The sequence below is a fragment of the Paenibacillus aquistagni genome (genome assembly GCF_900177815.1).
Taxonomy (GTDB): domain Bacteria; phylum Bacillota; class Bacilli; order Paenibacillales; family Paenibacillaceae; genus Paenibacillus_B; species Paenibacillus_B aquistagni.
The window spans coordinates 230,178-460,863 of the sequence record NZ_FXAZ01000002.1 but is presented as its reverse complement, the minus strand read 5'-3'; the positions used below and the strand labels follow the sequence as shown (position 1 = coordinate 460,863).

Here is a 230,686-nt window from a genome sequence, read left to right as displayed (position 1 = left end):
AGGATGTGGTTTCGATCTTTCGGCTGATGCGGCTCATCATGAAGGAGAAGTACGATATTATCCATACGCATAATGCGAAGGCGGGGGTGATTGGCAGAATCGCAGCATGGTTATGCCGAACACCGCTCATTATTCATACAACCCATGGCCTGCCTTTCTATCAGGGGCAGCGGGGGCTGACCTATCATATGTACCGCTGGATGGAGAAGGTCGGGTCCTGGTTCTGTCACGGCATTGCTTCGCAGAACAGGGAGGATATGGACAAAATTAAGGAATACGCTCCGCGCAAGCTCGTGCTGTACGAGGGCAACGGCGTGGATTTGGAGCGTCTGGACGCTCATAAGGCTGCTGCTTCGGTGGAAGCCATTCAAGCTTTGAAGCAGCAATATCATATTCCGATGAACCATAAGGTGATTCTGGTCGGTGCAAGATTTGAGCCGGTCAAGAATCACTTTTTTTTATTGGATGCCTTGAAGCTCTTGAAGGAACAGTCGGATATCCCCTTCACCTGCGTGCTTGCTGGGCAGGGACCGCTTGAACAGGAAGTGGTCCAGCGCATCGCGGAGCTAGGTCTTAAAGAACAGGTGGTGCTTGTTGGCTATCAGACCAACATCTATCCCTATATCGAGATGGCCGATGTCGTCTCGCTGACGTCTGAGAAGGAGGGAATTCCGAGAATTGTGATGGAATCGATGGCCTTTTCGAAGCCAGTCGTAGCAAGCGATGTGCTTGGCACCCGTGAGCTTGTCCAGTCCGAAGTGAGCGGCGTGCTGGTGCCGTATCTTGATGTTCATGCTCTTGCTGCTGCGTATCATCGGGTTCTATCCGATGAAGGGCTGAGATCAAGCTTAGGGGAGCAAGGCCGCAGCATTATTGAAGAACAGTTCACCGAGCAGATTGTAAGCCATCGGATTCATGAATACTACCGTGAATTGCGCAAGAAGGATATGCCCAAGAAGAAGCAGATCAAGCTTCCAATGTCGAAGCAGCGAGGCGTTCATAAGGATGAGGCTTCCCGATTGCAGCAGTAATGTGATCGGGACGTCTTGGCTGGCTACCGCCTCACGAATGATAACACAGAGAAATCAAAAAGAGATGCAAATAAAGGAGAGTAAAACGATGAAAGTAACAAAAGCCATTATTCCAGCAGCAGGGCTGGGAACACGCTTCCTGCCTGCGACCAAAGCCACGCCAAAGGAAATGCTGCCAATCGTCGATAAGCCGACGATTCAATACATTATCGAGGAAGCAGTAGCTTCAGGCATCGAGGACATTATCATCATTAGCGGCCGCGGCAAACGTGCGATCGAGGACCATTTTGACCGCTCGATTGAACTAGAAGAAACCCTTGAAGGCAAAGGCAAGTGGGAGGAACTGACAAGAATTCGCGAGATCAGCGAGCTTGTCAATCTCCACTATGTGAGACAAGGGCAGCCCAAGGGACTTGGCCATGCTATTTGGTGTGCGCGTTCCTTTATCGGCGATGAGCCCTTCGCGGTGCTGCTTGGGGATGATATCGTGCAGTCCGAGGTGCCTGCCCTGAAGCAATTGCTGCAAGTGTATGACAAGTACGAACGCTCAGTCGTTGGCGTGCAGGCTGTAGGTGATGATGAGGTGGAGAAGTATGGCATCATTGCACCGATTCCTTTTCCTGTTGAGCCTAAGGTAAAGAGAGTCTCGGCATTCGTGGAGAAGCCAAAGCGGGGAGAAGCCCCTTCCAATTATGCGATTATGGGGCGCTATGTGCTGACGCCGGATATCTTCAATCATCTTCGTGATTTGCCTCCGAGCACGGGTGGGGAAATTCAGCTGACAGATGCGATTCGCCTGCTTAATCAGCATGAGGATGTGCTTGCTTACAGCTTCGAAGGCGTTCGTTACGATGTGGGGGATAAGTTTGGGTTTATAAAGGCAACCATTGATTTTGCGATGGAGCGTGAGGAATTCAAAGCTCCATTAATGAACTACTTGCGTGCGCTTGTGGAAAAAAATTATGCCCGTGCGGGGAGGTTATAAGCATGCGTCGACTTGCCGTAATAGGAACAGGTTATGTAGGTCTAGTTACAGGTTCATGCTTTGCTGATATTGGCAATCAGGTCATTTGCTGCGATATCGATGCAAGCAAGATCGAGAAGCTTAATCAAGGGATTATCCCGATCTATGAGCCAGGCCTGCAGGAGATGGTTGTGAACAATCAAGCGGAAGGCCGTCTTGCCTTCACAACGAATATCGCTGAGGCGGTTAAGCAGTCAGATATTATTTATATCGCGGTAGGCACGCCAATGTCCCCGCATGGCGAAGCGGACTTGACGTATATCTATGCTGCGGCCAAGAGTATTGCGGAAGCGATGCAGGACTATAAGATCATCGTGATCAAGAGTACCGTGCCGGTAGGTACGGGCCGAAGCGTGCAGATGCTGATCGCCGAGCATACGCCGCATCCTTTTGACATGGTGAGCAATCCGGAGTTCCTGCGCGAGGGCTCTGCGCTTAAGGACTGCATGTCGATGGAGCGCGCAGTCATTGGTGCCACACATTCGCGTGCAGCTGATGCGATTGAGGAGCTTCATGCGCCATTTCGCACGCTGGTGTACCGCACAAGTCTAGAAAGTGCGGAAATGATTAAATACGCGGCCAATGCCTTTTTGGCAACGAAGATCTCCTTCATTAATGAGATCGCCAACTTGTGTGAAGAGACGGGAGCCAATGTGGCAGAGGTATCAACGGGCATGGGGCTGGATAGCCGCATCGGCAGTCAGTTTCTCCAAGCGGGTATCGGCTATGGGGGCTCCTGCTTCCCTAAGGATACCGAGGCGCTGCGCTTTATATGCTCGAAGTCAGGAGTGTCTTCTCGATTAATCAACGCAGTAATCGAGACGAATGCCAAGCAGCGCTATGTGGTGCTGAATAAGCTGCAGCATGCGCTTGGCAACATGCAGGGGCGCACGATTGCTGTATTGGGTCTAGCCTTCAAGCCCAATACAGACGATATGCGCTATGCCCCGTCTGTCGATCTCATTCCAGAGCTGGTGGCAAGAGGGGCGCATGTAAAAGCCTATGATCCGATCGCTCTCGATGAGGCGAAAAAATGGATTCAAGAGGATATTCTCTATACCCAAGACATGTACGAGGCGGTTGCAGATGCGGACGCCTGCTTGATTCTTACGGAGTGGGATCAAGTGAAAAGTATGGATTTAGCGCGTCTCTACTCGCTGATGCGGCAAGCGGTAATTGTAGATGGACGCAACTGCTTCTCCTTAGATGAGATGAGCTCACACGGCTTCTATTATTCGAGCATCGGTCGAGCGGTGGTTCATTCTCAGCTTGAGGTAGGCATTGGATAATGATGGCCAAGATTAGAATCGGCGTATCCGTTGTCGTCGTCGTTGCAGGAGTCGTTCTTGGCTTAATGATCAAAGCCATGGCCGCACAGGCTCCTGACATCGAGGTGTTTGCCTCCGATGTCCCCGTGTCTATTCCAGTAACGAATCCAGCCCAGCTAGATTATCTAGATGGGCTGGCTGATAATTTGAAGAAGATCAACACCTCCTGCAAGCAAAAATGCATCAATGTGAAAAAGAGAGGCGTTTCTGCAAGCGGCAAGGATGTACGTGTGAATCTGCAAAAAATTATTGACGAGGCAAGCAAATCCCAGAGCACCGTCTACCTTCCAGCTGGAACGTATGGCATCAAAGGGGTTCTTCATCTTCGGAACAACGTAACGCTCATCGGAGATGGCGAGAAGACGGTTCTAAGACAGCTGCAATCCAATAAAGAGCTTGTTTCCATGGAGAATGTAAGAAATGTAACGATCTACAATGTGAAGCTGGATCAATCAAAGGTGAAGCATACGACTCGTGAATCGAATCATACCATTCGGATCATGAACTCGGCTGCCATCCAAATGAGCAAGCTGGTCATTAAAGGCTCCGTATCCAAATCACAGCAGGAGTATGGGGATGCCATCTATGTCGCTCAGAAGAAGCTGTATTCCAGAAAAACCGAGCAAATCGTAGCGAAAAACATTGTAATTGATGGCGCATCGCGCAATGGCATCGCAGTAGTTGGCGGTCAAAATATGCTGTTTACGGATATAACGCTTAAAAATATGAGCCATAAGCTTAATGCTGCTATTGATATTGAGCCTGATACAGGGGCAGAAGTGCGAAACATTAAGTTTCATAATGTTGAAGTGAAGAATGAAAATATTCATGTCTGGACCGAGACCGGAACCATTAACAACATCGTGTTGGACAAGGTGAGGGCGCTTGAGGGTAGGCTGATCATCAAAGGGAAGGTCAATAATGTCTTATTTACGAATGGCTCAGCTCCTTATGTCACGATAGAAGTAGAAAAGGACGAGACCTTAAGACCGAAAAATGTGAAGCTTCTGAACTCCACTTTCTCCAATACGAAGCTTAAGGAAGTTGTGTTTATGTCCGGGGAAAATATTATGATTGAGAACTGCATCATTAAGGGCGGGACGGAGTACGGCGTTCGTGATGTTGGGATCAAGGGCTATTTTGTAATGAAGAACACCCAGGTATACAACAGCAAAGGCGACGGTGTATTCTTGTATCGCGCCAAACATGTGGAGCTGATTGGCAACGAAGTGTCTGAGAATAAAAACTATGGTGTCATGCTGGGCAATACAAGCCGAAGCACAGTAGATACAGTCGTCATTTCAGGTAAAAACCAATTTTATAATAACGGGCGGGATGAAATACAAATCAGGCTTCCTAAGTCCAAAATCATTATCGGGCCAGAAGAACAGATTGAGGGCTTTTAAGCTTTTCCAATAAGACAAGCCTGAAGCTGGAGGGGGTTCACATGAAAGAGAGGGTGCATCAAGCAGCGATTAGCGAACCGGACACATGGACAGCAGCAGACCTGCCGATATGGGCCAAGCAAATATCGAGAAAACACCTAATAGCAGCTATGAGGGCGGCAGAACCTGATCTATTGCCCGTGGAGAAAGGAACCAAAGAATCCGCTGAGCCTGTATGGACGATTGCCCTGACAGACGATTCTCCGTTATCCTATAAGCGGATTTCGGCACGCTCGGTAACCGATTATGGGGCTAAAGGCGACGGAGTTCACAACGATGAGCCTGCTATTATGAAAGCGATCTTACAGGAAGATACGATCTATTTTCCAAACGGGCAGTACGGGATTGGCAGCACGCTTCTTCTCCGTGGACTGAATCAAAAGAAATTCGTATTTCACCCTGAAGCGAAGCTTGTTCATCTGAGGATGGCAGAGGGAAGTTTGCTTCAAATTCATCACTGCAAGGCGCTTACTTTTTATAATTTGTCAGTGCACGCTTTTTGCAGAAACGCGCCAAATGCCATTCTAGTGATGCGTTCTGATCATGTTGACTTTCTAGGCATAACCCAAATCACGTGTTCTTCTGCGCGATCGTTTGTGATTGGAGGCGCTTCGCATACCATTACTATCGAGACGTTAATCATGAATCATTCAACGGCTGCAGAAGGATTGGCTTTGTTGAACTGCAATAACATCACAGTAGGAACATTAGTCCGAACAGGAGGATAGCATCGCTTCTTGTTATTAAGAATAGAATAGCAGGTGAGCAAAAAGGGGCAGTGCTCACCTGCACATGGTATGCTCTATGGCTGGAATTGTACAGCTGAAGGGAAGCCAGGGGATGGCAAGCCTACAGCATGATCATATCAAGAGGAAAGCACCTCGGTATTGGTATTCATTAAGGCGAAGGTTGTGGTTACCTTGCCTCTGCTGCCCCTGCGGTAGATAGAATTGAAGAGGCTAAATGAATTCAACAGCGAGATGTTGTTGTAACGAACATAAATGTTGCTGTTATTGGTCAGGTTCGCGATGTAGAAGGACACCTGCTTTTTATTTGAGACCGGATTCGCTTGAACAATCATATTGTCTTCGAAGAAGACGAAATCGAGGTCGTTGTTGTGCGCGTCAATGACCACGGCCGCGGCATATTCGTAGGCCACAGAAGGATTCGTCCAGTTCATAATATGGTTCTGGCTGAACGTCAGTGACTTGTGTTCGCCGTACACGAGAATACCCGTTCCACAGTCGGCGATCATATTGTCCACACAATGAATGTTCTGCGTTCCATTGCCTTCAGGATCGTATAAGCGAATGCCAATCAGGCTGTTCATAATCTTGTTGCTGCTTACAATGCCCTTGCTAGCTTGAAAGTACATGGTGATGCCATAGCCAAGGCCAGAGCCCTTGCAAGTATTTCCCTTAATAATGAAATTTTCCAAAGGCTGGCTTACCCCCGTCGAGCTGCCGAAGCCTTGCGCCGTGATGTCAGCATTGCCGCTGCCTTCTATCGTGTTGTTCACCACGGTTGTTCGTATGGCTCCGCATATCCGAATGCCGTGCTCCAAGCTGTTGATTACGGTGCATCCATCTACTAGAGTATCATAGGCTTTGATGACCTCGATGCCTGAACCGCCTGTGGTGTTCTCTACCTCGCAGTGAAGGACTTGACAGTGCATCGACCAGCCTGTCGCATCATCATAGCCGACACGAATGCCGGAATCGTCCGTGTTGTATACACGGCAGTGCTCTACCTTGCAATGCTTAGAGGCACGAATCCGAATCGCCCGACTTTCTGCGCTGCCTGGATTGATAATGTCTCTGACCTGCAGTTCGCGAATGGTCACATGCTCCGCATTATTTACCTGTATACCGTCTTTGCCTACAGCACTCATGCGGAGAATCGAGATGTTCTTGCCCTCGCCGCACAGGGTCTGATTGGAATGCACCTTGATCGTATTGCTGATGACATAGGTTCCTGCTGGAAAAAAGATTACACCGCCGGTGGAGGCGTCGATGGCACTTTGAATGGCAATCGTATCATCGTGGACATTATCGCCATATGCACCATAATCTTTGACATTAATGCCGATAACCTTACTCAATCTAATCACCTCTCTCATTATTGCAAGTATGAAATAGTTTCACGTTATATTATGTTGAAAGCAAGATATCGGTGCTCAGCTAGGATGGATTGGGAGTGATAGATGTGAAGAAATATTGGTCCAAACGCAAAAAATGGGAGAAAATTCTCCTTGCTAGCTTCCTCGTTGTTCTCCTACTTGTGGTAGGGAGCGGAAGCTTTATCTATTACAAGCTTCAGCATACGGCAGAAGCAATCTATGAACCTTTGCCGCCTAGCGAGTTCCGAGTCAAAGTAGGAAATTTCAATCCTACGCCAGCACACGATGACACGAAGGAAACAAGTGCAACGGCATCCCATGTAGGGCCTAGAGTGCCAAGCCTAAAGGACGGGGACCCGTTTACGATGCTTATTATGGGTGTGGATGAGCGGGATCATGATCGCGGACGCAGTGATACCTTGATCCTTGCGGTTGTGAATCCGAAGACGCCCGCGGTGACCCTGATTAGTATTCCGAGAGATACGATGACAAGCATCATAGGCAAGAACAAGGAGGATAAGATCAATCACGCGTATGCCTTTGGCGGTGTGCCGATGGCTGTGGCAACGGTGGAGCAGATGCTTCAGATCCCAATTGATCATTACATCAAGACGAATATGCAGGGCTTCGAAGAGATTATCGACGTACTGGGAGGCGTAGATATTCAAAATAAGCTGGCTTTCTCGCTGGATGGACAATACTTTGAAAAGGGGCCGCTTCATCTTAGCGGAGAGAAGGCGCTTGCCTATGTTCGCATGAGGAAGGCGGATCCTAAAGGGGACTTTGGCAGAATGGATCGCCAACAGGAGGTGCTCTCTAGTCTATCAAATAAAGCACTCAGCTTTGAGGGGGCTTTTCAATGGGTTGGCATGATTGACAAGGTCAGTGAGCATGTGAAGACAAGCATTCCATCCTCTGAGTGGACCAAGCTGATGAAGAATTATAATCAAGCGCTGTCTCACTTGGAACGAGAATCTTTAAATGGATCCGGAATCCGGCAAAACGGCATCTACTACTATGTGCTGGATTCAGGTGAGCGTGAACGGATGCATGACATCATAATCAAGAAGCTAGGCTTGTAGGATGTGCTGGCAGCCTGCAAAGTGTAACGAACCCTCGCATCGTCATCAATAATAAGGCAAAGATCCTTATGAAAGGGAAGCCATCTTCAGTTGCCCTAGAATGAATGATTCGGGCACACTGCAGCATGCGTCTCTATTCTATGTCTTTCATGAGGGTCTTCCCACCCCTTTCTCCTTTCTATCATCCTCTATTTCATTCATCACTCAGCGTTATCCCTACCATTATTTCTCTCTTTAAACTTGTCAGGCATTCATCCCCTGTCTCCAACATATGCTTAATAACATATGAAGCGGTTCAGGACAAAGCGGGAGTTGAGAAGCTTGCAAAGATATGACACGGCGTTAGACGGCGTATTTGTATTAGAGCCTACGATCTTCACTGACCCTAGAGGTTTTTTCATGGAAAGCTATCATCAAGAGCGATTATTAGAGCTTGGCCTAGATACAATCTTTGTTCAAGACAATCATTCCTTGTCTGTACAAGAAGGTACGATACGAGGATTGCATTATCAAGAAGCACCTTGTGCGCAAGCGAAGCTCATTCGAGTGCTCCACGGCTCCATCTGGGATGTCGCGGTCGATATACGGCCTGATTCCAGCACCTATGGACAATATGTGGCTGTTACCTTAAGTGCAGTCAATAAGAAGCAGTTGTATATACCGCATGGCTTTGCACACGGCTTCTGCACCTTGGAGCCTCATACTGAGGTGCTCTACAAGGTTGATGCTTATTATGCGCCAGCGCTTGACCGCGGCATTCGTTGGGATGATCCCATGCTCGCAATCCCTTGGCCGCGTACAGACGTGCTCTTATCTAATAAAGATAGACAACTTCCTTATCTCAGTGAGCTGTAACTTCATCTAATGGAAGGAGGGACAAGGGCATGTCTAGATCACTTGTTGTGGCAGTAACAGGGGCGAATGGGCAGCTTGGCAGAGATGTTCTGCATGCGCTTAAGCTTCGCGGCATAACGGGAATTGGGCTAACGAGAACAGAGATGGACATTGTGGATCAAGCACAAGTCATGCATACGCTTGTGCCCTTGAAGCCTGACGTGATCATTCATACGGCTGCATATACGCAGGTGGATCAGGCTGAGTCCGAACGCGATCTCGCCTACCAGGTTAATGCTTACGGTGCGCGGAATGTGGCGTGTGCAGCTGCTGCTATCGATGCGAAGCTGATTCACATCAGCACAGATTATGTGTTTGACGGGCGGGCTAATAAGCCTTATGACGAGTTCACACCCGTTCGCCCTGTTAATGTATATGGCGCCTCCAAGCACGCAGGGGAGGAGCTTGTGATGCAGTGCCATCGCAAGACCTTTCTTATAAGGACTTCATGGGTGTATGGCCATCACGGTCATAACTTTGTAAAAACGATGCTGCGGCTGGCGAAGAGCCAATCTGAGCTAAAGGTCGTGCATGACCAGATCGGCTGTCCAACGTATACGATGGATTTGGCAGAACGGCTGGTGGATTTACTTTTTACGGAATGTTACGGGGTGTATCACATTACGAATGCGGGCTCTTGTTCTTGGTATGAATTCGCATGTGCAATCATGGAGGAGAAGGGACTTCAGGTGAAGGTGCGCTCGGTTCCAACCTCGCAATTCCCTAGACCTGCCAGGCGTCCATCCTATTCTGTACTGGAAGGGATGGCGTTAAGGCTGCAGGGATTTGCACCGCTTCGACCGTGGAGAGAGGCTCTTCGCGAGATGCTGGCATCGACAATCTAGTGGACACGTCAGGCGGATAGAGGAGTAAGTGAAAAGGGGGCAGGGAAGGGAAGATGCGGTGTGCAGTATTGGGAGCGCTGGCTCCTGCTCTTGCGATAGCCATCCGAATAGCGCGGATGAAGCGGGATTGCTGGCTTGTTGTATCCGATCGCCAGGAGGCAGACCGCATACAGGAAGAGGGAGAGAGGCGGATTCTATGTACGGTCAATGCTTCTTATGCCGTAAGAAGAGCGGATCTCATCATCTTGGCGGATGGCGTGCTGCCCTCGATAACACGACCGGAACCAGAGGAATGCAGCACCTTACAGAGCACTTTCCACCTGCATCCTACCGCCTCCTCCCTTATCGCTTGGCTGGATACGAAGCTTCGCCCAGAACAAATGCTGCTGCTGTGTGCTCATGTTGAGCCCGGCACCACCTCCCTCCTGCGTTCATCTCTGCACGCAGAAGTGGCCTTTATGGCTTCGAGCACCTTTCATAGGCCAATGCCTATCCTACTTGGCACGAAGGATGGACAGGCCGTTCCCATGCTCGTGACATGGTTTCAAGGGATGCGCCGCGAGCTGTGCTGGCAATCCGATTATGATGCGGAGATGCTGCAGGATTATGCGGCGACAGCCTTGCAAGGAGGAAGCGGATCGGATAAGGGGATGAGTCAGACGAGCAGGCAAAAATGGCACCAGCTTCAAGCGAAATACGGTCCGTTTGGCGTAAAGACTGAGCGCTACGGAGATTGGCGCTATTCCTAAGAAGGAAATGTATTCCTGTAAACATTTGTGCAAAAACCATTGACACAGGCTTAGAAATCGCTTACATTATGGATACGTTTTGTAACTCTTATGTAGCGATTCAACCTAATGGCGAGTAAGGGGGAAAGTTCGAATCATGAATGCATGTAATGCTATCTACCATCCGTCGTTGAGCCCTGTTTATTGTATCGGCTGTTCATCCCAACTGACACGCGAGCAAAGCAAGCTGCTGTTCCGCACGGGTTACGTACGAGTAGGCATGCCTCTTGGGGCCTGCGAGAGCTGCATTGAGAAGAACGAAACCCTTCGCAGGCTGTGGACTTCAGTGTCCACCGATACCTCCTATGACTATCTGCTGCTTCGCGAGAAGCGAGCTTAGATAGGCCTCTCCTTATCTTATCTTTACATGATTCCGTTGTTTGTATTCCATACATGTCGCCAGCATACTTTGATTACATATGAACGCTCGAATACTCAATATGGATCTATTGATACTTGAACACCTGTCATTGTCATAAAAAAGAAGCAAGCGAATGTTATCCCGCTTGCTTCTCCCGATGGGTATTCGCTTCGTGTTCAGCAGCCGTTGAGGCTTGAGACGCTTGACGTGAAGGCTGCTCCTTCCGCTCGGTCAAGCTGTTTCCATTCAGGCAGCCGCCCTCTTGTATTACGAGCCACTGAGATTCGCAATTCCCATTTAGCATGCCTGTCGAGGTGATCGTCAGCTTGCCTTCGCATTTGATTTCTCCATTCATTTCCCCAGAAATAATGACATCTCTGGCTGTAAGCTTAGCATGGACCTCTCCTTGATCACCGATCACAATGGTTCCTTCACATGTAATTTCACCGTGAAAGCTGCCATCAATCCGCAGATTGGATGGAACCATAAGCGAGCCCTCCACTTGCGTTCCGTAGCTGATCAGTGAATCGTTAGGCCTGGCTTTGCTGTGATGTTTAGACTTTTTCATCATTGTTAATCAACGCTCCTTTTCTAGCTTGGTTGCAGTTGCAGCTGTTGCAGCTTGGATGTATGACGATGCGCCAAGGGACATAAGGGCAATTGCCTGATAAGCTAGCTTCTGTTCTTAGCGCTGCTTAGACGCGCTCCCTGCTGCTCAGGTTCTGCTTGGAGGTAAGGGTAGGGGTCAATCGGTGTTCCCTTTTGTACAATTTGAAAATGAAGATGGGGACCCGTGCTATGGCCGGTTGTTCCCATTGTTCCGATTCGTTCTCCCTTCTCAATGGCGGCGCCAACATCAACTTCTGCTTTGCTGAGATGCATGTACCAGCTTTCCAAGCCACTCCTATGCGAGAGGATGATATAATTGCCTCTTGCATAATGATAGCCGGTCTCAAGCACCTTGCCTTCTGCTGCTGCATAGATGGGATCCCCGATCTTGCCGCCAATGTCTAGACCAGCATGGAAGGCTGCATGTCCGGTAATCGGATCGGTTCGATAACCAAAGCTTGATGTGATCCTTCTTGAATTCGTCGGCCAATAAGAGGGTGTTCTGGCGATATGCTGCTGCTGCTCTTTAGCCATGGTCAGCATGCGAGGGGTCGTTTTTTCCACTTCGTTCAGCATTTCCTGAACACGCTTTAAGTTGAAGCTTGATTGCTCGGCAAGCCGAAGCAAGGAGTCGTCATCATCAATATCTGCTTGCACGAGAGTGATGAGGGAAGGCGCATTTGATGATCGGCTTGACACGGCATCCTCGCTGATATGCTGCTTGACGAATTGTTCGAGCTCTTGCTCCAGATCATGGATTTGATCCATCTGATCTTGCACGATTTTAGTCTCCTTCGCCAAGCGAATGACTTCCTGCCGCAGTGTTCGAATCATCTCATCCTTGTTATTGACGGTGATCTCTAGCGCCATTTTTTGCTGTTCAAGCTGATCTTCAAGGTCATGAATGCTTTGCTGTGAGGTCAGCTGCATGCTGAGAATGAGTCCAGAGACAGACATTAAGGCTGCAATCGGGACAGATATCACAAGCAATTTGGGAACACGAACCTGCTTAACCGCTCGTTCGGCCTCGCGAATGACTAGCACTGTCATCGAGTTGCTCCGCAAGCGCTGCTTCATCTTATCACCTCACTCTAGTGTAGTCATGTCCTTACTCTTAAGAACACTTTATTCGAATCTCGTTGGAAACATGACCAAAGACCCGTTGATTTGTTTCGCCCCTTTCTTTTTTTGTCCAATTACGTTATAACGAGAAGATGAATGAAGCATAGGGAAGATGGGAAAGGCTGAATGTATTGCCCATCTTGTGAATTGGGGGAACAGATAGATGACATGGGTCGTTTTTGGAGTCATATTATATATCTTTCAGCTTCTAACGATCGTTATCATTGAGAACAAGCATCCATCGAAGACGGTGGCCTGGCTCATTATCTCGTTTTGCGTGCCGATTGTCGGCTTTGTCCTGTACTACTTTATGGCTCAGGACTATACGGCAAGACGAAGAGTCCGCAAGCGCTGGTTTGTGGAGAACATGGTCGAGAAGCTGCAGATCGTACATATTGTTAAAAAGGCGCAGGAGCTCCGCAATACGGAGCTGCACTCGCAAGAACGGCTGTTTGAACTTATTTCTTCCCTCTCGGAAAGCCCGATCACCGGCAACAACAAGACGGAAGTGCTTACCAATGGGCGTGCGACGTATGATGCTATATTTGAGGCGATTCGCGCGGCGAAGCATCATGTTCATGTGGAGTTTTACATCTTGAAAGATGATGTCATTGGACGCATGTTTCAGAAGCTGTTGATTGAAAAGGCGAAGGAAGGCGTTAAGGTGCGTGTCATTGCCGATGGAGTCGGCAGCATTGAGCTGAAGCGAAGCTATCTGAAGCGCTTTGAAGAAGCGGGCGTCGAGTTCCACTGGTTTCTCCCGCTGTGGGTGTCTTTTTTCCGCAGGCGCCTCAATTATCGCAATCACCGCAAGATTGTGGTGGTGGACGGTAAAGTCGGATTTGTCGGCGGCATCAATATCGGAGATGAATATTTGGGCGGCGACCCGAAGACCGGATTTTGGCGGGATACTCATCTGAAGATTGAAGGCGATTCGGTGTATGTGCTGCAGGTCGTTTTTTTACATGATTGGGCTTTTACCACGAAGCAGCGTCTGCTCTCGCGTGAGCTGTTCCCTCCGCAGGACCTTGTCGGCGATGAGCAGGTGAAGATTGTCGCAAGTGGGCCGGATACAAGCTGGGATGCAATTCAAGAGCTGTATTTCGGCGCCCTTAACCACGCGAAGGACCGAGTATGGATTATAACCCCTTACTTTATTCCTGACCCCGGTAATATGCTGGCACTAAAAACAGCAGCTGTCAGCGGCATTGATGTCCGCATCATCATTCCGCATAAGTCGGATTCCAAAATTGTAGACTGGGCCTGCCGTTCTTATATTGAGGAGCTGCTTCAGTCCGGCGTGCGCTTCTATGAATATTATCGCGGCTTCCCGCATGCGAAGGCAATGATAATGGATCGCTCCATTGCATGTGTGGGTACGGCCAATATGGATATGCGAAGCTTCTTTTATAATTTTGAGCTGAATGCCCTTATGTTTGACGAACAAGCGATCGATCGGCTGGAGCAGGACTTTATGCAGGACTTTGAAGACAGCAAGGAGATGGATTACAAGCAGTTTATGGAACGCTCCAAGCTACAGCGCGGCTTAGAGGCGCTGTTCCGTCTCTTGTCGCCGTTGTTGTAACGAGGCAGTGGAGATCTGCTTGCTGCTAGGAAGCTAATTCTTTGAGAAAGTCTCGCGAGCCTGCAGCAAGCTGCCCTCACCTCTGCGCGGAGAGAAAGGATGCGATGATGGGCTGGAGCGCCTGAGGCGGGAAGCTCGCGAGCAGGTCTCCTGTATGCTCTAGGCGCTGCGCAGCATTGCGCAAATGGAAGTCTCGGGGCTTGGGCTTCTTAGCTACCTCCTCCCAATATAACGGCATCGATAGGGAAGCGTAAGGAGTTGCACGAGGGGTATAGGCAGCTGCAATCGTCCTGCCGATATCGTGCTGGGCATAATCAATATAGATGCGGCTGCCCCGATCTTTCTTCAGGCGTTCGATCGTAAACAACTCGGGATGCTGTTCGCATAAATATTGCGCGATAAACCGTCCGAACTGCTTCAGCTCCTCCCAGGATGGACCGGGATGGAGCTTGACCGTTAGCTGCACGCCTGTTGCTCCAGATGTCTTGGGAAGGCTCTCAATGCCTAGCGACCGCAGGAGCTGCCCGACCTTCATGGCCGCATCCATGATTCTAGGCTCATCTGGAATAGAGGGATCAAGATCGATAATCCATTGCAAGGGTTGGCTGGAAGTAAGCGCCTCAAGGGATGGATGGAATTCTATACAAGCCAAGTTGCCAAGCCAAACTAAGGTAGGCAGCTTATCCAATACAATATAGCGATGATCGCCCTGCCAAGCGGTAGTGACATATTCCGGCGTTGGTTCAGGGCAATTTTTTTGAAAGAAAGCCTCGCCATGGACGCCATCTGGATAACGGATTGTAGTCAGATATCGCTCGTTGCAAGCTGGAATAAGAAAGGGGGCAAGCTCAATGAGGCATTTGACATATTCAAGCTTGGTGAGCTGCAGCTCCTTCCACAGCAGCTTTTGCGGGTTGGTGATTTGAATCTTGTGGCCATCAATAGGCAGCATATATCCTGTGCTCATGCAAAGGTCCCTCCTTCATGCATTTGATCCCACGGGCAGGGCGACAAGCTTCGGGTGGCGAAGCACACCGGCGGCTGTCCACTCCAAGGCGGATACTTCCACTGGAATGGGCTGCTTGAACCATACAATGTTCTCTTTATTCAGCTCTGAAGGCAGCAATAATGATTGGGGAGGCTGCTCATTAGTGCCCCCTTTTGCCGCCCAAGAGCTCAGGAGCTCTCGATGCTGCTCCTTCATGCCAATGCTGACACGGCCGATATAGATTCCATCCTGCTGGAGGAGCATCAGGCTCGCAATCCGCCCGTCCCGAACGATATACCCTGCTGCAAGCGCACGGAGCTGAAGGGATTTCTTGATCTTATACCAATCTCGATGCTGCTTGTCCTCTAGATAGCAAGACTGTCTGCGCTTGCTTACCACACCTTCCCACTCATTCGCTTCCACCCAAGTCCACAGCGCCTCACCATCCTGAAAGGCATCAGTGACCAGCAGCTCGGCTGTACAATCTTGAAAGATGTCGAGCAAGAGCTGATGTCTCGCCTCATACGGCAATTGGCGAAGATCTTGACCTCTCCACTGTAAAATATCGAAGATCACATAAAGGACAGGTGCTCGCTCCGTCAGCGCACGCGTGGTTCGCTGACGCTTCAGTATAAGCGGGAAGGAAGGCCGATTCAGCACGGGATCCATCACGATCGCTTCGCCATCCAGCACATAGTGGCTTCCTTGAAGGGCAGGGCAAGCGAATAGCGCCCGCTGAATCGACTCGAAGGCGCTGGTACGCTTCTCCATCTTGCGTGTATAGAGCTCGACTGCACCTGAATCGCTTGCTTCGGCAAGCAGGCGAATGCCGTCCCACTTCAGCTGATGGAGCCATTCTTCGCCTTGCGGGATAATCTCAGCTGAGATGGGGGCCATCGGTGCGAAGGCTGGCCCCAATTGAAACGGTGAAAGCCTGCTCATGAAGAAGCAGGCTTTCTGCCTCGCCGTGTCGGCGCAGGCGGTGCAGCTTGCGCTTCAGCGCTGCGAGCGAAGTCTTCGCCCGCGGCGGCGGTGACGGGCTCTGCGGCGCGCGTGCGTCTGCGCCTTGGCCTTGCGGCGCGATCCGCCTCCCCGCCAGCTGCCGGCTGCGCGCTGCTGCCAGCGCCCGCGGCTTGCTGAGCCGCTTCGGCAGCGGGGCTAGCGCCTAGCACAGGCTCGGCCGCTGTGTTTTTGCGCGGCCGCCCCCGCCGCTTGACTGGCGCAGCGGGGATCGCCGCCGTGTCGGCGCCGCCAGCCCCCGCTAGCGCGCCGCTCGCGGCAGCTGCCGCCTGTGGGCTGCCTGTGGCAGCAGCCTGCGGTGCCTGCCCCGCTGCCGCAGGAACAGCGGCACCACCCGGCGTAATGCCGCCAGCCGTAGGCACAGCCTCGCCAGCCATAGGCACTGCCCCCGCGGCAGGCTTGACAGCGCCAGCTGCTGCCTTGCCGCGAGCCCTCGCGGAACTTGCAGGCTTAAGTCCCGTATCGGGCATGACCGGCTGCATCGCCTGAATGCTCGCCTGCAGGGCTGCCATCAGATCGGCAATCGGCGGCTCATTGGCTGCCTCCGGCGCACGCTTCACCTCTTTGCCCGCGATCTTCTCTTGAATGCGCAAGAGCATGCGCTCGCGGTGCTCATCCGTATATTTCTCTGGCTCGAAGCTTGCTGAGAGCTGATTAATGAGCATTTGCGCAAGCTCCAGCTCTCGCGGATTAATGGAGACGGCGCTCGGAATATTCGGTACCTGAGAGACATTGCGAATCTCATCAGGATAATACATCGTCTCCATCACAAGACAATTCTCCAGCACCCGGATCGCTGCCAGACTGCTTTTGTCGCGCAGCGTCACCTTGGCGATGCCAATCTTGTTTGTGGAATGGAGCGCTTCGCGGAGCAGCTGATAGGCATTGCCACCAGCCTGATCCGGGGACAAATAATACGTTTTCTGATAATACACGGGATCAATATCTGACAGATCGACAAAGTCTAATATGGTGATGGTTCGATTGCCCTCATCCTCCATCGATTGCAGCTCTTCCTTCGTAAAGAGCACAAAATGCCCTTTCTCATATTCATATCCTTTTACAATATCCGACCACGGTACTTCCACCTCGCACACGGGACACTCTCGAACATAGCGAAGCGGGCTTCCGCATACTTCGTGAATCATGCGCAGGGAGATGTCCTTATCCTGTGCTGCAGTATGCATTTTAACGGGAACGTGGACAAGCCCGAAGCTGATGGCTCCTTTCCACACAGTATGCATGGACTACGCCTCCTGCCTTTATTGGGATTTACGTATAATATGCGCTTTCGACCTGCTTTTACCCTTGAAAGAGAACACCAAGGATGCATGAAGATGGAAGAAACGTGCCATCTTATGAATGTACATGCATAGGAACTTAAACGTAGCAGTATGGCAGATAGGAGGTAACAGAATGAAAGCAGAACGAGCACAGCAAATATATGAAATGAAGGATACCGTTCCAGTGCTGCTGGATGGAGAACATTCCGTGTGGATTGAGAACGTAGACCTAGCCAATGAGATGGCGACTGTACAGGTGGGCACTCGCCCAACGAATACAGAGACAGTGAAGGTCGAGCGTCTGCAAGAGGGATGAATGAAGCGTAATGCTGCCTAATGAGTTCAAAGGGATGCCCTTTATCATAAGCAGCAGTACAAGACAAGAAGTACAAGACAAGAAGTGCAGGACAAGCAGGGCTCCGACAGTGTTGGAAGCCCTGCTGCATCAAACCTAAGAGAAGGTGGATATATGTTCAAGTCGGCTTTTGGAGTCCTTCAGAAGGTTGGCAAGGCGCTCATGCTGCCAGTGGCGATTCTTCCTGCAGCGGGAATACTGCTTGGAATCGGCAATGCCCTTCAGAATCCAGATATGATTGAACGCGTGCCATGGCTTGCTAACGGAACCGTTATGATCGTCACGAGCGTGATGGAGCAGGCAGGCGGCATCGTGTTTGACAATTTGTCTCTCTTGTTCGCAGTTGGGGTGGCGATTGGTCTTGCTGGAGGAGATGGCGTAGCGGGGCTTGCAGCCATTATCGGATATTTTGTCATGAACGTTACCATGAAGGTCATGATGAATGTAACACCGGAAACGGTAGCTTCGAATTCAGCTTATGCCGTCCTTCAAGGGATACCGACACTGCAGACGGGAGTATTCGGGGGGATCATCATCGGTATTGTGGCTGCTGTGCTGTATAAGCGCTTCTTTACCATAGAGCTGCCATCCTATCTTGGATTCTTTGCTGGAAAGCGATTTGTCCCGATTATTACGGCGGTGACATCTCTGCTAATAGGGATTGTGATGGTCTTTATATGGCCGCCCATTCAGCATGGGTTAAATACATTCTCGCATTCGCTGATCGATTCCAACCGAGCTTTGGCCGCCTTTATATTTGGCATATGTGAGCGTGCGCTGATCCCGTTTGGACTTCACCATATCTTCTATGCGCCATTCTGGTTTGAGTTCGGTGAATATGTCAATAAAGCCGGCGTCATTGTGCGCGGAGATCAAAAAATCTTTTTCGAGCAGCTGAAGGATGGCGTGCCCCTCACTGCAGGAACCTTTATGACAGGCAAATTCCCATTCATGATGTTTGGCCTTCCCGCAGCGGCATTGGCGATCTACCATGAGGCGAGAAAGGAAAACAAAGCGATTGTCGCGGGGCTGATGGGCTCAGCAGCATTGACGTCTTTTCTAACAGGAATTACAGAGCCGCTTGAATTCTCCTTTTTATTTGTGGCTCCCATGCTGTTCGTGGTCCATGTGTTTTTTGCCGGCTTGTCCTTCCTTACCATGCATTTGCTTGGCGTCAAAATCGGGATGACCTTCTCTGGAGGCGTCATTGATTATTTATTGTTTGGCGTACTTCAGAATCGAACGCCTTATTGGCTCGTTATTCCTGTTGGGCTTGTGCTTGCGGTCATTTATTATTTTGGATTTCGCTTTGCCATACGCAAATTCAATTTGCGCACGCCGGGCAGAGAGGTGCAGACCGCTACTGCAGCGGCGAGCTCGACAGCATCCTCGGAGCTTCCGCGCGGCATTCTAACGGCGCTTGGGGGCAAAGATAATATTTCTTCGCTTGATGCCTGCATTACACGCTTGCGGGTGCAGGTTAAGGATGCCCAAGATGTCAATAAGGAACGGCTGAAGGAGCTCGGGGCTTCGGGCGTTCTTGAAGTAGGCAACAGCGTACAAGCGATATTTGGCACACGTTCGGAAACGATCAAGCATCAAATTCATGAGCTGATTACGCAGGAGTCGATGGATTTATCGACTGAGGAAAGCGTAGAGAAGCAGGATTCCTCCGAACGGCCTTCGGAAGACGAGCTGAAATAGCCACAGACCAATCTGCCTTTATCATTTGCAGCAGCATCAGACGGTGCTCACCCAGCGTAAAAAACCTGCTTGTACAAGCAGGTTTTTTTGTGCGTGATTGTCGAAAACAAAAAATCGAGGTGGTATTCAAGGTTTTTCCATGTAAAATGGAATTTATCACCACATCGCAAGGGCAGCTGAGCTTGTTACAGATCCGATGGGAAGAGGGGACATAAATGGCTTTGATAAAGGCAGGACGCATGCCGGGCAGCAAAATGACTCGTAGAAGTGTGTTCGTTACGATCTTTCTATCTTATCTCTCTATCGTATTGATTCCCGTATCGATTGGAGGGGTGTTCTACCAGCAGGTGGAGCAGTCCATGGTTCAGAATGCAATACGAACCAATACCGGTTTAATGGAGCAATTCAGGCAGATTACCGAATCAAGGCTGCAGGACATTGATCAGCTGACCAATCAGATTGCGATTGATCCGACAATCAACTGGCTGTTAAATAACGCTGGCAAAGACACGATTGAGCAGCGGCTGAAGGTTATCGATACCTTAAAGGAGCTGAAAAAGTACAAAAGCACGAGCAGCTTCATCGATGATTTCTTTATCTATTTCCAGGGGAATGATACGGTGCTGTCGCCAGAAATGAAAGCGGATGCAGACCTGTATTTTTCCTCCATCCTATCCTATCGGGACCAGTCCAAAGAGTGGGTTGTAAACCAGCTGCTTCGGGGGCTTCATCATCAAGTCTATTTGCCCTCTGAGGCGCTTAATGAGCTTAATCTGAACATGCGCGCCATCACCTATGTCCAATCTTTGCCTTACAATGATATATCGGATATCAAGGGGCAGCTTGTCGTGTTAATTCCTGAGGATCGATTAAGGCAGATGCTTACACAGATTGAGGGCGTGAGCGATGGTTCCTTTGCCATCTTGAATCAGCAGGGGCAGATTCTCATGTCCACATTAAACAGCCAGATGAACTGGGACCTTGTGAAGGAAATAAAGCAGGGCGGCGCTTATCACAAGATTGAATTAGGCGGACAGTCCATGATTGTAAGTGAAGTGAACGGCAGCAATGGCTGGCGTTATTTATCCGTTATTCCAGAGACGATCGTATTGAAGGACGTATTGGTATTCAAAAAGTGGACGATGGTTGTCATCAGCATCGGCCTCCTTGCAGGTCTACTGCTGTCCTACATCATGGCCTATCGCTACTATCAGCCGCTTCGAGAGGTGATTAAGGTTCTTGCTCACCGAGCGCCGAAGGAGATGCGTTATCGCGATGAATATGAATTAATCAAACAGTCCGTGCTTCACACAATGGATGAGGAAGAGAAACTAAGGCAAACGCTGGCGGAGCAATCACCGGTGCTGAAGGCCAATTTCTTGTCACGCCTTATTCGTGGGCATGTTGATCTCACGCAAGGTGTTCCGGAGACATTCGGCTTTATGGGAGTCGAGCTTAGTCATCCCTACTATTGTGTTATTCTGATCGATATTATTGACTGCTCAGGCTTTATTACCGGAGATACAGAGCGGGAATGGGGACTTGCTCGGTTTGTGCTTATGAATCTCGGGCAGGAATTATTAAATGAAGAAGGGTATATGGTAGAGCTTGAGCGCGATCGGTTGGCGGTGCTGCTCAATCTGCCGGATGCTACCGCATCGCTTGAGCGGATGAAGGATGAATTTCTTGAGAGCATGCAGGCAGCCGTGCATCAGCGCTTTCGCATGTCCATTGCCATCGGGGTAAGCTCTACACATCAAGGAAGCGACAAGATCAGCATTGCTTATGGAGAAGCGATGACCGCACTGGATTATTGGATCATCCACGGTACCTCATCGCTGGTTTATTTTGAAGAGATACGCACGGTGAAGTCCACCTTCTATCACTATCCGATTGAGACGGAGATTCAGCTTATGAATCTGGTGAAGAGCGGGGAAGGGGAGCAGGTGGAACGTTTGCTTCGTCATATCTTCGAGTTGAATTGGCAGCAGGAGATGATGACGCCTTCAAGTGTCAGATGCTTATCGATTGACCTGATTACCACGATTATGAAGATCCTCAACAGCTTGCAAATTGAAGATCAGCAGGTGTTTGGAGAAACGATTGATCCGGCTGCGATCGATCAGCGAGTCTTGTCCATCGATGCGATCGCAGATCAGATCATTAAGCGCTATTTGCTGCTCAGCAGCTATATCGAAGGCGAGCGCACAGACCACCATGATCGGCTGTATCAAAGAATGAAGGCCTTTATTGAAGAGCATTACGATCACCCGAATCTAAGCTTGGCGACCATGGCGGAGGAGTTCAAGATGACGCCGCCCTATGTATCCTCCTTTTTCAAAAAGTACAGCGGCATTAACATAACCGAATACATTGCCACTTTAAGAATGGAGAAGTCCAAGGAAATGCTGGCGGATCGGACGCTGACCTTAACTGAAATCGCAGCGCGCATCGGATATTCAAGCGATGTGGGCTTCCATCGTTTTTTCAAAAAAAATGAAGGCATTACCCCCGGCCAATACCGAGAAATGCTGGAGCAAAAAAAGGAATCTTAATCGTGGTAAATCGATCTTAAATCTGTTTAACCGGTGATGATATAGGCGGTAAATCAATGTTGAAAACGTTTACTTTCTATAATGATGGCAGCTCGATATAGTGAAAGCAGGTTAAGCGGAGGACGATTCCGGTGGCCAAAAACATATGGGGGGTCATTTCGTTGAAACGATATTCGTGGCGTCAATTATGTGCACTAACCATTTCCTTAGTCATGATCATGAGCATGTTTGCAGCATGCAGCCCTAGCAAGCCGGCAGAGCAAGGAACGAAGCAAGAAGACGGTGCAAAGCCGCTGACTTTCGATGAGGTTCCTTATCCAGAAGCGATTACGTATTGGGCTGGGTTAGGCAATGCCAACACGGTATTGAAGGACTTTAGCGAGATGGGGGCCTACCAAGAGCTGGAGAAGATTACAAAGACAAAGGTGACCTTCCAACATCCGCCTGCAGGCAATGGTGTGCAGGATCAATTCAACCTTATGCTGGCATCGGGAACACTCCCTGATGTCATCGAGTATACGTGGAGCAGTGTAGCCAAGGGGCCTGACCAGGCGATTAAGGATAAGCGCATTCTTCGTTTGAATGAATGGATTGAACAGTACGCCCCGAATTTGACCAAAGTATTGAATGACCGGCCTGACCTGAAAAAGATGATCACGACGGATGAAGGCAATATCTATGTCTTCCCATTCCTTCGTCCTGACGAGGAGCTCCTCACCTTCATGGGACCGGTGCTGCGCAAGGATTGGCTGGATAAGCTGGGACTTGAGGTGCCGACGTCGATCGAAGAATGGGAGAAGGTGCTGATTGCATTTCGTGACGGCGATCCGAACGGCAATGGCCAGAAGGATGAGATTCCTTTCTTGATGCGAGACATGAACGTTGCCTTCTATGGTTCTTATGGTGTTATGGACGGCTTCTATCAGGAAAATAATGTGGTGAAGTATGGTCCGATAGAACCTGGCTATAAGGAATTCCTGACGACCTTCAGCCGCTGGTATAAAGAAGGCCTGCTCGATAAGGACTATGCAACCACAGACGGCAAGCTGCAGGATGCGAAGATGACGGGTGACATCCTTGGTTCTCTCGTTACCTATAATGGCTCTGGTGTGGGGCGCTATATGTCCTTAATGAAGGAAAAGGACCCGAACTTTAAGCTTGTCGGTACGGTCTATCCAACAGGGATTGCCGGACAGAAGTCGCTCGGACAGCAGGACCCTCCATTCCAAGGGGTTGGCGCTGCCATCAGCGCATCTGTATCCAATCCTGAGCAGATCGTAAAATGGCTGGATTACAAATACAGCGAAGAAGGGCATATGCTCTTTAACTTCGGTGTTGAAGGCAAGAGCTATACGATGAAGGATGGTTATCCAACTTATACTGAGGATGTAACGAACAACCCGGATGGACTCCCAATGGCACAAGCCTTGAGCAAATATATGCCGGTTAGCTGGTCAGGTCCATTCGTTCAGGACAAACGCTATATCGAACAATATGTCTCCTTGCCGGAGCAGAAGGAAGCGATGAAGAACTGGCTTGATGCCGATCACAGCAAGATTCTGCCTCCAATCACGCCAACTTCAGAAGAAAGCTCGACTTATGCTTCGATTATGACGGATATTGATACGTATAAGAGTGAGATGGTCAATAAATTCATTATGGGTGCAGAACCGATGGAGAACTACGACAAGTTCGTAGAAACGATCAAATCCATGGGCATCGAAGAGGCAATCAAGATTCGCCAAGCAGGATTGGACCGTTATAACAAGCGGTAATCCATCTGCCGCAACGACTATGGATGAACGATGGTTGGAATCGTGTCGGAGGCTTAGCTTCCGGCACGTCATTTTCTTCACTACTAGAAGGAAAGGTTCTTTTTCTCTAAGGAGGTTCGACAGATGCCAGCACTTGAGAAATCAACGTCCCAAGCACCCATAAAGGAGATACGGGACAAGACCCTCATGCAGCGGATATGGCGTGATGCGAAGATGAATCGCTACGTCTACCTGATGCTGCTGCCAGTGGTGCTCTATTACGCCGTGTTTCATTATGGCCCGATGTATGGGGTGCAAATTGCCTTCAAAGATTATTCAGCGGCCCTCGGCTTTGCAGGAAGCCCATGGGTAGGATTCAAGTACTTTGAGGAATTTTTCAACAGCTTCTTTTTCTGGCGGATTGTACGCAATACGCTGCTCTTAAGCCTGTATGAACTGCTCTTTGCTTTTCCAGCTCCTATTATCCTTGCCCTTTTAATGAATGAGATCAGGCAGCATTTTTTCAAGCGGGCAGTACAAACGATTACGTATATTCCGCACTTCATCTCGATCGTTGTCATCGTGGGAATGCTCGTTGATTTCTTGGCCCGTGACGGACTGATCAACAACATCCTTGGCATGTTTGGTGTTGAGGCCGTTGCTTATCTGCGCGAGCCGGAATGGTTCCGAACCATTTATATTACCTCAGGCATTTGGCAGGGAGTAGGCTGGGGAACGATCATTTATCTTGCCGCGATCTCGAACATCGATCCTTCGCTGTATGAAGCTGCCAAAGTGGACGGCGCCAACAAGTGGAGGCAGGTGCTGCACATTACGATTCCGGGCATTACATCCACCATCATTATTCTGCTTATTTTGCAAATGGGCAGCATTATGAGCGTTAGCACGGATAAAATTTTGCTGATGTACAATTCATCAACGTACGAGACGGCAGATGTCATTGGAACCTATGTCTACCGCAAAGGCCTATTGGAGTCTAACTACAGCTATAGTACGGCGATTGGCTTGTTTAATTCCTTAATCAACTTCTCCCTTCTGATCCTCGCCAATCGGGTGAGCCGAAGAATGAGTGAGACGAAGCTATGGTAGCTTCAATGTGGAAGCGCATACTTAAAGGAGGGAGCCAATCGTGAATAAACTAAGCATTGGGGAGCGGGTCTTCGAAGTTTTTAATATTCTGTTTATGATCTTGCTGTGCCTCGTTACGTTATACCCGTTTTATTATGTTCTGATCGCATCTTTTAGTGATCCATCTTGGATCGTAAAGCAGCGCGGCTTGATCTGGCTGCCAGAAGGCTTCAATCTGGATGCGTACGTCCGCGTATTGGATAATCCCATGATTCTTCAAGGTTATATGAATACGTTGTTTGTTGTAACGGTTGGAACCTTGATTAATGTATTCATGACCGCCCTTGGCGCGTACGGGTTGTCCAGACAGAATGTGATGTGGAAGAACCCGATTATGTTTTTTATCGTGTTCACCATGTTTTTCTCTGGGGGCTTGATTCCGAACTATTTGCTGGTATCCGAGCTTGGGATGCTTGATTCTCTCTGGGCACTCATTATCCCAGGCGCCATTAGCGCCTTTAACTTGATTATTATGCGGACTGCTTTTCATGGTGTGCCGATCAGCTTGGAGGAGTCTGCGAAGCTTGATGGCGCCAACGACTTTACGGTGCTATTCCGTATTATTCTGCCGCTGTCTCTACCTGTTATCGCGGTTATGATTCTCTTCTACGGGGTCGGGCATTGGAATTCATGGTTTAACGCTTTGATCTACCTGCGTGATCGGGAGCTCTATCCGCTGCAGCTAGTACTGCGTGAGATTCTGATTACGAACAGCACAGACAGCATGATGACCGGAACGAATGCTGCCGATACGATGCCGATCGGTGAAACGATCAAGTACGCCACGATTGTGGTCGCAACCGTTCCCATTCTAGTGCTGTATCCATTTTTGCAGAAGTACTTTGTAAAGGGTGTTATGATTGGTGCAATCAAAGAATAGCTGCTACAGGCAAATGCGACCTGATGATGATCGATATCGTCAGGTTTTTTGCTGTTTGTTCTGTGCAGCGCATGAATAGGGGTTCCTATAACGGGAGAAAGATGTATGATATAATAGGTTGTTAACTAGACGGTATGAAGAAGCCGTGCGGACAGAGACAATTCAGGAGGAGGAAATGAACTTGCTATCAGCAAAGCATGCGGTTCGCTCCATGAGTGAGCAGGATACCGAACAGATTGCTGCCTTTGTTGCCAAGCGCTGCGTTCCAGGTACGGTTATTGCCCTTGACGGAGATCTTGGAGCAGGCAAGACACGGTTCTCTCAGGCTCTTGCCAAGGAGCTTGGGGTGACGGATGTGGTCAATAGCCCGACATTTACGATTATTAAGGAATATGAAGGCGAGAAGCTGCCTTTTTATCATATGGATGTCTATCGCATTAGCATGAACGAGGCCGATGATCTGGGGCTAGATGAATACTTCTTTGGGGACGGGGTATCGGTGGTGGAATGGTCCAGCATCATCACACCGCTGCTGCCTGATCAATACCTTCATTTGTTTCTTCAGTATGAAGGCGAGACGGAGCGTGTTATCCGAATTACGGCATATGGAGAGCCTTATGCAGCATGGGTGAATGAGTGGAAACGGAGTGGAATGGCATAATGGAGCATACAGTGGAGACAGGCAAGATTCTGGCGATGGATACCTCAACCAAGACGCTTGCCTGTGCGATAGTAGAGAAAGGCCAAGTGATACAGGCCTCGCATTCGGCTGCAGAGCGCAATCACGCACTCAAGCTGATTCCGATCGTGCAGGAGCTGCTTGCTCTGGAGAACATCGCTTCGAAGGATCTTGACGGCATTGCAGTCGGAATTGGGCCAGGCTCCTACACAGGGGTGCGTGTTGGCGTTACGGCGGCCAAGACCTTGGCTTGGACATTGGACAAGCCTGTGGCTGCAGTGTCGAGCTTGTATGCACTCGCATTGACTGGGGCTGCTCAGGCTGAATCGGTGATCCAAGACTTGCCTGAGCATGCGAAGCTGATCGTGTATCCGATGATGGATGCAAGACGAGGGCAAGTGTATACTGGATCATTTGCAGGTGGGCGAGAGAAGCTGCTTCGGTTGATTCGACATCAAGATGAGCTTGCCGCACTTGAAGAAGGACTTATTCGTCAGCGTGAAGATGAGATTATTCTCTTTGAGAAGATCGTGATGCAGGCTGCTGACCAACTGCAAGCGGAATCTGATGTCCATATCCTCTTTGCAGGAGAGACATCCCCGCAGCAGGAGGCGATTGAAGCGATTCAAGCAGCACATGCTGACCGTGTGCACCTGATGCCATGTGAGATTCATGCAGGCTGGATCGGCCGTGCAGGTGAGCTGCTGCTCCGTCAAGGGAAGACAACACCTGCCCATCAGCTGGAGCCGAATTATGCCCAGCTTACAGAAGCAGAGACGAAGCTGAAGGCAAGGGAGCAGGCTGCTTCCGAGCCGTCCTAAGGAGGGACACCTGGATGGAACAGGCGAAGCGGGAAGCTGTAGCGAACCAAGCACTTATTCGTCCGATGAGTGTGCAGGATATTCCGCAGGTGATGGAGGTGGAGCATACCTCCTTTACGGTGCCTTGGACGAGCGATGCTTTTTTGAATGAACTGAATAACAATCGGTTTGCCTGTTATCTTGTGCTTGAGATAGAAGGGCGCATTGCGGGTTACGCGGGCATGTGGATGATCGTGGATGAAGCGCATGTGACCAATATTGCGATTTATCCAGACGATCGAGGACATGGCTTCGGAGAGCTGCTTCTAGGCGAGCTAGTAAGGCAGGCGCTTGCCATGGGCATGCGCAAGATGACACTGGAAGTACGCGAATCCAACCATATCGCTCAAGGTCTATACCGCAAATTTGGCTTTGAACCAGCCGGTGTTCGCAAAGGATACTACACGGATAATCAAGAAGATGCCATCATCATGTGGTCAGATCTGTATCAATGGTCTGCCGAATCCTCTTCCTGATCTCATCATGAATGAAGGTTAGAATGAAGCCAAGAACGTGATCTTGGTACTGAAATAGAAATTGCAGGTGAGTGAGACGTGACAACGATTAATCACATATCAGAAAGCCCATCGACATTGAAGCAAGAGCATAGTCTCATCCTAGCGATCGAGACAAGCTGTGACGAGACCTCGGTCGCTGTTGTACGTGACGGCAAGCAGGTGCTGAGCAATATGGTGTCGAGCCAGATCGACATCCATCGCCGATTCGGCGGCGTAGTGCCGGAGATTGCTTCTAGAAAGCATGTGGATTCCATTACGCTCATGATTGAACAGGCAGTAGAAGAAGCGGGAATTAAGCTGGAGGAGCTCGATGCGATCGCGGTTACACAAGGCCCCGGGCTAGTAGGCGCATTGATCGTCGGAGTAATGGCAGCGAAGTCGCTCTCCTTGGCGCTTCAAATACCGATTATCGGCACGCATCATATTGCTGGCCATATCTATGCGAATCGACTGATATCCGAGCTTCACTATCCCTGCATCGCCTTGGTTGTATCTGGCGGGCATACCGAGATTGTCTATATGGAATCAGAGGGCAGCTTCCGTCTGATCGGCAGAACAAGAGACGATGCTGTCGGAGAAGCATACGACAAGGTCGCTCGCGCTATCGGTCTCCCTTATCCTGGCGGGCCACATGTGGATCGCTTGGCTATGGAGGCGAAGAAGGCGGTGGAATTGCCTCGATCGTGGCTCGCACCAGATTCATATGACTTTAGCTTCAGCGGCTTGAAGTCAGCTGTGCTGAATGCGCTCAACCAGAGTCAGATGAAAGGCGAGCCGCTAGATCACGGCGAGCTGGCCCGCGGCTTCCAAGAGTCTGTCATTGACGTGCTTGTGGAGAAGTCCATGCGAGCTGTGAAGGAATATGGCGCGAAGCAATTGCTCTTATGTGGAGGCGTAGCAGCGAATAAGGGACTGCGGGCCGCGCTTACAGCGAGAAGCGAAGCGGACGGCGTGGAACTTGTGATCCCGCCATTCCAGTACTGCACAGACAATGCTGCGATGATTGGTGCGGCCGCTCATTTGAAATGGAAGCAGGGAGCCTTTGATTCACTAGACTTCAATGTGCACCCCTCGTTCTCTTTAGAGAAGTGGATGGGACAAGAGCTTGAAGACAAGCAATAGCATCGCATGATTGAAGCTCTTTACCCTAAGCTTGGATGTTAATTTTAATTTGGTTTAATTTGGTTTTATTTATCGTTTGATCGCATTAAGCAGAGCTGGCCTTTATTTCTCACTGTTCAAGAGAGAATAAGGCCAGTTCTTTTTTTGCTGATGGAAAAAAGAGCAGACATATCTGCACCGCGTTCCATGTTATATCCCAGCATACCAAATGTAGATGGAGTCAAGAAAGAGGGTCTAGGACTAAGGTCATAGGAATTGTTGTTTCCTTGTTGATAAAACTTATCCACATATCCGGAGCTTTCTGTGGATTAAACGCTTACATGGTTTACCTGCATGCTTTTGGTTTTTGTTGAAAAAGGGGATAGCCTTTTCATTTTTGACCAAGTGATCTGTGGATAGTGTGCATAATTTAGTGGATAATGTTGGTTTTTGTGCAAAAGTCCTTCTGTGAAGCGGATTTTTCGTGAAAAAAATTCATTTTCTATTTTCAATTCGTTAAAATAATTGTGGATAACTTCGCGGGGTTATCCGACTCTTTTCGACATTATTCATGTTGTTCTTCTAGAGTTGCTTGATGGAAGGCATAAGCGAAGCTGCTGCTAGGTTTTGGTCGGATACGCCCCTAATGCGACCCGATCAGCAAGTTATACCCTTAGAATCCATTGCTTCATACATTCGATATTTGAAAATAAAAGCCCTCGGCAGGGCGTGGTTCAGTTGAACTTCCACTACTTCTGCCAAGGGCTTGCTTATCGCTTCAGGAATTTGCTAACGCATAAAGGCGCTTATGATGAAGAATCCATGCAAGCTTCCCACTCTGCATAGGCTCCCTCAAGCTCCTTGCGCTGCTGGTCAATCTTCTGTTGAATCTCCTGCAGCTTCATATAATCATTATATACCTCAGGGTCTGCGAGCAGCGCTTCCTGCTCTTCGACGCTTCCCTCCAGTACGGCAATTTGCTCCTCCAGCTGCTCTAGGCGGCGCTGTCGAGCACGTTCCTCACGTTTTGCTTGCTTGTCCAGCTCAAACTGAGCTGCACCTGAGACGGATTTGTCATCAGGCAGTTCATCAGCAGTTCCTGGCCGGGAGAAGGACTGGGGGCCTCCAGCAGCGGTAATCTGACGTTTGCGAAGCTCCTCATCTTCTAGAAGCTCCTGCTTCTTGATCACATAGTCGTCATAATTCCCGAGATAAGCGGTTGTTCCCGTCGGACTAAGCTCAACAACCCGTTCAGCCATCTTGTTCAAGAAGTAACGGTCATGGCTGATAAAGAGGACCGTTCCCTCATAGTCGATGAGCGCCGATTCCAGCACCTCTTTGCTGAACAGGTCCAGATGGTTCGTAGGCTCGTCCAGGATCAAGACGTTGGCCTGCTGAAGCATCAGCTTGGCAAGCGCGACACGCGCCTTTTCCCCGCCGCTAAGAGAGCTTACCTTCTTCTGGACATCGTCTCCGCTGAAGAGGAAGTTCCCAAGCACAGTTCGAATACGGACCTCATCCATGTGCGGATAAGTAGACCAGAGCTCTTCTAGAACCGTCAGATTCGAATTCAAGTTGGTCTGCTCCTGATCATAGTAGCCAATCGACACATGCGTGCCCCAATCAAAGGAGCCGGCGGCAAGCGGGTGTTTTTGAATCAGCGTTCTGAGCAAGGTTGATTTGCCTATGCCGTTAGGGCCGATTAGCGCGACCATCTCGCCGCGGTACAAATCCAGATTCGCATGCTTGAACAGCGGAGGGTCGCCTTCGTAAGCGACAGACAACTCACGGGCATGCAGGACATCATTGCCCGTCAGTCTCGCGATCTCAAAGGCAAAGCGCGCTTTCTTGAGCTCACCAAGCGGCCTGTCGATACGCTCCATCTTATCAAGCGCCTTGCGTCTGCTCTGCGCACGCTTGGTTGTCGAAGCACGGACGATATTGCGCTGAATAAAGTCCTCCATCTTCGCAATGTCCTCCTGCTGCTTCTCATAGAGCTTCAGCTGCTGCTCATACTCCAGCGCCTTAAGTTCCATATACTTCGTATAATTGCCGGTATAGCGCTTCGCCTGATGTCGTTCAATCTCAACGATGGATGTCACCATTGCGTCAAGGAAATAGCGGTCATGGGATACAACCAGCACGCCGCCAGGGTAAGCACGCAAATACTGCTCAAGCCAGGTCAGCGTCTCGATGTCCAGATGGTTCGTAGGCTCATCGAGCAGGAGTAGATCAGGCTCCTGAAGAAGCATGCGGGCAAGCGCCAACCGAGTCTTCTGTCCTCCGCTCAGCGTATTGACCGGAGTGTCCGGATTCATATCGCCGAAGCCCATTCCGCTTAGAATGCCGCGGACCTTCGCCTCCATGGCATATCCGCCCTGCTCACGGAACCATTCTGACCGCGAAGCGTATCTCGCCAGGATCTCCTCATATCGAGCACTGTCTTCGGCAGCCTTCGGGTCAGCGATCTGCTGTTCTAGTTCGCGCAGCTCCTGCTCTACTTCAACAAGATGGGAGAAGACAAGCATCAGCTCAGCCCATATCGATCGCTCAGATTGCAGACCGGAATTCTGAGCTAGATAGCCAATGGTCGTCTCCTTGGATTTGTATATCATTCCGGAGTCGGCGGTCAGCTCGCCGGAAATGATTTTGAGCAGCGTGGATTTGCCAGCTCCGTTAACACCGACAAGGCCGATACGCTCACGTTCATTCATATGAAACGATATATTTGTCAATACAGGGGTAATCCCGTAATGTTTGGATACATTATTGACTTGAAGCAGCAAAGATATCTCCTCCATTTTTGGTCAAACTACCCCTAGTTTACATGAAAACAAGCGTGAACGCGATGCTGGGGTTCATAAAATGACGCTAACAGTGGCAGGAAACAGGTAACGGTGGTACACTTAAGTTGAAAATCATGAAAAGTTATGAAAAAAGTGATGAATGTCAAAAGCAAGGTGGCGGTGGGAATGAATGAAGATCAACTTACGCATCAACCATCGGTGAAGCTTGCGAAACATGAGCTTCGCACTGCACTTAAGCGGAAGCGGAATCATATCGATGCTGATCAGCGCAAGCAGGATGCTAAGCAGGCTTGCAGACGTGCCGCACAGCTGCTGGAGGAGCTTCGTCACGAGCAAGGACGGCCGCTTACGGTGTGTGCCTATATGCCGTTTGGACCCGAATTGGACATCATTCCATTAATGGAAGCATGCTTGTCTTCGGGAGATCAGCTGTACATTCCGCGCACGCTCCAAGACACTCATACATTAGAATGGGTGGGATGGAACATGAGCACCCCTTTTAAGTCAGGCGTCTTTGGTATTCGCGAGCCTGCGGATGAGGCAGAGGCTGTTCCTATTCATCACATCATGAATAATACGAATATAGTGCTTGTTCCCGGACTCGGCTTCGATCGTACAGGTGGAAGGCTCGGCATGGGCGCAGGATATTATGATCGATTTTTGTCGCTGTGGGAGAGCGCTAAACCTATAGACAAGCCCCGTCTCCTGAGCATTATCTATAATGAACAATTGGTTGTGAGGGTGCCTGTGGAACCTCATGACGCAATGATTGATATATTGGTAACGCCGTCTCAAGTGATACCGATCAAGAAAGCCGGTTTTTAGGATGTAGGAGGATGAGGATGGAGCCGCTGACACATTTTAATGAAGAAGGACGAGCGAGGATGGTGGATATCTCGGAAAAAGAGATTACGAAGCGTATCGCTGTTGCCGCATCTTCGGTCAAGATGAATCCGGATACACTCATGCGCATCAAGGCAGGGTCCGTTGACAAGGGCGACGTTCTCGCTGTTGCGCAGGTAGCTGGAATTATGGCAGCGAAGAATACCTCGCAGTGGATTCCGATGTGCCATCCTTTGCAGTTAAGCGGGGTAAATATCCATTTTGAAGATAATGGACATGATACCTTGAAGATTACAGCAGAAGTAAAGACGAGTGGGAAGACTGGCGTCGAGATGGAGGCCCTAACAGCCGTATCTGCAGCAGCGCTTACGGTCTACGATATGTGCAAGGCCATGCAGAAGGATATGTCCATTGGCCCAACGCATTTGATTAGCAAGGAAGGCGGCAAGAACGGTGATTACAGAAGCAGCGAAGCATAAGCTGCCTTCTTATCTGATAGAGCATAAGAGATTAGAACCTGTGGAGTTGAAAGGAGGATTATCATCGTGAGGTGGAAGGTAGCGATACTGACAGCGAGTGACAAGGGCTCGCGTGGAGAGCGAGAGGATACAAGCGCACAGGTGCTGCGTGAATTAGTAGAAGAAGAGATCAATGGGGAGATTGTCGAGTATCGCATTGTACCGGATGAAATGAATGAGATTACGGCAGCGCTGATTGAGATGGCTGACTACTTCAAGGCAGATCTAATCTTAACGACTGGCGGAACGGGGCTAGCCCCAAGAGACGTAACCCCAGAAGCGACCCTTAAGGTTGTGGATCGTGTCGTACCTGGCATTGCAGAGGCGATGCGTTATACAGCCATGCAGAAGACAAGGCGCGCAATGCTCTCAAGAGGGGTGTGCGGCATTCGCAATCGCACGCTGATCATCAATCTGCCAGGAAGCCCGAAGGGCGTTCATGAGAACATTATGGCTGTTATTGATCAGCTCCCTCATGCGCTAGATGTAGCCAGCGGCCGCTATCACGATCATGATTAGCATTGCTCCTTCTCTATTTTGTTCGTGAAAGTAAGCAAATCTCTTCAAACATTCCTGTTTTCAATTGTGTATTTTTTCAAAATTTTATGAGACTTCTTGGTATTTTGTGGATGGGGTGTGATATGATAATAATCACATTGTCACTTATGAACCCTTCCTCAATTTGAAAGGAGTCGATCGTAATGTTCTCAGGAATCGGTGCGACAGGAGTCCTCTTAATTCTCCTTATTGCATTATTGTTGTTCGGACCGAACAAGCTGCCTGAACTTGGACGTGCCTTCGGAAGAACGCTGCGTGAATTCAAGGCTGGCGCAAGAGATATCATGGATGATGAGGATTCAAAAGGCTCCTCCCGTAAGGAAATCGCTCATGAAGAAGCTGCTTCCAAGACGACATCCCTTCAGAACGAACCGCCTCGCAGACTTCCAGATTAAAAGCGTACACTGCGAGCAACGACATGGAGCGAGGATTCGAACACAAGAATCGTAGAGCGAACTCTCGCTTCGAGCCGTCATTTTTGCAACGACAGGTTGGTGTTAGGATGTCTGAGTGGGACAAGGAACAGATGACTTTTATTGAGCATTTTACGGAGCTTCGCAAGCGCATCATTTATATTATTCTCGTTCTTGTTGTGGGGCTTGTAGGTGGATTTATCGTCGCGGACCCCATCTATCAATATATTATTAAGCAGCCCCCTGCCAATGGCTTTACCTTCCACAGCTTCTCGCTTTGGGATGGAGTAGGCATCTATATGAAGTTCTCGCTCATTGTAGCCATTGCCATTGCCCTTCCGTTTACGATGTACCAGTTATGGGCATTTGTCAGCCCTGGCCTTCGACCTGTAGAGCGCCGGGCTACCCTTAAGTACATTCCGTTCGTGTTTCTTTTGTTTTTAGTCGGATTAGCATTCGGCTATTTTGTTGTGCTTCCAATGGCTTATCAGTTTACGACAAGCATTAACCAGTACCTGCATCTGGAAGAGACGTATGGCATTACGCAGTATTTGACGTTTATGTTCAACATTTTGCTGCCGATGTCGATTCTGTTCGAATTGCCGCTTGTTATTATGTTCTTGACGGGCATTCGCATCTTGAATCCGCTTCGTCTTCGCAAGATGAGAAGGATTGCCTACTTTGCACTTGTCGTCATTGGTGTGACTTTGTCGCCGCCAGATGTGATGTCCGATATTCTCGTTACGATCCCCCTGCTGGTGCTGTATGAGTTCAGCGTTCTTATGTCTTCGATTGTATACCGCAAGCAATTAAGACAACAGCAGGAATGGGAGGAGCAGTTCGATGCTGAAGGCAAGGAGACCTCCAGCGCTTAACTTCATAAGCAAGAAGATAAGGCGACTTCGTGTATAAATGCTGGCTGGCGTTTGTGACGAGGTCGCTTTTTTTACCATAACATCATTTATTAGCTACGTCATAGACACAAACCAGCATTCTAATCAGCGATACGACCAATCTTTAATCGTAATCACGCATCTTTGCATGCTTCAAGAAAGTGGTTTTCTCATAACAACATATCTTTATTATTTTTTCATTTCAAAGCACTTGCAAACTGAATCGGATTTAAGTATCATATAAATTGTTATTAGCACTAACCTGATCCGAGTGCTAATAATCCACTTTTGTTGAAGATGGATTAAGCGAATATCGTTTAATCCCACTTATATTTACTCTTTTAAATAAGGAGGCTGTTTTTCATGATCAAACCTTTAGGTGAACGCGTATTGATTGAAGCAATCGCGAAAGAAGAAACAACTGCTTTTGGTATCGTATTGCCTGAGACAGCTAAGGAAAAGCCGCAAGAAGGAAAAGTTATTGCTGTTGGTAGTGGCGTATGGAAAGACGGACAACGTGTTCCTTTGGAAATCAAAGAAGGCGATCGTGTGATCTTCTCCAAGTATGCTGGAACCGAAATCAAGTTCGAAGGCAAAGAGTATTTGATTATGAAAGAAAGCGATATTCACGCAATCGTTGGCTAATCGCTGACAGATCTCGTGTTGAAGCCTGGCATTCAACCGAACATACCGCGTTCCGCAGCGTATGCGGAAGCGATGCACGTATACATGAATCCTAAGATCATTGAGGAGGTTTTTTCTAATGGCAAAAGATATTTTGTTCTCTGAAGAAGCTCGTCGTTCTATGCTCCGTGGTGTAGACGCACTTGCAGATGCAGTAAAAGTAACGCTTGGACCTAAAGGCCGCAACGTGGTATTGGAGAAGAAATTCGGATCTCCACTCATCACCAATGACGGTGTTACTATCGCGAAAGAAATCGAGCTTGAAGACGCATTTGAAAACATGGGTGCTCAACTCGTTAAAGAAGTTGCTACCAAAACAAACGATGTTGCTGGTGACGGTACAACAACGGCTACTGTTCTGGCTCAAGCTATGATTCGTGAAGGCTTGAAGAACGTAACGGCTGGCGCTAACCCAATGGTCGTTCGCAAAGGTATCGACAAAGCGGTTCGTGCTGCTGTAGAGAAGCTTCATGAGATCGCGAAGCCAATCGAAGGCAAGCAAAACATCGCACAAGTTGCTTCCATCTCAGCTGCGGATGAAGAAGTAGGCGACTTGATCGCTGAAGCGATGGAGAAAGTCGGCAAAGACGGCGTTATCACGGTAGAAGAATCCAAAGGCTTCAACACAGAGCTTGAAGTGGTTGAAGGTATGCAATTCGACCGTGGATACATCTCTCCATACATGATCACAGACACTGACAAGATGGAAGCTGTTCTTGACAGCCCGTACATCTTGATCGTTGACAAGAAGATCAGCAACATCCAAGAGATTCTTCCTGTCCTTGAAAAAGTGGTTCAACAAGGCAAGCAATTGCTCATCATTGCTGAGGATGTTGAAGGCGAAGCACAAGCGACATTGATCGTGAACAAACTTCGCGGAACATTCACTTGCGTAGCGGTTAAAGCTCCAGGCTTTGGCGACCGTCGCAAAGCAATGCTGCAAGATATCGCTGCATTGACTGGCGGCCAAGTGATCACAGAAGAGCTCGGACTTGATCTTAAGTCCACAACAATCGATCAATTGGGTACAGCTCGTCAAATCCGTGTTACGAAAGAAAACACAATCATCGTTGACGGTGCTGGCAACAAGGACGATATCGATGCTCGCATCAAGCAAATCCGCACTCAATTGGAAGAAACAACTTCCGAATTCGATAAAGAAAAACTGCAAGAGCGTCTTGCAAAATTGGCTGGCGGCGTAGCTGTAATCAAAGTTGGTGCAGCAACAGAAACCGAGCTTAAAGAACGCAAGCTTCGCATTGAGGATGCATTGAATGCAACTCGCGCTGCTGTTGAAGAAGGTATTGTTGCAGGTGGCGGTACAGCGTTGATGAACGTGTACCAAGCGGTTGCAGCAGTAGAATCTTCCGGCGACGAGAAAACAGGCCTCAACATCGTATTGAAGGCTCTTGAATCTCCAGTACGCACGATCGCTGACAACGCAGGTCAAGAAGGCTCCGTTATCGTTGAGCGCTTGAAAGGTGAAAAAGTTGGCGTAGGCTACAACGCGGCTACTGGCGAGTGGGTAGACATGATCGCAGTAGGTATCGTTGACCCTGCGAAAGTAACTCGTTCTGCGCTTCAAAACGCAGCTTCTGTAGCTGCCATGTTCTTGACGACAGAAGCGGTTATCGCTGACAAGCCAGAAAAAGATAAGCCAGCTATGCCAGACATGGGCGGCATGGGTGGAATGGGCGGCATGATGTAAGGACTGACAAGGCTTCCGAGCTTTTCAGTACATGAATGTCAGACCATTTAGCTCTTTAAGTTGAAGTTGCTCTAACCTTGATTTAAGAAGCAGTCACAGTTATAAATAATAAACCAAGCAATGACCACTTCCTAATAACTTTATTAGGGAGTGGTTTTTTATGTTGTTAAAGTTTGTATTTAAGGATTTTCTGGATGATCGAAAGTTTAAGAATACTACGCAAAAAACATCAGAAATTAACAGACTGTGCTAAAAGTATAGTTATTAAGTTGAAATTATTGAAGCTTGTTATCGCTTTTATGGGAAAGTGACTCAAAATAGAGTAAAATGCAAAGAAAAAGTAGACCATATATCCTTGCAGGAGAATGGTCTGTGTGGACTGTCCTGCACTGGAGCCAATGATTCACGATTGAAGAGGTCGACTAACATACAGATGTAGTGCCATCTGTTTTTGACTCAGAAAAATATGAAGTCGCTTGCATCGACGCTTTTGACCTCTGTTTGCTGCAATCTTCGATTCAGTTCAATGATCTTATCTAGGTGAAGTAGTAACTTTTTGTATTACTTAACGTCTAACTGGCAAATGGAAATGTTATCTAAATGGAGTTGGAACCGCGTGCTTAAAATCATTTGTATATTCTGTTTTACAGTGTTGGTAGCTGGTTGCTCGATAGGAAATACTACGTCTGCAGATGAGGTAACCAAAAAGGTTACGCCGGATCAGATTGTGACAGAGGATACCAATCATACCCAACCTCAGTATATTGATGAACGTGATTATGAAGGTGATGAGCTAGGGATCGTAAAAACAATGAACCTATATATTAAGGCGGTTTACGAAAAAGACAACAGTCTCTATGATTCAGTTGTAACTGAACCTATGACTCGGGCTACAGAAATGAATGATTTTAAAAAATACTTTATTAGTATCCATAAATTAGACTTTTCAATTAAGCCATACCCTACTCCTCCAAAAGACGTAAAACCAGTGGTGATTGAATATACAGGACAAATCCTTGGTGATGAAAATACTATCGAGGACAAACAACTTTTTCTATTTCGATTTGAAGATGGTATTTGGAAACTAATCGGGATATCTGATCATTTGAATTGGTAAGAAACATCATGTGTCAATCTAATCACGAATTCAAAACCTAAATCGATACCTAATGGGATGGATAAACAGAACACTCCCAGTAATACTTTCTACTTTAACACAATCAAGATCAGCTACAATATACCTTACTTCTTTAGAATTTTGAGTTGTTTTACAGCTATAGCCCATGTTGTCATAGTTTATCATTCCTTCCATAGTGGATCCGATAGACGTTTTTTTGTCATTGGGATATATCCCTTAACAAAGCGCATCCCTAACTTTGAAGGGGGCTTATCGGATGAAGAGGCTAGCATTTCTTCTTCTCTTAACTATAGTGGTGTTCGTTGACAAAAAAACCTAATATCCACAAAAGATTAATGATTTTGCTTCCATATTCGATTATAAGATGTAGTGCCATCTGTTTTTGACTTTGATATAGGACAAGTCGATTACAACGACGCTTTTGACCTCTGTTTACTGGATCTTCGATTCAGTTCAATGATCTGTGGCGACTCGTTGCAGGCAGCTTTATGAGGCTTGTACTGAGCCACTGTGTACGTAGAACCTTCATGATACGCCAAAAGCGACGTCTAGAGACGACAAGTCCACGCCCATAAAGCGTTGCTTTAATCTTTCTTGTTACGTATGATTTTCGATTGTTCTAAAAGATGTCAATGATAGCTTCCGTAACCTTATCTTCATCTTGCTGTTCTTTCACTCTCTGAAAAGGTTCCTGGCTGTTCTGCTTGTTTGATCCAACGATCCAGTGCAGATGCACTCATTCGTACTCTTTTACAATATCGACTCTAGATTTTCCATTCTCGTATAGCTGAACCATCAGTCTCTTGAAATTATCTGTAAATGTACGTCTTTGTCTTGGTATAGTAGATCCGCTCCTTTTCGTGTTGTACTTATTCTACTAGCCCTTAATTTTTCTGTCCAAATAAGTGTAGCCGATTCAACTTTTGCATGTATAACAGCTATATATATAAAATCTGTTACATATGTTTCTATTTAAGGTTATTTTTTCAATATAAGCTTTTTTGTTTGCTTTCTCATGTATATCTAATTAAACGTAAACTAAAAGGAAAAATAATTCAACGAAATAACAATGTGGAAAATATCAAGCTATTTTTCGTTTCAAACATATGAAAGTTGTTATATATTGTAACTATATCAAAGAAGGAGGTTACGTTATGAAAAAGACTATTTCAATTCTTACTTCAATGCTAATGTTACTATCTGTACTATTTGTACCAACTATCTCGGCTGAATCAAGAACTTCAAATGATATTTTCTCTGAAACCAAGGAAATAACGGGGGAAAATCTAAATTTAGATATTGTGTTACCTGATGGTGGAGAGGCGTTAAAAAAGCATATGGGTGATAAGTATTATGAGGCAAATTGGGAGAGTGTAATTGCAACGAAGTATTACTTTAAGTTAAACTCTAACAACGAACTGGTTCCGATGACTACTGATGAAGTGAATGCTCCTTCGCCATTAGCATGTGGACCATCAGAAGATAATTGTGCAAATCGTTATGGTATCACGTTATATGTAACAGGTGCTACAGTAGTTGGTAACACAAAACTATTCGGATATACATTTTATTGGGATAAGAACCCTCCTTTGGATGCAGGTAATAGTGCGGATGGTTTAGCTTTGACTTGGGGCGGTAACTTGGCAGTGGATAGTTACAAATTCTCCGTTTCATACAGTAATGGAGATACTGATGTGTTCCCAGCTTCAACAATCTCACCAAATTCAGGTGTTGCGTTTGAGTTCTTTGAAGCGATAGATAGAACATGGCCTGCTTCAAACAAGTATGCGGAAAGTGGTGGTGGATGGCTTTATGTTGCATCACCAGCTATAAATTTGGGAAGGAAAGCAAACATTGTTGCTCACTACTTACATACTTCAACTTCCAAAGAGGTAAATTCTATTGGTATCTCAATCGATGGTGGTAGTATTGGTTGGAATACAAAAGAAACCATTGAGCAACTTTCTATATCCCAGATATTTACTTATTGAAAATAAAAGGGCGAATCCATAAGGTTCGCCCTTGTTCCTATTTTGAGGTGCATAATGAGGAAAATAATTTTAATGTGTGTGTTGTTGTTAACAGGATGTGTTAATGAAAATTACAGTATAGATGTGAATAACCGTGCAGTGCAAATAGATTTGCTGATTAATAATCAATCCAGTATAAATGAAATCTTAAACTTAGATAAAGGGAACAGCGAAGTGATCCAAAATATTTCAAGCAAGTATAGAATCACAAAAGCTAAGAAAACATCAATATGTTTTGAACTGAAAAGTAATCATCTTAATGCAGTTAATGAACAAAAGTGTGATTCAAGTATTAATTATATATTTGATCTTTATCGTATTGACGGACTTGAAAAATTTGGTGAGGGAGAGATGATACTAGGTGTATATAAGTGGAACAGATACCCTTATATAAAAACAAATTTTAAAATGGATAGTTTAAAAATAGTAATGGAATTTAAGACACCTATAATTAATTCAAGATCGAATATTTTATATAGTAATAATAATTACCAATCATATCCGTTATCTGGATTCAATAAAGGTTATATCTGGGACATTGATAAAGGTGAGGATTATTTACCTAAAGAAGGGGTGTTTGTTTTAGAATCTCCTTCGAAAATTGATGGGCAAAAAGTTGTTTACGAATTTAACTCTCAACAAGCAGACAGAAAAAATAACTCAGATGACCATATGCAACCTTATTTTAGTGTGTCAGTTAATTAAAAGCATGAAAGTCTTTCACTTTTAGAACGTCGTAGTATACAGTACTTGGATATACAATACCTGTTCAGTAAAGCCAGTGTCTCTAAAAAGATGTCGGATTTACATTTGAAAATTCAAGTGTATGTGTTGTAGCAAGAGATAAGCAACTCTAGATGACTTTTCTTGTGTATCGCGCCCTCTGAAAAGGTAGAGATGAAATGGAGGCAACAATTAAAGACTCAACCCATCTAAACGCAATCATAAGTCTCTCAAGTCCGTTGACCTTAGAGAGACTTATGATTCCCAAGTAAATGATTAATAACCGAGGAGAAGGTTTACTTCAAGGCTTCAATCTCTGCCTTCAACCGTCGAGCGCATTCCTCCACGGACAGGCTGCCAAGGTCGCCAGCCTCTCGGCTGCGCAGGGAGACCATCGAGCAGCTTCGCTCATGCTCGCCGAGCACCAGCATATAAGGGACCTTTTCGAGCTGCGCTGCTCTAACCCGATACCCAAGCTTCTCATTGCGTGCATCCACTTCTACGCGGATGCCGGCTTCAGCCAGCTCCGCTTTGACCTTATACGCATAATCCGCATAGTGATCGGATACAGGCAGCAGCTTCGCTTGCACCGGTGCCAGCCATAGTGGAAATGCGCCTGCATAATGCTCTGTCAGGATGCCGATGAACCGATCAACCGAGCCGTATACCGCACGGTGAATGACGATCGGGCGGTATTTAAGACCATCCTCACCCATGTACGATAGATCGAATTTCTCAGGCATCTGGTAATCCAGCTGGATTGTCCCGCACTGCCAGCTTCGCTTCAAAGCGTCAAGAATATGGAAGTCAATCTTCGGTCCATAGAATGCACCGTCCCCTTCGTTGATTCGATAGGGAAGCCCGCGTGCTTCAAGGACACGCTGCAGCGCTTGCTCAGCTTGATCCCACATCTCGTCACTGCCCATGCGATCTTCTGGACGAGTAGACAATTCAACTGTGTATTCAAACCCAAAGATGCTGTATACATGGCTGAGCAGATCAAGAATGCGTCCAATTTCTTCTTCGATCTGTTCTGCCATTACGAAGATATGCGCATCGTCTTGGCAGAAGGTGCGGACCCGCATCATGCCATTTAGCGCCCCTGAGAATTCATGGCGGTGTACTTGGCCGAACTCGCAGATGCGAATCGGCAGCTCACGATAGGAGCGCAGCGCATGCTTGAAGATCAGCATATGGCCTGGACAGTTCATGGGCTTTAGGGCAAAGCTAGTTTGATCGACGTTCGTAAAGTACATGTTGTCCTTATAATGATCCCAATGCCCAGATTGCTCCCAGAGGCGAGTGTTCATCATTAGCGGTGTACGCACTTCCTCGTAATCCCGCTGTCTTTGCAGCTCGCGGGCCAGGTTCTCCAGTTCCGTCCGAATCGTCATTCCCCTAGGAAGATAAAAGGGCATGCCAGGCGCTTCCTCAGAGAACATGAACAGCTCCAGCTCTTTTCCCAGCTTGCGGTGATCGCGCTTCTTCGCTTCCTCCAGCAGATGCAAATGTTCATCCAACTGCTTTTTGTTAGCGAACGAAGTCCCATAGATCCGCTGCAGCATCTGATTGTCCGAGCTGCCGCGCCAATAAGCGCCTGCTACATTTTGCAGTGCAAATGCCTTGATAGTTCCTGTGGATGGAAGATGCGGCCCGCGGCACAAATCTACAAATTCTCCTTGCTCATAGATCGAGATGACCGCATCTTCAGGCAAATCGTGGATTAGCTCCAGCTTCAGATGCTCTTCCTTCTGTCCAAACAGTTGAATGGCTTCAGCACGAGAGAGCTCTTTGCGAACGATAGGGAGATTCTCCTGTACAATGCGCGCCATTTCCTTCTCGATCGCTTCAAGGTCGTTAGTAGACAAGGAATGATCCAGCTCCATATCATAATAAAAGCCATTCTCGATCACAGGGCCTATTCCCAGCTTAACGGCGTGATTGCCATAAAGGCGTTTAACGGCTTGGGCCAATACATGGGCTGTGCTGTGTCGTAACATGCTTAGTCCCTCTTTATGATCAAGCGTAACAATCTCAACTAGGCTGTCATGGTTGATCGCTTGATGAAGATCGACCAGCACGCCGTCTATTTTGCCTGCAATCGCTTTTTTCTTCAGGCTTATGCTGATGATGCCGGCGACTTGCTCGATGGTTGTTCCTTGCTGCACCTCCTTTACTGTTCCATCTGGCAATGTAATCTTGATCATCTCCATGACTAACTCCTCCATTTCCTAATTGATATTGAACGCAAAAAAACGCATCTCGTTCCATCAAGGGACGAGTGCGTTCAGCTCGTGGTTCCACCCTAATTCAACCTGGTTGATCCTGTTGCGTGCTGTAACGACAGCAGATTAAACCAAGTTCTCATTAGCATCCTATAACGCGGATAAGACGGTATCATATACTACCATGAGATGGATCGATAAAGATCGCTTCCTCATGGATTCAACGATACGGCTGCAAAGGGGTAATCTCACAACCGTTACGGAAGAAGCTTGCAGCTGATGCTTCTCTCTCTGGGCAGAACGAATTGTAAATCATGTCTTTGGTCAGGGCTTTCAGTTATAAAAAAGATGTTGGAAGCAATATTACACAGGAAGGCGCTTGTTGTCAACAGGCGAACATCCTCATGTCCTATTTGTCCATTGTTCAACCTGTATGTAGAATGATGTGAAAAATTAATTAAAACAAAGTCAACCCTAGGCAATGACGACAACGATGGCTATAATGAAATGTACTAATTGTGGAGGTGTTTGTGATGAGAGTCAGCTCAATGAATATGAGAACGAAGGATATAAAGCAGGGAAGAGGGCGTTCATCGAGTTGACGGCTCATTGCTAATATAACGAGTATGATCTCAACCGATGCGGCGCATCCCGTGAAGGGTGGATAACAGAAAGTGAAGCAATTGCGCGCATCGCAAGTCTATATCATCATGATGTTTGTCACGGCATTGGCGAACAGCACTATGTTTACGACCTATGCCATTTATTATGTAACCGAGCTTGGGCTAACCCCCTTTCAGCTAGTGCTGATTGGAACTGTGCTTGAGCTTGCTGTGCTTGTATTTGAAGGCATTACAGGTGTTGTTGCCGATACGTACAGCCGAAGAATGTCGGTCATCATCGGCATGCTGGTGATGGGGATCGGGTTTGTGCTAGAGGGCAGTGTCATTTGGATTGTCGAGTGGAGCACGCTGCTTCCCGTGTTCATATGGATGCTTATTGCCCAATTGTTTTTTGGCATCGGTGCCACCTTTGTCAGCGGGGCGGAAACCGCTTGGATCGTGGATGAGATCGGCGAGGACAAGGTGGGCACGCTGTTCATGCGCTCGCAGCGCCTTGCTTTATTCGCAGCTTTGATCGGAATCGGGCTCAGTGTTGGTTTCTCTACGCTTGCCCCTAATCTACCGTACATCATTGGCGGCATGTTCTACGTAGGTTTAGGCATCTTTCTTCTTGTTTATATGAAAGAGACAAACTTTGCTCCACAGCAGAAGGAAGCGCATGTTTCACCTTTGCAAGCAATGGCCGATACGTGGATGTCTGGCATTAAGGTTGTCCGGCGACAGCCGCTCTTAATCATGCTGATTGTGGTTACGATATTCATTGGCGCTGCTTCAGAAGGCTACGACCGATTAAGAGAGACCTTTTTGATCAATGAGATTGGCTTTCCGCAGCACATTCCTTTCTCGATGGCGGTCTGGTTCGGTATCCTATCGGCAGTGTCTACGATCCTAGGCTTAGTCGCCGTAAGAGTGATGGAACAAAAGCTCGATATGAGCGATAAGCGCGCTGTAACCGCAGCGATGCTGCTGCTATTTGCTGCCCGGATTGGTGCTTTGATATCCATTGCGCTCTCCACCAGCTTTGTATGGGCGATGATAGGGCTGCTATTGATCAGCGTGATCGGAATACTGAGTCATCCGGTGTACAACACATGGCTCAACATGAATATGGAGAGCAAGACCCGGGCAACGGTGCTGTCGATGGTTAGTCAGGCAGATGCCTTTGGGCAAACGGCAGGCGGGCCGGTGATCGGCTGGGTAGGCAGCCGCTTCTCGCTGCGTGCTTCCTTTATTCTGGCGGGGGTGTTTATCATGCCAGTGCTGGTGGTTCTAAGGCGATTTATTAGTTCGAATCCTCGAGAATAAAACAGAACATAATTTAGTCTTTTACTAGAAAGAAAGATATGATCATGATGATATTCCAAAGAGGCATTCTCCGTAATGGGAGGATGCTTTTTGTTATGCTCCTAACTTGATTGGATATTCTTTGATATTGACTGTGAATGATGCTTGAGAGAAAGCAGTGGAATATATATGAATAAATGAATATATGAAGGATAATAGTTGTAATTTGTCGAAATGAATAGGGCTAAGTTACGATCTCTTATGACCATAAACAGAGACCAATGGAGGGGAATTATAGTATGGACGGATCATCCATTATGGAATTCAAGAGACTTTTATCAAATTTAATGAGAGCAAGATTCCCTTTCTTATACATAACGACTTGGGAAGAAACACGTGCAATATCAGTGATAAGTGACACTGCTAATGATGAAGAGCTTATTAAAACGGTACGAAAGGTGTTTACCTGGAGCGTTACGCGCGGCTTGGAGGAGAATGGACGCATTATAAGCGAGGATTCCAATGAAGCGCTTAAATGTCTGGAGTTTATTGAAAGCTATGAGGAGCCTGCCGTCTTTATCTTAAAAGATTTCCATGTGTTTTTTGGAAGTGACAGCAGACATGAAGACTACCAAGTGATTCGAAAAATACGCGACATGCTTCCTGCTTTAAAGCAAAGCGTCAACCCTAAAAATGTAATTTTTGTGAGCCCTACCTTTATACTTCCTAACGATCTTCAAAAAGATGTAACGATTGTCGATTTCGATCTACCCTCCTTTGCAGAAATCAAAGGCATGTTGAAAGAAATGATCGAGGCAAATCGAGTGAATGGCAGAATCGTAATGGATCTAACGCCAGATGATGAAGAACGTCTAGCAAAAGCGGCTCTAGGCCTCACGCTGTGTGAAGCAGAGAATGCTTTTGCCAGAGCGATGGTAGTAGACGGCCGCTTAGATATTAAGGATGTAGATGTTATTTTAGAGGAGAAGCGTCAGACGATTAAAAAATCAGAGATTCTCGAATTTATCAAAACGGATATCAAAATTGAAGATGTCGGGGGCTTGGAGAATCTGAAGCGCTGGCTGCATAAGCGGAATAAATCTTGGATGGATTCTGCTGCCCAATACGGTCTGCCTGCTCCAAAAGGCATATTGATTACGGGTGTTCCTGGCTGTGGTAAGAGTTTGGTTGCAAAGGCGATAAGCGCAATGTGGCAGCTTCCTCTCTTGCGGTTGGATATAGGCAAGATATTTGGCATGTATGTTGGCACCAGTGAAGAAAATATGCGTAAGGCAATTCAAACAGTAGAAGCAATTTCGCCTTCCATTCTCTGGATTGATGAGATCGAGAAAGGATTTAGCGGGATTGCCGATGGGGGAGACAATGGAACTTCTAGCCGAATATTCGGCACCTTTCTGACGTGGATGCAGGAGAAGACAAAGCCAGTGTTTGTCATTGCAACAGCAAATAATATCCACGCCCTTCCGGCAGAAATGATGCGAAAAGGCAGATTTGATGAAATCTTTTTTGTGGATCTGCCAACAAAGAAGGAACGTAAGGAAATTTTCAACCTTCACATACGAAAGCGTCTTAAAGAACCTAAAGTGATAGGTGATTTTCAATTGACGGAAGAAATCCTGCATTTGCTGGCTGATCGAACAGAGGGCTATGTTGGAGCTGAAGTGGAGCAGATTGTTATCGCAGCCCTGTTTGAAGCTTTTTCTGAAGATCGAAGTATTCAATTAAATGACTTTCATAAAGCCATTCGTAATACAGTTCCATTATCAATCACGCAGGCAGAGCAGATCCAGCGTATCCGGGAGTGGGCCAATGTCCGGGCTGTTGCTGCTACCCCTAAAGAAGATCGAATGGAATACATTCAAGAATCGGTTGCCCCGGAACCTCCTAACCCAGGGGATAGTGAGATTGGTTCATCACGTGGTGGCAGGTCCGTAGATTTTTAATCTATTTTGGAATATAAGAAGGTGAGTTCATATGTCGAAGAAGCAGCTGCGAGTTCAGATCTTTCCGGATGGACAGATTAAGGCTGAAGTCTTGGGTATAAAGGGAAAAGGCTGTACGGATTACATTGCCATTCTAGAACAGCTCCTTGACGCCGAGACGATCGAATCAGAATACACGTCCGAATATTATGAAACAGAAAAGAATCGTATCCAACAACAAGATTCGCAGACGATCAAGAACAGATAAAAGGAGGTTAACGGGAATGTCAGTCTCTCTTGCACTCGTCCCTGTAGCTTTAACGATGCGTTTGGTTATGGGAAAAGAGAACTACGAGAAGTGGGTGGAGTCCTCGACGTTGAGAATTCCTACCAATTTTCAAACCGAGCGTGAGATTGCAAGAACTGTCCGCACGGCCGGTTATGATGCAGAGATGTACGCTGGTTTTTTAAAGACCCACCTTAATGGAGAGGATTTATATTGCTTCTGGGAGCTCATTGATGGAAAGTGGTCAGCTGCCTTTAGCATCCATGACTCTAGAGAGGACATTGAAAGATTTATAGAAGCAGTGAATCATTCAGCAGGTAAGCATGTGATTGGAGACGGGATTGAAAGAGAGTACGAAACGGACTCTACCTCTCATCCTGAGCAGTTGATAAGACCAACGGTTTTTCCAACCAATTTTCGGGACGGAGAGCTGCTGTTTAAGACTTTAAAGGAATTTGGGGTCAACCCTGTTCGTAAAGGCTCGACTATTGTTTGCAAAGTAGAGAACTCGACGTTAACTTTTCATGGAAGTGATGGAAGTCCTTATTATGTAGAGATTAAAAATGCTCCCGATATGAAAAAAATGTATGAATATTTATCGGAAGTCGATGAGGATTACAAGCGTTGTTTACAATCCATCGTCTATGAAAAGCTGAAAAAACGCGTGGCGGAGAAAAAGATGGCGGTGGAAAGTGAAAAAGTGCTCGAAGATAACTCGATTGTTCTAACGATTAATATTCGGAGCTGAGTGTAGTGAGTAGAATTGATTTTGAATACATCTCGAAGATTTGCACGAAATATGCCGCTCCTCATTTTTATGTGGATGAACTGATTCCTGCTTCCAAATTAGCTAATGCTAGACAAAAATATCCGATTCCAGAGCATGAACGTGTTATAGCCTTGATTGATGCGACCATGTTTAGAAGCTGTAAAAGTGGACTTGCCATTTGCGAGTTTGGTGTTATATGGAGAGATATTTTTTCAGGTTCGGAACGTACTTACTTGGACTGGGAGGAGTTTGCCCAAGCAGATATTCAAAAGCTGGGAGAATACGAAATCGAGTTTGCCCCCGGTGTAAAGTTCAATGCATCAGGCTCAAAAATAGATGTCGTCATAGAATTGTTGGAGGAGCTTCAAGAATACGTCTATGGTGTGCTACACGGAGATTATAGTAATGTTGTAGATTTCGAAGAGGAACAAGAAGACGATAAACTTGCTCCACCGCCTTTGCCGGACATCGAGTGGATGATTGCAGTAGCTGGAAAGCAGTACGGGCCATATGATCTTGGCTTGCTGCGAAGCATGGTGGAGTCGAAGCAACTCCTCCCTGAGCATACCCTGGTATGGAGGAGGGGCATGGACGAGTGGATGTGGTTCAAGGAACAGCCTGAAATGGCGGCCTTGGTAAACGGCGCTGCGGCTTCAGAATCTGTGCCACCTGCCTCGACAGGGTCATCTACCGATAACGATTCATTGGAGCAGCTTCTGTATAATGATAGCAAAATGGAGGATGCCGATCAGATCGATATCAATTCTGCCTCCTATGAGCAATTGCTTGAGCTGCCTTTCATTCATGCAGAGCGAGCAGCGTTCATTGTTAAGGAACGAGCGGCAATAGGCGGTTATCGATCCCCCGAACAGCTAGGAGAACAATTGGGATTAAAGCCTCATCAGGTGCTGCGTTTGGGGGAGCAAACATTGTTCCTGCCTCTCCAAAGTGTGCAGGGGGCTGTGAGAGTCATTGATTTTTAACATGGAGGATTACAAGTAATGGAATCAAACTCTAGGGAAACAAAAGCGAGTTGGCTTGAATCCTGGTGGATACTGCTTCCTTTCACCGCAATATTTAATTGGGCCGCTTTTATTTATATTGGTGCAAGAGCCAGAAATACTCGCTGGATCTTGTGGGGAGCCGTATACTTTTTGCCCTATGCCCTTCATGAAATGACGGGATTTTTCTTCGGCAGCATAGTGATTGGCGTCATTTGCTCCATTATCCATGCGTTCAGTGTCCGTAAAGAATTTTTGGCTCGGATCGAAGGACAGCGAGAAAAGAAGGAAATGCTGGAGTCAGATCCTGAACAATACTATAAGATGGCTTTAGGTAGAATGGTCGATCATTCAGCAGCGAATGACCAGGACATTCCCTCGCTTGAAGAGATGAATGTGGATTCATTGATGGTCATAGAGGAGGATGAAGAGTTGTCGGTTATAGACACTCTACCTCAAGAGAGTCAGGCAACAAGTGAGATCCTAGACATTAATACAGCATTGGAAGAAGAAATAGCCGCACTGCCAGGCGTTGGACTCATATTGGCTAAAAAGGCTGTCCAAGTGCGAAGTCGCAAAGGCAGCTATCATTCAATAGACGAATTTCTTGATGTTCTGCAGTTGAAGCCTCGTTTTGCTGATCGTGTTCGCCCACTAATCATGGTACAAGCACAAGCTTCTCCACCTCCAACACCTCGAGGTAGGGTGGTAGATTACTAATGGCACTGCGTATTCATCGCTTCCTGCCAGTGACGAGTGTGGAGGGCCCAGGGGTGAGAGCTTGTCTGCAGGTACAGGGATGTCCCATTCATTGTCCAGGATGCGCAGTTCCCTTTACTTGGGCAGAGGACGGCGGCTACTTGATGGAAGTAGAGGAACTTGCTGAACAAATCATCTGTGGACCTAAGGTAGAGGGCATTACTTTTTTAGGTGGAGAACCCTTTATGCAGGCATCAGAACTGGCGAGACTTGGGCGGCTACTAAAAAAAGAATCACTTTCAGTGATGACCTTTACAGGCTTCCGCCTGGAAGAGCTTAAACAAGCAGGACGAGCGGATTATGACGAGTTGATAGAGGTTACAGACCTATTGATCGATGGTCCATTTATAATCGAACACTTGGATACGAGTCGTCCTTGGGTAGGATCATATAATCAGCGATATCATTTTTTGTCTGATCGCTATCTTCATCTTAAAGAGGAGATCATGGATATTCCTAATCGACTTGAAGTGCGCTTAACACCAGATGGCCGTGTCATGGTAAATGGACTGGCAGAGATACAGGATCTAGAAGGGTTGTTTAATAAATTGTTATAACAAAGTGAGACACTCAAGCAAAATTGAGTGTCTTTTTTGTAGAGTACATCTATGCACAAGCTCCGTATGAAGTGAGTCTTGACCAAATCAAAAGGCAGCAAAAAAGCTGCAGTGTGTTGTCTGCAGCTAAAGAATGTGACGAAGCCTTATGCCTTTCGGGGTCTTTAACGATTGGTACAATTCCGATATTGTACTTTATCCTGCGAGCTCAAGCTTCTCACGAATGCGCACAGGAACCTTATCCAGCTCAACAACATCATATCTGCCTATGAGATGATTGCCGTTGCGATCTTTTGCTCCTTTTACCAGGACCAGCAATACAGCATTGGTCTTTAGGCTCTTAGGTGTGCTGAATGAGATAGGACGAGCATTTCCTGCTGCATCATACGCAACAAGATAGTAGTGATATCGAGAGTCCTTAGTACCTTTTCGTTCCTGTGCTAGCAATTGCTGACCAGGCTCGGTAACACGGACATACATTTTCTTAGTACCCCAATCCTTCTTCATGTTTAATAAATCAATATCGGGGGTCACGACGACATAAACCAATACAAATGCCATAAAGAGTATAGCAATGCCAGAGGCTAACGATTTTGTCATAGCTCCACCTTTAATTTTCAATAATGTTATGTTAATACCATTATACGTGTTCAGGTGGAGAATTCCCCATAGTTTAAGGTGACACAAAGCTTACGATTTTGTAAGGTTTTGTTAACCGTGTTCAGCCTGTTAAAAGCGTAGCTCTTGTTGGTGCTGCTGCATAGGCATTAATAATGTAGAAAAAGCGATATTTCCCCTTCAGTTGAAGCATGTTTGTCTCTCGTGATCGCAATAGCCCATAAATTAGAACATGCTCATCCCTACGCCAATACCATAGGGAATAAGCCATAGAATCCATACGATAAAGCTAAAGCGGTGGAAGCTGCTCAGTGCGCTGGACGAGCCTTTCCACTTGACTGCTGCCGCCCAGAGAGCATGGATAAGCATCAGAATGAGCGCGGCAGCCCCTGTTATCGCATGGATCGCATTGTTGCCTCCGCTTGCTGCGATGGAGCTCATGAGGCTGGTGCCTGTCGTATCGCATACCAGTCCTATAAGAAAGAACATGAGGTGCTTGTTTTGCAAGGTGCCAGATCGTTTTTCTCCCCATACGCCGATGGTGTAAAAAACAAGCGCTAAGTTTATAGATACAATTGCTGCTGCTAGCATGTTGATCACTCCTTGTAGATATACTTGAATGGATGCCATAACTTTGTGATAGATGTATCATAGTCCTGATTTGTGAATGGAATATGAACAAGCAAATGGAGCTGAAGCGGCAGAAGTGAAGAGTGAGCTGTTCAATGCGGGATGCTTTTTATTCCGTGAATTATTTATGATAAACTGTTTAATAGTTAGATGAACTTATGTGATGGATACGGGTAGAGACTAGAGAGGAGTGAGCGAGGCTTGTCATTTGTAAGCATTATCGATGAATATAAACGGTACCAGATGGGGGAAACGACCATCGTCGCGAATGATGGAATCAATCTTGAGATTGAAAAAGGGGAGTTTGCGATTATTGTTGGACCAAGTGGAGCGGGGAAGTCAACGGTATTAAACATTCTTGGCGGGATGGACAGCGCCGATGAAGGCAAAGTGATGGTTGATGGCGTGGATATTGCCAGCTTTACAAACAAGGAACTGATTGGCTATCGACGCAATGATGTCGGATTTGTGTTCCAGTTCTATAATCTTGTCCCTAATCTTACAGCAAAGGAAAATGTAGAGCTGGCTTCGCAGATCTCGCCACATGCTCTTGATGCTGAGCAGGTGCTCCGCGATGTTGGGCTTGGGGAGCGATTGAACAACTTCCCTGCACAGCTGTCAGGCGGGGAGCAGCAGCGGGTGGCCATTGCAAGAGCGCTGGCCAAGCGGCCGAAGCTGCTCTTATGCGATGAGCCCACAGGGGCGCTTGATTACAACACAGGCAAGCAGGTCCTTAAGCTCTTGCAGGATACGTGCCGCAAGACAGGGACGACAGTCATTGTCATTACACATAATTCTGCGATTGCGCCGATGGCAGATCGGGTCATTGAGATTAATAATGCCAAGGTTCGTAAAATGGTGATTAATCCAAATCCGATCTCCGTAGAAGAGATCGAATGGTAAGGAGATATAGCCTTGAAGAAGAGAGCATTATGGCAAGATATTTTCCGGGAAATATGGCGAACAAAGGCTAGATTTCTGTCGATCTTCTCCATCACTATGCTTGGGGTAGGTTTTTTTGCCGGAATTAAGGCGACAGGCCCCGATATGCTGGATACCGCAGCCCATTATTATCGGGATCAGCAGCTTATGGACGTGAAGGTCATGTCCACCTACGGCTTGAATAAGAAGGATATGGAGATCCTGCATGCCATGCCTGAGGTATCTAAGATTCAGCCAGGTTACAGCGCAGATGCCTTTTTAGGCGATACGGGAGTAATCGCGAAGGTATTGTCGTACGGTTCAGAGGATCTCTTGAATCAATACGTCGTCGTGGAAGGAAGATTGCCCGAGGCATCTGGGGAGATGGTGGTCGATGCCAGTGAGCGGGGACAGCGGTTTAAGGTTGGAGATACAATTGCCTTAACGAATCCAGACCCCGATGCGAAGCTGGGGGATACCTTTCGCACCTTGGAATACAAGATTGTAGGCAAGGTCAAAAGCCCGCAGTTTATAAGCAGCATGGGCCGCGGAACAAGCCGCATCGGCAAGGGGACAGCGGATGTCTTCGCTGTTATTCCAGATCAAGATTTTAAGTTATCGGTATATACGGAAGCGTATCTCACCTTTAAGGACACGGCTTCCCTCACGCCATATACCGCTCTATATGATGAGCGTGTAGAGAAGCATATGGAAGCCATTGAGCAGGCCTTCGCACCGCGTCCTGAGGAACGGCTGGAGGAAGTGAAGGCTGAAGGGCAGCAGAAGCTTGACGATGCAAAAGTTAAGGTTGCGGAAGGCAAGCAGCAGCTTCAAGAAGCCGGTGACAAGCTGAAGGATGCGAAAGCCCAGCTTGATGAAGGCGAGCAAAGCTATCAAGATGGTATGAATCAGCTTGAGTCAGAGCTTGCGAAGGGGCAGGCACAGCTCAATCAAGCGAAGCGTGAGCTCGATCAAGGCAAGGCCCAATTGACAGCGAATCGCACGAAGCTCACAGAAGGACAAGCTCAGCTGGAAAAGGGAGAGCAGCAGCTCGCTACGCAGAAGCAGCAGCTAGAACCGAAGCTTGCAGCCGGCAAGCAGCTGGCTCAATCTCTGATTCAGGTAGCTGCGCTTCCGCCGGATGCGATTCCTGAAGAGCAGCGCCAATCGCTTATTAGCGGAGCTGAGGCTGCAGACTCGAAGCTTGGGCAGGTTGTTGCTGGCTACATGGCAGGGAGCGTAGATGGCGATACGCTCAAGCAGGCTGCTGATCAATTCGAGCAGGGGCTCAAGCAGGCGGCTTCTAAGCTGCATGCCGCCGAGCAGGAATTGAATAAGCAGAAGCAGGAGTTGAATGCCGGCTTGTCCCAGCTGAAGGCCGCAGAGCAGAAGCTTGCTTCTGGTGAAGCGGAATGGAAGCAAGGGACGAAGGATCTGGCTGCAGCCAAGCAAGAAGGCGAAGCGAAGCTGGCTGAAGCAAAGGCTGATCTAGACAAGGGCAGAGCCGATTATGAAGACGGCTTGAAGACCTATGAAGAAGAGAAGGCGAAGGCCGAACGTGACATTGCTGACGGAGAACGTGAGATTGCGGATGGTCAGAAGGAGCTTGATAAGCTGGAGCTGCCTAAGGTCTTCGTCTTCGATCGCAGCGTCAATCCCGGATACACCGAATACAGCGATAATGCGGATCGACTTGCATCCATCGCGACAGCATTTCCTGTCTTCTTCTTCCTGATCGCGGCACTTGTAAGCTTGACGACTATGACGCGCATGGTTGAAGAGCAGCGTCTGCAGATCGGTACGATGAAGGCGCTTGGGTATAGCAACCGTGATATTATGAAGAAGTTTTTCGTCTATGCAAGTCTTGCAAGTGTATCCGCGGCGGCGGCAGGTCTTGCGATTGGTTATACTTTCTTCCCGCGTATTATCTATGATGCATATGGCACCCTTTATAATTTGCCAGCGGTGCGCACCAACTTCTATATGAGCTATAGTCTGATCTCATTAGGTGTGGCCGTGTTATGTACGACCTTGACCGCCATGGTGGCAACTCGTGTCGAACTGAAGAGCAACGCATCGGTTCTGATGCGGCCAAGAGCACCGAAGAGCGGCTCTCGCATAATGCTTGAGCGAATCGGCTTCATCTGGAATCAGCTCAGCTTCACGGGCAAGGTGACAGCGCGCAATCTGTTCCGATACAAGCAGCGGATGTTTATGACGGTATGCGGCGTAGCAGGCTGTACTGCACTTATATTGACGGGATTCGGTCTCAAGGATTCCATTGGCGATATTGCACCGCTTCAATATGGGAAAATTATGAAGTATCAAGCGGCAGTTGTATTCCAAGACGACAGCAGCAAGCAAGTGGTTGATGAATACAATGAGCTGATTGCAGGCACTCCTGAGGTGACGGCGAGTCTAAATGTGGCCCAAGAAGCAATGACCGCTGTGGAGAAGGGTGTTAACAATCAAGACGTGCACTTATTCGTTCCAGAATCAGACCAGAATTTATCCGAATTCGTTGTAATCAAAGGAAGGAAACAAACGGAGCCCGTCAAGCTCCCTGACGAAGGGGTCGTGGTTACGGAGAAGCTCGCGAAGCTGTTTGATTTGGAGAAAGGCAGCACACTCACCTTGCAGAATAATAACGGAGAGAGCTTTGAATTAACCGTGGCGGGCATGACGGAAAACTACGCGATGCACTATGTGTACATGAAGCCGGATTATTATAAGCAGGTGTTCGGAGCGGAAGCTAAGCTGAATACGCAGCTGCTGAACTTTGAACAGGTGGATCAAGCATGGGAGGACCAATTCGGCGAACAGCTGCATGCGAATAAGCGTGTCGCGATGGTCAGCTTCACGAGCGGTGTAAGCGATGCGTTCAATGATACGATGGACAGCATGAATGTGGTCGTCGTGGTGCTGATCATTTCTGCAGCAGCGCTTGCGTTCGTTGTTCTCTACAATCTAACGAACATCAATGTCTCAGAGCGAATTCGCGAGCTATCAACGATCAAGGTGCTTGGCTTCTACGATAAAGAAGTCACGATGTATATTTACCGTGAGAATATGATTCTTACCGTGCTTGGCATCTTTGTGGGAAGTTTTCTCGGCATCGTTCTCCATCGCTTTGTTCTCGATACGGCAGAATTGGATGCGATGATGTTCAGTCCTACCATTCATGGAAGCAGCTATGTCTATGCAGGGCTGCTGACGCTGCTGTTCTCTGGCGTTGTGATGGCCTCCATGCACCTGAAGCTGAAGAAGATTGACATGATTGAGGCATTAAAATCAGTTGAATAGCAAGGATTGCATATCTCAGGAAGTGGCTGCCTTGAAGGGCAGCCACTTTTTATAAGAATGAACGTTGTTTGTGGAGGCGATAATCATGAGCTGCACGCATTCCCAGCCCCAGCAGACAGTATCGCGAGCTTGTTGCACGATTACAGCGATAGTAGCGACAAGCTGTTAATTTGCTTCGGCTTCCTCTCTCAGTATCTGACGATATTCCTCCTCTAGCGTTCTCAGGTAAGTGGGTATATCCTCCTTCATCCCTTGGAATTCCTTGAATCGGTCTCTTAAAAAAGCATAGAATTTGGTCTCCGGATCGTAGGAGGTAAAGGCAGGCATAGGAGCTTGCTCCATATATAGGCTGGAAAAATGAAAGCTGCGGTCATCCATAATCTTGTCAGCGCCAAACTGATCATACAGAGCAGGCAGCTCCAGAACGGTTCCTGAGGTATTGCGATGAAGGATCGTTTGCATCTCTTCTGATACAAGATACTTCAGCACGATGAAGGCTTCTTCCTTGTATGGGCTGTGAGGACTGATGGTATAGGAAAAAGGATTGGCAAACGAGCCGACATTGCGCTTATCCGGCCAGGAAGGCATGCTTACCACATCAAAGTCCAGTCCCTCTACCTTGCTGTAGGATTCAAAGGCATTAGCGCTTGTCATAAACATGGTGATCTGTTGATTGCTGAAGGAGGCCTTTGATTCCTCAGGGTAATTGCCTGGGATGGCAATGATCTTTTTCATCAGCTCATAGTATTGTGTAAAGGCGGGATTGTTAGCAAAATTCACGTTTCCGTCCGGACCGACCCCTTGCGCTGACAGCTGCATCAATGGCACGGTCAACTGAAAGGAATTGAAGACAAGTCCGCGATATGCGATGCCATCTCGCTCTCCGGTTACTTGCTTGGCCAACTCGATAATCTCATCCCAAGTCATGCCGTCATGGGGGTACTCGACGCCGAACTTATCGAAGATGGCTTTGTTGTAGAAGACGCCATTCATGATCTCCTCAATTGGGAGTCCAAGCAAGCGCTGCTCGCCATCCGGATCGCGGGCACGCAGGAAGTCGATAGCACCGCTTCGAATCTTGCTTAGATCAAGCTCGTGAGAAGCAATCATATCATCGAGCGGATACAGCATATCGACCTTCTTCAAGACAGCGAAGCCGCGATGGGCGAGCAGAATGTCAGGCACAATGCCTTGGGCGAACGTCTCCTGCAGCTCTTTTTCGTCCACTACTTGGGAAATGAGCTCCATCGTTACATGGGGGAACTTGGCTTCTACGTGATTCTTGACTCTGGATGCGAAGCTCTCTTCATCCCAGGGAGCCATGAAGGTCAAGGTGACGGGATGATCAATCGTGTCTTTCGGGGGATCAGATGGTTTTGATTCGGAAGCGTTTTCAATTTTGCTCTCCTTAGTTGTCTGAGCTGGCATAGATGAAGATTCTGAGCTGGGTGCAGTGCTTGAGCACGCTGTGGCAAACATCAGCATGACCATCAGCAGGAACATACGCCAACTGCGGGATGTTGTTCCTGCTGCCGTTCCGGCAAGGAATTGGCGGCTCTTATTCATCTTAGCCTTTTTCATCGTCTCGTTTTCTGCCTCCTTATAGATAAATTCCGGATATAAGCCAATCAAGGATGGTGGCGATCCTTCGGAATCAGTATATGAACGGTCGAAGAACAATTCAATGTTATCGCTAAAATTGTTAGTCTCAGTTGTAAATGTAGCAGTGTACCTTTAAATATGTCAGTCGGCCTGAAAAAGTGAAGGTAGTATCTTCTGATGCTTCTCTTACAATGAGATCTAGACTGCTTCATCTATACGGCTTGAACCACAGGATAACCATTCAAGATATAACTGATGTCAGGGAGGGACGCAAATGAGCCAAATGTTGAATAAGGAAGAAATGCGAGGACAAGAAGAGCGAATGAAGTGGTGGACTGATGCTAAGTTCGGAATGTTTATTCACTGGGGATTATATGCCATTCCAGGAAAGGGAGAGTGGCATATGTATGGGGCAAAGATTCCGGTCAAGGAGTATGAGCGGCTTGCGGATGAATTTGAGCCTCAAGCCTTTGATGCAAAGACGTGGGTTGCCATTGCGAAGCGGGCAGGGATGAAATACATCGTGATTACTGCGAAGCATCATGATGGATTTGCCATGTATGATTCGAAGACAGAGCCGTTCAATATGGTACAAGCGACGCCTTATCGCCGTGATCCGCTGCAAGAGCTTGCGCAGGTGTGCAGAGAAGAAGACATCAAGCTCTGCTTCTATTATTCGCATGTGATCGACTGGCATCATCCCCATTCGGTCCATAATGCAGCTAACAATACGTGGGATTACAACATGGGGGAGAAGCACTTTCCAACATACTGGAATGAACTGGTGAAGCCGCAGATTCAAGAGCTGCTAACGAAGTATGGCGACATTGGACTGATCTGGTTCGATACGGCAGGCGGCTTGTCATACGAGGATAGCATCGACATGATGAACCATGTACGGCGCCTGCAGCCGAACTGTCTCATGAATAGTCGTGTCAGCCATTACAAAGGGCTAGGAGATTATCAGTCCAAAGGGGACAATGAGACGCCCATGTACGGAGAAGACACAAGGCCATGGGAAACGCCTATGACCTTGAATGAGACTTGGGGCTTTAGTCCGCGCGATCAGCGTTGGAAGACGACGGGCTCGCTGATTCGCAAGCTGGTGAATATTGTGAGCAAGGGAGGCAATCTGCTCCTTAACGTAGGCCCGTCTCCTCAAGGCATCATTCCGGAGGAGTCGGTACAGCGGCTGGAGCAGATTGGCGACTGGCTTCGTCGCAATGCGGATGCCATCTACGGAGCAACCGCTTCTCCTTTTCCATACGAGATGGACTGGGGAGCGATTACGATGAAGGAGAACCAGCTCTTTTTGCATATCGATAATGAGCGCTGGCCGAAGTCGGCACTTCGGATTAATGGCATCCTAAGCAAGGTGAAGCGTGCTTATTGGCTTGCAGATAGGAAGCAGCAGCCCTTGTCCTGTCAGCAATCATGCGCTGACAGCCAGGATGAACAGCATACAGGAGCTGGGCTCCAAATAAGGCTGCCTAAGGCTCCATTCGACCAGACCGTTACGGTCGTGGTACTGGAGATGGAGGGACGCGTAGAGGTCGATCCACAAATTATGGTGCTGCCTTCTGGGGTGTTAACCGTTGATATTAAGACGGGAGAGATAACAGAGAATGATTGGAATGATTCGAATGATTCAGGTAATTCGAGCGAACAGAAGCCGGAAGCAAACCGTTCGAAGCTAAGTCCGGCTGTCTCGCGCACGGCGGCGTGGAGCATTATGATTCCGGAGCAAGGGACTTATGAGGTACAGATTACAAGCTTTAAGCGTCATGATGCTGATTTTCAAGAAGCATTTGGAGAAGGCGTGCAGCTGAGGCTGGCGGATCAAGTGCTGCGTTCGATCCCTGCAGAGGATAGCGAAATTAGCGATTCTCCAGCTTGCCAGCACCCTTATTCCGAGATGATATCAATCCTAGGGGAGATTCATATTCACACGCCAGGTGTTTACCCCATGGACCTAATGTCTACCTTGATTAAAGGACGCAATCCGACATTCACAGAGATATGGCAGGCTGACAAGGTTAAGCTTCGATCGGTGAGGCTGGTTAAGAAACCGGATTAGATAAGGTATAAAGCGTCGTTTCTCGTACGGATTGTTACGCATTGAGCTTATGATGAAGAAAAAATGATGAAGAAAAGCGATGAAGAAAACTGATAAAGAAAAACGATGATGCAGAAAAAGGATGGCTTACGTTCAGACGAACGTAAGCCATCCTTTGTGACTTATACGAAGCCGAAGCTTATTTCAATTTCCACAAAGCTGCTACAAATGGAGGCTCCCAGCCAGCAAGGGAAGTGTGAGGCTGTAAGCATTCATACTCAACACCATTGTATACTACTACTGTACCAGCAGTGTAAGCAACGCCTGCTGCCCATGCTTGCGCAGCGGAAGGAGCAGCCGTTGTAGCGCTGATCGCATTGCTTGCAGCGGATACATTGCCAGCAGCATCGATTGCTTTCACGGTGAACGTGTAAGCTGTGCTTGCGCTAAGACCTGTTACAATGTACTCCAAAGTTGTACCAGACACTGTAGCGACAAGTGTAGAACCCTTGAAGATTTGGTAGCCTGTTACACCAACATTATCTGTAGAAGCGCTCCACATCAGGTTCACGCTGGAGGATGTAGGTGTTCCCATAACGTGCAGGCCTGTTGGTGCTGTAGGCGCTTGGTTGTCCACCACAACTGGAGCTGTTGTTACGGATACAGCGTTGCTTGCCGGAGATACGTTGCCAGCAGCGTCAACCGCTTTAACAGTGAACGTATAGGCAGTGTTGGAAGTCAAGCCTGTAACCGTATAGCTTGTACCTGTTACAGTAGCAACCAATGTGCTGCCGTTGTAAACGTTATAACCTGTTACGCCAACATTGTCTGTAGCTGCGTTCCAAGACAAAGCTACGCTTGTTGAAGCAGGAGTTCCAGCTTGCAAGCCAGTTGGAGCAGTAGGAGCTTGCGTGTCTCCAGGCGTGCTGCCGCCAAAGTTTACGTCAATAACGTTGTAGAAGGCATTTGGTGTGTCAGCAACTTCCCATACCGCAAGGATAACATGGTATCCTGTACGACCGGAAGGAACGTTACAAGTATCGGAATAGTTCTTCGGAGGCTGGGTGCCATCGTAAGCAACAGAGCAGAATGGAGTCAGGTCAAAGGAGTTGCGGGACAATGGCTCATTTGGATTCCAGTTCGGCTTAGTCAGGTAATATTTCCAGCTTGCAGTTGCATGGTTTGCGGTTAATGTCCAGTTGAACGTAACTTGTCCAGGCTGAATATTAACTTTAGACCAGCGAGTAGCGGACTGCTCGTCCAATTTAGGGAAGGCGCCGCCTGCACTAGCGATCTTGCCATCCGCAGGACCAGCTTGAGGGAAGCCTTTTGGCGCTTCCAAGCTTTGCGGCTCGTATACGATAGCTCCACAATCCGTATTTGCACCTGTCTTACACAAGTAAGCACGGCTTGCAGGACCATCAACATAGCCGTGTGCAAGCGCTTTATCAGCAAACAATACCATACAAATGATCGCGACTGCAGCAGCACCAAATGTAATCAGTGCCTTATTCAGCAGCGTATTATTGTTTAAACGCAAAGTATTCATATCATCTTCCTCCTCGTAGGGTTTGATTGTCAACCAATACTGAAAACCATGTGTCACTACAATTTGTCGAACAGCTGAGCGGTACATGAAGTTATCTGGTTGTCCAATATTTCGTTTGTGTTGATTCCTCCTTTGCAGTATTGAGATAGAGAATTAATGCGATTTAACCTTCGGAGATAGAAAATTAATGCGCTTCCATCTTGAAGATCATTATATAAACTCATGATGAGTCCATATACAACGTCAAACGGAATAGAGAAATGTTCATCTGAGAGGTGGATTCTGAAGTTGAATGTAAACGCGTTCAAGATGAAAAATACTTACAGCGTCACAAGTTGCACATAAAAAACACGAAAAAATGAGCTGATGGACGAAAATTAGGTGGTATTATCTCGTTGTTCCAATCTAAGCGGATTGTGTAATGAAGTTATCGGAGTTATAAATATGGAAGTATAGCTTTATATTAAGTCATGCCCCCCGACTATTGTCAAGAAAAAAATATTAGGGTGTGATAATTGTCATAGTATTACATGGCATTAATACTTTCTTGTTAAAATGTGTAAAAAATTAAAGCCCTTGCCGCAAAAAGACGACAAGGGCTTATGTCATGCGCGAATGGTCCTATACGAGCAGCCACAGCGCAGGTACATTGGCAGGCTCCCACCCAGCAAGAGAGGTGTGGGCTTGACGGCACTCATACGTGTTGCCGTTATAGGTGACTTTTGTACCAGCAGCATAGGATACATTCGGTGCCCAAGCTTGAATGGCTGGCGGAGCAGCAGTTGTTGCATTAACGCTGTTGCTGTCTGCGGATACATTGCCAGCGGCATCAATGGCTTTGACCGTGAATGTGTAAGAGGTGCTAGGCGTAAGCCCGGTTACGTTGTACTCAAGAGTGCTGCCAGATACTGTCGCGACAAGGGTGCTGCCGCGATAAACGCGATATCCCGTAACGCCGACATTATCTGTCGAAGCGCTCCACATGAGATTCACGCTCGTAGACGTTGGCGTGCCCATTACATGAAGCCCAGTCGGCGCTGTCGGCGCCTCGGTGTCAACGACAGGAGCCGATGTCGTTACAGACAAGGTATTGCTGTTGGAAGAAGTGTTGCCAGCGGCATCATGCGCCTTAACCGTAAAGCTGTATGCAGTATTAGCGGTTAAACCTGTGACCGTATAATTAAGCGTTGATGCTGGAACAGTAGCGACTTGCGTGCTGCCGTTGTAGATCTTATAACCGGCTACACCTACATTGTCGGTTGCAGCATTCCAAGCAAGAGAGACCGTTGTGGAAGTGACTGCTGTGCTGGTGAGATTCGTAGGAGCTGTTGGCGGATCTGTGTCGACAGGATTGCTGCCGCTGAAGTTCACATCGATAACGTTGTAGAAGGCGTTGGCAGTATCAGCAATCTCCCAAACGGCAAGAATCACATGATAGCCGGAGCGTGCAGGAACATTACAGTTGTCAGAATAGGAGAATGGAGGACGCTTCCCGTTATAATCAACGGAGCAGAAAGGTGTAAGATCGAAGGAGTCGCGTGTCAGCGCTGCGTTTGGATTCCAGTTCGGCTTCGTTATATAGTATTTCCAGCTTGTTGTGGCATGAGCGGCAGTCAGCGTCCAATGGAATGTGATAGGACCGCTAGAAATGTTTACTTTGGACCAGCGAGTAGCGGATTGCTCATCAAGCTTAGGGAATGCGCCGCCCGCACTAGCGATCTTGCCATCCGCAGGACCCGCTTGTGGAAAGCCTTTGGGAGCTTCTAAGCTTTGAGGCTCGTAGATGATCGCTCCGCAATCAGAATTCGCACCTGTCTTGCACAAGTAAGCACGGCTTGCTGGAGAATCAATATAACCATGGGCAAGCGCCTTGTCAGCAAACAAGAACATACAGAACAAAGCAGCGAGCAGCATACCGCTGCCATACAGCAGCTTCGTTAGCCAAGGGTGTTGCAAACGCAGTTCATACATAATCACAGCCTCCTTTGATTTGGGGAATCTTTGTTCCCAGATTCAACTACGACCAGCAGAGTTCCAAAAGTTTGGCCAGCTCCTTTCCCTGCGAGAGATGGACAGCAATTGCTTACTGTCTGAGCAACACAACAATACCCTACGCTCCTTTCTATAGCATATTTATATAAACTCCAATAGAGCTTATATACCATTGAGAATAACTAGAGCTAGTGGATAAATAGGGCATGCGCAGGCGATAACATGAAGAACTTAAGCGGCTTTTGAGTGCTAGATCATGTAGAGGTCATAAGGAGAGAAGAAAGAGTAATGAACTTCATTCTATCATATATGAAAATGTGAAAGTTGTGTGAACAAAATATTTTTTCGCACATCGCGCTGATAATAGTTTTCGTTTATGATAGTGATCATTTATTGTTATCGAAGAACAGAAAGGGTGCGAGTCCTGATTTCAAGGTGCAAAAGGCTTAAACTTTGATTGTAAAAAAGGACCAAAGCGGCCTGTATCCATCGTCTATCTCCCATCCATCCTACCTACTGACCGAGACAAGCTGCTATCCGCATTCGTCAATTCAAGGCCAGATGAAGTGAAAAATAGGTTCCCTGAGAATCACTCTCCATTGCATTACCAAACTCAATATATGCAATCATGGCTTGTCCTCATTCAAAGGTTCCTTAAATGAAAAACAGCTAAGCGCCTCATAGGAGCACTTAGCTGTACATGAAGGTTTGGAGTATAAAGGCGGCTGAAGGAAAGGACGGGATAAAGCCGAGGTCGAAGCTTAGTCAGAGTATGCTCTTGCAGCGAAGCTTTCTGGTCCAATTCTTTTCAGCTTGGCATGCTTACAGTGCTCTGGAGTCGATACGAAGGCCTGATATACGATAAAGTCGGTATTCGGTGGAAGGTAGTCCACACCAGTCGCTGTGATCGGCACACGATACACGGTGTGATTTCCTTTGGAGCTTGGTGCAGGAATCGTTTGCTCTGTTTGGTAAACAAGAACAGCATCCATGCCTTCCCCTCGATAAACGCTAATCAATACCGAAGCTGTGCGTACAAAGCTATATTGCAGCGTGTAGTTGAACTCTATCCGCAGATTAGGTCCTGCACTGCTTGTATCAAGCCCCAGTGTTCCAAACAATTCTGGCGTGCTTGTAATTGGAATATCCAGTACCCCTAATTCGCTTTCTCCCTGTGACACCTGCTCATCCACTAAAATGGCCATAGGTAGTTCATCCTCCTTTCTTAATAATGGCATTATATGAATTTACAAGGGATTAGCCTGTATATCAGGCTATAAGGGCACAAAGATGCGCATTTGCCCGATATATTCTCGGTTATGGAGGAGCAGATGTATGTTTTTCCAGTGTGATTCAGCATATAGGAACAGCGGGTACTATTCCGTAAGCTAAAATCAAGTAAGTACTTGCTTGTTTATTTTGAGAAAGGAGGATCTCCATGAAAGAAACAACAAGAGAAAAAATGATGTGTGCTGCGCTAGAGCATATGGCTAAGCACGGATTCAAGGGAACAACGACAAAGTGTATTGCAAAGGAAGCGCAAGTGAACGAAGCGACGATATTCAAGCACTTTAAGGGTAAGGACGAACTGATTCATGAGGCGCTCGCTGAGCAAATGAATCAGGTCAAAACAAAGGTCGATCGATTCTTTCATACCGATCATGACCACATACGGGAACTGCTGCTGGCGAAGATTGATTTTATTCATGACATCTACGAAAGTCATCGGGCCTTCTTCCTGCTAACGATTAAGGAAAAGGGGAGCAGGGAGCTTCAGTTCATGAACCCTTCTGTATTCGAATACATGACGGAGGAACTGGAGAAGGAGCTGGCAGGAATGGCGGATCAATCGATGCCTGAAGAGGAGATCAAAGCAATCGCCATGATTGCCAACAGTGTGCTGATGACCATCATCTTAGAGAAGATGAAGGCCGAGAGCTATGAACAGCCCGTGCGGCTGGAAATGAAGAAGGAGCTGCTGGTTGAGATGTTGATTCGACTGTGGGGACGATAGAAATCAAATAAAGCGAGGTGCATGTGATGAAATGGATGGAGAGAACACTGGAGGATATCTTTAAGGCATTAGGAACAGATCAAGAGAAGGGCTTGAGGAATGAACAGGCTGCTGAGCTGCTGCGACAGAAGGGCTTCAATGAATTCGAAGAAGAGAAAAAAGAAGGCATTGGGGCTAAGCTCATGCATCAGCTCTCAGAGGTAACGACGATTATTCTGATCATTGCTGCGGTCATATCGGCCTATCTGGCGATATCAGAAGGCCACGGCTATGCCGAACCATTGGTCATTATTGCAATCGTAGCCCTGAATGCTGTGCTTGGTATTCGACAGGAGCTGAGTGCGGAGAAGGCGCTGGATGCGCTGAAAAACATGAATACGCCGACAGCGAAGGTGATACGAGAAGGAGTCTTGCAGCCGCTTCATTCAAAAGAGCTTGTTCCGGGGGATATCATCGTAGTGGAGGCAGGGGACTTGATTCCTGCGGACGCTCGCCTGATCGAGAGCGCGAACCTCCTCGTTGAGGAGTCGGCTTTGACAGGAGAAAGTGTTCCATCCGAGAAAAATGCACGCGCAGAAGTGAAGGAATCCGCCCCATTAGGTGATCGATTCAATATGCTCTTCTCGGGCTGCTTAGTGACAAACGGCCGCGGCAGGGCCGTAGTTGTAGCAACAGGGATGGAGACAGAGATGGGGAAGATTGCGGCGCTTCTCAACAACACGAAGAAGTCCAAGACGCCTCTGCAGCAGCGTCTGATTGAGCTTGGCAAGAAGCTAAGCGTCGTAGCTGTTGCGGCTGGCGCGATCATCTTCGGCATTGGAATGTACCATGGAGAGACCATCATGGACATGCTCATGACGGCGGTGTCCTTGGCCGTAGCAGCGGTTCCTGAGACATTGCCGGTCATCGTGACGGTGACGCTCGCCTTTGGCATTCAAAATATGGTGCGCAAAAATGCGATCATTCGTCGTATTCCTGCAGTGGAGGCGCTGGGAAGCGCATCGGTGATCTGCTCGGACAAGACCGGCACGCTGACGCAGAACCAAATGACGATTAAGCAAATATGGGCTGTGTCTCATAAGCCAAAGGCAGATACGGATGCTTTTCTTGATACGGAAACAGAGCTGCTCAAGCTGTTTAGCTTGGCAAGCAATGCCTCTATTGAAAAGAACCAGGGGGAAGAAACGATCATCGGGGACCCAACCGAGACCGCGATTATTCGCTTGCTTCAAGCAAAAGGAATGAACAAGTCACAGCTTGAGGCGAAATATCCTCGCGTGCATGAGCTGCCATTCGATTCCTCGCGCAAGCTGATGACGACGGTTCATCGCACAGAGGAAGGCTATATTTCGATTACGAAGGGAGCTTTTGATCGCATCCCGCTGGACCCTCATGCAGCGTGCACGCATGAGCATCAGGCAGAAGCGAATCACATCCATGATCAGTTTGCAGAGCAGGCGCTTCGCGTTCTTGCATTAGGCTACAAGCGTTATGATGAGCTCCCTGAGCAGCTGGATGCAGCTGAGCTGGAGCAGGGCCTTCGCTTCGCGGGATTAGTCGGGATGATTGATCCTCCGCGTCCAGAGAGCAAAGCAGCTGTTCAGGCTGCCAAGGCTGCCGGCATCAAGACGGTCATGATTACGGGTGACCACATGGCAACCGCATCAGCAATCGCACGCGAGATTGGCATTCTCGAAGAGGAGGATCTTGCGATCTCTGGAGCGGAGCTTGAGCGCATGTCGGATGAGGAGCTCAAGCAAAAGGTTCGCGATATCTCGGTGTATGGCCGAGTCTCTCCCGAGGATAAGATTCGCATTGTCCAAGCTTGGCAGGCGAACGGCGAAGTTGTGGCCATGACAGGTGACGGCGTTAACGATGCTCCTGCGCTGAAGGCAGCAGATGTAGGAACCGCGATGGGCATTACGGGAACCGATGTAGCCAAGAGCGCATCCGATATGGTGCTGACCGATGACAACTTTGCGACGATCGTAGACGCTGTTGCGGAAGGCAGAAGAGTATACGAGAATATTCGCAAGACGCTTTACTTCTTGTTAAGCTGTAATTTTTCCGAAATTCTAATCATGATTATTGCGGTAGCGCTTGGCTGGGGACTGCCGGTCATCGCGATTCAGCTCTTATTGATCAACGTAGTGGCTGATGGAATCCCTGGCTTCTGCTTGAGTCGTGAGAAGATGGAGCCAGATGCCATGCGTCAAAAGCCAATTCCTAAACAGGCAGGCATCTTTTCTAATGGTCTTGGCAAAAAAATTGCGCTGCAAGCGGGTCTATATACGATCCTGACTCTAGCTGGATTCTATGTAGGCAAGTTCGTAACCGTATCCGACCATATAGCCGCATCGCATGAGGTTGGCCAGACGATGGCGTTCGTTATTTTGGGCTGGTCATCCGTTGTTCATATTTTCAATGTGCGCAGCAATACACAATCAATATTTTCGATCGGCTTTATGTCCAACCTCCCTTTGTTCTGGTGTGCGATGCTGTCCATTTTCATTATTTTTGGTGTGGCGGTGATTCCAGGCATGATGAGCATATTCCAGCTTGTGTCGTTAAGCGCCGTTCATTGGCTGATCGTAACACTGCTGTCAATCGTTCCGCTTGTGGTCGTCGAGCTGATGAAGCTGCGTATGCGTGCTAACGGGAAAGGGGCTTAAGACAAGCAGCATTAGCATCATTGCACCAATATCAACAACTAACACCGTTCCTCGGACAAGTATGATTTCCTTGGAGCGGTGTTTGTTCATTTCTCCATGCATAAGGAGATTCATGGTGAACAAACTAAACTTGATGAGAAAGATAAGGGGAGAAGACGCAAGCAATGCCTGCGCCTATCCAAGCCGCCGTTACTCCTCTGCAAGCTCTTTGAAGGACTTTACTCTTCCATGTGAAGGCCGCTGCGTCTGCTTGCGAATTTTGTTTGCATTTTCACGACGATTCTTTGGAATGGACATCGATCAAATCCCCCTTTTCAATATTGGCTTCGGCATATGCTTGATGCGGGCACATCGGTTAAGCCGAAGTGGTTATAGGATAGGCTACGAACGCTTTACGTATCCGTGTATAAGATTGGTGTTCGCTTTCTGGGACAGGCATTCATCTTTTCAAACTTGCAAGATGATTTTTTGTTTGAATTGCTATATAATGAACCCGTGTTTATGCAGGAAAGAAACGCCATTATGCATGAGCAATCATGCGCCCTTCACGAGAGGAGAGGATACGATGGAATACATAGCGAACCCGAAGCGTTACGAATCCATGGTGTACAATCGCTGTGGTCAATCCGGCTTGAAGCTTCCAGCAATTACGCTTGGGCTTTGGCACAATTTTGGCGGTGTCGATTCGTTTGAGAATGGACGTGCCATGGTGCACCGCGCGTTTGATCTTGGCATTACCCACTTTGATCTTGCAAACAATTATGGACCGCCGCCGGGATCTGCTGAAGAGATGTTCGGCAGGGTGCTGGCAACGGATTTTCGTGCTTACCGTGATCAAATGGTGATCTCGACGAAGGCAGGCTATTACATGTGGGAAGGGCCTTACGGCGAGTGGGGTTCCAAAAAGTATCTGATCTCAAGTCTTGATCAAAGCCTGAAACGAATGGGACTTGATTATGTCGATATCTTTTATCATCATCGTCCAGATCCGGACACTCCGCTTGAGGAAACGATGGATGCTCTTGCACAGATTGTGCGCTCAGGCAAGGCGCTTTATGTAGGTGTATCCAATTACTCCGCGGCGGATACCAAGAGAGCGATCAAGATTCTAAAAGAAATGAATGTCCGCATGCTCATTCATCAGCCATCCTATTCCATGCTCAATCGTTGGGTAGAGCAAGATGGACTGCTTGATGTATTAGAAGAGCACGGTGCAGGCTGTATTGCCTTTTCGCCGCTGCAGCAAGGCTTGCTAACAGGCCGTTATCTGAACGGCATTCCAGAGGATTCAAGAGCACACAAAGTAACCGGGTTCCTGCAGGAGAAGGATGTGAATGAGGAGACGCTGCACATGGTTCGCCAGCTGAACACTATTGCACATCGCCGTGGACAGTCCTTATCGCAGCTTGCCTTGGCTTGGGTGCTTCGAAGAGGCAGGGTGACCTCTGCGCTTATTGGCGCGAGCCGTGTGAGCCAGATCGAAGAGAATGTGAAGGCTATCGATAACCTTCGATTTGATGATGAGGAGCTTCAAGAGATTGATGACATACTCAATGCTTAACATTGTTTTCACATAGAACCAGCGAATGTTCATATCCCTAAAGGACAAGGACCTGCTCGCGGCTGGAAGATTCCAGACGATGCTGCAGGTCGTTTCCTTATAGATGAGGCCTTGTCGACCCACGAAGTACAAAAAAGAGAATTTGTACTTTTTGGCAGGAGCAAAATGGTTTACTATAATAGCTATAGAGGAAACTAATCTTGTTCTGAAAAGGAGCTAACGAATGAGCAATCTGAATACGCAATTGGATCGAGCACAATTAGATGCAGAGAAAATGCACCCAAGAGAGCCGCGTCAACAAGGCGCAATTCCGATGTGGGTAGCCGATATGGACTTCCCGGCGGCTGAGCCGATTCGTGCTTCACTCCTAAAGCGCATGGAGCAGCCCTCCTACGGCTATACGGGCAAGACAGCACGGTACTATGACGCCGTGACCGATTGGATGAAGCGACGCCATCAATGGGATACGAAGGCGGAGTGGATCACAACGACGCCGGGTGTTGTTACTGCAATGGGATTTGCTGTGCGCGCTGTTATTTCTCCAGGTGAGAAAGTAGTGTATCAGCCTCCTGTCTATCCGCCATTCAAGCGGATGATTGAGCAGAACGGCGGCATTGCCGTTCCGAGTCCCATTAAGCTCGTTGATGGTCAGTTCCAAATGGACTTCGACGACCTTGAGGCACAGCTTCGTGATCCTGAAGTCAAGCTGTTTTTCCTGTGCAATCCGCATAATCCCGTTGGGCGCGTCTGGACAAGAGAAGAACTTGCGAAGATTGGGGAGCTGTGCTTAAAGCATCAGGTTAAGATCTTCTCAGATGATATTCATCATGACATCGTGTTAAGCGGCAGCACCTATACGCCGATTGCTTCGTTGTCGCCGGATATCTCCGGTATTACCATTACAGCAACGTCGCCATCGAAGACCTTTAGTATCCCAGGATTTAAAATGGGCAACATCTTCATTGAAAATAAAGCACTGCGCCAAGCCTTCCGCTCGGTAGTGGAAAGTACAGGTGTGAGTGATATCGATATCGGTGCGATTGAAGCGACTATTGCAGCCTATAATGAAGGCGAGACATGGTTCAATGAGGTGCTGCAATATATTGAAGCCAACAATGCGCTTGTGGATCAATTTATTGCAGACAAGCTTCCGCAATTAACAACCTTCCCATTGGAAGGCACATACTTGAAGTGGATTGATTGCCGTGCGCTTGGTCTTAACGGCAAGGAGCTTGAGGGCTTTATGCTGGAACAAGCGAATATCTGGTTCAGCGAGGGGTATACCTTTGGCGAAGAGGGAGCAGGCTTTGAACGCATGAATCTAGGGACACAGCGCAGCAATGTGGAAGAGACGCTGGCGCGTCTGGAGCGCGCACTCCAAGCGAGAGGGTAATTGGATGCGTCCCGCTTACATGAGCCAATCGATTCCCGGGGATGTTATATACGGGAGGTGATTGCTAATGGGAGGCCGCAACAATCGTCCGAAGAACCGAGGGCCGGCTGGTTCACCATCAAGCTTGGAGCAGTTTGGAGACAACGCATCTCCAAGTCCTCGCGGCAAGGCGAAGCGCCAATCAATTGACCGCTCGTCGTAATCATTTGTATCTTCATAAATGAAGCAAGCTTATCGAAACGCCATAAAAAGCGTGATGAGGATTTAAGCAGTTGTTGGAGCGGCCATTCGTGTGCCGCTTCTTTTTTTACGTGGAGTTTCTCTTTATCAACATTCCTCATAGAGAAGATACACCTACCCTTTGTTGATGACTAGGCGCATGCAGTATAATAAGAGATTATAAGATAACAGCATGCTGGTTATCTAATGCTGTCTATCCATCCATAAGAGAAAATGAAAATTAGCGAAGCAGTGAAGGAGAGCATCATGAAGAAATGGTTCTGGATCATTTTTATTCTCATTCTAGCAGGAATTGGAATCTTCCTCTATCAGACGACGCCAGAGAAATATACGATTGAGGATTCGCTTCCGTCTATTGAAGCGGTGATGGAAGATCGTTTGGAGCAGCCGATTGATATTCGTGAGCAGGTAAAGAGCGGGGATCGCTGGTTTGTGCTGTTTGAGACTGACAAGACACTGGGAATGGGCGAGTTTGTGCAAGGCAAGAACGGCAAATACGCGGTTGAAGTGATTGGTCATGGTAGCAAGCCTGTCCGCCAATCGATTATTGAGACGAGTGAAGGACTGTATTTGCTCGTTGCAGGCAAAAATGAGCAGCAAGTCGCGCGGATCGATGCGAAGATCGAGCATCTGAACTATGATATTAAGCTTGATCCTGAAGCTCCTTATTTTCTAACCTTGACGCCAATCAACGGTACGCAGCGCGCCGAAGCGACCAGCTTGAGCTTCTATGATCAGAACGGCAAAGAGCTGGAATTGAAGTATTAATGATCCTGCTTGTATCGAAATAAAGGAGCACATTCGATATACTATAATTATCCTGTATATGGAAAATGGTCAGGTTGAATTTTATTACTGCAGCTGCTATTAAGGGGGCTTGGATTGAAGATGACTTCGAAGCAAGAGGACAATGATCGCAGCAAAGAGCGAACAGGTAATGCAGAAGCGGCCCAGCAAGTTTTCTACAGTGCAAGGAACCATGAGAAGGTGATGGACAGCATTGTTGATGAATTTGCGAAAAAAGGCGGCTTCGATGATCTGCCGGGCAAGGGGAAACCTTTAAAGCTTAAAGAGGGCGATGTGCTCAGCCATGTCATGCATGAAGCGAGGATCATGCCACCTTGGCTGGAGCTCCAGCGAGAGATTGCCAAGGAAATGAGGCGGCTGTTAGCGAAGCAGGAAGCAGGACGCGACCTTGTGAGTGATCAGGAGATCGAGGCGCTGAATGACCAGATCCGCCAATTTAATCGCAGTGTACCAAGCTCGCTATTGCAAAAGGGTCTCGTGTCTTCAGCGAATCTCGCTGTGCAGATCGAGAAATGGGAGTAAATGAGGGTGCAGCATGCTTCATCATTCACGTCAAGAAGAGCACCAGCAAGAAGTGAACAACCTCCAACTGCTGGATTCAGCCAGCAATTGGAGGTTGTTTGGCGCCTAAACATGTGCATCGTTATTGTTGCTAGGATTTAGCGGCGGCCGCTGCGCTTTTTGCTCGTCTTCGCTTGTACTTTACCGCGTCCTTTGGACTTCGCGCGTGCTTTGCCCTTCCCGCGCACGCCGCATCCACAGTTAACATCTGTTTCGTTGTACACACAGACGTGCTTTGGAACAGGCACAGTATGATGCTGATTCACGATGTTGACAGGGTGTACAATAGGTTGAGTGGCCGTATGGTAGAAGTTCTTGTAGATCGTTTGCGATGGCGCTACGATAGGGCTTAACTGATCTGGCATGCCTCCAGTTGCAGCAGGACTCACCATGCTAGGACCCATATTGCCTCCCATGCTGTATGGGCTAATTGCATTCGGGCCAAGGTTGGCACCGCCCTTTGCAGCAGGGCTCACGCTGGAAGGGTACATTGCATTGCTGCCCATATTACCCATAGCCCCCATATTTCCCATGCTACCCATAGATGAATTCGGCATATTGGAATTACGCTTCATGATTCACAGCTCCTTTATTCGGAATTACTATAGATTACGCGCGATGCTCCTTGGCTGCTTGTTTATTTGACTACTTCTTTCTTCAATTTTGCAATAACGCATAGGCAATGGATGAAGTTTGCTAGAAATCATACCTGCCAGGTATAGTTCTATCTATTCAAATTAGAATTGTTTATCTAGGCTCAAAGAATTAAATCGCTTATATTATACAGGAATAAATATCCATCATGGCCTATAGGAGTTTCGAACTGGGATCGCAGATTTTTACGGCTCTGAATCCGTAAAATGCGAATAAACTCGCAAAAAGACGCTTTTTTGTATGCCTCGGGTCATAAGTTATAGCGTTTATCTTTTTGGGTGTTATATATAAGAATATGAACATATGATATATATCACTAGGTATCTCGCCCCTTAACAAAACCTTTCTCATTTCCTTATGATGAAAATGGCTCTGCTGTGACTTGCCTTACTGCAGAAGGCATTCTGGCATGGAGTCGGCGTTACCATACGCTAGATATAAGGTATAGGGAGGAAACGATAACAAATGATTCAATGGCGTGCACCAAAAATCAACTGGCTGCAATCGACCAAGACGCTGTTTGCTTTTGGCGTTCTGGCACTTGGAGCAGCAGGAACATTGGCATTTGCGGACACCGCATCTGCACACGGCTACATAGAAGCACCAGCAAGCCGTGCTTATCTATGCAAGCTTCAGCAGAATAAAGGCTGTGGAGCGGTCCAATACGAGCCGCAAAGCGTGGAGACGAAAGGGAACTTCCCTGACGAAGGACCGGCAGATGGCAAGCTCGCGAGCGGTGGGATCTTCTTGGAACTGGATGAGCAGACCCCAACTCGTTGGAAAAAAGTCGACATGAATACAGGTAAAAATACGTTTACTTGGTATTTGACTGCACCACACAGTACAAAGGAATGGAAGTACTATATTACGAAAAAAGATTGGGACCCGAGCCAGCCGCTTAAGCGTTCTGATCTTGAATTGATCGCAAAGATTGAAGATGGCGGCAAGAAACCAGACAAGAGCACCTCACATGAAATCACGATCCCTGCTGATCGCACAGGCTATCACGTCTTGCTCGGCGTATGGGAGATTGCAGATACACCAAATGCGTTCTACCAAGTAGTCGATCTTAATCTTCGCAATGGCGGACAAGTTCAGCCACCTACTGTTCCAACTCAACTCATTTCTCCATCTCAGACGGACAAGAGCGTTACCCTTAGCTGGTTGCCTTCTTCCGCATCTCAAGGCATCAAACACTATGAAATCTTCCGCAACGGCACTAAAGTGGGCACATCAACAGCTCCATCCTATACAGATAGCAGCTTGAAGCCTTCAACTGCCTATACGTACACGGTTGTCGCTGTTGACCAAGCGAACAGTCGCTCTGGGGCAAGCGCACCACTGATTGTTACAACGAAGGGTACGGTTGTAGATCATGAAGCGCCATCTGTTCCGACTAATGTCGTTGGCCATCCGATGGAAACAGGCATTCACTTGATGTGGAAGGCTTCCTCGGATAATGTTGGCGTTGTAAAGTATGATATTTACCGCGACGGCAAGCTCGTCGGCTCTTCCACAACGAACTCGCATATGGATGAAGGCTTGACGCAAGCAACCACTTACAGCTATACCATCGTTGCTGTAGATGGAGCGGGCAATCGTTCGAACGCAAGTGCGGCAATTCGTGTCACTACGAAGGAAGGACAAGCGCCAGGCGAATATCCAGCTTGGGATAAGACGAAAGTTTATCTTGCTGGAGACCGCGCAGATTACAATGGCGTGACGTATGAAGCCAAGTGGTGGACACAAGGCAATCAGCCGGACAAGTCCGAGGCTTGGAAGCTCGTAAGCAATGTTACGCTGGAGTGGAGCAGCGATCGTGCCTATGTTGGCGGCGATGTTGTCGGCTTCGAAGGCAAGCAGTACAGAGCGAAGTGGTGGACAAAGGGCGAGAAGCCAAGCACATCCAGTGTATGGGTGCTCGTTCCTTAAGAGTTGCTTTTTATATTCACGATTAAACCCTAACTTGATTGAAGCCCAGTGCCGATTGGCGCTGGGCTTCTTTTTTGGATAACTTGGGCTTGCTGGATGCAAGTCTTGCAGCGTGTGTTGCACTGTTTTTGTCCTTTATAGGTATGTTCGTTTTATGCTAGTTCTTATTCTGACAAGGAGCTAGTTAAGCTCCGTGCGACCGCGTCGGAAGCTGACTTCGGCTTTTCCCGTATGCAGCTGCCACATATGCCAAAATACGAATGGAACAATGAGAGCAAAGTTGATCATACCCCAGTAGTTCATAACATCTGCGTTATACCATGTGGTAGAATCCATTAGTGTCGGGAACAGGTTTACGAAGCACGCACGCAATAGCAAATGTGCTGCCAGTGTGTACACCCGGGCAATAATATATAGTTCTGGGCGGCGTTTAATAATCGGATATAGCTCAGCCGCAAGAAGGATGCATATTGAGCTGGCAAAGAACTGCGGAGTTTCCGCATATACGAAAGCAGCATTCCAAGTTGTGTACAAGAAGTTCCAACCGACAGTTGTATAGGCGATTAGATCGCCGTGCTTTTTATTTGAAATTTCCCAGTATTTAGGAGCGAATGGAATGGTGACGCATAATAAAAATCCCGTTAGTGCGTTAAACATATTTCCCATTGTGAAGTCTTTAATGGTAGCTTCCATAATGTTAAGGAACAGAACACCGTACACAAACCATAGTACCCAGTCTTTTTGCAAGGAACTCCAGAAGCGGCCTTCTCGTTTCTCATAGTTGGCGATTCGAATAAATCCAACAAAAATCGTAGGCAAAATTACGCTTAATATTTTGGCCCAACGAAACCATCCTTCTACCCCGCCCATGAGCCATAATGGGAAGGTTAGCAAAGAGGCAATCCAGAACCAATGTGCAAACTTATAATGCTTACGCATTATTCCTACAATAACAAGAAGCAATATGATATAACCGATCATGCTAATGCAGTACTGCCATACTGGAATATCCATGAGGTACCCTCCTTGTGGTGGTAAAGCTTTTTGTACTGACTTAACGATGCTGGGTGTATGTACAACAGTTGTGCAAACAAAAACATAACAACTGTTCGGTTTTATTGTATCCAGATATGAGTTTTGATGTCTGTGTGGTTTGACACACACAAAAAAATGTAGACTAGGTAACCTTTTAAAAAGAGAATTTTTATAAGTTTTCTTGCAGACACTCGTTGTTTGTCTCAGTACGTATACGTTGTCACAGCATCTCAATTGGAATAATATTTTTTCGCGATTATTGACATGTACAGAAATGATAAGAATAGGAGAGAAAATGATGATAGAAAAGAAAAAACTTCGCATTATTAATGCAACAAATCGCGTCATCTCTCGAGTAGGGATTGCAGGTACAACGATGCGCAAAATTGCAGATGAGGCTGGGCTAAGCACTGGGGCACTGTATCATCATTACAAAAGCAAAGAAGAAATTTTATATGATGCTATGGATCGGAGTCTATCTGTTTCTACACGCATGGCACAGGAGACGAAGCAAGGGAAATATAATCGAGAAGAAGCGATTGAACAGATTGGGAAGGATTTGAAAAAGCGATTTAATAAAATAGATGAGAATCGAATCCAATTCTACCTTGCACAGGAGGCGATACTTGGAAATGAAGAGATACTGCGCAAATTTGGAGATAAATACCAAAGTTGGATTGGGCATGTGGAGGAATTATTGCAGCGTATATATGAAAAGCAGCCAACCCGTTATAATAAAGCACTTGCTTCATTGTTGATTGGGTCAATAGATGGCATCGTGATGCAGGTACTTTTACGTGGGAATACGGTTGACATTGATGATATATGTGAAGTGTACAATCAGCTTTTACTAGAAGGTATTCCAGCATTGCTGGATCAATGGACCGAGTAAGCGAACCTGACCACAGACGAACTTGTAATGCCTTATAGATTTTAGATTAGAGAATTATAAAAGCTATTTAACAGAATTTTATATAGTTTAGTGGAAATTGGGGTTGATAATATTTTTCGACCTGCTATAATTGAGTAGAAAATTGAAGATGATAATCATTATCATTGACTTCATCAATTTAATAATCTGCTTGACTATAACGCATATATATGGGGAGAGGTATAAGAAATGAGGAAGTTTAAAGTTACGGTCTTTATGGCAATTTTAGTTTTGATGCTGGCAGCTTGTTCGAATTCAAGTAATGAAGCTGGCAAAGCGGAAACGACTGGAAAAGCAAACGATTCTACTGAAGTTGCAACGGTTGAAATCACCGATGCTCATGGAACGGTTAAGGTTCCTGTTAATCCTAAGAATGTAGTTGCTTTGGATAATAGAACGTTTGAAACGTTAGCGAATTGGGATATTGAGTTAGCGGCTGTTCCAAAGGGTGTAATGCCTGCGGATTCACCATATGTAGCGAATGAAAAAGTTCAAGATATCGGGAACCATGGTGAACCCAAACTTGAAATTATTGCAGCTGTAGACCCAGAATTAGTCATTGTCGGTCAACGATTTGCAAGCTATTATGAAGATATCAAGAAATTAGTACCGAATGCAGCGGTTATTGATCTTAATTTTGATGTATCTAAGGAAGCTAGTACACCGGGAGAAAATTTAGTAAAAGGACTTAAAGATTCCACACTTACTTTGGGTCAAATTTTTGATAAAAATGAAGAGGCTAAACAATTGGCAGCTGACTTTGATCAAGCTATCGAAAAAGCCAAGTCTGCCTATAATGGAAAAGATAAAGTGATGAGTATTATCGTTTCCGGAGGAAATATTGGTTTTTCAGCTCCTCACTCTGGACGTGTTTGGGGACCCATGTATGATATTTTTGGATGGACTCCGGCATTAGAAGTTGACGGCACTTCTACCAATCACCAAGGTGATGAGATTTCTGTTGAAGCTATTGCACAAAGCAATCCTGATTGGCTGTTCGTACTAGATCGTGATGCAGCAATAAATTCTACAGATGAGAAAGTTCCTGCTCAAGATGTCGTTGATCGTTCCCCAGCTCTTCAGAAAACAACGGCTGTTGTTGAAGGGAAGATCGTTTATGCACCAAATGATACCTACACAAATGAATCCATTCAAACTTTTATCGAAATATTTGAAAGCATTGCCGAATCCTTAGCTAAGTAGTGAAAAGGAGTACAACATAGTGCCGAAAAATGTTATTACCGGGGTTGAGAATAATTCTCAACCCCAGTTTTGCAACCACAATAAAATATGGACAAAACCTTTCATACTAGCCATTATCGTTGTCATTATGTTAGGGATTATATCCCTGTTTACTGGAGTATATGATATACGTGGGCAAGAAGATGGAATGGAAATGTTTTTCATCACTCGTGTTCCAAGAACAGTGGCACTAATGCTAACCGGAGCCGCCATGGCAATGGCAGGACTCGTCATGCAACTTACTACTCAGAATCGTTTTGTTGAGCCTACCACAACAGGAACGATTGAATGGGCAGGGTTGGGACTGCTCGTCGTTTATTTATTTGTCCCTGCACCATCTTTAGTTCTTAGAATGACGGGTGCCATCCTTTTTTCTTTTATAGGAACGATGATTTTCTTTTTATTCTTAAGAAGAGTCAGGCTTCGTTCGTCTTTAATTGTCCCTATCATTGGACTGATGCTTGGAGCAGTCATTTCTGCTATTTCCACTTTTATGGGACTCTTTTTTCAAATGACGCAAATTATTGAAAGTTGGTTTGTAGGTTCTTTTGCGGCTGTTCAAGTTGGAAGATATGAATACTTATGGATCATTGTCATCATTACTTTTCTTATTTTTATTTATGCGAATCGATTGACTTTAGCTGGACTAGGAGAAGATGTAGCAACAAATCTTGGTGTAAATTATAATAGAATCATACTTTTGGCTAATGGGCTTATTGCTGTTGCAGTTGGAATTGTTGCAGCTGTTATTGGAAACCTGCCTTTTTTAGGCTTAATTGTGCCCAATATTGTTTCCATGTTTAGAGGAGACGATCTTAGAAGTAATTTGCCTTGGGTATGTGTGATCGGAATGAGTACAATCACGCTTTGCGACATCATTTCTCGAACCATTATTATGCCTTTTGAAGTGCCTGTCTCCTTAATACTTGGAACAGTGGGAGCAGTCGTATTTATTACTATTTTATTGAGACAAAGAAAACCAAGGAGGCTAAGATGAACGCATTGAATTATAGACATCAAGAAAATGTGGAAATCGATTCTAGCCCTCCTATTGAAAATAGATCCGCTAGAGCTTTTCGTTCTAAAAAAGATGAAAAACGTTATTGGATTGTGCTCTCATCATTGATTGTTCTGGGTGTTCTTTCTTCATACGGACTTTTAGTGTATAACAATCCCGTTCCGGTAGATTCACCATCTTTTATCCCCGTTGTGATGAGAAGGATCGTAGCTGTGGTTGCAATGATTATTGTTGCCATTTGTCACAGCTTGTCAACCGTTGCTTTTCAATCGATTACGAATAATAGGATTATAACGCCTTCACTTTTAGGCTTTGAATCCCTTTACTCAACCATTCATACGAGTACAATGTTTTTCTTTGGTGCTGGTGCACTGGTCAATTTTACGGGTGTAGGGTCATTTCTATTTCAAGTTACGGTTATGGTCTTGATGAGCTTGATCCTGTATGGGTGGCTGCTTTCTGGAAAGTATGGCAATCTGCAACTTATGCTTCTGGTTGGAATTATTATTGGAACCGGGCTGAATGCTGTGTCGACATTTATGAGAAGACTTCTTGCGCCATCTGAGTTCGATCTTCTGCAAGCAAGATTATTTGGCTCTGTCAATAATGCAGATGCGCAGTATTTTCCCATTGTCATTCCAATGGTAATCGTCATAGCAATCCTAATTTTTGCTTATTCGAAGAAATTAAATGTATTGTCACTTGGAAAAGATGTCGCTACTTCTTTTGGCGTTAAATATCAACCTAGTATCATTTATACCCTCGTATTAGTTGCTGTTCTGATGTCCATTTCAACGGCTTTAGTTGGACCACTTACTTTCTATGGATTTTTAGTTGCAACTTTAAGTTATCAAGCGGCGCAAACCTATGATCACCGATATATTTTTGCAATGGCTCTTGCTATAGGATTCTGTATACTAACGACCGCATACTTTTTAATGTATCATGTATTCGATTCTCAAGCTGTAGTCTCCGTTATTATTGAGTTATTCGGTGGAATCATATTCTTAATTGTGATTTTAAGGAAGAGGTCTCTATGATAAAGATTGATAATGTGAGAAAGTTGTATACGGATAAGGTCAAGATCGGACCTTTGGATATTGAAATACCCAAAGCAGGCTTTACTTCTTTAATTGGACCAAATGGTGCTGGCAAATCTACGACCCTTATGATGATTGGCAGGCTTCTGGATCTCGATGAAGGTCAGATTATGGTGGCGAATATGAATGTGTCTGAATCTAAATCAAAAGACTTAGCCAAAATTGTGACCATCTTGCGCCAAGAGAATCATTTTGTAACGAGGCTTACGGTTAGGCAGCTAGCTGGATTTGGGCGTTTTCCTTATTCAAAAGGAAGACTAACGAAAGAGGATGAGGCTATTATTTCGAAATACATCGATTTTTTGGACTTGACTGATCTGGAAAATCGCTATTTAGATGAGCTGTCAGGTGGGCAAAGGCAAAGGGCCTATGTTGCGATGGTGTTGTGCCAAGAAACGGAATATGTACTTTTGGACGAACCTCTGAACAATCTTGATATTGCTCGTTCTGTTCAAATGATGGAGCATTTGAGACATGCTGCGAATGAATTTGGAAGAACCATTCTGACGGTTATGCATGATATTAATTTTGCAGCCAAATATTCGGATCGAATTTGTGCGATGAAAGATGGGCAAATTGCCGCTTTTGGAACCGTAGAAGAGATTATGCAACCGAAAATCTTGACCGATATTTTTGAAACGAAAATAGATATTCTCAGAGGTCCTCATGGCCCAATAGCGATTTATTAGCTTCATTAGCTTGCTAAGTCAAGTGAACCCGTCATTACGCTGCAGCTTCTGGTGATGAACTTGGAGGGAAGACTCCGAGTTCTTTTTTGTTTTCATTTTTACGATGCGACCTCGTGGGTGCTAGCCCTGGCTTGCTGTTGAAGAAGCTTCCAGCAAGCCCTCGTTAGCTAGTGTTATCACTTACGCAGATCAGGACGAATCAGCTCTTGAGCGGTGATGTCGTCATCCAGCCAGTTCGCGATCAACTGCTGCGTATACGTTAGATCCTCTGGATCAATCGCATAATACCACGCATCTGTACGGAAGCCTTCTCCATGCAGCATATAGTTGGTGATGGTGGGCAGGGAATCCTTCATGAAGAATTCCTTGGCGAGAGACAGAATTAGATCCGACTTCATATTGGTCGTAAAGTTGTCGCCCGCAATATCGATGAGCTCTGGCACCTTGGATACATTTTTAAGCTTGAACAGTTCATTCATAAAGGCGCGAAGGAAGATACGCTGCCGCTCTGTTCGATTCTCATCTGAATCCTCCCTATAGCGTACATAGCTTAGAGCATCCTTGCCGTCATAGATCGGCTTGTTCGGTTCGATGCGCAGCTTCTCATGGGAAGCGAGCTTGTTCTCTATCACGCTTGTAATGGGCAGCTCGACGCCGCCGATTGCATCGACAACATCCTTGAGGCCATTGAAGTTAATCGTCGCATAATAGTGGATGTCATTTTGCAGCAGATGCTCAACCGTATCGATGCTCATCTTGGCCCCGCCATAGGAGTAAGCGGCATTGATCTTTGTCGTCGTACCATACCCAATAATCTCCGTATACGTATCCCGCGGAACAGAGACAAGCAGCAGCCGATTATCCTTCGGCCGCACGACTGCCACGATCATCGAATCCGAACGTCCGCGCTCATTGCCGCGCGGATCAACACCTAGCAGCAGCACAGAGAACGGCTCCGTGCTCGATACCTCTTCTTCTGGATCGGGTTCATGACCTACGGCTTCATAGGACTCGTCCAGCTTCTCCTTGATGTCCTTGGCTGCAAAGGTATCGAACAGAAAGAGGCTGATCTGTTTTTTATAGACAAAGCCCAAGCTTCCCGCCAGCAGGAAGGCGAGCAGAATCGATAGCATTATCTTGGTTTTCTTCTGCAGCCCTTTCTTTTTCGAAAGAGCGCGCTTTGGATATGTTGTTGGCTCGTAATCCATCATTTCCTCCTACCCTGAATCCCACCCCGAATATCATTAAGCGAGGATCTATCCCTTACATGATTTACCACATGTTCTTATACTACCAAAAGATTGGAAGAAAGGAAAAGGGAACAGGGGATCATATGCAGGCAGGATGTGGAAGGGTATAATGTTGAACAATAGAGGTATTCATAGAGTAAGCAAGCGGACACTTTTTGCATCGAGCGCTATTTCGTCAAAAAGCTTGAGTTCCCTTGTGGCAGTAAGGGGTTTGGGTATATTGGAATGATTCCATTTTTCAGCATTGAGGTTCGATGCAAAATAGTGTGATTGGAATGGGCCTGCACCTGCCGCGAGCCTTGTCGCAGCAAGGGATTTCTGATACGTTAGAAACAGGGTTTTATATGAACGTAGTGGGTTATAAAGCCGCTTGCGCGGCCCCTCCCAACGCGCCATTTTCAGGTTTTATTTGAACGTAGTGGGTTATAAAGTACCGTATCCCTTATTGCCCTTTAGGTTGTGCGTCTAGTTTTATTTGAACGTAGTGGGTTATAAAGCGTCTTCAAGTAATCCAAGCTTGTCCATGTATACCTTGTTTTATTTGAACGTAGTGGGTTATAAAGTTGAACACTGTAATTGGCTCAAGCAGTAAGTCTAGAGTTTTATTTGAACGTAGTGGGTTATAAAGTATCATGCTTTAGGTCGGAGTAGTCAAAGACGTCCGAGTTTTATTTGAACGTAGTGGGTTATAAAGTGCGTAATTGGAGCTTCGAGCAAGGCGTGATTAAAGTTTTATTTGAACGTAGTGGGTTATAAAGTCTGTACAATTAATTCTATCATTGTCAAATACCACGTTTTATTTGAACGTAGTGGGTTATAAAGTCAGATGCGTTATTCGGAGTGTTGATCGGAAAGGGTTGGTTTTATTTGAACGTAGTGGGTTATAAAGAAAGTCAATAATCTAAACGCTTAAACCGCTTTAAAAAAGTTTTATTTGAACGTAGTGGGTTATAAAGCTATGAACTTCGCGTATTTGTGATTCGTAGTTGAGCGGTTTTATTTGAACGTAGTGGGTTATAAAGTTGCTTCCTCAGGATCATATTCCACGGTCGTGGATCGGTTTTATTTGAACGTAGTGGGTTATAAAGAAGAAGATTGACTACCTGTTGAGATCTTACGGAGGGGGTTTTATTTGAACGTAGTGGGTTATAAAGATATTCAAGATTCGAGTTATCTTGTTCGGCATTGAGTTTTATTTGAACGTAGTGGGTTATAAAGGAATTACCAACGGCAAAGTTATTCGTAAATGGCACTCGTTTTATATGAACGTAGTGGGTTATAAAGGATTTACCTTTCGGCGTCTTCTCCTTCTTGCTTTTCGACTTGTTTTATTTGAACGTAGTGGGTTATAAAGTTTGTCGTTTTTGATCTACCAGAAGGTAAATATCTAACGTTTTATTTGAACGTAGTGGGTTATAAAGTAGTTAGGATGATCAGCAGCGAACGCAGCCTTCCCATCGTTTTATTTGAACGTAGTGGGTTATAAAGTTCACTCTTCGCGCGAGTCAAAGAGTATTGTCGTGAGTTTTATTTGAACGTAGTGGGTTATAAAGCCTAGTACAAGAACTTATCGCGGTGAGTAATACGAGGTTTTATTTGAACGTAGTGGGTTATAAAGGGATGTATACGAGTAGATAGCGAGTCTTGCCATTCAGTTTTATTTGAACGTAGTGGGTTATAAAGTTCGAAGGTTTGCAATATTTTTCAATAAAGCGGATCGGTTTTATTTGAACGTAGTGGGTTATAAAGTCTTATCGAAGGCCCCTCGTTCGATGATTTCGATAGTTTTATTTGAACGTAGTGGGTTATAAAGATGCAACTACAAAAGCTAACCAGAGCCTTCACAAGTTGGTTTTGAACGAAGCTGGTCTTTCTATAAAGCTATTAGATTAGTGAATTTGTCTAAAAAGCTGCTTGAAAGTATTGTTAGAGAGTACTAGAGATTATTTGATACTAGTGTGAATGCAGAAGGAATCTTAAACGAATATACAATTGAAATTGAAGAAGTACTTTTGTAAAATGAAACAGAAGGTCATGGGTCCAGCATGACCTTCTACTAAATAAATTAAGAATGATTAAGTAGGCTGCTTTTATTAAAAAGTCAGTCTACTTTTTTTGTTTTTGTCCACTCATGTTAACGATTAAAATGAGTAATGCAATAATCATTGAAGAAAAACTGATCATTAGTAATAGCGCATCTTTTATTTCCATCATAATTATGTACCTCCTATGAAAGTATAAATGTAAAATTTTGGGCAGATGACACCCTGCAAGATTATTATATGAATTATTATTCATAAAGTAAATATTAAAATATAATAATGGAATCTAAAAAGAATCCTAGAAATAAAAGTTCAACGAAAGGAAGAGAGGATTTATAGTGATAGTATGAATTAATGCAACCTATTCTCATCTATGGTTGTTTTAGTTAGTACAAGCTGTAAGTTAACTGTTTTATGTTGTATCAGACAATCTTATTTGAACGAATCAGGAGGTGGCTTCAAGTGATAGTTCAAATAAAATTTGTTATAAAGGTCAACTATAACGGAGGATTGTTTGAATAGTTTTAGTCTTTATTAAAATTGGAGGAAAAATAATGAACAAAAAACATTTCTCATTCATTCTCTCAGTTATTCTTACTCTTACTTTTTTAACGGGAGTAGTCTCGGCAGATTCAAACAATAATCAGTCAGTTAATGAATATACTTCAATCTCTCAGAGTGTTCCGACATTTGACAAAGCTCTAGTAGATCAACGTGAAGTTTTTGGCCTTACAACAGAGAAATCAGTAGTGAGCCTCTTAATAACTAATCGTAGAATATCAGAGAAATACGGTTTCTATTTATCTGTTGATGAAGAAAAAGCATTAGATCAAAGATTCAACAAACAAGATAAGTTCATACCAATTCTTAAAGAAACAATACGCTCTCATTCTGAGTTAAAGGAAAATTTCCTTGGGATGTATATTGATCAGAAGCAGGGTGGTATCATAAATGTCGGATTCAAGAAGGATATTGTTTCAGAACAGTTAAACCTTATATCTAAGAGCATAAACAGTGAGTTACCGATAAGAACCTATACAGCAAAGTATACTGAAGAGGAGCTTGATGAAGCTACAAATCGTATTTCTGAAAGTACTCAAAAAATTTTGGAAAGTGGAATTCATATAGAATACGTTAATTTGGATTTTATTAACCAGAAAATTATTGTGGCCATTCGCGATCAGATTAGTGAGTCTGCTTTAGATACAATTAGTTTCATTTCAGATGTTGATACAAGCATATTAAATTTAAAAGTAGTTGATCCAACCTATAAGACCATCGAAGATGCTCGGACAGATACCCATTCGTACATGCTAGGTGGATTGGTCATTGATGATATAGCTGGTGGTAGTGGGGCTTGTTCAATCGGATTCTCTGCAATTGATACCTCATCGAATCCTTATATTGTTACTGCAGAACATTGTTGGCCAAAGGCTCCTGGAACTGGTGTATTCCAAGGGAATAATTATATTGGATACACTAGCAGTAAAGTTAATTATGGAAACGAAGCTGATGCTGCTGCGGTTAGACTAGATTCAAGCAACTCACTAAGCAGTAAAGTTTATGGTGAATCGGTTAAATTTTCAAGTGTTCAAGTCGCTGGTAACGATGTGCTGGGAGAGAGGGTCTGTAAATCTGGAATGTCGGGGAATAGTTGCGGTACACTACTTAGTAAAAATAACAGTCAGTATTGGACCAATCCGGTGTATGGAACCGTTTGGTTTAATTCGATGCGGATAGCGAATTATATATCAAGTGGTGGTGATAGCGGTGGTTCGATTTGGAATAACAACAATGGTGAATTAAAAGGTGTGCACAGAGGTGTCTATACAGAAAATGGAACAACCTACCGAGTATATAGCCACGTGACTCATGTACAAAGTCGATTGGGTATAACGCCTGTTACATGGTTAACTAATTAATTTTATCCTATCCTGGCGATAATGCGGCCAGGATTTTTTTGTATCATTACTTTTATCTGAAACATTAACAACCTTATTTTCGTCTTATGGTTAAACAATTATCAAATAAAAGGTGGGATTGTCATTAAAACATACATTTCAATAGTGCTTGTCTTGATCACTGTTGTTTTCACTGGCTGTAATGGTACTAACGATCAATTAACATCTGGATTAGAAAAAAATCAACATCAAGCTGGTGAGGAAATGGACTTTCAGGGGATTGTTGTTGAAAAAAATAACACAGGGGTTATTGTTATAGTTGGTTTGACCGACGAAGAAATCAAAGGGAAATCAACAAGAGAAATCATCTCTCAGTATGAACCTAAAGCTTATGATGTTTTAACAAGTAATATCAAAACAAACCTTGAGGTTGGCGACCATGTTAAAGTATGGACAGATGGAAAGTATGAAGATACTCGAATCAGACAAACATCTGCTATAAAAGTAGAAATTATTAGTCAACATTAAGCCGTAGCCAAACTCAAGATGACGATCGCATTTAAAACTTTCTTGCATTGACTGTTATTTTCTAAAATATAATAAAGGGATATAAATTGAAGTTGTTTATTAAACATGCTATTATTTAGAAGCAAAATAATTATCTGAATGAGTAGGATGTAAAATTATTCTATTTTAATATTTTTCATAATTTATCTGAACGTGTGGGCTATAGAGCTTGAAAAAGTGAGCGGCAGGCGCAATCGCATGCATTGTTTTGTATGAACGTATTTTAAATGCGTAGAAATGTCTCTTCATAAGGAGACATTTTTATTTTGTGTTATTTCTGATAACAAATGATTTGAAGAGGAATTATAATACTAAAAAAGATAAAATATTACAAAAAATAACTTCAAAGTGAGATGTAATCTAATTAAAATAGGATAATAGGAGGTGAGACTTTGAGACTAGCTGTTAGCTATAAAGTTGATCGACTACCACTTGCGTATCGAATGCTTGTTCTCTCTCTAATTAAAGAAGCCATTCGTCAGGCGGATGAATCGTATTATCACAAACTATATGTAGAGCAGGCAGGACAAATGAAACCATTTGGCTCTGCCGTTTATCTGCATCACTATCAGATGCAGCAGGATTACATCGAGCTCAAGGAAATCACAATTACCATCAGCAGCTCGGATATGGAATTTATGCTTCATTTATTCAATGGATTGCAACAACTTGTAACATACACGCCTTCTGGTGAGACGTGGACGAGAACCAATATACGAATGTTGAAGGAAGCTCAGATTAAGAGCCAACATGCGATATTCAGCACCATGTCTCCCATCTTATTGGAGTCTAAGGATGGAAAACCCATTCATCCTGATGACGAGAATTATAGCAAAGAATTTGACTATTATGCGGCTTTGCGTATTAGGGAATTAACGGGGCGAGAACCGTATTCTCCTATAGTGATCACACCCATGTCGATGCGACGTCAAGTCGTGAAAGAAACAAACTCCTCTATGAAAAACCGTTATCTCTATTTCACAGCCTATAAAGGACAACTACACTTAACGGGGCATCCAGATGATTTGCAGCTTTTGTATCAGAACGGAGTAGGAAAGCGTACATCGCAATTTTTCGGACTGTTGCAATATGAACGAGAGGAGATGTGAATGTGACAGCTACCGTCCATATTGAAGCGGAAGAATGGATGATGGCAGCGGGGCTCATTGGACTGCATCGTCTGTATCCTGACGATCGTCGTGCTCTGACGAGATCGGGTTACCAGCTGACACCTGAGCATTTAGATGGCTTAGCTCACAAATATGTTGCGTACTTATTGGACCACTATAGTGTTGCTAAACGAGACGCAGGCCGGATGTCTTGGTATATAGATCAACTGCATTTCCGTCCAGACAAAATAAAAGATTACGCCACTGATCTTCGCAAAATGATGAATGATCAGGTTAAAAAGGTAGAAAAGTATTTTTCAGATCGAGAAGAATACACAACGCTTGGTTCATTGGTTGAGACCATGAAGGTAATTAATACACCTGAGGATCAGGAGCTGTTAGAAGCTACCGTGAAGTCTTATTCCGATGTGATGTCCACCCCATATATCGATGAGAAGCTTACGATGAATTATGTTCGATCGATGATCCTTGAGCCATTTTTTGGTCAAGCTTCTATTCTGCAAAAGACATTCAGTTCAAAATCCATCGATGAACATATCGAACAAATACATATAGATTTTGTCGAGCCAGCCCAGTTGGAGCTTGCTTTCCAACAAATGTGGCAGTCAGGAGATCCAACTGCTATCCAGTCTTATCTGGAACACAATCAGCATTATGCTCCCTTCAAGACTTGGCATAAAGGCATAAAAAAATGTAAAACCATTGAGGAGTTGGATAGGTATTGTCAGGAGGAGATACTTCCTTGCTCACTGATCAATGGTTTGTTTGGTACGCAATCACTAGAAGAAAAGAGCTTTGTTCCTCTGGCCTTTTCAAAAGACAAAGCGGTTAATTTCAGTTGGGATTTTGAAAAGAGCTGTCCCGTTCCGATATCAGCTGTAGCACGCCTTATTTTATTTTTAGCACCACTGGGGCTTACTCCCTATACACGCCGTGTGGGCTCCATACAAGCAAATGAGAATTATCGCTATTTCGGACTTGTATTAACGAAGAAAAACTTCGTAAAAGATGTGAAGTTAAATAACAACTATTTACGTGCACGTTCAAAAGGGACTGAATTTACAGACGCTATAATCGGACTCTTTCATGAGACGACTGACAAAGCAGATAAGCTGAAAGATGCTCTATTGATGATTGAGCTAAGTTCTGAGTACCAGGCGAAGAAAACACTGCTGGATTACTATCATATGCCATCCTATCTCGTTTCTTTTTTCAATGAATATGCCTATCTATTCAAAGGAATGAAGCACTCTTTATTAAAGGATCGGTATCTAAGAGAGATACTTAAAGGCATAGATCCGAAGCAAGTTATTTATGAATATATCCGAATGGCCATTAAGGAATCTTTCCATGTCTATGGAGCTTATCAGGCGGTGAAGGCAAGGTATCATATACTCAATTCAATGAGGGGAGTGGATGAGATGGCAAGCAATGACAAGGCGGTGACATTCGTCTATTTTCAAGGGGTCAACCTGAGAAAGCAGCTTGTTGGAAGGGCATCAACAGGGGATGAAAATGCTCCATATCGTGCAAGCGGTAGTAAGAAGGTTGAGGGCATAGCCTATCGGTTGTTGAATGCGGTCAAATCAGGCGATAAATCTGAATTTATGGATTCGGTATTCCGTCTGTATTTATCTGCGAATGCTGCAGGAAATAAGCAGAAATTGAGCGTACCCTCGATCTTCCTTGATGGGTTTAAAGAGGAAGGACTAGATTTTGATACCCTTGCGAATGCATTCATTACTGGATTGCTCAGTCAAGATGAAGAGAAAAAAGAGGAGGCAAGCACTCATGAATCATAAAGCGATTACATTCACGGTTGTATTCCAAGCCAATTCCCTTAACTATGGAGAAGGAATAGCCAATATATCAGAGCTTAAGAAGATTCATCGCGGCAATGGAGATGTGCTAACCTTTGCTTCACGTCAAAGCCTCCGATATGATGTCGTACGTTTGGGAAATGAGTGGTTTCAGTGGAATTTAGACACGGTAGATAAGACGAAAGGAACGTTGCAGTTCCGCGAGGATGTCTCAATTGCGGATTCTGTTGAGATGGACCTCTTTGGTTATCTAAAAACGGGCAAGAAGTCACAGAAGCGTCCAGCGGTTGCAAGACTTTCTCATGCCATCTCTTTAGAGCCATACCGTAGTGATATGGAGTTTCTAAATAATATGGGCTTCGCAGAGCGAATTGAAGAGACGCCGAATCTGGCCAACATCGAACAGCATGAGAGCTTCTATAGCTATACGATGACCATTGATCTTTCAAAAGTAGGGGTAGATGGGGACGTAGAGTTGACACCTCAAGAACGTGCTGAGCGTGTGTATCAGCTGCTGGATATTGTTAAGCTCTTGAATCGGAATATCCGAGGGCGTCAAGAAAGCTTGGCTCCTTTATTTATTATTGGTGGAGCATATCCTGTTGCCAATCCGTTCTTCCTTGGACGAGTAAAGTTCCAACCACAGAGCAAAGCTTGGAATATCAATACAGCTTCGCTGCATGAAGCTTGTGAGACCACCTTTGCGGGTGAGCGTATTGGAGATCGTACCTATGTTGGTTACGTCTCGGGAGTATTCCATAACGATAGTGAATTCCGAGATGTATGGGGTGAACATGCGGGGTCGGTTGAATCGTTCTTTGCGGCAATGAAGCGGGATGTTGCTGAATTCTACGGAGTGAGTGAGTAATGAAAGCTCTCCGATTGAAGCTATATCAGGAAACGGCATGCTATAAGAAGCCGTTTGCATTTAAAGTAGCAGAAACGTATCCGCTACCGCCTCATTCAACAGTAAAAGGCATGCTCCATGCTTTACTAGAAGCCAAAGAGCTGATTCCCATGCGTATAAGTATTCAAGGTAGATCCGATGCGCTATTAAACGATTATCAAACGCATTACTTTTTCAAAAAAGCGAATACAAATGAATTTGCACTTATCTTAGATGGGCTTGAGATGGAGCGGGCGTATCAGGACATTACAACCATGCCAATCTATAGCCATATGCTCTATCATGTTGAACTGCTGATTCACGTTCATGCAGATGAAGCCATTCTACAGGAGATTGTGAAGCGTATGGAATGCAATCCCACCCATCTAAGCTTAGGACGCTGGGAGGATCTCGTGCGATTGGACGAATATGAGATCGTCAATATCGTACAAGCAGAGGATGATCTTGAAGACCTTCCTTATGATGCCTATATCCCCGAGCAAGCGATAGGAGATACGCCTTACTTCCCCTATCAATTGAACTGGACGTATCGTGTCGTGCAAGGTGTCCGAGTATGGGACAAGCTGCGTGTGGGCTATGTAAACGCAGGTTCGCATCTTGCGGCGGCCGATCATTTATATGTGGATGCTGTTGGCCATCCTGTATTTTTGCCTTGAGGGAAGACCTCAGTGGTATGAGGCACTCCTTTGGGGTGTCTCTTTTTGTTGCAGCAGAGCAAGGAGGGGTGGAGATGGATGTACAGGATTTCTGGGCGAAATCAGCGCCTAAAGAGACGGTGCAAGAACATACGCAACAACTATTGAAGCGCTATGACTGCTTGCGAGAGCGCTATGAATCTCGACTTCCTGTGATGAGTGAGCGAGATTGGGAGCTGCTAAGGATCGCAGTCCAGTATCATGATGTGGGTAAATACGACCTTATGTTCCAGAACAAAATTCGCCGTGCGCTTAAGATGGAACAGTTGGAAGTCAATTGTGAAGGGGAAACTCGGCATAATTATGTATCTGCGCTGGCCATCCCTATTAAACAACTGAAACTTACAGATGATGAAGCTAGAGTGCTCTTGCAGGCAGTAGGCTATCATCATGAACGGTTAACACCGTTGGACAATAAGGAAATCAGCAAAGTCAAACAAGTCTATGAATCCAACGTGCTGCCTTATCGCAACAGAATTAAAGAGGAGCTGGATATTGAGATTGAGGACAAGCCCAGAGTCACGACTCTATACAAGTTGGAGCAGGGGAAACGCATTCTTTATGAGGAAGGGGAGTTGTTTCTTCGCTACGTCATGATAAAGGGGCTGCTTCATCGCTTGGATCATGCTGCTTCAGCGCATGTGGATGTTGAGCTCGCGATCGATATGAATGTAATGGATAACGTGAACGAATACATGAATCGGAAGTACAACGGAAAGAAGCGAGAGCTTCAGCTATATGCAGAGCAGCATCAGGATAAGCACTTAGTGGTCATGGCTCAGACTGGCATGGGCAAGACCGAAGCCGGGCTGCTATGGGTAGGTGCGGAGAAAGGATACTTCACACTTCCATTGCGCGTAAGCTTGAATGCCATGTACAAACGAGTAACGGATGCAGATGGCATCCATTTTTCAAGAAGAATAGATGATGGCGAAGAAGCAACCGGGCTCTTGCATTCTAGCAGCATAGAAGTTCTTGAGGAATATTATGAAGGCAATGATGAGGCACTGGAGAAAGTGTATGCCCAGTCTCGGCAATTTGCAAATAAGCTTATCGTGTCGACCATTGATCAGATCCTGAAGTTCCCTTTTTATTATTTAGGATTTGAAAAAGAAATGGCGTCCATGGCTGGAAATAAGATTATTATAGATGAGCTTCAGGCGTATAATCCCCATATTGCGGCTTTGATTATTCGGGCTTTAACATTGATAGATGAGCTTGGGGGTTCATTTATGATTATGACAGCGACGCTGCCAGATATATATCTGAAAGCTTTACAGCGGCGTATGATTGGTTCGAATCGAGAGATGCTTGTGCATTCTTTTATCGATGATTCCATTCAGCGCCATCACGTGGAAGTCAGCCCGCAGTCGATTGGGGATGAAGAGACGATCTTGGAGATGATCCGCTTAGGTCAGGATCGCAAAGTATTGGTCATTTGCAATACCATTAAGCGTGCGAAAGAAGTATTTATTAAGCTTAAGGCATTCGAACAGATTAAGGTTAGTCTGCTACATGCCAAATTCACGAATAGAGACAGGGACAGGCTGGAAAGAGAACTGGAAGCGTTTGAGAAGAATCCGGATGTGACAGGTATATGGGTCACGACACAGCTGGTTGAGGCTAGTCTGGATATTGACTTTGACCGCTTGTTTACAGAAATGTCGCCGCTGGATAGCCAGTTTCAGCGTTATGGACGATGCAACCGTAAAGGACAGAAAGAGAAAGCGGTTGACGAGATCAATGTTACGGTGTACACGAATCAAGTGTCTGGAATCGGTAAACGCTCCGTATATGATCCGGAGATTTATGCCAAAAGTTTGTCGCTCATGCATACCTATTTGGCGGAACCACGAGTGTTGCTAGAGTCTGACAAGAGTCAGATGGTTGCTGCACTATATGATGAGGCTGCTTTGGAAGGAACCGAATACAAGCAGGTGTTTGATGATACTTTACGTGAACTCGAAGACATGATCGCTTATAAGATGAACAGTAAAAAAGCGCAGGAACTGCTGCGGAACATTCGTGAGGTGCAGGCGATTCCATACCGCTATGCAGGTGAACCGGAGATTGAGAATGCGATTCATGATTGGAAGACAGCCAAGACATCAAGCCAGCGCAGAAAAGCACGAAGCAGGCTGGAGAGATATGCGGTAGGTGTAAACCCCTATGCCGCAAAGGGCCGTTTGATGGAATTCTCCCTCGTCAAGCAGTTGTATTATGTTCAAGCCGATTATGATGAAGCCGTTGGCATTGATCTGAGTACGTTCCCGCCTGACTTTTATTAATAAGTATATCTTAAGCCAGCAGAGGATGAGAGCACTTATGGTAAGAGGAATAGAAGTACATTACTATGCGGTGTGTCCAAGAAAGCTGTGGTTGTTCCATAAAGGAATTGGGTTCGAGCAAGAGCATGATCGTGTGCTGGAAGGGGCTTTGCTGCACGAGGAGGCCTATCAGCGCTTGGACAAAGAGCTGTCCATTGATGAGCTTGCCGTTGTAGATGCTGTTGATGACGAGTTTGTTCGCGAAGTCAAGCTGACCAGCAAGATGGAGAAGGCGGATCAGCTTCAAATGCTGTATTATCTGTATTTGTTGAAGCAGAGAGGGATCGAGAAGAAGGGCTTGCTTAGCTATCCGACAGAGAAGAAGACAGAGCAGATTATCTTGGACGCTTCTGCAGAAAAACGGTTGTTGACGGCTTTAGGGGAGATTAACGACATCATAGCCGGGAAGGTACCGTCTTATCGTAAACTTCCTTATTGCTCGAAGTGTGCGTATCGAGACTTTTGTGAAGCAGGTGAAGAAGCGTGAGCAGAGATGTGTTCATTTTTTCAACAGGGAAGCTTCATCGGAAGCATAATACACTATACTTTACAGACGAAGAAGGCAAGTCAAGGCCCCTACCTGTCGAGCAAGCAGAAAGTATTCATTTGTTTGGACAAGTGGATTTTAATACGTCGTTATTACACATTCTGACTCAACATGATGTGAGATTGCATATTTACAATTATTACGGTTATTATGATGGGACTTACTACCCTCGCAATTCAAGAGTATCTGGCTACACAACCGTTCAACAGAGCGCGCATTATTTAGATGTGGAGAAGCGTTTGTATCTTGCCAAGGCTTTCATCTACAGCGCTGTTCATCATATGCAGAGGAACATGAGAAAGGCAGGAACGGGACTGCAAACTCACATCGATACGATGGCTTCCAGAGCTGCCTTGCTTGAGGAAGCGAGTTCTGTGCCAGCTGTAATGGGAATTGAGGGACAATGCAGGCAAATCTATTATGATGCATTCCCACTGATGATTCGTGAGGGGACATTCTCATGGGAATATCGTTCCAAGCGTCCCCCTCATGATCCGCTGAATGCCTTGATCTCGTTTGGCAATAGCATGATGTACACGAGTATCGTGTCTGAGATTTATAAGACGATGCTCGATCCAACGATCAGTTTCTTGCATGAGCCTTCGAGCAAACGCTTTTCATTGAGTCTGGACCTTGCTGAAATATTCAAACCTCTTCTTGTCGATCCTTTGATCTTCAATCTTGTTAATAATCGAAGAATTCAGAAAAAGCATTTTTCCAACCAAGAGGGCATTATTCATCTGAATGAAGAGGGCAAAAAAATCTTTCTGGCTGCGTATGACGAAAAGATGAAAAGCACGTTCAAGCATCGGAAGCTAAAACGAAATGTTAGCTATCGATATCTAGTTCGATTAGAAGCTTATAAGCTGATCAAGCATTATATTGGCGACGAAACGTACAAGCCTTTTAAAGCGTGGTGGTAAGGTGTTTGTTATTATTACGTACGATGTTGGTGAGAAGCGAGTAGGCAAGGTATGCAAGAAATTACGTGAGTATTTGGATTGGACGCAGAACTCTGTGTTTGAAGGAGAAATTACGAAAGGCAAACTAAAAAAATGTCTTTCAGAGGTTAAAAAGATAACGACAGAAGAAGATTCCATCTATTTGTATACGATAGAGAACCCTAACCACATGACCAAGCAGGTCATTGGCAAGGATCGTTCGTTTGATCAGTTATTTTTCTAATGTTGCATCGAGCGATTTTCTCAAAAAAAGCCCGTAATCCCTTGTGACAGTAAGGATGCTAGGTATATTAGAATCATTCTACTTTGCAGCATTGGAGGTTCGATGCAAAATAGTGTGATCGGCATGGACCTGTACCGGCCGCGAGCCTTGTCGCAGCAAGGGATTTCTGGTACGTTAGAAACAGGGTTTTATTTGAACGTAGTGGGTTATAAAGTAATGTTCTTGAAGCGCATGAACTTCTTAGGCGCGTATGTTTTATTTGAACGTAGTGGGTTATAAAGAGTATCAAACCGCTGATGATGGTCGTCGATGCCCAGTTTTATTTGAACGTAGTGGGTTATAAAGTCATAAGTTGTTGCTCAGGCGGCAGTGCGGCGAATTGCGTTTTATTTGAACGTAGTGGGTTATAAAGTTTCAAGCTTAGCCATGGTCTTTGCGGACAGCTTACGTTTTATTTGAACGTAGTGGGTTATAAAGTAGACACGCTTGTCCTTACCATCCCGAAATCGACGATAGTTTTATTTGAACGTAGTGGGTTATAAAGAAAGCAGAACCCCAAGCGGAACGAAACATCATGAAAGTTTTATTTGAACGTAGTGGGTTATAAAGTCGATACCCCAATTCGCAAACTTAATAAGTATGTTCAGTTTTATTTGAACGTAGTGGGTTATAAAGAGTCTTTGTGTCACCCGTTGTTGTGTCAGTCCATCCCGTTTTATTTGAACGTAGTGGGTTATAAAGTTTTTTGATCTTTTACAACAACTTGATTGCTTACTTCGTTTTATTTGAACGTAGTGGGTTATAAAGCCTATGCCCGTCTTCTGTTCCAGCGCTCGTGCGCCGGTTTTATTTGAACGTAGTGGGTTATAAAGTTCGAATGCAACCGATACCTCTCGTAAATAATGTACCCAGGTTTTATTTGAACGTAGTGGGTTATAAAGTGCTCAACAGGCTTTGTCCGACGCCTGTTTTAATTAGTTTTATTTGAACGTAGTGGGTTATAAAGATGTTCCGCCAGTCGTTTGCTCTACGTCACCAAACCCGTTTTATTTGAACGTAGTGGATTATAAAGGCAAGAACCCATGGATTACTAAACAAAGCTGAAGCAGCGTTTTATTTGAACGTAGTGGGTTATAAAGCCCATCACGTCTTCAATGACGAGGTAATCTGGTGTAGTTTTATTTGAACGTAGTGGGTTATAAAGGTACAGCAGCATTCTGATAAGGAACAATGCTTTCAATCGTTTTATTTGAACGTAGTGGGTTATAAAGCCTTCGCATGGGTATTTAGCCAAAATCAAACACTTTGGTTTTATTTGAACGTAGTGGGTTATAAAGCCATTACAAGATTATGAGGCCATTCCTCGAACTGCGGCGTTTTATTTGAACGTAGTGGGTTATAAAGTAAATTCAATGATCTCTGCGGCTGTCTTATCATCCGGTTTTATTTGAACGTAGTGGGTTATAAAGTATTACAACTCGATAGGACGCTCAACCAATTCAGAGGGTTTTATTTGAACGTAGTGGGTTATAAAGTGAAAATAATCGCTGTCTGCGTCGGATCGTACGCAGTTTTATTTGAACGTAGTGGGTTATAAAGATACTTCGTCCGAAACTGCTCTTTATCTTTCTGTTCGTTTTATTTGAACGTAGTGGGTTATAAAGCCGTAAACTCGTCCCACTTGTCGTATACGATCGATTCTAGTTTTATTTGAACGTAGTGGGTTATAAAGAGACAGCCATGTTACATTAGCTCTGCTGCTATACTCTGGTTTTATTTGAACGTAGTGGGTTATAAAGACTACAAAGATGCGGGGGAGAATATCCCCCGAAGTCGTTTTATTTGAACGTAGTGGGTTATAAAGCCGTCTGAATTGTCGTATGTTAAGTCCATAGGATCGGTTTTATTTGAACGTAGTGGGTTATAAAGTGCGAATCCACGACCGCCGTTGTTGCTCTCGATTTTCGTTTTATTTGAACGTAGTGGGTTATAAAGTAGTCATGTAACTTTATGGTACAATTTTCGTATATAATCGTTTTATTTGAACGTAGTGGGTTATAAAGGTGTGATTGACGCGCAATATGAATGGTTTTGGATTGTGTTTTATTTGAACGTAGTGGGTTATAAAGGTCGATACTGTTCGGAGTGACGTGTGTAGACGACCGGTTTTATTTGAACGTAGTGGGTTATAAAGATGCGTTATACGTTCGGATGTGAAGCGGTGAAAATAAGTTTTATTTGAACGTAGTGGGTTATAAAGACAGCAAGCAGCCAAGAGAGCCATGATTGAATGGTTGGTTTTATTTGAACGTAGTGGGTTATAAAGCAGGTAGTTCCCTTGAGCGTAATGCTCGGCCTCGCCACTTTTATATGAACGTGTGGGTTATGAATTAATTCCAAGCAAAGATCTACTGTGCATGACTAACTGATTAATTTTACAGAAGTAAAGCCTGTACCTCGAAGTTATAACATGAGTGACAGGCTTTATTGTGTATACAAGAACGTAATTATCGTTTAAAGTCCATCTTTCCTGTTACAGTAATCGTTTTGGTCTTGCTGTCCCATTCAATCGTTTGACCCAGCAATAAGATTGCTTCACGTATAGGGATAAGGATATCGCCTTGAGTAGAAGTGAATGTAGCATTTTTCATTTCATGATCATCTAAGTTAAGAAAATAGATAGAAATAGCTTTTTTATCATTGGATCACCTTTATTTATTTTACTTCAACTAAACTACGCAGTCTTACGAGAAGATATTTGAACTCATTAATGAAATATGAAAAAAACTCCTTATACTAGATAATTCTAGTATAAAGAGTTGGATTCCTTTATATCTCATACCACTTAATCTCGTTAGCCTCTAGCGTGAGCGGAAAACGGGTGCCATCACCGCGATAGATAACGGTGTCCTGCGGCTCGTACGTGTTATTGACGACGCAGTATTTGCCGTTCTTGACGTAGGCATGCACTTCTACATGGTAGTTGTCACTGAACCAGTGCTGCAGTTCATCTTCGCTATGAGTGCTCCAGAGTATAGCCCGATAGAGCAAGCGACTATTCTCAAAGCTGTACGGCAAGCCGCTGATGTAGACGCCGCGTCCCTTGCCGAATTCGTTGACGGCAAGCTGCACGTCCTTGTCAATGTGACGAAGTACAGACGCGCCCTCAAGCGCGAATACGTTCTTCTTGCCCTCGCCGAAGTCGATGACACGCTTGCCTGCTTCATCAAGCTTGCAATCTGCAGTAATGAAGTGGTCGTGCTCCTCCCAGTTATACTTGTCATAGCCAAGTGTGAAGCCTCGCTCCAGCTCCACGCCTAGGATGTTCGTCAGTTGGAAGTAGCGTCCGTTCGCTTGATGCGCAGCAGGCTCGCCGACCCCGATGAAGCCGCCGCCACGATGTACGAACTTCTTCACAGCAGTAACGATGTCCGTATCGAGCCACCAGCTGCCACCTGTATAAGCCGTGTCTCCATCCCCAACATTCAAGATGACATCGATTCCATCAAGGATGGAGGCATCCTGCTTAATATCGTCGAAGCTGATGAATTTGACGTCAAATGGCGCACCGGAAAGCGTCTCGATAATGCCGGCATAGCTGTAATTGGGTTTATAATAGAGCGCATGATGAACCATATGATTGCCCCACGCCCGCATTTTACCCCAGCAGTTAAGAACGGCTACCGTTTTCACGCAATAAGGCGTTGTGCCTTGAACGTTGTCATACAGCGTGCGAAACTCGTCGCAGACGCTCTCCACATAATCAATGAAATCTGGGAAGTCAAGCGCCAGCTTCAAGTAGCCGCCATAGCCGATTCGGTCAATCGGCTTGCGCAAAATGGCCCGTCGTGCGGTTACCCAGTTGACCTTGGCTTCTTTGACCGGATCTCCTCCTTCATAGAACGTATCCGGGAAGAAGTAAGGCAGGAAACGTCCTTCGGTATAGTTCACCCCAGGGATGTCACTGATTAGCCGCAGCGTTGAACCGTTGCCGACACTTCCAACTACGGCATCGAGGCCAATGGTAGGGAACTCCTCCATGAATGGCTCTGTGCCGATCCAGTGGTCGCCGAGGAACATCATCGCTTCCTTCCCATATTCATGTGTAATATCAACTAATTCCTTCGCGAGAATTGCAACCTCCCGGCGTTGAAAGGCTTGGAAATCACGGAATTCCTTCGTTGGAATCCGATAGTTGTTATTGAAGTAGCCTTGATCAATGATATATTCGGGCCGGAACGGATAGCCGACTTCCTGCTCAAATTGCTCCAGAATATAAGGGCTGACCGAAGCGGAATAGCCATACCAGTCTACATATTTCTCACGTGCAAGCTCATCGAAGACGAGTGTGAATTGATGGAAGAAGGTCGTAAATCGAATGACATCAACGTAAGGGTGCTCTTCAATAAATTGACGCAGACGCTGCATCGTGAATGCTCGAGTCTTCGGTTGACGAACATCAAAGGTAATCTGATGCTCAACCCCTTCCCAGCTATTGATCACGGCATTATACATATGCACAGGGTCCCACATGATATAAGCCAAAAAGCTAACGGTGTAATCATGGAACGGAACCGCTTCAATGGTCACACAGCCGGTTAACTCATCATAGCTCCAGGCTTCCGCAGGGACGACTTCACCTGTCGTACGATCGATAACTTCCCACCAGCGCTTGATATCATCATGGCTGTTCACCTTCAGCATATCTGGATAGAGGCCCTTCATTAGCGGAATAGCCAAGCTAGCATCTTCTGCCGTATAAAATGGCGTCATCAGGTACATCTGCTGAATTTCATCTGGATTTGCTATGGCCCATGCATTGGCTTTGCGAGTTGTATAGTAAGTAGAGTAGACTTTAGCGCCTATGTTGCTCAGCTCAGTTGGAAAATCAGTGCCATCACAGTCGCGGACAGCATCTGCACCCCAGCGCTTCATGATTTCTTGGGTTTGTGCAATGACATCTAGATCGGTTGGAATGGTGACACGCCCATATTTATTATTCATGACAATCTCTCCTTGTTATTTGTATTTACGATTATAGAACCATAGAAGTCCGATCAACATCGCGAGCCCAAACAGCATGAGCCCTAGACCAGCAGCACCGATACTCTTTTGCCCAATAATGACAAGCACGGTAGCGACTATAAAGACGATCAGCATTAGCACATTACGCAACGCATTTCGCAAGGAATCACTCATAATAGCACCTCAACCTTTCAGTCCGCCCATGGTCATCCCCTGGGTCAGCTTCTTTTGGACTAGAATATACAGGATCAGAGTAGGCAGCATGACAAGCACGAGACCAGCGTACATCTGACCATATTGAACAGCAGATTTCTGTGCTGCCATTAGATTCATAAGGCCGACAGGCAAGGTGCGAAGTCCAGGCTGCGTAAGCAGAGTCATAGAGATGATATATTCGTTCCAGAATGACAGGAAATTAAATAAAATCACGGTCACAATACTCGGTTTCGCCATCGGCATAATGACTTGTACCATCGTTCGGAAGTACCCAGCACCGTCAACAGAAGCCGCTTCTTCGTATTCCTTCGGCAGGGATTTGAAGTAGCCTGACAGCAGATATACGGTGAATGGCAGCGCCATCGCAGCATAGACAAGTGCTAGAATGAACAAATTATTCAGGAAGAAAGGGTGCCCAATGATGCTGCGAATCGCTTTGTCCCCATTGTTGAGCATAAGAAAGATCGGAACGACAATATAGTTCACATTAATGAACAAACCAGCCATGAATAACGTGTTCCAGAAGGCATTCCCTTTAAATGTATATCTTGAGAGCACATAGGCTGCCGGCAAAGCGATAATTAGTAGTAACCCGAGCGCTATCACGGTTACGATAACCGAATTGAGCATATAACTGCCCATGCTTGCTTTTTGCCATGCATCGACAAAGTTCTGCAGATGAAGCCCTTTGGGCAGCGCCCATGGACTGCCGTAAAATTCTACATCTTGTTTAACAGATGCAGTAAACGCCCAAGTTAACGGGACGATGATGATGATGGCAAGCGATGTCAACAGGAAGTAGACAAAGGCCTTATAGAACGAATGGCTGCCTGTTTTCAGCGTATGGTTATCTTTCCTCATATTGTCCCCTCCTTTAAAATTCCAAGTGCTCTCGTTTGGTAACCGCATTCAGAACGGCCGCTAGTGCAAATGAGAACAGGAATACAACGACACCAATCGCCATACCGTAACCATATGATGAATTCGTATAGGCTTCCTTGTACATATAGTTCAGGATAACTTCGGTAGCACCATCCGGGCCCCCGCCTGTCATCGCTGTAACGAACAAAAAGCTCATGTTAATGGTGCTGATGATAAAGAAGGTGAGCGTCGTGCGAATGTTCGTCCAGATTAAGGGAATTGTAATGGTGAAAAATTGCTGCGTTCGGCTTGCGCCTTCGAGATCGGCAGATTCATATAAGCTTTCTGGAATATTGGCCATGCTTGCCATATACATCACCATGTAATAGCCTATGGCCTGCCATATCATCGCACCGGCGAGACTGAAGATGACGATTTTTTGATCTCCTAGCCATAGGATGGGTTCTGATCCAGCACCTTGAAATAAATTCAGGAATGCATTTAACAGCCCGTTGTTCGGATCATAGATCGCTGAAAAAATAGCACTTATAACGACAACGGATAAAATATTCGGAATATAAAATACCACTCTGTAAAAGTTCTGTCCTATGAGCTTCTCTCGCGTAAGCATGGATGCGAATAGAAGCGCGAATGCAAAGGTAATGATAGATACGATGACGATCAGCAGGATACTGTTCTGCATCGCTTGATAGAATTTATCACTTTGAAAAAGCTTAGAGAAATTTTGCATCCCTACAAAGGTTTTGTCATCTGTGTAACCACCCCATTTGTATAGCGACATCCGAAACACGTCGATGGTCGGGATAATTAGAAAGATGACAAAAAGGGCGATCGCCGGTGAAAGACAAAAGAATATGAAGCGTCCTCTTCCTTTGGTGTGTTTCATAGCCTTAACTCCTTCCTATGGTAACGCAATGGAGGGCAGCGAGGCTGCCCCCTTTACGTCCTTGCATAACCCCATGTCAAGCTATGCCTATTATTTCTTAAGAGCTGGGCGTAAGGCGTCGCTTGCTTTCGTTATGGCTTCAACCCATTGCTCTTTGGTTTTGGCACCCGTAACGAGAGAATCAACTGTACCGAACACCGCATCCGAGATGCTAACGCCTTCGACTGGATCTGTTGTTGCGAAAGCGCCCATCGCTGCTTTAGCGCCATGATCATAAATGCTATAGAACAGCTTGTTGTCGCCGTCCAGCTTGCTGGACATCTCTTTGATCGGCTGTACCGCACCTGCTTGTGCGAAGATGGAAGCTGCTTCGTCCGAATATAAATAAGCGATAAATTGCTTTGCTAGATCCGCGTTTTGCGCTTTGGCTGGAATCCACATTTGCTCAAAGAAGGTGTAGGAATACTGATCTCCGCCTTCTGTGATAGCAGGGAGTGCAGTGAAGCCCCATTTGAAGCCCTCCGCGCGAGGCGCTTTGCTCATTTCGCCGACAACCCACGTGCCGTTAGGCATAAAGAGCGCTTTGTTGTCCAAAATCAGTTGTTGGTTTTTCGTGAAATTATCCTTATTGCCATTTGCAGGGACCGTTTTCTCTGTGTAAGAAGCCAGCTTAACGACGAGGTCGAGCGCTTGATTCGCTTCTGGCGTTTGCCAGATCCCTTCCGTGTAGTTCATCACTTTGGTGAAAAATTCAGGACCCCCTACCTCATTCAACAGCGCGTAGAAGAAGGCATCGAAGTAACCTGTGGTTGGGTAAGAGAATAAAGCGATTCCTTCGGCTTTCGCTTTATCGCCCAACGCCCACATCTCATCCCATGTCTTTGGAACTCCCCAGCCTTTCTGTGCAAACAGGTCTGCATTATAGAATAGACCGCAAGGACTATAGAATGTTGGCATGAGATACGTTTTACCGTCTCCGTAAGGATTCGTAATCGTGGTGTCTGTGAAGCCAGGAATGAGTTTTTCTTTTACGGTAGCGCTTTCACCAGGGACCGTCATAGAGAGCACATCCGTAAGATCTGTCAGGTTATTATCCTTGATAAAGGTTTCAGTAAGACCCTTAGGCTGCCCGACTGCTAGATGAACAATATCTGGGAATTCACCGGATTTCATACTAGGTCCAATAACATCTTCGATCTTCTTATCAATGGTTAAATCAACCTTTACGTCAGGATTAAGCTTCTCAAAGGACGCAGCAACCTGTTTCCAAACGTCTGCGCCGTAAGCGGTTTCCAATGCAGCGAATTTAATTGTACGAGTATCGCCGCTCTTACCCGCTGAATCACCAGAAGCTGAACTCGAGTTACTGTCATTACTGCCCCCGCCACAACCTGCAAGACCGAGTGTCAATGATGCTGTTAGTACAAGGCCAACTATTTTTTTCATATGAACCCTCCACATTTCGTTTAATTGTAGATGACTGCTTGCAGACTAGATTACGCATTCCAATTGCTGATTTCAATTGGCTTTGCTGATGTCGATAGAATCGTCCATAGAGATGCAAAAATTATCTATAAGTTCAACCGAGAGCATCATTTTTTCTAAATGTCATGCATGGATCATTCGGGAAGTGATGTGATGAAGCGGATAAAAGCTAAGATTGTACATAGATTATTTCATTTTATTTATGTACGCTTATAGAATAGATACGTATAGTAAAAATGATAGAGGCACAATGAAAAGTGCTTAGGAGTGGGCGCAATGCGGAAAATGGTAGGCTTATTCTTAGTCGTTATTCTTATAGGAGGGTTCATCGGATGGAGTAATCATGCCGTTTCCATTCAAAATCGTCCAATACCCACCGATGAGGGGGTGGATTTTAATGACAAGGAATTAAGTATTGCCGTATTTCAAGGTGGATATGGACCTGAATACTGGGAAGAAGTCATCACGATGTTTGAACAAGCGTATCCAGGCGTGAAGGTCAATTTGACAATCAGCCCTAGAATTACTGATGTCATCAGACCCCAACTGGTGGCAGGTAACCCACCTGACTTTTTAGCCATTATGGATACGGAGCAAAGTGGGTTAATTGACTCCTTAGTGAAGGAAAAAGCGTTGTTAGATATTACGGATGTTTTTGAGAGCAAGGCATTGGACAAGGATCAGTTGCTGAAGGATATGGTTCTTCCGGGCATGCTGGAGAGCACGAGATTTTCGCCGTACCAAGATGGAAGAATCTATTTGGCACCCTTTAATGCGGGTCCGATGGGGGTGATCTACAACAAAAATTTATTTCGAGAAAAAGGGTGGAAGCTGCCCGAAACATGGGATGAATTCTTCGCATTGGATGAGGAATTAAAGAAGGAAGACCATTTTATTGTCGATGAGCAGGGCAATAAGAAGAAGAGAGCCTTGTTTACCTACCAAGGCATTTATCCGAATTACTTAGAGGAAATCATGTATCCTTCGATTGCGAATACGGCGGGTATCGATCATCTTAAACAAATTTTTGCGTATGAACCCGGCTCTTTCAGGACAAAAGAGGTTAAGAAAGTGCTTGATACATTCGCTAAGCTTGGTACGAAAGGCTTCTTAATGGATGGGACGGTTGCTTTGAACCATACGCAATCGCAGACCGATATGATGCTTGGGAAAGCTGTATTTATTGTCAATGCAACCTGGATGGAAAATGAAATGAAAAACTCGCCTAGAGAACCGGGCTTCGAGTTCGGCATGATACCTGTTCCTGTATTTAACAAAGGGGACCAACGTTATATCCTTACCAGCTATGAACAATTTTCGATCCCAGCAAGGGCCAAAAATCCGGAGCTAGCCAAGGAATTCCTGAAATTCCTTTACACCGATGCATCCGTTAAATTGTTTGCTGATAAATCGAATGGTGTATATGCGCTCAAGGATGCTAAAGAGCTTTCAAAGCCTTACTTATCGCCGGGTGTATATGAAATGTTCCGTGCATATGACGGCGCAACAACGATTCTTCAAGATTGGAAAGCTCTTCCGAAGGGTTCGGAGATTGATATAAAGACAGAACTGTTCAAGAAGGCGATGACTCCGATCATGACGGGGAAGATGACGACGGATGAGTGGATGGAAAACGTCGAGAAGGCATTTGGAAAAATTCAAGCGGAAATAGCAGTCGAAGTGTCCCACACGTCGTCAAAGTGACGCATGGGACGCTTTTATTTTTAGCTATTTGTTTTAGATGCTAGTTGTCTGGTAGATGCTAATTGTCTAGACTTATATTCGGAAGGAGAGATGCCGAATTGTTTTTTAAATAATCGATTGAAGTAGAATTGATCGCTTATGCCTACCAACGAGGCGACCTCCTTCATATACGTGCTGCCCTGCATGATTAACGCTGCCGCTTTATCCATTCTCACATGGTTGATATAGGTAATCAGGCTTGTCCCTACTTGTTCCTTGAACACGCGGCACAAATAATTCTCGCTGAAGTTGACATGATCTGCGATCATTTCAAGTGTAATTTTATCTTGGTAATGTGATTCAATATACTGAATCACATCTTGTACTTCTTTCTTTAATATAGGTAGAGTGGGAGCTTCCGATAATAAAGTTAAACATTCGAAAGCTTGCCATGTCTCGGACAATAGAGCATCCATTGTTTTGCAAATCGCGATGCTTTTTCTATGGTTCTGATATTGCTCTGCATCATGGACTTGAATCTTGCTCTCGCTTAAGGGAATATAATCAAGGCACTTCATGATGAATTCTTTGACGGTATCCGGGTGAATTTGATTGCGCTTACATTTCTGGGCTAATGTTTCCAGCCTGTTTTTGATCGAATCCTTGCCCTCCTTTTGCCACTGCTGAAGGACGGATATCGAGTAATCTACGTAGTTCGCTTGCCCCATATCTAACGAAAATTCGACTTCACTTACATCAATCGTGGAAAGTTGATTATAGAAATTGATATGCAAGGCGTCCATACATGCCCGATATTTCCGCCTTGCTTCATCATAGCCAACGAATTGTTTCGTGAATACGATAATAGGCTTTAACGAAATATACATTTCAATTAATTTGCAAACTTTGCTCATAAAAACGGCCGGTTCCATATGATGATCGATTAGCTGTTGAACGGGAATCAACGCAATAATGCTGTTGGCTTCTACTTGAAAGACTTCCATATCGTTGACCGTCTCAATGAGATTAAGGATCGTATTCTCGATAAACGAAGCCGAAATATTTCCTTTTATCCTATGTTCATCGGCCGGGTCGAAATCAAACGTAATATAAAATAAATAACAGGGAGTCGCCCACAAATTCAGTACAATTTGTTTATTTTGCAGAAAATGATGGATATCGTAATGCGTATCCGTAAAGTAATCTTTTAAAATAGAACTCTTAACGCTTTTTAGATTGTTTCTCAGAAATCGATCCTTCGCTTCCTGTTCTTGTAAAGTATGCTGCTCTTCCTGAAGAAGACTGGCTGTCTGCCGAAGCTGTGTAATAAGCCCCTCTGTTTGGATGCTAATTTTTAGAATATAATCAACAGCACCAAGCAGCAACGCTTCGCGTACAAGCTCATAATCCCCGAAGTTACTTGCTACAATAACTTTTCCTTTATAGTTTTGCGCGTTAAGCTCTCGCATGAATTGAAGGCCATCCATATTCGGCATTTTGAGATCCGTAATGATGATATCTGGCTTTAATTTTCCTACCAAATTCAAAGCTTCTTGCCCATCAGAGGCCGTTCCGCAGATCGGAAAACCAAGCTCATCCCAATGGATCATCGTTCGAAGGGCGATTTTTACAATTGGTTCATCATCTACTAGCAGCACGTTATACATTGTGAAGACCCCCTTGTAACTCTTTACTCATGTATAGGAATGATTATTTTGCAGCGGGTACCTTGACCGATCGCACTCGATATAAATAAGCCATATTCTTCTCCATAACAGAGCTTAATGCGCTCATTCACGTTCATGATCCCGATGCCAGACAATTTCTTATTATTGTGTGGGGCATGAATGAGGCTTGTATCAAATCCTTTGCCATTGTCGCTGATTTCAATATGAATCTGTTGTTCCATTTGCTGCACTTTGATTGTTATCTCGATAGACTTCCCATGATCAGATAAGCCATGAATGATCGCGTTCTCGGCTACAGGCTGCAAGATCAATTTGGGAATGCGGCAGTTGAGAAGTTCTTCATCGATTTCAAATTCAAAATGAAAGCTATCTGCATAGCGAATTTTCTGTATCTCAAAATAATGGGTTAGATTATGAATCTCCTGTCCAATCGTAATTTCCTCATCCTGATCCAAGATCGTACTGTGAAGTAATTCAGATAAAGAGCTAATCCCGTTGCTTAACACCGGAACTTGATTGATAATGGCCAGCCATCGCAGTGTATTCAAGGTATTGAATAGAAAGTGTGGATTAATCTGAGATTGAAGCATCTGGAGCTCAAGTTCACGCTTGCGTTTTTGATCCAGCTTTTGATTGTGCATTAGTTTCTCAATTTCATCCACCATGCTATTAATTTTGCGAGAGAGTACGCCCATTTCATCCTCATGCTGATCTTGAATGCGATTTGAGAATTCGCCATTTGAAATTTGATTGCTAAATGCGATGATTTTTTTGATCGGTTTGACGATGCTGTTATACATGAAAGAGATGATGACGATGCAGAAAAGGACGATAATCAAGCTGATCATCGTGATGCTGGTGGTAATTCTGTTCGTCTCCGAATTAATATATGAATACGGCATCATCGATACGAGATACCAGCCGACCTGCTTATTATAGATATAAGAAATTTGCTGATATTCATGATTGACCTGTGCAGAAAAAGAGTGGCTGCCCTGTGCTTGCTGTTCCTTGATTAAATTAAAAAGTTCGGGGTCAGCATAAGATTCTCCTAATGCGACCTCCTTGTCATTGGCAGATAAAACGCTTCCATCACGTCCCATGATCATGAGTTTCGAGCCTGTTCCTAAATCGACGCTAGAAAGAATGTTTTTCGTGAACAGATCGTTACTGATGAATACAAAGGCATATCCGATCTGGACGGAACTATCATTCAAGGCATGTATTTTTCTACCCAAAACGATCGTATCGTACGACCTCACCGTTTTAATATAAGTAAGGCCATCATAAGGGGCACTCTTATCGACATCTTGTATGGCTTTCTCCAAGGCTTGACTGCTGATGGTCTCGAATCCGAGCTCATAAAAGAGATGATGGTTCGAATCCACGATGCTTACGTTAACGACGTGAGAAGGAAAGATCGTTCTGTATATGTCATCCATTGCCGCTTCCTTGGCATTCTCATCGACTTCTTGCTGCGCACCTTCCTTAGGCAGGTTCGCTTGAACAAATTCATTCGTCGAGATCGATCCACACAGGTATTGATAATTCTGAAGCTCGGCAAGCAGGTTTTTGTTGACTAAGGTGACAGCCTGGTAGGTAGATTTGCTGAGCTTGTCGCTGATCGATTCTGAATAGATTTGATAGGCGTAATATCCAAGAAAGATGATGGGAATAACCGAAACGACCAGGAAAGTGCTAATTAATCGATGTTGGATCTTGAATTTACGTAGCATAAATCTAGCCCCTTCATTTGTTAAGCCTATATTATCATAGATGTTGGGCAAAGCCTGTCTACCCTAACGCATTTGGGTAGGATAGTCCATAAAGAGAATAAAATTGTCTATTCGGCGAAGGCAATGAATTAAAATCTATTTATGTTAGAAGAAGACTCTAATAGGCCAAGTCGGGCTATATAAACGTTATGCGACAGGAGAAATTACGCTTAGGGAACTGCGTATAGCAGGTGTAGGGACGAAAGAAAAACCTTCCAATGTCATAAATTATGTCCAAGATTTTGAGGATCCCCATTATACGCCACGATGGTCTGGTTTGAATGCCCAGGTCGTCACCGATCTCACAGGAAATAAAGTATTATCCCTCAAAAAGGGAACAAGTGAACGTGGTGTTGATCTCGATTCGCCACAGATTGAACAGGGCACAATATTTGAAGAAGATAAAGGGAGCTTTGATTGTTGGGTTGTACTTATCTAAAAGGCCCCCTTTAAAGCCATCCCTTCTCCTCGGCAATGGCTGCTGCCTGCTGCCTCGATTCGGCATCCAGCTTTTGAATGGCAGAGGACAGATAGTTTCGCACCGTGCCAATCGTCAAGAAGAGGGCTTTGCTAATTTCGCTTGTCGTCATGCCTTCCTTCGTAAGCCTCAGCATCTCGGCTTCCCTCTCGCTTAATGGATTCTCATTGTTCATGAAGAGTACTGCAGCCAGATCGGTGCTGATCACCCGTTCTCCAGACATGACCCTACGAATGGATTCAATGAGATAATCGATCGGTTCATCCTTAAGCAGGTAGGCATTCACATGGGCATTCATTGCCTTTTGCAAATAACCAGGCCGGGCAAAGGTCGTAACGATCACAATTTTGCAGGGAAGGCCGGCATCTCTGATTTGCATTGCCAACGCTAAGCCGCTCATGTGCGGCATTTCAATATCCACCACGCATACGTCAGGCTTATGCTGCTGTATGGCTTCCCATGCTTGCTCTCCATCCGCCACTTCTGCCAATACTTCAATATCGTCTTCGAACTTCAGCAATGAGGCGAAGGCACCGCGCAGCATCTGCTGGTCTTCAGCAATCACAACACGGATCATGTAGCAGTACTCTCCTTTCTGAGTTGATGGAGAGGGAGCATCATTGTAACCGCAGTCCCTCCGTCAGGCGAGCATTCCACTGTAAGAGTGCCGTTCAGCGCCTGCATTCGTTCCTTCATTGACAGAATGCCATTTCCGCCTTCTTTGTGGCTTAGGCCGACGCCATCATCCGTTATGGATATGGTGTACCTGTTATCTATCATTTGAAGCTGTATCGTGCAGTGCTGTGCCTGACTATGCTTAATCGTATTTGTAATGGCTTCCCGCACCGAGAGAGCCATCATTGTTTCCTCGACACTGGATAGCAGTGGGGGAGTCCTCTGCTCTACAATTTCAAGCTCAATGCCGGCTGTATGCAGCAGCTTGCGCGAGTGCGCAAGCTCGCTTGTTAAAGATATGAACTTCATTTCGGAAACGAGTTCCCGCACTTGCTTAAGGGCAATTCGCGAGGAATCCATGATGTCCTTCAGCTCTTCCTTGGCCTGCACAGGGTCTTTATCTACCCATCTGGCAGCAAGTTCGCTTTTCAATTTGATCATCGTTAAGGTTTGTCCCAGCGTATCATGGAGATCGCGTGCGATGCGGTGTCTTTCCTCCTGCAGGGCATATTGTTCAAGTTGTTCATTGGCAGAATCCAGTTGGCCTTGCAGACTGGCCGCTCTCGCTCTTATGTATAGAATAGAAGGCAGGAGTATCTGGATAATTATAATGGGGAGATGCATCATATACTTGGCATAGAAATCATTTACTCCCCATCTTGCGACTAACGCGTGCATAAGGACTATGCCTGCAGTTCCGACGCCAATTTGCCATTTGGACTTCGATCTGCCCAGCAGTTCGGCAAATATAAATCCGAACATGAGAAGATTGGGATCAATAAAGATACTAAGTACCGCTATTGTACCGAGACCTGATAGAACAGCTGCCAGCAGATAGATATTCCGATGCCATAGTGCAATATAAAAGGAAACCAAAAATAAGCTTAGGGACATAAGGCTTCCCAAGAGACCAAGATCGGAACGCGTGCTTAGAACGAAATAGCACAAATATACGATTGCAATTACATCTATGAGCAGAAAATGTTTCATCTGATCCCTTGGGTAGATCTTCTCGATCATCGATAGCCTCCAGTTTTACCTAGATTGAAAGATTCCTACCGCACGTCTGCGAACGGACTCCATAGGCCCAAGCTTGAAGACCCGAAGCCATCTTGAGGCGAACCATAGCTGGAATACGGAAATCTCAATCCAGATTGCGATAATGGTTAACGAATTCAACTTGCCGCCTAATGCTAAACCCCAGCCATAGCAGAGCACAGATGCGATCACATTTTGCATAACATAGCAGCTTAATGACATCTTTCCAGCCTTCTCAAGCAGACGCCAGAGGCGATCCCATTTATCGTATTGTATCATTTTACCAACAATAGCTATATACCCCAGTGACAGAAAAGGAGCAAATAAATAGCGGACAGGCATGTCAAAGATACCGCCAGGTATGAAGATGAGCAGGTTCAGTGGCACCCCGACGTAGATGCCCAGCTTCAGCAGCTTGCCCCGCTGCCGCTGCCCATTCTTATCTGGAGCGAACACACCGGAGCGCATGAGGCGAACACCAAGCAAAAATAGAAATACATTCAATGGGATGACGAAAATCGGCTCTAGCCGAAGCTGAAGGAAATGAGTCAGTCGATATTGTATCTGCTCCAGCCATGAACCGCCTTGGTAGAGAGCAGCCACCTGATCAAAGTTCCCGAGTGACATGTTGGCACCCATTAATCCAAGCAGAAGCATGCCTAAAATCGCGATGACATGTACGCTGCCAATCACTTTCATTGTGATGGATATGGCGCGATCCCCACCTCGAATAATGAAGGCTGCAATCATGCCTGTAATGCTGTAGCTCATTAAGATGTCATACTCCATAACGAAAATGAAATGAAGCAAGCCTTCCAGCAGCAAGATAAGAAGAACCCACATATAGACGCCCGGCCAGGCCTTGCCAGCGCGCTTCGCTTGCTGGAACTTCATTTCCATGCCTACCCCAAACATGATTGTGAGCAAGCCTAGCATCTTGCCGTTTACGAAAAATAATACGATCATGCGGAGCAGATCATCGAGCTCCCACCAGCCCGTATAAGCATACGTAGTCAGATAAGATAAATCGCCTAGATGGGTAAATATCCAAATATTTGTCCCTAATGTTCCTAGAATCGCGAATCCACGCAAAATATCGAGCAGACGAATTCTTTCATGGCGTTGTTCCACATTACTCATCCTTCCCTCATATTCATCAAGCAGCTTAATTGTAGCGGAGAGAAGGCTGACGGAATATTCACACCTGTAAAGAGATCGAGATGACAGGTGTCATATTGTTTGAATTTGGATACTAAGGAATACTGCTGAGCACGATAAGGCTTCAGGATACAGGGTCTTGAAAGAGGGAGATAGCCGGGAAGCCGAAAGAATAAATTATTTATAACTGTTCTTTCAGGCATCTGCCGCTTGAACCCTCTGTCATAGGCGTGATAAGATTACAAAATCAAACATTTGAGGAGTAAAGGAGGTGTGACAGGATGTTTACGATGGACTCTGCTTTGAAGAGGGTGTGCATGATGCGTATGGTGGCAATTGAATTGCTTTTGGCTGTGACATTTGCATGGATGAATGGGTTTACTGCGTTTCGTTCGCAATTGCGCGGCATTTTTTATGATGTCGTAATGCAAGGGATCAGTCTGTCCATTTTTAGTCATAACACAATCAAACGACCCCATCGAAGCGAAATGTTCATCCTGTCACATCCTTAATACGGAGCTTATGGATATAGGTGCCGATAGAAGGCTGCGGGGCATTTCCCTGCAGCCTTTTTTGTTGTAATGGACGCAGGATGGCTGCTCGTTTTCGCTGATGCGGATAACAGAGGAGAGTTCAATATGATGATACAATGCCAGCACATCGCAAAAGGATACGGTGCTAACACCATTCTAACGGATGTCACCTGCGACATCGGCAATAAAGAGCGCGTAGGCCTTATCGGCCGTAATGGATGCGGCAAGACGACGCTGCTCAAGCTCATTAACGGCAGCGAGAAGCCTGAAGGGGGCCAGCTCGCGATCAAGAAGGGCGCGCGCATCGGTTACCTTGAGCAGGTCCCTTATACGGAAGGGCACGAAACGGTGCGCGACGTGCTTGAGCGGAGCTTCGCCGAGCCTAAGCGCTGGCAGCAGGAGATGCGCGAGCTGGAGCAGCTGATGAGTGAGCATACTCTTGTCGCAGACGAGCGCCGATTCGCAGACCTGCTCCAGCGCTACGGTGAACGGCAAGAGCGCTTCGAGCGCGCAGGCGGCTATGAACTGGAGGCCCGCCTTGCACGAGTCGCCGCGGGACTAGGCATCCCCGAGTCGCAATTTGCCCGCCCGTTTGCTTCGCTGTCGGGCGGCGAGAAGACCAAGATCGGCTTAGCTTCAATGCTGCTTGCCGAGCCAGATATTCTGCTGCTCGACGAGCCGACCAATCATCTTGACATGGCTGCCATCGATTGGCTGGAGCAATTTCTCCAAGCCTACGCTGGAACCGTGGTCGTCATCTCGCATGACCGTTACTTTCTCGACCGTGTCGTAACGAAGATCATCGAGCTGGAAGATGGCGAAGCCATCACTTACTTCGCGAACTATACGAATTATCAGAAGGAGAAGGAAGCTCGTCTTCTTCAGCAATTTGCGGATTATCAGGAGCAGCAGAAGAAGATGAAGCAAATGCGGGAGTCGATTAAGCAGCTCATTGAATGGGGGAATCGCTCTAACCCGCCAAATGCGGGCTTTCACCGCCGGGCCGCCTCGATGCAGAAGGCGCTTGATCGGATGGTGAAGCTGAAGCGCCCGATCCTTGAGCGTAAAGCGATGGAGCTCGACATTAACCTGCGCGACCGCTCAGGCGTGCAGGTGGTCACACTGGAGCGCGTGAGCAAGTCCTACCAAGGCAAGAACCTGTTCCATGATGCGAGTGAACGATTGCGCTATGGCGAGCGCGTTGCTCTGATCGGCGGCAACGGAACGGGCAAGAGCACCTTGATCAAGTGCATCTTAGGTAAGGAGCAGCTGGATGAGGGTGAAGTCAAGCTCGGCTCACGCGTGGACGTGGGCTATCTCGCTCAAGATGACGCGCCTGCCTCGGAGGAAGCGTCCGTGCTGACCTACTTCCGCGAAGCGGTAGGGATGGAGGCAGGCGAAGCGCGTGGACAATTGGCGCGTTTCCTGTTCATGGGCACAGAGGTCTTCAAGCGGGTGCGCTCGCTGTCCGGCGGCGAATGGAGTCGCTTAAGATTCGCGATCCTGATGCATGAGAAGCCGAATCTGCTCATTCTAGATGAGCCGACGAACCATCTTGACATCGATTCCCGTGAGGCGCTTGAGGATGCGCTGGAGGACTTTCCTGGCACGGTGCTTGCCGTATCGCATGACCGTTACTTTATTAATCGGATTGCGAGCAAGATATGGGCGCTTGAAAACGGGCGCTTAGTCAGCGTGCATGGCAGCTTTGAGCATTACAAGGCGAAGGGCGTGGAAGCGCAGCAGCAGATGCTGGCTGCTTCCAGCACGCAAAGAGATCCGGTGTCTCGCGCTGAGCACAGCGCAGATGCCGCAGGCATTAGCGCGCGCACGACTGCGCTTCGCATAAGACGCCTTGAGGAGCACATTAGCGAGCTCGAAGCGAAGCTTCACGAACTAGACCATGCGTTGGCAGCACCAGAGAACGCTGACAACGCCAGCCTGTTAGCTGCGCTGTTCGTGGAGCGCGAGGCGCTGCAGAGCGAGTTGGCTCCGCTTTATGAAAAATGGCTGGCTGCCTCCAACTAACCAACAAGCCGCGTGGCAGCAGTAGCTCCCACGCGGCTTGTTATGTCATGCAACTATTTTTAGATAATATCGCTATAAATCATTTGTCTAATGCAGCTTAGGGACTGCCCGAGTAGAATAAGAGAAGACGAGATCATACGGCGGGTCCATATGATCATTTATGCAATCTAATGTTCATCGAATGGAGACATCAATATGACGACGATATACAACATCGAATCTTTGATTCAAGAATTGAAGCATGGCAAGGTGAAGTACCTCTTCTTCTGGGGGCATACGCCCAAAGATCCTGCGATTGTGGATAAAGCTTGCTTTAGCCAATGGTATCCTGCGCCTTTTGTGGAGGATCAGATTACATATCCTACAGCAGAGCATTATATGATGGCGAAGAAAGCGGAATTGTTTCAAGACCTTGCTATTCGTAACCAGATCATACAGCAAGCTCATCCGAATCAGGCGAAGGCGCTGGGACGCAAGGTTCGCAACTTTGATAATAAGATATGGGATGCGCATAAGCTCGCCATTGTGCAGCAGGGCAGCTATCTGAAGTTCAGTCAGCATGCAGCGCTGATGGACTATCTGTTGCAGACAGGAGATCGCATCTTAGTTGAAGCAAGCCCATATGACAAGGTGTGGGGGATCGGAATGGCGCAGGATCATCCTCATGCGGAGCAGCCTGCTCGCTGGCGCGGAGAGAATCTATTAGGATTTGCCTTGATGGCTGCTCGGGATAGGCTCAAGCAGCATGCGAATATGTCTTGACTCGAACAGTAGTTTGAATGCGAAATGAGCCATAGTAAATGATGTCTCGAACGGTCTGTTCAACGCTGCCGTCGTTGTATGGGTTAAACCTTCGAGGTCGAACATTTCAAACTTTAGGGTGGAATGAAACGATTTGATGAGGCATTATCAGCGGGCGTCCACTTACGGGATCTGCTCATGGTAATGCCTTTTTCTTTGACTGCTTCCTGATATGCCTGTGACGTGTAAACACTGCCCTGACAACTCAAAAAAACTTGGAGCGTTAATTTAAGACATGAAGGAAACAGGCTGAGTCCTATCGTAGTTAAAGAAGTCGTTGAGATACCCTGTCAACGACTTCTTTTATATAAAAACATAGCGCTAAAGTCTAAACGAAAGATATCAATTAGCTTGTTCCCCTTGACTCCGTCCTTGGCCTACAATATGTATGTCAACGGCAGTGCCTTTTACCTTTCCCGTTTTTCCTTTTGCGATGTACAAATCTTACAGTTCATAAAGGACAAATACACTCGTAATAATTCTGGCAATACAGAATAACAATGTTTCGTCACTCATAAATGCGCCTTTTATTTTTTGTTCTTTTTTTTCCATGATCGATAAATCAAATTACCAATCGGGATCAATATGCATACTATTACAAGCCATTCGGGCAATCGTGGCATATCTGAATCCCCCTTTCAAAGTGCTGTACTATGCCAAATCTACTTGACTATAAATCTTTGTGGAAACGAATATTGAAAAAGCAAGAATAATTAAACTAAATATTGCAACAATTCCATATAAGAGTACATCGGGAATTGAATGGATGACGGAAAAATCAAAACCGATGTTTAACTTTGATAATTGAGGAAGCAAAAACGGGGAGGCCATTACAATAATCACAAAAAAGAATTTCGTTTTTTCATAGCCCAACTTGAATTGGATCGGCAAATAGATGCCTAGAAATATGGAAATTCCCAAAAACACAACCAACACCATTTCAAAACTAAAGCTCCCTAAGTTCGGGAATACAAGTGTTTCAATCCAGTAAACCACACAGCAAAAAGCATAGATGAAAATACAAAATCCGTATTTTGATTTAACAAGTGCACTGCGTGGATAAGGAGTAGCACAAAGTAGAGTCGATGCTTTGGGGTATTGATATTCTTTCATGGAAACATACTGTAAGAGCATGAATACAGTGAATATCACGGAGAGCAGAAAGCTCATAGGACCTGCAAATTCAGGAGCACGCCACAGCATAAAGGGCGGTATCAGAATGGCAACCGCCAGCATGAGCAAAACATATTTTTTAACAATCATAAAGTCTTTCTTAATCAAGTGAAATAACATTACTCCCTGCCTCCTTCAACATGACTGAGCATAATATCTTCTATTGTAAGACGCTCGACAACAACATCTGGCATACATTTCTGTACTTTTGCTGTTTGATTTGTAATGCCTGTAAATCCAAACTCTGTTGTGGATATGCTCAAAAAGAGCTTCCGTGTATCTGCATTGAGGGTCATTGTGTCTCCCTTTACTTTTCGATAACTGTCCAGCAGAGTGTCCTTTTCTTCTTGAAAAACAATTTTGCCGTGATCAATCATAATAAGCATATCAGCAATTTTATCGAGGTCAGAAGTAATGTGCGTTGAAAAGAAAACCCCCTTGCCGCCCTCGTTCATGTAGTCGGTCAGAATAGTAAGCAATTGGCTGCGAATCAGTGGGTCAAGCCCGCTGGTTGGTTCGTCCATAATAAGGAGCTCTGCTTGGTGAGAAAGTGCGAGTGCAAGAGCATATTTCATGCGCATACCTTTGGACAGCGTATTGATTCTTTGTTTAGGATCAAGCGAAAAACGGTTCATGTAACGTTTATAGTCCTGTTCACTCCATGCGCTATAGGCAGGGGCTATTACATCTTTCATTTCTGCCATGGTGAGTTCATCATAAAAATAGCCGTCATCGAGAACAATGCCAATACGATTTTTTAGTTCGCGCTCATGGTGCTCCATTTCAGACCCAAACAATTTAATACTGCCAGAATTCTTTTTAGTTAGTCCCAAAATAGAGCGCAACGTAGTCGTTTTACCTGCACCATTAACTCCAATAATTCCAGTAATACAACCTTCTGGTAACGAGAAAGTTACCTCATCAAGAGAAAAATCCCCATATGACTTATTCAAGCCGGATACCTCTAAAATACTGTTCATTTCAATCCTCCTCGTACAAAATATCCATCATTGCATTTAATTCACATTTGCTAATATTCAATGATTTTGCAGTTTGTATCATGTCCTGCATTTTTTGTTCCACAAGACGGCGTTTTGAGTCTCTAAGCATTTCAAGATTGCCTGTAGAGACAAAAGTCCCTATTCCGACTTGACTTGTGACAAAGCCTTCTTGCTCCAACTCCTCATAGACTCGTCGAATCGTTAAAACACTCACCTTCAAATCATTGGCAAAGCTTCTGATAGAAGGAAGGGAATCTCCTTCAACTAATGCTTCTTTAAAAATGGCATCCTTTATTTGGTCTTTGATTTGTTGATAAAGCGGGCTGTCAGAAGTATTAGAAATGATTATCTTCATAAGCACACTTCTCCTTTGGTGTGATGTTATGACATACACACTATGCACTATAATCACTTTCGTGTCAATAGTACCGGTCATAGTCTAATATTTTTCTGGAATTTGAAAAATAAAGGGATGTACCTCTGGGGAGCTCTATCTACAATATTGGGCATAGGAATTCTTTTGGTGGCTTCTTATTATGTATTCGATTATATTGACTCCTAGATGCAGCACAGCCTCATTCGCACGAACACGAAAGTTCATTCTGGTGGACAGCTCGGGTTCGGGGCATGAATGCGGCTTTCTGTCATGTTCAGCCATGCGACTCCTCTCCGTTGTGCGTCTGTCGGATCGCTATTCCTTGCCCCTTGCTCGGAACGGATCTTCATGTGAAATGAACAGCGGTCCTTTTGGTTCCATTCCCACAGTGTGATAAAATTTGCTTAGCATGACAGAAAGGCAGGCGAGCATATGAAGCCGATACCAGACCATTTGGCACCGGATTTGCGAATTCTCTTTGTTGGCTATAATCCAAGTCTTCGCTCAGGTGAGACCGGACATCACTATGCGAATCCAAGGAATCGCTTCTGGACGATTCTGTATCGCGCAGGAATCACGCCTCGATTATATCGGGCGGATGAGGATCAGGATCTTCTTCACTTGGGCTATGGCTTTACCAATATTGTGGCGCGGCCTACTCGAACCGCGGCAGAGATTGCACCAGAGGAGTATGCAGAAGGCAGAGAACTGCTGAGAGACAAGGTCGCTCGTTATCGTCCCAAAGTCGTATGCTTCGTAGGCAAGGGCGTATATGAAGCCTTTAGCGGCAGGAGACAGGTCGATTGGGGTTATCAGGATGAGCCGATCATCGATGGCGTCCGTGCTTTTGTGGCACCTTCCTCCAGCGGGCTTGTGCGCATGAAGCTTGAGGAGATCGTTGATATTTTCAACATGATTCACCATGATTAAGCTGGAATGAAAATGGTGGTATTCCACAAAATAGAAATATGCTATGATAGTCGTAGTTTGCTGAGGGAGGGAAAAGTTTGGCGAAATTTGCCTTATTCAGTCTGCTGTGGTTCCTGCTTGGGAACCCTTTTGTCGCCATCATTGTATTGCTCATCATTGCTTATATCTTGGATCGCCGCTTTATTGGGCTGTCCCCAAGTCTGATGCGGCCGATCAAGCGAAGACAGCGGATCGGGAAGCTCAAGCAGGAGCTTGCGCTGAGTCCGCACAACTTGTCTGCGAAGCAGGAGCTTGGACATCTGTTGATTGAATCCAAGCGCTATCGCGAAGCGCGGGAGGTCTTGGAGCCGATTCGAGAACGAATGGATCAATCAGCGGAGTATCTGGACGATCTTGGCACCGCCTATCTGCATACAGGAGACAGCGCCTTAGGGGAAGCGGCTATACGAGAGGCGCTGGAGCTGAACCCGCGTGTGAAGTACGGTGAGCCTTATTTGCGGCTAGCGGCACTGTATTCCGCTTCGGACAAGACGAAGGCGCTCCATGAGCTGAATGAATTGAGATCGCTGAATTCGTCCTCCTGCGAGGTGTTTTATCGCATGGGCATCTTATATGCGCAGATGGAACGCATGGCTGAAGCGAAGGGCGCATGGCAGGAAGCGATACGCGTCTATCAGGGTTTGCCGAAGTATCTGCGGCGCAAGGAGCGGGGCTGGATGATAAGAAGCCGCTTTAAGAGCATGGGATCATAGCTTGGATCCATGTCTGACTGGATGTTGGAATGCTTGTGGCTGTGGATATCAAAGGCAGCTGCATGACAAGTGTCAGCTGGTCGATTAAGCAGACATTTTGCGTACACCCGCAGCATAACCGCATAGAGCAGATTGAGGTTCTCGAACGTTTGAGCTTGCATATGCAAGGCGGACTCAAGCGCGAAGAGCCTCTTTTTTATGTTGAAATACGGGCGTAATCGCGAGGGTAGAATCATAGAGTAATGATTTCGTTCGTTTAACATCCATTCTCCACCATATGATCATCAAAACGTAATATTTGTTTAAAAATTTCACTATAATCGTTACCGACATCACAGGCAGCCGAGGGGGCGGAGCGTTATACTAATAAGCCGGGAGTCGGAGAACATGTATAGGATAAGCGAGGGTGAAACCATGCAGATTATAAAAAGAGATGGACGAACAGCAGAATTCGATAAGCAAAAAATTGTGAACGCCGTGAGCAAGGCGATGATCGCCATCCGGATGGAGGATAACGGGCAGCTCGCTCACCATGTGGCGGACGCGGTTGAACATAAGCTGCTTAAGCAGAAGGAAGCGACCGTTGAAGCGATTCAGGAGCTTGTGGAGCTTGAGCTGATGAAGTCGAAGAATAAGGAGCTCGCGAAGGCATACATTCGGTACCGCCATGAGCGCAATGAGTTCAGACATAAGATTAACAGCATCGATAAAAAGATTAGCGAGCTCGTTCAGATGGAGGAGACGGTCACGAACGAGAACGGCAACAAGGATGCCAATGTGTTCAATACGAAGCGGGATTTGCTCGCAGGTGTGGTGGCCAAGGATTATGCACTGCGCAAGATGCTGCCTAAGCACATTGTGGATGCGCATACGAACGGCGACCTGCACTTTCATGACTTGGATTATTCGCCTTTCTTCTCGATGTACAACTGCATGCTGATTGATTTTAAAGGCATGCTGGAACATGGCTTTACCATTGGCAACGCGGATGTAGAGACGCCGAAGTCGATCTCCACCGCGACAGCGCTTGTGTCGCAGATCGTAGCCAACGTATCCTCGAACATCTATGGAGGAACGTCCTTCAATCGCGCGGACGAGGTGCTGGAGCCTTATGCGGAGAAGTCGTATATCAAGCATCTGAACGAAGCGAAGCTGTGGATTGAAGATGAAGCGAAGCAAGATGATTACGCGCGCAAGATGACGAAGAAAGAGATTTATGATTCGATGCAGGCGCTCGAATATGAGATCAACACGCTGTACAATTCGAATGGGCAAACGCCATTTTTGACAATCAACTTCGGTCTTGGCACGTCCTGGTACTGCCGTGAGATTCAGAAGAGCATGATGCAGATTCGCATCGATGGCCTTGGACGCGGCAAGAAGACGGCGGTATTTCCTAAGCTGGTGTTTACCTTGAAGCGCGGCGTCAATCTTGAGCCTTTAGATCCGAACTATGATATTAAGCAGCTCGCGCTCGAATGTGCGACGAAGCGCATGTACCCGGACATCCTGAGCTATGACAAGATCGTGGAGATTACAGGGGACTTCAAGGCGCCGATGGGCTGTCGTTCCTTCCTGTCCTCTTATCAGGAGAATGGACAATACATTACGGATGGGCGCAACAACTTGGGTGTGGTGACATTGAACCTGCCGCGTGTCGCCATTGAATCAGGCGGCGATCAAGAGACATTCTGGAAGCTGCTGCAGGACAAGCTGGAGCTGTCTCATGAGGCGCTGGAGTATCGCATCTCGACATTGGAGAAGGCACATCCGCAGAACGCGCCGATTCTATATCAGTATGGAGCGACTGGCAAGCGTCTTGGTGTTGATGATCGGGTCATGGATATTTTCGAAAAAGGCAGAGCGACGATCTCATTAGGCTACATTGGCCTTCATGAGGTGGTGACCGTATTCTTCGGCAACGATTGGCAGCAGAACCCTGAAGCGAAGGCGTTCAGCATCCGAGTGCTGTCGACGATGAAGGATGCGGTGAATGCTTGGAAGGACGAATCGGGCTTCGCCTACGGCTTGTATGGAACGCCGTCTGAATCGTTGACAGACCGCTTCTGCCGCTTGGATAAAGAGAAGTACGGCTCTATTGAGCATATTACGGACAAGGATTATTATACGAACTCTTTCCATTATGATGTTCGCAAGAGCCCGAATCCATTTGAGAAGATTGAGTTTGAGAAGGACTATCCGTACTATTCCTCTGGCGGTTTCATTCATTATGTGGAGTTCCCGTCGCTGATCAATAATCCGAAGGGGCTTGAGGCGGTGTGGGATTATGCTTATGATCGTGTCGGTTATTTTGGCACCAACACACCGATTGACCGCTGCTATGAGTGCGGCTATGAAGGGGAGTTCGAATCAACAGAGATCGGCTTCCAATGCCCGAACTGCGGCAACAACAATCCTCAAACCTCTTCTTGCGTAAGAAGATTGTGCGGATATCTGGGCTCTGTTATTCAGCGCCCTGTCATCAAGGGACGACGCCTCGAAATTCAAAGCCGCAAGAAGCATATGTAGGCGGGGTCTGCGAAGATGCATGTGGCGGATTATAAGAAGTTCGACTTGTTAAATGGAATTGGAATGCGATGCAGCCTGTTCGTGAGCGGGTGTCCTCATCACTGCAAGGGCTGCTTCAACGCTCCTGCTTGGAACTATCAGTATGGGGAGGTCTATACACAGGAGCTGGAGAATCAGATCATTCAAGATCTGAATGATCCGGATATTCGGATAAGCGGATTATCGCTGCTTGGCGGCGAGCCTTTTGCCAATGTGGAGGGGCTTCTTCCTCTGCTTGAGAGAGTGAAGCAGGAGTGCAGCGGCAAGGATATCTGGTGCTGGACAGGTTATACCTTTGAGGAAATTATGGCGTGCGAGAGCAAGCGCGCCATGATCCGATACATCGATGTAATGATCGATGGCAAGTTTATCCTGGAGCAGCGTGACTTGACTCTTAAGTTCCGCGGATCGCGCAATCAGCGCGTTCTGGATGTGGCGAAGAGCCTTGCTCAAGGAACGGCGATGAGCTGGGAAGGGTAGCCCTGCCTCGCGATGCAGGTGACTCGCATGGTACGGAGGGTTAGGCTTAGCGAAGGGAGCAGGCAGACCACCCTTGTGGAATAATTGAAAAGTGATGATGCAAGCCGAAGGCACCGCTGTTATTCTTATCAGCCGTGTCTTCGGTTTTTTATTTTGGGATGAGTTAAGGGGTGAAAAGAAAAGAGCAGCGGGGAATGCTTCGCATCAAGAAGGCTCGATTCATCAAATATTCATGATTTCACTAATTCATTCAATTGAATTAATCAAATGAATGAATTATACTAGCGGTGTAAACGTTCTTAATTTGTTAGAGGTGAAAGGAGGCTGTCCCCATGAACACGAGCAGGTAGTGGTATGGACATCCCTCGATGATGGCTTTTGATCAAATTAGGAATAAAGGAGGAAGATGGATATGAATCTTATGATGACGGGCTTGCCTGCTTACTCGCTTGCCGAACGGGATCGCAGATGGAACTTGGCCGATCAATTGATGGAAGAAGAACAGGTGGATGCATTGATTGTATATGGTGACCGAGAAGGGGCGTTCCCTGCTGTGTTCAATCCGGACACTTACTTTACGAATGAGCGCCCTGGGTCTATCGTGATCTTCCCTAAGGGTGAAGAACCGATTTCCGTTGTCTTTTTGGCTACTGCTGTAGAGGATCATATTCAAGCTCGGTATACGAATACGCAGGGATGGATCAGACCTGAGAATATGTATGTCGGCAAGATGGGCGGGCATATTGTGAGTATTCTTGAACAAAGAGGACTTGCGGAGAGCTCCTTCGGCGTCATTGGCTTAGAGCCTTATCCCCCTTATTACTTTGATGGAGCTATCCCCTACAATACATGGAATTCGATTCAGAAGGGGCTGCCGCATGCGGTTTTCAAGCCTGTGGGACGGCGGTTTTTTGCATTGTCCGCCGTGAAGAGCCAAGAGGAGCTTGACGTATTAAGAAGGTCAGCACGAATTGGGGAACAGATGTGTCAGGCGATGCTGGAAGCGACGAAGCCGGGAGTAAGGGAAAATGAGATCTATGCTGCTGCGATGAACGCCTGCGCGATGCATGCCGGATTTACGGCATCGATATTGATGGGGTCAGGGCCGGAATTTGTAGGCTGGGGATTGCCAGCATGGACCTATCGGCCTGAGGAGCCGCGAATCATTCAAGAAGGAGATATCATTCTAGCAGAAGTCTTCTCATCCTTTGGGATGCTGGAGACGCAGCATCAGCCCTCCATTGCGGTCGGAGAGGTGCATCCCGACTTTGAGCTTGCAGCGGCTGCAGCAAGACAGTCCTATGAGAACGGTGTAAAAGAGCTTGCCCATGGGGCTCTCTTCGGAGATGTCGTCAAAGCCATGAATAAGCCGATGCAGGAGGTTGGCGGCTGGCATGTGCATCCGCTGATTCATTCCATCAATCCATTCGGGCTGATTGGCGTTGGAGATGAGATCGCACGCCTGCCGGAGGCCAAAGACTATGGGAATGTGCACCCGATTCCTTCTATAGGGTTGGATACGGAGCTTAAGGCAGGCATGGTATTTGCCTTTGAGCCGAATTGTGCGATTGGCAAGAAGGTCATCAATCTTGGCGGGACGGTTGTCGTCGGGGAACAGGGCGGAATTGAGTTGAATAATAATTCCACACGCTTAATGAGAGCATCCTGGTAGCAAAATAGAGGGCATGTATCGAAGACTCGCTGTCGTTCGCTGCATGCCCATTGGGGTGCTCGTATTAGGAGGCGGGGAGTGTGCAGGTTCGGATGGACATCTCGCCAAGCTCTCTTGCGATGGCATCGATATGCGCCCCGTCCAGCTCCTGTATGCCTTGGCGTCTGAGATAGGTTTCCTTAGCTACGGAGAACGCGACAGATTGGCCGATGATCGCATGTGCGATCATGATCGTCTTGGGATCATGCGGCGCTAGGTCCATTAAGATCCCCGCCAATGCCGCGATCATGCGATGCAAAGGTTGAAAGAATTGTTCATACAAGATGTCATAGGCTTCAGTAGGCTGCAGCTGTTCTCTCGCGATGAAGATGCTTCTTGCATTTGCCTTCTGATTGCCGATCATGGACTTGGAGAACTGCATCATGATGCTCTTCAATGCTTCTGCCGCTTCATCCTTCGACCAATCGTCGATTCCTTCTGTATCTTGCAGCGCCTGCTTCAGGAAGTCCTCTTGGACGGTGTTCGCAAGCTGCTTTGCAACCGCAAGGTATAAGCCCTTCTTGCCCCCAAAATAATAAGGGATTGCCGATTGATTCACGCCTGCCTCGTCGGCCAGCGTGCGTGTGCGCACTCCTTCATAGCCATGCAAGCCGAATATGCGAAGGCCTGCATCCAATAAGCGGGATTGAGCCGAGTCGTCATGCCCCTTATGATGCTGCGTATCCTTGTTGCCTGTGTTTGTATTCATCGTGATCCCTCCATTATGCTGAGTATAATTCATTCGAATGAATGAATCAATTGCAAGCATTATAGGCGCGTGCAAGCATGGATCGGCTTTTCCTTGCGAAAGGCAGCGATTTGCGAATAACAAAGGATTGGAAGATTGAGGTATAGGGCAGGCTGTGCTATGATAAGAATAGAAAAGGGGACTCGTGCTGGTAACACGAATCCCCACAACTGCCGCTTCAAAGGCGGTGGCTATACGGAAGCAACTCAAGAATGAGCCGTTATCCTAGGTCAAGGGCGGCTCATTTCCTTTTATGGAAGGACAGAATCAAGACGACGAATGTCCCGAAGGAAAGCATTAGCGTTAACGCCTCGTATACTGTCATGCTATCACCTCCTTTCGGAGATCATAGCTACCGCCCTTGAAAGCCGATTCAGTTGTGCTATCATCATACCATAATTTGCTAGAGTTAACACCGTTAACACCGTAAATGCCTAAATTGAAGTTCAATGATTCATTGTTATATTGCGTTTGGAAGCGAGAGCTGGAATAGGAGTTTATGAGTAGAGAAGAGGGGAAACCTCTTCTTTTTTTGTGCTTGAATAAAGAAAAAATGGCTACATGCTGCATGTATGAGTCTCAGAACGGATGCATGAACGATTTTTGCAACATAGGGTTTACAATATAAGTAAAAAGTGATATCATATAAATATCAAAACAATATAAAGGAGTGGGAGTTATGTTCAAAGAGAAAGAGTGCTCTCGCGTTAATGGCTTTATTGGTCTCTTGTTGATTATTGTACTGGCTGCAGGCGGTGTCTTTGCGATTACGATGCAAGAGCCGCTTCCTGTTGTCAGCGGTATTCTTATTATTTCCATTGCGGTTCTATTATTAACGGGATTAACGGTTGTACAGCCGAATCAAGCGAATGTGATCACATTCTTCGGTAAATATTTAGGCGTCATTCGCGAGAGCGGCTTCTATATGACGATTCCTTTATCCATTCACAAGAAAGTATCGCTTCGTGTCCGCAACTTCAACAGTGCGAAGCTGAAGGTTAATGATGTTGACGGCAATCCGATTGAGATCGCGGCGGTCGTTGTATTCTCTGTTGTGGATTCCGCCAAGGCCTTGTTCGAAGTAGATGAGTATGAGACTTTCGTCGAAATTCAAAGCGAGACTGCGCTTCGCCATGTGGCAAGCAAGTATCCGTATGACAGTGTTGAAGGAGCAGGCTTCTCCCTTCGCAGCAATGCAGAGGAGATTGCGATGGAGCTTAGCGATGAGCTTCAGAATCGCCTTGGCGTAGCAGGTGTGCAGGTGATCGAATCCCGCTTGACTCACCTTGCGTATTCTACAGAGATTGCAAGTGCAATGCTGCAGCGTCAGCAGGCTGCCGCGATCATTTCTGCACGCGAGAAGATTGTGGAAGGCGCCGTATCAATGGTACAGCTTGCGATTCAGCGCTTGGAAGCAGAAGGCGCCGTTGAGTTGGATGAAGAACGCAAGGCTGCAATGATTAACAACCTCCTTGTTGCTGTCGTGTCAGACCGCTCTGCCCAGCCGGTCATTAACACGAGCACTCTGTACTAATGGGAGTCTCCATTCACGATGGCAGGTAAAAAGAAGAGCTTCCCTCTGCGCCTTGACCCGACGTTGTATGAGGCTTTGGAGCGCTGGGCAGCGGATGAATTCCGAAGCGTGAATGGTCATATTGAGTTTTTGCTCCGGGAAGCACTGCGTGATGCAGGGCGACTTCCATCACCGAAGTCTAGGGATAAGAGAAAGGAGGAGTAATCGATGTCTACAACCACAGCGGCTAAGCGGTGGGAATCGAAGAGCACACGCTTGCTCCGACAATTCGCTCGTGAGACAGGTGGGAGCTTTAGAGCCGCCTCCTTCAAAGGATTCAAATATACGCCGCAGGCTGCCTTGCTAGATCTTGAGCGCGGTCAAGGGGAATTGAACGTGCAGGTGGTGAATTCCAGCAATCAGAACTCTGGCAGCCAGGAATGCATCGTGATTACCTATGAATTTCGCCCAAGACGCAAGCTGAAGTTTTATTTAATCCCGAAAAAAAAGCTGGTGCTGCATTTCTTTGATCACGATTATCGGGAAACCACGATGCCAAACAATGTACTTGGTAAGCTGTTTAAGGCAGGCTCAAGCCATCCGAGCATCATGCGTGCTGTGCTGAAGCATGAGCCGCTTGCGGATGATCTCATTATGCATCCTGTTGCTGATATTCGATTGAAGATCAAAGAGCATGGGGCTCAGCTCACGTATAAGGAATTGGTTAAAAAGCCGGATACAGAGATGCTTCAAGCGCGAGTCGATGTGGTGAAGCATGTCATTGAAGCTTTGTTCGAGCAAAGTGTGGTGTATGAAGGGAAGTAACAACCCGCGAGTCGATGTGTAACCGCTTGGAGAGGCTTAAGAGCAGGCGAGTTCATGCAATCACGCATTAGCTTATTTTCCCTTGCTTCACTAACATGATACAATAAAGAGAGGCACTGCTAACTGAAAATAAGCATGCCTCTCCCTTTTACGACGTACCAATTCAACAATCTCCTGCCCGCTGACACTTCAGTATCACCAGATGACAATGTCGCTTAGAACTTGTCAGGGAACTGCTTCATTATGCCTTCTGTCAAGGTATCAGCAAGCTTAATAATATGTTCTTCGCCTTTGTCAAAGGCTGCGATATCTGCCTTCCAATCTTTTTTAAGCCGTGCCACAACCTGATCGGTTAGCAGCTGCAAATGTACATACATGAGATCTTGGATTTCTTTCTTCGTCCAATTTGGATTTGCAGAGCTTAAGAATTGAGCGATATCATCAGCATTGCGATACCATTCCTTATTCTGCTGTGTGAACGCTGCTTGATCACCCTTAATCGCTGCATCCACGACTTTTCCGGCAATAACGATGTGCTCAGTCAACAATTCAGCCAGCTTGTTGCCTGCTTGCTCGCCATAGTAGGGTTTAATCGCATTTCCAATGTCCTGTTGGTTGCGAAGCAAGCGTTCTAGCACATCACTTTGGTCTTCAAGACCTGCAATAGCGCTAACAATATAGCTTCTTGTCCAGATCGTATGGTCAATCCATAATTTGCGCAAGTCACCCATGAGCTTAATCTTCGCTTGGTTGGATATACTCGCTTTTGTCTGTTCGTTTCCTGCAGCATGCGTTCCTAAGGGAGCAATGCCCAGTATTAGATACACTGCCGCTAGGAGGCACAGCAATCCTCTTTTCATTGATGTCGTCCTCTCTTTCATTTGTAAGAATACGAGAATCTCGATTATTTTGAACAAAGTCCGTTACATTATTCATCATTGGAGGAGAACCGACGACTTTATTTCTACTTGCCAACGTTTATCTCTACATTAAAAGCTCATACAGAAGGAGCAGCCCGTCTTCATTATGGGAGGTTTCATATTGGGGGTAGGAGGTGTAATGGTTAAAAGGGCGGTTTGTGGTATTAAAATACCGTTGCTGCAAGAGCTTCATTAGGAGAGACTGAGAGATCGAACTGATCGGATGATTTCAATATCATATTAAGGAGAGACGTAAATGATGAGACCGCAGCATTGGAGCTTTGTCTTGGCGATGAGCTTATTCGTGGGAGCGCTGTCACCGACTGTAGAGGCGCAGCCATCTGATGAGAAGCTGAAGCTTTCTAAATCAAGCGTTACGGCTGCAGCCGTACAAGCGGAGCAAGGTTATATTCCTCTTCGTCAGGCTGTTGAATCCATTGGAGCTTATGTAGAATGGGATTCGCTGACGCAGTCAGTGAAGGTTACCTATGGCGAGCGAGTCTGGAAGCTCACCAAGAATGAACGGAAGTCTATGCTTAATGATGCAGTATACGAGCTTAAGCATCCATTATCGACCATCAATCATGAAGGACAGTCCCTGCTAGCCGTAACATGGCATGATCTAAAGGCAGCCTTGGAAGTGTCAGGCGAATGGAAGGATGGGCGTATCGCTGCAGATGCGTCGGATAATAAGGCGCTAGCGGGTCAATTCACTTATGCACTGCGCAAAGCCATGACAAGCAGTCCTTCTTCAGCCGCTGATCTTCAGCCGTTGAGCAGCACCTTCAACGCGCAGCTTCAAGAAGCATTGCCTCAAGCAGCGCTGCAGCAGATGGTGCAGCAGATTCAGGCCCTGTATGGTACACCTGCAAGGCTCGCTTCAGTTGAAGTGAAAGATGTCGGCTCAAGCATTCATGTGAATGCGATGATCAAGACGACCAAGCAGGGAATGATTCCTGCAGAGCTTCGGGTAAAGGATGGTTTGATTCGAGATATATATTTCCCGATGTTCCCATCAACCGGCTATCAGGCACCATCCTATGACAAGGCGGAGCAGTACAAGGAAGAGGATATCTTGATTGGCGAGGGAGCTAATGCCCTGCCAGGTACGCTTACGCTGCCGGCCAAAGGAGAGGGGCCGTATCCTGTCGTGGTGCTCGTCCATGGATCCGGTCAAAATGATCGCGATGAATCAATCGGCGCCGGCAAGCCATTCCGCGATTTGGCCGTGGGATTAGCTCAGGAAGGCGTCGCTACGATTCGTTATGAGAAGCGCACAAGAGAGTATCCGATCACATCCTCCCTTCAGCCTAACTTCACCGTCAATGATGAGACCACGAAGGATGCGATTGTGGCGTTGGCATGGGCCAAGGGGGATAAGCGGCTCGATCACAAGGGGCTGTATGTGCTTGGACACAGCCAAGGCGGCATGCTTGTTCCTCGAATCATTGAGCAGGATCAGGATGGACTCATTCGCGGAGCCATCGTTGCAGCAGCTCCGGCAGGACCGCTTGAGGATCTGATGCTGAAGCAGTATGAGGCAGCGCTCGCCAGAGGCAAGCAGGCAGGACTGCCTGAAGCCTCAATTGCACAATTGGAGGCCCAAGTAGAGCAGATGAAGCAGATGCTTGCCTTAATCAAAAATAAAGATGTCAGCATCGACAATCTGCCCGCCGATTATCCGCTGCCTATGGCAGCTTGGTGGATGGATTTCCGCAATTATTACGGCGGTGAAGTGGCGAAGGACCAGAAGACGCCGCTCTTCATTATCCAAGGCAGCAATGATGTGCAGGTTGGCAAAGAAAATCTGGATGAGTGGAAGGCTGCGCTTGCCCATCGCTCCAATATTGAATATAAGCTGTATGACAAGCTCAATCATCTCTTTATTGCGTCAGAGAAGCCTTCAACAGGCGAGGAATACTTCTTGCCGGGCAATGTTCCTCTGGAGGTCATTAAGGATATTGCGGCTTGGGTAGGATCATCGAAATAGTATTGAAAAGTAGACGGGTATTTTTGCACATTCAATGTCAACAAAACCAAAGGTCGGCTTATAGACAGCCGGCCTTCTATATCGATTAACCATGTTGTACAGGCATGCGCAAGTTTTCTATTAAAATATTAAAAATAGAGGAAATAGCTGCAACTAAATCATTCAAAAAGTTGTTCTTTGGTATTGTAGGAATTAAATACATATTGAAGGTGAGGCTATATGCACATGAACAGATGGAAACGTGCAAATCTCGTATTGCTTGCTGCTTTGCTGCTAGTCGTTATGATTCAACCAGGAAAGTCTTATGCTTATGCGGACCGGATGATGAGCTTGACTCCGCCGCCGCCTCCATCACCATTGATCATGCCGCTAGGATTTTTTGATCCGAGCAATCAATATCTTGAGCAGGGAGAGACCAAAATATACGATAACGGGGACCAAACGGTCACGATTGAGATGAGTACCACTTCTTATTCTCAAGTGTCCTCCATCGGTGCAACCGTGACCTTGCAAATGTGGACAGGCGGCACATGGGCCAACATTGGAACGAGTACGACAAAGAGCAAGAGCAATGATTGGTATTTCAAGGATCAGGTGACGAAGGTCGTGGCCAGAGGTTATTACTTCCGGGTGAAATCAACACATTGGATCAGTACGGGGAATGTTTATGAGCAAGGGGAAATTATTTCGACCTCGATTTTAGTTAAATAACGCCTGTTGGGTGTAAGGCAACAATAAAGGAAGGGGGAATTCCCCCTTCCTTATTTGATATGCTCAGCCAGCTTAATGATCTCATCTTTCTCCAGTTCGCCGTTAATGGAGATATGAACGCCCGCATCCATATATTCAAGGCTCGCCTTCTTGTTCTTGTTAATAAACAGATAGGCGTTCAAATTGTGTACTTGGATCTCTTCAAAGGTTCCTCCCTCCTTGTAATGGGGAGAGGTGAGTACTTCGTTGCCAGTAAGCTTCGTGAACTTTATGATCAGCCGCTGCTTATCAGAGTTGAAATACACCGCCATAGCCTCATTCGCAAGCGAGTGCTGATCGGGAGCGTATATTCGAATCTCCGACAGCTTATAGTCCTCAGGAACATACTCGACACGTATTGGATTGAAGGCCAGTCGGCCTTTCATGTCCTCCCAAGCATGGAGTACTTCCTCTTTAGGCGTATCACCCGGGACATCCGCACCAATATTGGTAGGGTTCTCTTCTACGATTTCTTCCACGATCTCTTCAATTGGGGCCGAGGTCTTGGCTTCAACAGCTCCTCGTTCCTTCGATCCGAATATAAAGCTGATCATGTCCTGATCCAGATTCTTAATCGAAGCAAAAAAAGGAGTAACCGCCTGAGTGACCGTAGGTGATCCAAAGATCACGGCTCCTAACAGAAATGATGCAGCGACCAAGGAGAAGATTCGCAGCCGGTGAAATCGGTTCTTTCGCTTCGCGAGCTGCTGTTCCAAACGATTCCACGAGGCTGTAGGATCAGGGGTTACGGAGTGGTGCTTCGCTGCTTCATCAAAAGCTTGTTCAAACCACTGATCGAATTCATCTTTTTTCACGATGATCACCCCATTCCTTTACCAATCTTTTTTTGATAGCTTCTCGTGCCCGGTGCAGCGTGTACTTGACCTTTTGCTCCGATATGCTTAGCTCGTCAGCAATCTCATAGTAGCTCATGTCTCTCTTCCAGCGAAGCTCGATCATCACTCGGTATTCAGGCTTCAGCTGCTGAAGGCACTGCTCGATGGTCTCCACCATTGCCTTAAGCTCGATTTCCTGTTCAATGGTGCCATGCGGCGTTGCGAAATCAGCGTTGTCATTTATAAAAACACTATCAAGATCAACTTGGTTTCGATTTTTTTTATTTTTTCTCAAAAAATTTATTGCAGTATTCTTGGTCACAACCTTCAGCCATGCTTTTAGCTTATTCTCATTGTCTACTTTAGGTATGCGATCTATAGCCTTCAAAAATGATTCCTGAATAATATCCTCGGTAAGAGAATGGTCCTTGACGATATATAGAATCGGAGCATAGAACATTTTATAGAATTCTATGTAAATCTCTTTTTGTTGTTCCGAGCTTAACGATTTATAATGGTTCTCTTGCAAATCAAGCATTTTGAGTGCCATGCAAAGAAGTTACCTCCTAGAACGTATTGGGAAAACAATAGGACAGGTACCGCTTAAACTAAATGCAAGCATCATGAACGGCGTTATGAGTGGAACGAGATCTGAATAGAGCTATGTAAGATGTAACACTATTCACTATTATATGAAAGCGGGGAGAATATTGTCTAATATTTTCCTCTGTATTCATTTTATATGAAATAATAGGTTGACATAAAGGGGATTTGTTACGTAAGTATATTTTTTTGCAGAGTGCGACTTCTTGGGTTGGACAAACGTCATTTATAATAGCTGGACCATATGAGCAGAAGCGCTTTATATAGACCAGTTTGCAAATGAGTCGTGATATGTATTGGAGGTACAAGCTTTGAAGAATGCCTATCGAATTGCAGCTATTTGCATGCTTATTATGGTTGTCCTTGCTGGGTACAACTTTATTTCGGATATGAGAGACCCCAGAACGCTTAGTCCTGAGCGCGTTGTCATCGAGCCGCCTCCTCAAGTAGAGTCTGATGCGATCTCCCAAAAGCTCTCCCTCTCTAACCCCATCAAGCGTGTGATCAAGGACAATCGCTTTTTATCTTCCACCGTTGAACCAAGTTATCTTAATGAAGACATGACCGTGTTTGCTTATGAATTAATAGAAGGAACGACAGCGTCCAGCTATATTGGGATGATCAAGCATCATGAAAATATCGTAAAAACGATCTACACAGCCCCTGAGCATCGCAGCATCTCCACACTTGTTGGCGTAAAGGATGAGCTGTACTGGGTGGAACGCGAGCCTTTGCCTGATGGGGAAATCCACTGGGAGATTAAGTCGCTTCAACTCGCAGCCAATAAAGTTCTGCTTGTTGAGAGCGGTTCTGTATCAGGAGGTTACGAGCCGCCTTCCTTAAGTACGGATGGTGAGCGGATAACATGGATCAAAAGAAATATCCATCGGCACGAGACCGTTAGCTCTGTTATTGTATATGAGCCGCTTCTAAGGGAAATAAAGTGGATTGCAGAAGTCTCTCTAAAGGAGATAGCTGCAGATGAAGAAGGCCGTCATATGATCATGCAGCGGCCTGTATCAGACGGCATCCTTGTACTGGAGTCTGTGCATCAGCGTACGGGCGACAGTGGCGAGGATACGATCTATCAGGTTGTACATTACCCTTATGACCGAACCAAGACCACAAGGGTGCTCCATGAAGGCGCAGGGGTTATTGATTTTACAGCGGATGATAACTGGTTTGTATGGTCGGAGCCTGGCAGGATCTATGCGGTGGACCGCAAGACGCTTGTGATCAAGCAGCGCTATGAAGCCGATGACAGCCGCCTTACCTTGGATTCGCTCTTTTTATGCGGGGATCAGCTGTATTTTCGTTATTCGGTCTACCAGATTCGTGCCATGAATCTTCTTAACGGCACTATTCAAGCGCATTCTCCTCATCGCTCCATTACCTCAAAGCTGTTTCAAGGCGAAGGATACCTCGGATTTTCCATTATGGATGCCACACAGTCTGTCGGTGAAGCCGCAATCTATATGATGAAGATCATTGAACATTGATGGAATCAAGCACGATATGCCAAGACCCTATCCCGCTTTTTACTTGTCATGAATCCTTCATTCATTGCTAATTAGGCGGTTATCGTTATTCGCTTATGCAACCACGCTTGTTAAGCCATGAATTGCAGGTGCGGCCCTGTAAAAAAGTTGCTTGTCACGCTTGTCAGGCTAGTCTGCATATTTGGCCAAGTACCCTCATAGACATGTTATCAGTGATGAAGCCGATAATCAGGCGATGAATTCAAATGTCAGAGGGGATGATCTCATGCGACGGATCACATGGGTACTAGCCATGATGATGAGTGTGATGCTTCTATTAGCCGCTTGCGGCCAGAAGGATGCATCAGCAGTGGTCAAGGATTTGGACCACAAGATGAGCAAGCTGCAAAGTTATGAAGGCATAGGCACGATGACCCTGTACTCCGGACAGCAGCCGCTGGAGTATCAGGTAGAGGTTCGATACCAGGACCCAAGCTACTATCGCATTCAGCTGACGAACACCAAGAAAGACATTAAGCAAATTGTGCTCCGCAATGATGAAGGGGTATTCGTCCTCACGCCAAGCCTGAAGAAGAGCTTCCGCTTCCAAAGTGATTGGCCGGACAACCAAGGTCAAGTGTACTTATACCAAACACTTATCCACAGTATTCTGCAGGACAATAGCCGTCAGTTCCTGACCGAAGGCGACAGCTATGTATTTGAGGTTGCAGCGAACTACCAGACGGATGCGCTTGTGAAGCAGAAGATCTGGCTGGACAAGGGGGATTATAAGCCGCAGCAAGTTCAGGTGACAGATTCTGAAGCGCGTGTTGTCGTCGAAATGAAATTTACTCAATTTGAGTTCAATAAGAAGTTTGACAAGGATGCCTTCGACATGCAGGCGAATATGACAGCGAGCGCTAATATTGATCCGACACCGCTTCAAGAGGATGCGGATGAGGCTGTGAAGGATGAGAAGTCAAAGACGCCTTCGAAGGAAGAGCAGGATAGTGAAGACAACGATAAGAAGGACAATGACAAAGGGTCGAAGGATACTCAGGGAGAGCCGGATGCTGCCACCAGCACGGAGCCAACAGATGAATCCACAACAGAGCCGACTGTGGGAGATGAGCTTGCTCCTGGTCAAGATGAGGAAGCGACTCAAGAAGCCGTTACTGACGATCTTGGAAGCTCAGCAGGGCCATTCGGCATTATTAAGCCGTCTTACGATCCAGAGGGCGTCAGCTTGAAGGATGAGCAGGAAGTCAATAGCGACAATCATGCCGTGATGCTGCGTTATACAGGAACATACAATTACACGATTATGGAAAGCCATCAGAAGGATATGGAAGTAGGCGTAGTGCCAGGCGAGTATATTGATCTCGGATTTACAGCAGGCGTCCTCACTGGCGAGACCCAGAAGACGCTGACTTGGATGGATGAAGGAATCAAATACCAGATTGCAAGCGCGGATCTCCCTACAGAAGAGATGGTGAAGATTGCACAATCTATGGTGGATCAGCCAGGCAAATAATGGATTCAGGTACAAAATAACAGCGTCTCCGCGCTCCAATATCTCCCTTGTTCGTTGACAGTCCTAGTGATGGGGTTTACCATAGGAATGTTAATGCAATGAACGGAAATGAGGAGTGCGGAGATGATGAAGGACAACGGGACTTACTATCGTCCGACGTGTGCAGAGCTGAACGTATCTGCGCTTCGTCACAATATACAAGCATTTAGATCAACCTTGTCGGAGGCTACAAAACTAAGTGTATGCTTAAAAGCGAATGCATACGGCCACGGGGCGATTGAGGTGGCAAGAATTGCCGAAGAGGAGGGTGTGGATTATCTAAATGTAGCTTTTCTTGACGAAGCGATTCAACTGCGGCAAGCAGGCATCTCCATCCCTATTTTAGTACTAGGCTATACGCCGCCGGAAGGCATTCCGTCGGCGTATTTCCATAACATTACCTTGAATGTGTTTACTTCTGAGGTGCTTGAGAAGCTAGAAGAGGCTGGAAATCATTTGTGTGCGGAGAACGGTGGACGGCAGTTGAAGGTCCATGTTAAGATGGATTCCGGTATGGGACGACTCGGATTGCGTTCTGCAGAAGAGCTCACCGCTTATGTCGCTCGGCTGCGTGCGATTCAGGGCGTTCACGTGGAGGGGGTATTTACCCACTTCGCATGTGCGGATGAAGATGACAAGTCTTATACGAAAGTTCAGCATGATCGCTTTGAGAAGGCGATTCAGGCCTTGATGGACCATCACTTGCTTCCAGAGATCGTTCATGCAAGCAATAGCGCAGCAGCGATTGACCTGCCGAATGTTAATCACGGCATGGTGCGTGTAGGCGTCAGCTTATATGGACTCTATCCCTCTTCTGCAGTGGATCATGAACGGATTAAGCTTGCGCCAGTATTGACTTGGAAGACCCAAGTTGTTCATGTGAAGCAGATGAGCGCTCACGAGGCGGTTAGCTATGGAGCTAAGTATAGAACGAGTCAAGATGAATGGATTGCTACTCTTCCAGTAGGCTATGCGGATGGCTATTCCCGCTTGCTAGGCGGTAAGGTTGAGGTGCTTATACGTGGCACGCGACTACCGGTTGTAGGGACGATCTGCATGGATCAATGCATGGTCTCGCTAGCTCCGCTTGGTGAATTGGCGCAGGAGATTGGCACGGGCGAAGAAGTGATCCTTGTTGGCGAGCAAGGTGATCAACGTATAGAGTTGGCAGAACTTGCTGATTATATGGGAACGATTCATTATGAGGTTGCTTGCATGTTGGCGCATCGTGTACCACGCGTGTATGTGGAATCAGGACACCTCCGAGCCATTCATAATCCACTTCTAACGTAAAGTAAAAGCTGCTCCAAAGAGACGATGGTCATGATTGCCTTTTTTTGGAGTCAAAATCTTTTGCTGATAATAGAGGAATTCGAAATCCCTATCACGAATACAGTAGTGTCCGTAGTAGATGCAGATGCATGGAAGATGATATGGAGAAGAGATCAACATACATCATCTGCATAGGGCATATATATTGTTTTGTATAAATTTACTATGCAATCGACATAATGGTATTAAGGAGTAAAGGTTTTGGGGGTGCGAGGACAGGTGGCCAATATTCATAACACCAAAAGGATTATGATCAGCTTGCCCGACCAACTGCTGAAGGAAGTGGACGGCATCGTCGCGAGCGAGAATTCCAATCGCAGTGAATTCATCCGCCAAGCGATGAAACTATATCTTAGCGAGCGGAAAAAGCGCCACATTCGTGAATCCATGCAAAGAGGATACATGGAGATGGCAAAAATTAATTTGACGATGGCATCTGAGGCGTTCTATGCAGAAGAAGATGCTGACGGCACTCTAGGCCGAATGGTTAGTGGGGTGTAAACATTGATCGTAAAGCGCGGCGACGTATTTTTTGCCGATTTGTCACCCGTGGTAGGCTCGGAGCAAGGAGGGGTGCGTCCCGTCCTCGTTATCCAAAATGATATTGGGAATCGCTTTAGCCCAACCGTAATTGTGGCGGCTATTACCGCCCAGATTCAGAAGGCGAAGCTACCAACCCATGTGGAGATTGAAGCCGCTACGCACGGCTTTGATCGTGACTCTGTCATTTTGCTTGAGCAGATTCGTACGATTGATAAGCAGCGTCTGACTGACAAGATTACGCACCTGGATGAAGAGACGATGCGCAAGGTTGATGATGCCATACAGATAAGTATTGGTTTAATCGATTTCTAATTTGATGCTTAAGGCCGCTGTATGTATCGGATGAATTCCGATTCATACAGCGGCCTTTTTGTTGGCTTGGAACGGTTATAAGCTTAGATTGGGGTAAAAGAATGCGGTGCAGCTGCTCTAACATGGGTGGAATAGAGTTGTTGCTGTCTCGGTTATACCAGATCTCAGCTGTGAGCAGCGGAAGCTGGAGCTGGTTGATTGATAATAGCTGCACGAGGAAGCTTAGCAGCATCAGTACTGCTCAGCGTGAGAGTGATCGTCTCATTAGGTGCAACATAGATTCCTTCAGCCTGGTATTTGCCTGAAGGGAAGGTGCGGTGGAGAAGGGCAGCTTCCGTATCAGGATTGCCAAGCTGCTCTAGCGTGATTGTTTTGGATAAGACCATGTTTTCATGTGCTGCTTGCACGCTTGGTGTCCCGGACTTTGAGCTGTTGCTTACAGGCATCAATATAGAATGCCAAGTCAAATTTGAACACTTTGTTTCGGATGCGAAAATGTGAAACTTTTAGTAGCTATTTCTGGGACAATCCTCCAATATATATAGATAACAACATATGGAATTGGAGTGAAATTAGTGATTAAGAAGTGGTTGAGTACTTTGACTGGTGTAAGTTTGAGTTTTGCGTTATTTATAAGCGGTATGCCGGCGAGTCAAGCGCATCCTGGACGTACAGATGCGAATGGGGGTCATACTTGTAGGACGAATTGCGAAAAATGGGGACTAGAATATGGGGAATATCATTATCATAATGGTAAATCCTCGACTAATTCTTCTAGCGCTTCTTCCTCGTCAAGTAACAATAATGTTGGAGCAAAAGCCAATTCGAAGAAGTCGGAGAAAGTGAAGGTTATAAAGCCTGCTCCAATTGCAATTGGGTTATATGTGGATAAAGAAAAAATAGCATTGAAAAGCTCAGCAGTTCTTTATGATGGTCAGCTCATGCTGCCGCTAACTGAGATGCTGCAGATCTTGAAGGTGTCATACAAGGTGATAGATGGAAAAGTATTTATTGAGGGGCATGAGGGGCAGCTAGGGGTTCCTGTGAAGCAGGGGAGCAAGCGCATGACAAAAGCTGGAGAGGAAGTTCTGCTTCACACCCCGATTATACAATACGAGGGAAGAGTAATGGTTCCTCTGCAATTATTGCGTATGGCTGCCGAGCATTCTTTTGAATATAAAAAGGCGGAAAAAGCCTTGTATATTGCACTTTCATAAAGGCAAACATAAGTAACCATCGGGGGTCTTCCGAGATCCCCGGCTTCAAGCACAAGAATGAAAAAAAGTGAAATTAGATAAAACTGGTAGTTGACAAACGCTTTTATTCGCACTATGATTGTCATTAATCTAATATTGGATAACACGATGAAAGAGCGAAGTAGCGATATTGTCACTGTGTTCAGAAAGCCAGGGGTTGATGCGACCTGGTACACACAACATTGCGAATTACACTCTGGAGGTTCTTAGGTAACGCTAAGCGGACTGGCAATCGATATCATTGCTGAGAGTGGTATCAATAGTGGCTGCAGCACTATTGATGCAATGTGGGTGGTAACACGGTTAATCAATCGTCCCTATGTCTAGAATAGACAAGGAGACGATTTTTTTGTTTTTTAGAACAAGTTTACTTAGACTTTTTTAACCATACAAAATACACACCAAGGAGCTGAAATATCATGATGAACATTATCGATGAATTAGAATGGCGCGGAGCCATTAACCAGCAGACAGATGCAGAAGGTTTGCGCAAGCTGACAACCGAGAAGTCGATTTCGCTGTACTGTGGTGTTGACCCTACGGGTGACAGCATGCATATAGGACATCTTATTCCGTTTATGATGTTGAAACGATTCCAGCTTGCAGGACACCGCCCAGTTATTCTGATCGGTGGAGCAACAGGAACGATCGGCGATCCAAGTGGACGCACATCAGAGCGTTCGCTTCAAACAATGGAACAAGTGCAAAAGAACGTTGATGCTCTTACTGCACAAATGAAAAAATTGTTCTTGAACGAAGGCGATACTGGCCTGCGCATGGTAAACAACTACGATTGGACGCATGACCTGACTATTCTTGACTTCCTTCGTGACTTTGGGAAGAACTTCAGCGTCAATACGATGCTGGCAAAGGATATTGTCGCTAGTCGCCTTGACTCGGGTATCTCCTTCACGGAGTTCTCGTACCAAATTCTTCAGTCGATGGACTTCCATCACTTGTTTAAAAACGAGGATGTGCAGCTCCAAATCGGCGGTGCAGACCAATGGGGGAACATTACAAGCGGTCTTGACTTGATCCGCAAGAAAGAAGGACCTGAAGCGAAGGCATTTGGATTGACGATCCCATTGATGTTGAAAGCAGACGGAACGAAGTTCGGTAAGACAGCAGGCGGCGCGATCTGGCTCGATCCGAACAAAACAACGCCATTTGAGTTCTTCCAATTCTGGGCAAACCAAGATGACCGTGATGTTATCAAATACTTGAAATTCTTCACCTTCTTGTCGAAAGAGCAAATCGATGAGCTTGAAGTGAAGGTGCAAACGGAACCTCACAAGCGTGAAGCGCAGCGTGTGCTTGCTGAAGAAATGACGAAATTTGTGCACAGCGAGGAAGCATTGGAACAAGCGAAGAAGATCTCCGCAGCCTTGTTCAGCGGCGATATCAAAGCCCTGACGGCAGATGAGATCGAGCAAGGATTCAAGGATATGCCGACATTCCATGCATCTTCTGAGACCAAGAACATTATTGACTGGCTCGTTGATCTGGGTATTGAACCATCCAAGCGTCAAGCACGCGAGGACATCACAAATGGTGCGATTACCTTGAATGGGGAGAAAGTAACGGATGTTAATATGGATGTAACGGTGGACAACTCCTTTGATGGAAGATTCATGATCGTTCGCAAAGGGAAGAAGAGCTACAGCCTAGTCAAATTAGGGTAATGGCTGCACAGAGAATAGCTGAATATATTCAGCTATTCTCTTTTTGCATATGCGATACAGCATGACGTTAGTCATGAATTTCATCCATCTTTTTAGGATATAAACCAACTTCTACATGAGACCGCTTATCCTGATTGGCCTCGCGAGAGGTTTTCTTATTAGAGAGGGGCTTAAGACGATGATGGTTGGGGGATGTAAAAAATCGTTGGACTATGCATTATACAATCATATTCTTATTTCGAAAATAAACGACGCAAAGCAAGTGAATTGGCAAATTGTAAATCTAGGGCTTGCCAATGTATCTGAAGAACGAATAAATGATCAGTTAGACAAGATGCTTCTAGGATTAAATCGATTATTCAAATACAAAAACATTAAGCAGGTATCGTTAGGCTACTTTCGGATGCTTGATATTGTCAAGGCAGGCAGTATGTATCATCCAACCATTCATTTGCTGCTGCCCATGATGAAAAGCTATGTACAAGGACGATACTACATAAAAAAGAAGGATTGGCTTGATATGTGGGCAAGAGCGCTTAATCAGGCCCCAGAAGACGAGTTGGCGGTATCGATTATCGCGCTGAATGAAAAAGGAGATCGGACTCATCAAGTCCATATGATGGAAGCTTTGGCGGCTTGTGCAGCGTTCACTTCAGAAGAATGCCCTGAGCCAGCGTCCGAGCCCATTCCCTCAAGACGTTGGATCGCCTACAGCCGACTAATGAAGGAACAAGCGAATCAAGTTGCACCACTGCTTCACTATGATGTCGAGCAGTTCGCTATTCATGATGCCATTGCAAATCATGCTTTTAGCATGATGAGACACTGGCATGCTGGCTTAAGAATGGCATAAGTGCTTGCTGATTGCTGACAAGCAATGAAAATCATCTCCATGCGCAATATGTGATTTTGAGCATGAAATAATAGTGATATATATCACACTTTTGGTGGGTTGTAAAGCTCTGATTGAGCGGTGCAATCCACTTTTTTTATATTTTTTCCTAGTAAAATCATCCAGATCAATTCCGGTTGCCAATCAAATGGAGAAAAATTGGTGTATAGCAGATGCTGGTAAAGATGATCGAAAACGTTAATATTGTAAAACCCTATTCACTCCCTGCCAACAATCGCTTTATCCTCGTGGCTGTATAAGTATTCTTTTTCACAAAGTAACAATTTCTTTACTAATCCGTCCACTTAATCCCTCAACTTGGTTCATTGTTCAGATATATAATCGCCTGCTCCGGTTCAATCTAGATATAGCTACAGTGAATCCTTTACTACTAAAGGATCTTTGACTTTTGGCTGGGGAAAGGATGTGAGCGCGAAATGTTGGACGTAGATGCGGATGATGAGGGAACATGAACATTCAGGATGCAATATTTATTTATTATTATGAATTATTATTCAAGTTTTTAGCCTGAAAATGCTTTAATCGATAAAAGCATAAAACGTTTAAATGATTCATCAGTGAAGTAGTGAAAGCTTTAACGTACGGTTTAATTAGATTTTGGAAAATTCCTGATAATCCTTTTGTAATAAGGTATTTAAGTCGTTTGACAGAACAAAAAAATGAGGAGTATACTTGCGGTGAAAGTTAATCGATTAACAAAAACCTATAAAACTTTCCTAACAGCAAGGTGGTGTACTTCTTACGTTTCAATTCCTTTTGAGCAGCATTTATTCATGTTTTATTCATGATTAAATGATCGGGAAGATTGAACTTTTTATACAAAAATAAAGAAAGAAGGATCATTTTATGGCCAACTCAAAAAAATTGACGCTGTTCGGGCTAATTGGTATCACGATGGCGTTCTTTGGTACCGTACGTAGTGTGCCGACGCTAGCCATTACCGGTTGGACGCAGATCTTCTACATGCTGGTTGCAGCACTGCTGTTTGCCCTTCCGATCGCCTTAATGTCTGCAGAGCTGTCCACTGGGTTCCCGGAAGAAGGCGGACCGCAAGTGTGGGTGAAAAAAGCGCTCGGTGAGAAGTGGGGCTTCGTTACCTCGTGGCTTTTATGGGTTCAGATGTTCTTCGGGATGGTAATGGTTGCATCTACAGTAGGGGTTCTATTTGGATACGTCATTAACAAACCGGATTTATCCTCCAATAACTTATTTATCTTCGCTGTCATCTTGATTTCTTATTGGGGCGTTACCTTATTAAACCTCAAGTTTGACATGGTCAAGATCGCAGGTAACTGGGGAGCAATAATCGGGGTATACATTCCATTTGTGATCCTGGTTGTTCTCGGTGTTATCTATATGTTCAAAAACGGCATTCAGCCAAACAGCTATTTGGGCAATTTCAAAGCAAGCGACCTGCTTCCTAACCTTGGGGATCTAGGCAGCTTGGCATACTTGTCTGGTATCATCTTTATCTTCGCGGGCGTTGAGATTTCTTCTGTCCATGCGAACAACATTGATAATCCTAAGCGCAATTATCCAATTGCCGTAATTGCATCCGTTATTTTGCTCGTTATCTTTAACTTGATTGCAGGTATGACAGTATCCAATGCCGTGCCTATGGGCAAGATGGAACTCGCAAACATTACACAGCCATACATGATTTTCGCTGAGAATTTAGGTATTCCAACGATTTTCGTTAATATCATCTCCGCCATGATTCTAATCGGTGTGCTTGTACAGTTGAGCGCATGGGTGCTTGGTCCAAGTAAATCGATGATTAAGGTAGCAGATGAAGGCAACTTGCCTCCTTTCTTCCAGAAGCGTACAGATAAGAATATTCCGATTACGTTCGTGTTGATTCAAGCTATCGTCATCTCGCTCGTATCTGTTCTATATATCGTTGTACCAGACGTTAACAGTGCATTCTTGATTATTACCATTACAACAACGATTCTTTACTGCTTGGTTTATGCCATGATCGCAATCTCTGCGATTCGCCTTCGCTATAAAATGCCAGATGCGGAAAGACCGTTCCGCTTGGGCAATAAAGGCAATGGACTCATGTGGTTCGTATCCTTGCTGTCCATGCTTAGTGTAGGGATTACTCTTGTTGTCAGCTTGATTCCTCCTTCAATTTTGGAACCAAGTCAATATACAGGCTACATCGTTTATCAAGTGGTCGCGACCATCGTCATGGTGGGTATTGCACTTATCATTAATAAGTTGAAGAAACCAAGCTGGAAAAAAACTGAAGTAGTCAAAGCGTCAAGCAAGCACGATAATGACGATCAAATTCCATCATCAAATATGGGAGGTTTACAATCATGACTTATCAAATTCCTGAAATTAACCTAAAAGCATTGTTCCTTGGAGACAAAGGGGAAAACGTTGACCTATTCAAAGACGTTCTTCTAAAAATTGTGGACGAGCACGTTGGCTGGCGTCAAAACTATATGCCTCAAGATTTGCCTGTCATCACACCATTTGACAAGAGCTCGAAGAGCTTCCAGGATACAGCGGATCATATGCGCAGCGTATTCAACGAGCTGTCTTCGAAGCTTCGCTCACAATCCCTTCCTTGGCACACCGCAGGTCGCTTCTGGGGCCATATGAACTCTGAGACCTTGATGCCTGCGATCATCGCTTACTCTGCTGCTATGCTTTGGAATGGTAACAACGTTGCGTATGAATCCTCCCCAGGTACATCTCAAATGGAGGAAGAAGTTGGTCATCAATTGTGCAAAATGATGAGCTACAAAGCTGGCGAAAGCTGGGGCCACATCTGTGCTGATGGTTCCATCGCTAACTTGGAAGGTCTCTGGTATGCACGCAACATGAAGTCCTTGCCGCTTGCTATCAAAGAAGTAGCACCAGAACAAGTTGAAGGCAAATCCGAATGGGAATTGCTCAATATGTCCACTGACGAAATTCTTGACATCATGGAGAAAATTCCGGATCAGCTTGATGAAATTAAAGCGAAATCTGCTCGCAGCGGCCGTTACCTCAACAAACTGGGCAAATGGTTGATTCCACAAACCAAACACTATTCCTGGCTCAAAGCGGCAGACATTATCGGTATTGGTCTTGATGCTGTAGAAGCAATCGATGTAGACAGCAGCTACCATATGGATATCACTAAGCTCGAAGCAAGAATTCGTGAGCTTGCTGCTGAAGGCACGCCTGTACTTGGTGTAGTAGGGGTTGTCGGCAGTACAGAAGAAGGCCAAATTGACCATATTGACAAAATTGTTGAACTTCGTGAGAAATTGGCGAAAGAAGGCATTTACTATTATATTCACGTGGATGCTGCTTACGGCGGTTATGCACGTGCGATCTTCTTGGATGAGAATGATGAATTCATTCCTTATGACAAGATTGATGAAGTGTACAAAAAACACAACATCTTTACAGATATGCAATTGAAAGACGAATGGCTCACGGAAGATGTGTATAATGCATTCGATGCGATGAGCAAAGTTGAGTCCGTTACGATTGACCCGCATAAAATGGGATATATTCCTTATTCCGCTGGTGCGATTGCAATCAAAGACAGCCGTATGCGTGATGCGATCTCTTACTTCGCTACGTACGTATTTGAAAAAGATGCAGATATCCCAGCTCTTCTTGGTGCATATATCCTTGAAGGTTCCAAAGCAGGTGCAACTGCAGCTGCAGTATGGACAGCACACAAAGTATTGCCGCTTAACGTGACTGGCTATGGTAAGCTGATGGGCGCAAGCATCGAAGGTGCTTTCCGTTTCTATAACTTCTTGAAAGGCCGTAAATTCAATGTGGACGGCAAAGTAATCGAGCTGCACCCATTGACTAAGCCTGACTTCAACATGGTGGACTATGTATTCAATGAGGAAGGCAACACAGATCTTGAGAGAATGAACAAGCTGAACCATGACTTCTTCGACTATGCTTCATATGTTAAAGGAAGCTTGTACAGCAATGAATTCATTACTTCCCATACTGACTTTGCTATTCCTGACTACGGCAACAGCCCATTGGAATTCGTGCAGAGCCTTGGCTTCACTGAAGCAGAGTGGGACAAAGCAGGTAAAGTAACCATTCTTCGCGCATGTGCATTGTCCCCATATGCCCATGATGCAGAAGTATTTGAAGAATACGCAGAGAAGATTGCGAATGCAATGCAAGACAAGCTTGAAAAAATCTACACGTATGAAATGAACGAACAATAAAAATGTTAAAGAATGCGTAACGATAGTTTTTCGTTACGCATTCCTCTATGCACATAAGGAGCGCTTGATCATGTCTAACAACATTAAAAAAGTAATGACTGTTGCTGGATCAGACTCCAGCGGTGGCGCAGGTCTTCAAGCTGATCTCAAGACATTTGAAGAGTACGGTACCTATGGTTTAACAGCTATTACGTCCATCGTAACCATGGATCCTGATCACCACTGGCATCATGCCGTGCAGCCGATTGATCCTGAATTGGTACACAAGCAGATGAAGACGATCTTGGCTGGTGGAGCGCTTGATGCCATGAAGACAGGCATGCTAGGCTCGGTAGAGATCATTAAGCTTCTTCGCTCGATAATTGATGAGCATGCCATTCAGAATGTTGTTATTGATCCCGTCATGGTATGCAAAGGCGAAGACGAGGTTGTGCAGCCAGAGAACGGACAAGCGATTCGTGAGCTGTTGCTTGAGAAAGCGACGATCGTAACCCCTAATCTGTTTGAAGCAGGTCAGCTTGCAGGAACAGGCAAGATAACGACCTTGGATCAAATGAAGGAAGCCGCACATAAAATTGTCGAACTTGGGGCAAAACACGTTGTAGTAAAAGGCGGCAAGGCGCTTCACGGTCCAAAAGCGATCGATTTGCTGTATGATGGTAAAGAGTTTGTGTTGTATGAAGCGGACAAAATGGAAACGAATCATAATCACGGCGCAGGTTGTACGTTTGCCGCAGCGATCGCCGCAGGATTAGCAAAAGGGAACACGGTTAAAGATGCGGTGGCCATGGCGAAGCAATTTACTACCGAGGCCATTAAGCAGGGATTTGCCTTTAATCAGTATGTAGGTCCGGTTTGGCACGGTGCATACAATAAGGCTGAACAGCGCATGGTAAAGCCATGAAGCACCATGTTGGTTGTCCAATCTAACAGACTGACTTTGATCTATACTCCCTTGCCCTAGATGGTCACTACATGAGAGGAGTTCAGCTTATGAATAGAGAGGTGACGCTAAAAGAAAGTTTGTTTCTTTTAGTCGTATTATTAGCGATTATAGGAGCTTCCATTGTCGGCCTTGGCATGGACCCGCAAGTTCCAATTCTAGTTTCTATCGGCATTGTCATCATTTTTGCAAAAATCAAGGGTTCTTCTTGGGATCAAGTTCATAAGGGCATCACAGCCGGTATTACGCCTGGGCTTATCCCAATCCTAATCTTTATGCTTATCGGTGCGCTCGTCAGTGTTTGGATTGCTGCAGGCACCATTCCGACCATTATGGTCTATGGGTTCAGTATTTTATCCGCGAAGTACTTTTTACCTTCCGTATTTCTTATTTGTGCAGTTGTCGGAATCACCGTAGGAAGCTCTTTTACAACGATATCCACTGTCGGCATTGCTTTCTTTGGCATGGGGCAGATGATGGGCTACGACCCGGCAATCACCACGGGTGCCATTGTCTCCGGTGCATTTCTAGGCAACAATATTTCTCCGTTGTCCGATACGACGAACCTAGCTTCTGCGATCGGAGAGGTTGATTTGTTTGACCATATTCGCTATATGCTGCGCGTCGTTATACCCGCCTTCTTGGTCTCGCTTGCAGCCTTTACGGTAATGGGACGAGCAGGCAGCGCAACAACGGGGGATCAGATTAATGAATTGGTACAAACCTTAAATGCCTCCTTTACGATATCGGTGGTAACGCTTATTCCAGTGCTGGTGTTATTCTTATGCGCTTGGAAGAAGGTTCCCGCTATTCCAACCTTGCTAGCTAGCATTGCCTGTACGATTGGTGTTCTGTACATCTTCCACCCTCATACACAGCTTGCGGAGATCTCCACGCTCATGCAGAACGGATATGTGTCGCAGTCCGGTGTGGAAAGTGTCGATAAGCTTCTGTCACGCGGGGGCATACAGAGCATGATGTGGTCGGTATCCTTAATTCTTCTTGCATTGGCTCTTGGCGGTTTATTAGTAGAGCTGAACATTATCAAAACAATCATTTCAAGAATTACATCTTTTGTTAGTACAAAGGGTAAGGTCATTCTTATGACGGCACTCAGCTCAATGGGAATTAACCTACTGCTTGGTGAGCAATATTTATCCATTATTTTACCGGGTGAAGCGTTCAAGTCTCAGTATGATGCCATGAAGCTTCCTCGTAAGGAAATGACGCGAATTCTCGCTAATGGCGGTGCAGCCTTTAATGCTCTTATTCCTTGGGGCGTCAGCGGAGTATTCATCACAGGGACATTAGGTGTCTCTACGCTTGAATATTTGCCATTTGCAATCTTCTGTATTGCTGCTCCTGTGATTAATATTTTGTATGGATTCGTGGGTAAATCCCGCTCAGCAGCCAAGCCGGCTAAGTCCTAAACATGAACAGATCCTAATGAAGAAACGCTTTCGTCATCTAAATACGTCGTAAGCGTTTCTTCTTGCGTTCTTGTCAAGAGGATAGATTGTGAAGAAAATGGAACTATTTACAGATGAAAAATATGCAATAATATGTTATACCTAATTCAGAAAGTAAAGGGATAAAGATCATATCAGGGAAAAAGTTGTCGTACACAAGGAGGTAGCCCTATGCTAATAGATGAACTGCAAGGGAAGGCTTTGGAAGAATTTATGGAAGGTATTCTTTCATTGGAAACGCTTGAGGAATGTTATGCATTCTTCGACGATTTGTGCACGGTAAATGAAATTAAAACGATGGTACAGCGCTTTCAAGTTGCGAAGATGCTGTATAACCATCATACGTACAGCGAGATTGAAGAGGTGGCCAATGCAAGCACAGCCACGATCTCTCGTGTGAAGCGTTCCTTGAATCATGGCAATCACAGTTATGATATTCTTTTTGAACGGATTAAGCAAAAGCAAGCAGAAAAGCCATCTGAATAATGTTTTTATTCATCATCTTATAGCCTTTCATATAAGAAGGAATCATATGCATGCTTTGGGTATTATCACAAGCGGGTAGTACCCTTTTGTAATTGAAGAATGCCATGCTATCCTACGAAGGCTCTAGATGCGCTACGAATGGACAATATTGATATCGCTTTCTTGAACATTGAAATGCCGCTCATGGATGGAATTCGTCTAGCAGAGCAATTGCTTGAGCTGAAGCCAGATCTTGAGATTGTGTTTGTTACCGTTTATAAGGATCATGCGGACAAGGCATTTGAGATGAATTGGATTATTTGCTTTGTTTGCGTACTTTAGTCATCATCGAGCTAAAACGGTCTCGAAGGATGCGCTGCTTGAACTGCTCTAGTCGGATTACGATACGAAGCCCTCCACAACCCAATTGTATACGGCCGTATACCAGATTCGTAAGATGATCAAACAATCGGGTCTTGATCTCCAGATCAAATACAAGGATGAAGGATACCGTCTGGTATGGAGGCAGGTCAAACTGGATGTGGAAGAATGGGAACAAAGGGTGCATCAGGCTCCGCCTGTCTCAACAATACGTTGGAAGAAGACTTACAGCGAGGAGCTTGATGTGGCGCCAAGTCAAGAGGTTAGCGATTGGTATGGAAGTGGAGAGAGCAGACCGTCTCCATCTAGCGAGAGGATCGGACTCCATCGTTCATTGCGCATGTTGAGCTTCGCGATGTAATCTTCATTAGAAGAAACTGCAGGGTCTCTTTATCAGAGATGAGCAGTTTTTTTGTTTTTTTGTGAAAGTTATTGTGAAAATTCCATGGAAACAGGTCATATTCAGAAATTATTCAGAAGACTCCTGTATATTTTTCTACTGTATGCATGTCAATAGATTCACGCATAGATGAGGAGGAACAGGAGGAATATGAAGGGATTACGAAAAGTCCTAGCGCTTGTCTTGGTGGTGGGATTAATATCCAATCTGTGGATGTTTCCGTCCATGGTGCAAGCAAGTAATCATTCCGTCGATTCATCACTTGAAGCTTTAGAGGAATTACACACATTGACAACTCCACTTGACGAAGAAGCTCAAGAGCAGAAGGATGGAACAGGGATCATTCAAGAAAATATCATTACGAATGTGATCATGAAAGATAAAGAAGGCAATCGGATTGAGGCGATACGCCCTGAACAAGGGTCGCGCGTTCAGATTGACTTTGATTGGAAGCTGCCGATGGGGCACGGTTATACAGAAGGAGCGGAATTTACCTTTCAACTGCCTGAACAATTCCGCTTGGATCGTGTACTTACTGGTGAGCTAGAAGGCGGATATGGTACATATGAGGTATTGCCGAGCGGACAGGTCACCTTTACATTCAGCGATCTCATTAATGATAATGCTGAAGTCGTTGGCCAATTTTTTGTATGGGCCGAATTTGAAAAAGGAAAATTCTCTGGCAGCACCGAGCAGGAAGTCGTTTTTGATTTTAAAGGCGATCAAGTAAAGATTCCGGTTCATTTCAAGCCAGAGGGGAATCAGAACATCAGCAAGACCGGTTCAGCGAACAAGGTGTTTAATCCTGATCGTATTGATTGGAAGATCGATTTTAACCAAGGCGAGCACGAGATTCATGATGCGGTATTCAAGGATCAATTTGTGCCAAAAGAAGGCTTGTCCTTGGATCTATCCTCCGTTCAGGTCATCTTGCTCGATGTTCAGCTTGATGGCTCTGTCGTTGAGCGCGATCCGCTGGTTCTGGATCAGGACTATTCAATCGCAGAGACGGAGAATGGCTTTGCCATTGACATGGGGACGATTACGCATGCGTATCGTGTCGCTTATTCTACCGATATAATGAAGCCTGTTGATACCGCATACTCGAACAAGGCTGAGCTGATTGGCAGCAATGATTCTCCATCTATGGAGACGTCGACGAGCGTCCAAGTCCGCTACAGCAAGCCGCTGAACAAACGAGTAGTCAATTACCATTCTGCTTCTCAAACCGTAACTTGGGCTATTGAATTCAATTACAACGAGCAGCCGTTAGCGCAACAAGACGCTTGGATCAAGGATACCTTCGATACGAACATTCAGCATCTGCTCACGGATTCTTTTGAAGTGTTTGAAATGGAGATTCTAGCGAATGGCCAAGCGAAACGCAAGAGCAATACACCGTTAGTTAAGGGAACTGATTATGAGGTTAGTTCGTCAGCGAACGGTTTCGATCTTGCTTTTCTGTCGGATGTAAATGCCGCTTATGAAATTGTGTATCAAACAAAAGCGGCGGATCGTGTCTTTAACGATGACAAAGTAAGCAATGCCGTAGAGAGCAAGAACAGCGGCAAAATCGAAGTGTCGCAAGGGATTAAGCAAGTCATCTTTGTCAAGCAAGCGGGCAAGGTTGATTTTAGCGAGAAGACCATCGAATGGAAAATCTGGCTGAATGAAGACCAGAAGACGATGCACAATGTCGTTCTGGCCGATCAATTCGCGGATCAAGGACTAACCCTTATTCCAGGTACGCTAAGCGTAAGTGGTCTTGAGGTGAATGCAGATTATACGCTTGAGCCGAATCCTGACTATGGAAGCGGGTTGAAGATCACATTTTTGCATGATGTGACAGACCGTCACGTAATCACATACAAGACAGCATTCAACCCTACTTACTATGACCCTTCGGAGATTAAGGGAATTGTCTATCACAACCATGCGACCTTGCATTGGTTGGAGAATGGCGAGAACAAGTCGATGTCTCAGTCTGCGCAGGCAGAGCTGGACCCTTATACGAAGCATAATGGGAATAAGAAGGGCGCCTACGATGCCAAGACCAAAGAGATCACTTGGACGATTGATATAAACTACAATCTTCATAAGATTCAGCAGGCCGTCGTTAGGGATTACTACACAGGAGTTCAACACTTCGAGCCTTCATCTGTGAAGGTTGAGCATCTGATTCTGACGGGTGATCGCAATGGCGTACAGGTAGGAGAACAAGTTCCTTCCGAGGACTATACGGTTGAGCTCAAGCAAGTGGATGGGAAAGACGGCTTCGAGCTCAAATTCCTGAAGCCTATTGACTCTGCATATCGCATTACGTACAAGACCAGCCTAGAGGGACGGCAGGTCGAGAAGGAATATATGAATAAAGCAACACTGGAGGACCTAACGAATCCTGATCGGGTATTGTTCGAAAAAGGAACGACCGTTTCTCCTAAGCACGGCGGCGAGTTTGTAAGCAAGCACGGTGTGCAAGGAAGTGGGATGGAGTCAGAATTTGCTCAGTGGGAAGTCGCTATCAACTACAGCCAATCCTTTATTCAAGGAGCGGTATATTCTGATACATTATCAGACAACCAGCTTCTGCTTAAGGATTCCATTCGCTTGTACAATACAACAGTTACATCAGCAGGAGATCTTATCAGAGGGGGCCTTGTAGACGAGTCGCAATATACGCTCGACGTACAAGGGAACTCATTCAAGCTGAGCTTCCTTAACGGTATTCAAGAGGCATATATGCTTCGATATCAATCGTTTATCAACGCTGATGATGGTGAGATCATTGCCAATGAAGCAAAGCTTGTTGGGCAATCCACGACGGAGATCGAAGCCGGGGATCACAGCGACTTTGTTGTGAGTCTAGCTGGAGCAGGCGGTGGCGCTGCTAAGGGCAAGGGAAACATTAAGGTGCTGAAGGTGGATGGAGATACTGAAGTACCGCTTGCTGGCGCGGTGTTTGGGTTGTATGACAAGACGGGCAGCACGCTGCTTGAGAAGGCTGTTACGAATGAGCAAGGCGAAGCAGAATTTAAGAGCTATCGATATAACAGCTATCTCTTAAAAGAGCTGGCTGCGCCAGAAGGCTACTTGATGAGCAGTGAGTATGAAGCAGGAAAGCTGATTGCGTTCAAGTCCGATACAGAAGCCTTTAAGATCGCGAATCAAAAGGGGAACTGGGACTTTGAGTTAACGAAGTTCGATAACGGCAGTCCTGCAAAGACGCTGGCAGGGGCTATTTTCAAGCTTCAATTCGAGCTGAACGGCAAGTATCTGGACGTTGAAGGCAAGACAGCGCTAGAGACTAATGCGGAGGGCAAGATTTACTTGTCTGACTTGGAAGCAGGAAGCTATCAATTGCTTGAGGTGCAAGCTCCGAAAGGATACAAGCTGGATGCATCTCCGATTCCATTCACCATTGAGGAGAAGCAAACTTCCGTGAAGTCGGCTACCGTAACAAATGAAGTGTATGAAGCCGATGTGGAGTTGAAGAAGATTGATGCAGAGCTTGGGACTCCGTTAGCAGGTGCGCTGTTCGAGCTGAGAGATCAAGAAAGCCGCGTAATTGAGCGTGACTTAGTGACAGATGAAGCAGGAGTTCTTCGGTTGGAGCAGCTCCCAGCAGGCATCTATCAGCTGGTTGAGGTTGTCGCGCCAGAGGGCTATGTTCTCAAGCAAGAGCCGCTCTTGTTCGAAGTCGTAGATGATCGCAAGCTGGAGTTCACTTTTGAAAATGAACTGCTGCTTGGCTCTGTCAAGCTAACCAAGGTGGAGTTGAGTCGTCCATCCATTACGCTCTCTGGAGCAAGCTTTAGGATTCTAGATGCGAACAAAGAGCCGTTGAAGGATAAAGATGGCCGTGATATTTTTGGAGTGACGAACCAAGACGGCGAGCTCGTGATAGACCATCTGAAGCCAGCCCTCTATTATCTAGAGGAAGCTGCGGCTCCTATCGGCTATTTGAAATCGGACATCTTAACGCCATTTGAGATCATTGGCGGTGAGCAAACGGAAGTATTGGTAGAGAATGCCCGCATTCCTAAGCCACCGGTAGATCCGGGCACACCGACCGATCCGGGCACGCCGACTGATCCGGGCACGCCGACTGATCCGGGCACGCCGACTGATCCGGGCACGCCGACTGATCCGGGCACGCCGACTGATCCAGGCACGCCGACTGATCCGGGCACACCGACCGATCCGGGCACGCCGACTGATCCGGGCACGCCGACTGATCCAGGCACGCCGACTGATCCGGGTACGCCGACCGATCCGAGTACTCCAACTGATCCAGATACATCTACCGAGATCGGTGCCGAGACGGATGTTGATGGAATAAATGAGAATGTCGACGGTTCGACAAATACCGATTCATCAGTGGATTCTGTGCCTCCAGCGGTTGATTCATCCTCAGAAGGTGCAAAGCTTCCTCAGACGGGAGAAAAGAGCATGCTGCCACTGCAATTGGCAGGTGTGGGCTTGATGGTATTAAGTATGATGATGTTTGCGCTTAGAAAGAAACAGCTGAATAACCGTAACTAAAGAAAGGCCGCCTGCTGGATAAGTAGGCGGCTTCTTCATGTTACAGCTTCGGAATGTTCAAATAGGCAATGTTATGGAGCAGCAGCTCTGCAAATTCCTTATGGATGCGTGAAGGAGTTTTTGCTTCAATAGTATCTTCCAACGATTTCCAAACCGCTTGCTTCGCTTCCCCTTCGCTTGCTGCTTGAATTTTCTGGATTAATACAATCAGTTGATCAGCTGTAGCTTGGTCTTTGATCGCCTTTGTGTTAGCTCCCTTATGGATTAGATCATCGAGACTTGCAAGATCAAGACGGATATGAAGTGTAAAGGTCGCTGTTTCCTTCTGCCCCTTTTTATCTGTGGCAGTTAAGAATACACGATGCTCGCCAGGCGCAAGTGACAGCTCGATCGGATCCAGGACGATCGATTGCCCTTCGATTGCATGCTTAACGTTTGTCTGGTCAACGTTCACGCTCATGGATGTGACCTCACCGTGAAGCTGGAACGGGATCTTCACCGTCTCATGCTGATAATTGCGAGTTGTTTCGGGTCCTGTAAGGAGAGACGTCTCTTTTAGGGTCCATAGCTCCTGCTCAGGCTTAGGCAGATTCAGCGCCAGAACCTTGTTCTTTGCTTCTGAGCTGTATGTAAGCCCCCATTTGTCAAAAAATTCGAGCAGGTTATGTCCGCTCATCTCGGATGCTTTTACGACAAACAGATCAAGTTCCTGACTGTCGTTCTTCGGAAGCTCTGCTGCAGGGATGTCTCGAACGCTGGTAAAGATCTTGGAGTACAGCTCCCAGCCATACGCTAGCTGCAATTGGCGGAACATGACCAAGCGGCTCCATACATCAATTTGATCGCTGTTGAAGTTCTTGCCTTCATTAGGCTTGCTTACATATTTGAAGGCTTGATCGTATACCGTTGTCCCATCTGAGCGAGTAAGCAGCAAGCGCGAGGAATTATGGAAGTAGTCCTGCGCCCGCAATGAGAAGAGATTTACAGTTGCTTCCGTAATGGCTCCCCATGTCCAAGGGCTTTGCTGATATTCATGGCCGGTCTCATGCCACCAGCCCCAGCCTGCCAGCGTCTTGATGCCCTCAACGGTTACCGCATCCTTGGCAGAGGATTGGCTGAAGAACATGATCGGATAGCCGGCATGCATGAAGCCTGCGCTTATCTGGTTGTCACCTACATATCGGAATGGCAGGTTTACGCTCTTATGAGGTTCTGGCTGATCTGGCGAGACGCCAACCAAGTCGTCGAATTCGCCAAACATCTCATCCCACAGCTTCAATACCTCATCAGGATTGTCGAGATGGCGAATATACTCAGAGGGCACCGTTAAGATGACGCGGTCTGATTGAAGTTCAGCCCATGGCGCTGAGTTATGGCGAATCGTCTTTTTCCAGTCGTTTTTATTCGTTTTGCCCATTACATAATACGGAGCGGAATAGCCTCCATTGATGGTAATATTGGCCTTCTTGCCAGGAGTAGACTTTGTCGGGATGAGATAGACAAGGCCGCCGTAAGGGCTCGTAACCGTATTTTTGCCAGGAGTCAAGGGGACTCTCTTGGTGACGACAGGCGCGCGCAGCCATTTGTCCATCGAAAGCCCGCTTAAGTTATCGGTGTGAGCGCCGATCTGCACATCAAGATCGGTTGTTCCTGTAGGCACCTCGATGGTGATGGATTCTCCTGGGTTCGCATACAAGCCCGTGCTGATCCAATTATCAGGCGTATAGAGCTGTCGCAAGGAATTGAACTTGGAGAATTCAAAGTCGACTTCGATTGTCTTGTTGGCACTGACAGCAGAGCCAGCAGGTACAGAGCCCGGGAACTCGTCAGCAAATGGCGATTTAGTGCCGGCCGGGTCCTTTAAGATACGTTCAAGCAGAAGCGGGAGCAGAGCAGCACTGTATGGCTTCGATTGTGCAGAGAACGGCAGCGTCACTTCAGCAAGCTTCTCTGAATCCGCAATGACTTGTGCATACAGCGGTGCTTCTGGCGTCAATGAGCCCAAGGAAGCAACTAAGGTGGAGGTGAGGATCGCAAGCTTATCCTGACTTGTTGAATGGCTGAGTCCGATATCCGCATCTTCGATAGGCTTCGTACCGGCTTCCACCGCTTTGGCTTCACTTAGAACGTGATCAAGGCCATAGCGAGCGGATTCCTCGGTTGTGAGGAACTTAGCTGTGCCATCCCACTTGGTTGCCTGATTGTTCATGAGGGAGATGCCAAGCTGATTTAACAGCTCTTGAAGGGGATAGTCGCTGCTTAGGAAGGCGTGATCCTTGCCATTGTCGTGAGAAACGTAAGGGAACTGTTCAAGCACCCATCCCTTCAGAGCAACGGCTAGCCGTCCGCCTTGTCTCACATAATCAAGCAGCAAAGGCACGTCTTCTTTTGTTACATAGGCATAATCAATATGGGCGACTGGGTACTTGGCAGGATCAAGAAGCGGCTTGCCGTCACTTCCCTTGTCTGACCAATGGTTAACCTTGGTTACTTCGATAGGGACATCAGCTCGTGCTCCGAAGTCTGAGCTCTTCGTCAAAATAGAGATGGTCCCCTCCCCTTTCAGGGCTTGTTCGTAGCTCATAGGCAGATCCTCCGTCAACCAGAGTAATGTATTGCGTGCTACACGCGCATGGCTGTTAGGTGCATCCGCATCCTTAAAATTAAAATACACCTCTCCGCCGATAGCGGTAACACGACCGGCGCCATAGCGCCCTGCTGCCATCAGTGAAGTGGATTTCCCATCCGCGCTTACGGCAAAGGCCTGCGCTCCAATAGGGGCAACGCCGCCGTTATAGGAGGCGCCATCGAGTGGAATGCCTGCAAGCTCCTTGCTGAATACGGAGAGATCATGCTCTAAGGCGGTAGCCGTGGAGGAAGTGTCGCCGTATGTCATATTCGTTACAGATGCTGCAGTTTCATTGCTGGAGGCTGCAAGAACGGGCTGCAGCATGGAGAATACGAGCGTCATCGAGAGGATCGTGGTGACCAGAGTTTGCTTTTTACTCATGGACAAATACACTCCTTCATGGAATCAGGTATAAGAAGCTGCGTATTTTGAAGAGACATTAGCTGTAATGGAAGTATGTGACGGTGGAGCGGCAGTTGTGTAGATAAGGGACGATAGCGTGTCAAGGATGCGGGATGAATTCATAGCTGCAAAAAAGGCTGGATCATAACAGGCGAAAACGAGGTCATGGTGAAGGTTGAAGAAAATGTGTTCGATAACATCATGAATTGGATGCTATTGGCTCAGGTTGAGCAGAGGCCGCTGCGTCTCTATCCCCCTTTCCATTCGAAAGTCATTTGTGTGCGTTATAGTGGTTGTGTTGTATATCATATTGTATAGAAGGATGAAAGCGTTGACAAGAACTTCCTTTCTGTTCCGTTTCAAAATCATACTTAAGGTCAGGTTTGTAGGTCATCTGACTTAGGGGAGTGGAAATGCTTTCATTTTTTTGCGACAATAGATAGGTAATAATGATAGAAAAGGCATGGAAAGGAAGTTCAAACATGACTGTACATGACGAAATGTTAGAACTGTCAGCGCTGGATGTCATCTTAGAGGAGATGACGTCGAAGCAGCAGGAGTCGCTGCTCCGCCAGTTGGCACAGGAGCTTGCACTTGGCAAAGGCCAGGTCCAGAAGACAATCGAACTGCTGGATGAAGGCAATACGATTCCTTTCATTGCGCGTTATCGGAAGGAAATGACAGGAGAGCTTGATGAGAATCAGCTTCGAGCTATTGAAGAGAGATTAAAATATTTGCGCGGACTGGAAGAACGCAAGGCAGAGGTGCTGCGTTTAATAGCCGAGCAGGGCAAGCTGACGGAATCGCTTAAGAATACAGTCGTACAAGCGGTGAAGCTGCAGGAGGTAGAAGACTTATACCGCCCTTATCGACAGAAGCGCAAGACCCGTGCCAGTGTTGCGAAGGAGCGGGGACTAGAACCGCTCGCAAGCTGGATGCTGACGGAGCCTAAAGAGGTGAAGCCAGCAGACGAAGCGCTGAAATACGTGGATGCAGAGAAAGGTGTCGAAACCATTGAACAGGCCCTACAGGGGGCGATGGATATTATTGCGGAGATGATCGGCGACGATCCGGCTGTCCGCCAATGGATACGGCAATATACATATGATCAGGGAACGATTCGCACGGAAGCGAAGAACCCTGAAGCGGAATCGGTCTATGAAATGTATTATAACTATCAAGAGCCTGTGAAGCGGCTGCCGTCCCATCGTATTCTCGCCATTAACCGCGGGGAGCGTGAAGAGATGCTGAAGGTCTCGCTTGAGGTCCAGCTTGAACGCATTTTGGCTTATATCGAGCGAAAATGGATCAAGGGAGCCTCTCAGGTGAAGGAGCTTCTGCAAGTGGTGGCTGAAGATGCGTACAAGCGTCTCATTGCTCCATCTATCGAACGAGATGTGCGCAATGAACTGACCGAGAAGGCGGAGGAACAGGCCATTCAGGTGTTCTCCAGCAACTTGAAGAGTCTGCTGCTCCAGCCGCCGGTGAAGGGCAAGCATGTCTTGGGCGTTGATCCAGCCTTTCGTACCGGCTGCAAGCTGGCAGTGGTGGATGATACCGGCAAGCTGCTTGAGGTGGCGGTGACATACCCGACGCCTCCAAATAACAAGGTGGCAGAGGCGGAGAAGACCTTTGACCGCTTGGCGAATACTTATCAATTTGAATTGATTGTTATCGGCAATGGCACCGCATCGCGGGAAACCGAACAGTTTGTAGCGGATTGGATCGCGAAGCGATCAGACAAAGCAAAAGAAAAGCTGCAATACGTGATTGTGAATGAGGCGGGGGCGAGTGTATATTCGGCTTCCAAGCTGGCGCAAGAGGAATTCCCGAATCTTGATGTAGCAGAGCGGAGCGCGGCTTCTATTGCCCGCCGACTGCAAGATCCGCTCGCTGAGCTGGTAAAGATTGAGCCAAAGGCGATTGGCGTAGGCCAATATCAGCATGATGTGACACCTAAGCGCTTAGAAGAGAGTCTTGGAGCTGTGGTTGAATCTGCGGTCAACCATGTTGGGGTGGATGTCAACACAGCCTCTCCTTCTCTGCTTGCTTATGTGTCAGGCATTAACGCGACACTTGCCAAAAATATTGTGAAGTATCGCGAAGAGAACGGCAAGTTCACGAAGCGAAATCTTCTGCAGAAGGTGCCTCGTCTCGGACCGAAGGCATATGAGCAGTCCATTGGGTTTCTCCGCATTACAGACGGAGGCAATCTTCTCGACAGCACGCCGATTCACCCTGAGTCCTACAAGGTGGTGGAGAAGCTGCTGGACACGCTGGGCCTGACGCAGAACTCGATTGGCACGAGGGAGCTGAAGGACAAGCTGCAGGCTCTGGATATCGAAGGGGCGGCTGAATTGCTTGAGGTCGGTGTGCCTACGTTAAGAGATATTATCGACAGCTTGCTTCGTCCTGGGCGTGATCCCCGTGAAGAGCTGCCTCCGGTAATCTTTAGAACGGATGTCTTGCAAATTGAGGATCTGAAGCCTGGCATGGAGCTTAAGGGAACCGTTCGCAATGTAATTGACTTTGGTGCCTTTGTAGATATCGGCATTAAAAATGATGGCCTTGTGCACATTTCCCAGCTAAGCGACAAATTCGTCAAGCATCCGCTTGATGTGGTGGCAGTCGGCGACAATGTAACGGTATGGGTCATGAATGTAGACACCAAAAAAGGGCGTGTCGGCTTAACGATGAAGCAGCCGAATGAAGCTTCTGAAGCTCGCTAAGCTCTAAGAAATTGTGGTCTGCTGCGTGAATGAAACAATGGGCTAACAGGCTGCGCCAAATGGCGCAGCCTGTTTTTATGTGTACGGAACTAGGCGCTCGCCCTGCCCGCAACAGCATGGATATCATACTGTAATACAAATGGGCAAAAATCCCTTGAGTCATAAGAAAGGGGGAGTGTGAATGCCGAAAAGAAGATCGGATCGTTCCAAACGTTCGCGCCGCAAGAGCACAGCCAGCAGCAACAAAGAGAAAAGCAGCCAAAATCAAAACTCGCTTGCGCAAACGGAAGGCATACAGTCTGATGATTTGGAAATCATCGCGGCTTTCTTGGCAGTAGCAGCTGACGTGTTTGCGCTTCTTTCTTTATTGAAGGCTCGGGAGGAAAGTGAGGAGGGAGAAGGGGAGGAAGATGACGGATTGGCGCTTCCTCTGGTCATATCCAGTACTCGGGGAAGGCCAAGAAGAAGGGTGCGGAAGAGACCCAGATAAGTCAATTCTGGGTTTATTTTGTTATGTAATGATAGCGATAAAACATTAGGGTATACAAGACGATCGTTATCATGAATATGCTTGTTGAAGCCAGCTTCCTCAACAGTAAGCCTCGTTCGATGTTTATCTTAGGATGTTGAGTATGAATAGAGCCTTAAGTCAAAAGGCCGAAGCAGGCCGTATGCACAGCTTGTCCCTTTATTAGAGTGCAGAATCCCGGGATATCACGAAGGATTCTCGGGACCATGGTTGTTCATTTCGGTTCCTTTTGCAGCCGGCATATGCAAGTTCGCGATGCACGATATTACCGCTTCAGCGCAACCGAAAGTAGGCGATTGCTTGACGTAACCGCTTCTTGCATTTAACTGCGCGTTTGTGGATTCGAACGGTAAAAAAACCAGCACTCATTCAGCAGCTTGATCTGACGACGATCCTTTTTTTGAAAAGCCCTCATTAATTGATTACTCAACCATTGCGGCATAGGATAGCCTCCCTTGTGGAAGTTATCTGTGGGGAGCATGACACTACTTCATTTCCCGTTGTACGGCTATCTTATGGGCAATCGTGCAAATTGGTGCAGGTCCATCTCAGATGGATATGAAGGATGGCGAAGAACATAAATAAAAACCCGGCCCACTAAACGCGTGAGTCGGGTTAACGGCTAATATGTTCCGTACGTCGGTGCTCATCCCAAAGGAGAAGGATAAAGCAATTTAGCTGAAAAGAGGTGAAGAAGGCTAGGACAGCAATGCCTCTTCTTCATACCATTGCTCAAGCTGTGCTTCCAGTGCTCGAATTTCGGTAAGAAGCGAGATCAACGGATACTCTTTCTCCTGAATGGCAGCAAAGCTCTTCTCCAACTGATTCAAGTAAGCGATGCCGCTCACGATCTGATCTTCCTCGCGGAGCAGCTCAAGCTGGTCGCATTCGGCTACAGCGACTGGAAGCTTCGGCACATTAGCAGCTGTCAGCTTGCTGATTTCTTTATTCAATCGCAGATTGAGCGCGCTTAATTGATACGCATAATCTGCTGGCATCTCGACAAATTCCAGCCTGGATTCCTGTTGGAACACGAGGTAGCGCATCTTCGGCATGGTTCTCTCTCCTTCATCGGTCATCATTTTCTCTTGACAGTGTAAAGGACTTCAAGTACAAATTCAAGTAGATTGCATGGTTTTCATAAGGAGACGCGGCAGGTCCGGAAAGGGAGAGGAGAATGGAAGCTGAATTAACCAATACGTATTTGCAGCAATGGATTGAGCAGGTGTCATTGCGTGATTTTGGCACTCCATTTCGTCATCAGGCACGCTGGAACCATCGGTTGTCCTCCACTGGCGGACGATACTTGCTCAAGTCTCATGATATTGAGATCAATCCGAAGCAGTATGTTCAAAATGGGGCGGAAGAGGTAGAGCGCATTATTAAGCATGAGCTGTGCCATTACCATCTTCATCTGGCAAAGCGAGGTTACAAGCATCAAGATGCTGATTTCAAGGCATTGCTGGCCAGAGTTGGCGGATCTAGATACTGCAAAAGCTTGCCTGCTATCAGCAAGCCGCGTACGGAGCCATACCGATATCGGCTGCGCTGTCACAGTTGTGGACAGCAGTATCTTCGAAAGCGTAAAGTAGATATTAGGAAATATGTGTGCGGGAAATGCCGCGGCAAGTTAAGATTGGAACTCCTGCCGTCAGAGACACAACCTGAAGGCACATCTTGAAAACAGCTGGACTTATCGTAATGGATGTATTCTTTGTATCTATATCGAATGATCAAATGTATAGCCGATGCGGATGCAAGCATGTGACAAGCAGATACCAAGCATGATACCAAGCATGATACCAAACCCTCCAGCTCTACAGACACCTCAAGCAGCTCAGCATGAAGCACTGGCAGGGTTCATGAAAATATTAGAGGAGCAGGAGGCAAATTGATGGCTAAGCTAGAGGGGAAAGTAATTGCGATTACAGGTCCAAGAAAAGCAAAGAAAATGAGCATCCTTATTGAGAAGCAAGGTGGAATTCCGCTGGTCCGTCAGGCGCAGGGCACCATGTTCGAGGGCTTTGAACATCTGGAGTCTGAGGTGGACAAGTTGATTCATCAGCCGCTCGATTGGGCAGTATGGACCACGGGGATGGGGGTAAATAAGCTTGTGGAAGCAGCGGAGCTCAGCGGCAAGAAAGAAGCGCTGCTGGCTAAGCTTGCTGCTGCCAAGCATGCCGCTCGCGGATACAAGACGGTTAATGCGCTGCGCAAGCTTGGGCTCACGCCTGAAGCGCGTGATGATGATGGTTCTACATTAGGGCTTATCCGAGTGCTTCAGGCCCTGAGTATGGATTGGAATGGGCTTCATGTATCGCTTCAGCTTCATGGAGATCCGGCGCCGAAGCTGGTCGGCTTTATGGAGGAAGCGGGTGCAGTGTGCCTTGAATTGATGCCTTATCGGCATATTCCGCCTTCACGTGAGGATCTTCAGGTGCTGCTGGATGAGCTGCTCTCCTCTCGAATTGATGCGGTTGCGCTAACGAGTGCCCCTCAGGCGCGCTTCTTGTTCGAATATGCGAAGGAAGAAGGGCTTGATCACGCACTAAGAGAAGTCTTCCAGAATCGCACCCTAGCGGCAGCTGTGGGCAGAGTTACGGCAGCAGCGCTGTTAGATGAAGGGGTTGAGCGAATCCTAGTGCCAGAAGAAGAGCGAATGGGGGCTTTAATTGTAACGCTAGCCCGCTGGTATGATCAGCAGGCTGAAGCTTAACGCTACATTTGTCCAGCTGTAGCATGGCATTGCAAGACTCGGAGTAGATTAGAGTTGATGCAGCAGGCGGGTGGATCATTGCCGCTTCGCTGCTGCATAGATGCCGCTTTCATAAAAAAGAATATATGCCTTGACATCCAATGTTGTACATGTTACATTAGTTTATGTTATTCCCTGATAGCTCAGTTGGTAGAGCACTCGACTGTTAATCGAGTTGTCACAGGTTCGAGTCCTGTTCGGGGAGCCACTACGGAGAGATACCCAAGAGGCCGAAGGGGGCGCTTTGCTAAAGCGTTAGGGTGTAACAGCCGCGGGGGTTCGAATCCCCCTTTCTCCGCCATTTAACTTTATCTTTTCTCATAATCCCGCAAGGGATTTTTTGTTTTTTATCGGCAGTTTTTTAATGGATGGCTTAGCGTATGAAGAACCACACTATAACGGAGTACAACATGTTGAACATGTCAAGGCGACGGGAATAGTCGTGGTTCTTTTTTCCTCATGAGGTTTAATTCTTCCTATGATAATATAGTTGGTGCAACTTGGATGGAATGCTGAAAAGGCAGGTGTATCTGGAAAAAGAAGGGTAAACAGAAATGGGTAGAAGGTGATCGGAATGACAGAGATGGAAACACGCCGAAAGCGTACTCGGGAGCAGCATTTGAAGGAGCTCTCCTATGAAGTGGAGCGAAAAATTAGACAAGGCGATGCGAATCAGCTGCGAATGCAATTCGAGGATTGGGAACCTTATGACCTTGCCGTTATGTTCAAGGAGCTCAAAGAAGATGTTCGATCGACGTATTTGGAACTGCTTGATATCGAGCCTTTGGCAGATGCCATAAGCGAGCTTGAACCAGAAGCTCAGATCGAAGCTTTGTACATGCTGGGCAAGGTTCGCGCCGCGCAAGTCCTGAACCGAATGGATAATGATGACTTGGCCGATATGATGGCAGAGGTTCCAGACGAGATTCAGGCGTATATGCTCTCCATCATGGAAGCGAAAGAACGAGCAAATGTACAGGAACTCATGACCTATGGCAGCGAGACGGCCGGCGGTATCATGACGAATCGCTACGTTTGGTTCAAGGAAAGCTTTACCGTGCGTGATGCGGTAGAGAAGGTCAAACAGTTTGCAGAGCTTACGAATGATGTTCAGTATTTGTATGTCGTCAACGAAGCGAAGACGCTGATTGGTTTGCTTACGTATCGTGATCTAGTGCTTGCTTCTGAGACAGAGATCGTGACGAATCTCATGCAGGAGAAGGTCATCTCGGTTACAGCAGAGACGGACCAGGAAGAGGTTGCGCATCTGTTTGAAAAGTATGACCTGGTATCGCTTCCTGTTGTGGACGCAAATGGACATCTTATTGGGGTCGTCACATTCGATGACGTACTCGACGTCCTGCGGGAAGAAGCGAACGAGGATATTAATAAGCTTAGCGCGACAGATAAAACGATTGATTTTCGCACGCCAGCCATCGTGGCAGCTAGAAGACGACTACCTTGGCTGATCATGCTCTTATTCTTAGGACTTGTATCAGGCACGATTATGAGCCAGTTTGAGAATACGCTTAGCCAGGTCGTTGCGCTTATCTTCTTTATGCCGATGATCGCCGGGATGACAGGGAATACAGGGACACAATCGCTTGCTGTCGTCATTCGCGGGCTCGGCTCCTATCGCCATCTGGATGGGAAGACGATTGCCAATCTGATGTGGCGCGAGCTTCGTGTTGGTCTTATGATTGGCGTTACCTGCGGCATAAGCATTGCGCTGATCGCAGGCATCTGGCAGGGTAGCTTTCCCTTGGGACTTGTGGTGGGCTTCTCCTTATTCCTAACCATCATTATTGGTACGATGGCTGGAACCGTTATTCCCGTCGTCTTATACAAATTAAAGCTTGACCCAGCGGTTGCTTCGGGGCCTCTAATTACAACGCTTAATGACATATTCTCGTTGACCGTGTACTTTGGAACCGCTACGGTGTTCTTGCAATACTTGCTGTAAAATGCATGAAGTAACGGGGTTCGGGATAAGCTAGAACGGACCTCGTTATGATCGAAAATAAGCCTTATAAGTTGGTTAAGATTTCAAGGCTGTTTTTTAGAAAAAAGGGCTTGTCAACTTCTTTTGCGTTTGCTATACTCTTAATTGTTGCTGACGCAGCGACATTGAAGATTGATTATGTGGCCCGTTGGTCAAGGGGTTAAGACACCTCCCTTTCACGGAGGTAACAGGGGTTCGAATCCCCTACGGGTCACCACTTATGCTTTGTTTCCAACTGAGAGTGTAAGTGTGGCGCTATTAATGCGAACATCATGAGCCATTAGCTCAGTTGGTAGAGCACCTGACTTTTAATCAGGGTGTCGAAGGTTCGAGTCCTTCATGGCTCACCAGTTTTATTCTTAGGAGAGATGCTTGGTCATCTTGTCATAAATGTGCGGTAGTGGTGGAATGGCAGACACGCTATCTTGAGGGGGTAGTGGGCGTATGCCCGTGGAGGTTCGAGTCCTCTCTACCGCACCATAACTCCTTTGAACGTAACAAGTCTTGAACTTCAAGGCTTTTTTTTATTTCTGTGCATGATTTTTCATTCTTTTCGTGTTGAACTAGCGTAATCTGTAGAAGATGAAAGTAGAAGCAGTCAGTTGGCAATCGGATGAGGAGGATTTAGGCAATGATTATTTTGAAGAGCAAAGAGGAAATCTTGAAAATGAAAGCGGCTGGACAGATCCTGGCTCGCTGTCATCAACAAATCAAGAGCATGATCAAGCCCGGCATTACGACGATGGAGATTGACCGCTTCGTAGAGCGTTTCTTGAAGGAAAACGGTGCTACTCCGGAACAAAAGGGATACATGGGGTATCCTTATGCAACTTGTGCCTCTGTAAATGATGTGATATGTCATGGCTTTCCGTCAGACTATGTGCTGAAGGATGGAGATATTGTAACGATTGATATGGTGGTCAATAAGGATGGCTGGCTTGCTGACTCTGCATGGTCCTATGCAGTTGGCGATATCTCAGAAGAAGCAGCGAAGCTGTTGAAAGTAACAGAAGAGTCGCTCATTCGCGGCATTGAACAGGCGGTAGTCGGCAATCGTCTTGGCGATGTTGCTCATGCTATTCAAGGCCATGCTGAAGCAGAAGGCTTCTCGGTGGTTCGCGAGTTCGTCGGTCACGGCATCGGTCAAGATATGCATGAGGATCCGCAGGTGCTTCACTATGGTCCTGCAGGCAAAGGAACTCGCTTGAAGGAAGGCATGGTCATCACGATCGAGCCAATGCTGAACACTGGCGTATGGCAAAGCAAGCGTGATCCAGATGGATGGACAGCGCGTACGAAGGACGGCGGCTTGTCTGCACAATACGAGCATACGCTTGCCATTACTGCAGATGGTCCGATGATCCTGACGCAGCTGGACCCTGCCTAATGGCCATTGTGACGACGTAAATAGCAAATCAGAATGATAAACGGGTATCTGCGGTTGAGGCAGATACCCGTTCTTTTTGTACACTTAAGTTGCGCCTCGATCTTGCGTGTGGCTGATTTGAGCCGGCGTGGTTTGCTCTGCTCTGGCTATATGGCATCTATTGCTTTGTCGCTTGTGCGTTCAATATCCTTCATCTTCAACCTAGCAAACTCGCTTTTATCGCTTCAATTAACCGCTGAATCCCTTCTGGGATATGGGCTATCGGAATATTCGAGACATTAAGCTTGGCTATCTTGCTGCGCGGAAAGCCCTGTAGGTAGTTGCGTTCAAGCATATCGATCTCCACCTTGCGCTTCTTCATTTGCTGAGCGAGCGTATTCATATTTACCCGTCGATCTAGCTCCACATGAGTGTGCATGCAGGAGGTGAGCGGGCTTCTGAGAAGGACGCCCTGCAGCTCTGCCTTCATGAGGCGGACACCATTATTCAAGGCGTGGGAGCGTTCCTCATAAGGCGCTCTGATCCGGCTGCGATGATGATTGAACATGCCGCTGTTGATATATATATCTAATGCCGCCTGCGAGAGGATCGAGCTGTCGATATTCATAAACAGCTTGAACTGCTGAAAGGCAGGAAGCAGAGGCTTGGGCAGTACCGCGATGCCTACTCGCAGTCCAGGGAACAGAATCTTGGAAAAGCTTTTCAAATAAATGACTCGTTCCTTCATATCATAGCTATACATCGGATCGGCCTTGCTGTTGGAATCATAATCGACGAGAAAATCATCCTCTACGAGATACACGTCGTATTGGTCCGCAAGCTTCACAATGGCTTTCTTCTCCTCCGTGGAATAAGAGGTGCCAAGCGGATTATGGAATCTTGGCATCGTATAGAAGCATTTGATCTCTTCCTCACGGAACAGCCGTTCCAGCTCATCCAGATCGATGCCCTGCTCCGTTCGTTCGATGCCGATCGCAGGAATCTCATATTTATTGAGATAATCAATTAAAAGATGATAGCTTGGCTGCTCCACGAGGATGTTCTGCTTGTTGTTCGGAAACGGAATCGACATCAGAATAAAGAGCGCTTCCTGCACGCCTGCTGTCACGACAATTTGCTCGGGGCTCACAAAGACCTGATGATCCTGCAGATGCCTCTCCATCGTCTTAATGAGGGATGGCAGACCGTTTGGCATGCCATAGATGAACAGTTCTTGCTGATAGACATCCAGCGCCTTGCGAATGCACTGATGAAACTCATCATAGGGAAAGGCGTTCCAGTCCGGAGCGGCGGTTGCAAAATCATAGCATTCCGCTGGAGGGGCAGTTGGCAGAAAGCCCTTCTTTAATACATAATGGCCGCTTCGCGGTACGGAATAGATAAGCTGGCGCTGTTCGAGCTCCTGCAGAGCTTGAATGATGGTGCTCTTGCTGCATTGATGCTTGTCAGCCAGCTCCCGAATCGAAGGGAGCCTCTCGCCTTCTTTATAGTGGGAATGCTTGATGGCATCTGCTATTGCATATGATATCTGTCTATATTTCACCACCGTGCGCCTCCTTTCTGTACCGGTACAGATGTCGTTTCCTATCATTGTACCGCTTTCCATCCCCGATTACGATAGATCTACATTCTATTGATGGAAAAGGAGGAATGGAACCATGACGGCTTCCAAGAAAGCATATACTGCAGCTGTTCTGCAGGCGAGCATCATTGGCTTATCTTTTTTGTTTGTAAAGGTGGCTTTGGCAGAGGCAGGCCCATTGGATGTGCTTGCTCATCGCTTTACCCTCTCTTTTCTGGCTATGAGCCTGATGATGTTGATCGGGCACAAGCGGCTTAAGATTACATGGAAGGATATCAAGGCGCTTTTGCCGCTGGCTTTATTGTACCCAGCTGGTTTCTTTGCTTTTCAAGCATTTGGACTGTTCTATACCTCATCTTCAGAGGCTGGCATCATCCAAGCAAGCATCCCAGTTATTACGGTTATCCTTGCCTCGTGGTTTCTAGGCGAGACGACGACGCTGCAGCAGAAGATCGGCATCTTGCTTTCGGCTTCAGGAGTTGCTTTTATGTTCCTGATGAAAGGGGTTAGCCTCTCTCAATCCTCTCTCTTGGGAGGCATATTGATCTTTATATCTGCAATTGCTTCAGCAGGGTACAATGTGCTGGCACGAAAAATCAGCAAGCGGTACTCCTTAATGGAGATGACTTATGTGATGCTCAGCATCGGCTTCGTGGTGTTTAATGTGCTTGCCTTGACTCAGCACGCCTTCAATCACTCGATGGACACATTCTTAGTTCCTTATGGGAAGCCTGCTTATCTGCTTGCCATTGTTTATCTAGGCCTATGCTCTTCCTTGGTCTCCGCGCTGCTCTCCAACTATGCGCTATCCATCTTAAAGGCATCGCAAGTGAGCGTATTCATGCATCTGGCAACGGTTATCACCTTATTCTCAGGCGTCCTGTTCCTGCAGGAAACGCTGTCCGCTTCTGATATTGGGGGTGCCCTGCTCATCTTGCTTGGCGTGTTCGGGACGCAGATACCGTTGTTCAAAAAACGAGAGAGCCATGCACAGTTGAAGCAAGTAAAAAAAGAAGGGGTTGGCATTCGTTAGTGGAGGGCTGACTGCCTAATTTTAAGCTATATGCTTCAATCGAATGCGATTCAATCGTTAGCCAATAAGAAACGCCTATCGTTCTTCCAATGGAAGACAATAGGCGTTTTTTTTGCGCTTAAAGTGCGCATGTATGGATAGGATCATGGGTTAGCTGATATTGTCATTTGGTCCGCTTATGATTCAGGCTGCTTAGGCACCCAATCGAAGATATCGCCTTGTTCCATGCCGTCAATCACACGGTTCAGCCACATATAGTAAGATTCCGCAGAACGCAGCTTTGCGATATCTTTGTCGCAGATGATCTGCAGTGCCTCATCTTCAGGATGTGCTGTCGATAGTGCGGTTAGATCGCGTAAGGAGCGTTGAATATGACTGAGATTCATATCCACGGCTTTGCGCCATTGAATGGAGAAGAAGTCGATGAACGTCTGATGCCAATCCTCTTCCACCTCATACAGATCCTTGCGGGTTCCTCGTTCCCACACCTTATGCACCATTTTCAAATCAATCAATGTACGGACGCCGGTGCTCATGCTTGTCTTGCTCATGCCCATCTCTGTGCCCATCTCATCAAGAGTCATCGGGTGTCCAGAGAAGAACATAATCCCATACAAATGTCCGATGGAAGGCGTTATACCGTACAGATTCATATTTACACCAATGGATTCAATGACACGCTTGCGAGCTTTCTCAATCACGGCTTGCTGTTCAGAGCTTAGCATCTCTAGCTTGTCCATGGCCACTCCTCCTGTCGCATGAATGATGCTCTACTCTAGGTTATATGATCATTCCTTGTATATTCTATCGGAGCCCCTATTCGATGTAAAGGCTGAAGATAGGGAGGAAAAAGGAGGAAATGGGACGATATAGAAGTATCACTTTGTACAGTTTTAACTGAACATAAAATACAAACCGTAACAAGTGTTGAGCTGGAATTAAAAGGAGCTTTACAATAAGAGGGTACTTGATTCGGATCAAAACAAAGGGTGAGGTGAGTAACGTTGTCTATTCTATCGGTTCGGGGCGCAACCAAGATCTTCGGCACACAAGAGAAACAAGCCTTAGAACTGCTTAAGCAAGGGTGGAGCCGTGAGAAGCTTGCGAAGGAAAAGCAGGCTACTGTCGCCGTGAATCAGGTCTCATTTGACGTTCAAGAAGGAGAAATCTTCGTCATTATGGGATTGTCCGGCAGCGGAAAATCCACACTTGTTCGCATGTTCAACCGCTTGATAGAGCCGACTTCTGGAGAAATCTGGATCAAGGGTCAGGATGTTGCGAAGCTAAACAGCAGCAGCCTAAGACAGATGAGACGTCAGTCCATCGGAATGGTATTTCAGAAATTCGCATTATTCCCGCATCGCAGCGTATTGGAGAATGCGGCATATGGCTTAGAAGTACAGGGGGTACGCAAGTCAGAACGAATGGAGAAGGCGATGGAGGCGCTTAGGCTGGTTGGCCTTGAGGGCTGGGAGCAGAAGCGGCCGGATGAGCTGAGCGGCGGAATGCAGCAGCGAGTCGGTCTGGCGCGAGCGCTTGCGAATGACCCGGATATTCTGCTCATGGATGAAGCCTTCAGCGCGCTGGATCCGCTGATTCGTAGAGATATGCAGGACGAACTGCTTGATCTGCAGCAAAAGATGAAGAAGACGATCATTTTTATTACTCATGATCTGGACGAGGCGCTTCGCATTGGGGACCGGATTGCCCTTTTGAAGGATGGGGAGGTCATTCAGCTTGGAACTCCAGAAGAGATGCTGATGAATCCAGCTGATGACTATGTAGAACGCTTCGTTGAAGGCGTAGACCTGTCCAAGGTATTAACGGCCGCCCATATTATGAGAAGACCTGAGACAATATCTGTTGATCGCGGCCCTCGTGTTGCTTTGCAGCTTATGCGTGATATCGGTATTTCCTCGTTGTTCGTCGTGGATCGCAACAAGAAGCTGCTTGGCGTCGTGACAGGGGAGCTTGCTTCAGAGGGAGCGAGAAGGAACCAATCTTTGCAAGAGGTCATGATCACAGATGAGCTTCCGCTTGTTTCCCCAGATGTGGTGATGAATGATCTGTTTGCACTCTCAGGCACAGCGAAGCTGCCGATTGCAGTTGTGAACGCGGATGGACGTCTGCTGGGAGCGATTGTAAGAGGAGCTGTGCTGGGCGCGCTTGCCGGCCACGTTCCAAATGCAGACAATCAAGCTGCTCCTGCATCCGTACAAGCAGAAGGTGCTCATGAAAGCGAGCTTCCTTTAACCATCACAGCAGAGGGGGGTGTTGAACGATGATAGGCAAATCTCCTATTGGTGATTGGGTCGAGAGTGCGGTCAATTTTTTGACGGTTCATGCAGAAGGCTTCTTTGAAGGGCTGTCCACCATTCTTGAAGCAGTCGTCAACAGCTTTACGTGGATGTTTCAATTGGGACCGTTCTGGATGCTTATTGCAATACTTACCATCATTGCCTTTATCGTAGGCAGATGGTCGCTCGCCTTGCTTACGGGTATTGGGCTGCTGATGATTGTGTGGCTTGGCTACTGGGAGGCCACGATCTTAACATTATCTCTCGTATTGACCTCAACGGTCCTATCCATCTTGATCGGGGTGCCGCTAGGCATTCTGTCAGGCACGATTAACGGTGTGTCCAAGGTGCTGCGTCCATTAATGGACTTTATGCAGACGATGCCGGCCTTCGTGTATCTCCTGCCAGCCGTTATCTTATTTGGATTAGGCATTGTACCAGGTATTATCGCATCCGTTATTTTTGCGGTACCGCCTACGATTCGCTTAACGGATCTTGGCATTCGCCAAGTGCCGCAGGACATGACGGAGGCAGCCAATTCCTTTGGCTCCACTCCTTGGCAGCGATTATGGAAGGTGCAGCTACCGATCGCACTTCCGACTTTAATGGCTGGGGTCAATCAGACGATCATGCTGTCCTTGTCGATGGTCGTGATCGCTTCCATGATTGGTGCTCAGGGAGTAGGTACAGAAGTGTACCGGGCAGTTACGCAGCTGAAGATCGGTCAAGGCTTCGAAGCGGGACTTGCTGTTGTATTGTTGGCTATTATATTGGATCGTTTTTCACAGCGGCTTATTAAGTCCAATCATGCAAGACATTAATCGAGGAGAGTGAGAAGTTTGAACATGAAAAAAGGATTGATTCTATCACTAATTCTTATGCTGGCCTTTACGCTTGCCGCATGCGGCAGCGGATCATCGGACAATGCATCATCCAATAATGGTGATGCCAATTCAGAGACGAAGCAAATGGAAGTGCCGAAGGAGATTGTCGGCATTGATCCAGGAGCAGGCATTATGCAGGCAACGCAAAAGGCGATTGAAGAGTATGGCTTGGAGACGAAGCTTATTGAAGGCTCTAGTGCTGCGATGACTGCTGCGCTCGACAAGGCGATTTCGAAGAAGGAGCCTATTATTGTTACGGGCTGGACACCGCATTGGAAGTTTGCGAAGTACGATCTGAAATATTTGGAGGATCCGAAAAATGTATACGGCGGTGACGAGCAGATCCACACGATTGCACGTCAAGGCTTGAAAGAGGATCAGCCGGATGCTTATAAGCTGCTGGATCAATTCGAGTGGGAGCCAGCAGATATGGAGAGCATCATGGTGGCGATCCAAGCAGGAACCGATCCAAAAGAAGCAGCTAAAAATTGGGTCGATGAAAATAGTGCTAAGGTTGATAAATGGGTGGAAGGCGCGAACCCTGCAGATGGAGTGAAGCTGAAGCTTGGCTACGTGGCATGGGACTCTGAGATTGCAAGCACTCATGTCGTTGCTCATGTGCTCGAAAGCAAGCTTAATTACAAGGTTGAGCTGCTTCAGGTCGAAGCAGGTCCAATGTGGACTGGGGTTGCGAACGGTGATGTTGATGCAATCGTCGCTGCATGGCTTCCAACCACACATAAGGATTACTATGAGAAGTATAAGGATCAGATTGATGATCTTGGCGTGAACCTGAACGGGACGAAGATTGGGCTAGTCGTTCCTTCTTATATGGAGATCTCCTCAATCGAGGATCTGAAGTAAGACAAACAAACGAACGGTCAGGCAGGATATCAGCCGAACGGCGTAAATAGCCAGATGGCTTGTGAATGCTCGCATGGCGGCAAGGTACACAATAGAGGATGAAAGACAGTAGAGGACCACAATGGCCGCAATAGCGGTGATTGTGGTCCTTTTCGTTAAGGTGGCGAATAGAGGCTTGTGCTGCTCGCCGTGATAGTACTGTCTAAGCCGATTGCTAGGTGACATGCTGCATATCGATTACAAGGTCTGAATTAGGCTTAGCATAGCTGCGCGCAGCATTATTCCTGGCCGCGCTGCTTTCGCATTTCCTTTTGCACTTTTCGCAGCGCTTTTTTGGAACCGCGATTCATATCGTGCTGGAACTTGCGTTCTTTATAGCTGGTAAATAAGGTATCCAAGTCATATCCTTCCGGATACAGATCCTTGGCCGAGACCTCCAGCCGCATGCGCTTGGCATGGACCTCGATCAGCTTGCCTTGGTACAACACCGTCACATTGTTGAATCGATCCTGACCTGCGTAGACTAGGGCAGCATCTTCATAATCAAGCAGCTGCACGCGGTCGCCCTTGGCATACTCAGTCTGCAAGTGATCGGCCTGAGTGTCTTCTGTTATGGAGGCCTTTGGCTTTGCGAGCTTGCTCTCATGGAGCCGCTCAAACCGATAATCCTTATGCTCGATATAGCGCTTCGCTCGCTCAAGCACCTGATCCTTCAGCTTCATGCGGCGCGATATCCATAGCGCATTGCTGTCTCCAGACTGTCCGATGACGAGCTTGTATTGCGGCTCAAGGGTCTCCTGATCAAAAGCCATTGCCGCGTTCATAAAGTCGGGGTGCTGCTCGGAGAATTGCTTAATCTCGCCATAATGGGTCGTTGCTACCGTGATAGAGCCCATGTAGTAGAACTCTTCGAGAATTGCGATCGCAAGCGCAGCCCCTTCATTGGGCTCCGTGCCGCTGCCAATCTCATCGAACAACAGCAGTGTATGGCGGTTAGCCTGAACCATAATCTCTGCGATATTCTTCATATGGGAAGAGAAGGTGCTGAGTGCGTTCTCGATGCTCTGATTATCTCCGATATCAACAAAGATCTTTTCAAATACAGCGACTTCCGTCGACGGGTCGCAAGCGATGTGCAAGCCCGACATGACGGCCAGCGTAATCAGGCCGATCGTCTTCAGCACGACAGTCTTGCCGCCGGCATTCGGTCCAGTAATGATGAGGCTCCGATAGGTGTCTCCTATAGTAAACTCCAGTGGGACGGCATTGCGGGCAAGCAGCGGATGCTTGCATCTTATGAGCTTGATGCAGCCATGGGCATTGATCGCTGGCTCGATTCCATCGATGCTGCGGCTGTATTTCGCTTTGGCAAAGATCATGTCATATTGGCTGATTAGATCAATATTCACCATTAAGGGCTGGTACTGCTCATAGACCTGATTGGACAGTTCTGCCAGAATCTGCAGCTCTTCGGCTGCTTCTTCAGCCTTAAGCATTGCCAGCTCCGCGTTGTGCTTAGTTACGGATTGAGGCTCGATAAATACGGTGGAGCCTTTAGCAGACACTTCAATGATGCTGCCTTCCACCTGATGCTTATAAGCGGCCTTGATTGGGATCGTGAAGCGGTCATTCTTTTTGCTGACAAAAAATTCTTGAATGTACTCTTTATTCGCACGGTTTTTCAAAAATTTCTGCAGCTGTTCTTCAATCTTCGCTTCGGACAGATCAATATGCTTGCGAATTCGCTTCAATTCCTTGCTTGCATTCGAATCGACACGGCTGCCCTTAATCGCTTCATGAATGCGATCCTCGATATCGGCGAATTCGCTCATGGAATGAGCGTAGGTGCTCAGCTTAGGCGCATAGAACTCCTTATCGATCATATAGCGCTTGATCTTGCGGCAGCCTCGAAGGAAGTCAGCAATAGCGACCAATTCAGCGGGATCAAGCACCATGCCTTTGTCGAGCTTCTCCATCATATATTCAATATTGGAAATGCCGATCAAAGGCACATGGCTCTCGGTATCTAGAATGTTCCTTGCTTCTGTTGTCTCATTCAAGCGCAGCTTAACAATGCTTTGGATAGGGCTCGGTTCAAGCTTGTCGATAAGCTGCTTGCCCAAGCTGCTGACGCAATAGGATTTAACGATGTCCTTCAGTTCGTGGTATTGCAATTTATCAAATGTACTCGTATTCATGGATGCATTCTCCTCACGATAATAAGATCATGATGAAGATCCCTACCACATAGGATTTCAATGGGTAAAGCGAAATAAATGCAAAAAAGCTGCAGGTCATAAAGAACCCACAGCTCGATATACATTCGTATTCAAGAAAACGCGGCAGAACAGAAATAGCGTCGTACCCCTGCATCTCACAAAATCAAGTGTCTACAGGCTTCAGTATACCGCTTCGGTATCCAATCAGTACGGCTTGGTCTGTATGTCATGCGCATGTCTTGAGCGTATATCGTAGGTATCTTCATAGGTAACTCAAATAACGCCATAATATAGGGTCGTTGAACAAAAGGGATGAAGTCTGGCATAAGCTTCATTCCTCGCCTATACTATAGAATCATTTGTTTGAAGTTGTGCCTATTTAGAACCTACTACACTCATAAAACACCTCGAAATAATTGTGATTTCCATTGAAATCATATGATGAGGTCATCGTACAATATTTCAGCACAGAAGTAAAGGGACAGATGACAACAGGCCAATAGGATGACTGCTTAAGCAAGTCATCGGCCAAGTGCAGCATTTGACTTGCAAGTTGGATTCAAATGCTTGATAATGAATCCTGACGATCGTCAGGAGGTGAGGTAGTGACTTTGCAACGGGTGCGAAGCGCTGCGCTTAAGCAGTTCGCTAAGGAAGGCTATCACGGTGCCTCGCTGTCGCAGATTGCCCTTGAGGCAGGCATTCGCAAGCAATCGATTGCCACCTATTATCCTTCAAAGGAGCAGCTCTACCTTGCTGTCTGCGAAGAGGTGATCGAGGATTATCTGGCGTTTATGGATGAGGTGCAGAACGATCCGCTTCAACTAGAACAAGCAAGTGTTAAGGACAAGCTGCTGCGGGTATTGCAAGCGAATATCGGCTATAAGCTGAAGCATGCGGATATCCATGCTTTTTTGAATCATTTGATTCATTTTCCACCTGAATTTCTTAGAGTGCATGTGCTTCAGCAGATTGGGCGAATGGAACTCGTGTCCTCAGCGATGTACCGTCAGCTGTTTGAAGAAGGAATGGAAAACGGGGAGATCAAGCGAAGACCTATAGAAGAGGCGTTGGCAGCTTACTATTGTCTCATTGATGGCCTTTCGGTTCAGTTGATGCTCTATGACAGCAAGAAGCTGAAGCAGACCATGGAGCGGGTATGGGATATTTTTTGGAATGGATTGAAGAAGGAAGCTTAAGAGGAGTGGTCAGCATGATAAATACGGTGCGGGTAACAACAGAAGAGGAACGTCAGGCGGCTTTTTCGATCCGAGAAAAAGTGTTCGTCGAGGAGCAGGGTGTTCTGCTAGCGGATGAATTTGATGATTATGATGAGTCCCATGAAGACGGGGCAGACCACTTGCTTGTGTATGCAGATGCGGTTCCAGCCGGCACTGGACGACTGAGAGTCGTTGAGGGGGAGGCGAAGCTTGAGCGCATCTGCATTCTGTCAAGCTATCGCAAGCATGGCATCGGGCGCGTGATTATTGCAGCATTGGAGCAATGGGCCAAGGAGAAGGGACTTGCTCATGCCAAGCTGCATGGGCAGACACAAGCAGAAGGCTTCTACCATAAGTTAGGGTACCATACAGCATCAGAGATGTTCATGGAGGATGGCATTCCGCATGTGCTGATGAAAAAGACGCTTTCAGAATAGATACCTATACGCTTTTTGATGACAGCTATTATCTTGATGGATTAGGATTGAAGCACAGAAGCTAACTGTTCAAATGCCCAATCCAGCTCTTCCTTCGTGATGACAAGCGGCGGCGCCAGACGTATCGTATGCTCATGAGTTTCCTTGACAAGGAGCCCAAGCGCTTTTAGCTGCTCGCAATAGGGCCTTGCCGCTGTAGTCAGCTCTATGCCGATGAATAATCCGCGTCCACGCACATCCTTAATAAGGGAAGACTGCAAAGTGCGCAGCCTTGTCATCAAGTAGCCTCCCAGCTCTAACGACCGATCTGCGAGCCTTTCTTCCTCCAGCACTTCTAAGGCCGCAATGGCGACGGCTGCGCCGAGTGGATTGCCGCCAAACGTAGAACCGTGTGAGCCAGGAGTAAAGACGTTTAATATGTCGTCATCTGCTGCCACGGCAGACACAGGCATTACGCCTCCGCCTAAGGCTTTGCCGAGAATGTACAGGTCTGGCTCGACATTTTCCCAGTCCGAAGCAAACATGCGGCCCGTGCGGCCGAGTCCGGTCTGAATCTCATCCGCGATAAAGAGGACGCGATGGTCGCGGCACAGCTTGGCCGCTTGACGCAGGAATCCTGTTGGCGGCACGATAATCCCAGCTTCGCCTTGAATCGGCTCGATGAGAAGTGCCGCAGTATGCTCATGGATGGCCTTTTTTAGCGCCTCAATATCGCCATAGGGCACTACACGGAAGCCTGGCGTGAATGGACCGAATCCAGACTTATAGCTCTCTTCTGAGGAAAAGGAGGTAATGGTCACTGTTCGACCATGAAAGTTGCCTTCACAAACGATAATCTCCGCTTGACCTTCTGGGATTCCCTTTCGCTCATGCCCCCACCGTCTCGCAGCCTTGATGGCGGTCTCGACCGCTTCTGCGCCTGTATTCATAGGCAGAACGCGGTTCTTCCCCGTAATGCGGGCTATCGCTTGGTAGAGCTCGCCAAGCCGATCATGATAGAAGGCTCTAGAGGTCAAGGTGACGCGCTCGGCCTGTTCAATAAGGGCCTGAATGATTTTAGGATGGCGATGTCCGTGATTCATTGCGGAATAGGCGCTCAGCATATCCATATAGCGGCTGCCTTCAGGATCTTCGACAAAGACGCCTTCGGCGCGGGCAATCACGATCGGTAGAGGCACATAATTGCTGACCCCATATTGAAGCTCAAGTTCCATGAATGATGAACTGGATGAATGGTCCAGCATGCTATCCCTCCTCAAAGAATGCGCTTGCCGAGCAGCGAGCAAATAAGCTCATTGGCGAGCTTTACCGTCTGCTTGTTGCGATCCAAGAGCGGATTGACCTCTACGACTTCAGCTGAGGTCAATATATTCGCTTCATGCAGCGCTTCTAAAGCATAATGAGCCTCCCGATAGGTGACTCCTCCTCTGACGGCTGTGCCAGTGCCAGGTGCTTCATAAGGATCGACACTGTCTATATCGAAGCTAAGATGGACCCCATCGGTGCCAGCGCTTACGATTGCAATCGCCTTCTCCATAATGGCAGCGATGCCATAGCGGTCAATCTCATGCATGGTGAAGCAGGTAATGCCTGATTGACGGATAAATGCTCGTTCCCCTTGGTCGAGCTGGCGGGCGCCAATAATGACAACGTGTCTTGGATTGATGGAAAATGAGTCCTTTCGAAGTCCGGTAAGACGCGGATGCCCCTGATTCAAGCTGACCGCGAGAGACATGCCATGAATGTTGCCAGATGGGGTCGTCTCGTGGGTATTAAGGTCTCCATGCGCATCAAACCAGATGACGCCTAGCTTGCGATAATGCTTCGTAAGCCCAGCGATCGTGCCAATGGCAATGCTGTGATCGCCTCCAATAATAAGTGGGAAAAGAGCTTTCTTAACCCGATCGCTGACTGCATCTCGCAGCTTGGCATTAAGCTGGATGACGGCTTCAAGGTGCTTTAACTGAGGGTTGCGGGGCTGATCAAGAGCGTCAGACGACAAAATATCAACGACCCCATCATCAAGTACAGGGAGCTCAAGATGGGCTAGCTGCCGAATGAGTCCGGCATCCATCAACGACTCTGGGCCTAGCTCAGCGCCTGGTCTTGCACCGCCAAGCCCGAAAGGCACTCGCAGCAGTGAGATTAAGGATGGGTTCATAGAAAGCCTCCTCTCCGATACCATATAAGTGTTAGTGGAGCTGCTTGTTATATGTGTATGCACCTATTGGGCGGAAAGGTGAGTCTTATTGAATGATAAAAGGGGATGCACAGCAAAAAGCCGCTTTCCTAGCTCCGTTACGGGCTAAAAAAGCAGCGTTATATCAGGATAAGCGCAATGTAGTGATCGATAACAACATGAGCAGCAAGTTGGTGATTTAGGAATGAAGTGATGCGAATGTCTCTGCTAACTCTTTTACTCGCTGCGGCAGGATTCTATGCTTCAACAGTCTTTGTAAAGATGGTGTGGCCCGGCAGGGGAATGCCAAAATAGTTCTTCGCATTGTTATAGCATATATCTTGTACAATGCCGCCAAGCAGCTCATAATCAGCCGGAACTTCACCATGCTCTACCCATTGTCCGATCATATTGCACAGAATGCGCCGGAAATATTCATGGCGTGTATAAGATAGGAAGCTCCTTGAATCGGTTAGCATGCCGACAAAGCTGGACAACAGTCCAATATTGGCTAGAGCAGACATTTGCTTGAGCATGCCGTCCTTTGTATCGTTAAACCACCAGCCAGAGCCTAATTGGATCTTCCCGCGTATGCCGGCTGCTTGGAAGTTGCCTGCCGTGGAAGCCAGCATCTCGTTATCGTTGCTATTCAGCCCATAGAGGATTGTTCTTGGCAGCAGATCCTCTTGATGAAGCGCATCCAAATAGCAGTTTAAGGCAAGCGGAGAAGTCATCTCACCAATAGAATCAAAGCCTGCATCTGGCCCCAATTGCTTGAACATGCGTGAATTATTGTTGCGGATCGGTCCGAGATGCAGCTGCATGGTCCAGTTCAAGCGTCCATACAGCCTGCCTAGGAAGATCAGCGTCTCTGTCATGAACTTGGCTTCCTCATCGGCTGAGATGCTCTCCTGCAAGATGCCTTTCATGAAGATTTGGCGAATCTCATCATAGGATGCACGCATATAAGGCAGTGAACCAAGCCCGTGATCGGACAATCTGCAGCCAGTATCGTGAAAATAGAAAGCTCTTGTCTCCAGCGCCTGAAGAAAGTCATCATAGTTGTGAATGGCTGTTCCTGCGGCTTGCTCCAAGGCTTGGACGAATGGAGCAAAGGTCGGCTTATGTATCTCAAGTCCCTTGTCAGGACGGAAGGTCGGCAGCACCTTGGTAAGAAGGCTTGACTGCTTGGCAATGACCTGATGATAGGCTAATGAATCAGTTGGATCGTCCGTTGTACATACGCATAGCACATGCGAGTTGTTGAGCAGATTATGCACCGTGAAGCTGTCCGCTTGAATGATGGCGTTGCAGTGCGCCCACGCCTCTTCCGCATTTTGCTTGTTCAATGGCTCATGGAAGTTGAAATAGGTCCGCAGCTCAAGATGCGTCCAATGGTACAGCGGGTTGCCAATTGTATAAGGCACGGTTGCTGCCCAAGCCATAAATTTCTCCTTATCGTCAGCATCGCCGGTGATGAAGCGCTCTTCAACGCCATGGCTGCGCATGGCACGCCATTTGTAATGATCCCCGCCAAGCCAGATCTCCGTCACATTGCTGAAGCGCTTGTTCTCGGCAATCTCCTTAGGGGAGAGATGGCAGTGATAGTCGAAGATCGGCATCGATGCGGCATACTGATGGTAGAGCAATACAGCGCTTTCAGAATTCAGCAGAAAGTTCTCATTCATGAATGATTTCATCTTCGGTTCTCCTCGCTTAATCTCAGAATAGGACGACAAAGATCTCTTATATAAAACACTATTCTTCACTAAAAACAGTTCTCCTGTATGGAAGTCATCATTCCTTTTAAAAAATGTCTTTACATTTCGTCTCATACGAGGTACAATCATTCTTGTCCCTTCAAAAAGGAAGTGCAAATATGCGGTAGTGGTGGAATGGCAGACACGCTATCTTGAGGGGGTAGTGGGCGTACGCCCGTGGAGGTTCGAGTCCTCTCTACCGCACCATATCGACATTGACAACCCTTACTTCGGTAAGGGTTTTTTAGTTGTTAGAAGACTTTATTTAGCACTGATTTGCTATTCTATTAGATGCCAGATTAGATGCTAGATGTTCTAGAATTTAATTTGACTAGCCCATTGCAACAAAAATGTAAAAAGGCGACCCACCCCACACGGAGCGGATCGCCTCATTGGCGTATAAAGCTCTTACCCTACAGCATGAAGCACAAAGTTCAAGAGGAATAAGGCGGCAATGATAATCAAGGGCAGCCCTATTTGCTTCCACTTTCCTGTAGCGGCCTTTAAGATCGGGTACGAAATGAAGCCAAAGGCAATTCCATCCACAATGCTTGAAGTGAGCGGAATCGCGGCAATAACCAAAAAGGCCGGAATGCCTTCCGTCAAATCCTCAAATGGAATCTTCGCCACACTTTGGATCATTAATCCGCCAACTAGGATAAGAACGGGCGCTATCGCTGTATCCGGAATCATTTTAATTACAGGAATAAAGAAGAGCGACAGCAAAAACAGCACTCCCGTTGTCACGGAGGTAAGCCCAGTACGTCCCCCGGCAGAGATGCCTGCCGTTGTCTCCACTGCTGGTATGGCAGGGCTGCTTCCAGCGAAGCCTGCTACAATAACAGAGACCGAGCTTGCTTTGAGAGAACGATTGAACTTCTCCGGCTGGCTCAGCATGTTGAGCTGGCCATGAATCAGTCCGATGCTCTCGAAGACAAGCACAAGCACGATCGAGAAGGTGGCAACCCAGAACGTGATCGAGGTGATGCCTTGAAAGGACATCGCCCCAATGGCACCAACCGCTTCGCTCCAGCTGAGGCTTGATGCCTGAGCTGAGCCTTGATCCATCTGTCCAGTCAGCCAGGACAACAGCGTTCCAAAAGCGATGCCAATCAACAGATTGCCTGGCACCTTGCGCACGAACAAGACGAGTGTCACGATCAGCGAGATGACCGTGAGTAAGACCTGAAGATCGCCAAAGTGCCCTATTGCAACGAGCGTCTTCTCGCTTGCAATGATAAGCCCGCCCTTCTGCATGCCAATGAAGGCAATGAACAGACCGATGCCAGCTGTAATCGCTTCTTTCAGCGAAGCAGGAATCGCTTGCTGAATGAGCGATGACAAGGGCGTAAATGCGATGATCATGAACAGGATGCCGGAGATAAAGACGGCTCCCAAGGCTTCCTGCCAGCTAAGGCCCATTCCATGCACAATGGTGTACGAGAACAGGGCATTAACTCCCATACCTGGTGCAATCAGAATCGGACTGTTCGCCCAAAGTCCCATGATCAGAGATCCTGCAAATGCAGTCAGTGCAGTTGCGACGATGCCCGCTTCAAAGGGAATGCCCGCATCCTGCAGAATAGACGCATTGACGATCACAATATAGACCACTGTTATAAAAGCGACACAGCCTGCGAGCACTTCTGTCTTGACAGACGTATGGTGATCCTTTAAACCAAAAATTCGATGTTTCATCCTTATGCAGACCTTTTGTATACAGCCCCTCATCCCACCCATATAGCTTCACACAAAGCTACAATGAAGCCATTATAGCAGATGCTCCCTCGTCCTGTATCTGAGAAACTTTCCCCGTTGTGTAAAAATTTATTTGTGATTTGTGAGCTTTCCCTCTCCCTGAAGTACATAAATCGAGCTATAATACTATGATACGACAAAAAGGGATATTTTGGAGGTTGATGATGAATCTCTTCATACAATTGCTGCGCTCCCTGTTCATCAGCATGCTTGCGATGCTGGCCGTCATCTTAATCGTTCTCTTTCCGAGGCAGGTGAATGTGACCGTGACAGAGACCCAACTGCTAACAGACTACCCATTCAGCTTTCAGCAATACGCGCATCAGATACAGGCCTTCTTCAGCGAGCTGTTCTTGAATGGAAGCCTTGGCGTGAACCGGTATCAATTTCCCGTGATTGAAGATGTGCTGCTTGTCATGGGCAACAGCATGATCGTGATCGCAACCGCTTTGGTGGCAAGCTTTGTCCTTGGTGTGCTAAAAGGCATTATAGACTACAAGCTGGATCAGACTCGATTTAGAGTGTTTGGGAGCTTCGGGACGTGGCTGATGCAGTCCTTTCCTGATTTCCTGCTTATTTTGCTGCTGCAGTGGATGTTTATTCGTTATTTTCCCAATATCCGAATTTTCTCCGCAGAGCCTTGGTATGCCTTTATGATTCCATCCTTCTTCGTGATGATCTATCCAATGCTTTATATCGCTCGCATTACACAGGTGTCGATCAGCAATCAAGAAGGGATGCTGTATCTGCTTGTGGCGAAGTCCAAGGGCTTGCCGAGATGGCTGTTGTTCTACAAGCATGTATTTACCAATTGTATGGGCACGATCCTTACGCATCTGCCATCCTTGATGCTGTACATCTTATCGAATCTGCTTATTGTTGAGTATTTCTTGAACTACCCTGGAGCGGCAAACCGATTATTCATCGCCATCGATTACAGCGTGAACTTCGGAACCGGAGGCAATTATGAAGCGACGACCATTATTGGCATTGCCTTTTGCTTTTGTTTGCTTGTTCTATTCGTCCAATGGATCAGCATTATTGCCCGCAGAAGATATGAGGTGAAGTGATGGAGGGGAGATTCGTGAAAAACATTCCGTTAATTCTAGGAGCTGGGATGATTGGCGTTCTCATCATTCTTATGTTATTTGGCCCCTATCTCCCTTTCGTGGATGAGCAGCTGGAGCCGGTGAAGCATCGATGGTCAGAGGATAAGCGCCTCCAACTGCCGCCGTATCCTCCTTCCGTGCATAACTTGCTTGGAAGCGATAAGAATGGCGTTGATCTCTTCAGCAAAATTGTAATGGGCACAAAAGAGACATTGCTTATTGTGCTTGGCATCACCACATTAAGATATATGATCGCCGTTCCGCTAGGCTTGCTGGCAAGACGCCAAAAAGGGCTGGGTCACGTGATTGTACAAGGATGGAATCAGATATTCTCCTTCATCCCGACGATTCTTGCGGCTGTCCTGCTGCTTAGCATCCCGCCGATACAAAACGCGGAGCATCGCTTGCTCATTGCGATCGTTGTTCTAGCTGTGATCGAAGTGGGAAGGGTGGCTCAGGTAACGGCAGAACGCGCCCATCAAGTTGGAAAAGAAGAGTATATTGAGGCGGGAACTGCTTTGGGACTGAGCTCTAGAAGAATGGCAAGAAGCTATTATTTGCCCGCCCTTGCGCCAGAGGTTATTGTGGGCTTTTGTATTGATCTTGGCAAAGTGATGCTGTTGATCGGTCAACTGGGCATTCTGCAGATCTTTCTGCAGCACGTCTGGGTGGAAGTTCACTTTTTCACGCCGAAATATTTGAATACCAGCTTGAACTGGTCAGCACTGCTCGCCGAGCACCGCCGCGAGGTGCTGTCTTCCAAATTCGGCTTCATCTTCTATCCAGCTGCATTTATCGCCTTCAGCATCTTGGCCTTTAATCTGCTTGGTGAAGGATTAAGACGGCGGATGAAGCAGAAGTATCATACGACAGGCTAATGCCTCTTGTCATGTGGTGATAGAAAACGTAAGGAAAGGTTTGCTTTATTCTGGTGAATTTGAGGGTTTGGTTAGCGGTTGGCACGAAGGACAAGCGGCAATTTCTATTGGAAAATAAATGATTGCTACTTCAGGAAAATCTTTGTAGACTTAGGATTAATAATGTACAAAGGAGACAAATGCATGAACTATAACATTGGCTTGAAAAGCCAACTGGACACCCGCGAACTGCTGCTCTTGGACCAAGAGGTGAAGGATCGCGGCAAAAACATGGTTATAGCCTACGTACTATGGTACTTCCTAGGCTTGTTTGGCGGCCATCGCTTCTATATGGGGCGTACAGGCTCAGCAGTTGCGCAGCTTATTCTGTCTATCACAGTGATAGGCATGATTGTGACCTTTATCTGGTGGGTTGTCGATGCATTTACGCTGCATAACATGGTGAAAGAGCGTAATTATGAGGTTGAGAATCAAGTGATTCATTCGATTATGATGTCGCGTCCTCCGGGACCTGGAGTATACTAATCGATGCTGTCCAGATACGATCTTACGACAAAAGAACTGATGCTGCTTCAATCGGAGATGAGAAACCTTGAGAAGTCCGCTGGGGTAGCCTATCTCTTGCTGATTGGCGGGCATCTGGGCGCGCATCGCTTTTATTTGAAGCGCACATGGAGCGCCATTATCCAGCTAGTGCTGTTTATCCTTGCGACGATCATGTATGTGACATTATGTATCTTCATCGATACTGGTTTTGATGCAATGATTATCTTAAGCTTGGTTGGATTCTTGATTCCGGCGCTGGCCTTGCTGATCTGGATCATCGTGGACTTGTTCTTGATCTCCAAGATGGTGCGAGCGTATAATGCAGAGATCGAGCAGCAGCTGCTGATGCAGATCAAAGCCTATCCGATATCGTAATCGCAAAGGTTGATGATGGTATCGAGCATTGCTAATAGGACATACATTGCGGACAAGGCCGTCTTCCTAGCAGGAGGAGGGCCTTGTCCTATTAATGGTCTATTTGCTGATGTTAAGAGAGCATGGAAATGATGGACGAATATGGATATGATAGACTTAAGTTTCGGTTTGGAACAGCTGTAGGATGACAGACGATTGGAGGGATCATGGTGAAGATTGGCATGGTCGGCATCGGCGACATCGCGCAAAAGGCGTATTTGCCGATCCTTGGCACGCGATCAGATGTTGAATTGTCGATTGCGACTAGGAATAGAGAGGTTCTCATGCAGGTTGGCGATCAATATCACATCGAGCATCGATTCTCTACGCTACAGGACTTACTTGCTTCTGGCATCGATGCGGCATTTATTCACAGCGCCACAGCCGCACATGCTGAGATGGTTCAAGCATGCATTCAAGCGGGTGTCCATGTCTTTATCGATAAACCGATTGCTTATCATTGGCAGGAGACAGAGAGACTGGTACAGATGGCTAAGGAACGCAAGGTCGGTCTTCTAGTAGGCTTCAATCGGCGCTTTGCCCCGATGTATCGGAGCATGAGAGAAGCGCTGCCGTCACCAGAGATTGTATTGATGCAGAAGCATCGTACAAGCCCTGTATCAAGCATTCGATCCACGATCATGGATGATTTCATACATGTGGTAGACACGCTTATCAGCTTTGTCGGAGAGCCAACGAGCTATCATGTCCATGGCAAGATTGAGCAGGGCAAGGTTCATTATCTTGTGCTTCACCTGCAGGGGGCAAAGTCAGCTGCAATCGGAATGATGAATCGCCATACCGGAGTGACTGAAGAGCGGCTTGAAGTGATGAGAGAAGGACAGAAGCAGGTCGTACACAATTTGACGCACAAGACGTTATTTGAACAGGGGACAGAAATTCATCAGACGGCAGGAGACTGGACGCCGATGCTTGAACGACGAGGCTTCGTGAATATGATCGAGCACGTCTTGAATCAATTCAGCAGTGAGGTGCCATATGCAGCTAACCTAGATGAGACCTTGTGCACGCATTGGCTGTGTGAGGAGATCATTAACAAGTTGGAATCGAAGCACCTTAGTTAAGGACAAATCATGAAGAGGAGATAACAGGATGAAAGATCAAACAGCGCTGATCCGTTGTGATTGGGCGAATCGAAGTGCGTTAGAAACAAGCTATCATGATCGAGTGTGGGGAGTTCCTTTGCATGATGATTTGGAGCTCTTCAAGATGCTGATGCTTGAGAGCCAGCAGGCGGGACTAAGCTGGTCGACAATCTTGGCTAAGATGGATACGTTGTGCGAGGCCTACGATAACTTTGATCCTCATGTGCTGGTTAAGTATGGTGAGGACAAGGTTGAAGAGCTTCTGCATCATGATGGCGTTATCAAAAACAAGCTTAAGATCAAAGCCGTCATCCATAATTCCCATCAGTATTTTAAGATTGTGGAGCAGTATGGCTCACTGAATGAATTTTTCTGGAGTTATGTGAACCATCAGCCGATCATCAATCAATGGAAGAGCATAGCCGAGGTTCCTGGCACGACCACGCTGTCTGACCAGATAAGCAAAGACCTTAAGAAGCTTGGCTTCAAATTTGTCGGTTCCACGACAGTGTATGCGTTCATGCAATCCGTTGGCATGGTTAACGATCACTTGGTAAGCTGTGCCTTTTACAACGGACCGTGTACAGATTGAATGGAAGTCCGTTGCTGCATAATAAAGAACAGGCATGATATCCAGGAGAAGGCCTCCGGATGTCATGCCTGCTTTGCGTTAAGCTATTAAGCTTGAGGAGCGCGCAACCGCTGTACGCTGGCTTTGATAAGAATAAGCACCCCATACCAAATGGCGGCGTTAAGCAGGTAATAATCGATCTTAATAAAGCTGACGCGAAGATTCGACCAGTTGAACAGCTCATAAGCATGATGGATGGCACCCGCGGCAGGCCCGTCATAAATAATGAATGGGATTGGGAAGCCGATGTTATATAGGCTCATAGGCAGTGCCAACGTAAGAAAAGGGAGAACAAGGCTTAGCAACAAGACAACTTTGCTGAAATAACGGTTCATTAAAATAACCCTCCCGATATGGTTTAAATTGTGGATAAATTGTGTCTTCCAATATATTATTTCGCTTAATCGTCACAAATGCAAGGGTTTTTAAGAAAAAAATGGTTGTGAATTGATGCGCAAATATGATATTGCATGAAAGGCTCCCTTTTGCTCCATACTAAGCCAGTTACTAGCAATCGGGAGTTGAACTGTATGGCTTGGAAATGGCTGTTGACAATGCTGCTGCTGCTGCCCGCAAAGGACTATCATTTGGATACATTGACAATCGAGCATCAAGGTGGGGTTATTGCGCATTTGACAGATAAGGAGTACATTTATCCCCTGCCGAGCATTCCTCTCATTAATGAGGATAAATTGCTGAAGCTGATGGATGAGGTGGAAGCAAAGATTGAAAAAAAACCGGTTAATGCTACCTTGAACAGCGCGGGACAGATTGTGCCTGAGAAAACAGGAATAAAGCTTGATCGAAAGGCGTTCAAGCAGGACTTTTATCGATATGTGTATGAGCATCATGCTGCCTCGCTGGAGGTTCCCATCATACGCATCTATCCACGGGTGGATAGTGAATTGCTATCCTCGATTAAAGGAAAGGTTATCGGTGCCTATGTGACTTACTATAACAGCCGCAATCATAATCGTTCTGAAAATATTGCGCTTGCCGCGCAGACGATCAATAATGTCGTCGTCTTTCCAGGCGAGCGCTTCTCCTTCAATCAAGTCGTAGGGAGACGAACGAAGGAGAAGGGGTATCAACGAGCGCCGGTCATTGTAAGAGGGGAGATGTTTGAGGATATTGGCGGCGGCATTTGCCAGGTCTCCTCTACATTATTCAATGCAGTGGACCGGGCGGGGCTTAAGATTGTGGAGCGATACACGCATAGCCGGCGAGTGCCGTATGTGCCATCCGGACGAGATGCGACTGTAAGCTGGTATGGACCCGACTTTGTCTTTAACAATCCTTATCGCGAACCGATTCTTATTCGTGCCTTCGCACATGGTGGGCAGATGAGCGTAGCCATCTACTCCTCTGAGCATATTGAGTACCAGAAGCGGGAGGTACCAAGCGCGTCTAAGGAACTGCCGGAGGAAATCCGTGTTGAAGACATCAATGTAAATGGAAGATAGCTGTATCTAAAGCTTCATTGCCGACTCATGGCGTCATGCATGGGTTGGTGAAGAAGCTTTTTTGAAACGGATCAGGGTTGTTCGATGTAGGAGCATAGCAGAACTGTCCTCTAGTCGTTCGGAAAAAGGCTCAGAGGCAGGCAGGAATCTCACAATGAGTCAAGACGCTGACGGCTGTTAGCGTCTTTTTTGCGGTTGAAGCGAGGGATCAAGACAAGCGAACGTTTCATGACGATCTTATTAAATGATTGATTCAATCAAAAAAATGAACTATTATTTCATTATAGAAGGTAGACATCTTGTTCTGCCGATACGATCAAGGAGGATATCACTCATGAGTGTAACGTATTCTGAGGTTAAGAAGCAGTATGAAGCCCTTTCGCAAACCTATGATTATATGCTGGCTAAGCGTGATGCGATTGCGACATTTTTGGAATCCAAGGGGATTACGTCCACCATCTTCGCAGGCTGCGGGTCCAGTTATTGCTTGAGCCGTTCTGCTGCTCTCTCGATGAAGATTCGAGGCGGACTTCCATCGACTGCATTAGCTGGCGGTGATCTAATGCTGAATGCAGCGCGTTATCAGAAGCTGTTTGAAGGAGCTGTACTTATTGCGCCGTCTCGTTCAGGGAGTACGAGCGAGGTCATTCATGCTGCCAATGCAGTCCGTTCCAAGCAAGAGGTTCCTGTTATTTCGATATCCTGCGTAGCAGGTTCAGCCTTGTCCAAGCTGTCTGATCTTGCCTTGGAGCTGCCGTGGGCATTTGACCATAGTGTATGTCAGACACGCACCGTTACGAACTTGTATTTGGCCAATCTGATGCTGGCTGCATTTGTAGGCAAGGACGAGACGCTGCTAACAGATTTGAAGCAGGCCATTGCGCTGGGAGATGCTTACATGGAGCGTGTGGAGGCATCCATCCGCGAAGTCTCGTCCTACGAATGGAAGAGCGCCGTGCTGCTTGCTGATGGCGAGCTGCAGGGACTTGCCGGAGAAGGGGCGATTGCGCTCACTGAGATTGCCAACGCTAGTGCGCACGCTTATCATTTGCTTGATGTCCGCCATGGTCCGATGGTGACGATCGGCAAGGATACTTTGGTTATTGCTGTGCTGACCAAAGATGGCAACGATTACCAACAGGCGCTGATGAAGGATATCAAAGCACGCGGGGCGAAGATTATTGCTTATGCGGCTGAAGAGAAGCATATTCCTGCAGCAGAGGTGGATCTTGCTCTTGCATCTGGACAAGAATTGGATGTTGCTGCGCAGGGGCTTCCGTTTATTTTCATTCCGCAGATTGCTGCCTTAGCTAAGGCAGAACTGCTTGGCATTAACCCCGATCAGCCAGATGGACTGGTATCTTGGGTAAAACTGTAGGATTGTTATAGTACCATCTGCTGGAAAGGTAGAGCTGTTAGCATAAGAAGATACTTGTGTGGCAGCTCTTTTTTTATGATGCCAAGGTGATCGATAACTGAAAACATATGCCAATGAGGGAGTGTAGCGGGAATGAGTAAGCAAAGACCGAATGTTCTTTTGATTACAAGCGATCAGCAGCATTGGAATACGATAGGGGCTTTTTTTCCTGAGATCAAGACGCCGAATCTTGACCGTCTGGCGAGAGAAGGGACGACGTTCGGCAGAGCCTATTGTCCGAATCCGACCTGCACACCGAGTCGATCTTCCATCATTACAGGGCAATACCCGAGCCAGCATGGTGCATGGTCGCTTGGAACGAAGCTGCTTGAGGATCGGCATTGTGTCGGGGAGGATTTCCAGCAGGCTGGCTACCGCACTAGCTTGATCGGCAAGGCGCATTTCCAGCCTGTTCAGGGGACAGAGGAGTACCCTTCAATGGAGTCGATTCCCGTATTGCAGGACTTTGACCGCTGGCGCAGCTTCCACGGGCCATACTATGGCTTTGAGCATGTTGAGTTAACAAGAAACCATACGAATGAATTTTTGGTTGGTCAGCACTATGCATTGTGGATGGAGGAGAAGGGCTGCGCGAATTGGCGAGATTACTTCCTGCCGCCAACAGGCACGATGGACCCCTCACAAATGTATCATTGGCCAATTCCAGAGGAGTACCATTACAATACATGGATTGCTGAACGCACGAATGCGATGCTGGATCAATATGCGGACAATGAGGAGCCTTTCTTCTTATGGTCAAGCTTCTTTGACCCTCATCCAGAGTATTTGGTTCCATCTCCATGGGATACGATGTATGATCCAGACGAACTGACCATTCCGTCGCTGACGCCAGGCGAGCATGAGCTCAATCCTCCGCACTTTGGCATGACGCAGGAGGAGTCGCCTGATTTTGCAGCGCTTCGGGAGAGCGGCTATGCGATTCACGGCTATCATACTCATCTTCAATATGGATATGGCAAGGGGAAGGCCTTAAGCGAGCAGGAGAGGAAGAAGCTTGTAGCGGTATATTATGGCATGATCAGCATGATGGACAAATACATTGGCAAAATTCTAGACAAGCTTGATGAGCGGAATCTTGCCGAGAATACGATTGTTGTGTTCACCTCCGATCATGGACACTTCTTTGGACAGCATGGCTTGCAGGCGAAGGGAGGGTTTCATTATGAAGACCTCATTCGTGTTCCATTCCAAGTCCGCTATCCGAATCATGTGCCGGCAGGGCAGAGCTCGACAGCGATTCAATCCTTAGTCGATCTTGCACCGACGATGCTCTCCTTCTGCGACATTCCTATCCCTCGCACCATGACAGGAGTAGATCAACGGGATGTGTGGACAGGGGAGAGGGATGCAGCTAGAACGCATGCGATATGCGAGTTCCGACATGAACCAACGACCATTCATCAGAAGACCTACGTGGATTCCAGATATAAAATAACGGTGTACTATAATCAGTCTTATGGCGAGTTATTTGACCTGGAGCAGGATCCGGGCGAAGTCTATAACCGCTGGAACGATCCGGAGTACGCCGAATTGAAGCAGGAACTGCTGCTGCGCTACATCTGGGCAGAGCTTGGCAAAGAAATGATGCCGATGCCGCGCATTGCGAACGCTTAGGCGTGAGCATCGTGTGCTCGTCTTCGTGTTCATCCTAAGTACGGAAGCTTAGGAATATATCGACATAGGTGTTTCGGCGTTTACAACGGGATGGTGCTTGCTGTATCCTTAGATAAAGCCGCACGATCCCGTTTATTATCTAAGCTAAGCATTTTCTCCGCATACTGCTTCGGGGTGCATCCGTTAAAGCGCTTGAACAGCTCATAGAAGTGGGCCATATTGGATATCCCGACATCACTCGCAATTTCTTCAATGGTTGATTCCTTAGTAACAAGCAGCCGCTCCGCCATGGCGATTCTTTTTCGGTTTACGTAATCGATGAAGGTCGTTCCCAAGTTCTTCTTAAACACCTTGGAAAAATAACTATAGCTCATGCCTGCAACAGAGGCGACGTGGCGCATGTCCAGCGTCTCGCTCAGATGGGCATCAATGTAAGCTAGGACAGGCTCCATCAGCTTCGTATCAAGCTTCGGCAGAGCCGCTTCCATCTCATGATCATGACGATATAGAGTCAGAAGCAATTGCTGAACCCATGCACTAACCGCAAGCTCGTAACCGCGCTGCTGCATCATGACTTCTTCGTGGATCTTTGTAATCAATGCCCCCACTTCAAGCCTTGCCTCCCGTCTTGCCAGAATGCGGTTCATTCGGCTCAAAGGCTCGCTAAGTTCTGAAAAATGCCCATAATACATCATCGTAGCGGGATTGAAATACGGCTTAAGATCGAGATGAAGAACAATATATTTGAGAGGAGTGTTTCCCTGCATATTGGTTCGATGCAGTTCGGAAGAGCCGAACAGCACAATGTCCTGTGGCTTCAGTATATAGGTAGCATCAGGTGTCATCGCGATCTGCTCTCCTTCTTCAATGAGAATGAGTTCAATTTCAGGATGAAAGTGCCAAGACATTTGATGATGCTGAAAGGATTTCTCCTGGATAAACCGCCATACCTTCAAACAGAGCGCTTGGTTTTGATAAATAATCGGCTCTTGATAGACGATCGGCTGATCTACTGACTTCATTGTACATGACACCTCGTTTTCCTCGATGATCCAAGACAAAAATGAATATAAACTGCACAAATCTCCGCATTTACGAAATGATAACTGAATTATATCATGAGGGTAAGTTATTCGAACCAGCCAATAGAAAAATGATGACAAAAATAGATATAAGAGAGGTGCGGAAATGAAGGTAGCAGTCATTGGATGCGGAAGTATGGGCAATGTTCATGTAAGCGCATTCCATCGGATGCCGGATGTAGAATTAACCGCAGTATGCGATATTGTCAAGGAGCGTGCATGGTTCGCAGCTAAGCGAACGGAGGCGAAGGCTTTTACCTCTTTTGAGGACATGCTGGAGCAAGCGGAATTTGATGTAATCAGCATTGTAGTGCCAAGCTATCTGCATAAGGAATTTGCTGTAAAGGCAGCGCGTGCCGGCAAGCATGTCATTAGCGAGAAGCCTGCCTCGTTAACGATTGCGGATACGAAAGACATGATCGCTGCTTGTGAAGAGAATCAGGTACGCTTCTTCGTCGGTCATGTCGTACGCTTTTTCCCGGACTATACTCAGCTTAAGCAGGTCGTTGAACAAGGCAAACTTGGCCCTCTCGGGGTAATTCATGCGAAGCGAGGCGGATCTCATCCTGGAGGAGCTTCCAACTGGTTTAGCGATCCAGAGAAGAGCGGCGGGATTATCTTTGATCTCATGATTCATGATATCGATTATCTTCGCTGGACTGTAGGAGAAGTGGAATCGGTATACGCGATGCAGTATGTAACGGAAGAACTGGAAACGGCGTTTGTAACACTTGAATTCCAAAATGGCGCAGTCGCGAGTCTGGAAGGGATCTGGGGATATCCTGGCGCATTCCATACCGAGATTGAGCTTGCAGGAAGCAAGGGCGTCGCTCGCAATCGGAGCAAGGACACCTCATCCTTGTCTGTCGTTCAAGCAGCCAAGCCAGGCAGCAATCGGCCTGTGGTAGAGATTCCTGAAAGCCCAGGTCTTCACAGCCCTTATGATCTGGAGCTTGCTCATTTTATTTCGTGCATCCGCACGGGGCAGCAAGCAATCGTCACTGGAGAGGATGCGCTTGCGGCTATCACCATCGCTTCATGCGCTGTTCAATCTGCCAAGTCTGGCAAAGTCGTCAAGCTTGCAGACGCAGGGAAGGGGGCGTAAGACATGAAGACAACATTGAAGGTAGGTTTCATCAGCTTCGCTCACGGTCATGCCTTCTCCTATCTGGAAGGTATGCGGAAGCATCCTCAGGTTCAGGTCGTTGGCATTGCAGATGAGGTGAAAAGCCGCGTCGAGCATGTAGTGGATCAATACGATATTCCTTATTATGAGGATTATAAGGAATTGCTTCTGACCGATATCGATGCTGTCGTGATCTGTTCCGAGAATGCTTATCATTATGAGATGACGCTTGCAGCCGCAGAAGCGGGTAAGCACGTATTGTGCGAGAAGCCGCTTGGGATCTCCGTGCCTGAGATGGAGGAGATGATTCAGGTATGTCAAGACAAGGGCGTGCAGCTTATGACAGCATTCCCATGCCGCTCGCTGATATCGGTGATTCGCGCCAAGGAAGCGGTGGAACGTGGAGAGATTGGCGAAATCATTGCCATCAAGGGCACGAATCGAGGCTCTAATCCAGGAGGATGGTTCGTCGATCCGTCATTATCTGGAGGCGGTGCGCTGCTGGATCATACTGTGCATGTAATGGACCTGATGCACTGGTTTACGAAGTCTCAAGTCCGAGAAGTATATGCCTATGCGGCGACACGCTTCAATGAAGAGCTTCAGGTAGACGACGCAGGCATGATTCATGTGAAGTTTGAGAACGGCGTATTTGGCGTGCTGGACACCAGTTGGTCGAGGCCTAAGTCCTTCCCGACTTGGGGAGACGTAACGATGGAGATCATCGGTACGAAAGGCGTTGTCCATGTCGATGCGTTCGCGCAAAAGAATGAGATCTTCAGCGATGAAGACGGCAAGGGAAGCTGGGAATTCTGGGGAGACAATATGGATAATATGATGGTGGCTTCCTTCGTTGATGCCATTCTTGCTGGCAAGCCTGTGCCCATCACTGGCGAAGACGGCTTGCGTGCGGCCTCTGTTGCGCTTGCAGGCTACCGTTCCAGAGAAGCGAAGCAGCCTGTAGCGCTGTATGCTGACCGCGCTGTACAAAGATAATACTGTCCATGTTCAGAAAACCCATGATTAGTATAATTAAGAAAACTTGGGGATTGACCCCAATTTGACGACATATAATTCCGTTAAGGTTGAACGTAGCGACAACGGATATCCTAGAGACCTACAAATAATAGTGTTCGTATAATCAGCATGCATGTATCATACAGATAAATGGCCTGAGCACGATGTTCTTCTTCGTAAGAGCAGCGTACCTAGGCCTTCTTTGTATGAGACGAACCAAGATCATATAGAAGAGGTGGATGATGAAAGAGTTAAGCACGGCAGATGTCGAATCGCTTGTTCAGAATAAGTATCAGGTAAATCCGCTTTCGTTGTCCTACATCGGAGGAGGTTTCTATGGGCGTGTATTTCTAGTGAAGCTAGCAGTGCCGCCCTATGAGGTCATTATTAAATGCTATCTGCAAGAGGGATTGCACCGAAAGGAACAGGCTCAATTGGCGCTTCTTGCCAAGCATGGGACGCTCCTGATGCCGCGCATATATGAGGTACATGATCATAATGCACAAATCCCGTTTGATGCCCTCTTCATGGAATACATAGATGGCGTCAATGCAGGAGGGGTGAGGGAGTGGCCGACGGAGAGCAAGCTTAGGGTTGCAAATGAGATCGTGGATAATTTGATTGCTTACCATCAGGTGGTGAATCCGGCTGGGTTCGGAGAGATTGGGGGTGCGCATTTTGAAAAGGATTGGAGAGTTTACTATAAGCGGCATGTCGAGGTCACGGTAAATAAAGCTCGCATCATGGTTGAAACGGGAAAGCTGCCTCCACAGGTGTACCAGATTGCTGTTCGCGCATATAAGCAGTACGAGGAGATTTTCAGCATTCCTGTGGAACAGGCGTGCTTGATTCATGGGGACTATAACACCTGGAATATTCTCCTTCATCCGGACCTAACCTCAGTGGCGGCTGCAATCGACCCTTATAAATGCAGCTATGCGGACCCTGAGCTGGACCTCTATCAGTTGAATCAAGCGAATGGGAAGGAGCTTGGCCTTCTGGAGCTCTATCGGGCAAAGCGCAAGCTGAGCCCAAATGCGGAAGTGAAGATGGCCTTGTATCGATTGTTCACGGAGATCATGCACTATTATGATGCTGATGAGGTAGGAACAGAACCTGTCCTACTAGCGGAAGCAGAGCAGCTTGCAGAAGAGATGGAAAGATGGAGCCTTATCAGCAAAGGCTAGTAGCAGCCTGATTTTCAGGGGAAATGAGCAGGACTTGCGAGAGGAGCATAGCAGAAGAGCGGAATAACAAATAGACCTCCTAGCAGACCAATTGTTATGACTAAGAGGTCTATTGGCTATTTAAATGATCTTCTTGAACATCTCAATGACTTCTTCTTTCGTTGGGATAAAGGGATTACCCGGCGCACAAGCATCCTTCATGGAATTCTCGGCGAGCAAATCAAGGTCTGCTTCCGTCACTCCAATCTCGGACAGCTTGCTTGGAATGCCTACCTCTTTAGATAAGCGCTTCATCGCTTCTATGACGTAAGCTGCACACTCCTCATCGGTCTTGCCATGATCATCAAGGCCAATTGTCTTCGCAATTGGACGGAAGCGATGGGGAACATGCTTCGCATTTTCTTCTTCCACGATCGGCAGCAGCATGGCGTTGCATACACCGTGCGGCAGGTCGTAGACGCCCCCAAGCTGATGAGCCATCGCGTGCACGTAGCCTAGTCCTGCATTGTTGAAGGCCATGCCGCCAAGGAACACGGCATATACCATTTGCTCGCGTGCTTCAATATCTTGTCCATCTTTAACCGCTCGAGGCAGATAATCAAAAATGAGCTTTACCGCTGCAAGAGCGACCGCATCGGTAACGGGATATGCTCCAGGTGTAACCAATGCCTCAATCACATGGGTGAGCGCATCCATTCCGGTCGCGGCCGTCAAATCAGCAGGCTTGCCGAGCATAAGCTCAGGGTCATTGACGCTTATGGTTGCGAGACTGTTTTTATCGACCATAACCATCTTAACCTTGCGTTCCTCGTCGGTTATGACGTAGTTGATGGTCACCTCCGCCGATGTGCCTGCAGTCGTATTAACCGCGATAATCGGAAGGGAGCGATGCTTCGTCATGTGCAAGCCTTCATATTGCTTGATATGTCCGCCGTTCGTTGCGAGGATGCCAATTCCCTTGGCTGCATCCTGAGGAGAGCCTCCGCCGATAGAGATGAGGAAGTCGCATTCCTCTCGCTCTAGTACCTGAACGCCGTCATGCACATTGGCACACGTTGGATTCGGCTTCACGTCGTCGTATACGATATAGGGAATATGAGCCGCCTCCAGTACGTCCAATACCTTCTTCGCAATGCCGCTTTTCATTAGAAACTTATCGGTAACCACAAGCGCTTTCTTTAAGCCTAGCTCTTGGATGTAAGGGGCAATATCCTTGACACATCCACGACCCATTAGATTGACAGATGGAACATAAAAGACCTTCGTACTCATGAAATATCCTCCTCTGCTTGGTAGCTGCTGATGGTTGTGAAGCATAGATAGTACGTTATTGATACTACTATGTTATCAAATTCACAAAGTTAGTCAACATAAACAAATGTGAAATGTATTTGTTTTTCTTTGTTTATGTTTGTTTTGTGAATAAAATAGAGGTGCTGCTTTTAAATCGAACATTTCCCGGGAAAAGAATAAGTGCTGGAGAGGCTGCGCTTGATGACTGATGATACTAACGATGAGTCTATGGAGTGCTTCTATCGAGTGTAGATTGACTAGGGGATTTTAGAGGTCCGCAGATTGCTAGGATACAAAAAAAGTAGCAGGCCCCTATCGTAGGGGGCTGCTACCTCGTTTTTATACATATTACATACAACAGCCTTTTCACTATGCGGCTTGCGTCTCGTGATCATGGTGTTCCTCTGGCTTCTCACCTAAGCCATTAAAGATGAGATTCATAATGATAGCGGTAAATGTACCCGCAACTATGCCGTTTCCTGTTAGGATCTGCACTTGAGCGGGAAGCTTCGCAAATAGCTCAGGAACCGTTGTTACGCCAAGCCCCATGCCTACGGAGCAGGCAATAATGAATAGGTTCTCATGACGGTTCAGATCAACCTGTGAGCCTAAAGTGCGAAGACCTGAGGATACGACCATGCCGAACATGGCAACCATTGCTCCTCCAAGCACAGAGCTTGGAATTAAGGTGGCGAAGGCCGCAATCTTAGGAATGAAGCCAAGCACAATCAAGATGCCGCCTGCAACGACGATCACATCACGCGTCTTGACACGAGTCATCTGCAGCAGGCCTACGTTTTGAGAGTAAGTCGTATAAGGGAACGAATTGAATACGCCGCCCAGCATAATCGCAAGTCCCTCGGCACGATAGCCCTTAGCTAGATCCTTGGATGTGACGCGGCGCTCCAAGATGCCGCCGAGCGCCATAAACACACCCGTTGATTCTGCTACGCTCACGATGGATACAATGATCATCGTAAGAATTGGAGTAAGGGCGAATTCGGGAGTTCCGAAGTAGAACGGCTTAATGCCATGGAACCAAGAAGCCTCGCCTACTTTATTCATATCGACTAGTCCAAAGAAATAAGCAGCGCAAGTGCCTAAGACGAGGCCGACAAGAATAGATACAGAACGCAGGAAGCCTTTTGAGAATCGATTCATGATAATGATAAAGATCAGGACTCCGAATCCAAGAATCAGATTCTCGATGCTGCCGTAATCAGCGGACTGACTGTTTCCGCCAGCCAGATCGTTAAACGCCACAGGAATAAGCGTAACCCCGATAATGGTTACAACAGAACCCGTTACAATTGGCGGGAATAATCGAATTAATTTGCCGAACAAACCGCTGCACAGCACAACGAACAGACCAGAGGCAATGATAGCGCCATAAATGTAGGAGACCCCAAAGTCAGTATCTGTACCGATGGCAATCATCGGTGTTACCGCTTGGAACGCACAGCCAAGCACGACCGGCATGCCAATGCCAAACCATTTATTTTTCCAGACTTGAAGCAAAGTGGCGACACCGCACATCATGAGATCAATGGCGACAAGGTATGTGAGCTGCTCTTGGTTGAAATTCAAGGCACCACCTACGATCAAGGGAACAATAACCGCTCCGGCATACATCGCAAGCACATGCTGAAGACCTAGCGAGAAGGTCTTGAAGGGATGACGATTCCGTTGGAAAACGGGTTCATCGTGTGGCATAGCGTTAATTCCTCCTTAGGGATGGTTGTTGCAAGGATGACGGGCGCTGTCAGCCCTTCATTCTTCTACTCCACGAATTGAGCTTGTCCATTGTCTAAAGAGGCGATGCGGGCCAATGACTCCACGCGATAGCCTGCTTCCACGAGCTTGCTGCGTCCAGGTTGGAATGACTTTTCGATAACGATGCCGACGCCTGCGACTGTGGCACCTGCTTGCTCGCAAATGCGTGCAAGGCCAAAAGCGGCTTCGCCATTAGCAAGAAAATCATCAATGACCAGAACATGATCTTCTGCGGTGAGGAATTTGCGAGAGACGGTCACATCGTTGGTTACCTGCTTGGTGAAGGAATGCACCTTCTCGACAAATAGGTTGTCCGTCAGGGTAAGAGATTTCTGCTTGCGTGCGAATACGAGCGGAACATTCAGCTCAAGTGCTGCCATGAGGCCTGGAGCAATGCCTGAGGATTCAATCGTCAATACTTTCGTTATCTTCTTGTCTTGGAACCGGCGAGCAAACTCCTTGCCCATCTCCATCATGAGCACAGGGTCCATCTGGTGATTCAAAAACGAATCCACCTTCAATACATTGTTGCTTAGCACGATTCCTTCCGTTTTAATCTTGTCCTTTAGCAGTTGCATACATGCGTACCCCCTTGAAGTAATAAGACCAATGAAATCGATTTGCTCGAATGGCTTGAATCATGAAAAAAGCAACAGATAACACAAAAGCCCGAAAAAGCGCATCCTTATCCAACAGGATACCCTTTTTACCGGGCTATAGAAGCTTCTATCTGCTTGAATGTCGACGAAAACCACAATAAAGACGTGTGGGCTGCATGCCTGGATGCACGTCTCTTTACGTGAGGTTCGTTCACTTTTCAGATTCTAAAAAGCTCCCGTAGTCCGATCATTTACGGTGATCAGGTAGAGACGAGCAAGCCAATTCCTGCTCCTATACGAGATGGACGTATGATGAGAGCGAACTCTCTTGTGGACTTTACACAATGGTAAAATAGAATGATAACAGTATACTTCAAAGGCAAGGGAGAAGGAAGAGGGCATTTCAGACAAACGTGAGAAAACTTGTCGAAAAATAGCGAATATGATCGGATTCCATCTGAAAACGGTGTATATTCATTACATCGAGATAGGAGGTGGATGGATGTTGAGGTCGAATTACTATCCTATCGAAGAGCTTATTTTAACATCTAAGGAGGCATGGATATGAAGCTTCGTCAAGGCTACAAATTGATCGTGATTGGAGACTCCATCACCGATTGTGATCGCGCAAGACCCGTTGGGGAGGGATTGTACCACGGCTTAGGTCATGGGTATGTGAACCTGCTGCAGTCCCTGATTCGCTGTGAGCATCCATCCTTTATTGTTCAATTGATCAATATGGGCATCAGTGGCAACACGATTCGGGATCTTGCCGGGCGCTGGCAGCGCGATGTGCTGGAGCATGAGCCAGATGGCGTGATTATCGGGATAGGCATTAATGATGTATGGCGCAAGTATGACAATCCGATGAATCAGGCGCTTGCTGTGCTGGAGGAAGAATATGAGCGCACGCTGAATAAGCTTATTGATTCGACACAGGCGATTGGCGCTGAAGTCATGCTGCTTACGCCATTCTTTATCGAGCCGAACAAAGACGAGCCGATGCGGGCTGATATGGACCGCTATGGGGCGATTGTTAAGACAGTTGGAGAGTGTCGTGGGCTTCCAGTGGTAGACCTCCAGCAGGTAATGGATCGCTTCCTTGCTTATACCCATCCTTCGACGCTGGCGCTGGACCGGGTTCATCCCAACCAGACCGGCCATATGGCGATCGCAAAGGCAATTGTTGAGGCGCTATAGAGCTTGATAACAATGAAAAGATTAATAGTGGAATCGGGGATGCCGCATCGGGCATCCTCGATTCTTCGCTAACCCTACAGAACCTATCTTCCATTTCGGCACAAAACGAATCTAAGCAAATATTTTTGTGTTTATAGAAATAAATGCCAGAATCCTCGTCATAGACATAAGAGATAGAAGTGGAATCTTAACGTGACGGAGGATAAGCCCTGTGATCTGGACAACGGACGAGCTCTTATTTTTGCTAGGTTTGATGCTGTTTATCGGGGTCGTAGGAGCAAAAATGACGAATAAGCTTAACGTCCCCTCCTTGGTTGTGTTTATCATGCTTGGCATGGGTCTAAGCCAATTCATGTACTTTGATAATGCGCATTGGACGCAGTTGTTTGGCATTCTCGCCTTGATTATCATTTTATTTGAAGGCGGCATGCATACAAGCTGGTCAAGAATGAAGCTGACGCTAAAGCCTGCGCTGTCGTTATCAACCATTGGCGTAGCTGTAACAGCTGTCGTGGTAGGGAGCTGTGCCAAATTTATTTTGAATCTGGAGTGGATGGAGGGCATGCTGATCGGAGCCATTGTAGGCTCTACTGATGCGGCAGCTATCTTCTCAGTAATAGGAAGCAAGTCGATTAATCGGCAGTTGAAGACTACGCTTGAGGTCGAATCTGGTTCAAATGATCCGATGGCCGTGTTCTTGACCTTGTTATTGATTGGTCTAACAGAAGCTCCTGAGAGCGTCTCATGGCTTCACATGCTAAGCTTCTTTGTATGGCAGATGGGGGCAGGCCTGCTGTTAGGCTTGTTTTTCGGATTAACGTCATCCCATCTATTGAATCGCATTCAATTAAGCAATGTAGGCTTATACCCCGTGCTCGCGGTGAGTCTAGGCATCCTTACCTACAGCATCGCAGCTTTGATGGAATGCAGCGGCTTTCTTGCGGTATATGTCATGGCGATCATGCTTGGCAACGCGGATATAACCTACCGTTATTCAATCGTAAGGTTCAATGAAGGCTTCTCGTGGATGATGCAGATCATGATGTTTGTTCTTCTTGGGCTGCTTGTCTTCCCCGGGCAGCTTATTCGAGTGACGTGGCAAGCGCTGCTGTTATCCTTCATTCTCATGTTCGTGGCAAGGCCGATCGGGGTATGGCTGAGCTTGATGTTCTCAAGGTTTAATAGTAGGGAAAAGGTCTTGATCTCTTGGGCTGGGCTTAAAGGAGCTGTTCCAATCATCTTGGCAACTTTCCCGCTGACAGCTAATGTGGAGCATGGTATGCTGTTTTTTAATGTTGTGTTCTTTGTTGTGCTTAGCTCTGCGCTGCTGCAGGGGGCCACGGTGTCTTGGGTGGCCGACAAGCTCGGGCTGTCACAAAGCAAGCAGTATGAGGAGTATGACCATCTAGGACGCATGTCGGAACCGCGATCAATTAGCGGATCGAATCTGCATGTCATTAGTTTTAAAGTCTGGCCCAGCTCTTATGCTGAACATAAGCGAATTGCAGAGCTTGAACTTCCTGGCAGCACATCGATTACAGCTGTCATGCGGGAGATGAGAGAGATGCCGGTGTATGGGGAGACTGAGCTTCATGCTGGCGATGTCGTCTACATGCTGGCAGCAAAGGGCCATGTCCAGCGTCTTCAGCGCATGTTTGTGCGTCATCCGCGCAAGAAGTAGCTTCAAAAACAAGGAAGCACAGGGAAATTGAAATAGGGGTTACAGATAGGCACAATGAATGTAAGGTTGTGTCTTTTTTTGTTTTTTATAAAGGAATGGTTAAGAAAATCCAAAAAAAATTGGAAAAAATCTTTTGAAACTAGGTCATTTGACCGATATTATGTATATATGGTGGATTTGAAGAACAGGAGTGAATGGGATTGAGCTACAACTATACACCTATACATAAGCTATTTAAGCATGTAGGCTACCATCCGGGACGATATTTACACATTGTGGATGTGACTTCTCGTACCGTTGATTTTGATTATTCAGAGAAGGAGAGAGTGGATCAGTTGGTCATAGGCTCGGACGAGCCCCTTAATGAATCGGCCCTTAGGAACATTTGCCGCGACAAGCTGATGGAAGAGCATCCCGATTTTCAATTTTATCGAGAGGTCGAGATTGCGTCTTTGGATGTGGTCGAAGCTTTTGACCGGGAAATGACGGAAGGGCAGCAAGAGTAGCTAGCATCGCTATTGTGTATGGAGATCGCCTGCACAGCAAGTAGAATATTTCAAGCAAGCAAGTGGAATAAGCAATATCAATATACATAGAAAGTTCCGGGAGAAAAGGAGATGACCCGAATGAAGAATGTTTTCCAACAGAAATCATCATCTTGGAAGGCACGTATGAATTGGGACCTAATGAAGCATCCCTTTAAGTCAATTGGTGCTAAGCTATTCATTATCTTTGTGGTAAGTATTCTTGTTTTTGTTGTTACTGTAGGCATTATCTCATACACGGTCTCGAAGCAGGCTATTGAGAGCAAAGTATCTGAGGCAAGCTATCAGACGATGATTCAGGGAGCGGAGAAAATAAACATGCGAGTGAGTCAGTATCTGACGATGAGCATGCAGGTTATGTTTGATCCGAATCTCGTGGAGTATTTGAAAAAAGGCATGAAGATGGAAGACTATACGTATGCAATGATTGAGAATCAGAACAACATTAAGTCTTCCTTGCAAAATTACACGATCAGCAATGATTTATTGCAAGAGATCTACCTTGTTCCATTGGATGGAAAGCGCTTGACTTATAACTCCAATGGATATCAGATCAAGACAGAGGATATTGTGAAGCATGACTGGTTCCAGAAGGTGGTTGATGCGAATGGTGCCGTGGTATGGCTTGAGACGATGCCTTCAGGCCTGGCAGATTTGAAGCAGCCGACCTTCGGTCTTGCAAGAGAAATGCGGGATTCAGGAACAGGTAAAGCGGATTATGTCATCATCATGGAGATTAGTTTGAATGCGCTCTCGGAGTCGCTTCAAAGCCTTGAATTGGGCGAGGGATCTGAGCTTCGCGTCATTAACCCTGAAGGGCGAATTATGTATGCTGCTGATGAAGCGGAATATACACAGCCTGCTCCAGAGTGGATGGTTCCACAGAAGGATGAGAAGGCGAAGGAATGGACAGGCAGCTCCTTCGTCCGAAATTCGGATGGCGAGCAGATGCTTACGGTATACCACCAGATCAAGACAAATGGATGGCTGCTGATTGGCGAAATTCCGGTAAAAGAGCTGGTTAAAGATGCGAATAAGATTCTAGTCGTTACCTTGATTTGTGTCTTGGCGGCAACGCTGATTGCGCTTGTCATTGGCTGGTTCGTGATGCGTATGATCTCGAAGCCGCTTCATTCCTTGCGCGAGCTTATGAATGAAGGCGCACAAGGCAATCTCGCTGTACGGGCCAAGACAAACTCAGAGGATGAGATAGGTACGTTGTCGAAGGCGTTCAATACGATGATGGAGCAGATCACAGGACTTGTGAAGCAGACAGAATCGAATGCAAGCGCAGTGCTTGCTACAGCGGAAGCCTTGTCTGAGGCCTCAAGAAGCACCGCGGTATCCGCGCGGGAGATTGCCGTTGCTACGGAGGAGATCGCCAAAGGCGCAACCAGTCTTGCGGTAGAAGCAGAACGCGGACATGATCTGACATATAATATGGCCAACCAAATGAAGAGTGTAGTTGAAGCCAATACCGGAATGGAGCAATCCGTTCAAGAGGTGGAGAGCGCAAGCAACAACGGGGTATCCAATATGGGAGCTCTCATGCAGCGCACTGGTACTACGGAAGAGATGATGCGTTCGCTTGCTCACAAGGTCAATGAGCTTGGCGGCAGCACGAAGTCCATTCGTCAGATTATCGTCGTCTTGAATAATATGTCCAAGCAGACGAATATCCTGTCTCTTAATGCTACGATTGAAGCTGCAAGAGCCGGCGCTGCAGGCAAAGGCTTCATGGTCGTAGCCGATGAGATTCGCAAGCTTGCAGATGAGACGCATACTTCATTGGATACTGTGGCTTCGATTACCGACCAGATTGAAAAGGAAATTCACGAGACGGTCGAAGCCTTGTCATCAGCCTTCCCGATCTTTGAGCAGCAGACCGATGCGGTTCGTGATACCGACCAGATCTTTACACAGGTGCAAAATAAGATGGAAGGCATGGTCAGCAATCTGGATCATGTAACAAGCAACATCCAGCGCTTGAATGAAGCACAGACTTCCTTGATCGAAGCGATGAGCAACGTTAGTGCCGTAGCAGAGGAAGCTTCGGCAACTTCCGAGGAAGTGGCTTCCTTGAGCGGAGAGCAGCTGAATATCTCAAGCCATCTTGTCGAGCTGTCTCAGCAGCTAGAAGAAGTATCTTCAAGCCTCAAGGCTTCCTTGACAAAGTTCAAAGTATAGTTGAATGAATCGCATAAAGCGAATCATGCTTGTCTAGTCAGTCAATAAATGCGAGTCTAGGTTCGGGGATCTCATATGCGTTCATCGACCTGATAGCGATCATCATGGCCTGCTTTCCAGCAATATGCTGGAGAGCAGGCCTCTTTTGCATGCAGCATTCGCTCACGAGAGCTTCCCTGACAATAATGAAAGGTAGCTGAAAGCTTAATCCAACGATCCCCGCAGTCTTGTCTTCTATAATAAACTCAACAAAAGAACACGAGGGAGTGGAATCAAGCATGGAAATGCTTAATGTTCGTCATGTCGTAAAGACCTATGAGGGAAAAGTGGCGACGCCAGTGTTGAAGGGAATCGATCTTACAGTTGAGCAAGGCGAGTTTATAGGCATAATGGGTCCGTCTGGGAGCGGGAAGACGACCTTTCTAAATACGGTAGCAACGATTGATAACCCTACCTCAGGAGAGGTATTTATTAATGGCATTAATCCGCATCTCTTGAAAAAAGAGAAGCTTGCTTCCTTCCGCAGACGCGAGCTTGGGTTCGTCTTTCAAAGTTTCAATTTGCTTCATACCTTGACTGTTGAGGAAAATATAATGCTGCCCCTTACACTTGAAGGTGTGAGTGTAAAGAAGATGAAGCGTGACGCCAATGAATTGGCGGAGCGGCTTGGCATCAGCGGCATTATGAAGAAGCGCACCTATGAGATCTCAGGCGGGCAAATGCAGCGCGTAGCGATTGCAAGAGCGATTATTCATCGTCCGAAGCTCGTATTAGCAGACGAGCCTACCGGAAATCTGGATTCAAAGGCATCGAGAGATGTAATGGAGACCCTTGAGGACATCAATCGCAATGATGGTGCGACGATGATGATGGTTACGCACGATGCCTTTGCAGCGAGCTACTGCAGCCGGGTTATTTTTATTAAAGACGGTGTCATGTATAAAGAAATTCGCCCAACTTCGAATCGTCAGGTCTTCTTCCAGCAGATCATGGAAGTGCTTGCGATTATGGGCGGCGATCAAAGTGAATTCAGTCCAGGAAGAGTATAATCAACAACAGCGGATAGGAGGTGTCAGCGTTGAGCTTTCGTCAATTAGCTTTTAACAATGTGTTTCGCAACAAACGGACGTATGCGGCCTACTTTTTAAGCAGTGCCTTTTCCGTTATGATCTTTTTCGTATATTCAATTATTGCTTATCATCCCGACATGAAGGGCGGACTTATCCACCAAGTAGCCGTTACCGCGATGAATTCTGCTCAGTGGATCGTATATGTATTCTCCTTTTTCTTTATCTTGTATTCCGTAAGTGCGTTTCTCAAGACGCGCCAGCATGAATTCGGAGTATTAATTATTCAAGGGATGTCTCATCGTCAGTTGAATCGATTGATCTTTTTGGAGAATCTGCTGATCGGCTTCGCTTCGATCTTGGCAGGAGTAGGCGCAGGTTTGCTGTTTGCCAAGCTTGGACTTCTCGTTGGCGGCAACATGATGGATGTGCAGCTGCCGTATTATATTGCGCCTAGGGCAGTAATATTAACGGTTGTTTCCTTCTCCATTTTGTTTATCGTCATCTCATTGATGACACAATTTATGGTGAATAAGAGCAAGGTCATTCAGCTGCTGCAAGGAACAAATAAGCCTAAAAAAGAGCCAAAGGCTTCCATATGGCTGTCTTTGCTCTCAGCCTTGTTGCTTGGCGGAGGTTATACCTTAGCTGCAACAGCCACTGCAGCCACGATTGGAATGCTCATGATCCCTGTCATTATGATGACGATTATCGGGACATACTTCTTGTTCTCTCAGCTTAGTGTGTTCATTATTAATTTGTTGAAGCGCAATGACCATTTCTTCTTGCGTAGGACAAATATTATTACGATATCGGATCTGGCTTATCGGATGAAGGACAATGCCCGCATGTTCTTTATGGTATGTATCGTATCGACTGTGGCCTTTTGTGCAGTGGGGACGCTGGCTTCTTTTGGCGTGATGGATAAAGAAATGGAGCTCAATATGCCGTTTCCAATCAGTTATTCTGCACTAGATGAGAATCCGGAGGCGCTGAAGCAGCTGCAGAGCATTGAAGCTCAATTCAAAGAGAAGAATATCAGCTACACCAAGACTTTGACCCCATTCTTAGTGGATCAAAGCAAGCAGTCTGGCAGCAAGGTTCGCATTGTAAGCGAGTCGGAATTCAATAAGATCGCGCAGCTGCTGAAGATGGATACGCTGGAGCTGCAAGGCGAGGAAGCGAAGCTTCTGCCAGACAACATTGCTCAAAGCCAATACTTAGATAATGCGAACAAGACCATTACGCTTGAGAAGAGCGGCGTAACGGTATCCGCACATGGGCGTACAGACGGCCCTGTATTTACACAGGGAATGATGTACAACGGTATAGTAGTCTCAGATGAGATGTACGCGAAGATCGCAAGCCAAGCGGATGCATGGACCCTTTCGGGCTTCCAGATGGAGGATTGGGAGGATACCAAGGACATTGGCTCCGATGTGGATAAGGCGCTAATGGAAGCGCGAGAAGCCTACTATTCGAATCGTGACAAGGCGAAAGAGCCGCAATTTGACTTTTCCTCCCTAGCAGGGAATAATGCTGAGATGAAACAGATGTACAGCATCATGCTGTTCTCCGCACTATTGGTTGGTGCCGTATTCTTCATCGCAGCAGGCAGCTTCCTGTACTTCCGCCTGTACACAGATTTAGAGCAGGACAAGGAGCACTATCGTGCAATCGGCAAGATTGGCTTGAAGGATTCGGAGCTTAGCCGCATCGCTACGTCACAGCTCTTGCTGTTATTCTTTGTACCGATCGTGGTTGCCATCATTCACAGCATATTTGCTTTTACAGCTCTGCAGAGCCTGATGAATTTGTCCATAGCAGGCCAGACCTTCAAGGTGCTCGCAGGTTTTACGGTTGCTCAGATTCTATACTTCCTGCTTATTCGTTGGCGTTATATGAGTCATCTTAGACAAGCGGTGCGCTAACATAAGGGGATAGCAAAAGGAAAACAGACCTTCTTCATTCAACGGTACAGGCGTACGTCGGATGATAAGGTCTGTTTTTACTAGTTGTGCTGCTTTACGATTGCTATTTATCTTGCAGATGACCGATAGCCTGCATGCTTGGCATCATCTTCCGTGCAGAACATTTCCTCTGCCTTGGTTTGTTCATAGTAAGCGCCGCCCGGCACATGATAGATTTTTTCCTTTTTAGCGTTGATATTGCCTTTAATATCAGGTTTCTTGCATCCTCCGGATGCTGTGTTCTTGTTTGCTGCCTTGCTGCTTTCTTTGTCTGAGGACGGGCTTGCCGAATCCTCTTTTGAAGAAGCGGGGATGGATTCCTCGTTATGTATGTTATTGGAGGAGGAGCTGCTGCCAGAGGCTTGCTGCTCTTTTCCCCATAGGCCGATTCCCTTTTCCCGTGCTTCACGCTCAAGCTTAACAAAGTGATCGGCATACATTACATTCGGAGCGATCGTCATTGTATTCGCATAGCCCTCGATCACTAATGTATCGTTGAACATTTGCGGGTCTTGATCGATAAAGACATATCGCAGCCATCTGCCGTATCGATCCGTGCTGCCTGTATCCTGAAACAAATATACTTTCTTGCCGGTCAGCTTGTCCTTGGCGAATTGGCTCGCTTCTTGGCCATAGTATTGGACTTTGCCATGAACCTCAGGCGTGTTAACGCCGATTAAGCGGACCTTCTCATCATTCGCTGCAACGAACGTGTCTCCATCTACAACGCGTTTTACGGTCGAAACTTCATATGGTTTGTCTTTTAAATCAGGATATTTCAATAGGATGTCCCTAACGAAGCTGTCTTCGACGGTTTTAAATTCATTCGAAGAACTGCACCCGGATAAGACGGCGAGCATAACAATTCCACACAGTCCATAGATGACCCAATGACCTATGCGCTGCTGGTATGTACGGAGTGGTTTCTTGGTTGTACGCATTACGTGTTTCTCTCCTTCCAATACTAAAGTATGGCAAGAATCCAAACGATTCGCAAGTATTCGTAGATACAATTGTATGGATGTATTGCTAGGCTGGAAATATTATGATATATTACTTACAAATCAATACAGTTATCGTACGGAAGCACCGTCACGAGGACTATGCATGGTCATAGTCTCTTGTGACGGTTTTTTGCGTTTATATCCCATTTAGGAGGTCAGTTTATCATGCATCAAGTGCAGCAATGCTGGGTAATCGGATTGCCGGATAAGGCTCTGCTGGAGCGAATTCGCGATTATTGGAAGCACAGCTTATATGCAGATCGTGTACATCTTAGAGTCTTCTCGCAAATGGACACGCTAAGACATTATGTAGGGCTGCAGACCGATGTTCAACTGCTCATTGTTGATCCGGAGTGGAAGGAAGAGGTTCACGCAGATCTCTTTGAGGGCGGAGACGGCACATCCATCACGGTGGTTGAGATGGATGAGGCGGGCAGTTTCTGGCATGAGGCATGCGTGAAGGAGAGCACGGCTTCGTATCGAGTTACGCCGTATCAACCGTTGTCTAAGCTATTTGAGCAGCTGTGGGGATTGGGGCTTTCGATCGCAAAGATCTCGGAAGATCCGATGAAGGACAAGCAGGACGCCGCCCGCACCCCCATATGGACCATAAGTTCAGGCGGAGGAGGCGCAGGCAAGACAACCATTGCAGCACATCTGGTTCAATATGCATCTGAGCGAGGGCTGCGCACATTTTATTGGAATATGGATTGGATTCATGAATGGGGGCACGAAGCTCAGTCGCCACGTGCACACCAAGCGGATTCTCAAGCTTACGAAGGCAGCTTCTCCAAGCTCATTTATTGGCTGTCAAGAAAGGAGACCTTGGAAGCGATTCCTCCTGATCCTTATATTCTGCCTATGGAAGAGCTTCGTGCAGATACTTTTGATTCCAATATTCGCAGAAGCGAATGGAATGAACTGGATCATGAGGCTGTCACCAGCATCTTGAACTGGCTCTCAGGACTTGAACGATACGACTTGATCGTGCTCGATACTTCTTCGAATCATCTGCTCGCTGAGGCAGCTGTGCTTGTAAGCGATCAAGTTATATGGGTGTTGACAGATGATTGTTCACAGATTCGCAAAAGTGAGCGCTGCTGGAAGAAGTGGGGGAATCACACGGAGGGACGCAGTATTGCAGGACGCATGCAGATTGTTGTGAATCGCTATATGGGAGCATGGATGAACAACTTCACCCGCGAGTCTAGTGTACAAGCCTATCTCCCGTATATACCGCAGTGGAAGCAGCGGCAGCGGATGGATCAAGGGGGGAGTTCGGAGGTGTTCCAAGCAGCCTTTCAAGCATGGATTCAAAGCACAGCCCAGTGGATGCATACAGGCACTCCTTCCCGTGGATAAGTGATGTCAGCTTATTTAGGAGATAAGATTGCTGCCCGTTATCATGATGCCAAGAAGAGCAGGAGTGTAGCGCACTATGAGAAAGATACGAAGTACGGGGATGCAAGCTGAGTCCCTTTACGATACAGAGGATGCTGACGGACAGCAGGAACGCCTCAATCTTCATGAGCTGAGTGTTCGCATTCGCCACCAGGTAAGAGGACAGCTGGAGTGGGAACAGAGCATAACGGATGAAGAGCTTGAACGCAAGATTGAGCAGTGCTTGTTCTCGTCTAGCGAGGTCAGCATGATGTCTGCCTCGGAGATGAGGCAGGTAGTGAAGCGAGTATACCACTCCTTTCGCGGTCTTGATGTTCTGCAGCCGCTGGTAGATGATCCTGCGGTCACTGAGATTATGATCAATGGTCCAGAGGAGATCTTCATTGAACGGAAGGGACTCATGCTTCAAAGTGAGATTCGATTCGAAAGCGCAGATAAGCTTGAAGATGTCATTCAAGCTATCGTTGGGCAAGTCAACCGAGTGGTGAACGAATCCACGCCGATTGTCGATGCGCGACTTGCAGACGGCTCCCGAGTGCATGTGGTCCTGCCACCGATCGCGCTTAAGGGTCCTACGGTGACCATTCGCAAATTTCCCGAACGCCCGATGACAATGGAGGACTTGGTACAATGGGGCGCATTGCATGCGGAAGCAGCTATGTTGCTTAAGCAGCTTGTGAAGGCGAAATACAACATTTTTATTAGCGGTGGAACAGGCTCAGGCAAGACGACCTTTTTGAATGCATTATCACAATATATTCCGGCCGATGAGCGAGTGATCACGATTGAGGATGCTGCTGAGCTTCAGATTGTGACGGTGCCCAATCTCGTCTCACTGGAGACGAGAAACGCCAATACCGAAGGCAAAGGGGCGATTCCAATGAGAGACTTGATTCGTGCATCGCTTAGGATGAGGCCGAATCGGATAGTCGTAGGCGAGGTGCGTGGAGCGGAAGCGCTGGATATGCTTCAGGCGATGAATACAGGACATGATGGGAGCTTAAGCACAGGGCATGCCAATGGGGCGCAGGATATGATGAGCCGCTTGGAGACAATGGTGTTAAGTGGAGCGCATCTTCCGCTTGCTGTGGTCAGACAGCAGATTGCCTCTGCACTCGATATTGTTGTGCATCTTGCCCGGATAAGAGATGGCTCTCGTAAAGTAATCGAAATTGCAGAGGTAATGGGAATGGAGGGAGGTGAGATTAAGCTGTCGCCATTGTATCGTTTCGAGGAGACCGGGGAGCAGGAGAGTCGAGTTCTTGGGCAGCTAAGATCTGATCAGGCCTTGAATCAGCGCTGGAAATTGAAGATGGCAGGGATTGTGCTCTCAGATGAGTTGGAGGTGACGTAGATGACTGCAGTTCGAGAAGAGAAGAAGAGGCACCCTGCCATCAGCAGAAAAAAGAAAGGGGTCGTTAAGGAGCAGCCTAATGCCGAAGTAGAGCCAGAATCAAGTCTTCCTCTATACACGGAATATGAGCTCTCGAAGAAAGAGTATGGTATGGCGCTTTTGACAGGTATCGCTGTGATGTCTTTGATCGGAATGTTGTTCTATAAGCACTGGCTTGGGATTGTCATGATTGGCAGCATAGGACTTTATTATCCTAAACTTCGCCGCAGGTCATTGTTAGAACGAAAAAGGTCTCAGCTGTCTATGCAATTCAAGCAGGCTCTCTACTCCTTGAGCTCGTCATTGTCGGCCGGTCGTTCGATAGAGAATGGCTTTAAAGAAGCCATTCAGGATCTAATCTTGCTGTATCCTGGCCTGGATGCAGACATGATACGGGAACTGCGCATCATTAAGTTTCGCATGGAGAATGGGGAGCCGATGGAACGAGCGATAATGGACTTTAGCAAGCGGGCGCGGCAGGAGGATATTGCGAACTTTGCAGATGTCATCGTGACATGCAAGCGCATGGGCGGGGATCTTATTGAGGTCGTTCGGAGAACTTCCTCCGTTATTGGAGAGAAGATGGATATTATGCAAGAGATCGAGGTTCTGGTCGCACAGAAGAAGCTGGAGATGAAAGCGATGATGGCAGCGCCATTTCTCTTTCTCAGCTTCCTCAACTTCAGCGCTCCGGACTTTCTCCTTCCGTTGTATGAAGGTGTTGGTCGAGTTATTGCTACGGGATCGCTGCTTCTGCTCTTTGTTGGAGTGTGGCTGATCAGTCGAATGATGAATATCCGAGTATAAGGGAAGGAGGGGGACGATGCTCCCAATCTGGCTGTGGCTCTCATTATTCGCATTGGGATTCTTGCTGCTGTGGGTAGGCAATCAACGAAGCTATGCTGAGTATCAAGAACTGTTGTCTCACGCTCCAGAGCTGAAAAAGCTGAGCAAGTGGCTCCCCTGGATGCTTACCATCCTCAAGCGATATCAGTCCACTCTTGATACCCATCCCGTTCTCATGCCGCTAAGACAAGCTATATTTCAATTGCATGGCCCCCATGACTATCACAATCGTTTTCGTTTCATAACTGCTGAGCTCGGATTCTACCTTTATGCGGGTCTTCTCATCGGACCTTTGCTGGCAGCGATCACAGATGGAAGCTTTATGAACATGTTTGGAGGTCTTGTACTAGGAATCATTCTCCCACTTGCAAAGTGGAAGGACGTATTAAGTCGAGCAGAACGGAAGCGTCAGGACCTTCAGCTAGAGCTTCCAGAGCTTCTTAGCAAGCTGACTTTGCTCGTTCAAGCAGGCGAGACCGTTCCCCGTGCGCTGCAGACATGTCTCGAACGCAAGCGGGGAGAGAGCAAGCATCCTCTATATCTTGAGCTTGATCGTATGCTTAAGGATGTTGCTAATGGCTATGCCTTTCCACAAGCCATGGAGCAATTTGCCAAGCGCTGTGCCATTCAGGAAGCCGCTATGTTCTCTACTACTCTGCTGATCAATCAAAAGCGAGGAGGGCAATCCTTCGTGCTTGCCATGGAAGATCTCGGCAGGCAGCTGTGGGAGAAGCGCAAGGCGGTTGCGCGTATGCGCGGGGAAGAAGTTTCCACCAAGCTTATTTTTCCTATGATGCTTATGTTTCTCGTGTTGTTGGCACTTGTTGGCGGTCCGGCACTGCTGATGATGCAGTAATCCCTATTTGTTACACAAAGGAGAGATTATCAATGCTAAATGCGATTACCAAGCAAGCTAACAATCTTTGGACGGAGGAGGATGGTCTTGGAACCGTTGAGCTAGTCGTTATTATCGCTATTATTGTTGTGATCGCTTTATTGTTCCGCAAACAAATCGAAAGTTTTATTACAGACTTGTTCAATAAGACCAAAACCAAGTCCAATGAAATCTTTAAGTAAAGAGCGGTATGCAGGATGACATTCATTCATCTTCGATCCATCATCAACCGAAGCCGGGTGAAGCTCCGTAAAGGGCTAAGACAAGCTTCGTCTGAGGACGGCACCCTCATGATTGAAGCGTCCTTTGTCCTTCCCATTATTTTATATAGTACGATCGCCATCGTGTTTTTCGGTATGTACATGTACTTGATGGTTATCACTACGCATGCAGCGGCGCTTGCCTCAGACCGGGGAGCTGTTGTCTGGGATAACAGCTATAAGGACCCAAAGACAGGGCAATATCCAGAATTAAAGAGAGATCCGCTGTATTGGCGTCTGCTGCAGGACAAGATGCTGGATCGCGTCTTTGGAGGAGGGGGAGCAGATGGAACCAGCTACACCATATCCTTGCCGGCATCATCTCATGGTGGCAGTCTGCCTGAGAAGAAGATGGCATTGGGAGCGCAATTTCTGCCTCATGCTTACTTGGGAGAGGTGTCCTTCGGCAGTGCCTTTGTTGAGCGGACATTAACGGCTGCGGTCAAGCGGTCCGTGTTCGATAACAGCTTTGAGAAGCTTACAGGTCAGCGAATCAAGCTGGAAGGAGCTTCGATCAGCGCTATTGTCGAGCCTGTTGAATTTATTCGAACCGTAGAATTTGCTAGATATATGACAACGAAGATTCAAGCTATGAATCACTTGGGAGCAAGTCCCAAGCGGGCAGGGCAAGTGGTATCCGATGCGGCCAAACCATAGACGGAACAAGGAGATAATGTGATGAAGAATACGTGGGCCTTAAGCAAGATCCTATTATTTTTTCGAAGAAGGGGTTCTTGTTCGCTAAGAAAAGGTGACCGGGGAGCAGTCTCTATCTTTTTGATCTTTGTTACAATGGTTGTCTTTTCCATCATGGCTGTGCTCATCGATTATGCTCGAATTGCGGCCTTCGAGTGGCGGACCGAGGCTTCGGCACAAACCTCGATTCGTTCGATCATGTCCGCTTACGAACCTTCACTTCAAGAACGATATGGATTGTTTGCATACGGGCAAACGGATCCCGCTCTTATTGCGGAGGAGGTGCTTAGCGACCATGCGCCAAAAGGCGCCGAAGGCTTTACTTGGGTAACAATGGAGGTGGATCAGCATTCTTCTTCTATTACTCGCCCACTAGGGAGACTGGAACAATTTGATCAACAGATTATGGAGGATATGAAATATAAAGCCCCCGTTCAGGTTGCCTTTGAATTGATCGGCAAGATGAAGCCTGTATCAGGTGCCATGCAGGAGGCTGCGCAAACGACAGAGCTCCTAAATAAAGTTCGCAAGGACTTTGACAAACGCAATAAGGAGCTAGACCATGCGCTTCGATTCCAAAAGCAGGCGCGAGATGAAGCGGTAAGCTCGGATATTGGACACCGTATTGCAGATGATATTCGTTTTTTGTATTCAGATGATCCGGTGGGGTCCATCTCTTTTGCTTCAGATATCGCCACCCAATATGCAGATTATGCTCGAATGGTTCGAGAGGATGCCGAGCTTGAAGAAGAGGAGAAGATCCATGGCAGCTCGATCAAGCAGTACGAGAATGGTGCAAGAAATATGTCTGACAGCATAAGACGCTCAGCAAGCCGAGCACAGGGCAGGCATGCCACGCAGATCGACCGCTCTATTCAAGCTCTGCAGCAAGCGAGAATCTTAAATCAACAGATGAAGACCACGATTCAGCAGGTGAGAGCCTCCCAGCAGGGTGAAGGCTATAATCAGGTAAACCAGTCTTCTGTGGGAGATGCAGGTCAATCGGATGTTTCCGAGAAGTTGAAGACGGTCAATGAGTCAGTGGATTCCTTGGTGCTGCCTGATAGCTTCTTCGAAGAATATGAGACCGAACTTCAGAAGCAGAAGACGAGCTACGCATTGCTGGATAGCGAAGCAGGCTCCTTTCAATCTGTAGTAGGAAGCGCTCTTGGGGGTGGAGGGTCAGCTTCTGGTTTAAGAGGGGCGGTAACAAGCATGTGGCGGCTGTGGGAGCAGTACAACCGCGATTATGTGAAGAATCCGAATAACATCATAACGGACCGCGAAGCGGAGATATCCAAGCTTAAGGCTTCTAATAATGAACGGAGGAGGTTGGAGAAGGAGGCGAACGAGAGCTTAAATCAAGTGACCAGCTTATTGTCTACATTGACTAATATGGATCAATCCCTTCAGGCTCATCGAGCTGCTTATCAGGATATCCAAGCGAAGGCTGAAGCGATTAGAGCATACAATCAGAAGCCGATGTCAGAGGGGGACTATAGCGGACGCATTAAGCAAGATCCTTCGGATGCAGCCGAACAGTCTATGGAAGGGATGGATGATCTTTATTCTGGTCTGGGAGAATTCATGGTTGGCGCACGTGAGCGGTTGTATCGCAATGAATATGCATTCAATTATTTTACGAGCTATGATCCTACTAAGCTTAAGGGACTGTTTACTTCCAAAAATCCAACCGAAGAGCTCATTCAGTCCTTAAGCATACATAATCAAGAATTGGAGTATGTCATGTATGGCTATCATGATCCGATGAAGAATATCGCGGCTGCATATGGCGAGATATTTGCTATGCGGCTTGCCATACGGACCATGGAAGGCTTCGTTCAATGTGCGGGAGGCGCTCATCCCCTCATCATTTTGGCATGTGCAGTAGCCAAAGGCTTCAGCATGGCACTCAGCGATATGATCCAACTTGTGACCGCGAATGCAGTTCCATTATCCATGTATACTCCGAATATCCGTTTATCCTACAGCGATTTTTTGCGCCTCTTCATGATGATGCATGGTGACAAGGAGGACATGCTGATACGCATGCTTGCCTTAATTCATTACAATACCGGCATTGATCCCATAAAGCAGAGGACATATGGCGAGATTCATCTTGAAGCTAGGATGAAGCTGTGGTTCTTGCCTGGAATGATGAAGATGCTTGGACAAGCTGGCGCATTGGAAGGGGAGGTGAAGGATGGGTATTATGAGACGTCGCGCGTCTCCGCCTATTCCTACTAGAGCTGATAAGGGATGGCGGCAAACCGAAGGCAGCATTGTTGTTGAAGCCTCCATTCTGCTCCCTATGATTTTGCTTCTGTTTTTATTCTTTGTATACCTGATTCAAGCAGCTGTAATCTCTACCGCACTGCAGTCTGCGGCGTCTAATGCCGTTAAGCAGGTTGCAGCCCATCTCTATCCTATTCAAAAGGTGGTAGAGAACGCGCCGCCACTTACAGAGACAGGAGCTCTTGGGCAAGCACTCTCTCGCCCGCCTGCTATGCTGATGAAGCTTACAGCGCAGCAATTTGTTCATCAGTTTGGATCAGACCTGCCAGAGCCGTTGTCCGGAATTGCTCAGGATGCGGGGGCTTGGTTTGCTGAACAGGCAGAGGCGCTTGGCGAACAGGCGCAGGCTGCTGTCGGGCAGGCGCTGTTTCACCCCCTGCTGCAGCGTTACGGGGTTCAGCACATCTTGAAGCCAGACAAAGTCCGTGTGACCCATCTTAGGCTGCCGGATCTGAAGGAGAAGCGGGAGCCATTTGTAGCTTTGCAGGTGGAATATGATTTGCCGATGAGAGTTCCTCTACTGATGAAGACGGTCACCTTAACGGCTAGAGCATCCGAAAGAGCCTGGATTGGAGACGGTCCCCCTCCAGAGACACAATCATCGGGATCAGATCAAGATAAGCAAGCGCCTCAGATTGTGAGCATTGAGCCTAATCCTTTGAAGCCGGGGCATCGCGCAAAGCTGACAGCGAAGGCTGCTCCTCATGAGCAAGTGAAGCTCATTGTATATTACAAAAGCGGAGAAAGCATAGCGAAAGGCCTTGTATGGAAGCAAGCAGATACAGAAGGAAATGTTTCCTGGGACTGGCATGTTTCTGGTTCTACAACAGAAGGAAGGTGGCGGCTTAAGGTCATATCAGAGAGCGGAGCTGCTAGCGATATGAGCTTTGGGGTGGAATAATGAATCATTTGCAGATTCGCGGCTTTATTGGAGGGAAACAGCATGATAACAGATGCAGCTGCCATGGTGCTTCTAGGGGCGGCGAGTATTACAGATATCAAGAGCCGGAAGATTCCTAATGGGCTGACTGTGTCAAGCACTGGTCTAGGCCTTCTCTATTATGTCGTTACACAGGGCATATCTGGATTGTGGTTCAGCGGAGCAGGAATGCTGCTCGGGTTCCTGCTCTTGTTCCTGCTCTATCTGTTCAAGGTAGTTGGGGCCGGGGATGTGAAGCTGTTTGCTGCATTAGGAGCTTGGGCTGGAGCAGCTTTAGTGTGGAGTATCTTTGTTTATTCTATTCTCATTGGCGGAATGATTGGCCTGTTTCTGCTGCTCTATCATTTCCGATCCTATGGCACACGTTTTGCACAGGTGATTCTAGTGACACTAGGGCTGCGCAATCTTGTCGTGTTAAAGGAACACTTGAAGCGACCTGCTACATTTCCATTTATGATCGCGGTGTTTCCCGCGGCACTTGTAGCCTATTTTATCGGTTAATGCGCCAAGAAGGCAGGAAAGGAGGAGGTGAAATGTACGGATATACAGCTGAGTTCTTCCATGAGGGCCAAATTCTGATGCTCCTGCATCGTGAGCCTGCTCTTCGCTCGCATGATATGGATATCCACTCTCTAAAAATGCTTCAGCGAAATCGAATCCCTCATATTCTGCATGTTGATATGCAAGAGCTCGACTTTGACGTAACTTTGCAATATGAGATTAGCGGTAAACGGATGCTGCAGCAGCTAATACGAAGTGAGCAGTTGTCTGAGCAGCAGTATTATGAATGGATGCTTCAGCTTCTAAAGTTATTGATCGACTGTCGAGAGTATATGCTCAGCCCTAATCACCTGCTGCTGCATGAGCAATTTATGTTTGTGCAAGGTGGGGTACAGCAGGGTCAATTGTTTGTCCCCTACATTCCAACAAATGATCCACTTCATGCGAAGGCCGCGTTGGAAGGACTTAGACGGCTTGCGGTGCAGTTGTCGGGTATTGTACAGCATTGGAGCTCAGATGGCTTCCAACAGCTGATTCGTAAGCTGCATGACGACAGCCAATCAATAGAACAAATTCAGCACTTTGTCCAATCGATGATGGCATATCAGCCAATCGTTCAACCTGATCTTCATCGTGCTGACTTTCATCCGCGTGAAAGCAGCTCGCATAGGGTTGAATACTCAATGGGATTAAGGCAAGAAGAAATGAACCAGGAACTGACCTATGCGGATCGACAATCATCGGGGAGCATGGAGCAGCGAGAGAGCATAAGATTGCCGTTCGGGATAACCGAGCAGCCATCGGTTCAGGCAGATGATATGAACATAGAGAGGAATATTCGAAATTCAACTTCACATGAAGTCGATTGGGGTTTTGATGAGGAGGAAGACAGCGAGGAAGAACAGCCGACACAATCCCTAATAATCAGTTTGGGCGTTTCATTATTTATTGCTGCATTGGGCTGGAAGTTTGGTTATTTCACATCTTCGAATGCAACGGGGTTGATTCTGAGCATTGGAGCTACCGTTATTGGGGCTATTGTAGGTTATGGTTGGTGGAAGGGATGGTTTCATTCCATGCTTCGGCTGCCAACGGTGGAACCACAGCGAAGAAGACAAGCAAAGAAGGATAGCGGTGATCCCCTGCTGCCTGACTTCGCTTCAATAGAGCTTACATCACAATTAAAGAGAACACGGGAGAAGAGAAAGAGTAAGCCCTCGCGTCCTATTAGAGACATTCAGTCAGACTCTAATCATGCCTTATCAACAATGAATAGTGATGTGGAGCAAAGGACAGCCCATGACAAGTTCACGCCAAGACAAGCAGCTCACGGTGCTTCCAGCTTTCCTAATGTCCATTCGCACCCTTATCAGCAAGTTCGTTCTAGTCCATTAGAAAGCCCTTCTTCTTATGAAGAACGCAATACAGAGCATGGGTGGCACGAAAGACGAGGAGGCAGGGATCAAGGGAGTGATGAGGATTATAAATCCTCTTCAATGGAAAGGCATTATGCTATGCTTTCCGCCCATACTTCAATATTAAGCGGGGGACCACAGGATGCTACTGCATTGCTGCTCCCATCCAATACTGCGGATGGAGGTCAAGATCTTCCATTAGGGCAGCTTAGAATTGAAAAATTAGCTCGAGATGGAAGTACACTGTCTGAGGAGAGAATTGCAGGGGAATGGCCTTATGTCTTGGGGCGTTCTAATCAGGGCGTTCATTATGTGCTTGCAGAAGCGGGAATATCAAAGCTTCATTGCGAATTGGAGAAGGATGAGGCGGGCTGTTACACCGTTCAGGATCTGGGCTCCAAGAATGGCACCGAACTGAATGGAGAGCTTCTTGTTCCATATAAGAAGTATGCTCTTGATGACCGAGCACGGTTAAAGCTTGGGAATACTATTCTCATTATTCATCATCTATAGGGCAGTATGAATGGCAATGTCATTACCGAATTGCTGCTGATTTGAATCTGAAAGAATAAACAAATTTTCCAAAGATACCGATTATGTATATAAGTTGACAACGAAAGCTTATAAGCGCTGCCTTCTGTTCATTGAATTGATGCAGGATGTTTATTATTGTAAGAAATATAATATCAAATCCAATTTTACAAATGTAGGACAGAACAAAAGAGCAAGAAGCACGTATAAGTTAGATAGGATAAGTTACACGGAACACATAATAAGATACAAAGCGAGAAATGGATAAGTTACACGAAACGAATAAGCTACAGAGCGAGAAAAGATAAGTTACACGGAACAAATAAGCTACAGAGCAAGGAATATGTAGGTTAAGACGCACTCATAGGTTATAACGCTTTAATAAGTTAAAGAAAACAATATGATAGCTATACGATATGTTTTTATAGGTTATATCGAATGATGGGCTGGCAGGCTTATAAGTTATGATCCTCGTTGCAGCTATACTTTCCAAGATGGCATTCAGAGTAAGGTATTCTAACTAAGCTGATTGTTTGGCTTCGTAGGAGAACAGTAAGGTACTGGAATATGTAATGGTATCTTGGGGAAAGAACATCTATCCCTATAAATAAGCATCCACAACGGCTTCGAATGTGCGTCACGCGAGACCGGCATGGATGCTTATTTATTTATCTCTTAATGGAGCAGCTTGGATGTACCTTGAGCGCGGCCTTATATGACTAATAAGTGGCCTGTGCTTCGCATTGCTTGATCGCTTGGACAGCACGTTCTGCTGTGCCATATTGAAAGGCGAATCCATGCTCTAATGCTTTGGCTGGATATACATGTTGTCCCTCAAGCAGCAGGGAGGACATCTCCCCGAAGAGCAGATGAAGCATCCAAGAGGGGACAGGCATCCAGTATGGACGACGATACACCTTGGCAATTGTTCTGCCGAACTCTCCATTGCTCAAGGATTCAGGCGCAGCAGCGTTTACCACTCCGGACACAGACGGCTCCTGCATAATAAATCGTATTAATTGTATCATGTCATCCAGGTGGATCCATGAAAATGGCTGCTTCCCTGAACCGACAGGTCCGCCCACTCCTAGCTTGAAGGGGAGGGCCATTGTGGGGAATACGCCCTGCTTAGGGGCCAATACAGGAGCAATTCTCAGCTTAACCGTTCGTTCCGCTGGAATTCGGTCTGCGCTTTCCTCCCACTTCTGAACGACTCTTGCCAGGAAGTCATCCCCTTGCTGAGTGCTTGATTCATCGAATATTCCTGTATTGGAGCTTCCGTATATGGAGATCCCTGAAGCATTGATCAGGAGTGGAATGGGGTGGCCCAGCGATTCTGACCACTCCGCAATTCTCCTAGCCGAAAGGGTTCGGGAAGCGGTTATCCGATTTTTCGCTTGAACAGTCCATCTTTGGTTGATCGTTTCGCCAGCGAGATTAACAACCGCATCCACCATCTGAGGTCCGCTCTGCTGGAAGTCTGTCCATCGAGTAAGGGTAACCTGCTCGTCTGTGTTCTCTTGATTAACAGGGGAACGTGTAATGACGGTTACCCGATGACCATCAGCCTGCAAGCTGCGAACGAGGGCGCGTCCAATGAGTCCCGTTCCTCCAGTAATAAGTACATGCATAGCGACCTCCCCCTTAGGGTCCAGAGTCTAATGATCGAGTGACAGATGCTGCATCGCATGGCTGTCATAGGGCTGCTGTCTCGGGAGTACAATGCGATATTTGGATGCAGCTCGTTTGCACTCTATGAATAATGGATATTCTAAGTATACTTCGCTCTACTGCAGAAGATGCTTGAAGCGAGCATAGTCAATCTCATGGCGCTTCAAGGTTTTTTCCAAATAAGAATGATCGCGCTTCGGGGTAGCCTTGATATAGCCTTCGATTACATGATCTTTTGTTACCTGAGAAGCACCGCTCTCGACTGCGATCTGTCCAATCCTCGCTGCGATGCTGTGTGCTGCAATATCGCGAAAAGCTTTAGGAACGGGTTGCACGAGCAATTGAAGCAGTTCTTTGGATTCTTCAGTCCATAGGCTTCTGCTCTTCTCTACCCAATAATTCTGCCAATCGAGCTTGGACTTCCCGTCTCTCATCGGCAGAACCTTGAGAAACTTGCGAAACATAAAGAATCCCCCGATAGACATAAACCCGAGCATAATCAAACCCCAAAAGGCGATAGAGTTCATGAACCAATTGGGCGGCCCTGATGTATTTAGGGGAAGCAAGGAATAATGGATCATCTGCCTTCACCTCGTTTATTTACCTTAATTTGCTAATGAATACAACTTGAATTATACCGCATTCCTAGATTTATTTCGATATTCCTAGTAAAATAAAGAAATATCTTGAAAGGAGCTGTAATATGCTTAAAATCGGATCACATGTATCATTTTCTGACAAAGGGTTATTGTCGGCGGCGACAGAAGCGGCCACCTATAGCTCCAGCTCGTTTATGATCTATACGGGAGCGCCGCAGAATACGCGTCGCAAACCGATTGAATCGTTATATATTGAGGAAGGCAAGGAATTGATGGCAAAGAACGGTGTCGAGGAAATTGTCGTTCATGCTCCGTATATCATTAACCTTGGCTCGTACAAATCCAATACGTTTGATTTGGCGGTAAGCTTCCTGCAAGAAGAGATCAAGCGGACGCATTATGTCGGTGTGAAGCAAATTGTGCTTCATCCTGGCGCCTATACGGATAAAGATGCTGAATATGGCATTAACCGCATAGCAGAAGGGCTGAATGAGGTTCTTCGCAATACGAATGATACCGACGTGAATATTGCGCTTGAAACGATGGCTGGAAAAGGCACAGAGATCGGCCGCAGCTTTGAAGAAATTGCTGCGATAGTTGACAAGGTAGAGTTCAATGAACGCTTGTCCGTTTGCCTTGATACCTGCCATATTCACGATGCAGGCTATGACATTGTCAACGATCTGGATGGCGTTCTGAAGAACTTCGACCAGACCGTTGGGCTTGACCGCATTGCGGTCGTGCATCTCAACGACAGCAAGAATCCAGTGGGGGCTGGGAAAGACCGTCACACGCCGGTGGGATCTGGCTGGATTGGTTTTGAAGGCATTAATGGCGTTGTGCAGCATGAGGCTTTGCAAGGCCGTCCGTTTATCTTGGAGACGCCGTGGATCGGCAAGGATTCGAAGAAGCAGCGTCCGATGTATGAGGCGGAGATCGCACTTCTTCGCGGCAATGTTGCTGCTCATTTTGGACAAGACTTTGTTACAGATGTAGAGCGACTAGCTCATTTCTTTGCTGATGAAGGCATTGACCGTCGTTCCTTTGTCATCGATACTTGGACTTTGCTTAAAAATGATGCCAAAGCGAAAAAGGCGGACCCGCGCGAGCCGCTTGAGCGATTGTACGACAAGGCTGTCGAGGGGCAAGTGCTGCCTGATCGCACAGAAGAAGAACTGAACCAACGCATTACCGTATGGCTGGCGGGCGAGCAAGCTCTTCAGGCGTAGTTGTTTATCATGAGTGCAATAATCATGAGTGCAGTACTCAAGGTGCAACGCTCGTGAGCAGTAGAGATTAAGGCATGGCTAATAAGCCTAGATATGATTCATTAACAATGGGGGATGGAGCGGAGATGACACACCAACTGACTAGGTCTCACTCGCAAGAAAGCAAGGTTAATGAGAATCGAGCACGGATGCTGATATCCTGTCCGGATCGGGCAGGGATTGTCGCTGCGGTATCGCAGTTTCTTTTTGAGCACCATGCCAACATTGTACAGTCTGATCAATATACGATGGATCCAGAGGGCGGCATGTTTTTCATGCGGATCGAATTCGATATGGATCAGTTGAATGAGCGGCTTCCTGCTTTGAAGGAGCACTTTGCTGCGATTGCAGCCAGCTTTGAGATGAAATGGCAGATCAGCTGCGTAAGCGAGAAGAAGCGTCTAGCCATCTTTGTATCGAAGGAGGATCATTGCTTGCTGGAATTGCTCTGGCAGTGGCAGGCGGGCGACTTGGATGCGGAGATTGCGATGGTGGTGAGCAACCACGAGGATATGAGAGAGTATGTGGAATCCTTTGATATTCCGTATCATTATATCCCTGTGACGCATGACACGAAGGCCGAAGCGACGAAGCAGCAGCTTGAGCTCGTAAATGGCAGTGCTGATGTGATCATCTTAGCTCGCTACATGCAGATTATTGCACCTGCGTTTATCGAGCAGTATCAGAACCGCATCATCAATATTCACCACTCCTTCCTGCCGGCATTTGTTGGCGGCAAGCCGTATCACCAAGCGTTTGAGCGCGGGGTGAAGCTTATTGGGGCCACCGCTCATTATGTAACAGAGGAGCTTGATGGCGGGCCGATTATTGAGCAGGATGTGGGCCGCGTTACGCATCGCGCGGATGTGAATGAATTAAAGCGCATCGGTCGTACGATCGAACGTGTTGTGCTGGCGCGTGCGGTACATTGGCATGTGGAGGATCGTATTCTCGTGCATCAGAACAAGACGGTGGTGTTTAATTAGCACTGGGTAGTCATCAAAATACGAAGGCTGGACGACGATTGATTCGAGTCCAGTCTTTTTTTGCATGCTGCTCAATCATTCATTTTGTCTTTATTTTTCATATTAGGATGGAAGGATTTGTGTCTGGATGATATATTGAACTGTGGTTCTGTAAATAAGGTTAGGTGATACAGCCATGGAACATATCAAAATTATGCAAGCCATTCAGTGGATTGAGGATGAGCTTCTGCATTCGTTATGCGTAAACAGCGAGTCCAGCGATGACCCGGTGGTTGCATCAGGGATTCCTCAGGGCTGGCAGCTGCTGGGCACAGGCAATTATGCTGCCGTCCTCGCAAGAGGAGATTCTCCTTGGATTGCCAAGGTATATGCGAGGAATCGGCCTGGACTAGATGAGGAAGCAGAGGTCTATAGAAGGCTTGGTCCGCATCCCGCGTATGCGGCCTGTTATTATAAAGGCGACGGATATTTGATCTTAAAGCGGCTGTACGGCACAAATTTGTATGATTGCCTGCTGCATGGGATCAGCATTCCGCCGTCCGTCATTCGAGATGTAGATGAAGCGCTCGCGTATGCGCGCTCAAGGGGCTTGAATCCAAGAGACATTCATGGGAAAAATATATTCAATGACAAGGGGAAGGGCAAAGTAGTAGACGTGAGCGACTTTCTGCTGGAAGGAAGCGATCATGTGTGGCGTGATACAAGACAAGCCTATCATTGGATCTATCGCCCTATATCTGCTGTCTGTACGATTCGACTGTCTGAACCGATGCTGGAGCGGCTTCGCAAGCTGTACCGGAGATTTAGAAAACGGTCCCGTCATGAGCATTGATTGTTTTGATTTAAAGGAATAAAGGATAGGCTATGGATTGAGAGGCGTTTTTAATTTATAATTATTATTATGTATTGTCGCTTGCTGCAACATTGTGGAGGCTATTAGGCATTGTATTCCTCGTGAAAGTTTGTTCACGGGCTTCGCATTATGTTCAAGTGATGGTATAGTAATACCAACAAATAGACAAGATGAAGGCGAGCATCTGTAACCTTGTAAGAATATTTGTATTTCGCTGAGGCGCAATCACCATTCTTATGCGGCATAAAATAACCTCTATACGCGGTCGTTCATCACGAAGGACTCCGATAGAAGTATTTCTCACCTTACATTTCTTGTACATAGAGAGGGAGGAAATCAGCAATGACAGCAACACCTATTGATCAGCTATCGATTGCTACGATTCGTACTTTGGCTATTGATGCTATTGAAAAGGCTAAATCCGGCCATCCAGGGATGCCTATGGGCTCAGCCCCTATGGGGTATCATCTTTTTGCAAAAGCCATGACTCATAATCCAAGCAATCCAACTTGGATGAATCGCGACCGGTTCGTGTTGTCTGCAGGACACGGTTCCATGCTGCTGTATAGCCTGCTTCATCTGAGCGGCTACGATCTTCCTATGGAAGAGATCAAGAACTTCCGTCAATGGGGAAGCAAGACCCCAGGTCACCCTGAGTTTGGACATACGGCAGGGGTAGAAGCAACAACTGGACCGCTTGGTCAAGGGATTGCAATGGCTGTAGGGATGGCGATGGCAGAAGCACAGCTAGGCGCGACTTACAACCGTGAAGGATATAACTTGATTGATCATCATACGTACGTGATCTGCGGTGATGGAGACTTGATGGAAGGTGTAGCAAGCGAAGCAGCTTCACTCGCAGGTCACCTGAAGCTTGGCAAATTGATCGTGCTGTATGATTCCAATGATATTACGCTTGATGGCGAATCCAACCTAAGCTTCAGCGAGAATGTTCGTCAGCGTTTTGAGGCATATGGCTGGCAAACGCTGCTTGTAGAGGATGGCAACGACTTGGCTGCGATCGAGGCTGCAGTAAACAGTGCTCGCACGGTAGCGGACAAGCCAACCTTGATTGAAGTGAAGACGGTAATCGGCTACGGAAGCCCGAACAAGCAAGGCAAGGGCGGACATGGCGGTACGCACGGTTCACCGCTTGGTGCTGATGAAACGAAGCTTACTAAAGCCTATTATGAGTGGGAGCATGAGGACTTCCATGTTCCTCAAGACGTATATGACAACTTCAAAGCGAACGTCCAAGACAAGGGCGAAGCTGCAAATAAAGAGTGGGACGCACTGCTTGCCAAATACGAGCAGGAGCATCCAGAGCTTGCGAAGCAATTGAAAGAAGCGATTGCGGGCGAGCTTCCAGCAGACTGGGATGCTGAGCTTCCTGTGTATGCAACAAGCGACAAAGCGGTATCGACACGCGTCGCTTCCGGTAACGCGCTGAACGGCCTTGCGAAGCGAATTCCTTACCTCACTGGCGGTTCTGCCGACCTTGAGAGCTCAACCATGACGCATCTCAATGGCTTGACGAACTTCAGCGCGAAGGACTATAGCGGACGCAATATTTACTTCGGTGTGCGTGAATTTGCAATGGCGGCAGCAATGAATGGCATGATGCTTCATGGCGGCGTGAAGGTATTCGGCGGTACATTCTTCGTGTTTACCGATTATCTTCGTCCGGCGGTTCGCTTGTCTTCGATTATGGGCTTGCCTGTTACTTATGTGCTCACGCATGACAGTATCGCAGTTGGGGAAGATGGCCCTACCCATGAGCCAATCGAGCAATTGGCTTCGGTACGCATCATTCCTGGCCTCACGGTGCTTCGTCCGGCTGACGGCAACGAGACATCTGCGGCATGGGCGTATTCCATGGAGAACAAAGGCAATCCGGTTGTGCTCGTGTTGACTCGCCAGAACCTGCCGATCCTTGAAGGAACGGCAGAAGCAGCACGCGAAGGTGTTGCTCGCGGTGCTTATGTGGTAGCGGATGCGCCTAACGGCAAGCCGCAAGCGCAAATCATTGCAACAGGCTCCGAAGTACAGCTCGCGGTTCGTGCACAACAAGCATTGGCTGAAGAAGGCATTCAAGTTCGTGTCATCTCCATGCCAAGCTGGGATCTGTTCGATAAGCAGCCGAAGGAATATCGTGATTCCGTTCTTCTGCCAGATGTAAAAGCACGTCTTGCTATCGAGATGGCTTCTCCATTCGGTTGGGAGCGTTATGTTGGGGATCAAGGCGATATCCTGGGCATCAGCACATTCGGTGCTTCCGCGCCTGGCGATAAAGTGATCCAAGAGTATGGCTTTACGGTAGAAAACGTGGTTAGCCGCGTGAAGGCGCTTCTGTAACTTCACGGCATCATGTAAACACCAAACTGTTACGCAACAGCAGCATGAAGCTGGGAATAATGGCTTGAAAAGCCGCAGTTGATGTGTCAAATTCCCGGCAGTCTGGGACATATAATGATTACGCAGGACCTTAGAGCTCCCACGTTTGTGGGATCTAAGGTCCTTTTTTGTTTGCAATACAGCTTTGATCTGCAAGTGACAGTGGTGTGTAAGCTGGAGCATTAGGCATGCATCATTGCCGTATGCTTCTTTTTGATCAAAACCAGAACTTGGGGTAATGGCGTTGTTCGTCGAGGTTGTTCAATAGCAAAGCGATGAGTACGATCACCAAAGATCCGATCAAAACAGGATACAGGAGAAAGGACCACGAGCTTCCCGACATGATGACGACGATGGGATTAGCGCCAGCCGGTGGATGCGTGGTGCGAGTCAGATGCATGAAGGTGATCGATAAGCCGACACCAAGTGCAATGACCCAATAGGAGCTGCCGAATAGGTGAAACAGCAATAAGCCGACTGTAGTTGAAACCAGATGACCCCCAATAATGTTCCGAGGCTGGGATAGCGGGGCTTCCCATACGCCGAACGCCAATACACAGCTTGCCCCGAATGGAGCCATCAGCCAAATCGCTGATGTAAGATCTGTTAAGTAAGCAAGCAGGCCGATTGCCAGAAAACCGCCTAGAAATCCGATGAGAGCTGTTCGAAGCGACACCTTCAGAGGGCTCCTTCCCGCACCGGTCATTTTAGCAAAGTACTTTGTGAGCAGAGGTTTAGTATGCATTAGACATCCCATCCTTATAAGTTTATAACTAAATTAATAGTTAACTAGTAATATGTAATATAATTTACGTATTCTTTTCTTAGCTGTCAACGTTTTTTTATTGGGGACGAAGGACAGAAAGTCTTAATTATTTGATGTACAGCTTAGCAGATCGCTGTTGCATGGTTGCAGCAGAAAGAGTACAGTGAAATAAATGTCTAGTTGAATAGTATAATGTGATTATCTTCTGTGAATGGAGTTTGAATGCCCTATGAATAAAGAGTTGCTATTAAAGGTGGATTCGGGAATCAACTTCAGTGTAAACACCCAGCTTAAGGAGCAGCTGAAGTGGCTGATTGGACTTGGTGAGATTCGGCCTGGGGATATGCTTCCTTCCGCTAACCAATTGGCAGATGCGCTCGGGTTGAATCGAAATACGGTTAATCTTGTGTACACCCAGCTTCGCGATGAAGGCTTGCTCAAGATGCAGAAGGGACGCGGCACGCAAGTGATGGATAATGCGAAGGTGGAGCATCTCCAACATGCGCGCAAGCCGCTTGAGCAGCTTGTCACTCAGATGATGGATGTAGCGGAGAAGCAGGGCATCCCGCTGGTTGATTTGTTCATATCGGGCTTAGCGTATACGCTGCTGCATCCCTCTGAGAAAGA

Annotated in this window: 198 protein-coding genes, 6 tRNA genes, 2 CRISPR repeat arrays, 1 riboswitch and 1 other annotated feature (2 of these 208 only partly in view); of the genes, 146 read left to right on the top strand and 58 right to left on the bottom strand. The window is 46.8% G+C overall.

What is annotated here, in order from left to right; translation table 11 throughout:
• The 5 genes from B9Y93_RS10815 to B9Y93_RS10795 form a co-directional block, all read left to right on the top strand.
• On the top strand, window positions 1–1,031 hold the 3' portion of the coding sequence (locus B9Y93_RS10815; RefSeq protein ID WP_085494412.1) for a glycosyltransferase family 4 protein. Its footprint begins 190 nt before the window's first position; the window shows 1,031 of its 1,221 coding nt (coding positions 191–1,221); its start codon lies off the left edge, out of view; its stop codon occupies window positions 1,029–1,031.
• Window positions 1,032–1,119: 88 nt separating this feature from the next.
• Entirely contained in the window at window positions 1,120–2,016 is an 897-nt protein-coding gene (galU, locus tag B9Y93_RS10810) for a UTP--glucose-1-phosphate uridylyltransferase GalU (protein WP_085494411.1), read from the top strand.
• A 2-nt stretch (window positions 2,017–2,018) separates the two neighbouring features.
• The gene (tuaD, locus tag B9Y93_RS10805; RefSeq protein ID WP_085494410.1) at window positions 2,019–3,344 is read left to right on the top strand and encodes a UDP-glucose 6-dehydrogenase TuaD; all 1,326 of its coding nucleotides are present in this window, start codon (window positions 2,019–2,021) and stop codon (window positions 3,342–3,344) included.
• Complete coding sequence (locus B9Y93_RS10800) at window positions 3,344–4,789, top strand: right-handed parallel beta-helix repeat-containing protein (RefSeq protein ID WP_085494409.1); 1,446 nt, start codon at window positions 3,344–3,346, stop codon at window positions 4,787–4,789. The genes tuaD and B9Y93_RS10800 overlap by 1 nt, the downstream gene beginning before the upstream one ends.
• A 41-nt stretch (window positions 4,790–4,830) precedes the next feature.
• Entirely contained in the window at window positions 4,831–5,556 is a 726-nt protein-coding gene (locus B9Y93_RS10795; protein WP_085494408.1) for a glycosyl hydrolase family 28-related protein, read from the top strand.
• A gap of 137 nt (window positions 5,557–5,693) precedes the next feature.
• On the opposite strand, the gene B9Y93_RS10790 is transcribed toward B9Y93_RS10795, so the two are convergent.
• A complete protein-coding gene (locus tag B9Y93_RS10790) occupies window positions 5,694–6,929 on the bottom strand; it encodes a right-handed parallel beta-helix repeat-containing protein (RefSeq protein WP_176228897.1) in 1,236 nt (411 codons plus the stop codon).
• A 104-nt stretch (window positions 6,930–7,033) separates the two neighbouring features.
• Here B9Y93_RS10790 and B9Y93_RS10785 point away from each other — a divergent pair, with 104 nt between their 5' ends.
• The 5 genes from B9Y93_RS10785 (at window position 7,034) to B9Y93_RS10765 (ending at window position 10,896) form a co-directional block, all read left to right on the top strand.
• Window positions 7,034–8,029: an LCP family glycopolymer transferase gene (locus B9Y93_RS10785; RefSeq protein WP_139829163.1), complete on the top strand. Its 996-nt coding sequence runs from the start codon at window positions 7,034–7,036 to the stop codon at window positions 8,027–8,029.
• A 321-nt stretch (window positions 8,030–8,350) separates the two neighbouring features.
• Complete coding sequence (rfbC, locus tag B9Y93_RS10780) at window positions 8,351–8,884, top strand: dTDP-4-dehydrorhamnose 3,5-epimerase (RefSeq protein ID WP_085494405.1); 534 nt, start codon at window positions 8,351–8,353, stop codon at window positions 8,882–8,884.
• A gap of 29 nt (window positions 8,885–8,913) precedes the next feature.
• Window positions 8,914–9,768 carry a dTDP-4-dehydrorhamnose reductase gene (gene rfbD, locus B9Y93_RS10775; protein WP_085494404.1) on the top strand — a complete coding sequence of 285 codons (855 nt, stop codon included), beginning with the start codon at window positions 8,914–8,916 and terminating at the stop codon, window positions 9,766–9,768.
• A 53-nt stretch (window positions 9,769–9,821) separates the two neighbouring features.
• Window positions 9,822–10,517 carry a hypothetical protein gene (locus B9Y93_RS10770; RefSeq protein ID WP_085494403.1) on the top strand — a complete coding sequence of 232 codons (696 nt, stop codon included), beginning with the start codon at window positions 9,822–9,824 and terminating at the stop codon, window positions 10,515–10,517.
• Window positions 10,518–10,653: 136 nt separating this feature from the next.
• Window positions 10,654–10,896, top strand: a complete 243-nt coding sequence (locus B9Y93_RS10765) for a hypothetical protein (protein WP_085494402.1) — start codon at window positions 10,654–10,656, stop codon at window positions 10,894–10,896.
• Window positions 10,897–11,053: 157 nt separating this feature from the next.
• Here B9Y93_RS10765 and B9Y93_RS10760 read toward each other — a convergent pair whose 3' ends face one another.
• Together B9Y93_RS10760 and B9Y93_RS10755 are read right to left on the bottom strand one after the other, a co-directional pair.
• The gene (locus B9Y93_RS10760) at window positions 11,054–11,488 is read right to left on the bottom strand and encodes a bactofilin family protein (RefSeq protein WP_085494401.1); all 435 of its coding nucleotides are present in this window, start codon (window positions 11,486–11,488) and stop codon (window positions 11,054–11,056) included.
• Window positions 11,489–11,589: 101 nt separating this feature from the next.
• Complete coding sequence (locus tag B9Y93_RS10755) at window positions 11,590–12,603, bottom strand: M23 family metallopeptidase (RefSeq protein WP_085494400.1); 1,014 nt, start codon at window positions 12,601–12,603, stop codon at window positions 11,590–11,592.
• A 208-nt stretch (window positions 12,604–12,811) separates the two neighbouring features.
• Here B9Y93_RS10755 and cls point away from each other — a divergent pair, with 208 nt between their 5' ends.
• Window positions 12,812–14,233, top strand: coding sequence for a cardiolipin synthase (gene cls, locus B9Y93_RS10750; RefSeq protein WP_085494399.1), 1,422 nt, complete (start codon window positions 12,812–12,814; stop codon window positions 14,231–14,233).
• A 76-nt stretch (window positions 14,234–14,309) separates the two neighbouring features.
• On the opposite strand, the gene ligD is transcribed toward cls, so the two are convergent.
• From ligD to ku, 3 genes are read right to left on the bottom strand one after another with little or no spacing between them, the layout of a single operon-like run.
• Window positions 14,310–15,200 (bottom strand): non-homologous end-joining DNA ligase, encoded by an 891-nt coding sequence (ligD, locus tag B9Y93_RS10745; protein ID WP_085494398.1) that lies wholly within the window; start codon window positions 15,198–15,200, stop codon window positions 14,310–14,312.
• A 15-nt stretch (window positions 15,201–15,215) separates the two neighbouring features.
• Complete coding sequence (locus B9Y93_RS10740) at window positions 15,216–16,163, bottom strand: ATP-dependent DNA ligase (protein WP_085494397.1); 948 nt, start codon at window positions 16,161–16,163, stop codon at window positions 15,216–15,218.
• Window positions 16,160–17,485, bottom strand: coding sequence for a non-homologous end joining protein Ku (ku, locus tag B9Y93_RS25190; protein ID WP_085494396.1), 1,326 nt, complete (start codon window positions 17,483–17,485; stop codon window positions 16,160–16,162). Before ku ends, B9Y93_RS10740 begins: the two co-directional genes overlap by 4 nt.
• Window positions 17,486–17,657: 172 nt before the next feature.
• Between ku and B9Y93_RS10730 the strand changes: the two genes are divergently transcribed.
• The 10 genes from B9Y93_RS10730 to tsaD all read left to right on the top strand — a co-directional run bounded on the left by B9Y93_RS10730 (window position 17,658) and on the right by tsaD (window position 29,100).
• Window positions 17,658–17,840, top strand: coding sequence for an H-type small acid-soluble spore protein (locus tag B9Y93_RS10730; RefSeq protein ID WP_085494395.1), 183 nt, complete (start codon window positions 17,658–17,660; stop codon window positions 17,838–17,840).
• 153 nt (window positions 17,841–17,993) lie between these two features.
• Complete coding sequence (gene ptsG / locus B9Y93_RS10725) at window positions 17,994–19,583, top strand: glucose-specific PTS transporter subunit IIBC (RefSeq protein WP_085494394.1); 1,590 nt, start codon at window positions 17,994–17,996, stop codon at window positions 19,581–19,583.
• Window positions 19,584–19,798: 215 nt separating this feature from the next.
• On the top strand, window positions 19,799–22,138 hold the full coding sequence (locus tag B9Y93_RS10720; protein ID WP_085494393.1) for a helix-turn-helix domain-containing protein: 2,340 nt from the start codon (window positions 19,799–19,801) through the stop codon (window positions 22,136–22,138).
• 224 nt (window positions 22,139–22,362) lie between these two features.
• Window positions 22,363–23,913: a type 2 periplasmic-binding domain-containing protein gene (locus B9Y93_RS10715; RefSeq protein WP_085494570.1), complete on the top strand. Its 1,551-nt coding sequence runs from the start codon at window positions 22,363–22,365 to the stop codon at window positions 23,911–23,913.
• 123 nt (window positions 23,914–24,036) lie between these two features.
• Window positions 24,037–25,002, top strand: coding sequence for an ABC transporter permease (locus B9Y93_RS10710; RefSeq protein ID WP_085494392.1), 966 nt, complete (start codon window positions 24,037–24,039; stop codon window positions 25,000–25,002).
• Between the two features lie 94 nt (window positions 25,003–25,096).
• Window positions 25,097–25,921, top strand: coding sequence for a carbohydrate ABC transporter permease (locus tag B9Y93_RS10705; RefSeq protein ID WP_085494569.1), 825 nt, complete (start codon window positions 25,097–25,099; stop codon window positions 25,919–25,921).
• Between the two features lie 175 nt (window positions 25,922–26,096).
• Window positions 26,097–26,582, top strand: a complete 486-nt coding sequence (tsaE, locus tag B9Y93_RS10700; protein ID WP_085494391.1) for a tRNA (adenosine(37)-N6)-threonylcarbamoyltransferase complex ATPase subunit type 1 TsaE — start codon at window positions 26,097–26,099, stop codon at window positions 26,580–26,582.
• Window positions 26,558–27,421, top strand: a complete 864-nt coding sequence (tsaB, locus tag B9Y93_RS10695) for a tRNA (adenosine(37)-N6)-threonylcarbamoyltransferase complex dimerization subunit type 1 TsaB (RefSeq protein ID WP_244903368.1) — start codon at window positions 26,558–26,560, stop codon at window positions 27,419–27,421. The genes tsaE and tsaB overlap by 25 nt, the downstream gene beginning before the upstream one ends.
• Window positions 27,422–27,435: 14 nt before the next feature.
• Window positions 27,436–27,936, top strand: a complete 501-nt coding sequence (rimI, locus tag B9Y93_RS10690) for a ribosomal protein S18-alanine N-acetyltransferase (RefSeq protein WP_085494390.1) — start codon at window positions 27,436–27,438, stop codon at window positions 27,934–27,936.
• A gap of 87 nt (window positions 27,937–28,023) precedes the next feature.
• Window positions 28,024–29,100 carry a tRNA (adenosine(37)-N6)-threonylcarbamoyltransferase complex transferase subunit TsaD gene (gene tsaD / locus B9Y93_RS10685; protein ID WP_085494567.1) on the top strand — a complete coding sequence of 359 codons (1,077 nt, stop codon included), beginning with the start codon at window positions 28,024–28,026 and terminating at the stop codon, window positions 29,098–29,100.
• A gap of 785 nt (window positions 29,101–29,885) precedes the next feature.
• On the opposite strand, the gene B9Y93_RS10680 is transcribed toward tsaD, so the two are convergent.
• Window positions 29,886–31,865 carry an ABC-F family ATP-binding cassette domain-containing protein gene (locus tag B9Y93_RS10680; RefSeq protein ID WP_085494389.1) on the bottom strand — a complete coding sequence of 660 codons (1,980 nt, stop codon included), beginning with the start codon at window positions 31,863–31,865 and terminating at the stop codon, window positions 29,886–29,888.
• Between the two features lie 186 nt (window positions 31,866–32,051).
• On the opposite strand from B9Y93_RS10680, the gene B9Y93_RS10675 reads away from it, so the two are divergent.
• The 10 genes from B9Y93_RS10675 (at window position 32,052) to B9Y93_RS10630 (ending at window position 41,376) form a co-directional block, all read left to right on the top strand.
• Window positions 32,052–32,711 (top strand): 5-formyltetrahydrofolate cyclo-ligase, encoded by a 660-nt coding sequence (locus B9Y93_RS10675; RefSeq protein ID WP_176228895.1) that lies wholly within the window; start codon window positions 32,052–32,054, stop codon window positions 32,709–32,711.
• Between the two features lie 17 nt (window positions 32,712–32,728).
• Window positions 32,729–33,208 carry a cyclic pyranopterin monophosphate synthase MoaC gene (moaC, locus tag B9Y93_RS10670; protein WP_085494387.1) on the top strand — a complete coding sequence of 160 codons (480 nt, stop codon included), beginning with the start codon at window positions 32,729–32,731 and terminating at the stop codon, window positions 33,206–33,208.
• A gap of 66 nt (window positions 33,209–33,274) precedes the next feature.
• Window positions 33,275–33,766: a MogA/MoaB family molybdenum cofactor biosynthesis protein gene (locus B9Y93_RS10665; RefSeq protein ID WP_085494386.1), complete on the top strand. Its 492-nt coding sequence runs from the start codon at window positions 33,275–33,277 to the stop codon at window positions 33,764–33,766.
• Window positions 33,767–33,948: 182 nt separating this feature from the next.
• A complete protein-coding gene (locus B9Y93_RS10660) occupies window positions 33,949–34,200 on the top strand; it encodes a twin-arginine translocase TatA/TatE family subunit (protein WP_085494385.1) in 252 nt (83 codons plus the stop codon).
• 107 nt (window positions 34,201–34,307) lie between these two features.
• Window positions 34,308–35,093 carry a twin-arginine translocase subunit TatC gene (gene tatC / locus B9Y93_RS10655; RefSeq protein WP_085494384.1) on the top strand — a complete coding sequence of 262 codons (786 nt, stop codon included), beginning with the start codon at window positions 34,308–34,310 and terminating at the stop codon, window positions 35,091–35,093.
• A 381-nt stretch (window positions 35,094–35,474) separates the two neighbouring features.
• Window positions 35,475–35,756, top strand: coding sequence for a co-chaperone GroES (gene groES, locus B9Y93_RS10650; protein WP_085494383.1), 282 nt, complete (start codon window positions 35,475–35,477; stop codon window positions 35,754–35,756).
• Window positions 35,757–35,874: 118 nt separating this feature from the next.
• On the top strand, window positions 35,875–37,503 hold the full coding sequence (gene groL / locus B9Y93_RS10645; protein ID WP_085494382.1) for a chaperonin GroEL: 1,629 nt from the start codon (window positions 35,875–35,877) through the stop codon (window positions 37,501–37,503).
• Window positions 37,504–38,119: 616 nt separating this feature from the next.
• Window positions 38,120–38,620: a hypothetical protein gene (locus B9Y93_RS10640; protein ID WP_085494381.1), complete on the top strand. Its 501-nt coding sequence runs from the start codon at window positions 38,120–38,122 to the stop codon at window positions 38,618–38,620.
• Window positions 38,621–39,795: 1,175 nt separating this feature from the next.
• A complete protein-coding gene (locus tag B9Y93_RS10635; protein WP_085494380.1) occupies window positions 39,796–40,632 on the top strand; it encodes a hypothetical protein in 837 nt (278 codons plus the stop codon).
• Window positions 40,633–40,686: 54 nt separating this feature from the next.
• Window positions 40,687–41,376 carry a hypothetical protein gene (locus tag B9Y93_RS10630; protein WP_085494379.1) on the top strand — a complete coding sequence of 230 codons (690 nt, stop codon included), beginning with the start codon at window positions 40,687–40,689 and terminating at the stop codon, window positions 41,374–41,376.
• A gap of 314 nt (window positions 41,377–41,690) precedes the next feature.
• On the opposite strand, the gene thrS is transcribed toward B9Y93_RS10630, so the two are convergent.
• Window positions 41,691–43,607, bottom strand: coding sequence for a threonine--tRNA ligase (gene thrS / locus B9Y93_RS10625; protein WP_085494378.1), 1,917 nt, complete (start codon window positions 43,605–43,607; stop codon window positions 41,691–41,693).
• 686 nt (window positions 43,608–44,293) lie between these two features.
• Here thrS and B9Y93_RS10620 point away from each other — a divergent pair.
• The 7 genes from B9Y93_RS10620 to B9Y93_RS10590 all read left to right on the top strand — a co-directional run bounded on the left by B9Y93_RS10620 (window position 44,294) and on the right by B9Y93_RS10590 (window position 50,841).
• Window positions 44,294–45,547, top strand: coding sequence for an MFS transporter (locus B9Y93_RS10620; protein ID WP_244903366.1), 1,254 nt, complete (start codon window positions 44,294–44,296; stop codon window positions 45,545–45,547).
• Between the two features lie 278 nt (window positions 45,548–45,825).
• Entirely contained in the window at window positions 45,826–47,490 is a 1,665-nt protein-coding gene (locus tag B9Y93_RS10615; protein WP_085494377.1) for an AAA family ATPase, read from the top strand.
• A gap of 31 nt (window positions 47,491–47,521) precedes the next feature.
• Entirely contained in the window at window positions 47,522–47,737 is a 216-nt protein-coding gene (locus B9Y93_RS10610; protein WP_085494376.1) for a DUF2997 domain-containing protein, read from the top strand.
• A 16-nt stretch (window positions 47,738–47,753) separates the two neighbouring features.
• Window positions 47,754–48,503: a hypothetical protein gene (locus B9Y93_RS10605; protein ID WP_085494375.1), complete on the top strand. Its 750-nt coding sequence runs from the start codon at window positions 47,754–47,756 to the stop codon at window positions 48,501–48,503.
• A 5-nt stretch (window positions 48,504–48,508) separates the two neighbouring features.
• Window positions 48,509–49,507 (top strand): helix-hairpin-helix domain-containing protein, encoded by a 999-nt coding sequence (locus B9Y93_RS10600; protein ID WP_085494374.1) that lies wholly within the window; start codon window positions 48,509–48,511, stop codon window positions 49,505–49,507.
• Between the two features lie 18 nt (window positions 49,508–49,525).
• Entirely contained in the window at window positions 49,526–50,245 is a 720-nt protein-coding gene (locus tag B9Y93_RS10595; protein WP_085494373.1) for a helix-hairpin-helix domain-containing protein, read from the top strand.
• Window positions 50,245–50,841, top strand: coding sequence for a 4Fe-4S single cluster domain-containing protein (locus B9Y93_RS10590; protein WP_085494372.1), 597 nt, complete (start codon window positions 50,245–50,247; stop codon window positions 50,839–50,841). The genes B9Y93_RS10595 and B9Y93_RS10590 overlap by 1 nt, the downstream gene beginning before the upstream one ends.
• A 195-nt stretch (window positions 50,842–51,036) precedes the next feature.
• Here the strand turns inward: B9Y93_RS10590 and B9Y93_RS10585 are convergent, their stop codons facing one another.
• Together B9Y93_RS10585 and B9Y93_RS10580 are read right to left on the bottom strand one after the other, a co-directional pair.
• Window positions 51,037–51,441: a DUF1093 domain-containing protein gene (locus B9Y93_RS10585; protein WP_085494371.1), complete on the bottom strand. Its 405-nt coding sequence runs from the start codon at window positions 51,439–51,441 to the stop codon at window positions 51,037–51,039.
• Between the two features lie 243 nt (window positions 51,442–51,684).
• Window positions 51,685–52,050, bottom strand: a complete 366-nt coding sequence (locus B9Y93_RS10580; RefSeq protein WP_085494370.1) for an HsmA family protein — start codon at window positions 52,048–52,050, stop codon at window positions 51,685–51,687.
• A 240-nt stretch (window positions 52,051–52,290) separates the two neighbouring features.
• On the opposite strand from B9Y93_RS10580, the gene B9Y93_RS10575 reads away from it, so the two are divergent.
• Window positions 52,291–52,992: an ABC transporter ATP-binding protein gene (locus B9Y93_RS10575; RefSeq protein WP_085494369.1), complete on the top strand. Its 702-nt coding sequence runs from the start codon at window positions 52,291–52,293 to the stop codon at window positions 52,990–52,992.
• 12 nt (window positions 52,993–53,004) lie between these two features.
• On the top strand, window positions 53,005–56,313 hold the full coding sequence (locus B9Y93_RS10570) for an FtsX-like permease family protein (protein ID WP_244903365.1): 3,309 nt from the start codon (window positions 53,005–53,007) through the stop codon (window positions 56,311–56,313).
• 165 nt (window positions 56,314–56,478) lie between these two features.
• Here the strand turns inward: B9Y93_RS10570 and B9Y93_RS10565 are convergent, their stop codons facing one another.
• Window positions 56,479–57,894 (bottom strand): ABC transporter substrate-binding protein, encoded by a 1,416-nt coding sequence (locus B9Y93_RS10565; protein WP_139829162.1) that lies wholly within the window; start codon window positions 57,892–57,894, stop codon window positions 56,479–56,481.
• Between the two features lie 295 nt (window positions 57,895–58,189).
• On the opposite strand from B9Y93_RS10565, the gene B9Y93_RS10560 reads away from it, so the two are divergent.
• On the top strand, window positions 58,190–59,992 hold the full coding sequence (locus B9Y93_RS10560) for an alpha-L-fucosidase (protein ID WP_085494367.1): 1,803 nt from the start codon (window positions 58,190–58,192) through the stop codon (window positions 59,990–59,992).
• A gap of 178 nt (window positions 59,993–60,170) precedes the next feature.
• Here the strand turns inward: B9Y93_RS10560 and B9Y93_RS10555 are convergent, their stop codons facing one another.
• The 3 genes from B9Y93_RS10555 to B9Y93_RS10545 form a co-directional block, all read right to left on the bottom strand.
• Window positions 60,171–61,520 (bottom strand): lytic polysaccharide monooxygenase, encoded by a 1,350-nt coding sequence (locus tag B9Y93_RS10555; RefSeq protein ID WP_085494366.1) that lies wholly within the window; start codon window positions 61,518–61,520, stop codon window positions 60,171–60,173.
• 621 nt (window positions 61,521–62,141) lie between these two features.
• Window positions 62,142–63,491, bottom strand: a complete 1,350-nt coding sequence (locus tag B9Y93_RS10550; RefSeq protein WP_085494365.1) for a lytic polysaccharide monooxygenase — start codon at window positions 63,489–63,491, stop codon at window positions 62,142–62,144.
• A 782-nt stretch (window positions 63,492–64,273) separates the two neighbouring features.
• Complete coding sequence (locus tag B9Y93_RS10545) at window positions 64,274–64,717, bottom strand: hypothetical protein (RefSeq protein ID WP_085494364.1); 444 nt, start codon at window positions 64,715–64,717, stop codon at window positions 64,274–64,276.
• 233 nt (window positions 64,718–64,950) lie between these two features.
• Here B9Y93_RS10545 and B9Y93_RS10540 point away from each other — a divergent pair, with 233 nt between their 5' ends.
• A complete protein-coding gene (locus B9Y93_RS10540; protein WP_085494363.1) occupies window positions 64,951–65,526 on the top strand; it encodes a TetR/AcrR family transcriptional regulator in 576 nt (191 codons plus the stop codon).
• 26 nt (window positions 65,527–65,552) lie between these two features.
• Window positions 65,553–68,198 carry a cation-translocating P-type ATPase gene (locus tag B9Y93_RS10535; RefSeq protein WP_085494362.1) on the top strand — a complete coding sequence of 882 codons (2,646 nt, stop codon included), beginning with the start codon at window positions 65,553–65,555 and terminating at the stop codon, window positions 68,196–68,198.
• A 189-nt stretch (window positions 68,199–68,387) separates the two neighbouring features.
• Here B9Y93_RS10535 and B9Y93_RS24870 read toward each other — a convergent pair whose 3' ends face one another.
• Window positions 68,388–68,495, bottom strand: coding sequence for a DUF6254 family protein (locus B9Y93_RS24870; RefSeq protein WP_220388565.1), 108 nt, complete (start codon window positions 68,493–68,495; stop codon window positions 68,388–68,390).
• Between the two features lie 268 nt (window positions 68,496–68,763).
• Between B9Y93_RS24870 and mgrA the strand changes: the two genes are divergently transcribed.
• The 5 genes from mgrA to B9Y93_RS10515 all read left to right on the top strand — a co-directional run bounded on the left by mgrA (window position 68,764) and on the right by B9Y93_RS10515 (window position 72,721).
• Entirely contained in the window at window positions 68,764–69,759 is a 996-nt protein-coding gene (mgrA, locus tag B9Y93_RS10530; RefSeq protein ID WP_085494361.1) for an L-glyceraldehyde 3-phosphate reductase, read from the top strand.
• Window positions 69,760–69,982: 223 nt separating this feature from the next.
• Window positions 69,983–71,152 (top strand): MalY/PatB family protein, encoded by a 1,170-nt coding sequence (locus B9Y93_RS10525; RefSeq protein WP_085494360.1) that lies wholly within the window; start codon window positions 69,983–69,985, stop codon window positions 71,150–71,152.
• A 67-nt stretch (window positions 71,153–71,219) separates the two neighbouring features.
• Window positions 71,220–71,354 (top strand): hypothetical protein, encoded by a 135-nt coding sequence (locus B9Y93_RS25040; protein ID WP_280522888.1) that lies wholly within the window; start codon window positions 71,220–71,222, stop codon window positions 71,352–71,354.
• A 284-nt stretch (window positions 71,355–71,638) separates the two neighbouring features.
• Window positions 71,639–72,160: a hypothetical protein gene (locus B9Y93_RS10520; protein ID WP_085494359.1), complete on the top strand. Its 522-nt coding sequence runs from the start codon at window positions 71,639–71,641 to the stop codon at window positions 72,158–72,160.
• 120 nt (window positions 72,161–72,280) lie between these two features.
• The gene (locus tag B9Y93_RS10515; protein WP_139829161.1) at window positions 72,281–72,721 is read left to right on the top strand and encodes a DnaJ family domain-containing protein; all 441 of its coding nucleotides are present in this window, start codon (window positions 72,281–72,283) and stop codon (window positions 72,719–72,721) included.
• A gap of 137 nt (window positions 72,722–72,858) precedes the next feature.
• Here B9Y93_RS10515 and B9Y93_RS10510 read toward each other — a convergent pair whose 3' ends face one another.
• A complete protein-coding gene (locus B9Y93_RS10510; RefSeq protein WP_085494357.1) occupies window positions 72,859–73,335 on the bottom strand; it encodes a hypothetical protein in 477 nt (158 codons plus the stop codon).
• A gap of 544 nt (window positions 73,336–73,879) precedes the next feature.
• Here B9Y93_RS10510 and B9Y93_RS10505 point away from each other — a divergent pair.
• A complete protein-coding gene (locus tag B9Y93_RS10505) occupies window positions 73,880–75,346 on the top strand; it encodes a lytic polysaccharide monooxygenase (RefSeq protein WP_085494356.1) in 1,467 nt (488 codons plus the stop codon).
• Window positions 75,347–75,526: 180 nt separating this feature from the next.
• Here B9Y93_RS10505 and B9Y93_RS10500 read toward each other — a convergent pair whose 3' ends face one another.
• On the bottom strand, window positions 75,527–76,360 hold the full coding sequence (locus B9Y93_RS10500; RefSeq protein ID WP_244903364.1) for a hypothetical protein: 834 nt from the start codon (window positions 76,358–76,360) through the stop codon (window positions 75,527–75,529).
• Between the two features lie 319 nt (window positions 76,361–76,679).
• On the opposite strand from B9Y93_RS10500, the gene B9Y93_RS10495 reads away from it, so the two are divergent.
• The 5 genes from B9Y93_RS10495 (at window position 76,680) to B9Y93_RS10475 (ending at window position 81,361) form a co-directional block, all read left to right on the top strand.
• Complete coding sequence (locus tag B9Y93_RS10495) at window positions 76,680–77,273, top strand: TetR/AcrR family transcriptional regulator (protein ID WP_217809691.1); 594 nt, start codon at window positions 76,680–76,682, stop codon at window positions 77,271–77,273.
• Between the two features lie 228 nt (window positions 77,274–77,501).
• A complete protein-coding gene (locus tag B9Y93_RS10490; RefSeq protein ID WP_085494354.1) occupies window positions 77,502–78,515 on the top strand; it encodes a siderophore ABC transporter substrate-binding protein in 1,014 nt (337 codons plus the stop codon).
• A 19-nt stretch (window positions 78,516–78,534) separates the two neighbouring features.
• Complete coding sequence (locus B9Y93_RS10485; protein ID WP_085494353.1) at window positions 78,535–79,551, top strand: ABC transporter permease; 1,017 nt, start codon at window positions 78,535–78,537, stop codon at window positions 79,549–79,551.
• Window positions 79,548–80,612: an iron chelate uptake ABC transporter family permease subunit gene (locus B9Y93_RS10480; protein WP_085494352.1), complete on the top strand. Its 1,065-nt coding sequence runs from the start codon at window positions 79,548–79,550 to the stop codon at window positions 80,610–80,612. The genes B9Y93_RS10485 and B9Y93_RS10480 overlap by 4 nt, the downstream gene beginning before the upstream one ends.
• On the top strand, window positions 80,609–81,361 hold the full coding sequence (locus tag B9Y93_RS10475) for an iron ABC transporter ATP-binding protein (RefSeq protein WP_085494351.1): 753 nt from the start codon (window positions 80,609–80,611) through the stop codon (window positions 81,359–81,361). Before B9Y93_RS10480 ends, B9Y93_RS10475 begins: the two co-directional genes overlap by 4 nt.
• A 176-nt stretch (window positions 81,362–81,537) precedes the next feature.
• Here B9Y93_RS10475 and B9Y93_RS10470 read toward each other — a convergent pair whose 3' ends face one another.
• Together B9Y93_RS10470 and B9Y93_RS24865 are read right to left on the bottom strand one after the other, a co-directional pair.
• Complete coding sequence (locus B9Y93_RS10470) at window positions 81,538–82,572, bottom strand: LCP family protein (protein WP_342351854.1); 1,035 nt, start codon at window positions 82,570–82,572, stop codon at window positions 81,538–81,540.
• 376 nt (window positions 82,573–82,948) lie between these two features.
• Window positions 82,949–84,424: direct repeats of the CRISPR family, unit length 29 nt; unit sequence GTTTTATTTGAACGTAGTGGGTTATAAAG.
• Between the two features lie 293 nt (window positions 84,425–84,717).
• Window positions 84,718–84,825, bottom strand: a complete 108-nt coding sequence (locus tag B9Y93_RS24865) for a putative holin-like toxin (RefSeq protein ID WP_244903363.1) — start codon at window positions 84,823–84,825, stop codon at window positions 84,718–84,720.
• Window positions 84,826–85,207: 382 nt separating this feature from the next.
• On the opposite strand from B9Y93_RS24865, the gene B9Y93_RS10465 reads away from it, so the two are divergent.
• The 10 genes from B9Y93_RS10465 to cas2 all read left to right on the top strand — a co-directional run bounded on the left by B9Y93_RS10465 (window position 85,208) and on the right by cas2 (window position 95,732).
• Entirely contained in the window at window positions 85,208–86,575 is a 1,368-nt protein-coding gene (locus B9Y93_RS10465) for a S1 family peptidase (protein WP_085494349.1), read from the top strand.
• 153 nt (window positions 86,576–86,728) lie between these two features.
• On the top strand, window positions 86,729–87,082 hold the full coding sequence (locus tag B9Y93_RS10460; RefSeq protein ID WP_176228893.1) for a DUF3221 domain-containing protein: 354 nt from the start codon (window positions 86,729–86,731) through the stop codon (window positions 87,080–87,082).
• A gap of 431 nt (window positions 87,083–87,513) precedes the next feature.
• Window positions 87,514–88,230: a CRISPR-associated endoribonuclease Cas6 gene (cas6, locus tag B9Y93_RS10455; protein ID WP_085494347.1), complete on the top strand. Its 717-nt coding sequence runs from the start codon at window positions 87,514–87,516 to the stop codon at window positions 88,228–88,230.
• Between the two features lie 278 nt (window positions 88,231–88,508).
• A complete protein-coding gene (gene cas8a1 / locus B9Y93_RS10450; protein WP_139829160.1) occupies window positions 88,509–90,053 on the top strand; it encodes a type I-B CRISPR-associated protein Cas8b1/Cst1 in 1,545 nt (514 codons plus the stop codon).
• A complete protein-coding gene (gene cas7i, locus B9Y93_RS10445; protein ID WP_085494345.1) occupies window positions 90,043–90,939 on the top strand; it encodes a type I-B CRISPR-associated protein Cas7/Cst2/DevR in 897 nt (298 codons plus the stop codon). Before cas8a1 ends, cas7i begins: the two co-directional genes overlap by 11 nt.
• Complete coding sequence (cas5b, locus tag B9Y93_RS10440) at window positions 90,939–91,634, top strand: type I-B CRISPR-associated protein Cas5b (RefSeq protein ID WP_085494344.1); 696 nt, start codon at window positions 90,939–90,941, stop codon at window positions 91,632–91,634. Before cas7i ends, cas5b begins: the two co-directional genes overlap by 1 nt.
• Before the next feature lie 74 nt (window positions 91,635–91,708).
• A complete protein-coding gene (cas3, locus tag B9Y93_RS10435) occupies window positions 91,709–93,961 on the top strand; it encodes a CRISPR-associated helicase Cas3' (RefSeq protein WP_176228892.1) in 2,253 nt (750 codons plus the stop codon).
• A 37-nt stretch (window positions 93,962–93,998) separates the two neighbouring features.
• Window positions 93,999–94,487: a CRISPR-associated protein Cas4 gene (gene cas4, locus B9Y93_RS10430; protein WP_085494342.1), complete on the top strand. Its 489-nt coding sequence runs from the start codon at window positions 93,999–94,001 to the stop codon at window positions 94,485–94,487.
• Window positions 94,484–95,470 (top strand): type I-B CRISPR-associated endonuclease Cas1b, encoded by a 987-nt coding sequence (cas1b, locus tag B9Y93_RS10425; RefSeq protein WP_085494341.1) that lies wholly within the window; start codon window positions 94,484–94,486, stop codon window positions 95,468–95,470. Before cas4 ends, cas1b begins: the two co-directional genes overlap by 4 nt.
• Before the next feature lies 1 nt (window position 95,471).
• Entirely contained in the window at window positions 95,472–95,732 is a 261-nt protein-coding gene (cas2, locus tag B9Y93_RS10420; RefSeq protein ID WP_085494340.1) for a CRISPR-associated endonuclease Cas2, read from the top strand.
• Window positions 95,733–95,917: 185 nt separating this feature from the next.
• A CRISPR array of direct repeats spans window positions 95,918–98,058; the repeat unit is 29 nt; unit sequence GTTTTATTTGAACGTAGTGGGTTATAAAG.
• Between the two features lie 181 nt (window positions 98,059–98,239).
• Here cas2 and B9Y93_RS24345 read toward each other — a convergent pair.
• The 6 genes from B9Y93_RS24345 to B9Y93_RS10395 form a co-directional block, all read right to left on the bottom strand.
• Window positions 98,240–98,383 (bottom strand): stalk domain-containing protein, encoded by a 144-nt coding sequence (locus tag B9Y93_RS24345; RefSeq protein WP_139829159.1) that lies wholly within the window; start codon window positions 98,381–98,383, stop codon window positions 98,240–98,242.
• 178 nt (window positions 98,384–98,561) lie between these two features.
• On the bottom strand, window positions 98,562–100,736 hold the full coding sequence (gene gnpA / locus B9Y93_RS10415; RefSeq protein ID WP_085494339.1) for a 1,3-beta-galactosyl-N-acetylhexosamine phosphorylase: 2,175 nt from the start codon (window positions 100,734–100,736) through the stop codon (window positions 98,562–98,564).
• A gap of 15 nt (window positions 100,737–100,751) precedes the next feature.
• A complete protein-coding gene (locus B9Y93_RS10410; RefSeq protein WP_085494338.1) occupies window positions 100,752–100,931 on the bottom strand; it encodes a DUF6903 family protein in 180 nt (59 codons plus the stop codon).
• A 9-nt stretch (window positions 100,932–100,940) separates the two neighbouring features.
• Window positions 100,941–101,834, bottom strand: coding sequence for a carbohydrate ABC transporter permease (locus B9Y93_RS10405; RefSeq protein ID WP_085494337.1), 894 nt, complete (start codon window positions 101,832–101,834; stop codon window positions 100,941–100,943).
• A gap of 13 nt (window positions 101,835–101,847) precedes the next feature.
• A complete protein-coding gene (locus B9Y93_RS10400) occupies window positions 101,848–102,741 on the bottom strand; it encodes a carbohydrate ABC transporter permease (protein WP_085494336.1) in 894 nt (297 codons plus the stop codon).
• 90 nt (window positions 102,742–102,831) lie between these two features.
• Window positions 102,832–104,187, bottom strand: a complete 1,356-nt coding sequence (locus tag B9Y93_RS10395; protein ID WP_085494335.1) for a carbohydrate ABC transporter substrate-binding protein — start codon at window positions 104,185–104,187, stop codon at window positions 102,832–102,834.
• A 315-nt stretch (window positions 104,188–104,502) separates the two neighbouring features.
• On the opposite strand from B9Y93_RS10395, the gene B9Y93_RS10390 reads away from it, so the two are divergent.
• On the top strand, window positions 104,503–105,930 hold the full coding sequence (locus B9Y93_RS10390; RefSeq protein WP_085494334.1) for a carbohydrate ABC transporter substrate-binding protein: 1,428 nt from the start codon (window positions 104,503–104,505) through the stop codon (window positions 105,928–105,930).
• A 20-nt stretch (window positions 105,931–105,950) separates the two neighbouring features.
• On the opposite strand, the gene B9Y93_RS10385 is transcribed toward B9Y93_RS10390, so the two are convergent.
• From B9Y93_RS10385 to B9Y93_RS10365, 5 genes are all read right to left on the bottom strand, one after another.
• A complete protein-coding gene (locus tag B9Y93_RS10385; protein ID WP_085494333.1) occupies window positions 105,951–107,576 on the bottom strand; it encodes a response regulator transcription factor in 1,626 nt (541 codons plus the stop codon).
• Window positions 107,577–107,599: 23 nt separating this feature from the next.
• On the bottom strand, window positions 107,600–109,333 hold the full coding sequence (locus B9Y93_RS10380; protein ID WP_085494332.1) for a sensor histidine kinase: 1,734 nt from the start codon (window positions 109,331–109,333) through the stop codon (window positions 107,600–107,602).
• A gap of 488 nt (window positions 109,334–109,821) precedes the next feature.
• Window positions 109,822–110,427, bottom strand: coding sequence for a response regulator transcription factor (locus tag B9Y93_RS10375; protein WP_085494331.1), 606 nt, complete (start codon window positions 110,425–110,427; stop codon window positions 109,822–109,824).
• Window positions 110,424–111,545 carry a sensor histidine kinase gene (locus B9Y93_RS10370; RefSeq protein WP_085494330.1) on the bottom strand — a complete coding sequence of 374 codons (1,122 nt, stop codon included), beginning with the start codon at window positions 111,543–111,545 and terminating at the stop codon, window positions 110,424–110,426. Before B9Y93_RS10370 ends, B9Y93_RS10375 begins: the two co-directional genes overlap by 4 nt.
• A gap of 15 nt (window positions 111,546–111,560) precedes the next feature.
• On the bottom strand, window positions 111,561–112,694 hold the full coding sequence (locus B9Y93_RS10365; protein WP_085494563.1) for a DUF418 domain-containing protein: 1,134 nt from the start codon (window positions 112,692–112,694) through the stop codon (window positions 111,561–111,563).
• 308 nt (window positions 112,695–113,002) lie between these two features.
• Here B9Y93_RS10365 and B9Y93_RS10360 point away from each other — a divergent pair, with 308 nt between their 5' ends.
• The 3 genes from B9Y93_RS10360 to B9Y93_RS10350 all read left to right on the top strand — a co-directional run bounded on the left by B9Y93_RS10360 (window position 113,003) and on the right by B9Y93_RS10350 (window position 116,044).
• Window positions 113,003–113,233: an RAxF-45 family protein gene (locus B9Y93_RS10360; RefSeq protein WP_085494329.1), complete on the top strand. Its 231-nt coding sequence runs from the start codon at window positions 113,003–113,005 to the stop codon at window positions 113,231–113,233.
• 126 nt (window positions 113,234–113,359) lie between these two features.
• Window positions 113,360–115,282 (top strand): ribosomal protection-like ABC-F family protein, encoded by a 1,923-nt coding sequence (gene abc-f / locus B9Y93_RS10355; protein ID WP_085494328.1) that lies wholly within the window; start codon window positions 113,360–113,362, stop codon window positions 115,280–115,282.
• A 195-nt stretch (window positions 115,283–115,477) separates the two neighbouring features.
• The gene (locus tag B9Y93_RS10350; protein WP_085494327.1) at window positions 115,478–116,044 is read left to right on the top strand and encodes a riboflavin biosynthesis intermediates N-glycosidase; all 567 of its coding nucleotides are present in this window, start codon (window positions 115,478–115,480) and stop codon (window positions 116,042–116,044) included.
• A 690-nt stretch (window positions 116,045–116,734) separates the two neighbouring features.
• On the opposite strand, the gene B9Y93_RS10345 is transcribed toward B9Y93_RS10350, so the two are convergent.
• Genes B9Y93_RS10345 through B9Y93_RS10335 form a run of 3 tightly spaced genes read right to left on the bottom strand, consistent with a single transcriptional unit; the run spans window position 116,735 to window position 118,612 of the window.
• Window positions 116,735–117,376: an ABC-2 transporter permease gene (locus B9Y93_RS10345; protein WP_085494326.1), complete on the bottom strand. Its 642-nt coding sequence runs from the start codon at window positions 117,374–117,376 to the stop codon at window positions 116,735–116,737.
• Window positions 117,376–118,236, bottom strand: a complete 861-nt coding sequence (locus tag B9Y93_RS10340; RefSeq protein ID WP_085494325.1) for an ABC transporter ATP-binding protein — start codon at window positions 118,234–118,236, stop codon at window positions 117,376–117,378. Before B9Y93_RS10340 ends, B9Y93_RS10345 begins: the two co-directional genes overlap by 1 nt.
• A 1-nt stretch (window position 118,237) precedes the next feature.
• A complete protein-coding gene (locus tag B9Y93_RS10335) occupies window positions 118,238–118,612 on the bottom strand; it encodes a GntR family transcriptional regulator (protein ID WP_085494324.1) in 375 nt (124 codons plus the stop codon).
• A gap of 453 nt (window positions 118,613–119,065) precedes the next feature.
• Between B9Y93_RS10335 and B9Y93_RS10330 the strand changes: the two genes are divergently transcribed.
• From B9Y93_RS10330 to B9Y93_RS10305, 6 genes are all read left to right on the top strand, one after another.
• Complete coding sequence (locus B9Y93_RS10330) at window positions 119,066–119,563, top strand: mismatch-specific DNA-glycosylase (RefSeq protein ID WP_085494323.1); 498 nt, start codon at window positions 119,066–119,068, stop codon at window positions 119,561–119,563.
• 77 nt (window positions 119,564–119,640) lie between these two features.
• On the top strand, window positions 119,641–120,315 hold the full coding sequence (locus tag B9Y93_RS10325) for a tetratricopeptide repeat protein (RefSeq protein WP_085494322.1): 675 nt from the start codon (window positions 119,641–119,643) through the stop codon (window positions 120,313–120,315).
• Between the two features lie 387 nt (window positions 120,316–120,702).
• The gene (gene nrdD, locus B9Y93_RS10315) at window positions 120,703–122,844 is read left to right on the top strand and encodes an anaerobic ribonucleoside-triphosphate reductase (RefSeq protein WP_085494320.1); all 2,142 of its coding nucleotides are present in this window, start codon (window positions 120,703–120,705) and stop codon (window positions 122,842–122,844) included.
• A 15-nt stretch (window positions 122,845–122,859) separates the two neighbouring features.
• The gene (gene nrdG / locus B9Y93_RS10310; RefSeq protein WP_085494319.1) at window positions 122,860–123,363 is read left to right on the top strand and encodes an anaerobic ribonucleoside-triphosphate reductase activating protein; all 504 of its coding nucleotides are present in this window, start codon (window positions 122,860–122,862) and stop codon (window positions 123,361–123,363) included.
• 91 nt (window positions 123,364–123,454) lie between these two features.
• Entirely contained in the window at window positions 123,455–123,634 is a 180-nt protein-coding gene (locus B9Y93_RS24340) for a hypothetical protein (RefSeq protein WP_139829158.1), read from the top strand.
• Between the two features lie 141 nt (window positions 123,635–123,775).
• Complete coding sequence (locus tag B9Y93_RS10305) at window positions 123,776–125,035, top strand: M24 family metallopeptidase (RefSeq protein WP_244903362.1); 1,260 nt, start codon at window positions 123,776–123,778, stop codon at window positions 125,033–125,035.
• Between the two features lie 64 nt (window positions 125,036–125,099).
• On the opposite strand, the gene B9Y93_RS10300 is transcribed toward B9Y93_RS10305, so the two are convergent.
• Together B9Y93_RS10300 and B9Y93_RS25185 are read right to left on the bottom strand one after the other, a co-directional pair.
• Window positions 125,100–125,783, bottom strand: a complete 684-nt coding sequence (locus tag B9Y93_RS10300) for a CerR family C-terminal domain-containing protein (protein WP_176228891.1) — start codon at window positions 125,781–125,783, stop codon at window positions 125,100–125,102.
• Window positions 125,784–126,063: 280 nt separating this feature from the next.
• The gene (locus B9Y93_RS25185; protein ID WP_169027617.1) at window positions 126,064–126,147 is read right to left on the bottom strand and encodes a putative holin-like toxin; all 84 of its coding nucleotides are present in this window, start codon (window positions 126,145–126,147) and stop codon (window positions 126,064–126,066) included.
• A gap of 354 nt (window positions 126,148–126,501) precedes the next feature.
• On the opposite strand from B9Y93_RS25185, the gene B9Y93_RS10295 reads away from it, so the two are divergent.
• From B9Y93_RS10295 to B9Y93_RS10285, 3 genes are read left to right on the top strand one after another with little or no spacing between them, the layout of a single operon-like run.
• Window positions 126,502–127,356, top strand: coding sequence for an SPFH domain-containing protein (locus B9Y93_RS10295; RefSeq protein WP_085494317.1), 855 nt, complete (start codon window positions 126,502–126,504; stop codon window positions 127,354–127,356).
• Between the two features lie 18 nt (window positions 127,357–127,374).
• Entirely contained in the window at window positions 127,375–127,560 is a 186-nt protein-coding gene (locus B9Y93_RS10290; protein WP_085494316.1) for a type II toxin-antitoxin system antitoxin, read from the top strand.
• A 3-nt stretch (window positions 127,561–127,563) separates the two neighbouring features.
• Window positions 127,564–128,160 carry a hypothetical protein gene (locus B9Y93_RS10285; protein WP_085494315.1) on the top strand — a complete coding sequence of 199 codons (597 nt, stop codon included), beginning with the start codon at window positions 127,564–127,566 and terminating at the stop codon, window positions 128,158–128,160.
• Between the two features lie 215 nt (window positions 128,161–128,375).
• Here the strand turns inward: B9Y93_RS10285 and B9Y93_RS10280 are convergent, their stop codons facing one another.
• The gene (locus B9Y93_RS10280; protein WP_085494314.1) at window positions 128,376–129,020 is read right to left on the bottom strand and encodes a glycosyltransferase; all 645 of its coding nucleotides are present in this window, start codon (window positions 129,018–129,020) and stop codon (window positions 128,376–128,378) included.
• 316 nt (window positions 129,021–129,336) lie between these two features.
• On the opposite strand from B9Y93_RS10280, the gene B9Y93_RS10275 reads away from it, so the two are divergent.
• Both B9Y93_RS10275 and B9Y93_RS10270 read left to right on the top strand, forming a co-directional pair.
• Entirely contained in the window at window positions 129,337–131,070 is a 1,734-nt protein-coding gene (locus B9Y93_RS10275; protein ID WP_244903361.1) for an alpha/beta hydrolase family protein, read from the top strand.
• 225 nt (window positions 131,071–131,295) lie between these two features.
• Window positions 131,296–131,781, top strand: coding sequence for a hypothetical protein (locus tag B9Y93_RS10270; protein ID WP_139829156.1), 486 nt, complete (start codon window positions 131,296–131,298; stop codon window positions 131,779–131,781).
• Between the two features lie 50 nt (window positions 131,782–131,831).
• Here B9Y93_RS10270 and B9Y93_RS10265 read toward each other — a convergent pair whose 3' ends face one another.
• Both B9Y93_RS10265 and B9Y93_RS10260 read right to left on the bottom strand, forming a co-directional pair.
• On the bottom strand, window positions 131,832–132,635 hold the full coding sequence (locus tag B9Y93_RS10265; RefSeq protein WP_085494312.1) for a DUF4367 domain-containing protein: 804 nt from the start codon (window positions 132,633–132,635) through the stop codon (window positions 131,832–131,834).
• A complete protein-coding gene (locus B9Y93_RS10260; RefSeq protein WP_085494311.1) occupies window positions 132,622–133,206 on the bottom strand; it encodes an RNA polymerase sigma factor in 585 nt (194 codons plus the stop codon). The genes B9Y93_RS10265 and B9Y93_RS10260 overlap by 14 nt, the downstream gene beginning before the upstream one ends.
• Before the next feature lie 364 nt (window positions 133,207–133,570).
• Here B9Y93_RS10260 and B9Y93_RS10255 point away from each other — a divergent pair, with 364 nt between their 5' ends.
• The 5 genes from B9Y93_RS10255 to B9Y93_RS10235 all read left to right on the top strand — a co-directional run bounded on the left by B9Y93_RS10255 (window position 133,571) and on the right by B9Y93_RS10235 (window position 138,497).
• Window positions 133,571–134,758, top strand: a complete 1,188-nt coding sequence (locus B9Y93_RS10255) for a hypothetical protein (RefSeq protein WP_085494310.1) — start codon at window positions 133,571–133,573, stop codon at window positions 134,756–134,758.
• 265 nt (window positions 134,759–135,023) lie between these two features.
• Complete coding sequence (locus B9Y93_RS10250) at window positions 135,024–136,271, top strand: DUF4367 domain-containing protein (RefSeq protein ID WP_085494309.1); 1,248 nt, start codon at window positions 135,024–135,026, stop codon at window positions 136,269–136,271.
• A 123-nt stretch (window positions 136,272–136,394) separates the two neighbouring features.
• Window positions 136,395–137,603 carry an alanine racemase gene (alr, locus tag B9Y93_RS10245; RefSeq protein WP_244903360.1) on the top strand — a complete coding sequence of 403 codons (1,209 nt, stop codon included), beginning with the start codon at window positions 136,395–136,397 and terminating at the stop codon, window positions 137,601–137,603.
• A gap of 258 nt (window positions 137,604–137,861) precedes the next feature.
• Window positions 137,862–138,143, top strand: coding sequence for a CopG family ribbon-helix-helix protein (locus tag B9Y93_RS10240; RefSeq protein ID WP_085494559.1), 282 nt, complete (start codon window positions 137,862–137,864; stop codon window positions 138,141–138,143).
• Between the two features lie 3 nt (window positions 138,144–138,146).
• Complete coding sequence (locus B9Y93_RS10235; RefSeq protein WP_085494308.1) at window positions 138,147–138,497, top strand: type II toxin-antitoxin system PemK/MazF family toxin; 351 nt, start codon at window positions 138,147–138,149, stop codon at window positions 138,495–138,497.
• A 164-nt stretch (window positions 138,498–138,661) separates the two neighbouring features.
• On the opposite strand, the gene B9Y93_RS10230 is transcribed toward B9Y93_RS10235, so the two are convergent.
• Window positions 138,662–138,883, bottom strand: coding sequence for a hypothetical protein (locus tag B9Y93_RS10230; RefSeq protein ID WP_139829155.1), 222 nt, complete (start codon window positions 138,881–138,883; stop codon window positions 138,662–138,664).
• A 255-nt stretch (window positions 138,884–139,138) separates the two neighbouring features.
• On the opposite strand from B9Y93_RS10230, the gene B9Y93_RS10225 reads away from it, so the two are divergent.
• The 11 genes from B9Y93_RS10225 (at window position 139,139) to B9Y93_RS10175 (ending at window position 154,753) form a co-directional block, all read left to right on the top strand.
• Window positions 139,139–139,714, top strand: coding sequence for a YHYH domain-containing protein (locus tag B9Y93_RS10225; protein ID WP_097676039.1), 576 nt, complete (start codon window positions 139,139–139,141; stop codon window positions 139,712–139,714).
• Between the two features lie 138 nt (window positions 139,715–139,852).
• Window positions 139,853–140,075 (top strand) — a binding site (T-box leader).
• A 100-nt stretch (window positions 140,076–140,175) separates the two neighbouring features.
• Window positions 140,176–141,435, top strand: a complete 1,260-nt coding sequence (gene tyrS / locus B9Y93_RS10220) for a tyrosine--tRNA ligase (protein ID WP_085494558.1) — start codon at window positions 140,176–140,178, stop codon at window positions 141,433–141,435.
• Window positions 141,436–141,640: 205 nt separating this feature from the next.
• Window positions 141,641–142,288 carry a protein rep gene (locus B9Y93_RS10215; protein WP_176228890.1) on the top strand — a complete coding sequence of 216 codons (648 nt, stop codon included), beginning with the start codon at window positions 141,641–141,643 and terminating at the stop codon, window positions 142,286–142,288.
• Between the two features lie 906 nt (window positions 142,289–143,194).
• Window positions 143,195–144,676, top strand: coding sequence for a tyrosine-tyramine antiporter (gene tyrP / locus B9Y93_RS10210; protein ID WP_085494304.1), 1,482 nt, complete (start codon window positions 143,195–143,197; stop codon window positions 144,674–144,676).
• Entirely contained in the window at window positions 144,673–146,553 is a 1,881-nt protein-coding gene (gene tdc / locus B9Y93_RS10205) for a tyrosine decarboxylase (protein ID WP_085494303.1), read from the top strand. The genes tyrP and tdc overlap by 4 nt, the downstream gene beginning before the upstream one ends.
• Before the next feature lie 70 nt (window positions 146,554–146,623).
• Window positions 146,624–147,457 carry a bifunctional hydroxymethylpyrimidine kinase/phosphomethylpyrimidine kinase gene (gene thiD, locus B9Y93_RS10200; RefSeq protein WP_085494302.1) on the top strand — a complete coding sequence of 278 codons (834 nt, stop codon included), beginning with the start codon at window positions 146,624–146,626 and terminating at the stop codon, window positions 147,455–147,457.
• Between the two features lie 89 nt (window positions 147,458–147,546).
• Window positions 147,547–148,926, top strand: coding sequence for a Na+/H+ antiporter NhaC (nhaC, locus tag B9Y93_RS10195; RefSeq protein ID WP_085494301.1), 1,380 nt, complete (start codon window positions 147,547–147,549; stop codon window positions 148,924–148,926).
• A gap of 210 nt (window positions 148,927–149,136) precedes the next feature.
• Window positions 149,137–149,451, top strand: coding sequence for a YerC/YecD family TrpR-related protein (locus B9Y93_RS10190; RefSeq protein WP_085494300.1), 315 nt, complete (start codon window positions 149,137–149,139; stop codon window positions 149,449–149,451).
• Between the two features lie 138 nt (window positions 149,452–149,589).
• Window positions 149,590–149,772: a response regulator gene (locus tag B9Y93_RS10185; RefSeq protein WP_176228889.1), complete on the top strand. Its 183-nt coding sequence runs from the start codon at window positions 149,590–149,592 to the stop codon at window positions 149,770–149,772.
• 115 nt (window positions 149,773–149,887) lie between these two features.
• Window positions 149,888–150,172, top strand: coding sequence for a hypothetical protein (locus tag B9Y93_RS10180; RefSeq protein ID WP_085494298.1), 285 nt, complete (start codon window positions 149,888–149,890; stop codon window positions 150,170–150,172).
• A 189-nt stretch (window positions 150,173–150,361) separates the two neighbouring features.
• On the top strand, window positions 150,362–154,753 hold the full coding sequence (locus B9Y93_RS10175) for a collagen binding domain-containing protein (RefSeq protein WP_176228888.1): 4,392 nt from the start codon (window positions 150,362–150,364) through the stop codon (window positions 154,751–154,753).
• A 40-nt stretch (window positions 154,754–154,793) separates the two neighbouring features.
• Here the strand turns inward: B9Y93_RS10175 and B9Y93_RS10170 are convergent, their stop codons facing one another.
• Complete coding sequence (locus B9Y93_RS10170; protein WP_085494296.1) at window positions 154,794–157,763, bottom strand: M60 family metallopeptidase; 2,970 nt, start codon at window positions 157,761–157,763, stop codon at window positions 154,794–154,796.
• 503 nt (window positions 157,764–158,266) lie between these two features.
• On the opposite strand from B9Y93_RS10170, the gene B9Y93_RS10165 reads away from it, so the two are divergent.
• Window positions 158,267–160,513: a Tex family protein gene (locus B9Y93_RS10165; protein ID WP_085494295.1), complete on the top strand. Its 2,247-nt coding sequence runs from the start codon at window positions 158,267–158,269 to the stop codon at window positions 160,511–160,513.
• A gap of 181 nt (window positions 160,514–160,694) precedes the next feature.
• Window positions 160,695–161,003, top strand: coding sequence for a hypothetical protein (locus B9Y93_RS10160; protein WP_085494294.1), 309 nt, complete (start codon window positions 160,695–160,697; stop codon window positions 161,001–161,003).
• Window positions 161,004–161,364: 361 nt separating this feature from the next.
• Here B9Y93_RS10160 and cmpA read toward each other — a convergent pair whose 3' ends face one another.
• On the bottom strand, window positions 161,365–161,484 hold the full coding sequence (cmpA, locus tag B9Y93_RS10155; protein ID WP_085494293.1) for a cortex morphogenetic protein CmpA: 120 nt from the start codon (window positions 161,482–161,484) through the stop codon (window positions 161,365–161,367).
• A gap of 256 nt (window positions 161,485–161,740) precedes the next feature.
• Window positions 161,741–162,097, bottom strand: coding sequence for a hydrolase/acyltransferase (locus tag B9Y93_RS10150; RefSeq protein WP_085494292.1), 357 nt, complete (start codon window positions 162,095–162,097; stop codon window positions 161,741–161,743).
• Between the two features lie 122 nt (window positions 162,098–162,219).
• Between B9Y93_RS10150 and B9Y93_RS10145 the strand changes: the two genes are divergently transcribed.
• The 9 genes from B9Y93_RS10145 to map all read left to right on the top strand — a co-directional run bounded on the left by B9Y93_RS10145 (window position 162,220) and on the right by map (window position 167,186).
• Entirely contained in the window at window positions 162,220–162,723 is a 504-nt protein-coding gene (locus B9Y93_RS10145; RefSeq protein ID WP_085494291.1) for a SprT family protein, read from the top strand.
• A gap of 213 nt (window positions 162,724–162,936) precedes the next feature.
• A complete protein-coding gene (locus B9Y93_RS10140) occupies window positions 162,937–163,758 on the top strand; it encodes a uroporphyrinogen-III synthase (protein WP_085494290.1) in 822 nt (273 codons plus the stop codon).
• Between the two features lie 171 nt (window positions 163,759–163,929).
• Window positions 163,930–164,005, top strand: a tRNA-Asn gene (locus B9Y93_RS10135).
• A gap of 4 nt (window positions 164,006–164,009) precedes the next feature.
• A tRNA-Ser gene (locus tag B9Y93_RS10130) sits at window positions 164,010–164,098 on the top strand.
• A 273-nt stretch (window positions 164,099–164,371) separates the two neighbouring features.
• Window positions 164,372–165,760, top strand: a complete 1,389-nt coding sequence (gene mgtE / locus B9Y93_RS10125) for a magnesium transporter (protein ID WP_085494289.1) — start codon at window positions 164,372–164,374, stop codon at window positions 165,758–165,760.
• 181 nt (window positions 165,761–165,941) lie between these two features.
• Window positions 165,942–166,016: transfer RNA gene (locus B9Y93_RS10120), tRNA-Glu, on the top strand.
• A 57-nt stretch (window positions 166,017–166,073) separates the two neighbouring features.
• Window positions 166,074–166,149 (top strand) — tRNA-Lys (locus B9Y93_RS10115).
• 44 nt (window positions 166,150–166,193) lie between these two features.
• Window positions 166,194–166,279: transfer RNA gene (locus B9Y93_RS10110), tRNA-Leu, on the top strand.
• A gap of 151 nt (window positions 166,280–166,430) precedes the next feature.
• Window positions 166,431–167,186, top strand: coding sequence for a type I methionyl aminopeptidase (map, locus tag B9Y93_RS10105; RefSeq protein WP_085494288.1), 756 nt, complete (start codon window positions 166,431–166,433; stop codon window positions 167,184–167,186).
• Window positions 167,187–167,382: 196 nt separating this feature from the next.
• Here map and B9Y93_RS10100 read toward each other — a convergent pair whose 3' ends face one another.
• Entirely contained in the window at window positions 167,383–168,732 is a 1,350-nt protein-coding gene (locus B9Y93_RS10100) for an aminotransferase-like domain-containing protein (RefSeq protein WP_085494287.1), read from the bottom strand.
• A gap of 112 nt (window positions 168,733–168,844) precedes the next feature.
• Between B9Y93_RS10100 and B9Y93_RS10095 the strand changes: the two genes are divergently transcribed.
• On the top strand, window positions 168,845–169,801 hold the full coding sequence (locus B9Y93_RS10095; protein WP_085494286.1) for a DMT family transporter: 957 nt from the start codon (window positions 168,845–168,847) through the stop codon (window positions 169,799–169,801).
• Window positions 169,802–169,977: 176 nt separating this feature from the next.
• Here the strand turns inward: B9Y93_RS10095 and B9Y93_RS10090 are convergent, their stop codons facing one another.
• Window positions 169,978–170,541 carry a GbsR/MarR family transcriptional regulator gene (locus tag B9Y93_RS10090; protein ID WP_085494285.1) on the bottom strand — a complete coding sequence of 188 codons (564 nt, stop codon included), beginning with the start codon at window positions 170,539–170,541 and terminating at the stop codon, window positions 169,978–169,980.
• Between the two features lie 264 nt (window positions 170,542–170,805).
• Between B9Y93_RS10090 and B9Y93_RS10085 the strand changes: the two genes are divergently transcribed.
• The 3 genes from B9Y93_RS10085 to B9Y93_RS10075 are packed head-to-tail and all read left to right on the top strand — an operon-like array spanning window position 170,806 to window position 173,846.
• Complete coding sequence (locus B9Y93_RS10085; protein WP_085494284.1) at window positions 170,806–172,086, top strand: quaternary amine ABC transporter ATP-binding protein; 1,281 nt, start codon at window positions 170,806–170,808, stop codon at window positions 172,084–172,086.
• On the top strand, window positions 172,083–172,919 hold the full coding sequence (locus tag B9Y93_RS10080) for an ABC transporter permease (protein ID WP_085494283.1): 837 nt from the start codon (window positions 172,083–172,085) through the stop codon (window positions 172,917–172,919). Before B9Y93_RS10085 ends, B9Y93_RS10080 begins: the two co-directional genes overlap by 4 nt.
• Window positions 172,920–172,943: 24 nt before the next feature.
• The gene (locus B9Y93_RS10075; protein WP_085494557.1) at window positions 172,944–173,846 is read left to right on the top strand and encodes a glycine betaine ABC transporter substrate-binding protein; all 903 of its coding nucleotides are present in this window, start codon (window positions 172,944–172,946) and stop codon (window positions 173,844–173,846) included.
• Window positions 173,847–174,124: 278 nt separating this feature from the next.
• On the opposite strand, the gene B9Y93_RS10070 is transcribed toward B9Y93_RS10075, so the two are convergent.
• Window positions 174,125–176,044 carry an endonuclease MutS2 gene (locus B9Y93_RS10070; RefSeq protein ID WP_085494282.1) on the bottom strand — a complete coding sequence of 640 codons (1,920 nt, stop codon included), beginning with the start codon at window positions 176,042–176,044 and terminating at the stop codon, window positions 174,125–174,127.
• 626 nt (window positions 176,045–176,670) lie between these two features.
• Here B9Y93_RS10070 and B9Y93_RS10065 point away from each other — a divergent pair.
• Both B9Y93_RS10065 and B9Y93_RS10060 read left to right on the top strand, forming a co-directional pair.
• Window positions 176,671–177,264 carry a TetR/AcrR family transcriptional regulator gene (locus B9Y93_RS10065; RefSeq protein WP_085494281.1) on the top strand — a complete coding sequence of 198 codons (594 nt, stop codon included), beginning with the start codon at window positions 176,671–176,673 and terminating at the stop codon, window positions 177,262–177,264.
• A 17-nt stretch (window positions 177,265–177,281) separates the two neighbouring features.
• Entirely contained in the window at window positions 177,282–177,722 is a 441-nt protein-coding gene (locus B9Y93_RS10060) for a GNAT family N-acetyltransferase (protein ID WP_085494556.1), read from the top strand.
• Between the two features lie 41 nt (window positions 177,723–177,763).
• Here B9Y93_RS10060 and B9Y93_RS10055 read toward each other — a convergent pair whose 3' ends face one another.
• The 3 genes from B9Y93_RS10055 to uxaC form a co-directional block, all read right to left on the bottom strand.
• The gene (locus B9Y93_RS10055; RefSeq protein ID WP_085494280.1) at window positions 177,764–178,966 is read right to left on the bottom strand and encodes an ornithine--oxo-acid transaminase; all 1,203 of its coding nucleotides are present in this window, start codon (window positions 178,964–178,966) and stop codon (window positions 177,764–177,766) included.
• A gap of 11 nt (window positions 178,967–178,977) precedes the next feature.
• Window positions 178,978–179,883 (bottom strand): arginase, encoded by a 906-nt coding sequence (gene rocF / locus B9Y93_RS10050; protein ID WP_085494279.1) that lies wholly within the window; start codon window positions 179,881–179,883, stop codon window positions 178,978–178,980.
• 275 nt (window positions 179,884–180,158) lie between these two features.
• Window positions 180,159–181,601 carry a glucuronate isomerase gene (gene uxaC, locus B9Y93_RS10045; protein WP_085494278.1) on the bottom strand — a complete coding sequence of 481 codons (1,443 nt, stop codon included), beginning with the start codon at window positions 181,599–181,601 and terminating at the stop codon, window positions 180,159–180,161.
• A 181-nt stretch (window positions 181,602–181,782) separates the two neighbouring features.
• On the opposite strand from uxaC, the gene B9Y93_RS10040 reads away from it, so the two are divergent.
• Window positions 181,783–181,868: transfer RNA gene (locus B9Y93_RS10040), tRNA-Leu, on the top strand.
• 201 nt (window positions 181,869–182,069) lie between these two features.
• On the opposite strand, the gene B9Y93_RS10035 is transcribed toward B9Y93_RS10040, so the two are convergent.
• Window positions 182,070–183,359: an NCS2 family permease gene (locus B9Y93_RS10035; protein ID WP_085494277.1), complete on the bottom strand. Its 1,290-nt coding sequence runs from the start codon at window positions 183,357–183,359 to the stop codon at window positions 182,070–182,072.
• Window positions 183,360–183,583: 224 nt separating this feature from the next.
• Between B9Y93_RS10035 and B9Y93_RS10030 the strand changes: the two genes are divergently transcribed.
• From B9Y93_RS10030 to B9Y93_RS10005, 6 genes are all read left to right on the top strand, one after another.
• A complete protein-coding gene (locus B9Y93_RS10030) occupies window positions 183,584–184,489 on the top strand; it encodes an ABC transporter permease subunit (RefSeq protein ID WP_085494276.1) in 906 nt (301 codons plus the stop codon).
• Between the two features lie 14 nt (window positions 184,490–184,503).
• Window positions 184,504–185,406, top strand: a complete 903-nt coding sequence (locus B9Y93_RS10025; RefSeq protein WP_085494555.1) for an ABC transporter permease — start codon at window positions 184,504–184,506, stop codon at window positions 185,404–185,406.
• Window positions 185,407–185,589: 183 nt separating this feature from the next.
• Window positions 185,590–185,931: a TM2 domain-containing protein gene (locus B9Y93_RS10020; RefSeq protein WP_085494275.1), complete on the top strand. Its 342-nt coding sequence runs from the start codon at window positions 185,590–185,592 to the stop codon at window positions 185,929–185,931.
• Window positions 185,932–185,934: 3 nt separating this feature from the next.
• Window positions 185,935–186,327, top strand: a complete 393-nt coding sequence (locus B9Y93_RS10015; protein ID WP_169027862.1) for an NINE protein — start codon at window positions 185,935–185,937, stop codon at window positions 186,325–186,327.
• A gap of 206 nt (window positions 186,328–186,533) precedes the next feature.
• Window positions 186,534–187,451: a Gfo/Idh/MocA family protein gene (locus B9Y93_RS10010; protein ID WP_085494274.1), complete on the top strand. Its 918-nt coding sequence runs from the start codon at window positions 186,534–186,536 to the stop codon at window positions 187,449–187,451.
• A 28-nt stretch (window positions 187,452–187,479) separates the two neighbouring features.
• Window positions 187,480–188,064: a DNA-3-methyladenine glycosylase I gene (locus tag B9Y93_RS10005; RefSeq protein ID WP_085494273.1), complete on the top strand. Its 585-nt coding sequence runs from the start codon at window positions 187,480–187,482 to the stop codon at window positions 188,062–188,064.
• 86 nt (window positions 188,065–188,150) lie between these two features.
• On the opposite strand, the gene B9Y93_RS10000 is transcribed toward B9Y93_RS10005, so the two are convergent.
• Window positions 188,151–188,438: a hypothetical protein gene (locus tag B9Y93_RS10000; RefSeq protein WP_085494272.1), complete on the bottom strand. Its 288-nt coding sequence runs from the start codon at window positions 188,436–188,438 to the stop codon at window positions 188,151–188,153.
• A gap of 195 nt (window positions 188,439–188,633) precedes the next feature.
• Here B9Y93_RS10000 and B9Y93_RS09995 point away from each other — a divergent pair, with 195 nt between their 5' ends.
• The 3 genes from B9Y93_RS09995 to B9Y93_RS09985 all read left to right on the top strand — a co-directional run bounded on the left by B9Y93_RS09995 (window position 188,634) and on the right by B9Y93_RS09985 (window position 192,618).
• Window positions 188,634–189,566: a VanW family protein gene (locus tag B9Y93_RS09995; RefSeq protein ID WP_085494271.1), complete on the top strand. Its 933-nt coding sequence runs from the start codon at window positions 188,634–188,636 to the stop codon at window positions 189,564–189,566.
• A gap of 334 nt (window positions 189,567–189,900) precedes the next feature.
• Entirely contained in the window at window positions 189,901–190,944 is a 1,044-nt protein-coding gene (locus B9Y93_RS09990) for an SIS domain-containing protein (RefSeq protein WP_176228887.1), read from the top strand.
• A gap of 132 nt (window positions 190,945–191,076) precedes the next feature.
• Entirely contained in the window at window positions 191,077–192,618 is a 1,542-nt protein-coding gene (locus B9Y93_RS09985) for a sulfatase family protein (protein ID WP_085494269.1), read from the top strand.
• Between the two features lie 80 nt (window positions 192,619–192,698).
• Here B9Y93_RS09985 and B9Y93_RS09980 read toward each other — a convergent pair whose 3' ends face one another.
• Complete coding sequence (locus tag B9Y93_RS09980; protein ID WP_097676010.1) at window positions 192,699–193,640, bottom strand: helix-turn-helix domain-containing protein; 942 nt, start codon at window positions 193,638–193,640, stop codon at window positions 192,699–192,701.
• A 166-nt stretch (window positions 193,641–193,806) separates the two neighbouring features.
• On the opposite strand from B9Y93_RS09980, the gene B9Y93_RS09970 reads away from it, so the two are divergent.
• The 3 genes from B9Y93_RS09970 to B9Y93_RS09960 all read left to right on the top strand — a co-directional run bounded on the left by B9Y93_RS09970 (window position 193,807) and on the right by B9Y93_RS09960 (window position 197,030).
• On the top strand, window positions 193,807–194,805 hold the full coding sequence (locus B9Y93_RS09970; RefSeq protein ID WP_085494267.1) for a Gfo/Idh/MocA family protein: 999 nt from the start codon (window positions 193,807–193,809) through the stop codon (window positions 194,803–194,805).
• 3 nt (window positions 194,806–194,808) lie between these two features.
• Complete coding sequence (locus B9Y93_RS09965) at window positions 194,809–195,822, top strand: Gfo/Idh/MocA family protein (protein WP_085494266.1); 1,014 nt, start codon at window positions 194,809–194,811, stop codon at window positions 195,820–195,822.
• A 263-nt stretch (window positions 195,823–196,085) separates the two neighbouring features.
• Window positions 196,086–197,030 (top strand): phosphotransferase, encoded by a 945-nt coding sequence (locus B9Y93_RS09960; protein WP_217809688.1) that lies wholly within the window; start codon window positions 196,086–196,088, stop codon window positions 197,028–197,030.
• 120 nt (window positions 197,031–197,150) lie between these two features.
• Here the strand turns inward: B9Y93_RS09960 and B9Y93_RS09955 are convergent, their stop codons facing one another.
• The 3 genes from B9Y93_RS09955 to B9Y93_RS09945 form a co-directional block, all read right to left on the bottom strand.
• Window positions 197,151–198,302 carry an iron-containing alcohol dehydrogenase gene (locus tag B9Y93_RS09955; protein WP_085494264.1) on the bottom strand — a complete coding sequence of 384 codons (1,152 nt, stop codon included), beginning with the start codon at window positions 198,300–198,302 and terminating at the stop codon, window positions 197,151–197,153.
• Window positions 198,303–198,692: 390 nt separating this feature from the next.
• Window positions 198,693–200,036 carry a nucleobase:cation symporter-2 family protein gene (locus B9Y93_RS09950; protein WP_085494263.1) on the bottom strand — a complete coding sequence of 448 codons (1,344 nt, stop codon included), beginning with the start codon at window positions 200,034–200,036 and terminating at the stop codon, window positions 198,693–198,695.
• Window positions 200,037–200,101: 65 nt separating this feature from the next.
• Window positions 200,102–200,674, bottom strand: a complete 573-nt coding sequence (locus B9Y93_RS09945; RefSeq protein ID WP_085494262.1) for a xanthine phosphoribosyltransferase — start codon at window positions 200,672–200,674, stop codon at window positions 200,102–200,104.
• Between the two features lie 240 nt (window positions 200,675–200,914).
• Window positions 200,915–201,015: riboswitch (purine riboswitch) on the bottom strand.
• Between the two features lie 244 nt (window positions 201,016–201,259).
• Between B9Y93_RS09945 and B9Y93_RS09940 the strand changes: the two genes are divergently transcribed.
• The 6 genes from B9Y93_RS09940 (at window position 201,260) to B9Y93_RS09910 (ending at window position 209,306) form a co-directional block, all read left to right on the top strand.
• Complete coding sequence (locus tag B9Y93_RS09940) at window positions 201,260–201,895, top strand: SGNH/GDSL hydrolase family protein (protein ID WP_085494261.1); 636 nt, start codon at window positions 201,260–201,262, stop codon at window positions 201,893–201,895.
• 211 nt (window positions 201,896–202,106) lie between these two features.
• Window positions 202,107–203,576, top strand: a complete 1,470-nt coding sequence (locus tag B9Y93_RS09935; protein WP_085494260.1) for a potassium/proton antiporter — start codon at window positions 202,107–202,109, stop codon at window positions 203,574–203,576.
• Between the two features lie 200 nt (window positions 203,577–203,776).
• A complete protein-coding gene (locus tag B9Y93_RS09930) occupies window positions 203,777–204,082 on the top strand; it encodes a hypothetical protein (RefSeq protein ID WP_240968166.1) in 306 nt (101 codons plus the stop codon).
• 120 nt (window positions 204,083–204,202) lie between these two features.
• The gene (locus B9Y93_RS09925) at window positions 204,203–206,308 is read left to right on the top strand and encodes a methyl-accepting chemotaxis protein (protein WP_244903359.1); all 2,106 of its coding nucleotides are present in this window, start codon (window positions 204,203–204,205) and stop codon (window positions 206,306–206,308) included.
• A gap of 284 nt (window positions 206,309–206,592) precedes the next feature.
• Entirely contained in the window at window positions 206,593–207,357 is a 765-nt protein-coding gene (locus B9Y93_RS09915; protein WP_280522892.1) for an ABC transporter ATP-binding protein, read from the top strand.
• A gap of 29 nt (window positions 207,358–207,386) precedes the next feature.
• Window positions 207,387–209,306 (top strand): FtsX-like permease family protein, encoded by a 1,920-nt coding sequence (locus B9Y93_RS09910; protein ID WP_085494255.1) that lies wholly within the window; start codon window positions 207,387–207,389, stop codon window positions 209,304–209,306.
• Between the two features lie 107 nt (window positions 209,307–209,413).
• Here the strand turns inward: B9Y93_RS09910 and B9Y93_RS09905 are convergent, their stop codons facing one another.
• Window positions 209,414–210,286 (bottom strand): thermonuclease family protein, encoded by an 873-nt coding sequence (locus B9Y93_RS09905; protein WP_244903358.1) that lies wholly within the window; start codon window positions 210,284–210,286, stop codon window positions 209,414–209,416.
• A 228-nt stretch (window positions 210,287–210,514) separates the two neighbouring features.
• Between B9Y93_RS09905 and B9Y93_RS09900 the strand changes: the two genes are divergently transcribed.
• The 10 genes from B9Y93_RS09900 (at window position 210,515) to B9Y93_RS09855 (ending at window position 221,504) form a co-directional block, all read left to right on the top strand.
• Entirely contained in the window at window positions 210,515–211,711 is a 1,197-nt protein-coding gene (locus B9Y93_RS09900) for a nucleotide-binding protein (protein WP_085494254.1), read from the top strand.
• A gap of 76 nt (window positions 211,712–211,787) precedes the next feature.
• Complete coding sequence (locus B9Y93_RS09895) at window positions 211,788–213,104, top strand: TadA family conjugal transfer-associated ATPase (protein ID WP_244903357.1); 1,317 nt, start codon at window positions 211,788–211,790, stop codon at window positions 213,102–213,104.
• Window positions 213,105–213,950 (top strand): type II secretion system F family protein, encoded by an 846-nt coding sequence (locus B9Y93_RS09890; protein ID WP_176228886.1) that lies wholly within the window; start codon window positions 213,105–213,107, stop codon window positions 213,948–213,950.
• 16 nt (window positions 213,951–213,966) lie between these two features.
• Window positions 213,967–214,845 (top strand): type II secretion system F family protein, encoded by an 879-nt coding sequence (locus B9Y93_RS09885; RefSeq protein ID WP_085494252.1) that lies wholly within the window; start codon window positions 213,967–213,969, stop codon window positions 214,843–214,845.
• Between the two features lie 32 nt (window positions 214,846–214,877).
• Window positions 214,878–215,066, top strand: a complete 189-nt coding sequence (locus tag B9Y93_RS09880) for a Flp1 family type IVb pilin (protein WP_085494251.1) — start codon at window positions 214,878–214,880, stop codon at window positions 215,064–215,066.
• Between the two features lie 15 nt (window positions 215,067–215,081).
• Entirely contained in the window at window positions 215,082–215,801 is a 720-nt protein-coding gene (locus B9Y93_RS09875) for a TadE/TadG family type IV pilus assembly protein (RefSeq protein WP_085494250.1), read from the top strand.
• Window positions 215,802–215,822: 21 nt separating this feature from the next.
• Window positions 215,823–218,087: a hypothetical protein gene (locus B9Y93_RS09870; protein WP_085494249.1), complete on the top strand. Its 2,265-nt coding sequence runs from the start codon at window positions 215,823–215,825 to the stop codon at window positions 218,085–218,087.
• Window positions 218,044–219,036 (top strand): AAA family ATPase, encoded by a 993-nt coding sequence (locus B9Y93_RS09865; protein WP_244903356.1) that lies wholly within the window; start codon window positions 218,044–218,046, stop codon window positions 219,034–219,036. Before B9Y93_RS09870 ends, B9Y93_RS09865 begins: the two co-directional genes overlap by 44 nt.
• A 42-nt stretch (window positions 219,037–219,078) precedes the next feature.
• Window positions 219,079–219,576: a prepilin peptidase gene (locus B9Y93_RS09860; protein WP_085494248.1), complete on the top strand. Its 498-nt coding sequence runs from the start codon at window positions 219,079–219,081 to the stop codon at window positions 219,574–219,576.
• Between the two features lie 32 nt (window positions 219,577–219,608).
• Window positions 219,609–221,504 carry a DUF6382 domain-containing protein gene (locus B9Y93_RS09855; RefSeq protein WP_176228885.1) on the top strand — a complete coding sequence of 632 codons (1,896 nt, stop codon included), beginning with the start codon at window positions 219,609–219,611 and terminating at the stop codon, window positions 221,502–221,504.
• A gap of 737 nt (window positions 221,505–222,241) precedes the next feature.
• On the opposite strand, the gene B9Y93_RS09850 is transcribed toward B9Y93_RS09855, so the two are convergent.
• Window positions 222,242–223,153: a TIGR01777 family oxidoreductase gene (locus tag B9Y93_RS09850; RefSeq protein WP_085494246.1), complete on the bottom strand. Its 912-nt coding sequence runs from the start codon at window positions 223,151–223,153 to the stop codon at window positions 222,242–222,244.
• Between the two features lie 156 nt (window positions 223,154–223,309).
• The gene (locus B9Y93_RS09845) at window positions 223,310–223,774 is read right to left on the bottom strand and encodes a DUF2621 family protein (protein ID WP_085494245.1); all 465 of its coding nucleotides are present in this window, start codon (window positions 223,772–223,774) and stop codon (window positions 223,310–223,312) included.
• Between the two features lie 122 nt (window positions 223,775–223,896).
• Here B9Y93_RS09845 and B9Y93_RS09840 point away from each other — a divergent pair, with 122 nt between their 5' ends.
• The 4 genes from B9Y93_RS09840 to tkt all read left to right on the top strand — a co-directional run bounded on the left by B9Y93_RS09840 (window position 223,897) and on the right by tkt (window position 229,254).
• On the top strand, window positions 223,897–225,021 hold the full coding sequence (locus B9Y93_RS09840; protein WP_085494244.1) for a deoxyribonuclease IV: 1,125 nt from the start codon (window positions 223,897–223,899) through the stop codon (window positions 225,019–225,021).
• A 125-nt stretch (window positions 225,022–225,146) separates the two neighbouring features.
• A complete protein-coding gene (gene purU, locus B9Y93_RS09835) occupies window positions 225,147–226,046 on the top strand; it encodes a formyltetrahydrofolate deformylase (protein WP_085494549.1) in 900 nt (299 codons plus the stop codon).
• A 175-nt stretch (window positions 226,047–226,221) separates the two neighbouring features.
• Window positions 226,222–226,878, top strand: coding sequence for a protein kinase family protein (locus tag B9Y93_RS09830; RefSeq protein ID WP_085494243.1), 657 nt, complete (start codon window positions 226,222–226,224; stop codon window positions 226,876–226,878).
• A gap of 363 nt (window positions 226,879–227,241) precedes the next feature.
• On the top strand, window positions 227,242–229,254 hold the full coding sequence (tkt, locus tag B9Y93_RS09825; RefSeq protein ID WP_085494242.1) for a transketolase: 2,013 nt from the start codon (window positions 227,242–227,244) through the stop codon (window positions 229,252–229,254).
• Between the two features lie 256 nt (window positions 229,255–229,510).
• Here tkt and B9Y93_RS09820 read toward each other — a convergent pair whose 3' ends face one another.
• The gene (locus tag B9Y93_RS09820) at window positions 229,511–230,038 is read right to left on the bottom strand and encodes an HPP family protein (protein WP_240968161.1); all 528 of its coding nucleotides are present in this window, start codon (window positions 230,036–230,038) and stop codon (window positions 229,511–229,513) included.
• Between the two features lie 250 nt (window positions 230,039–230,288).
• On the opposite strand from B9Y93_RS09820, the gene B9Y93_RS09815 reads away from it, so the two are divergent.
• Window positions 230,289–230,686, top strand: the 5' end (the start) of a protein-coding gene (locus B9Y93_RS09815) for a GntR family transcriptional regulator (RefSeq protein ID WP_176228884.1). Its footprint extends 574 nt past the window's final position; 398 of the gene's 972 nt are visible here — the first part of the coding sequence; it begins with the start codon at window positions 230,289–230,291; its stop codon lies beyond the right edge, outside the window.

What these genes read in the sequence shown, in the direction of transcription:
- B9Y93_RS10260 (WP_085494311.1), bottom strand. Translation starts at nt 133,206, where the DNA reads ATGGCACTCAAAATGCTTGATTTGCAAGAGAACCATTATAAATCGTTA.
- B9Y93_RS10765 (WP_085494402.1), top strand. Translation starts at nt 10,654, where the DNA reads ATGAATGCATGTAATGCTATCTACCATCCGTCGTTGAGCCCTGTTTAT.
- B9Y93_RS10490 (WP_085494354.1), top strand. Translation starts at nt 77,502, where the DNA reads ATGAGGAAGTTTAAAGTTACGGTCTTTATGGCAATTTTAGTTTTGATG.
- B9Y93_RS09880 (WP_085494251.1), top strand. Translation starts at nt 214,878, where the DNA reads ATGCTAAATGCGATTACCAAGCAAGCTAACAATCTTTGGACGGAGGAG.
- map (WP_085494288.1), top strand. Translation starts at nt 166,431, where the DNA reads ATGATTATTTTGAAGAGCAAAGAGGAAATCTTGAAAATGAAAGCGGCT.
- B9Y93_RS10635 (WP_085494380.1), top strand. Translation starts at nt 39,796, where the DNA reads ATGAAAAAGACTATTTCAATTCTTACTTCAATGCTAATGTTACTATCT.
- B9Y93_RS10540 (WP_085494363.1), top strand. Translation starts at nt 64,951, where the DNA reads ATGAAAGAAACAACAAGAGAAAAAATGATGTGTGCTGCGCTAGAGCAT.
- B9Y93_RS09990 (WP_176228887.1), top strand. Translation starts at nt 189,901, where the DNA reads ATGAGTGTAACGTATTCTGAGGTTAAGAAGCAGTATGAAGCCCTTTCG.
- B9Y93_RS10555 (WP_085494366.1), bottom strand. Translation starts at nt 61,520, where the DNA reads ATGAATACTTTGCGTTTAAACAATAATACGCTGCTGAATAAGGCACTG.
- B9Y93_RS10360 (WP_085494329.1), top strand. Translation starts at nt 113,003, where the DNA reads ATGTTTACGATGGACTCTGCTTTGAAGAGGGTGTGCATGATGCGTATG.
- B9Y93_RS10720 (WP_085494393.1), top strand. Translation starts at nt 19,799, where the DNA reads ATGGCTTTGATAAAGGCAGGACGCATGCCGGGCAGCAAAATGACTCGT.
- B9Y93_RS09905 (WP_244903358.1), bottom strand. Translation starts at nt 210,286, where the DNA reads ATGCGTACAACCAAGAAACCACTCCGTACATACCAGCAGCGCATAGGT.
- B9Y93_RS09965 (WP_085494266.1), top strand. Translation starts at nt 194,809, where the DNA reads ATGAAGACAACATTGAAGGTAGGTTTCATCAGCTTCGCTCACGGTCAT.
- B9Y93_RS09925 (WP_244903359.1), top strand. Translation starts at nt 204,203, where the DNA reads ATGAAGAATGTTTTCCAACAGAAATCATCATCTTGGAAGGCACGTATG.
- B9Y93_RS10270 (WP_139829156.1), top strand. Translation starts at nt 131,296, where the DNA reads ATGAACAGATGGAAACGTGCAAATCTCGTATTGCTTGCTGCTTTGCTG.
- B9Y93_RS24865 (WP_244903363.1), bottom strand. Translation starts at nt 84,825, where the DNA reads ATGATGGAAATAAAAGATGCGCTATTACTAATGATCAGTTTTTCTTCA.
- B9Y93_RS09890 (WP_176228886.1), top strand. Translation starts at nt 213,105, where the DNA reads ATGACTGCAGTTCGAGAAGAGAAGAAGAGGCACCCTGCCATCAGCAGA.
- B9Y93_RS09860 (WP_085494248.1), top strand. Translation starts at nt 219,079, where the DNA reads ATGATAACAGATGCAGCTGCCATGGTGCTTCTAGGGGCGGCGAGTATT.
- B9Y93_RS10550 (WP_085494365.1), bottom strand. Translation starts at nt 63,491, where the DNA reads ATGTATGAACTGCGTTTGCAACACCCTTGGCTAACGAAGCTGCTGTAT.
- B9Y93_RS10280 (WP_085494314.1), bottom strand. Translation starts at nt 129,020, where the DNA reads ATGAAAAGAGGATTGCTGTGCCTCCTAGCGGCAGTGTATCTAATACTG.
- B9Y93_RS10715 (WP_085494570.1), top strand. Translation starts at nt 22,363, where the DNA reads ATGTTTGCAGCATGCAGCCCTAGCAAGCCGGCAGAGCAAGGAACGAAG.
- B9Y93_RS10630 (WP_085494379.1), top strand. Translation starts at nt 40,687, where the DNA reads ATGAGGAAAATAATTTTAATGTGTGTGTTGTTGTTAACAGGATGTGTT.
- B9Y93_RS10525 (WP_085494360.1), top strand. Translation starts at nt 69,983, where the DNA reads ATGAGCAATCTGAATACGCAATTGGATCGAGCACAATTAGATGCAGAG.
- cmpA (WP_085494293.1), bottom strand. Translation starts at nt 161,484, where the DNA reads ATGCCGCAATGGTTGAGTAATCAATTAATGAGGGCTTTTCAAAAAAAG.
- moaC (WP_085494387.1), top strand. Translation starts at nt 32,729, where the DNA reads ATGGAGCCGCTGACACATTTTAATGAAGAAGGACGAGCGAGGATGGTG.
- B9Y93_RS10660 (WP_085494385.1), top strand. Translation starts at nt 33,949, where the DNA reads ATGTTCTCAGGAATCGGTGCGACAGGAGTCCTCTTAATTCTCCTTATT.
- ku (WP_085494396.1), bottom strand. Translation starts at nt 17,485, where the DNA reads ATGCATACTGTGTGGAAAGGAGCCATCAGCTTCGGGCTTGTCCACGTT.
- B9Y93_RS10400 (WP_085494336.1), bottom strand. Translation starts at nt 102,741, where the DNA reads ATGAAACACACCAAAGGAAGAGGACGCTTCATATTCTTTTGTCTTTCA.
- cls (WP_085494399.1), top strand. Translation starts at nt 12,812, where the DNA reads ATGACATGGGTCGTTTTTGGAGTCATATTATATATCTTTCAGCTTCTA.
- mgtE (WP_085494289.1), top strand. Translation starts at nt 164,372, where the DNA reads ATGACAGAGATGGAAACACGCCGAAAGCGTACTCGGGAGCAGCATTTG.
- groL (WP_085494382.1), top strand. Translation starts at nt 35,875, where the DNA reads ATGGCAAAAGATATTTTGTTCTCTGAAGAAGCTCGTCGTTCTATGCTC.
- B9Y93_RS10095 (WP_085494286.1), top strand. Translation starts at nt 168,845, where the DNA reads ATGACGGCTTCCAAGAAAGCATATACTGCAGCTGTTCTGCAGGCGAGC.
- B9Y93_RS10290 (WP_085494316.1), top strand. Translation starts at nt 127,375, where the DNA reads ATGGCAGGTAAAAAGAAGAGCTTCCCTCTGCGCCTTGACCCGACGTTG.
- B9Y93_RS10150 (WP_085494292.1), bottom strand. Translation starts at nt 162,097, where the DNA reads ATGCCGAAGATGCGCTACCTCGTGTTCCAACAGGAATCCAGGCTGGAA.
- nrdD (WP_085494320.1), top strand. Translation starts at nt 120,703, where the DNA reads ATGTATAGGATAAGCGAGGGTGAAACCATGCAGATTATAAAAAGAGAT.
- B9Y93_RS10405 (WP_085494337.1), bottom strand. Translation starts at nt 101,834, where the DNA reads ATGAGGAAAGATAACCATACGCTGAAAACAGGCAGCCATTCGTTCTAT.
- cas7i (WP_085494345.1), top strand. Translation starts at nt 90,043, where the DNA reads ATGAATCATAAAGCGATTACATTCACGGTTGTATTCCAAGCCAATTCC.
- B9Y93_RS09850 (WP_085494246.1), bottom strand. Translation starts at nt 223,153, where the DNA reads ATGCATGTACTTATTACTGGAGGAACGGGACTCATTGGACGCGCCCTC.
- cas5b (WP_085494344.1), top strand. Translation starts at nt 90,939, where the DNA reads ATGAAAGCTCTCCGATTGAAGCTATATCAGGAAACGGCATGCTATAAG.
- purU (WP_085494549.1), top strand. Translation starts at nt 225,147, where the DNA reads ATGACACACCAACTGACTAGGTCTCACTCGCAAGAAAGCAAGGTTAAT.
- B9Y93_RS09970 (WP_085494267.1), top strand. Translation starts at nt 193,807, where the DNA reads ATGAAGGTAGCAGTCATTGGATGCGGAAGTATGGGCAATGTTCATGTA.
- B9Y93_RS10545 (WP_085494364.1), bottom strand. Translation starts at nt 64,717, where the DNA reads ATGGCCATTTTAGTGGATGAGCAGGTGTCACAGGGAGAAAGCGAATTA.
- B9Y93_RS10610 (WP_085494376.1), top strand. Translation starts at nt 47,522, where the DNA reads ATGTCGAAGAAGCAGCTGCGAGTTCAGATCTTTCCGGATGGACAGATT.
- B9Y93_RS09985 (WP_085494269.1), top strand. Translation starts at nt 191,077, where the DNA reads ATGAGTAAGCAAAGACCGAATGTTCTTTTGATTACAAGCGATCAGCAG.
- B9Y93_RS10510 (WP_085494357.1), bottom strand. Translation starts at nt 73,335, where the DNA reads ATGAAGCGTAATTCCAATATGCCGAATTCATCTATGGGTAGCATGGGA.
- B9Y93_RS09895 (WP_244903357.1), top strand. Translation starts at nt 211,788, where the DNA reads ATGAGAAAGATACGAAGTACGGGGATGCAAGCTGAGTCCCTTTACGAT.
- tkt (WP_085494242.1), top strand. Translation starts at nt 227,242, where the DNA reads ATGACAGCAACACCTATTGATCAGCTATCGATTGCTACGATTCGTACT.
- B9Y93_RS10165 (WP_085494295.1), top strand. Translation starts at nt 158,267, where the DNA reads ATGACTGTACATGACGAAATGTTAGAACTGTCAGCGCTGGATGTCATC.
- uxaC (WP_085494278.1), bottom strand. Translation starts at nt 181,601, where the DNA reads ATGAAATCATTCATGAATGAGAACTTTCTGCTGAATTCTGAAAGCGCT.
- tyrS (WP_085494558.1), top strand. Translation starts at nt 140,176, where the DNA reads ATGAACATTATCGATGAATTAGAATGGCGCGGAGCCATTAACCAGCAG.
- B9Y93_RS10350 (WP_085494327.1), top strand. Translation starts at nt 115,478, where the DNA reads ATGACGACGATATACAACATCGAATCTTTGATTCAAGAATTGAAGCAT.
- B9Y93_RS10410 (WP_085494338.1), bottom strand. Translation starts at nt 100,931, where the DNA reads ATGAGTGATTCCTTGCGAAATGCGTTGCGTAATGTGCTAATGCTGATC.
- B9Y93_RS10370 (WP_085494330.1), bottom strand. Translation starts at nt 111,545, where the DNA reads ATGATCGAGAAGATCTACCCAAGGGATCAGATGAAACATTTTCTGCTC.
- mgrA (WP_085494361.1), top strand. Translation starts at nt 68,764, where the DNA reads ATGGAATACATAGCGAACCCGAAGCGTTACGAATCCATGGTGTACAAT.
- B9Y93_RS10515 (WP_139829161.1), top strand. Translation starts at nt 72,281, where the DNA reads ATGACTTCGAAGCAAGAGGACAATGATCGCAGCAAAGAGCGAACAGGT.
- B9Y93_RS10070 (WP_085494282.1), bottom strand. Translation starts at nt 176,044, where the DNA reads ATGAATACGAGTACATTTGATAAATTGCAATACCACGAACTGAAGGAC.
- B9Y93_RS10230 (WP_139829155.1), bottom strand. Translation starts at nt 138,883, where the DNA reads ATGGTCTTATCCAAAACAATCACGCTAGAGCAGCTTGGCAATCCTGAT.
- B9Y93_RS09995 (WP_085494271.1), top strand. Translation starts at nt 188,634, where the DNA reads ATGGCTTGGAAATGGCTGTTGACAATGCTGCTGCTGCTGCCCGCAAAG.
- B9Y93_RS10090 (WP_085494285.1), bottom strand. Translation starts at nt 170,541, where the DNA reads ATGGACAAGCTAGAGATGCTAAGCTCTGAACAGCAAGCCGTGATTGAG.
- B9Y93_RS10585 (WP_085494371.1), bottom strand. Translation starts at nt 51,441, where the DNA reads ATGACAAAATCGTTAGCCTCTGGCATTGCTATACTCTTTATGGCATTT.
- B9Y93_RS10590 (WP_085494372.1), top strand. Translation starts at nt 50,245, where the DNA reads ATGGCACTGCGTATTCATCGCTTCCTGCCAGTGACGAGTGTGGAGGGC.
- B9Y93_RS10080 (WP_085494283.1), top strand. Translation starts at nt 172,083, where the DNA reads ATGATAGGCAAATCTCCTATTGGTGATTGGGTCGAGAGTGCGGTCAAT.
- B9Y93_RS10020 (WP_085494275.1), top strand. Translation starts at nt 185,590, where the DNA reads ATGAACTATAACATTGGCTTGAAAAGCCAACTGGACACCCGCGAACTG.
- rfbD (WP_085494404.1), top strand. Translation starts at nt 8,914, where the DNA reads ATGTCTAGATCACTTGTTGTGGCAGTAACAGGGGCGAATGGGCAGCTT.
- cas4 (WP_085494342.1), top strand. Translation starts at nt 93,999, where the DNA reads ATGGTAAGAGGAATAGAAGTACATTACTATGCGGTGTGTCCAAGAAAG.
- B9Y93_RS10345 (WP_085494326.1), bottom strand. Translation starts at nt 117,376, where the DNA reads ATGTTATTTCACTTGATTAAGAAAGACTTTATGATTGTTAAAAAATAT.
- B9Y93_RS10000 (WP_085494272.1), bottom strand. Translation starts at nt 188,438, where the DNA reads ATGAACCGTTATTTCAGCAAAGTTGTCTTGTTGCTAAGCCTTGTTCTC.
- B9Y93_RS09955 (WP_085494264.1), bottom strand. Translation starts at nt 198,302, where the DNA reads ATGAGTACGAAGGTCTTTTATGTTCCATCTGTCAATCTAATGGGTCGT.
- B9Y93_RS09875 (WP_085494250.1), top strand. Translation starts at nt 215,082, where the DNA reads ATGACATTCATTCATCTTCGATCCATCATCAACCGAAGCCGGGTGAAG.
- B9Y93_RS10010 (WP_085494274.1), top strand. Translation starts at nt 186,534, where the DNA reads ATGGTGAAGATTGGCATGGTCGGCATCGGCGACATCGCGCAAAAGGCG.
- ptsG (WP_085494394.1), top strand. Translation starts at nt 17,994, where the DNA reads ATGTTCAAGTCGGCTTTTGGAGTCCTTCAGAAGGTTGGCAAGGCGCTC.
- B9Y93_RS09945 (WP_085494262.1), bottom strand. Translation starts at nt 200,674, where the DNA reads ATGCAACTGCTAAAGGACAAGATTAAAACGGAAGGAATCGTGCTAAGC.
- B9Y93_RS10145 (WP_085494291.1), top strand. Translation starts at nt 162,220, where the DNA reads ATGGAAGCTGAATTAACCAATACGTATTTGCAGCAATGGATTGAGCAG.
- B9Y93_RS24870 (WP_220388565.1), bottom strand. Translation starts at nt 68,495, where the DNA reads ATGTCCATTCCAAAGAATCGTCGTGAAAATGCAAACAAAATTCGCAAG.
- B9Y93_RS10180 (WP_085494298.1), top strand. Translation starts at nt 149,888, where the DNA reads ATGATCAAACAATCGGGTCTTGATCTCCAGATCAAATACAAGGATGAA.
- B9Y93_RS10170 (WP_085494296.1), bottom strand. Translation starts at nt 157,763, where the DNA reads ATGAGTAAAAAGCAAACTCTGGTCACCACGATCCTCTCGATGACGCTC.
- B9Y93_RS10795 (WP_085494408.1), top strand. Translation starts at nt 4,831, where the DNA reads ATGAAAGAGAGGGTGCATCAAGCAGCGATTAGCGAACCGGACACATGG.
- B9Y93_RS25040 (WP_280522888.1), top strand. Translation starts at nt 71,220, where the DNA reads ATGGGAGGCCGCAACAATCGTCCGAAGAACCGAGGGCCGGCTGGTTCA.
- gnpA (WP_085494339.1), bottom strand. Translation starts at nt 100,736, where the DNA reads ATGAATAATAAATATGGGCGTGTCACCATTCCAACCGATCTAGATGTC.
- cas3 (WP_176228892.1), top strand. Translation starts at nt 91,709, where the DNA reads ATGGATGTACAGGATTTCTGGGCGAAATCAGCGCCTAAAGAGACGGTG.
- B9Y93_RS10390 (WP_085494334.1), top strand. Translation starts at nt 104,503, where the DNA reads ATGCGGAAAATGGTAGGCTTATTCTTAGTCGTTATTCTTATAGGAGGG.
- B9Y93_RS10755 (WP_085494400.1), bottom strand. Translation starts at nt 12,603, where the DNA reads ATGAAGCAGCGCTTGCGGAGCAACTCGATGACAGTGCTAGTCATTCGC.
- tuaD (WP_085494410.1), top strand. Translation starts at nt 2,019, where the DNA reads ATGCGTCGACTTGCCGTAATAGGAACAGGTTATGTAGGTCTAGTTACA.
- B9Y93_RS10275 (WP_244903361.1), top strand. Translation starts at nt 129,337, where the DNA reads ATGATGAGACCGCAGCATTGGAGCTTTGTCTTGGCGATGAGCTTATTC.
- B9Y93_RS10535 (WP_085494362.1), top strand. Translation starts at nt 65,553, where the DNA reads ATGAAATGGATGGAGAGAACACTGGAGGATATCTTTAAGGCATTAGGA.
- B9Y93_RS09900 (WP_085494254.1), top strand. Translation starts at nt 210,515, where the DNA reads ATGCATCAAGTGCAGCAATGCTGGGTAATCGGATTGCCGGATAAGGCT.
- B9Y93_RS10615 (WP_085494377.1), top strand. Translation starts at nt 45,826, where the DNA reads ATGGACGGATCATCCATTATGGAATTCAAGAGACTTTTATCAAATTTA.
- B9Y93_RS10035 (WP_085494277.1), bottom strand. Translation starts at nt 183,359, where the DNA reads ATGAAACATCGAATTTTTGGTTTAAAGGATCACCATACGTCTGTCAAG.
- tyrP (WP_085494304.1), top strand. Translation starts at nt 143,195, where the DNA reads ATGGCCAACTCAAAAAAATTGACGCTGTTCGGGCTAATTGGTATCACG.
- B9Y93_RS10305 (WP_244903362.1), top strand. Translation starts at nt 123,776, where the DNA reads ATGAATCTTATGATGACGGGCTTGCCTGCTTACTCGCTTGCCGAACGG.
- B9Y93_RS25185 (WP_169027617.1), bottom strand. Translation starts at nt 126,147, where the DNA reads ATGACAGTATACGAGGCGTTAACGCTAATGCTTTCCTTCGGGACATTC.
- B9Y93_RS10055 (WP_085494280.1), bottom strand. Translation starts at nt 178,966, where the DNA reads ATGCTGGACCATTCATCCAGTTCATCATTCATGGAACTTGAGCTTCAA.
- tdc (WP_085494303.1), top strand. Translation starts at nt 144,673, where the DNA reads ATGACTTATCAAATTCCTGAAATTAACCTAAAAGCATTGTTCCTTGGA.
- B9Y93_RS09950 (WP_085494263.1), bottom strand. Translation starts at nt 200,036, where the DNA reads ATGCCACACGATGAACCCGTTTTCCAACGGAATCGTCATCCCTTCAAG.
- B9Y93_RS10475 (WP_085494351.1), top strand. Translation starts at nt 80,609, where the DNA reads ATGATAAAGATTGATAATGTGAGAAAGTTGTATACGGATAAGGTCAAG.
- B9Y93_RS10520 (WP_085494359.1), top strand. Translation starts at nt 71,639, where the DNA reads ATGAAGAAATGGTTCTGGATCATTTTTATTCTCATTCTAGCAGGAATT.
- B9Y93_RS10770 (WP_085494403.1), top strand. Translation starts at nt 9,822, where the DNA reads ATGCGGTGTGCAGTATTGGGAGCGCTGGCTCCTGCTCTTGCGATAGCC.
- B9Y93_RS10495 (WP_217809691.1), top strand. Translation starts at nt 76,680, where the DNA reads ATGATAGAAAAGAAAAAACTTCGCATTATTAATGCAACAAATCGCGTC.
- B9Y93_RS09915 (WP_280522892.1), top strand. Translation starts at nt 206,593, where the DNA reads ATGCTTAATGTTCGTCATGTCGTAAAGACCTATGAGGGAAAAGTGGCG.
- B9Y93_RS09870 (WP_085494249.1), top strand. Translation starts at nt 215,823, where the DNA reads ATGAAGAATACGTGGGCCTTAAGCAAGATCCTATTATTTTTTCGAAGA.
- B9Y93_RS10005 (WP_085494273.1), top strand. Translation starts at nt 187,480, where the DNA reads ATGAAAGATCAAACAGCGCTGATCCGTTGTGATTGGGCGAATCGAAGT.
- thiD (WP_085494302.1), top strand. Translation starts at nt 146,624, where the DNA reads ATGTCTAACAACATTAAAAAAGTAATGACTGTTGCTGGATCAGACTCC.
- B9Y93_RS10030 (WP_085494276.1), top strand. Translation starts at nt 183,584, where the DNA reads ATGAATCTCTTCATACAATTGCTGCGCTCCCTGTTCATCAGCATGCTT.
- cas8a1 (WP_139829160.1), top strand. Translation starts at nt 88,509, where the DNA reads ATGATGAATGATCAGGTTAAAAAGGTAGAAAAGTATTTTTCAGATCGA.
- alr (WP_244903360.1), top strand. Translation starts at nt 136,395, where the DNA reads ATGATGAAGGACAACGGGACTTACTATCGTCCGACGTGTGCAGAGCTG.
- B9Y93_RS10225 (WP_097676039.1), top strand. Translation starts at nt 139,139, where the DNA reads ATGCCGGCGAGTCAAGCGCATCCTGGACGTACAGATGCGAATGGGGGT.
- B9Y93_RS24345 (WP_139829159.1), bottom strand. Translation starts at nt 98,383, where the DNA reads ATGAAAAATGCTACATTCACTTCTACTCAAGGCGATATCCTTATCCCT.
- B9Y93_RS10340 (WP_085494325.1), bottom strand. Translation starts at nt 118,236, where the DNA reads ATGAACAGTATTTTAGAGGTATCCGGCTTGAATAAGTCATATGGGGAT.
- B9Y93_RS09855 (WP_176228885.1), top strand. Translation starts at nt 219,609, where the DNA reads ATGTACGGATATACAGCTGAGTTCTTCCATGAGGGCCAAATTCTGATG.
- nrdG (WP_085494319.1), top strand. Translation starts at nt 122,860, where the DNA reads ATGCATGTGGCGGATTATAAGAAGTTCGACTTGTTAAATGGAATTGGA.
- B9Y93_RS10565 (WP_139829162.1), bottom strand. Translation starts at nt 57,894, where the DNA reads ATGAAAAAGGCTAAGATGAATAAGAGCCGCCAATTCCTTGCCGGAACG.
- B9Y93_RS10330 (WP_085494323.1), top strand. Translation starts at nt 119,066, where the DNA reads ATGAAGCCGATACCAGACCATTTGGCACCGGATTTGCGAATTCTCTTT.
- B9Y93_RS10380 (WP_085494332.1), bottom strand. Translation starts at nt 109,333, where the DNA reads ATGCTACGTAAATTCAAGATCCAACATCGATTAATTAGCACTTTCCTG.
- B9Y93_RS10740 (WP_085494397.1), bottom strand. Translation starts at nt 16,163, where the DNA reads ATGAGCAGGCTTTCACCGTTTCAATTGGGGCCAGCCTTCGCACCGATG.
- B9Y93_RS10395 (WP_085494335.1), bottom strand. Translation starts at nt 104,187, where the DNA reads ATGAAAAAAATAGTTGGCCTTGTACTAACAGCATCATTGACACTCGGT.
- B9Y93_RS09960 (WP_217809688.1), top strand. Translation starts at nt 196,086, where the DNA reads ATGAAAGAGTTAAGCACGGCAGATGTCGAATCGCTTGTTCAGAATAAG.
- B9Y93_RS10385 (WP_085494333.1), bottom strand. Translation starts at nt 107,576, where the DNA reads ATGTATAACGTGCTGCTAGTAGATGATGAACCAATTGTAAAAATCGCC.
- B9Y93_RS10285 (WP_085494315.1), top strand. Translation starts at nt 127,564, where the DNA reads ATGTCTACAACCACAGCGGCTAAGCGGTGGGAATCGAAGAGCACACGC.
- B9Y93_RS10705 (WP_085494569.1), top strand. Translation starts at nt 25,097, where the DNA reads ATGATCTTGCTGTGCCTCGTTACGTTATACCCGTTTTATTATGTTCTG.
- B9Y93_RS10800 (WP_085494409.1), top strand. Translation starts at nt 3,344, where the DNA reads ATGATGGCCAAGATTAGAATCGGCGTATCCGTTGTCGTCGTCGTTGCA.
- B9Y93_RS09980 (WP_097676010.1), bottom strand. Translation starts at nt 193,640, where the DNA reads ATGAAGTCAGTAGATCAGCCGATCGTCTATCAAGAGCCGATTATTTAT.
- B9Y93_RS09820 (WP_240968161.1), bottom strand. Translation starts at nt 230,038, where the DNA reads ATGCATACTAAACCTCTGCTCACAAAGTACTTTGCTAAAATGACCGGT.
- galU (WP_085494411.1), top strand. Translation starts at nt 1,120, where the DNA reads ATGAAAGTAACAAAAGCCATTATTCCAGCAGCAGGGCTGGGAACACGC.
- B9Y93_RS10185 (WP_176228889.1), top strand. Translation starts at nt 149,590, where the DNA reads ATGGACAATATTGATATCGCTTTCTTGAACATTGAAATGCCGCTCATG.
- B9Y93_RS10605 (WP_085494375.1), top strand. Translation starts at nt 47,754, where the DNA reads ATGTCAGTCTCTCTTGCACTCGTCCCTGTAGCTTTAACGATGCGTTTG.
- nhaC (WP_085494301.1), top strand. Translation starts at nt 147,547, where the DNA reads ATGAATAGAGAGGTGACGCTAAAAGAAAGTTTGTTTCTTTTAGTCGTA.
- abc-f (WP_085494328.1), top strand. Translation starts at nt 113,360, where the DNA reads ATGATGATACAATGCCAGCACATCGCAAAAGGATACGGTGCTAACACC.
- B9Y93_RS10160 (WP_085494294.1), top strand. Translation starts at nt 160,695, where the DNA reads ATGCCGAAAAGAAGATCGGATCGTTCCAAACGTTCGCGCCGCAAGAGC.
- B9Y93_RS09940 (WP_085494261.1), top strand. Translation starts at nt 201,260, where the DNA reads ATGAAGCTTCGTCAAGGCTACAAATTGATCGTGATTGGAGACTCCATC.
- B9Y93_RS10375 (WP_085494331.1), bottom strand. Translation starts at nt 110,427, where the DNA reads ATGATCCGTGTTGTGATTGCTGAAGACCAGCAGATGCTGCGCGGTGCC.
- B9Y93_RS10140 (WP_085494290.1), top strand. Translation starts at nt 162,937, where the DNA reads ATGGCTAAGCTAGAGGGGAAAGTAATTGCGATTACAGGTCCAAGAAAA.
- B9Y93_RS10015 (WP_169027862.1), top strand. Translation starts at nt 185,935, where the DNA reads ATGCTGTCCAGATACGATCTTACGACAAAAGAACTGATGCTGCTTCAA.
- B9Y93_RS10675 (WP_176228895.1), top strand. Translation starts at nt 32,052, where the DNA reads ATGAATGAAGATCAACTTACGCATCAACCATCGGTGAAGCTTGCGAAA.
- B9Y93_RS09840 (WP_085494244.1), top strand. Translation starts at nt 223,897, where the DNA reads ATGCTTAAAATCGGATCACATGTATCATTTTCTGACAAAGGGTTATTG.
- B9Y93_RS10500 (WP_244903364.1), bottom strand. Translation starts at nt 76,360, where the DNA reads ATGGATATTCCAGTATGGCAGTACTGCATTAGCATGATCGGTTATATC.
- B9Y93_RS10465 (WP_085494349.1), top strand. Translation starts at nt 85,208, where the DNA reads ATGAACAAAAAACATTTCTCATTCATTCTCTCAGTTATTCTTACTCTT.
- B9Y93_RS10710 (WP_085494392.1), top strand. Translation starts at nt 24,037, where the DNA reads ATGCCAGCACTTGAGAAATCAACGTCCCAAGCACCCATAAAGGAGATA.
- B9Y93_RS10760 (WP_085494401.1), bottom strand. Translation starts at nt 11,488, where the DNA reads ATGATGAAAAAGTCTAAACATCACAGCAAAGCCAGGCCTAACGATTCA.
- B9Y93_RS10075 (WP_085494557.1), top strand. Translation starts at nt 172,944, where the DNA reads ATGAAAAAAGGATTGATTCTATCACTAATTCTTATGCTGGCCTTTACG.
- rimI (WP_085494390.1), top strand. Translation starts at nt 27,436, where the DNA reads ATGGAACAGGCGAAGCGGGAAGCTGTAGCGAACCAAGCACTTATTCGT.
- B9Y93_RS10335 (WP_085494324.1), bottom strand. Translation starts at nt 118,612, where the DNA reads ATGAAGATAATCATTTCTAATACTTCTGACAGCCCGCTTTATCAACAA.
- tatC (WP_085494384.1), top strand. Translation starts at nt 34,308, where the DNA reads ATGTCTGAGTGGGACAAGGAACAGATGACTTTTATTGAGCATTTTACG.
- tsaE (WP_085494391.1), top strand. Translation starts at nt 26,097, where the DNA reads ATGAACTTGCTATCAGCAAAGCATGCGGTTCGCTCCATGAGTGAGCAG.
- thrS (WP_085494378.1), bottom strand. Translation starts at nt 43,607, where the DNA reads ATGGAGATGATCAAGATTACATTGCCAGATGGAACAGTAAAGGAGGTG.
- B9Y93_RS10560 (WP_085494367.1), top strand. Translation starts at nt 58,190, where the DNA reads ATGAGCCAAATGTTGAATAAGGAAGAAATGCGAGGACAAGAAGAGCGA.
- B9Y93_RS10175 (WP_176228888.1), top strand. Translation starts at nt 150,362, where the DNA reads ATGAAGGGATTACGAAAAGTCCTAGCGCTTGTCTTGGTGGTGGGATTA.
- B9Y93_RS10730 (WP_085494395.1), top strand. Translation starts at nt 17,658, where the DNA reads ATGAAAGCAGAACGAGCACAGCAAATATATGAAATGAAGGATACCGTT.
- B9Y93_RS10470 (WP_342351854.1), bottom strand. Translation starts at nt 82,572, where the DNA reads ATGATGGATTACGAGCCAACAACATATCCAAAGCGCGCTCTTTCGAAA.
- rocF (WP_085494279.1), bottom strand. Translation starts at nt 179,883, where the DNA reads ATGAACCCATCCTTAATCTCACTGCTGCGAGTGCCTTTCGGGCTTGGC.
- B9Y93_RS09845 (WP_085494245.1), bottom strand. Translation starts at nt 223,774, where the DNA reads ATGATCCATTATTCCTTGCTTCCCCTAAATACATCAGGGCCGCCCAAT.
- ligD (WP_085494398.1), bottom strand. Translation starts at nt 15,200, where the DNA reads ATGAGCACAGGATATATGCTGCCTATTGATGGCCACAAGATTCAAATC.
- B9Y93_RS10295 (WP_085494317.1), top strand. Translation starts at nt 126,502, where the DNA reads ATGTTCAAAGAGAAAGAGTGCTCTCGCGTTAATGGCTTTATTGGTCTC.
- B9Y93_RS10595 (WP_085494373.1), top strand. Translation starts at nt 49,526, where the DNA reads ATGGAATCAAACTCTAGGGAAACAAAAGCGAGTTGGCTTGAATCCTGG.
- B9Y93_RS09830 (WP_085494243.1), top strand. Translation starts at nt 226,222, where the DNA reads ATGGAACATATCAAAATTATGCAAGCCATTCAGTGGATTGAGGATGAG.
- B9Y93_RS10250 (WP_085494309.1), top strand. Translation starts at nt 135,024, where the DNA reads ATGCGACGGATCACATGGGTACTAGCCATGATGATGAGTGTGATGCTT.
- B9Y93_RS10190 (WP_085494300.1), top strand. Translation starts at nt 149,137, where the DNA reads ATGCTAATAGATGAACTGCAAGGGAAGGCTTTGGAAGAATTTATGGAA.
- B9Y93_RS10580 (WP_085494370.1), bottom strand. Translation starts at nt 52,050, where the DNA reads ATGCTAGCAGCAGCAATTGTATCTATAAACTTAGCGCTTGTTTTTTAC.
- B9Y93_RS09865 (WP_244903356.1), top strand. Translation starts at nt 218,044, where the DNA reads ATGGGTATTATGAGACGTCGCGCGTCTCCGCCTATTCCTACTAGAGCT.
- B9Y93_RS09885 (WP_085494252.1), top strand. Translation starts at nt 213,967, where the DNA reads ATGCTCCCAATCTGGCTGTGGCTCTCATTATTCGCATTGGGATTCTTG.
- B9Y93_RS10505 (WP_085494356.1), top strand. Translation starts at nt 73,880, where the DNA reads ATGATTCAATGGCGTGCACCAAAAATCAACTGGCTGCAATCGACCAAG.
- groES (WP_085494383.1), top strand. Translation starts at nt 35,475, where the DNA reads ATGATCAAACCTTTAGGTGAACGCGTATTGATTGAAGCAATCGCGAAA.
- B9Y93_RS10480 (WP_085494352.1), top strand. Translation starts at nt 79,548, where the DNA reads ATGAACGCATTGAATTATAGACATCAAGAAAATGTGGAAATCGATTCT.
- B9Y93_RS10300 (WP_176228891.1), bottom strand. Translation starts at nt 125,783, where the DNA reads ATGAATACAAACACAGGCAACAAGGATACGCAGCATCATAAGGGGCAT.